Below are 204,516 nucleotides of genomic sequence, written 5' to 3' on the forward strand. Positions count from 1 at the left end.
CGAAACGTCAGGCCGTGTTCGGCGAGCACCTTGCCGATCTTGAGCTCCGATCCGGGAATGCCGGTGTCAATGAGTACACAACCGGCCTCGCTGCGGATGAGATGGGCGTTGACCATGCCGAAAGGCAAGATCGGAATGGTAATGATCTGGGTCTGAAACATGGCGTAATCCTTGGATAGGCAAGTAGACGGTGACATGCGGTCTATGGTGTCGTGGCGAAGTCTTCGTCATCGCTGCGATGCGGTGCGACGCGTTGCCCGGTGCCCGCGATCATGTTGCGCTCGGCAGGAGGCGCTTCCGCAGGCTCGATCAGTGCGGGCGTTGCAGCCACTAACGGCGTGGCAAAGCCCCGGATCAGGTCTGACAGGTCGCCCGGTGCTTCCAGGGGCGAGAGATGGCCGATGCCCGGCAGAATATGCAATGTGGCGTGCGGTATGCGCGTCATCAACTCCTGCTGCAGCACGGCAGGGGGATCGACCTGATCTTTTTCGCCGGAAATGACGAGGGTGGGAACGCGAATCAGTGCGGCTTGCGCGCTGATGTCTTCCTGGCTGGCGGCCAGCGGCCATGCCACTTTGGCAGCGGGCGCTCCGCGCAGGCTGTCCTGCACGACGGTTTCCAGATCGTCCGGCTGAAGAGGACTGGCTGCCAGCACCTGCCGGACGGTGGCCAGGATGCTTCCCCGGCTGTCGTAGGCGTTGACCATGTCTTGCCTGACTGCCAGCGGTACGTTCATCGGAGATGGCGGCGATGGCGCGACCAGCACCAGCCCTGCCAGTCCTGCTGGGTGGCGCGACGCCAGCAGTTGCGCGACTTTGCCGCCCATCGAGTGCCCGACCAAGAGGTAATGATCGAGGCCGAGACTTTCGATCAGCCGTTGGGCATCGTCGGCCAGAGCCGCTAGCGTATAACCGCCAGGTGGTTTGTCCGATTGGCCCCAGCCGCGCTGATCGAGCGCGATGGTGCGAAAAGCGGGCCCAAGGCGCTGCGTGACGTGCCGCCACGTGCGCGACGACCCGCCCCAGTAATGCAGGAACACGAGCGCTGGAGCGTTGATCCCGAGATCCTCGACGTGCAGTTTGACGGTGTTCGAAAAGGTGTTCATGAAACGGCTCCTGAAACAGGCTGGCAGCGCGGGTATGACGGGCTGCAGTGATGTCAGGCGGCGGCCTGAAGGATGAAGTCAGCGACGACAACGGGATGTGACAACATCGGGACATGGCTGGAAGCGACACGCTTGACCGTGGCATTCAAGCGCGCGGCCATGCGTTCCTGATCCACTCGCAGGATGGCCTGATCGTCTTCGCCAATCAGGTAGAAGGTGGGACGACTGCGCCATGCGGCCTGCGTCAGCGTGCCGCCGAGCGCCGCGCCGTTGATCGGGCCTTGCGTGGCATGGACGACGGTCTGCTCGGCGGGGGCGAGGTCCTGTGCGAACAGGGTGGCGACGCCTTTGGCGGTGAGCGACAGGAACCCTTGCGCGTCGGGTCTGATTTCGTCGTTGAGCGGGGCGGCTTCGAACTGGGCGAAGAGCGAGCCGGCTGATTCCCCCGCATCCGGGGCAAAGGCGTCGATGTACACGAGTCGTTTGACCTTGGGATCGTTGCCTGCCTGCCCGATCACCGCGCCCGCATAGCTGTGCCCCACCAGAACCACATCGCCCTGCGCCAGCGCGATGGCACGGCCAACCGCTGCGACATCGGCCTCGAAACTGGTGAGCGGAAGCTGGACGGCAGTCACGGCCATGCCCTTGGCGGCCAGCAGAGGGATGATCTTGGCCCAGCTGGAGCCATCAGCCCAGGCGCCGTGAACGAGGATTACGTTAGAGATCGAGTTGGATACAGAGACAGTCATCGTATTTCTCATTGAATAAATGGTTTGGGGGAAGAGGCTTAGCCGTGCCAGTGTGAGCAGCGGATGACGGAGCAGAAATTCCCGCGATGGAAGTGCGGCGCCTTGTCGGCGATCACATCTGCCTTGACGTTGCCGAATGTGGTGTCGGGCTTATGCTTGATGCCGTCGTAGAAGGCCTGGATGATGTCTTCCTTGAAGGCGGGGGTGCGTGGAAAGGCGGCGACCACGGCCTCACGGATGTCCGCGGGATAGCGGTCATAGGTCAGGCCCAACACGTCCATCTCAACGCCCGCCGTGGTAAGGGCGATCACCGGATGCATGAATTCGGGTACGCCCGGCGTGGTGTGCAGCGCAATGCCGGTCCACACCTTTTCAATGTCGGCGGGGTCGAGCTTGTAGCTTTGCAGGAAGTCGCGGGCGGCGTTCGCCCCATCCACTTCGAAGCGCAGGTCAGCGCTGCTGTGCGACGGCATCAGACCAACATCGTGGAACATCGTCGCCGCGTAAAGCAGCTCCGGATTGAAGGTCAACCCGCGTTGCTGTCCGGCGAGGGCGCCGAAGAAATAGACCCGGCTCGAATGGTTGAACAGCAGCTCGGTCTCGGTATCGCGCACAAATTCGGTGATCGCCCGGGCCAAGGCGCTGTCGGGAATGGCAATGCCATTGATGGCCGGTGTTGCATGATGAGGGTGGGTCAAGATGGTTCTCCGTAGATAGCGGACACGGCGGGTATCGGATGAATGCGCCAGCGACGGTGCTGACGGCCCTTGCCGTGGATCGAATGCGTGGTTTGGCTGGCGCCCGACTAGGACTTCGCAGCCGACCTAGTCATCATCGCGACAATCCGGCGTGGCAGCAATCGCATTGACCCGCGAAAAACCGCCAAGCGTGAGTGATAAACTGCCAGCGGCGTTTCGGGCGAATTGGCGTCCGAAAAACGGATCAATCTTGGCGCGAGGACACGGGTACCGATGGCAAAGAGAGAAGTTGCAGTCGTCATATTCGACGGCGTTCAAGCGCTTGACGTGGCCGGCCCGCTCGATGTCTTCGCCGCAGCCAATGGCTTCTTGCCGGAACAGGACCATTACGAATGCGTCCTGGTGGCAGGCACCACACAGCGCCTGCGCAGTTCCAACGGCATGTGGATGATGGCTGATCTGAGCTTCGATCAGGCAGACCGCGCTTTTGACACGGTGCTGGTGGCCGGCGGCCCGCACCTTCCCGCAAGTCCACCCGACGATGCCTTGTCGGCATGGCTGAGGCGATGGGGTGTCGCGGCCCAGCGATATGGCTCGATTTGCACGGGCGCTTTTGCGCTAGGCCATGCCGGACTGCTCGATGACCGAACCGTCACGACGCATTGGATTTGTTCGGAGCAGCTCGCAACGCAGTTCCCTGCAGCGCGGGTGGAGCATGACCGGATCTATTCTCGTGACGATCGCTTGGTGACCTCCGCCGGCGTGACGGCCGGCATTGACCTCAGCCTCTCTCTGGTTGGTGAAGATCACGGACCTGCGCTTTCTCTCGCATGCGCCAAGGCGCTCGTTGTTATCGCGCAGCGCCAGGGAGGCCAATCCCAGTTCAGCCCCCTGCTGATCTCGGCACGTGACCCGGAAACCCCGCTGGGCAAGGTGCAAACCTATGTCATGGAACATATCCGCGAGGCGTTCCCGGTTGAGCGGCTCGCTGATATCGGCGGTGTGAGCCCGCGTAGCATTGCGCGGCTCTTCGTGAGTGAGCTGAGCGTAACCCCGCATGAATTCGTGGAAGGGGTTCGCCTGGATCAAGCTCGCAAACTTCTGGAATCCACCGACACGGCCCTCAAGTCCATCGCGTTCGACTGTGGTTTTACCAGTCCCGACCATATGCGCAGCGCGTTTCAGCGGCGACTCAACGTCACGCCTCAGCAATATCGAGGAAGCTTCAAAACGGTGTAGAGGAATTTGCCCCGGTGAAGTTGGGCCTTCGTTGTTGAGCGGCTCACTAGTCGGCAGTTTCGCGCAACACTCATGCCGCCGTGCCGAGGCGCGCGACTACCTGAGCGCGTGGTGACCAAAGCGTTCAACGAGAAAATCAATGAACGCGCGTGCGCGTGCCGACTGATTCAGTTTGTTCGGGTAGTACACGAACAAATCGGCATCCGGCTGAACGTGTTCGGGGAGCACCACGCGTAGTCGCCCGCTCTCCACATATTTCGCCAGGTCCCATTCGGAGCGAATCAAGATGCCATGGCCGTCGAGCGCCCATCCCAACACGATGTCACCATCGTTGCTCGACATCGTTCCGTGCACCTTCATCGCCTCGTTGCGCCCGTCGCACACGAGACGCCAGACGCCGTAAGCATCGTCGTTCTGACGATGCACGATGCAGTTGTGATGCGCAAGATCGGCCAAACTTTGCGGCGTGCCGTGCTGCTCCAGATAGCGCGGTGAAGCACACAGAAATCGTCGATTGACCATGATGCGTCGCGCGATCAATCGCTTGTCCGGCAGCGTGCCAAAACGGATCGCGAGATCCATCCCGCTCTCCACGAGATCCACCGGCCGATCCGTCACGTCCAATTGCACTTCCACGTGGGGGTGCCGCTTGGCGAATTCGGAAAGGAGCGGCGCAATCACGGTGCGCCCGAACCCCATGGGCGCGTTGACGCGCAACAGGCCCCGCGGCACCGAACGGCTCGACGACACCGCATCCTCCATCTCTCGAATCTCGGCCAGGATGCGCGTCGCATGGTGCAGGTAAGTTTCGCCTTCCGTCGTCAGGCTGATGCTTCGCGTCGTGCGATTGACCAGCCGCACCCCCAGTCTCGCTTCAAGCTGCGCCAGCCGTTTCGTGGCGGCCGGGGGCGTCAGGTCCAACTCGCGCGCCGCCGCCGTCAAGCTGCCGTGCCGGGCCAGCAGCACAAAGAATTCAAGCGGCGATGCGATGTCATTCTTCACTGTAAGTAAATAAAGATGTGATTTTTGGTGAATCTTAACCTAGTCGCGGACGCATAAGCTGACGTCTCGATCAGCACGTTGCCGTCGCAACGCGCCATGCGCCTAGAGGAGACACCATGAGAATCGTTGATATCCGCGAAAAGACCGTACCTATCAGCTCCCCCATCCGTAACGCCTATATCGACTTCAGCAAGATGACGCTGAGTCTCGTCGCCGTCGTGACCGACGTTATCCGCGACGGCAAACCTGTCGTCGGCTATGGCTTCAACTCCAACGGCCGCTACGGGCAGGGCAAGTTGATGCGTGAGCGCTTCATCCCCCGCTTGCTCGAAGCCGACCCGGCGTCGCTGGTGAATGACGCCGGCGACAACCTGGATCCCCACAAGATCTGGGCCACGATGTTTACCAATGAGAAACCGGGTGGGCACGGCGAGCGTTCGGTGGCGATCGGCACCATCGACATGGCGGTGTGGGACGCCGTTGCGAAGATCGAGGGGAAGCCGCTGTTCCAACTGCTTGCGGATCGCTACGGCAACGGCCAGCCGGACCGCAAGATCTTCGTCTACGCCGCCGGTGGCTATTACTACCCAGGGCAGGACCACCAGAAGCTGAAAGACGAAATGCGCAGCTATCTCGACCGTGGCTACACCGTCGTGAAGAAGAAGATTGGCGGCGCATCGCTCGATGAGGATCTGCGTCGTATCGATTCGATCCTGAGCGTGCTGGGTGATGGTCAAAAGCTGGCGGTCGACGCAAACGGTCGATTCGATCTCGATACGGCGGTGACCTATGCCAAGGCGCTCTCGCAATACGATTTGTTCTGGTATGAAGAGCCGGGCGATCCCCTGGATTTCGAGCTGCAGGCCACGTTGCGCAACTACTACGACAAGCCGATGGCCACGGGCGAGGACCTGTTCTCGATGCAGGACGCCCGCAATCTGATTCGTTACGGCGGCATGCGTGCCGATCGCGATTGGCTGCAATTCGACTGCGCGTTGAGCTACGGCCTGGTCGAATACCTGCGCACGCTCGACATGCTGCGCGAACACGGATGGTCGCCGAGCCGATGCATCCCGCACGGCGGCCACCAGATGTCGCTGAACATCGCGGCCGGACTCGGACTCGGCGGTAACGAGTCATACCCCGACCTGTTTCAGCCCTACGGCGGTTTCCCCGATGGCGTGCGCGTCGACAACGGCTACGTCACGATGCCGGACTTGCCGGGCATTGGGTTCGAAGGCAAGGCCGATCTCTATGCAGAGATGCAGAAGCTGTCTGCATAACTCTCGCGAGGCACACGCCGCGCCATCACGGGAGGGAAGGCGCGGCCCCTGCAATTCACCAACAGAACAATCGTCGACATCGCACTGCACCGCTGCGGCATGCCGCAGCCGGCCAGCGGCGTGATGCCATCCAGCAGTTATCGCGCACAGGAGACAACCATGCGTGCATCAAGGATTGGGAAGTACCTGTCCCGGCTCTACGTACAAGTATTGATCGGCATTCTCGCCGGTGTTGTTGTCGGGCACTTTTTCCCCGACATCGGCAGCCACCTCAAGCCGCTCGGAGATCTCTTCATCAAGCTGATTCGCATGCTGCTCGCACCGATCATTTTTGCATCGGTTGTCGTCGGCATTGCGCGCATGACCGACCTTCATGAGGCGGGGCGCGTTGGCGTCAAGGCCGTCATGTATTTCGAGGTGGCGTCGACCTTCGCGTTGTTGATCGGGCTCGCGGTGGTCAATCTCCTCAAACCCGGCTCGGGCATGAATATCGATCCCGCGAGCCTGGATGGCAAGGCGATCGCCAATTACACGCACGCGGCGCAGCAACATTCGATGCTCGACTTCTTCATGAACATCGTTCCGAACAGCGTGGTTGGGGCATTCGCCAACGGCGAGATGCTGCCCATCATCTTCTTCTCGGTCCTTTTCGCGATTTCGCTGGCGAAACTCGGCCCCCGCACGGCGCCGTTCGTCGATGTGCTCGACATGTTCCTTCAGGGCATGTTTGGCGTGGTTCGCATTGTGATGTATGTCGCCCCGATCGGTGCCTTCGGCGGCATGGCCTTTACCGTCGGCAAGTACGGAATCGGTACGTTGTCGTCGTTCGGCGAACTGATGTTGTGCCTGTATCTCACGTCGGTCGTGTTCGTTGTCGTCGTGCTGGGCAGTGTGATGCGTCTTTGTGGTCTGTCGCTGTGGAAGTATCTCCGATACATCAAAGACGAACTGTTGATCACGCTGGGTACGGCGTCGACCGAAGCGGTTCTGCCGCAAATGCTCTTCAAGATGGAGAAGCTCGGTTGTTCGCGCCCTGTGGTGGGGATGGTGCTGCCGACCGGCTACACGTTCAACGCCGACGGCACGGCCATTTACCTCACGATGGCGGCAATCTTCGTGGCACAGGCCGTGAACGTGCACCTGACGATCTGGGACCAACTGCTCTTGCTCGGCGTGTTGCTACTCACGTCGAAGGGGTCCGCCGGCGTGGCAGGCGCGGGCTTTGTCGCACTGGCCGCGACGCTGGCGACCATGCATAAGATTCCGGTGTCCGGGCTGGTCCTCTTGCTCGGCGTCGACCGATTCCTGAACGAAGCGCGCGCGGTGACGAACCTCATCGGCAATGGTGTAGCCACTATCGTGGTCGCGCGTTGGGAGGGGGCGCTTGACATGAACAGGGCCCGCGCAGTGCTGAATCGGGATGCGCCTGACGACCGGGTGCCAGACGAGGCTCGTCTGGTGGAAGGGCACGCATGATCTAACGTTAAGGGGGGCGCAAGCGACGGGCGGGCGGTGCGGACCGACCGGCATCGGCCAGCAACGTCGCTTTGCCCCTCCGCCATTGCGTCAACCGATGGAGGGGCGTGCGGTGACGCGTCGTGACAACAGCATCAGCACTGTCAGCACGCAAAAAATGGCGCCTGCGTAAAACGTCGCCATGGCGCCGACCCGATCCCACAGCATGCCGGCAATGACGCTCGACCCGAGCGTGACGATGCCGCTCACCAGGTTGAAAACACCAAAGGCCGTCCCCCGCAGTTGGGCAGGCGCCGTCTGGGCGACCATCGTGGCAAGCAGCCCCTGGGTCATGCCCATATGCAATCCCCAAAGGGCGACACCGACGAGTAGTATCGTCCAATGGTTGCCGTGCGCGAGCACGATGTCGGATGCGAACAACATCACGAGGCCCGCGATGAGCAATCGGGTGTGGCTCATCTGGTCGGCGAGCTTTCCGAACGGGTAAGCCGACAGCGCGTAGACGGCGTTCATTGCCACCATCACCAGCGGCACCCATGCGACAGGCACGCCGCTGTCCATGGCCCGCAGCACCAGGAATGCTTCGCTGAATCGCGCCAGCGCAAATACGCCGCCCACGCCGACGACCCACCAATAGTCGCGTCCGAGGCGTTTTGCATTCTCCCAGCGGATCGGGTTGACCCGCTTGGCCCCGCGGTCGTGAGCGGGTTCTTCAATGCCCAGCGTGAGCAGCGCCACGGCGATCACGCCGGGGATCATGGCCAGCCAGAAGGCCAGCCGAAAATTGTCCGATCCTGCGAGCATGATGACAACCGCCAGCAACGGTCCCAGGAACGCGCCCACGGTATCGAGTGCCTGTCGCAAGCCGAACGCCGCGCCGCGTAGATGGGGGGGCGTAATGTCGGCCACCAGCGCATCGCGCGGGGCACCGCGTAAGCCCTTGCCAACACGATCGAGCACGCGCGCGGTCACGACCACCCCGATCGTGGGCGCGATGGCGAACAACGGTTTGCTGATCGCACCGAGACCGTATCCCATGACCGCAAGCCACTTGCGATTACCCAAATAATCGCTGAGCGTTCCGGAAAACACTTTCACGATCGGGGCCGTGGCTTCGGCGATCCCTTCGATCACGCCGATCGTCGTCGCGCTGGCGCCGAGACTTGCCATCAGAAACATCGGCAGGAGGCTGTGGATGATCTCGGATGAAATGTCCATGAACAGACTGACGAAACCGAGTATCCACACGCTTCGTGGAATCTGTTGCAGTACCTTCGTTCGCGGGTTGGCTGACATCGAACATTTCCGAGGGGCGGCGGAATCGAGTGGGGGGCTTGATCTGGCCCTCCCACAGGGTAAACCACCTGCAGGTTAGCTGGCAGGCGCGTATTCGGCCAATACAATTGTTGGGAACGCCGTGCCGCCGGAGCGACTGCTCCTGTGTGTCGTCGCCCCGCCAGGGGGGGGCGACCGCGGAACGACGTGGCCGAGCGAGTCGGCTGGAAAGCGCGAGGACTCTTCTCTACAATGAAAACCTGCACTCAAAGCCGGAACCGAAAATCGGCTTGCGAGCCCGCCGGCTGCGCTGGCGAACGCCGGCAACCAAGGAAGGCAACCATGTCGACACTGATCGAAACGATGACGGGCGCGATCGACGGCCTACTGCCGGAACTCGAGGCGATCTACAAGGACCTTCACCAGCATCCGGAACTGTCGATGCAGGAAGTCCGCACCGCAAGGATCGTGGCGGACTACGTCGAGAAGCTCGGCTACGAAGTCGCGCGCAACGTGGGCGTGACCGGGGTGGTGGCCGTGCTGCGCAACGGCGCCGGGCCGACGGTGATGCTGCGTGCCGACATGGACGCGCTGCCGATGGCCGAAGCCACCGGACTGCCCTATGCCAGCACGGTGAGCGCGAAGGATGAAGACGGCGTCGAGGTCGGTGTCGCACACTCATGCGGTCACGATATGCACGTGACCTGGCTGATGGGCGTCGCGCGACTGATGGCCGAACATCGCGACGCCTGGCACGGCACCCTGATGGCCGTGTTCCAGCCTGGAGAAGAAGTCGCCCGCGGGGCGCGCAGCATGATGGACGATGGGATGACGCAGCGCTTTCCGAAGCCCGACGTGATTCTCGGCCAGCATGTGATGGTCGGCGCGGCGGGCACGGTGGGCCATCGAAGCGGCACGATTCTCTCCGCCGGCGACAGTCTCAAGGTCAAGCTGTTCGGCCGTGGCTCGCATGGGTCGCAGCCCCAGACGTCGATCGATCCGGTCATCATGGCGGCGTCCACGACGCTGCGCCTGCAGACGATCGTGTCGCGCGAAATTTCGCCACGCGACAGTGCGGTGCTGACCGTCGGCGCCCTGCAGGCGGGAACGAAAGAAAACATCATCCCCGACGACGCCACGCTCAAGCTCAATGTGCGCACATTCGACGAAGACGTGCGCGAGTATATGCTCGGTGCGATCCGTCGTATCTGCTGTGCGGAGTGCGCCGCCTCGAACGCCCCGCGCGAGCCGGAGTTCACAACGCTGTCGAGCTACCCGCTTACGGTCAACGATGCCGCGACCCACGCGCGCCTGCTTGCCGCCTTCGAAGCCCATTTCGGCGAGCGCGTTTATGAAACGCAGCCCGCAGCGGCCAGCGAAGACTTCAGCGTGTTCGGCCGTGAATGGAACGTGCCGTATGCCTTCTGGTTCGTCGGCGGCACCGATCCCGAGGTCTTCCGGCGTGCCGTGGCGGCGAAGCGGATCAACGAGATTCCGAGCAATCATTCGCCGAAATTCGCACCGGTCATCGAGCCAACGCTGCGCACCGGGTTGGAGGCCATGCTGTGCGCCGCCGGCGCGTGGCTCGCCCAACACGACGCAGCGGCATGAATGCCCACACGGTCTATCTCGTTCTCGACCTGATCGGCACCTTCGCCTTCGCGCTCAGCGGCGCGGTCGCGGCGCGTCAGCGGCGGCTCGACCTCTTCGGCATTGCGGCGGTTTCGTTCATGGTGGCGTGTGGCGGCGGCATCATCCGCGATGTCTGTATCGGCGCGATTCCGCCCACCGGACTCTCGAACTGGCGCTATCTGGCGGTGTCGTTGCTGGCATCCGCCGTGGTGATTGCCGCCTACGCGCCGGTTCGCCGGATGCGCCAGCCAGTGCTCTTCTTCGACGCGATCGGGCTCGGCCTGTTTGCGGTCTCGGGCGCGCAGAAGGCACTGGCCTTCAGTCACAGCGCCGAATTGGCGATTCTGCTGGGGATCGTGAGCGCGGTCGGTGGCGGCGTCATGCGCGACGTGCTTCTATCGCGCGTGCCATCCATTCTGGACCGGGAAATTTATGCCTCGGCGGCGCTTGTCGGCGCGGGCGTGCAAGTCGGCTTCTTCTATGCGGGATGGACGGACTGGTGGACGCCGTGGTTTGCCACGTTTGCCTGCGTCGCGCTGCGTCTCGCGTCACTTCGTTTCGGCTGGGGGCTGCCGGTATTCGGCAAGCCGCGCGCGATCGACGTCCCTGACGCGGAGTAGCGGGGCTGCCGGCCGGCGCGACCGCGAAACACAACTGGCCGTCAAACGTCGACCGTCAAACGCGCCATGCCCGCATGCTGCCCGGACGGCGACGTTACCCTTGCGGGCCGGCCGATTCCTGCGCCCGGCGCAGACGCTCGCGGCTGTTGGTGAGGTGCGTGCGCATGGCTGCGCGCGCCGCTTCCGGATCGTGTCGCGCAATGGCGTTGTAGATGTCTTCGTGCTCGCGATTCACGCGATTGAGATACGACACCTGGTCGTCGTCGGCGAGCTCGGCGGAATTCACGCGCGTACGCGGAATGATCGTGTTGCCGAGCTGCTCGAGAATGTCGTGGAAATAGCGGTTGCCGGTAGCGTTGGCCACTTGCAGATGGAACGCGACGTCGGCCGTCACCGCATTGCCCGTACGTTGGCGCACGTGCATCTCAAAGTCGTCCAGCGCCTGACGCATCAGCTTGAGCTGTGTGTCGGTACGGCGATTCGCTGCCAGCCCGGCCGCTTCCGTTTCCAGCGAAATACGCAGCTCCAGGATCGCCATCACGTCGAGCATCGTGAGGATGCGGTTGGTGTCGACCTGCAACGAATTCTCGCGCGGCGCTTCGAGCACGAAGGTGCCGATGCCGTGGCGCGTTTCCACCAGTTGGGCAGCTTGCAGTCGCGAGATCGCTTCGCGGACCACGGTGCGGCTCACGCCCAGGCTTTCCATGATGGCCGACTCGGTCGGCAGCTTGTCGCCCGGGCGGAACGTCCCGCTGCGGATCTGCTCGGACAAGGCGCTCACCACCTCTTCCGTGAGGCTGCGAGACTTGCGGCGAGGGCGTGCGGGCAACGGGCTGGTCATGGACATGGCGTTGGTTGGAGTGATGGGTGACGACAGAACGCCCCCAGTTTACCTTATCGCCGGTCGCATACATACGACAACCGATAAGAATCGACCGCCAATGCCATCCCCTAATCGGTATCAGGCATTGGCGGCCGAAAGTACCACCTCGTGCGACTTCTCGCGACCACTCATGACTGCCTGGGCCGGCACGCGCACGGCGCCAGCCCGGACAGATTCCCTACTGACGAACCCGCGTCAGAAATCGACGCGGATCCCCAGCATGCCGACGACTTGCGAACTCGTCGCCGACGGCGTGCTGTTCTGCGAGTCGCCAACCGCCGGGCCGGCGTTGATGATGCTCGCGGCATTGGCCGAGAGCGACTTGCCGTTGGCGTGCTGCCAGGCTTCGAGCGCGTACAGCGAGGTGCGCTTCGAGAGCGAATACACCTGCGCAAGCGAGACCTGATGGTAGGTGGCGGCATCGGTGATGCCGTTCGCCTTCGAGGCCGCCGTGTAGCTATACGCCGCCGCCAGACGCCACTGCGGCGACACGACCCATGACGCATGCACGCCTGCCGTGTTGAAGATGGCGGTGTCATGGAAGAGCGACGCCGCGCCCGGCTTGTATTGCACGTTGCTGTAAGTCGCGCCCAGCGTCACGCTGCCGATCGTGTAGATGCCGGCCACGGCAATGTGCTGCAGCACGTCGGCGGTGACATAGCCCTGGTTGAGGGAAGACGTACCCGGTGTGCCGGTCGACGCACCATTCCACGTCGCCCCGCTGCCACCCACGTTGTTCAGGCGCAGGTAGCCGGCGGCCAGCGAGAGCGGGCCACCGTCGTAGCGCAGCGCGCCGGAGTAAGTGTTGCCCTTGCTGAACGCACCGGCCTGACCGCCAAAGCCGTATTGCAGGCTGGCCGTCACGCCCCACATCACCGGCGACGTGTAGGTCACCGAGTTGTTGATGCGGATGGTGGTGTCGAGACCGTCGATATCGCCCGGGTGTGCGCCGGTCGCGCCCGTCACGTAGGTGGTCGGGCCGATGGTGCCGACCATCAGGTAGTACGGCGTGTACTGACGGCCGATGGTAACCGTGCCGAGCCGGTCGTTCTTCAGGCCGACAAAGGCTTGACGATTGAACATCTGGCCCGACGAGCTGAACGCGCCGTTGTTGATGTCGAACCCGTTCTCCAACTGGAACAGCGCCTTGGTGCCACCGCCGAGATCTTCGGTGCCGCGCAGGCCCCAGCGGCTACCGGCCAGGTTGCCGCTGCGCAGATAGGTGTTCGACTTGCCGTTCTGGTTGCTGCTATAGGTCATGGCATCGTCGACGATCCCGTACAGCGTCACGTTCGACTGCGCAAACGCCGGTACGGCACCGGCGGCGAGACCGGCCAATACGAGCCCGGCAAACAATTTCGAATGTCTCACGACTTCTCCTTTTGTGGTGTGTTTTCTTGGACTTCGCTTGAAACGTTGTTGCATGCTCACGGGGGACTAAAAACGGGGGGCTCTGCCGCTCCAGTCGGGTTGGTATTTGCGCATCTGGATGGCATCGTTGCGAGTGCGCAGTCCGCAACGCAGAAACTGCTCGTGCAACTTGGCCAACTGGTCCTGATCGATCTCGAGACCAAGCCCAGGGGCCCGCGTCACGGCGACTGCGCCATTGCGAATGGCGATCTTGCCGCCGCGCACGACTTCCTCGTCCGGCGCTTGCCACGGGTAATGCGTATCGCAGGCGTACGACAGGCGCGGCACGCTGGCGGCCAGATGGGTCATGGCCATCAAGCTGATGCCGAGGTGGGAGTTGGAATGCATCGACAACCCGAGATCGAACGTCTCGCACATGCGCGCTAGCAGTTGCGTGTCGCGCAATCCGCCCCAGTAGTGATGATCGGAAAGGATGATCTGCGCACCGTTTAGCCGCACGTTCTCGCGGAATTGCCGCAGGTCGGTCACGACCATGTTCGTGGCGAGCGGCATGCCGGTGGCGCGATGCAGTTCCGCCATGCCTTCCAGCGTGGGCGTAGGATCTTCGTAGTACTCGAGATCGCCCGCGAGTTCGCGGCCCATCGCAATCGCGGTGGCAAGCGACCAGTTGCCATTCGGATCGATGCGCAACGGCTTGTCCGGGAAAGCGCGCTTGAGCGCCTTGATGCACTTCACCTCTTCCGACGGTTCGAGCACCCCGGCCTTGAGCTTGATGCTGCCGAAGCCGTGGGCGTCGATCATCGTGCGCGCCTGGGCAACGAGTTGTTCGGCGTTGAGCGTTTCCCCCCAAGGGTCGAGCGGATAACCGGTGGCCGGCATGTCGATGTGCTGCGCGTACTTGAAGAACAGATACGCGCTGTAAGGCACTTCGGGACGGACTGCGCCGCCGAGCAGTTCGACCAGCGGAATACCCAGATGACGCGCCTGCAGATCGAGGAACGGCACCTCGAACGCGGCGTAGATCTTCTCGGCGTCCTTGCGCGGATCGGTGCCCGGCGCGAGTTCGTATTCCACGCGCTCACCGCGCACGCCCTGACGCACCACCGCCGCGACGCGGGCGCGCAAGCCGTTTGTGTCAAACGGATCCATGCCAATCAGGTGCGCTCGGGTGCTTTCAAGCAACGCCAGTACCGGTGCGTCGCCATAGGTTTCGCCGAGGCCCACGTGACCGTTATCGGTCTCGATCTCGATGATCGAACGCAGCGCATACGGCTCGTGAATGCCGGCCGCGTTAAGCAATGGCGGGTCGCGAAAAGCGATGGGGGTGATCGTGATGCGGTGAATTTTCACAGCGACTCATCCTCCGGCTCCAGGGGGAGCAGGGCAAGGGACGGAAACGCAAATTGCGCTTTGCGGACTACTTTTACGTCATCGTATGACTGGCCGTAATTTAGGTGACGGACGGGACGTCTCTCTATCGGTGAAATCCCTGATGCGCGCCGAGAAATTTCGCTGAGATGCCCGGAAATTGGACAAATAATCAATCCAATAGGAATCTCTTAGGGAAATCTCTGAGACGTTCGAGCGCGTCTCCTGATTGCAAATTCACCGATCCAGTCATATGATGACTTACGAGAAATTCAACACGAAGAGGAGACAGCATGACCTTCAGCCGCAGAGGATTCTGGAAACGCACGCTTGGCGCACTGGCATGTGCGGCCGCATTGGGAAGCATCGCGAGTACCGCAACCGCTGCGCCGGTCGCGCTGAACATTGTCGACGTGGCGGGTAACCTCGCACTCACGCAGAAGGGCTTCGAGGCCTTCCGCGACAAGTACCCGGATCTTGTTTCCAAGATCACGTTCACCAACGCGCCCGCCCCACAACTGCCGGGCAAGATCAAGGCCATGCAGGCGGCGGGTCGTTCCGACATCGACATCGTGCTCACGGGTACCGATGCGCTTGCCGCCGGTATTCAGCAAAACCTCTGGCAGCGTCTGTTGCCCGACTACAGCGCAAAGCTGCCGGGCGTGCTCGACAAGTACTCGCCGAACGTGCGCGCGATGCAGGAACTCTCGAAGGGCTACGGCCTTACCGTGACGTACAGCCCGGCGGGACCGCTCATTGAATACAACCCGGCGAAGGTCAGCCATCCGCCGAAGACAGCCGCCGAACTGCTCTCGTGGTGCAAGGCCAATCCGGGAAAGCTGATTTATGCGCGCCCGGCCAACTCGGGCCCGGGCCGCGCATTCCTCATGGGGTTGCCGTATCTGCTGGGCGACAAGGATCCGCACGATCCGGTCAAGGGCTGGGACAAGACGTGGGCGTTCCTTAAGGAGCTCGATACGTGCATTCCCTATTACCCGGGCGGCACGTCGGCGGTGATGAAGGAACTGGGTGAGGGCAGCCGCGACATGACCGTGACCATGACGGGTTGGGACATCAATCCGCGCGCCTTGGGCATCGTGCCTGCGAGCTTCAAGGTGCAGGCGTTCGACAAGTTCACGTGGGTCAACGATGCGCATTACATCGTCGTGCCCAAGGGCGTTGCCAAAGAGAAGATGGACGTCATCCTCAAGCTGATCAACTTCATGCTCGAGCCTGCGCAACAGGCGCTCGCCTACGACGACGGCTACTTCTATCCGGGTCCCGCCGTGAAGGATGTGCCGCTGTCCGCCGCACCGGCGAAGAGCCAGGAAGTGATCGCGAAGTACGGCCGTCCGGAATACACGAAGCTCATCGCCGACTTCCCGCATGCCGTGCCGCTCGACGCGACCGCGATGGTCGCCGCATTCCAGAAGTGGGATGCCGAGATCGGCGCGCGCAAATCGAAGTGACCGGAGTGATCGGAGTCGTCCATGAAGCACAACTTTCAACACCTGCGCCTCGATAACGTTGCGCGCGCTTTCACCAACGCGGAAGGTCAGTCCGTGGCCGCCTTGAACGGCCTGGACCTGACCATCGAGCGAGGCGAATTCATTGCGCTGCTGGGGCCTTCGGGATGCGGTAAATCCACCGCGCTCAACTGTATTGCCGGACTGACGCCGCTGACCGGCGGCGCCATCTGGCTCGACGACGAGCGTATTGACGTGCTGCCGAGCGAGAAGCGCGGCTTCGGCATGGTCTTTCAGAACTACGCGCTGTTCCCCCACATGAGCGTGCTCGATAACGTGGGCTTCGGCCTGCGCATGCGCGGCATGCCGCGTGCGGAGATCGAGAAGCGGGCCCGTGCGGCCTTGCAACTCGTGCAGCTCGTGGGGCACGAACGCAAGCTGCCGGGCCAGCTCTCGGGCGGGCAGCAGCAGCGCGTGGCCATCGCTCGCGCCATCGTGATCGAGCCGCCCGTCGTGCTGATGGACGAGCCGCTCTCGAACCTCGATGCGAAGTTGCGCATCGAGATGCGCGCCGAGATTCGCCGCATTCACGGCGAACTCGACCGCGCCACGATCTACGTGACGCACGATCAGGACGAAGCGCTCTCGATGGCCGATCGCATCGTGGTGATGAAGGAAGGCGTCGTGCAGCAGATCGGTGTGCCGCGCGATGTTTATTGCCGTCCGCGCAATCTGCATGTGGCGCGCTTCATGGGTTATCGCAACGTGTTCGACGTGTCGATCACGTCGGCGCAGGGCGATCGCGCCCGTGTGTCGAGCGGTGGTGCGTCGTTCGACGGCGTGCTCATGGAGTCGCCCGGCAGCGAGGGCAAGGTGAGCGTGGCGATTCGTCCCGATGACTTCGAGCGTGCACAGGCCGCCAATGACAACGCTTTCGATACGGTTGTGGAGACCGTCGAATACGGTGGCCGAGATTCGTTGTTGCGCGTGGCGTCGCCCTTTGGCCCGCTGTATGCGCGCCTGCCCGGCGACTATGCCGTGGGTGAGCGCGTGCCGCTTTGCGTGCCGGCCGAGCGCACGCTTGTGTACGCCGGAGAGCGCGCATGAGTGCCGCCGCGTCTTCCCCGTCGCTGACGCCGGCCGCGCGCTTCGACGGCCGTGGCTGGCTCGTGGCCCCGGCGCTCGTGTGCCTGCTCGCGATGTTCGTGTACCCGTTCGCCTACGGCCTGTTCCTGTCGTTTCAGCCGATGGAGGGCGGCGTCTTCGCGAACTACCTGAAGTTCTTCACCGACCCGACGCTGTGGCCGACGGTGCTCATCACGCTCAAGCTCGCCGTGCCGGCCACGTTGATCAACGTCGGCGCGTCGATTCCGGCGGCGTTCGCGCTGCGCAAGAGCACGCGTGCGTCGAAGTTCGTGACGATGCTGCTCGTTGTGCCCGTCACGCTCGGCACGGTGCTGATCGCCGACGGTATGCTGACGTACTATGGGCCGAACGGCTGGTTCCCGCAGGCATTGCATGCGCTCCATCTCTATAGCGATGAAGTCCGCCTGACGCACAACTATTGGGGCGTACTGATCTCGCTGGTGATTTCCGGTTTCCCGTTTGCGTTCCTGCTGATCCTGTCGTACGTGACGGGCATCGATCCGACGCTAGCGCGTGCGGCCGGCACGCTCGGCGCCGGGCCGTGGCAACAGTTCCGGCTGATCTATCTGCCGCTGCTGGTGCCGGGGCTGACGATGGCGGCGTGCCTGTCGTTCGTGCAAGCGTTCTCGGTGTTCCCGTCGGCGGTGCTGCTCGGGGTGCCGGCCGGGGCCACGCGCGTGGTGTCGATCGCAGCGTATGAAGCCGCGTTCGAGAGCTACGACTACTCGCTGGCGTCGTGCGTGGCGATCGTGATGGGCTTCGTGCAATTGCTGATCGTGGCGGGGATGCTTGGCGCGCGCCGGGCGTTTTATAGCGGTCCGACCACGGGAGGCAAGGGATGAGCGCCACCAACAAGCATTTGGCCGGAACCCTGGCCGCGCAGAACGGAGATTTCATGACGACGCCTTCGCCCGTGAGTTCGCCGGCGGCCGCCCCCACGACACGACGCAAGATGCGCCGTGAAGGACCGGGCTCGCGTCTGTGGCGTGTGCTGGTGTGGGGTGCGATGATTTTCTTCCTCGTGAACGTGGGGCTGATGATCGCCACCGTCACGATGAACTCGCTGGCCACCCGCTGGTTCGGCACGCCGCTGCCGCAAGGTTTCACGCTGCATTGGTACGCACAGGCATGGCGTGACTTCCAGCTTGCCGACGTGTTGTGGGTCACCATGGAGGTTGTGGGTGCGGTCGTGCTGCTGTCGATTGCGCTGGGCGTGCCTGCGGCGTATGCGCTGGCGCGTGCGCAGTTCCCCGGCAAGAAGCTCGCGATGCTGGTGTTCCTGCTGCCGTTGATGGTGCCGCCGGTCACCTACGGCATTCCGATGGCGACGGTGCTGTACAAGGTCGGGCTGGGGGGCACGCTCGCGGGGGTGATTCTTGCGAACCTCGTGCCGTCGCTGCCGTTCGTGATTCTCGTGATGACGCCGTTCATCGAGCAGATCGATCCGAATCTCGAAGCCGCCGCGCGCATCTTCGGGGCCAACACGCTGAAGTATTTCCGCTACGTGTTGCTGCCGCTGCTGGTGCCGGGCATTCTCGCGGCCGGGTTGCTGGTGCTCGTACGCACCATCGGTATGTTCGAGCTGACGTTCTTCACGGCGGGTCCCGACACGCAGACGCTCGTCGTCGCGCTGTACTACGCGGTGTTCTCGACCGGCGTGCGGGCGCCGCAGTCGATCGACGCCATGGCCATGATCTATATGGCGATCACGCTGTTGTGGGTGCTCATCGCACTGCAATTCGTGAGTCCGACGCAGCTCGTGAGCCGCGTCAAGGAAGCGCCGAAGGGAGAGTAGGTCGTTGGGGTGCCGCCGTCGCCTTGGGAGGGTCCGAGGGGATGTGCGGCACTTGCCGCTTCCGCTGCCGTTGCGTTGCACCAAAAATATCGCTGACATCGGACGGAATAAAGCGTCGCGACCGGGCGTTCTGAGAGTGTCGTCCCCGACATTTCATTCAGGAGCCAATGTCATGAACCAACGTCAATCGATGTCCTCCGTTCTCACCGCACTCGTGGCGGCCGTCGGCCTGTTCGCCGCTGCCGCTGCCCATGCCGAAGCCCCGCTCAAGGCGATGGGCGGCATGATGGTCGACGGCCAGAACCGCACCGTCTACACGTTCGACAAAGATGTCGCCGGCAGCGGCAAGAGCACCTGTAACGGCCCGTGTGCCGCCGCCTGGCCGCCCGTGATGGCCGCGCCGGGAGCGAAGGCCGAGGGCGATTACACCGTCGTGACGCGCGACGACGGCACGATGCAATGGGCTTACAAGGGCAAGCCGATGTATCGCTTCTCGAAGGACACTGCCCAGGGCGACATGAAGGGCAATGGCTTCAAGGACGTGTGGCACGTGGTCAAGCCCTGAGCGGGAGCGCACGCGGATCCGACGGGGAGTGCAGGGTGTTGGCGGTCTGGCCGGCCACGCGGCGTAGTGCAAAGTCGCGGCGGCTCAGTATAATTTCGCGGCAAGCGTCGGCGGTCGTCGCCGGCGATGCTTCGGACTGGCTTGACGCCAGGCACCCTCCGCCAGGACATTTGCCGATGACCGGTCAGGATTTGCCCAGCTTGCTCCCTGGCTTGCTGCCGCGCCTCTGGGCGTTCGCCCTGCGCATTACGGGCGATCGCCACGACGCCGAGGATCTCGTGCAACGTGCCTGCCTGCACGCGCTCGAGCGCGTGCATCAGTGGCAGCCGGGCACCTCGGCGTTGAGCTGGATGTACCGCATTGTGCACACCACGTGGATCAACGAGATCCGTGCGCGTCGTGTCCGCTCGCGCGGCAGCCTGGCCTGGGACGATGCCGACGTCGAGGCGATTCCCGATCTTCAGGCGTCCACCCCCGAAGACCTGGCCAGTTACCACCAGGTGTTCGGCGCCGTCGACCGTCTGCCCGAAGCCCAGCGGCTCGTGGTGCTGCTCGTCGCCGTCGAAGGGCTGAGCTACCAGGAGGCCGCGCTGGTGCTCGACGTGCCCATCGGTACGGTCATGAGCCGCTTGTCTCGCGCACGCCGAACCGTCGGCGACCAGTTCCGTCAATCCAAGGGGCAACCCCGCCGTGCCGACAACGTCGGCCCTGACGCCGGCGCACGTGAGGAGGATGCGTGATGAACGAAGACGATATCCGCCTGCTCGCGTACGTCGACGACACACTCCCCGCTGCCGAGCGTGCCGAGGTCGAAGCGGCCATTGACGCATCGCCCGAATTGGCCGACGCGGTCGAGGCGTTGCGCGCGTCGCGCCTGCCTTATCGGGAGACGTTCGCCGCGCAAGTGATCCCGCCCGTGCCCGCTAGCCTGAGCGCCCATCTTGACGCACTGCTGCGCGCGCATGCGCAGCGTCAGACGCCGGCAGTGCAAGACGGTGCCGATGCCGTAAAGCCGTTGAACGTGGTGTCGCCCGCCGCGTCCGTATCTGTCGATGCATCCCTCGGCCCGCCGGCGGCGAACGATGCGCCCGCCGGACGCCGCGTACGCGCCGGGTGGCTACTCGCCGCATTTGCCGCTGGCGTAGCGGTCACCGCCATCACCTTGCCGTGGTTGCCGGGCGCGCTGAACCGCTTGGGCGCGGGGGGCGGAGGACTCATGACGGCCTCGGTAACGGCGCCGCCGAAGTCGCCGCAAGGCACAACGTGGGTGCGCGCCGCCGCCGAATACCAGCAGCTCTATGTGCGCGACACGATCGCGTCGGTACGGGTGGACGATGGCGACATCGCGCGCACCGTGAGCGATATTCGGCACGACGACAAGCTCGATATCAGCGTTCCCGACCTGCGTGCACAGGGGCTGACGTTCAAGGGCGTGCAACGCCTTCGCTGGCAGGATCGAACGCTGGTGCAGATGGTGTACCTGCCGGAGACGGGCGACCCCGTCGCCCTGTGCGTGGTGCGCGACCCGCGTCCGGATCAGGATGTGGCGGAGCAGAAGATCGACCGGATGGGCGTGGTGACGTGGCGCAAGGGACAGATCGGCTACGCGCTGATCGGTGCGCCGGGTTCAATCAATCTGAAGGCGGTGGCGAAGGGGCTGGCGCAGGGACAGGTCACGCCACTGTATGGTCTGGTGACGCCGCCAGCGCTTACGCGAGGGGATGTGGCGTCGTAGCCGCGACCGCTACCCTGTATCCAAGACAAAACGCCCTCGGATCGAAAAATCCGAGGGCGTTTGTCGTTGCGGCAATGTCGTTCGCTACGCGTTGAGTCTGCGTGTCATGCCTGCGACATTGCGCCGTCGCGAAGTCGCCACAGGCCGAGCGGATTACCTTCCCGCAGGGCTTCCGGCAACAGCGTGTCGGGCAGGTCCTGATAGCAGACCGGACGCAGGAAGCGATCGATGGCCGTGGCGCCCACCGACGTGAACATGGCGTTCGACGTCGCCGGGAACGGACCGCCGTGGACCATCGCATGACACACCTCGACGCCGGTCGGGAAGCCGTTGGCGAGAATGCGTCCGGCGCGACGCTCCAAACTCGGCAGCAAGCGGCGCGCCGCCTCGGTATCGCCGGCGTCGAGTTGCAGCGTCGCCGTGAGCTGTCCTTCCAGACGCTCGGTGATCGCGATCATCTCTTCGACGGTATCGCAGGCAATCACGACCGAGGCCGGGCCGAAGACTTCCTCATGCAGTGCCGGCGTAGCGAGGAATTCGGCGGCGCTCGTGCGGAAGAGGGCGGCTTGGCCCTGGCATGCCCCCCCCGCCTGACCGCGCGCGAGCAGCGTCACGTTCGGTTCGTCGACCAGTCGCGTCACGCCCTTGTCGTAGGCCTGATGAATGCCCGGCGTCAGCATCGTGCCCGCGGCTTTCGCGCCGAGCGCTTCGGTGGCCGTGCGGCAGAAGCGATCGAGCGCGTCGCCCGCGATGCCCAATACCATCCCCGGGTTGGTGCAGAACTGACCGACGCCCATCGTGAGCGAGTCGACGAAACCCTTGGCGATCGCTTCACCGCGCGCGTTCAGCGCCTCAGGCAGCAAATACACCGGATTGATACTGCTCATTTCGGCATAGACCGGAATCGGTACGGCACGCGACTGCGCAATGCGTTGCAGCGCGAGGCCACCGGTGCGCGAACCGGTAAAGCCCACGGCGGCAATCGCCGGATGCGCGACGAGCGCCTCGCCTACGGCGCGTTCGCCCACGAGCAGCGAGAACACCCCTTCCGGCAGGCCAAGTGCCTGCACTGCCGAGCGGATGGCGCGGGCCACGAGTTCCGACGTTCCCAGGTGCGCCGAGTGTGCCTTGACGATCACCGGGCAACCCGCGGCAAACGCCGACGCCGTGTCGCCGCCCGCCACCGAAAACGCCAGCGGAAAGTTGCTCGCGCCGAACACGGCCACGGGGCCGAGGCCGATCTTGGCCAGGCGCAAGTCGCTGCGCGGCAGTGGCTCGCGCGCCGGCTGTGCCGGGTCGACGGTGGCGTCGAGGAAGTGGCCGTCACGCACCACGCGGGCGAACATTCGCAATTGGCCGACGGTGCGCCCACGCTCGCCTTGCAGGCGGGCGACGGGCAATCCGGTCTCGGCGTGAGCACGCTCGATGAGGGCGTCGCCCAGATCGAGAATGGCCTGTGCGACGGCCTCCAGGAACTCGGCACGCTTGGCGAGCGGCAACGCGCGGAACGGATCGAACGCGGCGCGAGCCAGCTCGCAAGCGCGTTCGACGTCCTGCGCGTTGCCCGCGCCGAACGCGGGCGTCAGCCGCTCACCGCGCGACGGGTCGAACGCTTCGAGCGTTCCCGCGTTGCCCCGCACGTCGGCGTGGCCGATCAACATCTCACCGGTAATTTGCATGCGTGGGCTCCTTAGCCTTCAACCTTCTTGATCAGCGCGTCGAGCATCTCGAGTTCGTTCGGCAGCAGGTCGGTCAGCGGCGCGCGCACCGGGCCGGCATCCCGGCCGACGAGCTTCGCGCCCGCCTTGACGATACTCACGGCGTAGCCCGCGCGGCGGTTGCGGATTTCCAGGTACGGCAGGAAGAACGTGTCGAGCAGACGGCCGATCGTGGCCTCGTCGTTCTCGCACACGGCGCGATAGAACGCCATGGCCGTTTTCGGGATGAAGTTGAAGACCGCCGACGAGTACACCGGCACACCCAGCGCGCGGTAGGCGGCGGCATAGACTTCGGCCGTCGGTAGGCCGCCCAGATAAGAGAAGCGGTCGCCCATGCGGCGACGGATCTGCACCATGCGCTCAATGTCGCCCACGCCGTCCTTGAATCCGATCAGGTTCGGGCACGTCTCGGCGAGACGCTCGAGTTGGTCGGCACCGAGCTTCGAATTGGCACGGTTGTAGACGATCACGCCGATGTTGACCGAACGGCAGACCTGTTCGACGTGAGCGGCGATCCCGTCCAGGCTCGCTTCGGTCAGGTAGTGGGGCATGAGCAGTACGCCCTTGGCGCCAAGACGCTCGGCTTCCTGGGCGTATTCGATGGCCAGACGCGTCGGACCGCCGGCCCCTGCCAGAATCGGCACCTTGCCTGCGCAGGTGTCGACGGCCGTCTTGATCACGGCGCTGTAATCGCGCGGGGTGAGCGAGAAAAATTCGCCCGTGCCGCCCGCCGCGAAGAGCGCCGTCGCGCCAAACGGCGCCAGCCACTCAAGTCGGGCCGCGTAACCACGCGCATTGAAGTCGCCGTTCGCATCGAAGTCGGTGACGGGGAAAGACAACAAGCCGTCGGAGACGATCTGCTTGAGTTCTTGAGGTGCGGTCATGTCGAGAGTTCCTGTCGGCCGCCGGGCCGGTTTCAATAAGAAAAAGAAGAAGCTCAACCAGCGCTCGGCGCTGAGTTATATGTCATCGTATAACATGTTGATAAATCGGACAAGAGGCTGTTGGAAAGAATGGCGGTGGGATAAACCCGCACACCATGCGAAGGGGGTTTTCCCCGATTATTCCGGCCAGACTCGAGGGGTACGCATAGCGCGAATCTAGATGTATGATGACACATGAGTGGCGGCATGCAAGACAACGTCGAGATTCAACGCCGTTTTGCGTCGGCCGAGATAGTCTTTAGCGTCGATGGCGTATCGCATGCTTGAACCCGTTGCAGGCGCCGCATTTCATCGGAAAACAGGAAGGAGTGAGCAACATGGCATCAATGACGGACGCGGGGCGCACAGCCGCCGCGGGTGAATCCGGGTCTGGGACGACGGATGCACCGCGCTATATTCGGATGCAGCCGGACGACAATGTCGCCATCGTCGTGAACGACGGGGGGTTGTCCGCCGGCCGCCGGTTTGCCGACGGGCTTACGCTCGTGGACGCCGTGCCCCAGGGGCATAAGGTCGCGCTGACCGATCTGGCCGAAGGCGCGCCGATGATTCGCTACGGTGTGGTGATCGGCTATGCGGCGCGTGCGCTGCCCGCGGGCAGTTGGGTCAACGAGCGCAATCTGGCCATGCCCGAGGCGCCTTCGCTGGATCGCCTGCCGATCAGCACGCGGGTGCCCGCGTCACTGCCGCCGCTCGAGGGCTTCACGTTTCAGGGCTATCGCAATGCCGACGGCTCGGTCGGTACCCGCAACATTCTGGCGATCACGACCACGGTGCAGTGCGTGGCCGGCGTGGTCGAATTTGCCGTCAAGCGAATCAAGGAGACGTTGCTGCCTCAGTATCCGAACGTCGACGACGTGGTCGGGCTGGAACACACCTATGGTTGCGGCGTGGCCATCGATGCGCCGGACGCCGACGTGCCGATCCGCACGCTGCGCAACATCGCCACGAACCCGAATTTCGGCGGCGAAGTGATGGTCGTGAGTCTCGGTTGCGAGAAGCTTCAGCCCGAGCGCCTCTTGCCGGCGGGCAGTATTCCCATCGGCAGTGCCAATGCGGATGGCAAGCCGGATACCGTCTGTCTGCAAGACGACGCGCACGTTGGCTTCCTGTCGATGATCGATTCGATCCTGGCGACCGCACGTACACATCTGGAGCGCCTCAACGCGCGCCGGCGCGAGACGGTGCCGGCGTCGGAGCTGGTGGTGGGCGTGCAGTGCGGCGGCAGCGACGCGTTCTCCGGGGTGACGGCGAACCCGGCGGTGGGCTTCGCCACGGATTTGCTCGTGCGCACGGGCGCGACGGTGATGTTCTCCGAAGTCACCGAGGTGCGCGACGGGATCGATCAGCTCACCTCACGTGCAGCGACGCCGGAAGTGGCCGACGCGATGATTCGCGAAATGGCCTGGTACGACGCCTATCTGGAGCGCGGCCGCGTCGACCGCAGCGCCAACACCACGCCGGGCAACAAGCGCGGCGGGTTGTCGAACATCGTGGAAAAGGCGATGGGGTCGATTGTGAAGTCCGGCACGGGCCCGATTCACGGCGTGATCGCGCCGGGCGCCAAGCTCGACCGCTCGCGCCAGCGCGGGTTGATTTACGCCGCCACGCCGGCGAGCGATTTCATCTGCGGCACGCTGCAACTCGCCGCGGGGATCAACATTCACGTCTTCACGACCGGACGCGGCACGCCCTACGGGCTGGCCGAGGTGCCCGTCGTCAAGGTGGCGACGCGCTCCGACCTGGCGCGTCGCTGGCATGACCTGATGGATGTCGACGCCGGGCGCATCGCCACGGGCGAAGCCACCATAGAAGACGTCGGCTGGCAGCTCTTTCACCTGATGCTCGCCGTGGCGAGCGGCGAGAAGACCTGGGCGGAACGCTGGGGCCTGCACAACGCGCTCGTCCTGTTCAACCCGGCGCCGGTGACCTGAACCGGCGACCCGCACCTCAGAGGTCGGCTGGCGTTTGCGCCAGCCCGAACTCGAGCATGGCCGGGACAAAGCAATGATTGAGCGTGTCGCGCCGCGAGAGCTTCGCGAGCACATAGCGACGGAACGGCGTGAGCGCGGCCCAGTCGCCCACCGCGGGCGGCAGCAGGTCGGCCAGTTCGCACTGCTTGAGCAGTCCCGGCGGCAACGCAGTCGTATCCTGCCAGGCGGTAGGCGCGGGGTCGACGCTGCGCGCCACCGCTTGCCCGAGATACTGGCTCGCCATCTCATCGAGACGCGCCGCAAAGTCCTCGTCGCCCGGCCTGCATGAGGCCAGCGCCTCGCGCGCCGCTTCGGGCAAGCGTTGCCAGTCGGCCAACGATAGATGTTGACCGTTGCGATCCAGATTGAAGCGAATCGCCATCGTGATGAACGTCAGGTTTTCGCAGGCTTCGATCTCGAAAACGAAGATCGGCAGACGCTGATAAAGATGCATGAGAGTCGCTCCCCGGGGCGCAGCATCGGAAACAATCATGGTACTTCAAGTGGGCGCACTCTCGTGCGCTGCGCTCGGTCGCCCGCGTCGCTACGAGGAAGGCGTGCCGGCGGAACATCGTATGCCGTCATATACCCCCTAGGTTCTTGGGAAAAGTCTTGAATTTACGTGTTTGAGCGGCGTTGTCCGCATTTGCCGTTCACGATGGCGACCGACGTTGAATCGTCGTCATCCCTCGGGGCGCGGATGGTCGTTCACGCCGAACTCGCGGGGAGGCGGGAGGCGATGTAACCACATTGTTTGCGTGCTTCTAGAGTCTCCGTTCTTTTTCGTATCCCTAAGGGATTCCTATGGTAGATGTTTGGCCCGCAGACGTTTGCGTTCATGCCCGGCATGGCATGCGCGGCTTGCGCGGCAGTCTTGCACGAGGCGCGGGCGTCCGCGCCGTCCGATTTTCGACAGGAGCCGACATGCCGTCCAATGCGCCGCCGTCACCGTTTCCTTTTCTTCCCGTCGTCCTGGAGTCGCCTGCCGGGGCGCAAGGTCGCGCGATGTCTCCGCCCGACGGAACCGCCTGCGTGCCCGAGAAGGCGTCACGTCGGCTGGCGCGCGGCGCGCCGGACACGTCGCGCGACAAAGGGCGAACCCCGTGCCGCCGTCATTTGGGCGCCATGCAGAACGTGCCGGGCCTGTCGCAGGGCGATGGGGTGGCGACGCTTCGCGTGGAGGTCGTCAGGCGCATCGATCCCGCGCGGGTGGCGCTGCTCGGGGCCATCGTCCGATGAGTGCTCCGATCGCGTCACCGGTCGCCTCTCCCCTATCTGCTGCGCCACGCGCGTCGGCGGCGTACGACATGGCGGTATGGATCATTGCGTCGCCGCATGCGCGATGGACGGTCGAGGCGCAGGTCGTCGTGGTGTCGTCGCACGAGGTGTCGTGCACGTTGCACGGCGCGCCTGCCGAAACCGCCATGTGGCTCGATCGCATGCGGCACGGTGTGTTGCTCGCCGAAGCGCCGTTGCCGGGCACGTGGCTCGCGAGGCTCGTCGACGAAGCGCTGGTGCAGGTGTTGCCCGCCACGCATGGCGACATCGTGCCGGCGTTCGGGCGCGTTTGCGACGATTGGGTGCGTGGCATTTTCGCCGCGCCGTTCTGGGCTCGGTTCCTGGCAGGCGAGTCGAGCGACATCCAGGTGCTGGCGTTTCTTGCGCAGCACTATCATCGCGCGGCAGGCGCGGATGTGCACAACCGTATGGCAGTCGAGCGATGCACCGACGCGGCGTTGCGACCGTTGCTGCTGCGCCAGTATCGCGAGCAGCGCGGGCAGGCGACGATGCTTGCCGCCGGCCTCCTTCGCTGCGGCCCGGCGGCGCGGACGTTCCTCGACAGCGGTGCGTTCGATGCGACGCACGCGCTCATCGACTTCATCATCGGCGCGGCGGGCGACATGCCCGCCTACGTGGGGTGCTGCGCGCTCAGTCAGGCGCCGGCCGCAGTGCGCGCGGCCAGCGAGATCGAGGCGCAGTTCGACGCGCTCGCGCAGCGGTATCCGTCGGCGGCCGACGGATTCGCGGCGGTCGGTGCCCACGCGCGGCAAGACACGAGTGTCTGCGGCGGGACCTCGTTGCTCGCGCAATGGGTGGAGGAGGCGGGCGAGCCCGATGCGGCGTCGCGCTTGCGCATGCTGCGCGGGGCGCACGGTGTGGCGGCGGCCTATCGGGTCATGTTCGACACGTTGCATCGTCTGGACGACGATATCTGAGCTCGGCGCGCGGGCCATGCCCCCGAACGGGGCATGTGACTCGTATAATGGCGTCCGAACGGCGGGGGGCGATGGCGCCTGCGAGCCGTCTGCCCCCTGACCATGACAACCCAACTCGCCTACCTTGCCGCGCTCGGCGCCGCCCTTTGCTGGGCCTTCAGCGGCATGATCGCCATTACCCCCGTGCGCCGGGCCGGTTCGTTCCCCTTCAATTACGCCCGCATGCTGCTGGTCTTCGCGATGCTGCTCATCGCGGTGGCGGTGCAGCGCGGCTGGCCGTCGCTCACGCTGGAACAGTGGCTGCGACTCACCGCGTCGGGGCTGATCGGCATTCTCGTGGGCGACACGATTCTCTACACATCGCTCGGCCGTCTCGGGCCTCGCCGTAACTCCATCATCTTCGCGACGAATGCCCCGATGACCGCCGTGCTCGGCTATATCTGGCTCGGCGAGTCGCTTGGCTGGCGCGCGGTGATCGGGGTGGCGCTGGTCACGTTGGGCGTGGCGCTCGCCGTCGCGTTTGGTGGCCGGCGCGAGGATGCCCATCACTGGGAGTCCGTGCGTGGCGATGTGCGCGTGGGCGTGGCCATCGGGCTGGTGGCGGCGCTGTGTCACTCCGTGGGAACGCTGATCGCCAAGCCGGTCATGGCGGCCGGCGTCGATCCGGTGAGTGCGTCGGCGGTCCGTGTGGGCGTATCGGCGCTCGGGCTGACAATGCTCGCCGCGCGTCGCGGGCGCGGTCTCTTCTCGGCTTTCACGCCAGGCACGCTGGCGCTCACGGCGGCGTCGGGCTTCGTGGGTGTGGCCGTCGGCATGACGCTGCTGCTCTATGGCATGGGGCACGGCAACACCGGCGTCATCGCGACACTCTCGGCGACCACGCCGGTCGTGGTGTTGCCGCTGATGTGGATTCGCACCCGGCAGCGTCCGGCGGCAGGCGCCTGGTGGGGCGCGCTGGTCGCGAGTGCAGGCGTCGGGTTGATATTCAACCGATGAGCGCAGACGGGGGGGGGCAACACGGGGGGGGGCTCAGGCGCGGCCCCGCCCTCAGCGCGTGAGGGGCGGTTGCAGGGTGTCGGCGTTCTGGCGCGACGCGTCGGTCGTCATGCCGGACGGTGGTGCTTGCGGCGCAACGGTCGGGCGAGGTAGGTCCGGCGTCAGTAACCGCCGCAGCCAGGCGGCAAGCCGCTCGAAGATACCTGGATCGTCGTTGAACAACTCGGGGCGCAGGACTCGCAGGTAGTCGAGAATCTGTTCGGCTTCCTGAGCACCGACCGACCCGTAGATCACCGCCAGATCGAGGAGCGCACGCAGCTCTCCGAGCCGCTCGCGCGCTTGCAGCGAACGGGCGGTCTCCACGCTGCGCTTGGCGTCGAACACGCGCTCGCGCAGCACGGAGGCGGCGCGCCACGCGGGCGTCTGCAAGGCGGCTTCCAGTGCGCGCAGGTCCTGCGCCGAACTGACGATCTGTCCCGCGAGCGATTCCACGATGCGTTCCTCGCCCTTCGCTTCGCGCACGATACCTTCGGCCCAGCGGCTCGCCTGACGCGACATGTCCTCGCGCGTCCATTCGGGGCGGGAGACGAAATAAAAACCGTGTTGACGCGCCTGGTTCAGGATGATCGAGACGACGTCCGGGAACTGCTTGTCGAACGTGCGCTTGGCCCACGCGTAATGTCCCCCGGCGAGCAATTGCGCGACGGCGGCTTCGGTGAGCGGGACGGTGCTGTCGAGCAGGCGGGCGCGCAGGAAGTCGTCGAAGGGCGGTGGCGTGAAGTGACGGTCGACAGCGGCGGAGATGCGCACGAACGCGTCGAAGTCTTTCTTCAGATCCGCCAGCGCGATGTCGGAGAGGGTGAGCGAAATGCGGCTCATCGTGACTGGCTCCAAGGCGCCGTCGCGACGACGCAACGCCGCCGCGCGAGCGAGTGAGCGCTAGCCAGTCGAGTGTCTGTGCCAGTGCCGCGAGCGGCAGGTGCGACTGCCGGAGCTCGTGCCACGTGCATCCCCATTGCGCGTGAAGTCATGTGCAGCGATACGTGTCAACGGTGCGCCGCGGTCATGGCCGCGCGCTGTGAAGATGGCCCTTGAGGGGACACATGCCGACGTCCCGGCGTGTCGGATCCCATGGCGTTTATGGCGGCAATGCTAGCGTAATCCTGGCTGGCGATCCCCGCGTCTCCACCGTCTCCCCAGGAAATTCACATTTCGCATGGCGGACAGCAGGCGTCTGCATGCATCAACGGCATGGTGACGCCAAAACTTTAGCGATAAGGGCCGGATTTTTTGGGCGGCGTCGTGCGCGGGTCAGCTTCCCGCCGCGGGGCGCAGCAGATAGACGGCGAAGCGTGCGCGGGCATCGAGCCAGACGCGTTCGACATCCCACCCCGCGGAGCTTGCCAGGGCGCGGAACTCCGTCTGACCGTACTTGTACGAGTTCTCGGTGTGAATGGACTCGCCTGTCATGAAGTCGAAGCGATGGCCCAGCACGCTCGCGCGGAAAGGGCGCTGGGCGACGAGATGCATTTCGATCCGACTGGCGGCGGCGTTGAAGCGGGCTTCATGACGGAAGGCGTCGAGCGGCAGGTCGCCGTCGAGTTCGCGGTTGATGCGCGTGAGCAAGTTCAGATTGAACTGCGCGGTGACGCCGCGCGCGTCGTCGTAGGCGGGCAGCAGCACGGCGGCGTCCTTGCAGGCATCCACGCCGACGACCATGCGGCGGCGCGGGCCGAGCATCTTGCCGACGTGGGCAAGAAAGGCGGCGGCCTGTCCGGGCGCGAAATTGCCGATCGTCGAGCCGGGAAAGAAGCCCAGGCGGGGCCCTTGCGTGGTCTGCAACTGCGGCGGCAGGCGAAACGGTCGGGTGAAGTCGGCGCGCACCGGCAACATGGGGATGCCCGGGCAGCGGCGGGCCAGCGTGGCGACGGCGTCGTCGAGGAAGTCGTCGGCGATGTCGACGGGCACATAGGCGCGCGGCGTGACCAGCGCGTCGAGCAGCAGCGGCGTCTTGCGGCTCGAGCCGCTGCCGAATTCTACGACGACGGCGTTCGGGCCGATGACGTCGGCAATCGCGGCGGCGCATTCGCCGAGGAGCCCCGTTTCGGTGCGCGTCTGGTAGTACTCGTCGAGGCCGGTGATAGCTTCGAACAGTTCGCTGCCGAGCCGGTCGTAAAGCCAGATGCTGGGCAGCGACTTGGGGGTATGGCCGAGACCGGCAAGCACGTCGGCCGCGAACGCGTTTTCGGGCAGCGACGGACAAACGAATGGCGTGGCTTGGGGGGCTTGCGACATCAACGATCCTCCGCGAGCCTCAGGCCGCAGAACTGCCAGCGCTGATGCGGGTAAAAGAAGTTGCGATATGTGGTGCGGGCATGCCCCGGTGGCGTGGCGAGCGAGCCGCCGCGCAGCACGAATTGTCCGCACATGAATTTGCCGTTGTATTCGCCGACGGCCCCCGCCGCTGGCCGGAATCCCGGATAGGCGACGTAAGGGCTGGCCGTCCATTGCCATACCGGGCCGAAGCGTTGCGCCATGGCGGGTTGCGACGATGACGAGACGGTTGCCGCCACCTCCCACTCGTGTTCGGTCGGCAGACGCTTGCCCGCCCATCGCGCGAAGGCGTCGGCTTCGAAATAGCTCACGTGTCGCACGGGCGCATCGTCGTCGACCGGCTGCATGCCGGCGAGCGTCATCGACTGCCATTCACCGTTGTGCAATTCCCAGTAAAGCGGGTGTTCCCAGCCCTCGCGTTGCACCGTCGCCCAGCCGTCGGACAACCAGAGTCCCGCCGTGCGGTAGCCGCCGTCTTCGATAAACGCGCGCCACTCCCCGTTCGTCACCACGCGCGAGGCGATCGCGAAGGGGCGCAGCAAGACATCGTGCGCGGGGGTTTCGCAGTCGAACGCAAAGTGTTCGCTGGACTCGCCTTCCTGTCCGACGCGATGTTGTCCGCCACCGTGCGCGATCCATTGCAGCGGCCCGGCGATCTCACTGGCAGACGCCGCTGGGCGATGTGCGGGGCGCAGCGGATTTTGCGCGAAGAGATGCAGCAGGTCGGTGTGCATCAACTCCTGATGCTGTTCCTCGTGATGCAGACCGAGGGTAATGAGTGCGTGGACGTCGGGCGGGAGATCGGCATGCAGCAGGCGCTCGTGCATGGCGGCGTCGACGTGACGGCGATAGCGCAGCACGTCATCGAGCGTGGGGCGGGAGAGCAAGCCGCGTTGTGGGCGCGGATGGCGCGGACCGGCGGCCTCGTAATACGAATTGAAGAGATAGGCGAAGCGCGGATCGTAGGGGCGGTAGTGGCTACCGGACAGGGCGCCGGACTCGCTCAACAAGAAGGTTTCGAAGAACCATGTGGTGTGCGCGAGATGCCACTTGATGGGGCTGGCGTCGGGCATCGACTGCACGGTGGCGTCGGCGTCGGACAGGTCTTGTGCAAAGGCGACCGAGGCGGCGCGCACGGCATCGTAGCGCGCCTCGACTTGCGACGTACAACAGGGGAGGGCCATGGGGACACGCCGTGTTGTGAAACGTGCTGCCTATTGTAGACCCGTTGCTTGCCCCTCGTGTGTCATGGGGTATTGCGGCGCCGAGGTCACGATTGCCCGTTGCCGGTAGGGCCGTGGAGTTCGTGTTCGAGACGCACGACTTCCTGGGCGACGAGTGCAATGGCGTTGCGAATTTCCATGAGCGCGGTGTAGAGGGCTTGCGCGTTCTGGGGGGATTGCAGGGCGAGGTCGCGGGCGGCGGCTTCGATGGCGTCCAGCGACAGGGCGATGCGGTCGAGATTCTCCAGCATAGGGCGATCTCCGATGGCGCGCGCAGCGCGTGCGTAACCCTATGATACCCAACTGACGTATCTCGGTGGGGATGTTAGAATGCGTGCCCTTGCCGGGGTGATGAAATTGGTAAACATAGCGGACTTAAAATCCGCCGCCTTCGGGCTTACCGGTTCAAGTCCGGTCCCCGGCACCAGTCTTGCATGCGTTTTGCTGAGAACACAGACCGAGTTGGACGTTTCCGCAATCGTCCCCGGTTAGTCGCACGCGGGCGTCCATGGATGTAACCCCCATCGCCTTTCGCCGTGCCCAACCTTCGCGGCATGAAACCCGGCCCATCGTTCCCGTCACCCGCAACGTGATGAGGTCGCGGTCACGCGTGAGCGCTGCGATGGCGCCGGCATTCAGCGGCGTGAATTTCATCCGTACCATCTCTGCGACCGGCGCTGCTCACGATGCGTCGCCAAAGCCCAGCGCGAACGCGTGATCGCGCACATCGGCCGGCCAGCCGGCGACCTGTTCTCCAAAGCGCGCGCGATCGTCTGCGAACAACGCTCGCGCCGCTTCCTCGAAGCCGGGTAGATCGCCGGCCAACGCCGACATGAAGTGGTAGGCGCGCTCGTGCGAGGTGCGGCGATCGTCACGTTGGGCGTTAGCGCGACGCGCGTCTTCAACCAGCTTTCGGAGTGCGACCGATGCACCGCCTGGCTGCGTCGCGAGCCAATCCCAGTGACGTGGCAACAGCGTGACCTCACGCGCGACGACGCCGAGCTTCGGACGTCCTCGGCCGCGTGTTTCGCTCTGCGGCGCCGCGCCGTCGGTGTCGTTGCCGTAGGGCGCATCGGATACCGCCTGCGTGAAGCGCGCGGTGATTTCGTCGTCAGTCCCGCGTGTGTCGATGTCGATCGCGCGCCCAGTCGCGTTGTCGAAAATCAGCACCGGCGTCCGGGGCGCCTTTTCCACGGCCCGCTTTACCGAAAGCGCGACAGCGGCAAGCGAGCCGGAGGCAATGCACCGTAGACCCACGAAGGCGATGTGGGAGGGAAGCGTCGAAGGTGTCATGGTATCTAGCCGGATAGTGAGAAGCGCAATTTATACCCGGATAAAAATAATGTCAATATTATCCGGGTATAAATTTGCCGCCGACCGTCGGGGGAGTGTCCTGATGCCGACCGTTGTCCATCCGAGCCCGCGCAACGCGGGCTGATTTTTTCAGGTATCGAAAATTTAAAGAATCCGCATTTCTGATAGTTGTGCGCGCGCAAGAATAGCGGTGCCGTACGGCCACCTCGGCAACGTTTCCGAATGGCTTGTCACAACGGCATTTAACCGCAAACCACAGCTACACAGGAAAAAACATGCAACTCCAAAACCACCCGTCATGCAGGCCTTTCTACGAAGCCGGGGACATGTCGCAAATGGCCGCATTTTATGAGGAAGGCCGAAACATCATGTGGATGATGCTCCGTGCCGCCCCCCGCCCGTGCTTCAATCAGGGGCTTCTCACCGAGATCATGCACCTTGCCCGTACGGCGCGGGAATCCGGGCTGCGCATCGATTTTTGGGTCACGGGATCGCTGGTGCCCGAGCTTTTCAACGTTGGCGGCGACCTTAGCTTCTTTGTCGATGCGATCCGCTCCGGCAAGCGTGACATGCTGATGGCGTATGCGCGGTCGTGCATCGATTGCATCTGGGAGATGTACAACGGCTACGGCACCGGCGCGATCTCGATCGCGATGGTCGAGGGCAGCGCGCTCGGCGGCGGACTCGAGGCAGCGCTCGCGCATCACTTCGTCCTTGCGCAGAAAGGCGTGAAGCTCGGTTTTCCGGAGATCGCGTTCAATCTGTTCCCCGGCATGGGCGGATATTCGCTCGTCGCACGCCGAGCCGGCATGCGCGTGGCGGAGGAACTGATCAGTACCGGCGAGTCGCACGTGGCCGAGTGGTTCACGGACAAGGGGCTTGTCGACCAGCTATTCGAGCCCGGCGACGCGTTCCTCGCGACACGCACGTTTATCGACGTGATCCGGCCGAAGCTGAATGGGATTCGCGCGCTGATCCGCGCACGTCAACGCGCGTTGCCCTTGGATCGCTCGGAGCTGATGGACATTACCGAGGACTGGGTTCGCTCGACGTTCACGATCGAGACGAAGGATCTCGCCTATATGGAGCGCCTGGTGATGATGCAGAACCGCCGCGTTTCCAAGCTCCGCACGGTATCGTGAGGCACGGCGGCGGTAAGGTGAGGTAGCGAATCGGGAAAGCTCAGGCGATAAGCCTGAGCTTTCTTTTTTCGTTGATCCACGCCTCGAGATCGTGTGCGGGCATCGGTTTCGCGTAGAGATAGCCTTGCGCACGTTCGATCCCGGCCTGCCGCAGGAATGCCGCCTGGGCGTCGGTCTCGACCCCTTCCGCCACCACCGAAAACCCCAGCGCCTTGGCCAACGTGAATACTGAGGACACGAGCGCCTGGGCATTCGTGTCGCTGTCGACGCTGGTCACGAAACTGCGGTCGAGCTTGATCACGTCGAACGGCAGCCGCGCGAGCTGCGCAAGCGACGAATAGCCGGTGCCGAAATCGTCGAGATAAATCCGTGCGCCGAGCTTTCGGAACTGCTCCATCAGACTGCGCACGCGGCCCTCGTCCTCGATGAAGCAGCTCTCGGTCAACTCGACGTCGAGCAGGCCTGGCTTCAGGCCAACGCTGTCGCAGATTTCGCCGAAGTGATTTGCAACATTCAGGTCGCTCAATTGACGCGCGGACACATTGATCGAGACGCGCATGTTCAAGCCCTTCGCTTGCCACTGAACGGCCTGTTTCGCTGCCGCTTCCATCACCCAGCGCCCGAGCGATCCGATCAGGCCGAATTCCTCGGCATGGCGAATGAATTCGACAGGCCCCACCAGTCCGCGCTCCGGCGATTGCCAGCGGATCAATGCCTCGACACTTTGTATGTCGCCCGTCGCGATGTCGACGAGCGGCTGATAGTGCAATACGAACTGCTTTTCCTCGAGCGCCTTGCGAAGATTGGTATCGAGCCACATGGCCTTCGCGACCTTCTGGTTCATTTCCTGCGTGAACACCCGATACGTCCGCTTTCCGGCTTCCTTCGCAACGTACATTGCCGTATCGGCGTTGCGGATGAGGGTTTCCATGGTGTCGCCGTGTTGCGGATGCAACGTGATGCCGATCGAGCAGCTGGTATAGACCTCCATCACGTCCAGGCGAACGGACGTCTCGAATCGGTCGATGATCGTCTTCGCGGTGTCTTCGAGCATGTCGAGCGTTGCGTGCTCGAACAGCACCAGGAATTCATCGCCACCGAGACGCGCGAGCGTCGCACATTCGGGCAGGCAGTTCCTGACGATCGCGGACACTTGGGTCAGTAGACGGTCCCCAGTCACATGTCCATAGTGATCGTTCACGTGCTTGAAGTTGTCGAGATCGAGAAACAGGATGCCGACCTGCCGCGGCGTCTCGTCCGGGCCGCCGGCGAGGGCGGCGCGGATCATCTCGGTGACGGCATGCCGGTTCGGCAGCCCGGTCAGCACGTCGGTATTCGCAAGCTCGGTCAGGCGCCGCTGCGCGTTGCGCTCCTCGGTGATGTCGACGCCCGAGCAGATCAGAAACCGTTCGTCGAGCCCGCTGCCGCTCTGCACGAACTTATTGCGAAACTGATACAGGCGCGGGCCGTTGACCGTATTGATGAAGCGCTCGACAGCGAATGGCTTGTCGTTTTCGAAGAAGCCCGTGATGTTCGTGCTCGACTTCTGGCCTTGCTCTTCGGTCATGAACAGTTCGAAGGCGCTCCTGCCGATGACGTCTTCCTCGCGTTTGCCCAGTACCTCTTCGGCGAGGCGATTGAAGCGCTGCAGGATGCCGTGACGATTGAGGACCACGACGAGCGAATTGACTTCGGAGACGACCTGCTCGGCAAAGGCGAGACCGTGCGCGAGGTCGCGCGCGACGGAGCGAGTATCCGAGTACGCGGAGGCGGTGCCGGCCCAGGTGGTTGAATCGAGCTTCTTGCCAACCATGTGCAGGCGCAACGGATGGCCGAACAGGGCGATCTCGAGTTCGAAGGACGAGGTGACGCCAGTCAGGCTGCGAATCGTGGCGGCCTGCGCGGCATCGAGCGGGATGCCGATGTTCGTCAAGCCGCGAACCGCGGAAAGCTCGAGTGCGTTGCTGTCGATGCCCAGGCGCCAGTATGGGCTCTGTGTGCCGAGGTGGACTTCGAGGACTTCACTGTCGTTTTCGTCATGCATGGACGAGACCCGCCTTTAAACTGCATAAGTTAGACGGCGCTCCATGACAGATGCCCATCGACGCGCCTCGCCATACGTTGCGCCATTCGCGGCAAAGCGCGATGCGCATCTGTTCTCGCCGGCTGGCGTCCCGGCTTGCGCCGACCGGGCGGTCGCATGGGGTGCATTGAACGATTACGTGTCGGTCATCTTATCAAAAGATGACTATGGGTTTCAATGTTCATACCGAACAAGTGATGTTCGCGTGCGGTCGGTGCGCTTCCCGCCTCATCGTCGGCGATGAACGGACATTATCGAACCCGAACGGCAAGCTGGTGGAAGTCGTATTTCAAACGCACGTCAGCGAGTACTGCTTTGCTTTACCCATTGTCACGGCCCCACGTGTTGCATGACGCCTTCCCGCAGCCCCTGTAACCGCTGCCGAGCTGACCTTCGCCGAATCTGGTACTTTTTGGTATCTGTGCCCGGATGCAGATCCGATCGTCTGATTTCATGCAACGTATGGAGCGAGAAATGGAAAGCAAAAGCGCGAGTGCTTCTGGCAAGTGCCCGGTGATGCATGGCAGCGCCACGTCGGCGGGGATGTCCAGCATGGATTGGTGGCCCAAGGCGCTGAACCTTGACATCCTGCATCAGCACGACAGCAAGACCAACCCGATGGGGGCATCGTTTCACTATCGGGACGCCGTCAAGACGCTCGATGTCGATGCGCTCAAAAAAGATCTCAAGGCCCTGATGACCGACAGTCAGGACTGGTGGCCGGCGGACTGGGGGCACTATGGCGGCCTGATGATCCGCATGGCCTGGCACTCGGCAGGCACGTATCGCATCGCCGACGGACGAGGCGGCGGCGGCACGGGCAACCAGCGATTCGCGCCGCTCAATTCCTGGCCGGACAATGCCAATCTCGACAAAGCCCGCCGTCTGCTGTGGCCGATCAAGAAGAAGTACGGCAACAAGCTGAGTTGGGCGGACCTGATCGTTCTCGCCGGCACGCTGGCTTACGAATCGATGGGGTTGAAGACCTTCGGCTTCGGTTTCGGACGTGAAGATATCTGGCATCCGGAAAAGGATATCTACTGGGGATCCGAAAAGGCGTGGCTCGCGCCCACCGACAACCCGAACAGCCGCTACTCCGGCGAACGTGATCTGGAAAACCCGCTGGCGGCAGTCATGATGGGGTTGATCTATGTGAACCCGGAGGGCGTCGATGGCAAGCCCGATCCGCTCAAGACCGCCCGTGACGTGCGCGAGACCTTCGCGCGCATGGCGATGAACGACGAGGAAACGGTCGCCCTGACCGCAGGGGGCCACACCGTTGGCAAGACGCATGGCAATGGCAACGCCGCCAATCTCGGCCCGGCGCCGGAAGGTGCGGATGTCGACGCGCAGGGGCTGGGCTGGATCAACGCGGTCAGCCGTGGTGTGGGGCGCGACACGGTCACCAGTGGCATCGAAGGGGCCTGGACCACGCACCCGACGACGTGGGACGGCGGCTATTTCGATATGCTTCTCGGCCATGAGTGGGCGTTGCAGAAGTCGCCCGCCGGCGCCTGGCAGTGGGAGCCGGTCGACATCAAGGAAGACGCCATGCCCGTGGATGTCGAAGATCCGTCGATCCGCCGCAAGCCGATCATGACCGACGCCGACATGGCCATGAAGATGGATCCGGCATACCGGAAAATCTCGGAACGGTTCCACCAGGATCAGGCGTATTTCTCGGAAGTCTTCGCTCGCGCATGGTTCAAGCTGACGCACCGCGACATGGGCCCGAAGTCCCGCTACCTCGGCCCGGATGTGCCGAAGGAGGACTTGATCTGGCAAGACCCGGTTCCCGCGGGCCGCAAGGATTACGACGTGGCTGCGGTAAAGGCAAAAATCGTCGCCAGCGGCCTCGGCATCGCCGATCTGGTGGCGACGGCGTGGGACAGCGCGCGCACCTTCCGAGGTTCCGACAAGCGCGGCGGTGCCAACGGCGCACGCATCCGTCTGGCGCCGCAGAAGGATTGGGAAGGCAACGAGCCGGTGCGTCTGGCCAGCGTGTTGGCCGTGCTGGAGAAGATCGCGGCCGAGACGGGCGCCAGCGTGGCCGATGTGATCGTGCTGGCCGGTAACGTGGGCGTCGAGCAAGCGATCAAGGCCGCCGGTTTCGATGTCGCCGTTCCGTTTGCCCCGGGGCGGGGCGATGCCACGTCTGCGCAAACGGATGCGGAGTCGTTCGATGCTCTGGAGCCTGTCGCGGATGGCTTCCGCAACTGGCAGAAGCAGGCGTACGTGGTGAGCCCGGAGGAACTGCTGCTCGATCGGGTCCAGTTGATGCGGCTAACGGCCTGCGAAATGACCGCCTTGTTGGGGGGCATGCGCGTGCTTGGCACCAACCACGGGGGCACTCGGCATGGCGTGTTGACGAACCGCGTTGGCGCATTGACGAATGATTTCTTCGTCAATCTGACCGACATGGCGAACATCTGGAAGCCCGCGGGCAACAATCTGTACGAAATCCGCGATCGCAAGTCCGGTGACGTGAAATGGACGGCCACGCGTGTCGATCTGGTCTTCGGCTCGAACTCGGTGCTGCGGGCCTATGCGGAGGTCTACGCACAGGACGACAATAAAGAGAAGTTCGTGCAGGACTTCGTCGCCGCCTGGACGAAGGTCATGAACGCCGATCGGTTCGACTTGGCGTAATTTACGATGGGGTATCCCCCGCAGCGCGAACGCCGCTGCGGGGACTGTCTCGGTCGTCGATGACAGCACAGACCGAAGCAGGGCGAGACGCGGTCTTCGCAAGTCCGCCGCATTACACTCCTACCGATGCGCCCAAATCCACCACCACCTCACGACCGAAACCGCCTCACTTCGTACTTTTGGAGTGGCGACGCCATCCGCAGCCGGTGCGTGAGCGACGTTGTGCTGTCGGGCACTGTCGACGTGCCTGAGCTGCCAACGCGCCTGCTCGCCGATTGGACGCGGGAGTTATCGTTGCGCATGACGCTGGGCGCCGGGGATGTCGATGTGATGCCGCTGGCGCGCGCGCGGGCGCGCTGGCCGAACTACTCGCACTATGTGCAGGCCGCGTCCGATTGGACGAACACGCTTGGCTTGCCCGGGCAGCTCGCGTCGAAGGATGTCGCGCTCATGGCCTGCCGTGGTGCGAGGTATCACCACGACGGAGAACAATACGGTGGCGCGGCCTTCTGCAATTTGTTCCTGAGCGAATGCAAGGGGCAGGACGTTCATTTCCCCGGATTGGGCCTTCGCATTCCTTTGACCCGGGGGACGGTGCTGATATTCGACACCTGCCAGCCGCACGGGGTGATTCAACGCGGCAGCCACGCCTTCGATGCGGACGACTTCCCCGTAGATCAAGATGGCGCGCAGGTATTCCTGACCTGGGAGCTTCCGATCGAGGATCCCCAAGTCGCGCAAGCGCTCAATGTCGCCTTCGACGTCGACCCATCGGGTCCGATGACGGTGAATGACGAGCAGGTGCAGCGCAATGGCGACAGGGTCGAGGTCTGCCCGGAATCAGGTCATTGGCGCCGGGCGGACGTATCGGGTCGCGCGTTGAGCGACGGCGTTTGACGGTGGCGATGGCGTCGGCTGCCGCGCGCTAGCGCCAGCGCTGCCTACAGCGGCACGTCTTCGATCAAGGCCAGACGCACTGCGCGAATGCGTCGATCGACGAAATAGCCACCGCCTTCCGTGTATCGCAGATACAGCCGTGCGCACGACGCGCATTCCCACACGCTGCAGCGGTTGTAAGGGAAGTAGCGCGGGGCGATCGGCGCATCGTCCGCCCAGTACGTCGTCTTGCCCGGCAGGTATTCGGCAACGGTCGGTTCCGGAGCGTCTTCCACGAGCAAGGTGCCGATCTCCCGCAATTGCGTTTCGTCGAGGGAAACCGGCTGGGATTGCCAGCCGTCGAGCGGCGTTTTCGTGCACGCACACGGACCGGGCGTCTTGGCTTGCGCGCGTCGTGCAAGATCGATCAGGGCTGCGGTGTCCAGAGGGGCGGGCATGGTGGGTAATGTCGTGTCGATGAGGCGGCAAACGCGCCATCATGCGCGCGTTTGCCTGGGTTCGGCAAGCTGTCAGCCGTTCATCATTCGGTCACGCTGGCCAGCGACCCACGAGCGGTCGAAGCATCCTTGCGCAATCGATTTCAGCGCCGCCGCTTCCTTGGCCGCCTGCTTGCGAGCGCCCTCGATGACGGCTTCAACATCCGCAGGCGCGATCGCGAGCACGCCGTCCTCGTCGCCGACGACGATGTCGCCCGGATGCACCACCATCCCGCCGACAGTCACGGGCACGTTGATCTCGCCCGGTCCGTTCTTGTATGGGCCACGATGCGTCACGCCGTGTGCGTAAACCGGGAAATCGCGCTGGCGCAGAGCGCCGACATCGCGGATCGCGCCGTCGATCACGAGACCTTGCACGCCAAGGCTTTCCGCGAAGCTCGCCATGATGTCGCCCATCAGCGCCTGTGTGAGTTCCCCGGCGCCGTCGATCACGAGTACGTCGCCAGGCCGGCAGTAGTCAAACGCGCGATGGATCGCGAGATTATCGCCACCGCGCGTGCGCACGGTAACCGCCGTGCCAGCCATCGGCTTCGGTCGATGAAATGGGCGCAGGCGGGTCGTGCCGCTCACGCGGGCCATGTTGTCGCTCAATAGCGATACGGCGAGTTCGCGCAAGGCGACGAGCGTCGAGGGGCTCGCCTGGGCCGCCGAGTCATATTCGCGCCATCCGGCCATATTCATATCGTTGCTCCTTCGGTTGATCGTTGTCGTTCGAGCTGCGCGGATAGGCGCCCGTACACTGCACGCGCGTTGCCTTCGAAAATGCGCCGGCGGTCCGCGTCGCTGAGCCATTCGATGGCATCGATATATCTGCGCGTGTCGTCGAAGTAATGGCCGGTTTCCGGATCGATCCCCTGCACCGCGCCGATCGTCTCCGACGCGAACAGAATATTCTTCGCCGGAATGACCTTGGCGAGCAGTTCGGCGCCCGGCTGATGGTAGACACATGTATCGAAGAAGACATTGTTCAGCAGGTGCTCGGTGAGCAGCGGCCGATTCATTTCCTGCGCGAGCCCGCGATAACGTCCCCAGTGATACGGCACCGCGCCGCCGCCGTGCGGAATGATCAACTTGAGCGTCGGGAAATCGGCAAACAGGTCGGCGCTCAGCAACTGCATGAACGCCGAGGTGTCGCCGTTGATGTAATGGGCGCCGGTTGCATGGAAGTTGGGATTGCACGACGACGAGACGTGAATCATCGCCGGTACGTCGAGTTCAACCAGTGCTTCGTAGAGCGGGTACCACGAGCGGTGGCTCAACGGCGGCCCGGACCAGTGTCCACCTGACGGATCGGGATTCAGATTGCAACCGATAAAGCCCAAGTCCTCTACGCATCGCCGCAACTCGGCGATGCAGTTTTCCGGTGCTACGCCCGGCGCCTGCGGCAGCTGGCAGACGCCGACGAAGTTGCGCGGAAAAAGCTCGCACACGCGATGTACGAGGTCGTTGCATGCCGCCGACCAGACCGCGTTGGCTTGCGCTGAAGCCTGGTGGTGGCCCATGCTGGCAGCGCGCGGGGAGAAGATCGTAAGATCGGTGCCGCGCTCGCGCTGGATGCGCAATTGACCGCGTTCGATGCTCTCGCGAATTTCGTCGTCGGAAATGTTGGGGCGAGGGGGGGGCGCAACGCCGTCGTTCAGCGCTGCGATCTGCTGCGCGCGCCATGTTTCGTGTTGCGGGGGCGAGGTCGTATAGTGACCGTGACAATCAATGATCATGCGTGACTTCCGTAACGTTGTGTGCGGGATTCAGGTGCGGGCGGCGGAATCCGCCGTGGACAGCGAAGCGTCTTCGTCGTCGGCCGGCTTCACTCGCATCACAAGCGCGATCACTGTCGCCATGACGAGGAACGCCGCGATTGTCAGCAGCGCGAACTTGAAGTTGCCCGTCGCGCTGCGCACGAGCCCGATGCTCCACGGTCCGACCAGCCCACCGAACTGCGCGATCGTGTTGATGAGCGCAATAGTCGCCGCGCCCGCCGCGCCGGTCCTGAACGAGGATGCGAGGCTCCAGAACAGCGGATTGCCGGCGTAGATGAAAAGGCCCGTTACGCACAGCAGTATGTAGGCGATGACGGGATTCGGCGCATAAGCACTGCCCGCGATGGCGACGGCGCTCATGCCATAGACGAAGGCCAGATGTTTTTTGCGGTCGCCGGTGCGGTCCGAGCTGCGGCTGATGATGAACGTGCCCAGCACGCCCAGCAGCGGCGGCACGGCCGAGAGAAAGCCAACCTCGATATTGCTCAGATGACCAAGACTCTTGACGATCTGAGGCAGCCAAAGAAAGAGACCGTAGATGCCGACCAGTGCGCATCCGAACAGACAGGCAAGGCTCCATACGCGAATGTCGCTCGCTACGCGCAGCAGCGGGAAATGGGCGTTGCCGCCGACTGTTTCGCGTTCGGCCGCCAGCGTCGTTTCGAGCCATTGCTTCTCGTCATCGGCGAGCCAGTCGGCGTCGGCCGGGCGCTCGGTCATGATACGCAGGGTGACGAGGCCCAGCAGCATCGCCGGAATGCCTTCGAGGATGAACATCCACTGCCATCCCTGCAGGCCCAGAACGCCATTGGCATAGGTCATCAGCGCGGTTGAGATGGGGCCGCCCAGCACTGCGGAAAACGATCCCGCGATGATGTAGCCACCCACCGCGCGGGCCCGGTAGCGCAACGGAAACCATTTGGTCAGGTACACCGCCACGCCGGGCAGGAAGCCCGCTTCCATCACGCCGAGCAAAAAGCGCAACGCGTAGAAGCTCTTGTCGTCGAAGACGAAGGCCGTTGCGGCCGCTACCGCACCCCATGTGAGCAAGATGCGCGCGATCCAGCGGCGCGCGCCCACGCGATGCAGCAGCAGGTTGCTCGGCACCTCCAGGAGCATGTAGCCGACGAAGAATATGCTGCCTGCGAAGCCGAACACGGCGGGCGAAAAGCCGAGCGCCTTGTTCATGTCGAGCGCCGCGAAGCCGATGTTGATGCGATCGAGGTAGTTGAAGAACATCATCGCGAAGAGCATGGGCATGAGTCGCCCGTACACCTTTCGCATGGTTGCCGCTTCGTTGAATGGGGTCATGCCGTCTCCACGTTCTTTATGTCGGATCGCGAGGGCTCTGTGGCCCTGCGTTACAAACGGCCTATGCCGTCAGCGTGCCCGAACCCGTGCCGCGCCTGTTAAGGCGAGCCGGTTCGGATCACGAAAACCGATGATAAGAAGCGCGGTGTTCCGCGTCCAAGACGCGTTGCTTATGTTTCTATAAGCCTTTTCTTATAGTGTGCGTTCTTGAGTGGCGCGGGAAGGCAGCCGAGGAAGGCGCGCAGATGCGCTGAGTCATCGTCGGCGCGGAATGTTGCAGCCAGCGTTGACCATTGAGACGCGCCTGGGTTCGCGAGATGGCGAAAAACGACGTCCGCGCGGCCATGCCGCGCCACGGACTCACCGACAAATGTCACGCCGAGTCCCGCCGCCACGAGCGCGATGGCGGTCTGGATTTCGTAGGCTTGATGAGCGACGAACGGCGTCACGCCCGCGTCGCGATACAAGGACTGCACAGTGCGCTTGAACTGCGCGTTCTGGTGCTTCGGATACAGGATGAGCGGTGTGTCTTCGAGTTCTGAAATGCAAACCTTCTTCTTCCCCGCCAGCGGATGATCCGGTGAAAGCACTGCCACGATATGTTCGCGCAGCAGCGGATACGTCACGCAGCCGGGGATGTCGAGCGGTTGACGTCCGATGCCGACGTGAATGCGCATGTCGCGCAACGCATCGGCCTGCTCGTCGGTCAACATCTCGAAGAGCTTCAGTTCGATCTGTGGGTAAGCCCGATGGAATGCCTTCAGCGCGGGCGGCAGGATGCTGTACATCGCAGATCGCGTGAAGCCGATGGACAACCAGCCACGTCGTCCTACGCCAATTTCCTGCGCACCGAGGCTCGCCTGCTCCCATGAGCCGAGAATCTGGCGTGCCTCGGTGCAGAGATAGTGGCCCGCTTCGGTGAGTCGAAGCGGCCGCCTTGCGCGGTCGACGAGTTGCGTGCCAAGCCGCTCTTCCAGCAGTCGTATCTGCTGACTCAGTGCGGGTTGCGCGATATGCAAGCGCTCCGCCGCGCGGCTGAAGTTCAGCTCCTCGGCAAGAATGACGAAACACTGCAAGGACCTGAAATTCATGTCAACTTTCCTAACGTCCGGTGAGTCGCGCGCATCAGGCGATTGGATAATGCGCTGCTCACGTACTCTCTCGATCGATGATCGTGAACCCTGTATCGACACGCAGCGTTTCGTTGAATGGCGGGTTCCCGTCCAGTCGCTGCAGCAGGGCCTCGGCGGCAAGGCGTCCGATCATCGCCCCGTCGATGCGGACCGTCGACAACGACGGATGGACGTGCGCGGCGGTGCTCAGATCGCCGAAACCCATCACCGCCACCTGCTGGGGAATGCCGATGCCGCGACTCGCCGCCTCGGCGAGAATGCCCTGCGCCAGCATGTCAGTGCTGCAAACAATCACGTCCGGCAATCCTTTGTCGAGCAAGCGTATAAAGCCTTCGCGCCCCGCTTGCAGTGTCGCCGGCGCGGGCAGGACTTCCAACGGCACATCGTCCATTCCGTGCTCCCTCAACGCCTCCACGATGCTGAAGCTACGTCGCATCCCGCGCGGATCGTCGGCCGACATCAGGGCAAACCGCCGATACGATTTCCTCAGCAGATGGTCGACCACCGCGCGCCCGACGGCTTCGTGCGAGAAACCGACCAGCATGTCGATGGGGTCGTCGGCCAGGTCCCAGACTTCCACGATCGGCACGTTTGTCTTGAGCAACCGCTCGCGCGTGACGCTGGAATGGTCGGTGCCGGTCAGGACGATCGCATCCGGTCGCCGGCCGAGCAAGGTGTGCACGAGTTGCTCTTCACGCTCCCGACGGTAGTCGGTCAGCCCCAGCAGCGTTTCATAGCCCGACGCGGCCAGCGTCGACATCATCGTCTGCACCAGTTCCGTGAAGATCGATGTCGCAATCGTCGGCAACAGCAACGCCACGAGGTGGCTCCGGTTCGTGGCAAGCGCGCCCGCCAGCAGGTTTGGCACGTAGCCGGTCACGCGAACGGCGTCGAGCACCCGTTGCCGCGTTGCTTCGCGCACGAGTTCCGGTCGCTTCAGCGTGCGTGACACCGTCATTGCCGTAACGCCGGCCAGGCGTGCAACGTCTTCCAACGTCACGTTGTCGTTCGTCTGAGGCGGCCGACTGGCGGACGGCCTGTAGTGCTCTTCCATCGCGGCTCCCTGTGTTCATCCATTCTATCGATAAGAGAACGTGATTAGAGGACTCAATGACATACGACGTCGTATGTATAAATCCCGGGAAAACCCGGATTTTCGGACTGTTTGCGCTAACATATGCTTCCAACACATAGGACATCACACAACATTTCGGAGACGATGATGGAAAATGGCGTAACGCGGGCAGCCCTTGCTCGGGATGAGGCGCTTGGCACGGCGGCCGCGACGGCCGGCGGCGTCGATGGCCGTTATGCGGGGCAAAGCAAGGCGCGCTACCTGGTCGTTTTCATGCTTTTCCTGATCACGACGGTCAACTACGCCGATCGCGGAACGCTCTCTATTACGGGCACGGCCATACAGCACCAACTGGGCATTTCGCCGGTCGCGATGGGCTACCTGTTCTCGTCGTTCGCATGGGCCTATGTTGCCGCGCAGATTCCCGGTGGCTGGCTGCTCGATCGCTTCGGTACCAAGCGGGTCTACGCCTGCAGTATCTTCTTTTGGTCGCTGGTGACGGCGCTGCAGGGCCTGGTCGCGGGCTTGCCGATCGCGATGGCGGTCATCACGCTGTTCGCGCTGCGCTTTCTCGTGGGGGCGGCCGAGGCGCCGGCATTCCCGGGCAATTCGCGCATGACCGCCACGTGGTTCCCGACGGCCGAGCGCGGCACGGCGTCGGCCATCTTCAATTCGTCGCAGTATTTCGCCGCCGTGCTGTTCACGCCGCTCATGGGCTGGATTACGCATGCGTACGGTTGGCAGTACGTGTTCTATGTGATGGGCGCGCTGGGCATCGTGCTTACCGGCGTCTGGCTGAAGACCATCTATGCGCCGCGCCAGCATCCGCTCGCGAACGACGCGGAAGTCCGCTTCATTGCCGATCACGGCGCCATGATCGACCTCGAAGACAAACAAATCGTCGCGCAGCGTCGCGCCGCGACGGGGGGTTCGAACGACGGGATGCAGGGGCGCAAGATTTTCAGGCAACTGCTCAAGAGCCGCATGATGCTTGGCGTGTTCATCGCGCAATATTGCATCACGACGCTCACCTATTTCTTCCTGACCTGGTTCCCGATCTACCTCGTGCAGGAGCGCCATATGTCGATCCTGAAGGCGGGCTTCGTGTCGTCGATCCCGGCGATCGCCGGCTTCCTTGGCGGCTTGCTCGGCGGCGTGGTGTCCGACCGGATGATGAAGCATGGCTTCTCGACGTCGACCGCGCGCAAGGTGCCCATCGTCGTCGGGCTGCTGCTGTCGACTTGCATGATCGCCTGCAACTACGTGGACAACCAATGGGTCGTGGTCGGCATCATGGCGGCGGCGTTCTTCGGCAAGGGCATCGGCGCGCTGGGCTGGGCCGTTGTGTCGGATACGGCGCCGAAGCAAGCCAGTGGACTGTGCGCGGGCCTCTTCAATACGTTCGGTAACACGGCAGGTATCACGACGCCGATCGTGATCGGTTATCTCGTGCAGGACACGGGGTCGTTCGCGGCGGCACTGGTCTTCGTGAGCGCCAATGCGCTGATCGCGATCGTGTGCTATCTGTTCGTCGTGGGCAAGATCGAGCGCTTCGAACTGGCGGCGTAACACGTACCTGGCTACCGGACCCATCGCAAGGAGATTCGATTGCATACGTCCCGCGGATTGCACGAGCAAGGTTCGCTCATCGAGCCCGCGTCGTCGAGCGGCATGGCGACGGCGGACGCCTTCGCCGGTGCGCAGCCGCTCGGCGGGTCGCCCGATGCACATCGGGTGGCATTCCAGCCGAGCACGCGTTACCCGGACGTCGCCATCGAAATTCTCGATCCGAGCTTCGCGAAATACCGGCTCTACAGCAGCGCGGTCGAGCAGTTGGGGACCGGAATGCGCTGGGCCGAAGGCCCCGTGTACTTCCCCGCAGCACGCTACCTCGTCTTGAGCGACATTCCCAACAATCGCATGATGCGCTATGACGAAGTGACGGGGCATTGGGGGGTCTTTCGCCAGCCGTCGAATCAGAGCAACGGGAACACCCGAGACCGGCAAGGGCGACTCGTCACGTGCGAGCATCTCACGCGGCGCGTCACGCGTACGGAGCACAGCGGCAAGATCACGGTGCTCGCGCAAGGCTATCAGGGCAAGCGCCTGAACTCGCCAAACGATGTCGTCTGCCAGTCGAACGGCGCCATCTGGTTTACCGATCCGCCCTTCGGCATCGCAGGGCATTGGGAAGGCGAGAAGGCGACGCCCGAGCTGCCGCCATCGGTCTATCGTCTTTCGCCGGACGGTGAGTTGCAGGCGATGATCACTGACCTCGCCGGGCCGAACGGCCTGGCGTTCTCACCAGACGAGTCGAAGCTCTATGTGATCGATAGCCGGGCCACGCCGAGCCGCGTGCTGTGGCAATACGATGTCGGCGCAAACGGCGTCACGCTGTCGAACAAGTCGAAGCTTTTCGATGCGCACGGCGCCGGGGCGCTCGACGGCTTCACGGTCGATACGGATGGCAACCTGTGGTGCGGCTGGGGCTCGGACGGACGCGCCGGTGTCAGTTCCGCCGACCTCGACGGGGTGAAGGTCTTCAACGCGAACGGCCAGCCGATCGGTTTTATCCGATTGCCGGAACGCTGCGCGAACCTGACGTTCGGCGGCCCGAAGAACAACCGGCTGTATATGGCAAGTTCGCATTCGCTTTATTCGCTTTACGTGGAAGCCGAGGGCGCCGTCTGATCGTCACGACGCCCGCCTGCTTCCCTCAACTACTGGTACTTCGTTTATGTCCACGACCCTCACTCGCGCCAACGCCACACCCACCGTCACCGAACTGCGCGTCATTCCCGTCGCCGGGCGCGACAGCATGCTGATGAATCTTTCGGGCGCGCACGGCCCGTTCTTCACGCGCAACATCGTGATCCTGACCGACAGCGCGGGGAACACGGGCGTTGGGGAAGTGCCCGGCGGCGAAACCATCCGCAAGACGATCGACGATGCGCGTGCCTACGTCGTCGGGCAATCGGTCGGCAATCTGCAAGCGATCCTGAACCGCGTGCGGACCGCGTTCGCCGATCGCGACGCGGGTGGTCGCGGTCTGCAGACCTTCGACCTGCGCACCACGATCCACGCGGTCACGGCGCTCGAAGCGGCGCTGCTCGACCTGCTCGGCCAGCACCTTGGCGTGCCGGTCGCCGCCTTGCTCGGCGAAGGCCAGCAACGCGACGAGGTGGAGATGCTCGGCTACCTGTTCTACGTGGGCGATCGCAACAAGACCGATCTACCGTATGCCTCGGGCGCGCAAGGGCGCGACGACTGGGAGCGTCTGCGCACGGAAGTCGCACTGACGCCGGAAGCGGTTGTGCGTCTCGCACAAGCCGCGAAGGCGCGCTATGGCTTCAACGATTTCAAGCTCAAGGGCGGCGTGCTCTCAGGCGACGCGGAAATGGAAGCGGCCACCGCGCTCGCGGAGTGCTTCCCGGAAGCGCGCGTGACGCTCGACCCGAACGGCGCCTGGTCGCTTGCCGAAGCGATCCGCCTGTGCCGTGACAAGCACGACGTTCTCGCCTACGCGGAAGACCCGTGTGGCGCGGAGAACGGCTATTCGGGCCGCGAAGTGATGGCCGAGTTCCGTCGTGCGACCGGCCTGCCGACCGCGACCAACATGATCGCGACCGACTGGCGTCAGATGGGCCACGCGATTCAACTGCAATCCGTCGATATTCCGCTGGCCGACCCGCATTTCTGGACGATGCAGGGCTCGGTGCGTGTTGCGCAGATGTGCAACGACTGGGGCCTCACATGGGGCTCGCACTCGAACAATCACTTCGACGTGTCGCTGGCCATGTTCACGCACGTTGCCGCCGCCGCGCCCGGCAAGATCACCGCGATCGACACGCACTGGATCTGGCAGGACGGCCAGCGCCTCACGCGCGATCCGTTGCAGATCGTCGGTGGCAAAGTGAAGGTGCCGGAAGTGCCGGGCCTCGGCGTAGAACTCGATATGGACGAAGTCGAGAAGGCGCACGCGCTGTATCAGCAACATGGCCTCGGTGCCCGCGACGACGGGGTCGCGATGCAGTACCTGATTCCGAACTGGACATTCGACAACAAGCGTCCGTGCCTCGTGCGCTGAGGCGCCTCGCTCGAGCATCGGTGGAAAACATCGGAGGCTGGTAAAATGCGCGTCCCATGTGGAACATCATTTTATGAAGTCTCAAACACTTCGGGAGCAGTGGCTCCCGAATCTCCCCGGTAACGTACTTGCCGGTCTGACCACGGCGTTCGCGCTAGTGCCCGAGTGCATCGCCTTCGCGCTGGTCGCTCAAGTCAATCCACTCATGGGCCTCTACGGGGCGTTCATCGTCTGCGCGCTCACCGCCATCTTCGGCGGTCGTCCCGGCATGATCTCGGGGGCCGCCGGATCGATGGCGGTGGTCATCGTCGCACTCGTCGTCCAACACGGCGTGCAATACCTGCTGGCGACCGTCGTCCTGGGCGGCGTGCTTATGATGCTCTTCGGCCTGTTGCGTCTCGGCAAGCTGATTCGCATGGTGCCGCACCCGGTGATGATCGGTTTCGTGAATGGGCTCGCGATTATCATCGCCATGGCGCAACTGGAACATTTCAAGCGCGCCACGCCGCAAGGCGACGTCTGGCTGCAAGGCACACCACTGGCAATCATGTGCGCGCTGGTTGCGCTCACGATGCTGATCGTCTATGGGCTGCCGCGCCTCACGAAGGCCGTGCCGCCCGCGCTCGTCGCCATCGTTGGCGTCGGGCTCTTCAGCCAAGGACTGCATCTGCCCACGCGTACGCTCGGCGACATGGCGCACATTGCCGGGGCGCTCCCGTCGCTCCATCTGCCGCAAGTGCCTTTCGATCTGGAGACGTTGCGGATCGTCTTCCCCTACGCATCGCTCATGGCGATGGTCGGTTTGCTGGAGACGCTGCTCACCTTCAATCTCACCGACGAGATCACGCAAACGCGCGGCCATCCGAATCGAGAATGCCTCGCGCTCGGCGTGTCGAATGTCGTATCTGGAATGTTCGGGGGCATGGGCGGTTGCGCCATGATCGGCCAGACCATGATTAACCTGAGTTCGGGCGGACGCAGCCGCGTCTCGGGGGCGACGGCTGGCATCATGATCCTGCTGTTCGTGCTTTGCCTGTCGCCGCTCATCGAGCGCATTCCGCTGGCGGCGCTCGTCGGGGTGATGTTCGTCGTCGCCCAGCAGACGTTCGCCTGGGGCTCACTTCGCGTACTCGGCAAAGTGCCTCGCAACGACGCCCTCGTGATCGTTGCGGTGACGGTCATCACCGTGTTCACGGATCTGGCCGTCGCGGTGATGTGCGGCATTGTTATCGCCGCACTCAACTTCGCCTGGCAGCATGCCCGCGACATTCGTGCCGACGTGCAAGAGAACGGCGACGACGCCCGTACCTATGTGCTTCATGGCACGCTGTTCTTTGCGTCGACCGCCAATTTCCAGGATCTGTTCCAGCCGTCGTCGGATGGCCGCCGGATCGTTGTGGATTGCCGGTATCTGCACGTGGCGGATCACTCGGCCATCGTGGCGTTCGAGACGCTCAGGGAGCGTTATCGAACGTCGGGTCGAAACGTGCGCTTCGTCAACCTTTCGTCGCGCAATCAACGCCTGCTGGAACGAGCAGGTGTGAGCCCCGTCGAGGCCTGAGGCACGTTTGCGGGCTATGGTCGTCTCGCGTTACTTGAACGTGTGCAGGTAGGCCAGCAAGTCGGCCACCTTGCGCTCGTTGCCGATGCCCCAGAAGCGCATCTTCGTTCCCGGCACGGTCTTGCCCGGATTGGCAACGAAAGTGGCGAGCGTCTTGTCGTCCCACACAATGCCGGACTGCTTCATCGACGTCGAGTAATCGTAGTCCGGCAGGCTGCCCGCGCGGCGGTTGACGAGACCGTTGAGTTGCGGGCCGAAGCCCGACGTCGCCATGGGGCCGACCGCATGGCACGACGCACAGCGTGCCGCGAACATTGCCTTGCCGGCTTCCACGTCGCCAGCGGCCATGGCGGGCGACGCGAGCGCGCTCAGCGCGCCGAGTAGCGCGAGCGTTGGCGCAATGCGGCTTCGGCGGGCCACAAGTGGCAGTGGCGGGCGTGGCGGGCGTGGTGGGAGTGGCGCGAGTCGTACGACACGCAGGACAGCGAAGATCGGGAAAGCGGAGCGGGCAGTCATCGGAGGGCGTGCAGCCGGGGAACGGGTCGAAGGCAAGCCGCTAACTTACCGCGTTCCCTCCGGCGCGACCAGCGATTCCCGTGCGAAGGCGGTGCGACATCGTGTCGCGGCCGTCGACGCCAGGGCATCGACGGCCATTCGCCGCAGGCGGCAGCGGTCTTACGCCGCGCCCTTGATCACGCTCTCCGGCAGATCGCGACCGTGGTACTTCTTGTAGATCGCGTTGAGCTTGCCGTTCTTGAGATTGGTCTTCACCCAATTGTTGATCCAATCCTTAAGCGCCGGCTGATTCTTGTTGAGCGCGATGCCCAGATTGAATTCCGTCTGCGCAAACTTCAGTTCGAGGTTCTTGTCCGGGGCGCGCTTCTGCATCTCGCCGAGGTTCGACGGCGTGCTCGAGAAGATGTCGATCTGACCGGTCACCATCGACGTGATGAGCGTCGCGTCGTCTTCGTAGCGCACGATCTGCGCGCCCTTGGCGTGTTGTGTGGTGAGCGTGTCGTTGACGGTCGCGCGCGTGAGGCCGATACGCTTGCCGTTCAGGTCGTCATAGCCCTTGATGACCATGCTCTTGGGGCCGCCGACGATGATCGAGATGACCGCGTACGGCATCGAAAAATCGATCACCTTCTCACGCTCCGGCGAGATCGCGAGATCGGCCACCACGATATCGGCGCGGTTCGACTGCAGCGTGGGGATGCGTGCGGCGTTCGTCACGGACACAATGTCGAGCTTCACCCCCAGATCCTGTGCCAGCAGCTTGGCCGTTTCGACGTCCGAGCCCACCGGTTGCAGGTTCGCGTCGGCATACGAGTACAGCGGCGTGCCCATGGCGATGGCGACGCGGATCTTGCCTGCCTTCTTGATATCGTCGAGCTGGTCGGCGAGGGCAGCGTGCGCCAAGGCGCCGAGCAGAGCGGCGGCGCAAGCTTGGGTGAGGAACGTCTTGAGTTTCATGCGGGTGTCTCCTTGGAATAATGGATTGTCTTGCGTGGCCGGACTACAGGCCGTTGGCGAGGAACGCCCGCAGTTCGGGCGTTTGCGGGTTGTCGAGCATGTCGCCCGGACCGACTTCCCACACCTTGCCCTGATGCATGTAGATGATCTGGTCGGCGACGCGCTTGGCGAATGCCATTTCGTGCGTGACGAGCACCATCGTCATGCCGTTCGCCGCGAGGTCTTCCATGACGCGCAGCACCTCGCCCGTGAGCTGCGGGTCGAGCGCCGACGTCACTTCGTCGAACAGCATGACCTTCGGCGACATGGCGAGCGAGCGCGCAATGGCCACGCGCTGCTGCTGGCCGCCCGAGAGTTGCTCGGGGTAACTCTCGGCTTTGTCGGAGAGTCCCACCTGATCGAGCACGCGCTTGGCCACGTCTTGCGCTTCGCTGCGCGCCATGCGCTTGACGTGCCGCAGCGCGAGCATGATGTTCTCGCGCACGTTCAGGTGCGGGAATAGGTTGTAGCTCTGGAAGACGATGCCGACTTCGCGGCGCAATTGATGCAGGTCGATGTGCGGATCTTCCACGCGAATGCCGCACACTTCGATGGAGCCTTCGTCGATGGTCTCCAGACGATCGATGCAGCGCAGGGCCGTACTCTTGCCCGAGCCGCTGGCGCCGATGACCGCCACCATCTGTCCGCGTTCCACTTCGAACGACACGCCCTTGAGCACCGGGTTGTCGCCGAAGCGCTTGTGAATCTGGTTGACCTTAACGATTGCCGACATTGAGCTTGTCCTCCAGTGATGCGCTCCAGCGCGAGAGCGGGTAGCACAGCACGAAATAAAACATCCCGACCAGCGAGAACACGAGGAAGGGTTGGAAAATCGAGTTGTTGATGATCTGTCCGGCGCGCGTCAGCTCCACGAAGCCGATCACCGACGCGAGCGACGTCATCTTGATGATCTGCACCAGGAAGCCGATGGTCGGCGGCAGCGACAGGCGCACCGCCTGCGGAATGATCACCAGGCGCAGCGTCTGCCAGCGCGAGAGCGACAGGCACTCCGCGGCTTCCCACTGCGCTCGCGGCATCGCCTCTACGCAGCCGCGCCAGATGTCGCCAAGGTAGGCGCTGGTGTACACCATCAATGCCAGCGCGGCCGCCACGATGGCAGGTAACTCGAAGCCATACACCGACAGGCCGAAGTAGACGATGAACAGGAGAATCAGCAGCGGAATGCCCTGAATCGCCTCGATGAACACTTGCGCAGGCAAGCGCAGCCACCGGCGCGGCGAGATGCGTCCGAGCATCACGATAAAGCCGCCCGCGCTGCCGAGGACGAATGCGATGAGCGAGAGCACCAGCGTCCAGCCGATGGACTGCACCAGATAGTTGAAATAGGTCCAGGAAAAATTGCCCATCATGAGGCGCTCCGTTGCGCGGCATTGGTGCCGGATTGGCCTGCCGCGCCGGGCGTGCCGGCGTTGCCCGGGGCGTTCAGGCCGGTGACGCGCGACGCGGCCGCGCGACGGCGTGCCGCCTGAGCGGTCTGCGCGGCGGCGCGTCGCACGATGCGGCGGCGCTTGAAGAAGTACTCGCCGGCGGCCCACGCCACGAGCTTGACCAGCAGCGAGAGGCACAGGTAGAGGGCGGCCACGACGATATAGGTTTCGAGCGAGCGGAACGTGTCCGACTGCACGGTATTCGCCACGGCCGTCAGTTCCTCGGCGGAAATCTGCGACGCCATGGCCGAGGCCTGCATCATCAAAATGAACTGGGTGGTGAGCGCGGGATAGACCTTTTCGATGGACGGTTGCAGCATGACGTGCCACGCGATGCGCCATTTCGGCAGCCCCAGGCACTCGGCGGCCTCGATCTGACCGCGCGGCACCGATTCGAGCCCCGCGCGAATGATCTCCGCCGCGTACGCGCCGATGTTGATCACCATCGCAATGACCGACGCGGCGAACGTCGGCATGTGCACGCCTACGCTGGCCAGGCCGAAATACAGTAGAAAGATCTGGACGAGGAACGGTGTGTTGCGCACCGCTTCGATATAGATGCCGCACAGGCGGGAGAGCCAGCGGTGGCGGCTGCGCTTGGCAAAGGCCACGAGCGTGCCGACGACGGTGCCGAGGACAACCGAAATCACTGTCATCTTCAGCGTGAGCCACGCGCCATCCAGGAACACCGGCCAGTAGGGGAGCAGCGGGGCGAAATTCAACGAGAAATGCATGGCAAGCGCCTGTCTCCGGTGACGTTCGGGGCCGACGCGCCAGTCAGTCCATTGCGGTCACGACACCCGCAATTACTGTGGTGGGTCTTTCTTGTACGTCGTCATATAAGTGGTGCGATTTTGCGCATCGCGGCGCGACGTTGTCAATAGCGAAGGATTGGGGGGATACCCTTGGCTGTCGCCTTGTCGGGGCAAGGATTAAGGGAATTCTGGCCCATGGGGTAAGCGGCCGCACGCTGCGTGAGGCGGCCTCAACGACGGGTTGATGACGACGGATTTTGTCTGCGTGTCATCGTATCTCTTGCCCTCGGGGGGGGGGCGTCGGACAGTTCGGCAGTAGGGAAGCGCCGGGCGCGGCGACGCGGTTCCTGGTTCTATAATCGCGCTTTACCATTCCGTCCGTGCCAATCAAGGCGAAATCCGATGACGCTGTCCGCGACCGCCCTCGACGAACTCGACCGTAACCTGCTTGCCCTGCTGCGGGTCAATGCGCGCGAGAGCACGGCCAATCTGGCGCGCCGTCTCGGCGTGGCGCGTACGACCGTGGTGGCCCGCCTGGCACGGCTTGAGCAGGCGGGCGTGATCGCCGGCTATACGGTACGACTCGGGCAGGACGCCGCCGGAGGCGGGTTGCAGGCCTGTGTCGGCATCAGCGTGCAACCGCGCTCCGGGCGCGACGTGTTGCGGCGCCTGAACAAGATGCCCGAGATTCACCTGCTGTGCACCGTCAGCGGCGAGTTCGATTACGTGGCATGGCTGCACGCGGCGTCGGCAGACCAGCTCGACGCGCTGCTCGACACCATCGGCGAGATCGACGGCGTCACCCGGACGACGACGTCGGTCGTGCTCGCCCGCAAGATCGACCGGGGGGGCGTGCTGCCCTGAGCATCGCCCAGTAATTTTCCGTAAACGTCGGCCAAGAATCGCGCCGCGCGCCCGCCGGCGCTCGCGTCGTGCTCGAATTTTCCGTTCATCCCCGTGTTGCCTTGGCTTCGTGGTTTGTCTGACGAATGCGTTAGTGCTAAAATTACTGAGAATTGTTTGCATTAACTTCTTTGTCAATCTGGAGTGTGTATGCGCGTGAAATCCCTCGTGGCCGCGGCGCTGTTCGCCGGTGCAGCCACCCTGGCGAATGCCGCCGAATTTCCCATTGGTAAGCCGCTGAATGTGGCGGGCATGGAGATCAACACGGTGTATCTCCAGCCGATCTCGATGGAACCGGCCGGCATGATGCGCGACGCCGCCAAGTCGGACATCCACCTCGAAGCGGATATTCATGCGATTGCCAAGAATCCGAACGGTTACGCCGAAGGCGACTGGATTCCGGGGCTGGAAATCACGTACAAGCTGCAAAAGATGAAGAGCGACGGCAAGACCCCCGAGGGCGCGTCCATTGAAGGGTTGATGATGCCGATGGTCGCAAGCGATGGTCCGCACTATGGCGATAACGTCAAGCTGGCCGGTGTCGGCAAGTACAAGCTGACGATGGTCGTCAACGCACCGGGCACGCTGCAGGCGTTCGGCTGCAAGATGGGCGGCATGCCCGCCGCCGACGCCCATGCGGCGCACGGTGGCATGGGACCGTGGTGCTTTGGCCGTCACGTCGACAAGGAAACCGGCGTGGGTCCGTGGTTCAAGCCGGTGACCAAGGAAGTGGATTTCACTTTCTCGGGGATTGGCAAGAAGGGTGGGTACTAAGTCGCCCGCATGAATTTGACGCGGCGTTGGCCTGCGGGCCGGCGCTGTTTTCGTTTGGAGCAGAAGAATGAATCAGCGCATCGCGCGCCTGCTGGCCACGATGACAGCCGTGGTGGCGACTTTGTTCGTGCTGGCGGGGCCGTCGCTCGCGCGCGCGGACGACATGCCAACCTTCAGGCTGGAAATGAACAACGGCAAGCTCAACCCGGCGCGCATCGAGGTGCCGGCCGGCAAGCGCATCAAGATTGAAGTGCACAACACCGGCACGAACGCTGTCGAGTTCGAGAGTCTGCAACTTCGCAAGGAAAAGGTGTTGGCACCGGGCGCGCAGTCGTTTGTGGTGATCGCACCCCTGCAGCCGGGTGAGTACAAGTTTTTCGACGATTTTCACCAGCAGGCACAAGGCGTGATCGTTGCCAAGTAAGCGGGCGGAAGTCGTTCTGAATAGTCGGTAAGACACGCATCACGAGAGGAATCAAACGATGGGTCAGGTCATGTTCATCGTCTGGCGCGAAAGCGTCGAGGCATTGCTGGTTGTCGGCATTCTCCATGCCTGGTTGGCCAACCCGGAGCACGGTGCCAGGCGCGGCCTGCCTTATCTGTGGGGCGGTGTGGCGCTCGGGATTGCGGCGGCCGTGGCGCTGGGCGCCGCTCTCGTTGGTTTTACCGAGGTTCTCTCGGGCGACGCGCAGGACTACTTCCAGACGGCCATGGTGCTGGTCGCCTGCGTGCTGATCGTGCAGATGGTCTTCTGGATGAAGCGCCACGGGCGAACACTCAAGCGCGACATGGAATCGTCGCTGCGCAAGAACCAGGATCAGGGCACCTGGTGGGGCGTGCTCGTGCTGGTGGCGCTGGCCATTGCCCGCGAAGGCAGCGAGACGACCATCTTCCTGTACGGCATCGGCTTCGGCCAGCAAGGCAGCGTGCCGCCATCGATGTGGCTCGCGGTGCTGATCGGTTTCGCCCTGGCACTCGCCACGTTCTGGCTGCTGCAACTGGGCGGGAAGATCTTCTCGTGGCGCCTGTTCTTTCGCGTGACCGAAATCATGCTGCTGTTCCTCGCCGCCGGGCTGCTGGAGTCCGGGCTCGATCGCCTGATCTCGCTCGAGCTGGTGCCGACGCTGGTCGATCAACTGTGGGATACCTCCGCACTGCTCGACGACACCAGCCCGTTCGGCAGTCTCGTCGCCACGTTGACCGGCTATCGCGCGCATCCGTCCGGCATGAATCTGTTGGTGTACGGCATCTATTGGCTGTTCGTCTGGGCCTTGCTCAAGCGGGCAGACGGGCCGCTCAAGCAGGTCAAGCCCGCTTGAGCGGGCCGCAGGCATCGGGGGCGCAAATCTCGCCGGTGCACGACAACGGCCTGTCCGGACAGGCCGATGCCGGCGTCACGAGCGCCCCGGCATTCGCAAGATCCGCCAGCCTGACAAGGTTGTTCTCCCGACGTACGAGTTGAGCATGAGCATCGCCATACCTGTCCCGAACCGACTGGCCCGCGCAGGGCTTTGGATGCAACGCCACGGCAAGCTGATTCGTGGCGTGCAGTGGGGCATCGTGCTCGTGTACGCGTTCCTCATCGGGGTGCCGGTCATGTTGCCGCTGCCCGACGAGACGGCGCACATCCTCAATAACCTCACCGTCTTCGCGCAGTTCACTTTCTGGGGCATCTGGTGGCCGTTCGTGCTCATCAGCATGGTCTTGATGGGCCGCGTATGGTGCGGGGTGCTGTGCCCGGAAGGCACGCTCTCGGAATTCGCGAGCCGTCACGGACGCGGTCGCGCCATTCCACGCTGGATGCGCTGGGGCGGCTGGCCGTTCGTGGCCTTTGCGGGCACTACGCTCTACGGCCAGATGGTCAGCGTCTACCAATATCCGAAGGCCGTGTTGCTGGTACTCGGCGGTTCCACCATCGGCGCGATGGTGATCGGCTATTTCTACGGCCGCGACAAACGCGTGTGGTGCAAGTACCTGTGTCCGGTCAACGGCGTGTTCTCGCTGCTCGCGCGTTTGGCGCCGTTCCACTTCAAGGTCGACGAAGAGGCCTGGCGTCGCTCGTATCACACCAACGGCCACAAGATCATCCCGGTCAATTGCGCGCCGCTCGTGCCGCTGCGCAATATGAAGGGCGGCGCGCAATGCCACATGTGCGGGCGCTGCGCCGGGCATCGCGACGCCATCGCGCTCACGGGCCGCTCGCCGAGCGACGAGATCGTGAAGTTCGGTGCGACGGAGAACAACAGTGTGTGGGACAGCGTGCTCGTCATGTATGGCCTGCTCGGCGTGGCCATCGGCGCCTTTCACTGGACGGTGAATCCGTGGTTCGTGGCGACCAAGACGATGCTCGCCACCTGGCTCATCGACCGCGACATCATGTGGCCGTTCGCAACGAACGCGCCGTGGTTCGTCTTTACCAACTACCCCGCACAGAGCGACGTCTTCTCGTGGCTCGACGGCGGCATGGTCGTCACGTACATCCTCGGCAACGGTCTGCTGCTGGGCTTGGCCTTCACGACGATCTTCGCGCTGGCAAACCGGGCGATGGGGCCGTGGCAGACGTCGCGATTCAATCACCTGGTGCAGTCGCTGATTCCGATTGCCGGGGCCGGCGTGTTCATCGGTCTGTCGGCCACGACGATCAGCCTGCTGCGCGCCGAGCATTTGCCGGTGTACTGGGCGAACGATGTGCGCGCTGCGATCCTCGCCGCGACCACGCTGTGGAGCCTGTGGCTTGGCTGGCGCGTGACCGGGCGGCATGCGCGCTCGCTGGGGCGGCGTCTGGCCGGGATGACCGGTGTCGTGGCGGCGCTGGCGCTGGTCAACTGGCTCTGGCTGTTGATGTTCTGGATCTGGTGACGCCCGGGGCGCGTCGATTGTCGCGCCTCAGGCCGGTGGCCTACAATGGCGCCACCGGTCTTTCTGTGTAACGCTCATGTTGCTCGCTCAACGTCTCCCGCTGTATTTTCGCCTCGTTCGTCTCGATAAGCCGATCGGCACCGTGCTGCTGCTGTGGCCAACGCTTGCGGCGCTGTGGATCGCGTCGAACGGGCATCCCGACCCCTGGCTGCTCGCGATCTTTACGCTCGGCACCTTCCTGATGCGCTCGGCGGGTTGCGCCATCAACGATTACGCCGACCGCGACTTCGACAAGTACGTCAAACGCACGAAGGAGCGGCCGATCACGTCGGGACGCATTCGCGCGTGGGAAGCGGTAGCCGTGGCGGCCACGCTCGCGCTGGCGAGCTTTCTGTTGATCCTGCCGCTCAACGCGCTGACCAAGTGGCTCTCGATCCCGGCCCTGTTCGTGGCGGGCACCTATCCGTTCACCAAGCGCTTTCTGGCGATTCCGCAGGCGTATCTCGGCGTGGCCTTCGGTTTCGGCATTCCGATGGCCTTCGCCGCAGTGCAGGATCAGGTACCGGTCATCGCATGGGTGCTGCTGCTCTCGAATGTGTTCTGGTCGGTCGCCTACGACACCGAATACGCAATGGTCGATCGCGACGACGACCTGAAGATCGGCATCAAGACCTCGGCGATCACGTTCGGACGCTTCGACGTATTGGCGATCATGCTCTGCTATGCCGGGGCGCTCGGCATCCAGGCGGGCGTGGGCGCGTATCTCGGTTTCGGCTGGCCGTTCTGGCTCGGCATGGCGGTGGCGATGAGCTTCGCGATCTATCACTACTTCCTGATTCGCGCACGCGAGCGCATGCCTTGCTTTGCCGCGTTCCGTCACAACAACTGGCTCGGTGCTGCCGTGTTCGCGGGTATCGCGGGCCACTACTTGTTGACCGCGCGGCCGTAGGTTGGGCGGTCGATGGGGACGTCCGCGCGAACGACGGCCAGTGAAATGAAAAACGGACCGCATGCGGTCCGTTTTTCGTTCGGGCAGGCCGGCGAATCCGTCGGCCGTCCCGCTCAGGCGTCGCCCAACTCGTCGCCAAGTTCCTTGGCACGGGTATTGGCCGCATGCACACCGCGCACGATAGCCGCCTTGATGGCGTCGCGCTCGAACGAGCTGAGGGCGGCAAACGTCGTGCCGCCCTTGGACGTCACACGCTCGCGCAGCACGCTCGCGGGTTCGCTCGACTGCGCCGCCAGTTGCGACGCGCCGGTAAACGTGGCGATGGCCAACTGACGTGCCTGCTCGGGCGAAAAGCCCAGCTCGTTCGCGGCTTGCTCCAGCGCTTCGATGAAATAGAACACGTATGCCGGACCGCTGCCCGAGATGGCCGTCACGGCGTCGAGCTGGCTTTCCTTCTCCACCCAGACGATCTGACCGGCCGCACCGAGCACGGTCTCGGCGCGCTTGCGCTGGTCCGAATCCACCCCCGACAAGGCTGCCAGACCCGTGATGCCCATGCCGATCAAGGCCGGTGTGTTCGGCATGCAGCGCACGATCTGATTGTGGCCGCCGAGCCAGCGCGCGAGATCGGATGCACGAATGCCCGCCGCGATGCTGATCACCAACTGACCGATCAGGTGCGGCTGGAGCGCTTGCGCGACGTCCTTGAGCACTTGCGGTTTGACGGCCAGCATGATCGTGTCGTAATCGCGCAGGCGATCGTTGGGGGCGCTGGCCGTGTCGACACCGTACTGCTTGACGAGACCGTCGCGCGTCGATTCGTTGACGTCGATCGCGAGAATGTCGCGCGGGGCCGTGCCGCGCTTGACGAGTCCGCCGATCAGGGCATTGGCCATGTTGCCGCCGCCGATGAATGCAATTCTCATAACCATCCTTTGCGTTGCGTGAGTCGTTACCGTCGTTACGTGTTGCTGCGGCGAGTCGTCAGAGGGCGCTCACCGCCGGGGCGCGCCGCGATCAGGCGCGTGAGCCATAATCGCGCGCGCCGAAAATCGCGGTGCCGATGCGCACTATTGTCGCACCCTCGGTAATCGCCGCCTCGAGATCGCCCGACATGCCCATCGACAGCGTGTCGAGCGGCAGGCCGTCGGCGCGCAAAGCGTCGAACACGTCGCGCACGGCCTTGAACGGCGCGCGTTGGCGGGCCGGATCGGCTTCGGGCTCGGGAATCGCCATCAGGCCACGCAATCGCAGGTTTGGCAGCGCTGCGATGGCGCGTGCCACGGCGGGCACGTCGGCAGGCGCTACGCCGCTCTTGCTCGCTTCGCCGCTGATGTTGACCTGCAGGCACACCTGCAAGGGCGGGAGGTCTGTCGGCCGCTGCGCACTGAGGCGCTCGGCGATCTTCAGGCGGTCGACCGAATGCACCCAGTCGAAGTGTTCGGCCACCGGCCGGGTCTTGTTGCTTTGCAGCGGGCCGATGAAATGCCATTCGAGCGGTTCGCCATCGACCGTCTCGCCGGACAGCGCGGCGATTTTGTCGAGCGCCTCCTGCACATAGTTCTCGCCGAATGCCCGCTGGCCAGCCGCGAGCGCTTCGCGCACGGCATCGGCGCCGAAGGTCTTCGAGACGGCGAGCAAGCGCACGCTGTACGCTGGCCGGCCGGCGGCGGTGGTGGCGCGGGCAATGCGGGAGAGCACGTCGTCGAGATGCGCGGCGATGGTCGACATGAGGCAGGGCGGAGCGTCAGTGAGGGGGTGTGTGTGGCGCGGGGGCGCGTTGCAACGGCGTTGCAGATCAACGATTATAGCCGTGCCCGCACACGAGGTGCTACCCGGGAAAAACGAGGTGCTACCCGCGCCGGGGCTCCGGACGGGAGGGCCCAACGCACGCGGCACGGCGCCGGCGCGCGGCTTGTGGCAGACTGCGCGGTGCCAACCATCACTCGGAGCCAGAGATGAGCGCGAATTCGCAGACAGTTTACGATTTTTCCGTCCAGACGCTCGCGGGCGAGACCGTCAGTCTGTCGCAGTATCGCGGCAAGGTGCTGCTCATCGTCAACACGGCGAGCGAGTGCGGGTTCACGCCGCAGTACGCCGGCCTGCAGGCGCTATACGAACAGCTTGGCCCGCGCGGGTTCGAAGTCCTCGCGTTCCCGTGCAATCAGTTCGGCAAGCAAGAGCCCGGCGACGCGCAAGCCATTCGCAGCTTCTGCGATCTGCGTTTTCACGTCACGTTCCCGATGTTCGCCAAGGTCGACGTCAAAGGGCCCGACGCCGCACCGCTCTACGCCTACCTCACGCGGGAGAAGCCCGGCGTGCTGGGCACGAAGGCAATCAAATGGAATTTCACGAAGTTCCTCGTGGATGCGACGGGGCAGGTCGTGGCGCGCTATGCGCCGACGGCGAAGCCCGAGGACATTCGCGTCGATATCGAGAAACGGCTCCCCGCTTGAGCGGCGCCGTGGCCTGACCGGGGTGCCCCGGACAGGTCATCGCACGGATCGGCTCAACGCCCGAAGCGCTCGAGAATCCGCCGCCATTGACGCACGAGGTACCCCCACGGCCCGGCAAGACGACCTGCTGAGTTCGGCCCTTCGCGCAGTGCAAGCTGCGCGCCGGCGTCGCTGGTCAGCGCCAGCCAGCCGGACGTCTCCACGACGTACACCTGCCCGGCACGCAGCGCGATGGCATCTCGCCCGCCCCCCGACAACCAGCGCGGCGCGAGGCTGACCACCACGCGACCTCGCTGGACGTGGAATACGGTGCCACGGCTCGCATAGGCATGAAACGCTTGCCCGCGCGCCAGCGCGAGGGGGAACGCTCGCGTGCCGGACGTGCCGCCGTCCATGCCAGCCGGATGGGAGGGCGCCCGAGAAAGGGCAATGCGTTCTCCTGGCGAGGTGGCATCGCCGTGACTTCGCGCAAGACTTGCGTCAGGGCGCAGCGGAGACAGCGAAGGCAGGGCAGATGACGAGGGGAAGGGGGGCTTGGCCATGGGGGACTCCGGGGCGTTGAACGGGTAAGGACAGCCTATCGGCCGCCGCGCCGCCCCGGTAGGCACACAGTTGCCCGGTTTCGCCCGCAACAGAATGGCCCCCGGCAATCTGTTACGATCAAGAATCGCTGAATCTGTATCTGTTATGGTCACGTGCGATGCACGATCATCTGCGCATGGATGCCGCCACTCTCCCTCTCGCTGCCGCGGACGACACACCGCTGACGTCGGACGATCCGAGGCCCCCGCCCGTCGCAGTCCCGCGGGAGCGCACGCCGCTTTACCGCCAACTCGCGGGTCACTATCGACATGCCATCGAGGCGGGTACGCTCGCGCCGGGCGACCGCATGCCGAGTGTTCGCACGTTGATGGAGCGGCATCAGGTCAGCTTGTCGACGGCGTTGCAGACGTGCCGTCACCTGGAGGCGCAGGGCCTGCTCGAGGCGCGTCCCCGCTCGGGCTACTTCGTGCGCGCACGTGCGCGGGCGAGTCTTGTACCCGTGGCCGAGCCGCGGCCGTGGATGCCCGATCTGCTGCAATACGTGGGCATTAACCAGCGTGTGTCGTCGATCCTCGCGCGAGGGCTTCAGGCGGACGTCAAAATCAATCTCGCCGTGGCCCACGGTTCGCCGTCGCTCTATCCGGTCAACGCGTTGCGCCAGGCCACGATTCGGGCGTTGCGCGATCACCCGATGCTCTATGGCACCCCGCCGCCTGGCGGTGGCGAAGCCCGCTTTCGTGCGGCGATTGCGCGGCGAGCCCTGGAAGCGCGCATGAACGTCAATCCCGAGGAGATCGTCGTCACGCATGGCTGTATCGAGGCGATCAATCTCGCGCTGCGTGCGGTGGCTGGCGCGGGCGACGTGGTTGCCGTCGAGTCGCCCACGTATTACGCGCTGTTGCAGACGCTGGAGAGCATGGGCATGCGCGCGCTCGAAATTCCCACGAGTCCGCAGACCGGCATTTCACTCGAAGCGCTCGAACTGGCAAGCGAGACCTACGACAACATCAAGGCGATCATCGTCGTGCCGCATTTCCAGAATCCGCTCGGGTCGGTGATGCCGGATTCGCACAAGGCACGGCTTGTGACGTGGGCGGCGTCGCGCGGGATTGCGATCATCGAAGACGACACCTATTCGGCGCTCGGCGACGACGGTAACGTGCCGGCCGCCGTTCGTTCCTGGGATACGACCGGTAACGTGATTCATTGCGCATCGCTGCACAAAACGCTTGCGCCGGGCATGCGGCTGGGCTGGATCGCGGGCGGTAAGTGGCAGGGGCGCGTGGAGATGTTGAAGTACGCGCAGACGCGTCCCAACGAAGCGCTTGCGCAGATCGCGATGGGCGAGTTTATCGACTCGCCGCGCTATGACCGCCATCTGCGGCATTTGCGTACCCAGTTGCGCGAGCATCGTGCGGCGATGGCCGAAGCGATCGCGACCTACTTCCCGGCGGGCACGCGACTGACGTTGCCCGCGGGCGGATTGAGTCTGTGGGTCGAGATGCCGGGCGGTGTCAGCTCGGAGTTACTGTTCGACGCCGCACTCGCCAAGGGGATTCGCGTAGCGCCGGGTAGCCTGTTTTCCAACTCGGCACGCTACGACCACTTCCTGCGCATCAACGGCGGGCAGCCGTTCACGCGTGAGGTCGACGCGGCGGTGCGCACGCTTGCGTCCGAGATCGCGCGACTGCTTGACACGAAGCGTTGATCTCACCGACCGCGAGATTGTCAGGCTCGGTGCCGCCAAGGGCCATCCCGCTTAGAACTCCGGATACATCCGTCCCGGATTGAAGATGCCGGCGGGGTCGAACACCGACTTCAGATTGCGGTGAATGCGCATGACCGGTGCGGGCAGCGGCGTGAAGACGCTCACGCCGGGTTCGCCGTAGCGAAAGAGCGTGGCGTGCCCGCCGTCCTGCCGTGCCGCCGAGCGCACGATTTGCGCGTCGGCATCGGTGATCCACCAGCGCTGCGCGCCGCCCCACTCGATGAGTTGCTTGCCCGGCAGCCGGTGCGGCTCGGCCGTCGAAGGCACCGCCAGGCGCCACAGCGCCTGCCCGGGTCCCGCGTCGGCGAAGAAGTTGTCGGTCTGCTCGCGGATGGCGTGCCAGAACTTGGCCGCATGAATGGCGTCGACCAACTCGCCCCCCATCTTTACGCGCGCGGCCTTGATCCCCGCCGACGCGCCCGCCAGACGAATCACCAGCAAGTCGTTGCGCCACGCACTGCCGGTGATCGGCAGCGGCTGCCCCCCCCATTCGTTGAGCTTGCGCACGGCGTCGATGGCGTTCATTTCGAATTGCAGCGTCAGCTCGGCGAATGGTTGCGGCAGCACCTTGAGCGACACCTCGAGAATGAGGCCCAGCGTGCCGAGCGAACCGGCGAGCATGCGCGAGACGTCGTAACCGGCAACGTTCTTCATGACCTGCCCGCCGAAGTTCAGCACATGTCCCCGACCGTCCATCAACTTGGCACCGAGCACGAAGTCGCGTACGGCACCCACGGCACTGCGGCGCGGCCCGGCAAGCCCGGCGGCTACCGCGCCGCCCAGGGTCGCGCCGTGACCGAAGTAGGGTGGCTCGAACGGCAGCAACTGATTGCGTTCGGCGAGCGCCGCTTCGATGTCGGCCAGTGGCGTACCGCAGCGGGCGGTGATGACCAGTTCCGCCGGGTCGTAGGCGACGATGCCACTGTAGTCGCGCGTGTCCAGCACGTCGCCCACGCGTTGTTGCCCGTACCACGCTTTGGTGCCGCCCCCCCGCAACTGGAGGGGCGCGCGGTGCGCCGTGGCGTGCTCGATGACGGCGCGGAAGTGCTCGAGAGTGTCGTTCGTATCGGTCATCAGCTGGGTTCGGGCGGCGGTGGCAGGTCGGATTGATAAGGTCCCAGCTCGCTGCCGCAATCCTTGCAGTAGCGGGCGTCGGGGTCGTGCCCTTCGGTGTGGCACTGATGGCAGGTGCGCGTGGTGATCGCCTTCTTGCGCATTGCCGAATGAATTTCGGCACCCATGATGCCGGTGGGAATCGCAATCACGCTGTAGCCAAGCAACATGACGAAGCCGGTGATCGCCTTGCCCAGTCCGGTGACGGGCACTACGTCGCCATAGCCAGTGGTCGTGAGTGTGACGATGGCCCAGTAGATGCCGACGGGAATGCTCGTGAAACCATGTTCCGGCCCCTCGATGATGTGCATGAGCGTGCCGAAGATCACCACGATGATCGAGATGAACCCAAGAAACACGAGGATCTTGCGGCGCGCACTGTAGAGCGCAATGCTGAGCACGCCGGCTTCGTTCACATACGCCGTGAGCTTGAGAATCCGGAACGCGCGCATCAGGCGCAGCAGGCGCACGTCGATCAGGCCGTGCAGCTCGGGCACGAGAATCGCCAGGTAGGTCGGTAGGATCGCGAGCAGGTCGATGACGCCGTAAAACGACAGCGCGTAACGTAGCGGCCGGTGCGCACTGAGCAGCCGCGCGAGGTATTCGGCCGTGAAGAGCAGCGTGAAGAACCACTCGAGGATCGCCATCGGCAGCGAGGCCGTGGCTTGAACGGCCGGCACGCTCGACACGATGACCGTGAGTACCGACAGCACGATGGCGATAAGCAGCGCAATGTCGAACAGCCGCCCTTCGCGCGTGTCGGCCTCGAAGATGATGATGTAGAGCCGCTGCCGCCAATCGTGTGGCAGCCATTCCGACAGCGCTCGCATGTCAGAACCTCGGCAGATCGGGATGCGGTAACAGACCGCCACGCACATGCAGCTTGCCGTATTCGGCGCAACGCGCGCGCGTGGGTATCCCCTTGTCGGGATTGAGCAGCCCGACCGGATCGAAGGCGCGCTTCACCCCGAAGAATGCGTCGCGCTCGTCGGGCGAGAACTGTACGCACATCGAGTTGATCTTCTCGATGCCCACGCCGTGTTCACCCGTGATCGTGCCGCCGAGTTCGACGCACGCTTCGAGAATGTCGCTGCCGAACGCCTCGGCGCGGTGCCACTCGTCGAGGTCGTTGCCGTTGAAAAGAATGAGCGGATGCATATTGCCGTCTCCCGCGTGAAAGACGTTAATACAGCGCAATCCGTACTGTTGTTCCAGACCTTCGATGCGTTTGAGCAAGGTCCCAATCGCACGGCGCGGAATCGTACCGTCCATGCAGTAATAGTCCGGCGATATGCGCCCGGCCGCGGGGAATGCGTTCTTGCGTCCCGACCAGAAGCGCAGGCGCTCTTCTTCACTGCGGGAAATCTGCAGCCGTGTCGCGCCCGAGGTGCTCAGCACGTGGGAGATGCGCATGATTTCCTCGGCGACTTCTTCCGGTGTGCCATCCGATTCGCACAACAGGATGGCGGCCGCTTCGAGGTCGTAACCGGCGTGCACAAACGACTCGACGGCCTGGGTGGCCGGCTTGTCCATCATTTCCAGGCCCGCCGGGATGATGCCCGCCGCGATGATCGCGGCCACGGCGTTGCCGCCGGTCTCCACGTCGTCGAAGCTCGCCATGATGATCTGTGCCGTCTGCGCCTTGGGCACCAGCTTGACGGTGATTTCTGTGACCACGCCGAACATGCCCTCGCTGCCAATGAAGACCGAAAGCAGATCGAGTCCCGGCGCATCGGGGCCGAGCGAGCCGAATTCGATGGCCTCGCCGGACATCGTGATGGCGCGCACGCGCAGCACGTTGTGCACGGTCAATCCATACTTCAGGCAGTGCACGCCGCCGGAATTCTCCGCGACGTTGCCACCAATGGTGCAGGCGATCTGCGACGACGGATCCGGCGCGTAATACAGGCCATAAGGTGCGGCGGCTTCCGAGATCGCCAGATTGCGAACGCCGGGCTGCACCGTGGCAGTACGCGCATAGGGATCGACTTCGACGATCTTCTTGAACTTGGCAAGCGAGAGCACCAGGCCGTCGGAGATGGGCATCGCCCCGCCGGACAGGCTGGTGCCCGCGCCGCGCGGCACGACCGGGATGCCGAGCTGATGGCACGCCTGCAGAATGCGCTGCACCTGCGATTCCGACTCAGGCAGCACGACGGCGAGCGGCACGCGACGATACGCGGCGAGACCGTCGCACTCGTATGGGGTGGTGTCTTCGCGTCGATGCAGAATGCAATGCGCCGGCAGGATCTGCGCGAGCGCATCGAGCAAGTGACGCTGACGCGTGTTCAGGGCGTCGGCGCCCTCGGTCGCGGCACCCGCCGGAAGCGGGCCGGATTGACCTTGCGGGGTGGCGGGGGCGTTCATGCGGCGTTCAGCTCGCCGGGTGAAACTGGAAAATCTTGCCCGGATTGAGCAGATTGTGCGGATCGAGCGAGGTCTTGATCGCACGCATGACGTCGATCGCGCCTTCTCCGTGCTCGGTCACGAGGAAGCCCATCTTGTGCAGGCCCACGCCGTGTTCGCCGGTGCATGTGCCACCCATGCGAATCGCTCGCTCGACGATGCGCTGGTTGAGTTGCTCGGCTTCCTCGATCTCTTCAGGCTTGGCCGGATCGATCAGGATGGCAACGTGGAAATTGCCATCGCCCACGTGACCCACAATCGGGCAGGGCAAGCTCGATGCTCGCAGGTCTTGCTCGGTTTCGCCCACACACTCGGCCAGACGCGAGATCGGCACGCAAACGTCCGTGGTTACCGCGCGGCAGCCTGGCCTGAGTTGCAGCATTGCAAAGTACGCGCTATGCCGCGCGCTCCACAGACGGTTGCGATCTTCCGTGCGGGTGGCCCATTCGAAACCGGTACCGCCGTTGTCCTTGGCCAGTTCCTCGACGGTTTCCGCTTGCTCCTTCACGCCGGCATCGCTGCCGTGAAATTCGAAGAACAGCGTTTGTGTCTCGGGCAACGTCAGCTTGGAATGCTTGTTGATGGCGCGCACGGCCAGCGCATCGACGAACTCGACGCGAGCGACCGGCACACCCAACTGAATCGTCTGAATGACGCAGTTCACGGCATCCGTCATGGTGGCGAACGCACAGATGGCGGCGGACACCGCCTCGGGCTGCGGATACAGACGCACCGTCGCCTCGGTAATGATGCCCAGCGTGCCTTCGCTGCCGACGAACAGGCGCGTCAGGTCGTAGCCGGCCGAGGACTTGCGGGCGCGCGTGCCGGTGTGGATCACGCGGCCATCTGCGAGCACGACGGTCAACGCCAGCACGTTTTCGCGCATGGTGCCGTAGCGCACGGCGTTGGTGCCCGACGCGCGCGTGGCGCACATGCCGCCAATGCTGGCGTCGGCACCCGGGTCGATCGGGAAGAACAGGCCGGTGTCGCGCAGTGCTTCATTGAGCGCCTTGCGCGAAATGCCCGGTTGCGTGGTGACGGTCAGGTCTTCGGCGTTGATCGAGACGACCTGATTCATCTCCGAGAGGTCGAGCGACAGGCCGCCCTCGACCGCGAGGAGGTGACCTTCCAGCGACGAGCCCGCGCCGTACGGAATGATGGGGACGTTGTACTTGGCGCACAGCTTGACGATCTGCGACACCTCGTCGGTGTTATGCGCGAACGCGACGGCATCGGGCAGCATGGGGTCGAACGGAGACTCGTCCCGGCCGTGATGTTCGCGCAGCGCCGCTTGCGTGCTCACGCGTTCGCCCAGCAGCGCTTGGAGCTCGGTGAACAGCACGTCGGGGAACGCCCGCTTGGCGGCGAACGGCAGGTGGGGATGATTCACGGCTTTCTCCTTCGGGTCTCCGGGCGGCCAGCGCGGGTCGGCGGTGGCTGGCTCCAAATCGGTGGCGGGCTCTCGGGCATGCGTTGGACCGACAATACTTCGGTGCACGCGCCCTGACGCCTTATGAGCGGGGATTTTACGCTGTGGCGGCGTTTTTCCCCACCCTTTGCGTCATATCATACGGACTTGCCGCCAATGCGCGCCATCGGAATCGCCCGAAAAGTGGCCATCCGGGGCCTGCGCGGCGCATTTCAATCGACGAAGGCAAGTCGTCCCGCGGCCGGATTGCGTGCTGGCGGGCTAGCGATGCCGCAAGGGGTAGAGAGCAGAAGATGGGGAATCGTTTGAGCAAGATCGTCACGCGCACGGGCGACGGCGGCAAGACCGGCCTTGGGGACGGCGCACGCGTGGACAAGTTCAGCCCGCGTATCGTCGCCATCGGCGAGATCGACGAGACCAATTCGCATCTCGGAGTGCTGCTGTGTGAAGACCTGCCGCCGGACGTGCGCGCCGTGCTTCTCGACATTCAGCACGATCTGTTCGATCTCGGCGGCGAACTGAGCATGCCGCGTCACACGCTGATCGGCGATGCCCAGGTGGCCAGACTCGACGGCTGGCTGGCGCATTACAACGCCGATCTGCCGCCGCTCAAGGAGTTCATCCTGCCGGGCGGCACACGCGCGGCAGCGCTGGCGCATGTGGTCCGGACCGTTGCCCGAAGGGCGGAACGCGCCATGGTGGCGCTGGGCGTCGAGGAGACGGTGGCCCCTGCGCCGCGTCAGTACGTCAATCGCCTGTCCGACCTGATGTTCGTACTTTCCCGAGTGCTCAATCGGGCCGGTGGCGGCACCGACGTGCTGTGGCGTCGCGATCGGACCGAAGGCAACGCATAACCGCGCTACCGACCAACCGCGCCCCGGGGCCGCAGGCATTCGCGGGGAGGGTGGGGCGGCGATGAGAGCGGGGGAGCGGGAGAGCGGGCGGCCACCGGCCGCCCGCCACATCAATTACCTGCGCCGCGTGCCAGACGACGCGCACGCACGGCATCGGCCAGCGTATCGAGCACCTTCAGGCTGTCTTCCCAGTCGATGCAGGCATCGGTGATGCTCTGGCCGTAGGTCAGGGGCTTGCCGGGCACATGGTCCTGACGCCCGGCCACGAGGTTCGACTCGACCATCACACCGATGATCCGGTCGTCGCCGCCGGCGATCTGGCGGGCGATGTCCTCGCAGACCGGGATCTGGTTTTCATGCTTCTTCTGACTGTTGGCGTGCGACGCGTCGATCATCACGCGCGCGGCCAGGCCCGACTTGGCGATGTCGTCGCAGGCGGTCTGCACGCTGGCGGCGTCGTAGTTCGGCGTCTTGCCGCCACGCAGGATCAGATGGCAGTCTTCGTTACCCGCGGTCGACACGATGGCCGAATGGCCGCCCTTCGTCACCGACAGGAAATGGTGCGGCTGCGACGCGGCCTTGATGGCGTCGACGGCGATCTTCACGTTGCCGTCGGTGCCGTTCTTGAAACCGACCGGGCACGACAGGCCCGACGCCAGTTCGCGGTGCACCTGCGATTCGGTAGTGCGCGCGCCGATGGCACCCCACGACACGAGATCGGCGATGTACTGCGGGCTGATCATGTCGAGGTACTCGGTGCCGGCGGGCAGCCCCAGTTCGTTGATCTGGGCGAGCAGTTCGCGCGCGAGGCGCAGGCCGTCGTTGATCTTGAAGCTGTTGTCCATGTGCGGGTCGTTGATCAGACCCTTCCAGCCCACCGTCGTGCGCGGCTTCTCGAAATACACGCGCATCACGATTTCGAGTTCGCCGCTCAGGCGTTCGCGCTGTTCGACCAGGCGCTCGGCGTATTCCATCGCGGCTTTCGGATCGTGGATCGAGCACGGGCCGATGATGACGACGAGACGGTCTTCCATGCCGTGCAGCACGCGGTGGATGGCGCCGCGCGAGCGATGGATGAGGTCCGCGCTCTTGTCCGAGCATGGGTATTCGCGAATCAGATGCGCCGGCGGCGTCAGTTCCTTGAGTTCGCGAATACGGACATCATCGGTGTTGTGGGGAGGCATGGCATTTCTCCTGCGCAGTTCGAGCTGCGGTTCGTTTCTCGGGATTCGGGTCAAAAAAAAACCGCCAGGCTGGCTGGCGGTTTTTCAGGATTCGTTTCGGTGCTTACTGCTGCAACTGCCCCTCTCCTTCCGCCAGCGGTGCGAGAATCGCAAAAAAATAAAAGTACGACGGATGGGCAGTCATGAGAGATGTGTTCTACGTTGCATTGCACGCGTTTGCCGTGCACAGGAATCACTTTATACGCCTAATCGAATGACGCCGCAACCGCGGGGGCCGCTACATGCCGGGGAAACGCGCGGAATCTCCGTATTTTAGCGCGGTGAATTGCGTCAAATAATCGTGTTTTTCGAAAATTGCGCGAAAACGCCCGGTTTGAACCGGGCGCTTTGCTATGCTTGACGCATTTTTTGCGGTGCGCCATCCGACGCGTGACATGGCATGCGCCGCCAGCCTGCCAGTCTTACGCCGTGCCGCCGACCGTCATGTTCTCCATGCGCAGCGTCGGTTGGCCGACGCCCACCGGCACGCTCTGGCCTTCCTTGCCGCACACGCCCACGCCTGAATCGAGCGACATATCGTTGCCGATCATCGTGACGTCCTTGAGCGATTCCGGGCCGTTGCCGATCAGCGTGGCGCCCTTGACCGGGTACGTGATCTTGCCGTCCTCGATCATGTAGGCCTCGGACATCGAGAACACGAACTTGCCATTGGTGATATCCACCTGGCCGCCGCCGAAGTTCACGGCGTAAAGTCCGCGCTTGACCGACGCGATGATTTCCTTGGGATCCTTGTCGCCGCCGAGCATATACGTGTTGGTCATGCGCGGCATCGGCAGCGCGGCATACGACTCGCGCCGGCCGTTACCCGTGACCGGCATCTTCATCAGACGCGCATTCAGGCTGTCCTGCATGTAGCCGCGCAGAATCCCGTCTTCGATGAGCGTGGTGCACTGCGTCGGATTGCCTTCGTCGTCGATGTTCAGCGAGCCGCGGCGGTTGGACAGCGTGCCGTCGTCGACCACCGTGACGCCCTTGGCGGCGACACGCTCGCCCAGGCGTCCGGAGAAGGCCGACGATCCCTTGCGGTTGAAATCGCCTTCCAGGCCGTGGCCGATGGCTTCGTGCAGCAGCACGCCGGGCCAGCCCGGCCCGAGAACGACCGTCATCGCCCCAGCCGGTGCCGGGCGGGCGTCGAGCTTGACGATCGCGCCGTCGACCGCTTCCTTGACGTACTTTTCGAGCAGATCGTCGGTGAAGAACGCGTAGTCGAGACGCGCACCGCCGCCGCTGTTGCCGATTTCGCGGCGTCCGTTGGATTCGACGATCACCGTGACCGACACCCGCACCAGCGGACGCACGTCGGCGGCGATCACGCCGTCGCTGCGCGCGACCAGCACGACGTCATACTCACCGGCCAGCCCCGCCATCACTTGCGACACGCGCGGATCGCGTGCGCGCGCGAGCTTCTCGATGCGTTCGAGCAACGCTACCTTGCCGTTCGCGTCGAGCGAGGCGAGCGGATCGGACGGCAGGTACAGCCCGTGCCCGCTGGCATTCGAGAGCTTGCTACCGACCTTCACACGCCCGCGTCCGGCCGTGGCGATGCTGCGCGTCGCGGCGGCGGCGTCCTTGAGCGCGATGTCGGAGATGTCGTCGGAGTAGGCGAACGCGGTCCGGTCGCCCACGATGGCACGCACGCCCACGCCTTGATCGATCGAGAACGAACCCGATTTGACGATGCCTTCCTCGAGGCTCCAGGCTTCGCTGCGTGTGTATTGGAAATACAGGTCCGCGTAGTCCACGCGGTGCGTGAAAATGTCGCCCAGCGCGCGTTGCAGGTGGCTTTCGTCAAGGCCGTACGGCGTGAGCAGCAGCTCGCGGGCCGTGGCCAGGTTCTGGATGCCGGTATCGATGATTTTCATGCGGTGTCAGGCCAAGGATATATGTTCGGTAGATGAGGGCGGATGCAGCGAAATCAACCCTGCAGCACGCCAGACTGCCCTGCGCGGACGCCTGCACGTGGCACTGATGCTCGATGGCCCTTGGTGGCCAGGGGCAGCGGGTACGACGCCGAGCGTACCGTCGCCCATGGCACGGGGCAACCCGGGAAAACGCAGGTCATCGCCGCCCGATCGGCCCATGCGGCCATCAAAGACCCCGGCAACGGGTGCTTCAAACGTCCGTATGGCATCGCCGGAGCGGTGGCGGACTGGGCGGCGGACAGCGTGTCGGAACTCGTCATGTCATGGGTGGATTGGGCACGCAAGCGTGTCTCAGGCCTGTCGGATAGGCGCTCAGTTGCCGCGCAGGCCGGCCGGCTGCGCGCTGTTTTGCGCGCCGGGCAGGGCTTCCGGGGATGGAACGATCTTACTCTTATTGCCGTCGGCTTGTTCGATGACGGGATTGTCCCAGGAGCCGCTCACATGGTAGGTCGTCGAGAGCGTGCGCGAAAGCTGCTCGCCCAGCGCCAGTTGCGCGAAAAACGAACCGATGCCCAGTGCCGGGTTGACAATCGCCCACGCGAGCGAGGCCGACGCCGCGTTGATCTTCGGCAGCACCAACACGGTGAGGTCCTGCGTCTCGCGCGCTAGGTCGGTATGACCGTCGATCTTGATGGTCGCCGCATTGGCGTTGATCGTCAGATCGGTGGTGTTGGCCACGCCACCCTGCATCGTGGCGTTCCCGTCGATGCTGTCGAAGGGCAGGCCGCTGCCGATCACGCTGCTGAAATTGAACGTCAGGAACTTGGCGAGTGTCTGCACTGAAAAAATGCCCAGCAGCTTGGCCAGTCCGGGGTCGGCCTTCAGGATCTGCCCGCGCTTGAGATCGATCGTGACACGGCCGCCGAGCGTCGGGTAGTCGATCGCGTCGGGACCGCCTCGCCAACCGAAACGGCCCGAGACCGTCCCCGAGCCGTCCTTGACGGTCTTGGGCATCCCCAGGCGGTCGAGCAGGCCACCCGCGTCCTTCACGTCGAGATTGAAGTCGAGCACGGTGCGGCGCGGCACGTCGTCGCTCCCCGCGGGGGCTGCGCGGCGACGCGAGGTGCGCCAGTTGCCCTTGACGTTGAGCGTGGCGGCGCTGTTGGTGAGCGACAGTTGGGTGAGCTGCCACACGGGCACGCCGTCCTCGATATCGTTGTGCGCGTTCAATTGCAGCCGGCCCAGCGGCTTGTCGCGCAGCACGAAATCATTGGCCACGACGTCGATGGCCGGGAATTCGTCGCTCGGCTCATCGAGGACTTGCGTGAGGACATCGCTGCCGTGGTCCTCGCGTGGAATCACCAGCTTCGCGAGCCGCGCGCGCAGGGTGCCCGACGGGTTCTTCGCATCGGGCGCGTGCCACTCGGCAAAGCCGGAAACGAGGTCGGAGGCCAGACTGACCTGCCAGTCGCGATCGCTGCGCTGGGCGCCCACCACCAGTTCGGGCCACTGGCGCGACATCAGGCGCACCTGCTTGGCATGCAGGGCGAGACGCGTCGGCAGGTAGGGCGTGAGCGCGCCGAACTCGTCGCGCGCCGTCGTGGCCGTGGCCGACGTCCCCGCCGGGGCGGGGGGCGTGCCCTGGGCGCTTTGGGGGGGCGGCGCGTTGGCAGTCCCCGCGTCGCTGCCAAGCGACGCAATCACGCTTCGCCAGGCGTCCACGTCGAGGGTATCGAACTGGGCGGCTGCCTGAACCCCCTCGCGCGGCGCGGGCACGGGCTGGTTGATGCCGATGCCGCCACGCAGCACCTCGACGCGCGCGGGGTTTCCTGCGCTCCCGCCGCTGCGCTCTTGCACGTAATTGCCTTGAACGCTGCCGACGGCGAAGTCGAGTGTATCGATGCGACGGCCGCCCGGACTCGGCTGGGGACGCAGCGTGAAGCGTGCGGGCAACGAGGTCTCCGCACGCTTGCCGAGCGGGGCGGGCAGGTTCACGGCCAGGCCGACGAGCGTGGATTGGACCGCCACGTCGGTCATGCCTTGACGTACTGTGACCGTTGCCGAATAGGGCGTGCCGCCCGTCATGCGCTTGGCCAGTTGCGCCAGCGACGCGCTGTCCTGATTGTCGCGCAGGCCTTGCGCGCTCAACGTGCCGCCAATGTTCAGCGCGATGGTGCCGTCGCTGCGACTGCCGCCCGAAGCGCGCACATCGCCGCCGAGGAACGTGCCGCGCAGATTGTCGAGCGAGATACCGCGCTCGGTGAACGCGAGTTCCCCGTCGACGGCGCCGAAGGTCGGCAGACCGTTCAGCAGCGTGATGTCGTTGCGCAGGAAGCGCGCGCGCCCCGTGACCTTGGATCGATCGGTGTGATCGAGTGGCATCGACAACTGCATCGCGAGCTGTGTGTTGCCGCTCGCGCGTGTCTCGTCGGTAAAGTCGCCGATCCAGTGCCCCACCGGGCTGCCGTTCAGGTACTTCACGAAGTCGGCCGCCGGACCGCGCGCGTCGCCCTTGAGGGTGAGTACGGAATCGTCCTGTCCAATGTCGTTGATGTCGCCCACCACCTGGTTGAGCGAGACGCCGAAGACTGTGCCGCTGTCGATGGCGATGTGCAACTTGTCGGCGTCGAAGCGCAGATTGCCACGCACCTTCTCAAAGGCCGGCCAGACTTCCGTGTGGCCGGGGCGTAGCGGTGACGGGTTGAAGGTGACGTCGACGAGCGGAATGTCGATGCGGAACTTGCCGCCGCCCTTGCCGTACGGGAAGTTGTCGAGATCGCCCTGTACGGCGAACGGCGCGTTCTGCACCGTGCCCGCAAGCAGCGCGCGTTGCAGATAATCGCGCACGCTCGCGCCGATGTCGGTCGGCAGATAGCGCGGCACCGCGCCGGCGCTCGCGCGCACAATGTTGCCCTTCAGGTCGACGATGCCGTTGCCCTTGCCGCCGTTGCGCCACGTGCCGGTGACATCGCCCGCCAACTCGGCGTTCTGCAGGTGCAGGGCATCGACGCGCACCTCCACGTCCGCTGGGGCGTCGCGCTGGGTCGCCGAGTGCGAGACGCGCCACGACGTGCGCGCGGTGAGCGTGTCGAGATCGATGCGCGGCTGGTCGAAGCGGCCCGGAAAGTCGAGCGCGGCGTGCTTCGCATTGAGGGTCAGGGCGCCGCGCGACTGATCGGCGTCGATGTGCCCGCTCAGATTGGCGAAGCCCGGGCGTCCCGCATTGGGTGACCCCGGATTCGCCGGCGGATGCTCACTCGGTGCGCTGTCGACACCGAGACCTTCAAAGTCGGCGACCACCCGATAGCGTTCGCGCTCGGGCGGCAGTTGCCGGATCCCCGGCAGGTCGCGCCAGTTGCCCGGGCCGTGCGGCTTGGGGGCCTGGTAGCTGAGGTCGAAATTGATCAGTCGGCCGCGCGGCTGGAAACTCGCGAGCGCGTCGCGTGTTTGCGGGGCGAGCGGCAGCGACGGCACGAGCGCCATCGCGGCGCCGATGTCGAAGCGCTGGCCCGCAAACGCGGCGTGCAGTCCGTGCTCGTTCGTGCCCGGCGTGTAGGTGGCGCGCAGATCGGGCACGTCGAGCGTCGGGCGGCCCGCGGCTTGCAACGTCAGATCGCGGGCGCGCAGTTGCCAGCCGGCGTCGGCGTGGGGCGTTACGCGGGTCACGTCGATCCGGCCCTGCGTGGCGTCGAAGGTGAGCGGCGGCAAATCGTCGGCCAGTTGCACCGACGTGTCCGCTCCCGCGGCGCGCAGCGTCGCCCCCGTGATCGCCCCATCGTCGAAGTCGACCCATGCCCGCGCGGCAACGCGACCGCGCGTGTCCTTGCCCGGCAGATCGACGTAGCGGGCCAGTTCGGTGAGATCGAGCGTGCCGACCTCGCCGTAGAGCTGACCGCGCCACCGCCTGACTTCGCCGGGGCGTGCAAACAGAGGATTGGTGAACCGCGCCCGAATGTCGAGCGGCGCCACGATACCCGGCGGCGGATTCGCCTGCATGCCGAAGCGATGGTCGAAGCCGCGATTGCGCAGCATGGCGTTGACCTGCGTGACGACGACGTCGGGCGCGTTGCGCGTGGCATCGCGCCAGCGCAAGGTGCCGTTGCGAATCACGACCCGCGACTGACGCATGAGCCAGTCGGCGGCGGTCGAGTCGGTCGTGCCGCCGGTGCCGGTCACCGGCATGCCCGCGACAAGAATCGAGCCGTCGGTGAGGCGTTCGATGGTGAGATCGGGTTCGGATAACGTGAGGTTCGACAGGCGCACGTCGAGGTGGATCAGGCTGGTCCACGAGAGCACCGCGTCGAGACGGTGGAGCGTCAGGCTTGGCTCGGCGGGCGGGGGCGCCCCGGGCGGCGTGTCCGGCGTGGGGGGGGCCGGGCGCGTGATGCGAACGTCTTCGAGCGTCAGGTAAGGGTGCCAGCCGTGCCAGACGGCGTCGATGCGGCCGATGGCGACGGGCAGGCCGATGGCGCGCGAGGCGGCCGCTTCGATCTGCGCTCGGTAGTCCGACACACGCGGCAGGATGACGTACCGGGTCGTGAGGACGACGGCGCCAAGTCCGAAATAGGCGATGACGACGAGCGCCAGCAGCCATTCCAGGCCCAGTCGCAAGCCACGCGGCAGTGACGAGAACCAGGACCGGTTGCCGGTGGACGAGGCGGGCGGCTTACGGTCGGTCATGCTGCGCGTCTACGAGGGAATGTGGTAGTTTCTGTGGCAAAGACTGTAACACAAGCCCAAGGCCGCCCGACGGCCCGGCCGTAGGAGAAACAGACGTGTGATCCGGCGTTTCATCGCGCACGGGTAAGCCTTCGAAAGTCTCTTCAACCTCATTGATGACCGGAACCCCGCCAGTGAGTTCACCCGAAAACCCCAGCGATATCCCGTCCTACTCGCGCTATGCGGCGCGCATGCTGGCGAGCCGTCCCGCGCTCGTCGAGGCTTTGCCCGCCTTGGCCGAGCACCCTGTGGACGCGCGTTGGCTCGCCCGTCGCTTCGAAGCCATCACCGGCACGCAGCTATCGCCGCCCGAGCAGCCCACGGGGGTCTCGGGCGTTGACGAGGCGGGCCTCGCCCGGGCGCTGCGCGTGCTGCGCGTGGAAGCCTTGTGCGCCGTCATGCAGCGCGATCTGGACGGTCGCGCCGAGTTGGCCGAGGTCACCGAAGCCATGACGGCCCTCGCCGAGTTCGCCATCCAGGCGGGCATCACGGTCCTCTCGCGCGACCTCGAAGCCATCCACGGCGTGCCGCGCAATGCGGAAGGGCAGCGACAGACGCTCGCCGTGGTCGGCATGGGCAAGCTTGGCGGACGCGAATTGAACGTCTCGTCGGACATCGACCTGATCTTCGTCTATGAAGACGACGGCGATACGTCGGCGCCCGACGATGCCGAGCCGGCGGCGGCGAGCCGCTTGCGTTCGCTCTCGAACCACGAATTCTTCACCAAGCTCGGTCGCAAGCTGATCGGCATGATTTCCGAACTCACCCCGGACGGCTATGTGTTCCGCGTGGACATGCGCCTGCGTCCCAATGGCGATTCCGGGCCGCTTGTGTGCAGCCTGCCGATGCTCGAAGAGTATTTCTACGTGCAGGGGCGCGAGTGGGAGCGCTATGCGTGGATCAAGGGGCGGCTGGTGTCCGAGGTGGCGAGCGAACCCGGCAAGCGCACCGAGCGGCTGCTCGCGGCGCTGGTCCAGCCGTTCGTGTTCCGCCGTTACCTGGATTACGGCGTGATCGGCGCCATTCGCGCGCTGCACGAGCAGATTCGTCACGAGGCGGAGCGCCGTGCGCGCGCCAAGCCGGCACGCATCAACGACATCAAGCTCGGACGCGGCGGCATTCGCGAAGTGGAGTTCTCCGCGCAAGTGTTTCAACTGATTCGGGGCGGGCAAGAGCCGGAACTGCGCGTGCGGCCGACGCTCGCCGTGCTGGGCGTGGCGGCGCGACGCGGCTGGCTCGCCCAGCACGTGGCCGACGAACTCGCGAACGCCTACGTCTTCCTGCGCAAGCTCGAACACCGTATTCAGTATCTGGACGATGCGCAGACGCACATTCTCCCGGCCTCTGGCGACGATCGTCTTGCGGTGGCGCACGCCATGGGTTTCCCCGACGAAGCGAGCTTCATGACGGTGCTCGACGAGCATCGCGAGTTCGTCGCCGCGCAGTTCGACGAGATCTTCGCGGACAAGGCCGGCGGCAGCGGACGCAAGGCGGCGGCGTCGGACACAGGCCAATGCGAATGTCCGCCGGAATTGTGGAGCGAATGCCTGGCCGACGAGACGCAGACGGGCGATCTCGGCAATCAGCTCGCGCGCCTGGGCTTCACCGACGCCGACGGTGCCCTCGACCGGCTGCGCGCCGTCTGGACGTCGTCGCGCTACAAGGCGCTGGGCGAAACCAGCCGGCGCCGCTTCGATCAACTGGTGCAGCGCGCCGTGGAAGGCTCGGCCGGCACGGGCGAGGCCGACGCCGTGCTTGCGCGCATGCTCGACCTGCTTTCGGCGATCAGCCGTCGCAGTTCGTATCTGGCGCTGCTCACCGAGTATCCGCGCGCGCTGGAGCGCGTTGTCAAGGTGTTGGCCGGCTCGCGTTGGGCGGCAGGCTACCTGATCCGTCACCCGCAATTGCTCGACGAGCTGCTCGACGACGAAGCGCTCGCCGCGCCGTTCGACTGGGCGTCTTTCAAAACACAGTTGCTGTTGAGCCTGAATGCGTCGGGCGCGGCCGGCAACGTCGAAGTGCAGATGGACATTCTGCGGCGCGCACATCACGCCGAGGTGTTCCGTATCCTGCTGCTCGATTTGCAGGGCACGTTGTCGGTCGAGGCGATCGGCGACCGGCTCTCGGAACTGGCGGACATCATTGTCGACGTGACGATCTCGACCGTGTGGCCGCACGTGGCCACACGCCACCGCGAGGTCCCGCGTTTCTCGGTCATCGCGTATGGCAAGCTCGGCGGCAAGGAGCTGGGCTATGTGTCCGACCTCGACCTGATCTTCCTTTACGACGACGATGACGACCGCGCGCCGGACGCCTATGCCGCGCTCGCTCGCCGTTTCGTGACCTGGCTCACCACGCACACCGGCGCGGGCACGCTCTTCGACGTCGATCTGCGGCTGCGGCCGAACGGCTTGTCGGGCTTGTTGGTGACGAGCGTCGAGAGCTTCCGCCAGTACCAGTTCCGCGAGGGCAATGCGAACACCGCGTGGGTCTGGGAGCATCAGGCGCTCACGCGCGCTCGCTTCTGTGCCGGGGACGAGGCGATTGGCGCGACGTTCGAGAAGATCCGCGCGCAGGTGCTCGCTACGCCCCGCGAGGCGCTACCGCTTGCCCAGGAAATTGTGGCGATGCGGCGCAAGGTGCTGGAGGGGCATCCGAACCCGACCCCGCTGTTCGATCTGAAGCACGACCGCGGGGGCATGGTGGACATCGAATTTACCGTGCAGTACCTGGTGCTGCTGCATTCGGGGGCGCATCCGTCGCTGCTCCGCAATGCGGGCAATATCGCGCTGTTGCGCGAAGCGGCGCAACTCGGGCTGATCGACGCGACGCTTGCGGACGGCGCGGCCGCCGCTTATCGGATCTATCGCAAACGCCAGCACAAGTTGCGGCTCGATGGGGTGGAAGCGGCCCGCGTGCCGGCCAGTGACGTGGCGGCCGAACGCGACGCCGTCATGGCGCTGTGGGATTCGGTGTTCGCGGGCGCTGTGTCGGGGTGATAACGTTCACGGGCGGACGATGACTCGCCGCCCGTGCTTGCCCTGCGCGCGATGGCGGCAACCCGCGCGCTCAGAGCGCGAGCATCTCCCGCGCGTGTTTGCGCGTCGTTGCGGTGATCTCCACACCGCCGAGCATCCGGGCGATCTCCTCGACGCGCTCCGTGCGACCGAGCGGCTCGATTTCACTCATCGTCGTATCGCCGTCGCTGCGTTTTTTCACGCGCAGATGCTGGTGGCCGAGCGCGGCGACCTGAGGCAGGTGGGTGACGCACAACACTTGCCGTCCCTGCCCCAGTTCCCGCAGCAAACGGCCGACCACTTCGGCCACGGCGCCGCCGATGCCCGAATCGACTTCGTCGAAAATCAGGGTCGGCGTGAGGCTCACGCTGCTGGCGATCACCTGCAACGCCAGGCTGATGCGCGCCAACTCGCCGCCCGACGCCACCTTGGCCAGCGGCCGCGTGGGCACGCCCGGGTGACCGGCGACGAGAAATTCGACCGTCTCCAGACCGAACGACTGCGGCTCCGGCGTGGGACTCAGGGCGACCTCGAAGCGTCCGCCCGGCATCGAGAGATCCTGCATGGCGCGCGTGACTTCCCGCGAAAGCGACGCCGCGGCCGCCGCGCGTGCCTTCGACAAGGTGGCCGCCAGCGTCAGATAGCTCGCGTGCGCGGCGTCGGCTGCCGCCTGCATGGTCGCCGTGTCCTGCGACGCGGTCAGTTCGTCCAGTTGGGCACGGCGTTCGGCTCGCTCGGCGGGCAGTTGCTCGGGCGTGACGCGAAACTTGCGGGCCGCCGAGTGCAGCGCCTCTAGCCGTTGCTCGATCACGGCCAGACGTTCCGGATCGAGATCGATGCGTTGCGCGTAATGCGTGAGCGAGTGCACGGCTTCGCGGAGTTGGATCTCGGCCGGCTCCAGCGCGGCCAGTGCGTCGGCCAGCCCGGCATCGATCTCGGCCAGTTCGCGGATCTGGTGCACCACGTGACCGAGCGACGGGACGAGTGCGCCATCGGCTTCCGCGAGCACGTCAAGCGCGCCTTGCACGCCATTGATCAGGCTGGCGGCGTGCGACAGGCGGCGATGTTCGGCGCTCACGTCGTCCCATTCCCCTTCCTGCGGATTCAGTTTGTCGAGTTCGGATGTCTGCCATTCGAGACGCTCGCGCTCGAGCTGTAGCTCGCGGTCGCGCCCGTGGGCTTCCTCGCAACGTTTGACGAGACGCCGCCATTCCTTGTGCGCCGCCGCCGTGTCCGCCGCGAGCGCGGTGGCGCCGGCATGGGCGTCGAGCAGGCGGCGCTGTGCGTCGGGACGCAGCAACTGTTGATGGGCGTGCTGCCCGTGAATGTCGACGAGCATCTCGCCGAGTTCACGCAGTTGGGTGAGGGTGGCGGGCGTGCCGTTGACGAAGGCGCGCGAGCGTCCGCCCGAGTCGAGCACGCGGCGCAGCAGCACGCCGCCGTGTTCTTCGAGCGTGAGCGCCTGCGCCTGCAGCCAGGCTTCGAGATCGGGGCGGGCCTCGGCGTCGGCGGCGAACTCAGCGGTGATGTCGGCGCGCGTTTGTCCGGCGCGCACCATACTGGTGTCGCCGCGCTCGCCCATGGCCAGCGCGAGCGCGTCGATCAGAATCGATTTGCCCGCGCCGGTCTCCCCCGAGAACACGGTGAAGCCGGCGGAGAATTCCAGGTCGAGACGATCGACGATCACGAAATCGCGAATCGAGAGACTGCGTAGCATGGGCGGTCGGGTAGGGCGTGAAGTCAGGTCTGCGGCGAATCTTCGTCGGAGATGTGCTCGTTCCAGTGCAGCTTGCGGCGCAGCGTCGCGTAGTAGTTGTAGCCGACCGGGTGCAGGAACGTCACCTGGTGCTCGGAACGGCCCAGCAGAATCCGGTCGCCCTGACGCAGTTCGGCAAACGACTGCATGTCGAAGTTGGCGCCGACCTCGCGCCCGCCGGTGATCGTGATGACGATTTCGCTCGAATCCGGCAGCACGATCGGGCGGTTCGACAGCGCGTGCGGGGCAATCGGCACGAGCACCACGCCGCCAAGACGCGGATGCAGGATCGGGCCGGTGGCCGAGAGCGCATAGGCGGTCGAGCCCGTGGGCGTGGCGACGATCAGGCCGTCCGAACGCTGCTTGTACATGAAGCGGCCGTCAACGTCGACACGCAGCTCGACCATGCCCGAGATGCCCGAGCGGTTCACCACCACGTCGTTGAACGCGAGCGTCTCGAACAGCGTCTGGCCGTCGCGCTCGACACGTGCGGCCAACAGCGTGCGCTGCTCGGCTTCGAAATGCCCTTCGAGCATGGCCGGCACGACCTGTCGCATCTCGTCGAGCGGAATATCGGTGATGAAACCGACGCGTCCGTGGTTCACGCCGATGAGCGGCACCTTCGAGGCGGCCAGTTGACGGCCGACGCCGAGCATCGTCCCGTCACCACCGATGACCACCGCCACATCGGCCTGGGTGCCGATTTCCTGAATATCGAGGGGGCGGTAGGGATCGGCGGCCGCGCCGATGTTGTGCGCCGTATCACGCTCGAAGATGACGTGATGACCCCGCTGGGCGATGCATGCCGCCAGCGTGAGCAACGGTTCGGCAACGCCGTCGGCATGGTATTTCCCGACGAGCGCCACGGTCTTGAAAGGGCTCCCTGTTTTCATGCCGCCATTACACCATAAGTCGATGACAGCAACCATCGGCACGCGCGGCCTTGCCGGCCCCTCGGGGTTTGCCGCACGCCGTGCTTGTACATTTCGCGTTACAATTTTCGCCATGCTAGATCAACGTGCGCAAACGCTACTCAAAACCCTGATCGAACGGTACATCGCCGATGGCCAGCCGGTGGGGTCGCGCACGCTATCGCGATACTCCGGGCTCGATCTGTCGCCGGCAACCATCCGCAATGCGATGGCCGACCTCGAGGCGCTCGGCTTCGTGGCCAGCCCGCATACGTCCGCCGGTCGGATTCCGACGCCGCGTGCCTACCGGCTGTTCGTCGACACCATGCTGACGGTGAGCCCGCTCGGCGATGCCGTGCATCAGTTGGCGTCGCAGGTACAGACCCGGTTGCAGCCGGCGGGGCCGCAGCAACTGGTCGCCTCGGCGGCGGAAGTGCTCTCGAATCTCTCGCAGTTCGCGGGTGTGGTGCTGACACCGCGCCGCAGCCAGATCTTTCGGCAGATCGAATTCCTGCGACTGTCCGAAAAGCGCGTGCTGCTCATCATCGTCACCCCCGACGGCGACGTGCAGAACCGCATCATCCTGACGGAAAAGGATCACTCCCCCGCACAACTGGTCGAGGCGGCGAACTACCTGAACGCGCATTTCGGGGGCCAAAGCTTCGATGAGGTGCGCGCCAGCTTGCGCGGCGAACTCGATGCCCTGCGCTCCGACATGAGTGCCTTGATGCAGGCGGCTGTCCAGGCGGGCAGCGACGCCATGGCCGACACCTCGCGCGAGAGCTTGCTGATCTCGGGCGAGCGCAATCTGCTGGGCGTGGAGGATCTGTCGTCGAACATGGCGCGACTGCGCAAGCTGTTCGACGTGTTCGAGTCCAAGACCGGCCTGCTGCAACTGCTCGACGTGTCGAGCCGGGCGCAGGGTGTTCAGATTTTCATCGGCGGCGAGTCGAGCCTCGTGCCGATCGAAGAGATGACGGTCATCACGGCACCGTACGAAGTCGACGGCGAAGTGGTCGGCACGTTGGGCGTGATCGGCCCGACGCGCATGGCCTACGAGCGTGTGATTCCCATCGTCGACATCACAGCCAAGCTGCTTTCCAGCGCGCTCAGCCAACATTAGGCGGCGGCTGGGCCCGCGTGACGGTCCATCCTGCGCTTCGTCACGCCAAGCATTCCGAACATCGCCCCTGGCCCCTCGTCTCGTTACACCCCCGTAGCATTCCTTTACACGCTGTCACACACGGCAGGCTTACGCTTGAAGCGTCACTTATGGCGAAGTCGCGGTCACGGCGTTCGCCGAAGGATTCGGACAGAGCAACAAGGTGGTGCGACCGAGACAACGCTCGGCGCGTGCACCGGACAGTGCCCGGAGTGTCTATGAAATCCCTGATTTCCTGGCGGACGGTGGTTCGCTATCTCGGCGTCGGGCTCGCGCTCGGAGCGCTTGGCGCGGCGGGACTTCCCGCGCTGGCGCAGGCACAGAGCGCCGATCCCCCGGGGCGCGTAGCGCGTCTGAACGAATTCGACGGCACGGTCACGTACGCCCCCGCAGGTACCAGCGACTGGCGCTACGCGGATCGCAACCGACCGCTCACCACGGGCGACGCCGTCTGGGTCGAGCGCAACAGCCGCGCGGAGATGCATGTGGGCGGCACGGCGGTTCGCATGGGGGCATCCACGAGCGTCGTTCTCTCGGCCGTGACCGACGAGAATGTGCAACTGAACGTAACGCAGGGCACCGTCGGTCTGCATTTGAGGGCTTTCGATCCGAACCAGCCTTACGAGATCGACACGCCGAATCTGGCGTTCGTCCCGCAGCAGGCCGGGGAGTATCGTGTGGATGTTGATCCGGGCGGGGTGACGACCGTGAGCGTCTGGCGCGGGGTGGCGACCGTCTATGGGCAGGGCGCGTCGGTGCCGTTGCGACCGGGCCAACGGGTGGCGTTCGTGGGTCAGAATCTGACGCAGCAGTCGGCCGGGCCACTCGTGGCCGATGCGTTCGACCAATGGGTGCGCCAGCGCGACACGCGCGAGGCGGGCTCGGTCTCCGCGCGCTATGTGTCGCGCGACATGACCGGGTTCGAAAGCCTGGACGATTATGGCGCATGGCAGGAGACCCCGGGCTACGGTGCCGTTTGGGTGCCCTCGGACGTGCCGACGGGCTGGGCACCGTATCGCACGGGCCATTGGGCCTGGGTCGACCCGTGGGGATGGACCTGGGTCGACGATGCGCCTTGGGGCTTCGCGCCCTATCACTACGGACGGTGGGCCTATGTCGACGCACGCTGGTGCTGGGTGCCGGGGCCGGTCGCGGTGCGTCCGGTGTACGCACCGGCGCTGGTCGGCTGGGTGAGCGGCAACAGCGGCGGGAATGCATGGGGGATCGCGTTTGCAACAGGCGGCGCGGGACTCGCGTGGTTCGCATTGGGACCGCACGACGCTTACCGTCCGGCGTATCGCGCCAGCGCGTCGTATGTCACCAACATCAATCGATCGACGGTGATCCAGACGACCAATGTCACGAATATCAACGTCAACAATGTGTATGTGAACCGTAATGTGCGCGGCGCCGTCTCGACGATGCCGGCACAGGCGTTCGTGCAGGGCCGGCGGGTGGGCGCGCCGGTGGCATTGGCCGCCCCGCGCGCTGGACAGACTTGGCGTGTTGGAAATACGCCTGGCGTCGCACCGGTGCAGCAGAGCGTGTTCGGCAATAGTCGCCCGGCACCGGTCACGCCCCCGGCCGGCGCGTTCAACCGGCAGGTACTGGCGACGCGTGCGCCGGTCGGTCGCGCGATGCCGTCGCGTGAACTCACGAGCACGTTGCACGCGGTGCCGAATGCCGGCGGCGCGCCGCTGACGTTCGGCCAGAACGCGCAACCACGTCAGAGCGGCAGGCCGACGGGGCCGAACCCGCAGGGGCGTGTGCAGCCGCGCGTGACGGTGGTCGAAACGCACGGGCCGGTCGGTGCGGCGAACGGAGCGGCAGGTGCAACGCGCGCGCAACCGCCCCTCAAGGCCACGGGCGCGGAAGCGGCGCATGGGGGGCTACCACCGACCCACGCCGTACCGCCGATACAGGGTGTGCCGGGAACGCCGGGCATGCCAGGGGTGCCAGGGGTCCCGGGAGAGCCCGGGGTGCCAGGGCATGGCGTTTATCAGAGTCGTCCGGGGCAACTCGTGCCGCAGTCCCAACCGTCAGTCCGCGGTGGACAGGCCGTGCCGCACCCGCCGGGCGTGATGGTGCCGGGGCAACCTGCCGTGCGAGGCGAAGCCCCGCAGACGATGCCTCAGCCTGGGCACGACGCGGCGCAACGGGACATGCAGCGGTATCGCCCATCCCCGCAGACGCCCGCGGCGTCGCCCGAGCCGCAGCGCGTTCAACCGGATGCGGCAGGGCCGTCGCGTCGACCGCAGCAGTGGCAGTCGCACTCGCAGCCGCAAGCGCCGCAGCAGCCCGTTCAGCCGCAACCGCAGATGGCGCATCCGCAGCCGCAGCCGCATCCTCAGCCGCATCCTCAGCCGCAGCCGCATCCTCAGCCGCAACCTCGTCCGCAACCGCAGATCGAGCGTCAGCAAGCCGCGCCGAGACCGCAGCCTCAACCGGAGCGTCCGCAGGCCCCCCCTCGGCCGCACCAGCAACCGCAACCGCAGGAACATCCGCAGCCTGCGCCGCGTGAGCGCAAGCCAGAGGGCACGCAGGCCCCTGCGCATGGCGTCGAGCGTCCCACCGCAGCGCATCGTCCGTCACGCGAAGGCGAGCCCCCGCGCGGCTAATTGACGCACCGAACGCCGCGACCCGCCGTCATCCCCTGGCGGACGGCGGGGGCGACGCGGCTGGGGCCCGGCACGCGTTGCCCGCCTTGCGGTAAAGTACGCTCCATGCGCTTCGATCCCGAACCCATTTCGCATGGCCAGACCGGCAAGACGGCCGTTCTGCTGATTAACCTAGGCACGCCCGACGAGCCGCGTCCCGCGGCCGTGCGCCGCTATTTGCGCGAGTTTCTGTCGGATCCTCGCGTCGTGGAAATTCCCTCGTTGATATGGCAGCCGTTGCTGCGGCTGGTAATCCTGCCGTTCCGCTCGCGTCAGTCGGCGCAGAAATACGCGACGATCTGGACCCGTGACGGCTCTCCGCTCAAGGTGAACACCGAGTACCAGACGAACGCGTTGCGGGCCTTGCTGCACGCGAACGACTACGACGTGGTCGTCGACTACGCCATGCGCTACGGCAACCCGTCGATTCCGGAGCGCATTCGTGCGCTGCGGCAAACCGGCGTCGAGCGCATTCTGGTGCTGCCGCTCTATCCCCAGTATTCGAGCAGTACGACCGCCACCGCGACCGATGCCGTGTTCCGCGTGCTCGGCCGGCTGCGCAATCAGCCCGATGTGCGCACGGTGCGCGACTATCACGATCATCCGGCGTACATCGAGGCATTGCGCCAGCAGGTCGAAGGCTATTGGCAGCAGCACGGCCGGCCCGATTTCTCGGCGGGCGAGCGGCTGTTGCTCAGCTTTCACGGCGTGCCGCGCCGTACGCTCGACCTGGGCGATCCCTACCACGATCAATGCGTAAAGACCGCGCGCGCACTGGCCGCCGCGCTGGGCCTCGATGAGACGACCTGCCGTCTCACGTTTCAATCGCGTTTCGGCAAGGCCGAATGGCTCCAGCCTTACACGGCACCCACGCTCGAAGAGCTGGGCCGTGGCGGCACGCCGCGTGTCGATGTGTTCTGCCCGGGCTTCACCTCCGACTGTCTCGAGACGCTCGAAGAAATCAATATGGAAGGCCGCCACGCGTACCTGTCCGCCGGCGGCAAGGCATTCCATTTCATCCCGTGTCTGAACGGTGCGAGCGCCTGGATCACGGCGCTTGGCGAAATTGCGGCGCGTCACCTGCAAGGGTGGCCGGTGCTCACGCCCGAGGGCGCCGCTCAGGCGTCGTCGGCGGCGGTGGCCTCGACCCGGCAACGGCAAGTCGCGGCCGTGGCGGCGTTCGACGAAGCCAATGCGGCGGCGGCAGCGGCAGCGTCGGCAGCATCGGCCTTATCGGCGCAGGGCCAACCCGGAGCGGGCACGTGAGCGTCAAGGTGGACGATTCGCCGCAGGCCGCCACCCGCATCGACAAATGGTTGTGGGCGGCGCGTTTCTTCAAGACACGCTCCCTCGCCACGCAAGCCGTCGACCGTGGGCGGGTGCTGTGCAACGACGCCCGGGTCAAACCGGCGCGCGACGTGCGCCCGGGGGACCTTGTCACGGTGGATAACGGCAGCACGCGCTGGGAAGTGCGTGTGAAGGCCATCGCGGAAGTCCGGGGCTCGGCCCCGGTGGCGCAGTCGCTGTATGAAGAGACCGACGCCAGTCGGCGCATGCGTGCGAACGAGAGCGAACGCCGACGTCTGTTCCAGGAGCCCGCTGCGCAAATGCACGGGCGGCCGACGAAACGGGATCGACGGCGTCTCGGTGGCGTTGGCGAATAGGGGGAACGTGCGAGAGCGCTGACCCGTCGATGAGACGGCCGCGCCCTCGGGTGACTAGCGCGAAGGAATTCCGGTATTGGACGAATGCACCGGAACGCCCGGCATTTCAAAGTCGTGATACAGCACCGCCCGCACGCCACCGTACTCGGTATCGCGGGGGGTCACTGCGCCGGACAAGCAGATCGTAATCGTTACCGTCGTCACCAACGCAAGGATGAAGACAACAGCCAGTGGCAGCTTCATGATGCGCTCCTGAGAGAACGCTCGACGGGACGGGGGGATGTCCGGCGAGCGGCCAGGTCCAGCGCGGCACATGCATCCGCTGAACCGTATTTCATGTTAGGTCGCAGCAACGGCCGATACAATAGCGGACTCGTAACGCGTGTAACCGGATATTTATCGGCACGCGGCGCGCACCGGCATGGCGCACAGCGTGCCGCCAGCCCTTGAAATCGGTGTGAACGCCCCTACTATCCAAAGGGATTTGAACCGGTGGCGCATCGTCGTGGTGCGCCGCAAGAACCTTTTGACGACTCAAGCTCATGACTGAACCGCAAAACACCCCCGATCAGCCGATTCCGTCCCAGGCCGACGCGGCCCCGACCGACGCTGCGGGCGCGAACGACGCGCTGCCCTCGGTCGAGGCGCAACTGCTGGCGGCCCAGGCCGAAGCGGCCGCCCTGCGCGACGACGCCTTGCGCGCGCGCGCCGAGATGGAGAACGTCCGCCGCCGCGCGGAAGACGACGTGGCAAAGGCCCGCAAATTCGCCGTCGAGAGCTTCGCGGAGAATCTTCTGCCGGTGATCGACAGCCTGGAAGCGGCCGCGGCCGACAAGAGCGGCGATGTGGCCAAGCTCCAGGAAGGCGTCGCCCTGACGTTGCGCCAGCTTGTCTCGGCGCTCGAACGCAGCCGGGTGACGGTCATCGACCCGGCCGGTGCGAAGTTCGATCCGCATCAACACCAGGCCATCTCGATGGTGCCGGCCGAGCAGGAGCCGAACACCGTCGTCGCGGTACTGCAAAAGGGTTACCTGATCGCCGATCGCGTGTTGCGCCCGGCACTCGTGACCGTCGCGGCGGCCAAGTAATCGGGCCGCGCCGGCGTCGAACGTCATGACATCATGGCAAGTTTCGGCGTTCCGGCAGTCTGCACGGCATTCGCGGCAGGGGCCTGCGCGAGCGTCATGCCGACAGAGAAGCTGGCATGACGCGGGGCAAAACCCGACGACAGGAAGGGTCTTGAAATGGACCGGGCTTGCACCCATATGACGTGCAGATCAACGATTTGAGCGGGCCACAGGCCCCACGGAACGACGCAAAGGACGCTAGGAGAAATAAACATGGGTAAAATCATCGGTATCGACTTGGGCACCACGAACTCGTGCGTGGCCGTCATGGAAGGCAATCAGGTCAAGATCATCGAGAACGCGGAAGGTGCACGCACCACGCCGTCGATCATCGCCTATATGGAAGATGGCGAGATTCTGGTCGGCGCACCGGCCAAGCGCCAGGCGGTGACCAATCCGACGAACACGCTGTACGCTGTCAAGCGCCTGATCGGCCGCCGCTTCGAAGAAAAGGAAGTACAGAAGGACATCGGCCTGATGCCTTACAAGATTGTCAAGGCTGACAACGGCGACGCCTGGGTGGAAGTGCGCGACCAGAAGCTGGCTCCGCCGCAGATTTCCGCTGAAGTGCTGCGCAAGATGAAGAAGACCGCCGAGGACTACCTGGGCGAGCCGGTCACGGAAGCCGTGATCACGGTGCCGGCCTACTTCAACGACAGCCAGCGTCAGGCCACGAAGGACGCTGGCCGTATCGCCGGTCTGGAAGTCAAGCGCATCATCAACGAGCCGACCGCTGCCGCACTGGCATTCGGTCTGGACAAGAAGGAAGGCGGCGACCGCAAGATCGCGGTGTATGACCTGGGTGGCGGCACGTTCGACATCTCGATCATCGAAATCGCGGACGTGGACGGCGAACACCAGTTCGAAGTGCTGTCGACCAACGGCGACACGTTCCTCGGTGGCGAAGACTTCGACCAGCGCATCATCGACTACATCATCGGCGAGTTCAAGAAGGAACAAGGCGTCGATTTGTCGAAAGACGTGCTCGCGCTGCAACGCCTGAAGGAAGCGGCGGAAAAGGCCAAGATCGAACTGTCGTCGAGCCAGCAGACCGAAATCAACCTGCCGTACATCACGGCCGATGCCTCGGGTCCGAAGCACTTGAACCTGAAGATCACGCGCGCCAAGCTCGAAGCGCTGGTCGAAGAGCTGATCGCCCGCACGATGGATCCCTGCCGTCTGGCCATCAAGGATGCCGGCGTGAAGGTGAGCGACATCGACGACGTGATTCTGGTCGGCGGTATGACCCGCATGCCGAAGGTGCAGGAGAAGGTCAAGGAGTTCTTCGGCAAGGAACCGCGCAAGGACGTGAACCCGGACGAAGCCGTGGCCGCAGGTGCCTCGATTCAGGGTTCGGTCCTCTCGGGCGACCGCAAGGACGTGCTGCTGCTCGACGTGACCCCGCTCTCGCTCGGTATTGAAACGCTGGGCGGCGTGATGACGAAGATGATCACGAAGAACACCACGATCCCGACGAAGCACTCGCAAGTGTTCTCGACGGCCGACGACAACCAGCCGGCCGTGACGATCAAGGTGTACCAGGGGGAGCGCGAGATGGCCGCCGGCAACAAGTCGCTGGGCGAGTTCAACCTCGAAGGCATTCCGCCCGCCGCACGGGGTACGCCGCAGATCGAAGTGACCTTTGACATCGACGCCAACGGCATTTTGCACGTCGGCGCGAAGGACAAGGCCACGGGCAAGGAAAACAAGATCGTCATCAAGGCGAACTCGGGTCTGTCGGACGCCGAGATCGAGCAGATGGTCAAGGACGCCGAGCTGAATGCCGAGGAAGACAAGAAGGCGCGCGAATTGGCCGACTCCCGTAATCAGGGCGACGCGCTCGTGCACAGCACCCGCAAGGCGCTGACGGAGTACGGCGACAAGATCGAAGCCTCGGAAAAGGAAGCGATCGAGTCGGCCATCACGGCACTGGAAGGCGCGCTGCGCGGTTCGGACAAGGCGGACATCGATGCCAAGGTCGAGGCGCTGGGCACGGCCAGCCAGAAGCTCGGCGAGAAGATGTATGCCGACATGCAGGCGCAAGCCGGTGCCGCGGGTGCCGCGGGCGCCGAGCCGGGCAAGCCGCATGACGATAACGTCGTCGACGCCGAAGTGAAGGACGTCACCGACAAGAAGTAAGGCGTGCATGGCGCGCGACGCTCGTGAGTGTGCGTCGCGTGTAGGCCGGGTATCGAAGTTCTCTGACAAGGGAATCTCGACCCGGCTTTTTGCCTGATGGCGACATGCGCCAACATTGGAAAGACTTATGGCCAAACGTGATTACTACGAAGTGCTTGGCGTTGCCAAGAACGCCGCCGACGACGAAATCAAGAAGGCGTATCGCAAGCTGGCGATGAAGTACCATCCGGACCGCAATCCGGACAGCAAGGACGCCGAAGAGAAGTTCAAGGAAGTCAAAGAGGCTTACGAGATGCTCTCCGAGCCGGAGAAGCGTGCCGCGTACGACCAGTATGGTCATGCGGGCGTCGACCCGAACATGGGCGGCTTCGGCGGGGCGGGCGGTCAGGGTTTCGGCGGCTTCGCGGACGCGTTCGGCGACATCTTCGGCGACATCTTCGGTCAGGGCGGCCCTGGCGGTGCGGCCGGCCGGGGTGGTCGGGGCGGTCCGCAGGTGTATCGCGGCGCGGATCTGCGCTACAACATGGAGATCACGCTCGAGCAGGCCGCGAACGGTTTCGACACGCAGATTCGCGTGCCGAGCTGGGACGAATGCGAGATCTGCCACGGCAATGGCGCGAAGCCGGGCACGAAGCCCGAGACCTGCCCGACCTGTAACGGATCGGGCGCGGTGCGCATGTCGCAGGGCTTCTTCAGCATTCAGCAGACCTGCCCGAAGTGCCACGGCACGGGCTCGTACCTGCCCGACCCCTGCACGAACTGCCACGGCTCGGGCAAGATCAAGAAGACCAAGACGCTGGAGATCAAGATCCCGGCGGGTATCGAAGATGGCATGCGCATCCGTTCGGGCGGCAACGGCGAACCGGGTGTGAATGGCGGTCCTGCGGGCGACCTGTATGTGGAAATCCACATCAAGGCGCACAACGTGTTCGAGCGCGATGGCGACGATCTGCATTGCCAGATGCCGATTTCGTTTGCGACGGCGGCACTCGGTGGCGACATCGACGCCCCGACGCTGCACGGCAAGGCGACGTTCGAAGTGCCGGAAGGCACGCAGACGGGCAAGACGTTCCGCCTGCGCGGCAAGGGCATCAAGGGCCTGCGCGCGAGCTATCCGGGCGATCTGTACGTGCATGTGCAGGTCGAAACCCCGGTCAAGCTCGACGACAAGCAGAAGCAAATGCTGCGTGACTTCGATACGGCACTCAAGGCCGGCGGCGCTCGTCACAGCCCGCAGACGAAGGGTTGGTTCGACCGCGTGAAGCAGTTCTTCGAGTAATTCCATGTTATGTGAATCCCCCTTGGCCGCGTTCGCGCTGTTGGACGACAGCGCGGATCCGGCCGGCGGGGCGCGTCTGTATACCGGGCTCGTGCGCGAGGTGACTTGCGACGAGCCCGGTGTGCTTTCCGACGCGCTTCGCGAAGTGGAAGACGCCACGTGCCACGGCCTGCATGCCGTGTTGCTGGCCGACTACGAATTTGGCGTGCGTCTCGCGGGCGTACAAACGGTGGCGACGCGTCGCGCGCGGGGACGATTGCGCGCCCTGTTGTTTCGCGAGTTGCAGCGGCTCGACGCGACGCAAACGCAGGCGTGGCTGTCGCAACGCGAAGCGGCGGATGCCTGTGACGGCAGGGGGGCGCCTGTCGTTGCCGGTAACGGCGACGGCATTGCGCCGCCCGGCGTGGCCGGGGTCGCGGCGCTGCAAAGCGACGTGAGCGATGCGGCCTTCGACGACGCCATCGCCCGCATCCACGACTGGCTCGCGCAAGGCGAGTGCTATCAGATCAACTACACGTACCGTTTGAATTTCGACGCGTTCGGCTCGCCCGTCGCGCTGTATCGCCGGCTGCGCGCGCGCCAGCCGGTACCGTACGGTGCGCTCGTCATGTTGCCGGGCGCCTCGGGCGTGGCCGGCCGGGCGATTCTCTCGCTCTCGCCCGAACTGTTCCTGCGTCATTCGCGCGGCCAGATCGAGGCGCGTCCGATGAAAGGCACGGCGCCGGCCAGCGGCGACGCATCGGAGGACGCCGAGCGCCGCGCCGCGCTCGCGGCCGACGAGAAGAACCGCGCCGAGAATGTGATGATCGTCGATCTGTTGCGCAACGATCTCGGACGCATCGCAATACCCGGCTCGGTCGAGGTGCCGAGGCGCTTCGAGGTGACGCGATTCGCGAGCGTCCTGCAGATGACATCGACCGTCACGGCAACGCTGCCGCCAGCGGCGACGTTCGCCGACGTGTTGCGCGCGCTGTATCCCTGCGGTTCGATCACGGGCGCGCCGAAATATCGCGCGATGCAACTGATCGGTGAACTCGAGGCGTCGCAGCGCGGGCTCTACACCGGCGCGATCGGCTGGCTGGATGCACGGGAAGACGATCCGCACGCGCTCGGTGACTTCTGCCTGTCCGTCGCCATTCGCACGCTGGAACTCGATGCGCCGGACGCCAGCGGGCTGCGGCACGGACGATTGGGGGTCGGGGCGGGCATTGTGCTCGACAGCCAGGCACACGAGGAGCGCGAAGAGTGCAAGCTCAAGGCGCGTTTCCTGAGTGCGCTCGATCCGGGCTTCGAACTCTTCGAGACGATGCAGGCGACGCAGGCGTCGGGCGTGGCTCATCTCGCGCGGCACATGGCACGCCTGGCGGCGTCCGCGAAGTGGTTCGGCTTCCGGTTCGATGAGGCAGCCTTGCGTGCACAGATCGATGCGGTTGTCGCCACGCTGAGCGAAGACGACATTCACCGTGTGCGTCTGGCGCTCTCGCATGACGGAGGGGTCGCGATAACGCACGCCGTGCTGGCACCGCTACCGGGCAAGTCGGTCAAGGTGCTGCTGGCGGCGGCCGACGATCCCGCGAGCACGACGCGCGCGAACGACCTGTTCCTGCGCCACAAGACCACGGTGCGTGCGCGTTACGATGCGGCGTGGAAGCGGGCGGAAGCGAATGGGGCGTTCGACATGCTGTGCTTCAACGAGCGCGGCGAGCTGACCGAGGGCGGGCGCAGCAATGTGTTCGTCAAGCGCGACGGCATCTGGATGACGCCGCCGCTGTCGTGCGGTGTGCTACCGGGCGTGATGCGCGGGGTGATGCTCGACGACGCGAAATGGTCGGCGGTGGAAGCCGTGCTCACGCGAGAAGACGTGCTGAGCGCACAGGCAATTGTCGTGTGCAATGCGCTGCGCGGCGCGCTGCCTGCGACGTTGCTGGCGGCTTCACTGACGACGCCACCGACGCCACCGTCGATGCCATCAACAGCGCCATCGACGACGGCAAGCGACTGATGCAAGCGACTGACGCACGGCGGCGCCAACACGCGCCGCCGTGCGTCATGCCATTAACTGCCCTGACGCGCTGCCATCTGCGGCACGAACAGATCGCTCCACTTCGCGGGACGCGTCTTGATCGTGCCCGCGCGGCTCATGAACTCGACATACTGCATCAGGCCATTGGGCGTGGTGGTGAATTTCATGCCCGGATCGGCCAGAATCTGCTCGATGTCGGCTTGCGGCACCTTCATCTTCGACACGCGCAGGTAAGTTTGCGCGGCGCCGACGTGATCCTTGGCGATGTACGCGGCCGCTTCGTCCTGGGCGTCCAGGATCGCTTGCACCAGCTTGGGATTCTGCACGGTGAACTGCTTCGGCGCGAAGACCACGTCGATGGTGATGTTGCCGAGCACGTCGGTGGAATTCAGCACGCGCTTGATGCGCGGATCCTTCAGTTCCTGGTACGAGAACGGCGGCGAGGTGAAGTGCGCCGTGATTTCCGTCTTGCGGGAGAGCAGGGCACTGACGGCTTCCGGATGGCTCAGGCTGACCGTCAGCGGATCGAGCTTCGCGTAGTTCTCGATACCGAAGGCCTTGGCCGCCGCCATTTGCAGCAGCACGGCCGAGAGCGACGTCTTGATGCCCGGAATCGCAATCTTGTCCTTCGAGGTGAAGTCCTTGAGCGACTTGACGTTCGGATTGTTCGTGTTGAGCCAGAGCGGGCCGCTCGAGAGGGCCGACAGACCGATCACTTCCGAGCGCGGAATGCCGTGCGCTTTCGACCACAACGTGACGAAGCCGGGCGCGCCCGTGCCCGCGACATCGAGATTGCCGGCGAGCATGGCGTCGTTGATGACGTTGCCGCCGTCGAGCACGGACCACGTCGTCTTCACGTCACCCAGGCCCAGTGCCTTCGCGTGCTTCTCGATGAGATGCTGGTCGCGCATGACCATCAGCGGCAGATAGAGAATGCCGTAGCCGTGCGACAAACGCACGGTGCTCGCTTCGGCGTGCGCGACGTTGCCGAGCGTGGACAGGGCGGTCGTGGCAGCGAGCGTCAGCGCGCTTGCCCAGCGGGTGAAATGGCGTCGGTTCATGGTGTTGTTGTCTCCGGATAGTTGGAATTATTCATACCCCCGAAGGGGCGTCAATCAGACACTGCCGCAAAAAATCGTGTGAATCGTGAGTCAGTGCTGCATGCCCCAGCGGTGCAGCGTGCGCTTTTCGATGCGGGCGAACAGCAGGTTCTCGACTGCGAGACCGATCAGGATGACGAAGAACAGGCCGGCGAACACATTGGCCGTCTCCAGCGAGTTGCGGTTCTCGAAGATGTACCAGCCCAGACCGCCCGAGCCGGACGACACGCCGAACACCAGTTCCGCCGCGATCAAGGTGCGCCACGCAAACGCCCAGCCCACTTTCAGCCCGGTGAGAATGCTCGGGAACGCGGCCGGAATGAGCACATGCCGAACCAGCGCGAAACGCTTGAGCCCGTAGTTCTGCCCGACCATGCGCAGCGTTTTCGATACGCCGCGAAAGCCGCTGTGCGTGTTGAGCGCCACGGCCCACAGCACCGAGTGCACGAGCACGAAGATCACGCTGCCGTTGCCGAGGCCAAACCAGATCAACGCGAGCGGCAGCAGTGCGATGGCCGGTAGCGGGTTGAACATGGCCGTGAGCGTTTCGAGCAGGTCGTTACCGATCTTCGAACTGATGGCGACGGTGGTGAGCACGCCCGCGAGCCCGATGCCGATGCTGTAGCCGATGAGCAGCGTCTTGAGCGAGACGGCGGCGCGCAGCAGCAGCACACCGCTCGTCAGCCCGCCGGCGAAGGCGGCGACCGTGTCGGTGAAACTCGGGAAGAGCAGCGCGTTGTCGAGCCAGCGGCCGTAGATTTCCCAGATCACGGCGAGCACGCACAGGATGAGCGTCTTGCGCAGCCAGCTCAGCCGATACAGCGTTTCGAAGGTCGACAGCGGACGCTGAATCGACGACAGCTCGGCCGGCGTTGGTTCCAGCACGAATTCCGGCCGGTAGACAGCTTCGAGGGACGCTTCAGGGGTCGCTTGGGGGGGCGACGGGGTGTGTTGCGAGGTCATGGCGTTCATGGCCGTCTCCTCAGTGGGCTGCGAACAGCAGTTGATCGATGCGCGTCTCGAGCGCGCTCTGGTGCGCCGTACCGAGTTGCTCCGGGGCGATGCTATTGAGTTCGGCCTTGACCTGGCCGGGGTGCGGCGAGAGCAGCAAAATGCGCGTGCCGATGCGAATCGCTTCGTCGATGCCGTGCGTGACGAACAGCACCGTGAAACGCGTGTCGTCCCACAGGCGCAGCAGTTCGTCCTGCATCTTGCGGCGGGTGAGGGCGTCGAGCGCGGCGAACGGCTCGTCCATGAGCAGGACGTCGGGCTCCATCGCCATTCCGCGCGCGATGGACACGCGCTGTTTCATGCCGCCGGAGAGCGTGTGCGGATAGCTGTCGATGAACTTCGCGAGGCCAACCTTTTCGATGTAGTGGGCGGCGCGCTCGGCGGCTTCGCGTCGCTTGAGGCGACCGCTGGCGATCAGCGCGAACTCCACGTTCTGACGCACGGTTTTCCACGGCAGCAGTTGATCGAACTCCTGGAACACCATCATGCGATCGGGCCCGGGTTCGGTGATCGCACGGCCCTTGAGGCGAATCTCGCCGTGGACCGGCGGCAGATAGCCGCCAATGGCCTTGAGCAACGTCGATTTGCCGCAGCCCGACGGGCCGAGCAACACGAACCGGTCGCCCGGATAGACGTTGAAGCTCACTTGCTGCGCGGCGGTCACCAGGTAATCGTCGGTCTTGTATTGCAGCGTGACGCCATCGATTTCGAGCAATGGCGGCACCGCGGGCGCAGGGGTCCCGGCGGCGCCCGCATGGGGGGCGTTGTGCATTGCGTGTCTCCTGAGGGATGCTTTTATAATCGGTTCCCATGCTAAGCAGCGAAGCTGTAGCGAAGCTGACATGCCGGGCTCGCGACGCCCGTATTCAGGGGAAACCCCGAGGAAGTTGCCCGCGATTTCCGCGAGAATGCCGTGAACATCGCGGGTAGCCGCCGGACAATGCCGGCCGCCGCACGATAATCCTCGAAGGAGACCCAGGAACCATGCGCATCATGCTGGTGGAAGACACCGCCGATGTCGCCGAAGCGATCGCCACCCAGTTGCGCAGGCTCGGCCACGCGCTCGATTGCGAGACCGACGGCGCGGCCGCCGCGGCACGCATCGGCGACGATTACGACCTGCTGATCCTCGACGTCATGCTGCCGCACATCGATGGCTTCGAGTTGCTGCGACGCGTGCGCGAGCGCGGCCTGTCCACACGCGTGCTCATGCTCACCGCGTGCGCGGAGATCGAGGAACGCGTGCGTGCGCTCGATCTCGGGGCCGACGACTACCTCACCAAGCCGTTCGATTTTCGCGAGCTGGAAGCGCGCGTGCGGGCGCTCATGCGGCGCACCGGGCAGGACGCCACGAATCGGCTGACATGCGCCAACCTCACGTTGGACCGCAAGAGTCGCGGCGTCGAGGTCGATGGCCTGCCGATCGAACTGACGCGCCGCGAAGTGACGCTGCTCGAAATTCTCGCGGCGCGCCCGGGACGCATCTTCGGCAAAGACGAACTCATGGATCGCCTGTATGGCGACGAGCCGGCACCGAACGCGAACGCCATCGAGCAATATGTGGCGCGTCTGCGCAAGAAACTGGCCGCCGCGCAATTCCAGATTCGCACGTTGCGCGGACTGGGTTATCAACTCGTGCTGTCATGATCGTTCCCGGTCGTTCCCTGTATCTGCGGCTGGTCGTTCGCATGGGCGCTGTGCTGGCCTTCGCCGTGGCGGCGGTGCTGCTCGGCATCTGGTTCTCGACGCGCGCGGCCGTCGACCGCGCGTACGACCGCTGGCTGCTCGGCAGCGCGCTGCAGGTCGCGGAAAACACGTGGTATCAGAATGGCGAGGTCAACGTCGACGTGCCGCTCGCCGCCTTTTCCGCTCTCGCGCCGGGCGATCAGATCTTCTACAACGTGCTCGATCCGAACGGCCGCTCGGTCGCGGGCGATTCGGAGTTCCGTCCCGATATTCCGTGGGACAAGCTGGCCGGCGGGCCGATCGTGGTCGACGGCACGTATCAGGAGATGCCCATCCGCATCGCCATCGTCGGCCGTCGCATGCCGGTGAGCGCGCCGCATCCGTGGGCCGTGGTGGCGCTGGCGCACACGCAGAATGCACGCGTGCGGTTCACGCGCGGACTGGCGGACAACACGTTGCTCATCACCATCGCCACCGGCGTGCTGACGATGCTCGCGGCGTTGTGGACGCTGCGTCAGGCGCTCGCGCCGCTCAAGCAGATCGAAGCGGCCATCCGGGCGCGCGATTCGAACGACCTCGTGCCGCTGGCGGTGACCGCGCCGGCCGAGACGCTGGCGCTCGTCGGCGCAATCAATGACTTCATGCAGCGGCTGGCCACCTCGCGCGCGCTGATGCGTCGTGTCATCGGCGACGCCGCGCATCAATTGCGCACGCCGGTGACGGCGCTCACCGCGCAGGCGGAAATGCTCACGCAGACGCAGGACGAGGCGGCGCGTCAGGCGCATATCGCGCGCATCCAGAAGCAGGCGCGTGGGCTGGGCGGACTCATTCACCAGTTGATCAATCACGCGATGGTGCAGCATCGCGCCGACAGCGTGGCGCCCACGCCGGTCGATCTGAAGACGTTGTTGCCGGTGGCGATGCGCGAGACGCTGTCGTATGCAACACGCGATATCGATGTGGCCTTTCACGCACCGCCGACGCCCTGCATGATCGTCGGCGATGCCCTGAGCCTGCGCGAAGCGATCAAGAACGTGCTGGTCAACGCGCTGGCGTATGGCGCACCGCATCGGCTTCACGTCGATGTGACGCGCGTCGACGATCAATGGCGCGTGCGGTTCTTCGACGATGGACCCGGCATCCCCGAGTCGGAGTGGCAGCGGGTGCGCACGCCGTTCTCATCGCGCGCCGACGGACGCGAAGGGGCGAGCCTGGGGTTGGCGATGGTGGCCGAGGTGATGCTTGCGCACGGCGGGACGATGACGTTCGAGTGGGGCCGCGACGCGGGGTTCGCCGTCGTGTTGACGCTGCCGATGGCGGGATGAGCGGGGAACGATTGCGCAAGAGGGCGCAAGGGGTGCGGCAGGATCGTGGAAGGTTCGTGCACGAGTGGCAAATCAGCGTGGACAGAGGCAGCGGCGCGTTCCCGAACCGCCGTCTCGTCAGCGCGTGGGGGGTATCCGCTCGCTCAGAAGCAATGCGCTTGCGCAGGGAACGTGCCGTGCTTGACCGCTTGCACGTACGCTTCGATGGCGGCGGCAATGCTCGGCTGGCCTTCCATGAAGTTCATCGAGAACTTCGGTGACTTGCCGGGGAACACACCGAGCATGTCCTGCAACACCAGCACTTGTCCGTCGCATTCGGGACCGGCCCCGATGCCGATGGTCGGCATCGTCGGCACTTCCGGTGTGACGCGCGCCGCGACGGCGGCCGGAATGGCTTCGAGCACGACCAACTGCGCGCCTGCCGCTTGCAGCGTACGCGCATCGTCGATCAGCTGCGTTTGCGCAGCATCTTCGCGCGCCTGAACCTTGAAACCACCGAACGCGTGCACCGACTGCGGCGTGAGCCCAAGATGCGCACACACGGGAATGCTGCGCTCCACCAGAAAGCGCACGGTCTCGGCGAGCCATGCGCCGCCTTCGATCTTCACCATTTGCGCACCGGCCTGCATGACGGCCACGGCGCTCTGATAAGCCTGCTCCTTCGTGCCATAGGTGCCGAACGGCAGGTCGGCCAGTACGAGTGCCTTGTCGACACTGCGCGCCACGCATTCGGTGTGATAACAGATGTCGCGCAACGTGACGGGCAACGTCGTGCGCTGGCCTTGGATTACGTTGCCGAGCGAGTCGCCAATCAGAATGGCGTCGACCCCCACGCGGTCGAGCAGCGCGGCGAAACTCGCGTCATACGCGGTGAGCATGGCGATCTTCTCGCCGCGCTCGCGCATCTGGGCAAGCCCGGGAACGGTCACGGCCTTGCGGTTGGATTCTTGCAGATAACTCATGTCAGCCTCGGTTCATGAGGTGTCGCCCGTTCGCCTGCGCGGCGTGGGCGACGATCAGGGGCGAGCGCCCTTGACGAAGACTTCCTTGCGTCCGCGCATCTGATCGATGCGTTCGACCAGCAGGGCGAAGTCGTTGTCGTTATGCGCCGGGTCGAATTGCTCGGTGTCGACCGTCAATACCGGCGCAGCGGCGTAATGATAGAAGAATTCGCCGTAGATGTCGCACAGCGCGCGCAGATACGTATCGGGAATTTGCTGTTCCATCGGAATGGCGCGCTTCTGAATGCGCGCGAACAGCGTCTCGGGGCTCGCCTGCAGATGAATCACGAGATCCGGCGCCCGGTGCGGCCGCTCGATGTGCGCCACGAGCTTGCGATACAGGTCGAGTTCGTCGGTCGAGAGCGTCAGGCGTGCGAACAGGCCATCTTTTTCGGGAAGAAAGTCGGTAAAGATCGGTTTGCCGTCGATCTCACGCCGCGCAATTTCCGTCGCTTCGTCGACTCGTTGTAGACAGAACGACAACTGCGCGGGCATCGCGTAGCGTGCGCTGTCGCGATAGAAACGTTCGAGAAACGGATTGAGCGTGGGCTGCTCGAGCAACACTGTGGCGCCGGCGGCATCGGCCAGGCGCTGGGCCAGCGACGTCTTGCCGACCCCGATGGGGCCCTCGACGGCCAGGTAGCGAAAACGCCCGAGCACGGGCGATCTCATGACGCGTAGGCGCGCTTCGTCGGGCAGCAGCACTGCGCGACGCGCTCGATGCGCTGGTCGGCGACGCCCGGCAGCAAGGCGCTGACGCGGCCCAGGCCAGGAATGTCGAGTTCGGGAGCGAGATCCGCGAGCGGGCGCAGCACGAAGGCGCGCGCGGCCATGCGCGGATGCGGGACGATCAGATCGGGTTCGGCGATGCACTCGTTGCCGTACAGCAGCAGATCGAGATCGAGCGTGCGCGGCGCATTCTTGTACGGTCGCTCGCGCCCGAAATGCAACTCGATCTTCAGGCACAGCGTGAGCAACTGATGAGCGCTCAGGCTTGTCTCGACGGCGACGGCGCAATTGAGATAGTCGTCGCCGCTCGATTCGATGGGCGCCGTGCGATACAAGTCAGACTTGCCAATGATCGTGACGCCGATCTGCTGCGCCAGGCAGACGATGGCGTCCTTGATCGATTGGCGGGCGTCACCGAGATTCGCGCCGAGCCCGATGTAGGCAACAGTCATGAAGCACCTTCGGAACCATGCTGTCGCGATGATACCCGCTTGCCCTGATTCTCGCTGGTCGTGCTCTCGTTGCCGCTTCCCCCGTCGCCACGCTCATCGCCGCCCGAGCCTTCGCCACCGCTTCCGCCCGTCGGCTTGCGACGCCGACGGCGACGCTTGGCGGCCGGGGTGGAGCCCGGTCCACTGCCTTGGGAAAGCAGGGCGTCGCGTGTCGCGGCGTCGCCTTCGAGGAAATCGGTCCACCACTGGCCCGCTTCGGCCGGGACTTCACCCGATTCGCAACGCAGCAGCAGGAAATCGTAACCGGCGCGCAGGCGCGGATGCTCGAGCATGCGCAGCGGCGTGCGGCCAACGCGTTTGTCCAGACGCACCTGCAAGCCCCAGATATCCTTCATGTCGGCGACGAAACGACGCTGGATCGCCAGCTTGCCGGTTTGCGCGTCGAGCACGTCGTCCATGGCGAGATGCAGCGCCGGAATCGGATATTCGCCCGCACTTTGATAGGCTTGCCACTTTTCGAGCACGAGATGCCAGAGCAGCGCGGCGAACAGGAAGCCGGGTGAGACCGGCTTGCCTGCGCGGATGCGCGCATCGGTGTTGGCGAGCGCCAGCATGACGAACTTCTCGCCCAACGGCTGCTCCAGCACCACATCGAGCAACGGTAGCAGGCCGTGATGCAGGCCCTGCTCTCGCAGTTGCTGCACGCAGGCCCACGCATGACCCGAGAGCAGCAACTTGAGCATTTCGTCGAACAGACGCGCCGCCGGCACGTTGTCGACGAGTGGCGCAAGCTGCGTAATCGGCGCGGCCGTCGCGTCGTCGATCTTGAAGCCGAGCTTGGCCGCGAAACGCACCACGCGCAGCATGCGCACGGGGTCTTCGCGGTAGCGCGTGGTCGGGTCGCCGATCATGCGCAGCACACGCTTCTGAATGTCTTCCCAGCCATGGTGATAGTCGTGCACCGTCTGGGCCGCCGGATCGTAATACATGGCGTTGACGGTGAAGTCGCGCCGGGCGGCGTCTTCCTCCTGCTCGCCCCACACGTTGTCACGCAGCACGCGCCCTGACTCGTCGGTGACGTGCGTCTTGCGGTCGAGTTCGCCTTTTTTCGGACGACGTGCGCCGATCTGCTCGCTGTCGACGGCATCGACCAGCGCCCGGAACGTGGAGGTCTCGATGATCTCCTGCCCGAACTGCACGTGCACGATCTGGAAGCGACGGCCGATGATGCGCGCGCGGCGGAACAGGCGCTGGACCTGCTCGGGCGTGGCGCTGGTGGCGACGTCGAAGTCTTTCGGGGCAATGCCCAGCAGCAGATCGCGCACGGCGCCGCCGACGATGAAGGCCTTGAATCCGGCTTGCTGCAGCGTGTCGGTCACGCGCACGGCGTTCTTCGAGAGCAGGCTCGGATCGATACCGTGGACCGAGGCGGGAATGACGACCGGCTTGCCGGTCGGGGGCAGGGTGGCCTGGCTGTCTTTGCCAAGCAGTTTCTTGATGAGTTTGCGGATCACTGGAACAACTCGAGAATGGGCCAGCGACGCGCCAGCGCGATGTCGCGCAGCGCCTCATCGGGGTTCGTTGCCACCGGATGGTTCACCTTCTCCATCAGGGGGACGTCGTTGGCGGAATCGCTATAGAAAAAGACGTGGTCGAAATCGTGCCACGACTTGCCAAGGCTGGCGAGCCAGGCTTCGGTGCGCGTGATCTTGCCCTCGCGGAAGCTTGGCGTACCGACATAGTCGCCGGTGTAACGCGCGTTCGGATCGTTGCTGGCGGTCGCCGGCTCGGTGCCGATCAGATGATCGATACCGAACGCCCGGGCGATCGGCCGCGTGACGAACGTGTTGGTGGCCGTCACGATCGCGCACAGGTCGCCGGCCTGACGGTGGGTGTCGAGCAGTTCGAGCGCTTCGGGACGAATGTGCGGCAGGATCGCTTCTTCCATGTACTGCGCGTGCCACGCGTCGAGCTGGTCGCGCGGATAGCGCGCGAGCGGCGCGAGGCAGAAACGCAGATAAGCCGGCATATCGAGCCGGCCTTCGCAGTAATCCTGATAGAACGCCTCGTTGGCCTGTGCGTACGAATCACGTTCGACAGCACCCTGGCGCACGAGGAAACGACCCCACTCCTTGTCGCTGTCCGTGGGCAGCAGAGTGTGGTCGAGATCGAAGAGGGCTAAATTGGTCATTGCGCGAATTTTACCTGAAGCTAAGGGCGGCTTACCTGAACCGACGCGATACCGGTCAGTTTTTCCCTTCGGGGGTGGCCGGATCGGTGTGTGTCAGCATCTGGCGCAGCAACGGCAGGGTCACCGCGCGCTTTTGTTCCATCGAAAACCGGTCGAGACGATCGAGCAACGCCATGAGGCTCGACATATCGCGCTCGAAGTGCGTGAGCAGATAGGCGGGCACGTCGGTCGCCAACTGCAACCCGCGCTCGCGGGCGGCATTCTGCAGCGCCTGCTTCTTGCCGTCGTCATCGAGTCCCACAATGTGAAATACGAGACCCCAGCCGAGGCGGGTGCGCAGGTCCTCGCGCAGCGGCATGTCGACAGGGGGCTGGGCGCCCGCGGCCACGAAGGCACAGTGCGGGCGGGCGCGTGTCTCGTTGAACAGGTTGAAGGCGGCGATCTGCTGGGTGGGTGAGAGATGGTCACAATCGTCGACGCAGTAGATCGTGCTCGCGTCGTCGAACGTGAAGGCGGCCAGCGGGCTGTTCGGGCGCAAATAGCGCGCGCTCGGGCCGACGGCATGGCACAGGGCCTCCATCAGGTGGGTGCGGCCGGACCCGGCCGTCCCCCATAGGTAGATGCCGCGATCGCGCGCCGTGCCGGCCGAGAGTTCGGCGGGCAGGCCGGCGAGCGTTTGCGCCGCCTCGCGATTGGGCCCGACAATGAAATTGTCGAACGTGGCGGGCGGCGGTGTGCCGAGGTCGAGAAACAGTTGCTGGATCACGAACGAGGAAAGCCGGCAAAAGGCTGGCGGAGTACGGTTTACAGGGCAAGCCGACGTCAGCTTGCATCCGATATCCGGTTTGCATGCCGAAAGGGCACGCGCATCGGGTAAAATCGCATTTTACCGAACCTTGATGCATTCCCGTCATGTCACACCCTAACGAAACATCCGGCCTTTCCTATCGCGACGCTGGCGTCGACATCGAAGCGGGCGACGCATTGGTCGAAGCGATCAAGCCGTTTGCCAAAAAAACCTTGCGCGACGGCGTGCTGGGTGGCATTGGCGGCTTCGGCGCGCTGTTCGAAGTACCCAAGCGCTACAAGGAGCCGGTGCTTGTTTCGGGGACCGACGGCGTGGGCACCAAGCTCAAGCTGGCCTTCACGCTGAACAAGCACGACACGGTCGGCCAGGATCTGGTGGCCATGAGCGTGAACGACATTCTGGTGCAGGGTGCCGAGCCGCTGTTCTTCCTCGACTACTTTGCCTGCGGCAAGCTCGACGTCGCCACTGCGGCCACCGTCGTCAAGGGCATCGCCCAGGGGTGTGAGCTGGCAGGCTGCGCCCTGATCGGCGGCGAGACGGCCGAAATGCCGAGCATGTACCCGGACGGTGAGTACGATCTGGCCGGCTTTGCCGTCGGTGCGGTCGAGAAGAGCAAGATCATCGACGGCACGACCATTGTGCCGGGCGACGTGGTGCTGGGTCTGGCCTCGTCGGGTGCGCACTCGAACGGTTATTCGCTCGTTCGCAAGATCATCGACGTTGCCAAGCCGGACCTGGACGCCGATTTTCACGGCCAACCGTTGCGCGACGTGCTGATGGCCCCGACGCGCATCTACGTCAAGCCGCTGTTGGCGCTGATGCAGTCGCTGCCGGTCAAGGGCATGGCTCACATCACGGGTGGCGGCATCGTCGAGAACATTCCGCGCGTGCTGCAAGACCATTTGACGGCCGACATCAAGCAAGACGCCTGGACGCTGCCGCCGTTGTTCCAGTGGCTGCAGGCGCATGGCAAGGTGGCCGACGCCGAAATGCACCGCGTGTTCAACTGCGGTATCGGCATGGCGGTGATCGTCTCGGCGGCTGACGCCGACGCGGCCGTCAAGCATCTCGAAGCGTCGGGCGAGACGGTCTACCGTCTGGGCACGATCCGCGAGCGCAAGGAAGGCGAAGCGCAGACGATCGTGTCGTAAGGCACGGGAGGGCGATGCCCTCCGGAAATGCGAAATGCACTGAAAGCCCGCCGGCGATCGCTTCGGCGGGCTTTTTTATTTCACCATGACTCCAGCCCGGTACTTCGCTGGATTGCGCAAAGACCGGATACAGCAGGTTTATCAATACCGTAGGTGCGTCCATCATAGGCTGCGCTTTCTGAGGAGTCATCACGGCGAAGATCGAACTGACAAAGTCCGCCGTCGACGCGGCACAACCCCAGGCGCAGGCCGTAGAGCCGCGCGGTACGCTGGTGCCCGGCATTACTGGGGGTAATGCTCTCGTTTTCCACGGCCGCGAGAATTAGAAACTAAGTGGCCATTGCAGCGGCATTGACGATCTGCTCGAAGTGTTCCGCGCTGCGCAGCACCGCGTCGAGTGGGGGAACGTCGTCGAAGACCATGCCAGCCATTGCGTCATAGTCTTTTTCCAGCGCCTCTCGCATCGCCGGACTTGGCGCCAGCGTAAACGTACCGGGCGCTGCAATATCAAGCCCCAGATCGGCGCTACCGAAGAACAACCTCGCATGGTGAGCACAGTCGATCGCCAACGCGTGATCGACTTGCCACGCGGCTGCACACGGCGCCTGCATCAGTTGATGCACGTCATAGTAGTGGCGTGAGACACGTTGTCCGCCGTGTCGCAGTTCGCCGCGCCGATCATGCCATTGACGTAGTCCATGCAAGATCATGACCTTGTCCCAGAAGGTGCGCTCGGGCTTCACAGTGGTCACATTCGTCACGGTCAAATCCAAATCTGGCAGGTCCTGTGTGACGTAGGGCGTGACGGAGGCCGCCACATGCGGATCGAGTGCAGACTTGGCGCCTGCCTCTATCTTGACGGCTGAGCGGATGTAGTCGCCAGCGGTGGCCGTGACTGCGGGATACCAGAACAGCAAGCTCTGACCATCCTTGTCGTCGGGATCGGGCGCCAGCCGAAAACGCTCCTCAGGAATGACCGATGCCGCGAGATGAGTGAACTGTGCGGTTAATGGCCCTGCAATGTAAGCCTGGCATGCATCGCGGATGGCATCGAGACGTGCACGGCGCTTCTTGCCACTCAATGCGTCCAGGTCGGAAATCTCGGCACTCTGCCCCAAGTCATCACGAAACACTGTGATGTCAATGTCTTCGGAAAAGCGGGCAATGAGACCAAAGGCTTTGGAGAGCGAAGTGCCGCCCTTGAACAGCAGGCGGGGGCCACTCGCTTCGAGACCGTTAAACAGCGCATCCAGCGTCCAGCAGACCCAGAAATCCTTCTCGATGTTTTGAACCGCTGTACCCAGGCGAGCCGAGGCGCCAAGAAACAAGTCTCGCCGCTCGGCATCGCTGGCGGTGATGACGGAATGGAATGATGGATTCAACGGACCTCCACGTGTTTGGCCGAGCGGCGTCGCGCAGACCGTGGCTTTTCATCACTGGGTGATTGAGGTGTTGCAGTCGACGCGGTCTGCGGGTCACATCCGGGAAGTTCACGGACCAGACTTTGCATCCACGCCGGCAACGCGTTGAAACCTTCAAGCAGATCCTGGCGGAGCGCATCGCCGTGAATAGGGTCGGCCAGCACGTGGGTCAGCTTGGTCAGGATAAGAGAACGTTCAGAAGTCAAAGTGTCTTTCAACCAGTGCAGCGCCTGCACGATACGCATGGCCGGACGCCCCGCCCAGTAAAGACGGCTGGGTGCTGTCTGCTTGAATTCAATGATGAGTTTGTCCAGCTGAATTGCGCGGCGACGGGTGTCGGTATGGATGATGACACGTGCTGGTACCGCATGGGTCAGGCCGAGGTCATTGGCGGCGGTCATGCCGTCTACCAACAGGCGCAGGTGATCGCGGCGGGCAATGGCTTCAGCCACGGCACGGTAATCCGGCGTTGTTGGACGTTTGGTCAGGCTATTGACCTTGGGCCTGTCATATAGGCCTCTGTCGATGCGACGCAATTCTCCCGCCTGCACCATGCGCTGCAAGGTTTTGTCGATGGCATCACGACTGCCCAACTGCGCAAAGTCGGTCGGTACCCAAACTTGTCCGGGTTCAGCCGCTTCGATCAGGGCTGAAATGTGGGATTTGAGTGCGGACATTATCCCTCCTGTCCGATATTTGTATACTTTTTTCGGACAAATGACAAGAGATCGTCCGAAATTTGTAGATTTATTTCGGACGAAATGAACCTCTATTCCGCCTCGGTACCGGTCCACCACTAGAGCTTTAACCGTCTGCTTGGCAAGACCCATGAGTGGGCATCCCGGCGTTTCGCTGTCGGGCTCGCGGGCTGCGCTCGATGCCTCGTGCCGAGTCAGTCTCTGAGGCACCCGCGTTATTCAATTGATAACGATGGGGGATATTTTTTATGGCGGCGCGAGGTCAGCGTACGGCAGTGTCGGTCGAGGGCTCACCCAGATCGGCCGCGTCAGCGCTTCATCCGCGCCTCCACGGCTCGCATGACATCCTCCAGCGTGGTCTCCATCACGCGCACGAGATCGTCGAGTTGCGCGCTGGGGGCCGCGGCGCGAGGCGTGATGCGCAGCGTATGAAATGGCATCGACGGCTCGAAACGTCGCAGCACAAGATCGGAGTCGAGGAAGTCGTACGCCGACACCGGGTGCAGCAACCCGATGCCGACGTTCTCTTTCACCATCGTGCCGATGTTGACCGAGTAGCGGGCCGTGGCAACGACCTGTTGATGCAGATTGCCCTCGGCGAAAAGTTGATCCATGCCCCAGCGCACCATGTCGGTCGGCTCGTAAGACAGGATCGGCTGCCCCTTCAGATCGGCCAGACGGATCACCTTCTTGCGCGCGAGGACGTGCCCCGCGGGCAGGGCGCAGATCGCGTCGAGCTTGGCGAACGAGACGGCATCGGTCGCGGCCACGTCGATGGTGTTGGTCACGAGGCCGAGCGCGAGCTGATGCGTGACGACCTGGTCGCGGATGAGATCGGAGGCCCCCGTGGTCAGCGCGAGCTGCACGCTCGGATGCAACGCCCGATAGCCGGCCATCACGCGTGCAAAGAAGCCCAGGCCGAACGACACGACCGACCCCACGCGAATGACGGCCGTGTCGGGGTTACGCAGATTCAGCGCGAATTCGCGGATGTTGTCGAGGCCGGCATAGCGGCGCTCGACTTCCTCGAAGAGCGCGAACGCCTCGGCCGTCGGTTCGAGCCGTCCGCGCGCGCGGTCGAACAGCGTGAGACGCGTCGAGCGTTCGAGATCGGCCACGAGACGGCTGACCGCGGACTGCGACGTGCCAAGCACCTGGGCCGCTTTGGTGGTCGTGCGCGTGAGCATCAGCGCCCGAAAGGCGTCGATGTGCCGGAAATCCATCGATTCTCCACGGAAGGGTTAGCTGTCGGGGCCCTTGCGCATGGGGCCTACAGCGCGAAAGCGTGGATTCTACCGCCCTTCATCACCATCGGAATCCGCTCCCCCTGGCCGAGCAGACAATCGATCGACGCCAGCGGATTGCCGTCGACGATCAGCACGTCGGCATGCGCGCCGGGCACGATCTCGCCCAACTGGCCCGACTGCCCGAGCACCTCGGCGCCGATGACCGTCGCGCTGCGCAGAATCTCCGCCGGCGAGAGCACTTCGGCGCGCAGACGGAATTCGTCGCTTTGCAGGCGCTGCGACTCACCCAGCAAATCCGAGCCGTAACCCATCTTCACACCGGCCTCGCGGAAGATCTCCAGCGAACGCAGGCCCGCCGCATGAACGTTGGCGATCTTCGCGACGCTGTCGTCGGGCAACCCGAGCGACTTGCCTTCGTTCGCGAGAGCGTCGTATGTCACCAACGTGGGTACGACGTAAGCGCCCTGCTCGGCCATGTAGCGGGCCGTGGGGGCGTCGACGAGGTTGCCGTGTTCGATGGTGCGCACGCCGCAGCGCACGGCGCGTTCGATGGCCGATGCCGTGTAGGCGTGGGCGAGCACATAGGTGCCGCGCCCGCGCGCCTCCGCGACGATGGCGCGGATTTCGTCTTCGGAATAACCCCAGGCCCCAACGGGATCGGTGGGCGAGGCCACGCCGCCCGAGGCCATGATCTTGATCTGGTCGGCGCCCATTTGCAGCTCTTCGCGCACCGCGCGTCGAACCTCGTCGACGCCATCGGCCACGCGCGACAGGGCGCCGACGCGCACGCAGCACGGGCAGGGCCCGTCGGTGCCGAGGTAGTCGGTGCGCGCGCGACCGTCGCCGTGTCCGCCGGTCTGGCTGATCGCGCGGCCCGACACGAACAGGCGCGGCCCTTCGGCCAGCCCGCTTTCGACCGCTTGCTTGATGGCGTGTCCCGCGCCGCCCGCGTCCCGCACGGTGGTGAAGCCGCGCCGCAGCATGCCCTGCAGAATCGGCACCGACCGGAGCGTGACGAGCACGTTCGGCAGATGGGCTTGCGAGGCCAGGTTGAGCTGCGTGGCATGCACGTGCACATGCAGATCGATCAGCCCCGGCATCACGGTGCGCCCGTGGGCATCGATCTCGCGCGCCGACGCCGCCCGAATCGGCTTGTCCGACACTTCCTTGATGCGTCCGCCTTCGATCAGTACGGCGTGGTCTTCGCGCAACTCGCCCTTGACCGGGTCGAGCAGCGCACAATTCGACAACAGAATCGACTCCATGACCTCTCCTCCAGAATGGTGTGTATGAGGTTGCCCGGGTCAGCGGGCAACCGTGACTCGCGCGCCTTCAATCGTCAATCGATCGTGGCGTGGGCGAGCGTACGGGGCGTGCGAGTGAGCATCACGGGGGTGTCGCCGGTAACGACCGAGTCGTCCAGACGGAAGCCGCCCAGACCGTAGACGTAGATGCCCGGCTCGGCCGAATAGACCTCGTTCGCGAGCAGCGGACGATGATTGAACGCCATGTCGTCCGGGTACTCGTGGCCGATGATGCCCATGCCGTGGCCCGTGCGATGTCGGATGAACTCACCGCACCCGGCTTTCTCGATGACGGCCTGCGCCGCAGCGTCGATCCCCGAGACGGGCTTGCCGGTCACGGCCGCGTTCACCGCGGCTTCATTGGCGGCGCGCGCGACCTCGTAGTAGCGCGCCTGCTCGCTCGACGGCTTGCCGCAGAACCATGTGCGTTCATTCTCGATCACGAGACCGTTCAGGCGTGGGATCACGATGTTGACCATGCCGTCGCCCGCATTGATCCGCGCCCCGCACGACGCCCCATCGCCATGCGGCGAGGCCGAGGCGGGGCCGGACAGTGTCCAGCAGCGCATCACTTCGAGGTTTTCGCCGGGGAAGCGCTTGGCCCCTTCCGTGACCATCAGCGCGGCCATCGCGTAGTCGAGTTCCTGCACCAGACGCCCGGGACGAATGTTCTCGCGATACCGGTCCTGCACCCAGTCGGCCAACTCGGCGGCGGCGCGCATGATGGCGATTTCCTCGTCGTGCTTGACCCAGCGCAGGGCGCGCATCTCGGCAAGCATGGGCACGAGCTTCGCGTCGGCCAGCAGGCCACCGGCGCGCGCCAGCGGGCCACCGGCCGCATCGACGCCAATGCGCGAGCCCGCCAGACCGGCGGCGCGCAGCGTGTCGGCGATCAGCGTGGGCACATCGGCGAGCAGCGGCTGGCGCTGGGTCACGCGCGGATGCTCGGCGTAAAGGGTGACACGATCGAGATCGAGCCACAGATGGCCCCGCTCGCGCGCCATCATCAGGTGATGCGTCGACAGCTCGTTCATCACCGCGAACGGCTCGCCGTTGCGCGGCACGCACACGGCGATGGGGCGCTCCCACGTCTGCACATCGACGTGGAAGTTCGTGGCCCACTGAAAGAAATCGGCGGCGGTGAACACGAGCGCGTCGACGCGCGCGCGGTCCATCAGGTCTTGCATCAGACGATGGCGGTACTGACGTGTCGCATCGGAGAGAGTCGGCATCACGAAGTCCTTATCGGCAAATTGGGGCGAATGTCAGGGGGCAGACGGCGTTGGGCACGACCGACTGACGGGGCCGGCCGGCGCGCGAGGTCGCGCGGATCAGGGCGGGCAGATCGGTCAGGTCATCATCGTCTTCGCATAGCGCCGATGGATGATCCAGTGCGACGCAATGGCGAGCACGAACGTCACCACCATCGAGACGATGGACAGCACCGCGCCGAATGGCCAGTTGTTCGCTTTCGCGATCTGGTCGTAGATCGTGGGCGTCATCATGGTGATGCCGGTGCCGCCGAGCAGTACGGGGGTGGCATAGGCATTCATGCAGAGAATGAACACGAGCATGGTGCCGGCGGCGATGCCCGGTGCGGCCATCGGCAGGATCACGCGCGTGAGCGTCTGCCAGAACGTGGCGCCCAGATTGCGCGCCGCTTCCTCGACGGAGAAGTCCATGCCTTCGAGCACGCTTTGCAACGTGAGGATCATGTAAGGCAGCACCACGGCGGTGGTGCCCACCACGACCGCGAACGGCGTGTACAGCAAGCGAATCGGCTGCGGCACGATGCCCAGCGACACGAGCATGGCGTTGACGAAGCCGGCCGTGCCGAGCATGACCATCCAGCCGGCCGCGCGCACGACGTTGCCCACCAGCAGCGGGAAGACCAGCAGCATCACCAGCAGACTCTTGAAGCGGGTTTGCGTGCGCGCGAGCACGTAGGCGACAGGGAAGCCGAACACGAGCGCGAGCGCCGTGCACAGCGAGGCGACCTTGATCGTCGTCCAGAGCACCGAGAGGTAATACGGATCGGTGAAGAACTTGACGTAGTTCGTGCCGATCAGTGCCGCCTGCATCATGTCGACCGGATCGAACCGGTTGAAGCTGTAGCGCACCAGTTGCAACCCGGGCAGCACGATGACGAGCAACACCACGAGCGTGGCGGGCGTGGCGAGCGAGCCGCCCGTGAGCGCGCCGCGCACCGCGCGCGCGGTGGCGGCCCGGGAGGCTCGGGAGGCGTCGGCAGCAGGCGGGGGCGGCGTCATCGCGGGCTCCGGGGTGTCGACGACGGTCACAGCCCCACCTTGAATTCCTTGTTCCAGAAGTCGAGCAACGCGGGCTTGTCGGCGGTGAATTGGGCGTAATCGAGCTTGACCATGCGATCGAGTTCGGCGCGGGTGAAGCCCACGCTTTCCTGCAGCGACGGCGGCAGATTCGCGTTCGTCACGGTCGGCGCATAGCCCATCGTCTCCGCAAAGCCGATCTGGGCGCGCGGATCGAGCATCGCGTTCAGGTAGTTGAAGCCACACAGCTTGGACTGCGAATTCTTCGGCACGGCGGCTTCGAACGTTACCGGCACGGCGCCTTCCTTGGGCACCACGTAATCGATCGGCACGCCCGCCTTCTTCCACTGCAGCGCGCGCGCTTTCCACATGCAAGTGAACCAGATGTCGCCGCTCTTGAGCGCCGACGCCACGGCTTCGTTCGACGGGTAGACCTTGGGCTGCTGCGTCTTGCGCAACTCGCGCAGGAATTGCACACCGCCGGCCATGTCGCCGTCTTTGTGGCCGGCCGCGAGGGAGCTGCTCACCACGTTGAAGTTGTAGAGAATGTCCGAGAAGCCGACGCGGCCCTTGAGCTTGGGATCGAGCGCGGCGGTAAATGAGTCGGGCTTCGTGCCGAGCTTCTCCGGGTTGTAGACGATCACCATCGCACTGAAGATGTGCGGGATCGAGTACGGACGGCGCAACGCCTCCAGCGCATTCGCCAGGTTCGGGACGAGCTTGGCGTCGACCGCTTCGAGAATGCCCGAGCGGTTGATGTCGTACATATCGAGATCGGCCAGGCATGCGACGTCGAGCGAGCCGCGTCGCGACGCCTTCTCGGCGCGCAGCTTCGTCATGCGCTCGACCTGCCCGGCCGAGTCGTACGTGACCTTGCCACCGGCGGCCTCGATGATCGGCTTGCCGATGTTCTGTTCGAGAAGATTCAGATAGTCGCCGCCCCAGGTGCCGACGACCACGTTCGGACAGGCGGCGGCAGCGTGTGCCGAGAGGGCGTCGAGGCCGAGCGCGGGGGCGATCACCAGACCGGAAGCGGTCTTGAGAAACGAGCGGCGGTTCAGGGCGTGCGTCATGTCGTTATCCTTCAAAACGTTGGCCACGAGGTTGGCCAATACATGGGCCGAAGCGGGTGGAAGTGAGGCTGTGTCGTCAGGCGTTGAAAAACAGGCAATCGGTGCTCGCGAAGCACGCGTTGAGGGCGCGGCCCGGGGCGTAGCGGCTGACATCGTCGCGTGCGGTGTTCTGCACGTGCGCGACGAGCATCTCGCCCTGCGGACTCTTCAGACGGAGTTCGAGCGTGGAACCGAGATAGATCGTCTGGTCGACCGTGACCGGCATGGCCGTCTCGTTGTGCACAGGCGTGTCGCTCAGGCGCAGGCGCTCGGGGCGAATGCCGAGCGTCGTGGCGTCGGGGGCGGCGCTCGGCAATGCCAGGCGCTCGCCTTTGGCGGTCACGAAATGGCCGTCGGTCATCCGCCCGGCGAGGAAATTCATCTTGCCGAGGAAGTTCGCGACAAACGGATTGGCCGGGCGTTCGTAGAGCGCATCGGCGGTGCCGATCTGCTGCACGCAGCCGTCGTGCATCACGGCCAGGCGGTCGGCAATCGCCAGCGCTTCTTCCTGATCGTGGGTGACGAAGATCGTCGTCAGGCCGAGCCGTCGCTGCAACGCGCGGATCTCTTCGCGCACTTCGGTGCGCAGCTTGGCGTCGAGGTTGGAAAGCGGCTCGTCGAGCAAAAACACGTCGGGACGAATCGCCAGTGCGCGGGCAATCGCCACACGCTGCTGTTGACCGCCGGAGAGCTGGCGCGGATAGCGATCCGCGAGCGACGTGAGACGCACCATATCGAGCGCTTCGCGAATCCGCGTGACGCGCTCGGCACTGGACACGTGCCGCATTTCCAGGCCGAACGCCACGTTCTCTGCCACGGTCATGTGTGGAAAGAGCGCGTAACGCTGGAACACCATGCCGGTATTGCGGCGATGCGCGGGCAGGCGCGAGACCTCCTTGCCGCCGATCCAGATTTCGCCGGCCGTCGGCTCGACGAAGCCCGCGACCATGCGCAGCGTCGTGGTCTTGCCGCAGCCGCTCGGGCCAAGGAAGGCGACGAGTTCGCCGTCGGCGATTTCCAGCGAGAAGTCCGCCACGGCGGCGGCGTTGCCGTATTGCTTGCGCAGGCCGCGCAACGAAACGTTGGCCATGTCAGATCACCTGGCTGAGTTTGACGAACCGATCGGTGATCAGCATGACGATGCCGAGCAGGACGATCTGCGCCGCGGAGACGGCGGCAATCGTCGGATCGAGGTTGAATTCGAGGTACTGCATGATCGCGATGGGCAGGGTGGTCTTGCCCGGTCCCACCAGCGGCAATGTGAGTTCGAGGTTCTCGAACGACACGATGAAGCTGAACAGCCCCGCCGCCACGACCGCAGGCCGCAGCATCGGCAGCGTGACGCGCCACAGCGTGCGCCACGGACCCGCACCGAGATTACGGGCGGCTTCCTCGATGGTGCCGTCGATCTGTGCAAGGCTCGCCCCGACGAGACGCATCGTCCACGGAATGGTCAGGCAGACGTGCGCGATCACGAGACCGCCGAAGGTGCCGACGATGTCCATGTCGAGCGTGTTTTCGGCGCGCAGATAGAAAAGGTAAGTCGCGATGCCCGCGACGATGCCCGGGACCACCAGCGGCAACAGCAACACATTGCCGAGCGTGCGGCGGCCGGGAAAGCGGTAACGCGCGAGGGCGAGGGAGGCGGCAACGCCGAGGATGACGCCGCCGATGGCCGCACACGCGGCGAGTTGGAGCGAGAGGAGGAAGCCGTCGGCGAACGCGGCGTTGCGCCAGGCGTTCAAATACCATGAGACCGTGTAGCCGCTCGGCGGGAACGTGATGATCGCGTCTTTGAAGAAGCTCAGCCAGACAACGAAGATCAGCGGGCTGAGCATGAACAGATAGATCAGCGTGACCCCGGCGCGCACCGCCCATTTCGCGACGGGCACGCGCCGCACGCCGCCGGTCGGCCGCCGCAGCCCGTCACCCGCCACCCCACCTGACTCCATCGAAGTCTGCGTCATTGACGTCCTTCCCGGTATCGTGGATTCGATGCAAATTTGCATTGCATGAAACGTTGATATGCAAATTAGCATATCAAAATCGTCATGCAAACCGGAAAGCTGTCAGGGTTTCAACGGAGGCGGGAAACGGCTGGGGCGATAAGGCGATGCGGGTTTCGCAGCGTGCGACGCACGCGGGCACCGAACGCCTCGCCGCGCGATCAGCGAGGCGTACCACAGGGATGGCGATGGGTTCAGACCTGCCAGAGCGCGCGTACGGCGTCGATGGCGTGTTGCAAGGCGTGGGCGGCCGTGCAGTCGACAATGTGGCGCTCGGGCATCGAGCGCAGCCAGGTGAGTTGACGCTTGCACAACTGGCGCGTCGCGAAGATGCCCTTGTCGCGCATCGTGTCGTAATCGCTCTCGCCGTCGAGGTATTCCCAGACCTGCCGGTAGCCGACACAGCGCATGGACGGCAGGCCCGGGTCGAGATCGCCGCGTGCGCGCAGGTGTTCGACTTCTTCGATGAACCCGGCCGCGAGCATCAGACGAAACCGTTCGGCAATGCGTGCGTGCAGTACCGCGCGGTCGCCCGGCTCCAGCGCCACCGGCACGAACGTGTGGGCCGGTGACGCGGCAGGCGTCCGGGCCTCTTCGGCAAGCCATTGCGACATCGGCTTGCCCGACAGTACGAAGATTTCCAGCGCGCGTTGAATGCGCTGCGCGTCGTTCGGCGCGAGGCGGGCTGCCGTCACCGGATCGACGCTGGCGAGCCGTGCATGCATGGCTCGCCAGCCCTCGCGCGCGGCGTCTTCGTCAAGTTGGGCGCGTACGTCGGCGTTGGCCGACGGCAGCGGCGAGAGACCTTGCGTGAGTGCCTTGTAGTACAGCATCGTGCCGCCGACGAGCAGCGGGCGGCATCCGCGCGCGGCAATCTCGTCGACAAGACGCAGCGTGTCTTCCCGGAATTGCGCGGCCGAATAGGCGTCGCGCGGATCGATGATGTCGATCAGGTGATGGGGAACGGCGGCCAGCTCGGCCGCGCTCGGCTTGGCCGTGCCGATGTCCATCTCACGATAGACGAGCGCGGAGTCGACGCTGATGATCTCGAGCGGGGTGTCCTGCGCCAGCGCAAGCGCGGCGGCGGTCTTGCCGGATGCCGTTGGGCCCAGCACGCAGACGATCGGAGGAGGTGACGTCATGACCGGCTCAACGTCCCCGCATGAACAACTTGTCGAGATCGCCGAGCGTGAGCTGGTACCAGGTGGGACGCCCGTGATTGCACTGATCGGCGCGCTCGGTCGCTTCCATCTGGCGCAGCAGCGCGTTCATCTCTTCGTGCGTGAGCCGTCGATTCGCGCGTACCGCCGTGTGGCAGGCGAGCGTGCCGAGCAGTTCATGCTGACGTTCCGTGAGCACGCGCGAACCGCCGTACTGGCGTAGGTCCGCGAGCACGGCGCGCGCCAGCGCTTGCGCGTCGGCGCCGTCGAGCAGGGCGGGAATGGCGCGTACGGCGAGCGTGGTCGGCGACATCGCCGCGAGGTCGAAACCCAGTGCGGTGAGCGTTTCCTGATGCTCTTCCGTCGTGCCGATTTCCACCGGGTCGGCGAAGAACGTCACGGGAATCAGCAGCGGCTGCACCGGCACGCTGCGTTCCACGAGCGCCTGCTTGAAGCGCTCGTAGAGAATGCGCTCGTGGGCCGCGTGCATGTCGACGAGCACCAGGCCATAGGCGTTCTGCGCGAGGATGTAGATGCCGTGCAATTGGCCGAGTGCGAAGCCGAGCGGTTGTTCCAGCGCCATGGCGTCGGCGGTGCCTGCCGGCAAGACGTCGAGACCGCCGGTGAGCGTCGTGTCGCCTTGCGTCGCGCCGGCATTGCCATACGGCGGCGGGGGCGCATCCGTCACGCCCGGCTGGCCATACGGGCGCGGGGCGGGGGGGGCGGCGCGTCCGAACAGGTTGTCGTAGACGGACAGCGGTTGCGCCATCGGCAGCGTACCTTGCTGCATGCGGGGATTCCAACTGCTGCCGGCGCCACCGATACCTCCGGCCGGGCGCGCAGCCATCATGCCGCCGCCGCCCAATGCGGCACCCGGCCCGGCGGCAAGACCACCGCCGTCGGTCAGGTGGGCGGCGTGCGTCGCGCCGCCACTGCCCGCTGCACGGGCCAGCGCACGTTGCACGACGTGGAATACGAACTGGTGGACGCTGCGGGCATCGCGAAACCGCACTTCGATCTTCGAGGGGTGGACATTGACGTCGACCAATTGCGGCGGCAGTTCGAAATACAGCACGTAGGCCGGATAGCGGTCGCCGTGGAGCACGTCTTCATAGGCAGCGCGTACCGCGTGGGTGAGCAGCTTGTCGCGCACGAAGCGGCCGTTCACGAAGAAATACTGCTGGTCGGCGCGCCCACGGCTGGCGGTCGGCAACCCGACGAAGCCCGACAGGCGCAACTCGGCGGCGCCCTCGTCCAGCGCCAGATGCGCGCCGGCAAAGTCGTTGCCGAGCACGCGGGTGACGCGCGTCGCGGCGTCAGACGCGTTCCAGTGCTCCACCGCCCGGTTGTTGTGCAGGATCGAGAAGCCGACGTCGGGACGCGCGAGCGCGCTGCGGCGAATAACGTCCATGCAATGACCGAACTCGGTTTGCTCGGTCTTCAGGAATTTGCGCCGCGCGGGGGTGTTGAAGTACAGGTCGCGAACGTCGACCGTCGTGCCCACCGGGCCCGCGGCGGGGGTCAGCGCACCGGTATTGCCGTCGATGGCGCTCGCGTGCGGCGCATCGGCCTGGCGGCTCGACAGCGTGAGTTGGGCCACCGACGCGATGGAGGCGAGCGCTTCCCCACGGAACCCCAACGTGAGCACCGATTCGAGTTCGTCGAGCGAGCGAATCTTGCTCGTCGCGTGGCGCGTGAGCGCCAGCGGCAATTGTTCGGCGGACATGCCGCCGCCGTCGTCGGTGATGGCGATGCGGCGCACGCCGCCTTCTTCGAGCTTGATCTGGAGTGCGCGGGCGCCAGCATCCAGGGCGTTCTCGAGCAATTCCTTGACGACGGACGCGGGGCGTTCCACCACCTCGCCCGCGGCGATCTGGCTGATCAGCTGGTCGGGAAGGACCTGGATGGCGCGCAGCGGCGCGAGGCCCGCCGGCATGGGGCCGGGGCGGCGCTCAGGGGCCTCGGTGCCGGTAGGTTCGGGCACGCCGGCCGGGTCGTGTGCAGGGGGGGAGGAGGTCGGGGTCGCAGACATGGGAACCATTATAAAGGTTGCCCTCAAAGACATAGGTCGAGCCAGGTTTTAGCGGGCAATACCCGCAACGGTGCCCGTAGAAGTACCACTCATTCCTGTCATGGGAGGGTTGTAGGCTGGACCATGGATTCGACATACCCGTGACGGTCGGCGTCGACCGTCACGGGCACGACACGACGCCCGACGTTTGCGCTGGTATCATGCGTTCGTCGCGTGCCCGCAGGGACGGGCCGGCGTCCTTTATCTTGAGGAATCGACTTGGATACTTTGGTGCAATTGGTGGAGATGGTGCTCCACATCGATAAACATCTGGGGGTGTTTATCGATCAATACGGAAACTGGGTGTATCTGTTCCTGTTCATGATCGTGTTCGTGGAAACGGGGCTGGTGCTCTTTCCGTTCCTTCCGGGTGATTCCCTGCTGTTCATTGGCGGTGCATTTGCGGCGACCGGAGCGATGGATCCGTGGTTGCTCGGCGTACTGCTCTTCATTGCGGCAGTGACCGGCAACACGCTCAACTTCTGGATCGGATCGAAGATCGGGCCGCGCGTGTACGAGAAGAACTGGCGTTTTCTCGATCGCGACGCCTTGCGCAAGACCCACGACTTCTACGAGCATCACGGCGGCAAGACCATTGTGATTGCGCGTTTCGTGCCGATCGTGCGAACGTTCGCGCCGTTCGTGGCGGGGGTGTCGGCCATGTCGTGGGTACGCTTCCAGCTCTACAACTTGCTCGGCGCCCTGATCTGGGTGACGCTGCTCGTGGGCGGCGGTTACCTGTTCGGCAACCTGCCGATCGTCAAGCAATACCTGAACGTCATCGTGCTGGTGGGCATTTCGGCAGCGGTGGTGCCGATCGCACTCGGGGCGCTCTGGAAACTGGTCACGCGCGGTCGTCGCCGTGTGGCGCAGGGCCAGGGCGAGTAAGGTCGACTGTCGGGCAGACAGTGACCTCGCAGGTTCAATAAAAAATGGCGCGTCCGGTTGATGACCGGGCGCGCCATTTTTGTCTTGGCGTTGCGCGAACGTCCGTGGCCGGCCGTCAGGCTGTCCGATTCTTTGCGAGGGGCGGATTCTTGGCGAAGTAGGCCTTGATGCCCTTGAGCAGCGCATCGGCGAGCCGCTCCTGGTAGGCCGGATCGTTCAGCGCCTGCTCTTCCTTGGGGTTGCTGATGAAGGCCGTCTCGACGAGCACCGACGGGATGTCGGGGGCCTTGAGCACCGCGAAGGCCGCCTGTTCGACGTGCTTGCTGTGCAGCCGGTCCGCGACGGTGCCGATCTCAGCGAGCAGCGCCGTGCCGAATACCTTGCTGTCACGGATCTGCGCCGTTGTCGACATATCGAGCAACGCATGCGCTACGGCGCGGTCGTTAGTCTTGATGTTGACGCCGCCGATCAGATCGGACGCGTTTTGCGTCTTTTCCAGCAGACGTGCCGTTGCACTCGTGGCGCCACGCTCGGACAGGGCGAATACCGACGCCCCGTTCGCCGACGGCGAGGTGAACGCATCGGCGTGAATCGACATGAACAGGTCGGCGTCCACGCGGCGGGCCTTCTGCACCCGCACGCCGAGCGGCACGAAGAAGTCGGCGTCGCGCGTCATCATCACCCGCATATTGGGCTGCGCATCGATCTTCTCGCGCAGCCGCTTGGCGATCTGCAGCACCACCACTTTCTCGTAGGTGCCGCTGCTGCCGATCGCGCCCGGGTCTTCTCCGCCATGGCCGGGGTCGAGGGCGATGGTGAGCAGGCGGGCGGTCTTCGGTCCGCGTGACGGTGGCGTGAGCAGCCCGTCGTCGTTGCGCTGGGCGAGCGACGGCATTCTGTCCGTGGACGAGGGCGCCGGGGGGCGTGAGACGCGCGGGCCCGGCTCACGTTGCGCGTAACGCTGAAAGAACGCTTCGCTCTCCTCCGTGCTCGGCGTGCCCGTGCCAGACGACGGGTTCGAGGGCTGAGCGGGCGGCGTGTTCTGCGCCAATGCCTCGGCCTTGTGGCTGGACTTGGCGAGCAGTTCCATGAGCGGGTCGGGTTCGACCGCCGGATACAGGTCGAACACGGTGCGGTACTTGTAGCCCGCGACCGGCGGCAACGTGAAGGATTGCGGCTTCACGCCGGCCTTCAGATCGAACACCATGCGCACGACGCCGGGTTTGAACTGTCCCACGCGCACCTGCATGATCTGCGGGTCGTTCGGCTGGATCTTTGACACGAGATCGCGCAGCGCCGGGCTCAGATCCACTTCATCGAGATCGATGACGAAGCGGTTCGGACTCGCCATGAGCTGTTGCTGGAACTTGACCGGGTTGTCAGTCTCGAGCGTGACGCGCGTGTAGTCCTTGGCCGGCCAGACGCGCACCGCCACGATGGCGTTGGCGAACGCGAGACGCGGGCCGGTAATGGCGAGGATGAGTGTTGATGCGCCGGCGCGCAATGCACGGCGGCGGCCGGCATTGGGCGATGAGGCGTCGTCGGTACGAGTAAAGCGTTTGATCAGCATGAGTTCAGGCAAGCAAGACCGGCCGGCGTGTAGGCGCTCGTCGTCAGACGGCGGCTGTTGCCAACAGGTTCCAGCCAAAGGCCCAAATCGGGGGTGCCCAGGAGACCTTCGGCTTTCTCCGGCCACTCGACGAGGCACAGGGCGTCGCCTGCAAAGTGCTCCCGAAAGCCCGTGTCGTGCCATTCGGCCGGATCGGCGAAGCGGTACAGGTCGAAATGATAGACCGGCAACACGCCTTGTGGTGTGTCGATGTTGTAAGGTTCACACAATGCATACGTGGGACTTTTGACGCGTCCGGTATGCCCCAGCGCGCGCAGCAGGGCACGCACCAGCGTGGTTTTCCCCGCGCCGAGGTCGCCCGAGAGCTGCACGTGAAGTCCCGCATGCGCCGCGTCGGTGTGCGCCGCGCGTGCCACGATGGCGCGCGCGAGCGCAGCGGCGAAGGCCTCGGTGGCGGCTTCGTCCGGCAGCGCGAAGATGCGCTCGCCCAAGGGCGTCGGCGTTGATGAATCGGGCATTGCGTAAAATGGAGTCGATGAAAGCTTCCGTGATTTTCCCCGCTACCGCCGCACAAGTCGAGTCGGCGACACCTCCGAATGCTTCGGAAGTGTCGTCCTCGCGCGACAATGCGACGTCTCCCGCCCTCGATGCCGAGGACTTGACCGCGCTTGCCGGACAGATTCGCGCATGGGCGAGGGAACTCGGTTTCGGCCGGGTCGGCATCACGGACATCGATCTCTCGCACGCCGAAGCGGGGCTGCAACAGTGGCTCGACGACGGCTGTCACGGCGATATGGACTACATGGCGGCGCACGGCATGAAGCGCGCGCGGCCCGCGGAGCTCGTCCCCGGCACGGTACGCGTCATCAGCGCACGCATGAACTATCTCCCGAACGAGACCGACAGGGAGACCTGGCGCGCGCGTGAAGCCGCGCGCGTGGCGATGCCCGCCGAGGCGGTCGTGTCGATCTATGCGCGCGGACGCGACTATCACAAGGTCATGCGCCATCGGCTGCAACAACTGGCGGAGCGCATTACCCAGGCCATCGGGCCGTTCGGCTACCGTGCATTCACCGATTCGGCCCCGGTGCTCGAAGTCGAACTCGCGCAGAAGGCCGGGCTGGGCTGGCGCGGCAAGCACACTCTGCTGCTCTCGCGCGACGCGGGGTCGCTCTTCTTTCTCGGCGAGATCTTTGTCGACGTGCCGCTGCCGGTCGATGCCGACGCGGCAAGCACGCAGAGCGAGGTACCAGGCAAGGCAACGGGGCACCGCCTGCAACCGGGCGAGCATTGCGGGCAATGTCAGCGATGCCGCGACGTTTGTCCGACCGGCGCCATCACCGAAGCGTTTCGCGTCGATGCGCGGTTGTGCGTGTCGTATCTGACGATCGAGCACAAAGGGGCGATTCCCGAGAATTTGCGCGCGAAGATGGGCAATCGCATCTATGGCTGCGACGATTGCCAGCTCTACTGCCCGTGGAACAAGTTTGCGCAGCCGTCGCCGCTCGCCGATTTCGCTCCGCGCAACCGGCTCGATAGCGCCTCGCTCGTCGACCTGTTCGCCTGGAGCGAAACGGAATTCATGGATAAGCTGGCCGGCAGCCCCATTCGTCGCATTGGTCATGAGCGATGGCTGCGCAATCTGGCCGTCGGGCTCGGCAATGCACTGCGCAACACGGCAGATGCCGCCGCGCGCGCGCCGCTGCGCGAGGCCTTGCTCGCGCGACGCGATTACCCGTCGGCGCTGGTACGCGAGCATGTCGAATGGGCGCTGGCCCAGGAAGGAGCCACCGTTTGACCCCAGGCACCCACCCCGCGAGCGAGAACCTCACCGACGTCGACGATCTCGATGATCTGTCGCCTCCGCTGGCCTTCGACCCCGACGGCGCGACCTATGTGCGCAGTGTCACGCTCATCGACCAGTTCTGCGACACGATCTGGCTCGAAGACGGCCTCTCTCGCAATACGCTCGACGCTTACCGACGGGATTTGCGCCTCTTCGCGCAATGGCTCGCCGCCAAGCGCGAGACTTCGCTCGATGGCGTGGACGAGGCGGCGCTCGCCGCCTATCTGGCGTGGCGCCGCGAGAGTCTGGCGAGCAGCGTCAATCGTCGTCTGTCGGTCTTCAAACGGTTCTATCAATGGGCGCTGCGCGACCATGTCGTGCATCAGGACCCGTGTTTGCGCATCGCATCGGCCAAGCGTGCCCAGCGGTTGCCCTCGACATTGTCGGAGGCGCAGGTCGAAGCGTTGCTGGCCGCCCCCGATCTGACCCAACCGCTTGGGTTGCGTGATCGCGCGATGCTCGAATTGATGTACGCGAGCGGTCTGCGCGTTTCGGAACTGGTCGCGCTCAAGACGATTGAAGTGGGATTGAACGAGGGTGTGCTGCGCATCTTCGGCAAGGGCGCGAAGGAGCGACTGGTGCCGTTCGGCGAAGAGGCCAACGCGTGGCTCACGCGATATCTGGCGCAGAGTCGAGGGGTGCTGCTGGCCGGTCGCGCCTGCGACACGCTGTTTGTCACGCAACGCGGCCAGGGGATGACGCGGCAGGCGTTCTGGTATCTGATCAAGCGCTATGCGGTGCAGGCGGACATTCGTGCGCCGCTCTCACCGCATACGCTGCGTCATGCCTTCGCGACGCATCTGATCAATCACGGCGCGGATCTGCGCGTGGTGCAGTTGTTGCTCGGCCACGCCGACATCTCCACCACACAGATCTACACGCACGTCGCGCGCGAACGCCTCAAGTCGCTGCATGCACAGCATCATCCGCGCGGGTGAGTGCCGTGTGTGAAGCGCGTGCTGCGTGGGCCGCGTGTATGGCAAGCAAGGCCGGCGCGGTAGGCGAGCGACGCCGCCGCGCCATCAAACTTCAAAGCAACGCCTTGAGCTTGTGCTTGAGCACCTTGCCCGTCGACGCGGCGGGCAGGGCATCGAGCACTCGAATCTGCGCCGGACGCTTGTACGGTGCGAGCCGCGTCGCCGCCCACGCGGCCAGCGCTGCGACGTCGATGGCATGGCCCGGGCGCGCCTCCACGAACGCGATCACCTGTTCGTTCTCCTCGTCGGGACGTCCGAGGACGGCTGCTTGCAGCACATCCGGGTGGCTCGCCAGCGCCTGCTCGACTTCGAGCGGATAAACGTTGAAGCCGGAGTGGATGATGAGTTCCTTGGCGCGTCCCGCGAGGAAGAGCGCACCGTCGGCGGTGCGACGCGCAAGATCGCCGGTGCGCAGCCAGCCGTCGTCGGTCACGGCTGCCGCCGTCAGCTCTGGGGCACGGTAGTACCCGAGCATCACGTTAGGACCACGCACCCAGAGTTCGCCAACGTCGCCATCGGGCAGGTCATGCCCGTCGCGATCGACGATACGTACCGTCACGCCGGGGATCGCCGGCCCCACGGCGCAGTCGTCGCGCGGGGCGTCGAGCAGCGTCTGCGAGACGGTCGGACTACTCTCCGTCAACCCGTACCCGTTGTGAATCGGCAGGCCATAGAACGCTTCGGCACGCGCCTTGAGCGCCGCATCGAGGGGCGAGCCGCCCGAGTAGACGAAGCGCAGCCGCGGTGCGATGAGTGTCCGGTTCCGCGCCGTCACATAGGCCATCAGGCGGGCGTGCATCGCGGGCACCCCTTGCAGGATCGTCAGCCCGTCGTGGGCGAGCGAATCGAGCACGGCTTCGGGGGTAAAGCGCGCGGCCAGCCGCAGCGTGCCGCCAGCGTACAGCGTGCCCAGACACACCGACGTCAGGCCATAGACATGCGAGATCGGCAGCACGCCGTAGGCAATATCGTCGGCACCGACGCGTCGCAGCGTGCTCGACACCGCGGCGATGAACATCAGGTTGCGATGCGAGAGACGAACGCCCTTGGGCGTGCCGGTCGTGCCCGTCGTGTAGATGAGCGCCGCGCATTGGCGCGCCGGATCGGTCTGCACCGGCTCGGTGACGCTGTCGGGATCGGTGTCGGACACCGCGATGGCGCCGAGCGCGAGGTCGGTCCAGGCGACCTTGGCGGCGTCGCCCCGGGCGTGCGCGGCGGCATCGGGCGAGGCATCGACGGTGTAGATCGCGCAGCGCGGTTGCGCATGATCGCGAATGGCGTTCAATTCCGCGGCGCTGACCCGCGCGTTGCACAGCAGCGGCCAAGCGTCGAGGGCTGCCACGGCGAGCAGCAGCACCACATACGCGATGCCGTTCTCACCGACGATCATCACGCGATCGCCACCCCGCACGCCGTGCGCGCGCAGGCGCTCGGTGCAGGCGCTGACGGTGTTCGCCAGTGCCCCGTAGGTGAGACGGCTGAAGTCGTCGATCAGGGCGATGCGCGTGGGCGCTTGCGCGGCGATCCGCGCGGGCAGCGTGTCGATGCGTGCGGGCAGATTCGCGAGCAAGCTGGCGGCGAAGGTGTCCGGATGAGAGGGGGCGGGAGAGGCTGACATGCCGGCATTGTAATGCGCTCGCCGCCATCGAGCATCGCACGAGCCGTCGAGGATGACGGCGGTGCGCGCATTCCGGGACCGCAGTCCTTGGCCGTTTCATTACAATAGTCGCCCATGAGCAAGACCAAACACGTCTCGGAAACGCCGGCCACGCAGTTTCTGAAGCAAAAGAAAGTGGCCTTCACCGAACACGTCTACGAGTACGTCGAACATGGCGGGACCGGCGAGTCGGCACGCCAGTTGGACGTGCACGAGCACGCGGTCGTCAAGACGCTCGTCATGGAAGACGAGAAGGCCCGGCCGCTGATCGTCCTCATGCACGGCGACCGGACCGTCTCGACCAAGAACCTCGCGCGCCAGATCGGCGCCAAGCGCGTGGAGCCCTGCAAGCCGGAGGTCGCCCAGCGTCATTCGGGTTATCTGGTGGGCGGCACGTCGCCGTTCGGTACCAAGCGCGCGATGACCGTGTATGTGGAGGCGTCGATTCTCGATCTGCCGCGCATATTCATCAACGGCGGGCGACGCGGGTACCTCATTGGCATCGCCCCGCAGGTGCTGCTCAACACATTGGCGGCCAAGCCGGTGTCGTGTGCGCTGAGCGACGCGTAGTCGCCACGGCACGGCGGCCTGCGTCGGTCCGATCGATCCGATCCCGGCGCAACCCCGTGGTTGCCAGAATGGAGGGGCGGAGCGCGTCAAGTAGAATGGCGGCCATTACACATTCTGCTCACGCTCGAAGTTCATGGCCACACTGGTTTTTATCGTTCTCGCGTACCTGATCGGCTCGTTGCCGTTCGCGGTGATCGTCAGCCGCACGATGGGTCTCGCCGACCCGCGCAGTTATGGCTCGGGCAACCCGGGCGCTACGAACGTGCTGCGCTCCGGCAACAAGAAGGCCGCTGTGCTCACGCTGATCGGCGACGCCCTCAAGGGCTGGCTTGCGGTGTATCTTGCGCAGCGCTTCGCCGATACGTGGGGCGTGGGTGACTTTGGTCTGGCGGCCGTGGCCCTTGCGGTCTTCATGGGCCATCTGTATCCGGTGTTTCTGCGCTTTGCGGGCGGCAAAGGCGTGGCGACGGCGGCCGGCGTCCTGTTCGCCATCCACCCGGTGCTGGGGCTCGCCGTGCTCGCGACGTGGCTCATCATCGCGATCTTCTTCCGCTATTCGTCGCTCGCCGCGCTGGTGGCCGCTGTGTTCGCGCCGCTTTACTACGTGTTCATGTCTGGCTTCGGACCGTACGCCCCGGCGGTAATCGTCATGGCGATCCTGCTGGTCTACCGGCACCGCGCCAACATCGGCAAGCTGATGGCGGGCAAGGAAAGCCGCATCGGGCAGAAGAAAGCGAAGTAAGGCCGGCGTCACGTCGGCGCGGCCGAACCCGGGACGGTCTCGACCATGACAAAACCCGCAGCGAGTCTGCGGGTTTTGCTTGTCTGCCGCGCGAGTCTGTCAGTCGCGGAAGTTGTTGAAGTCGAGCGGGGTGTCCGTCACGTCCTTGCGCAGCAGGGCCATGGCGCTCTGCAGGTCGTCGCGCTTGGCGCCCGCGATGCGCACGCTGTCGCCCTGGATGCTCGCCTGCACCTTCATCTTGCTGTCCTTGATCACGCGCACGATCTTCTTTGCCAGGTCGCCTTCGACACCTTTCTTCACCTTGACGACCTGCTTGACCTTGTCGCCGCTGATCTTCTCGACCTTGCCGTAGTCGAGGAAGCGCACGTCCACGTTGCGCTTGGCCATCTTGCTGATGAGCACCTGCGTGACTTGCTCGAGCTTGAAGTTGTCGTCGGCGAACAGTGTGAGTTCCTGTTCCTTGTGCTCGATTCGCGAGTCCGATCCCTTGAAGTCGAATCGCGTCGAGATTTCCTTGTTGGCCTGCTCGATGGCGTTCTTGACTTCAATCATGTTGGCTTCGCTAACCACGTCGAACGATGGCATCTGGCTCTCCTGAAAGGTAAAGGGTTCGTGAAATGGCACGCCGGGCGTGCCGCACGGGGGACGGTGGCGCCGGCGCACCCGTTGTCCGGGACGACCGGGTCATGCGCGCAGCGCGAACCTCGGCCGCGTGGCCGCTATAATGGTGCGCAAAATTCTTTCGCCCGACATTGTAATTCAGCCGTCGCGCCCGCGTCCCTTCCGGATGCTGTCCGGGACGGCAGCCCCACGGATCACCCACGGATTTTTCCCGACTTCATGCCTCAGTTGCAACGCGACGTCAGCCTGCGCGACTTCAATACCTTCGGCCTGCCCGCCACTGCCCGCTTTGTTGTGACGATCGACAGCGAAGCAGCGCTCCTCGACGCGCTCGCCATGCCCGAACTGGCCGGTTTGCCGCGCCTCGTGCTTGGCGGCGGCAGCAATGTGGTGCTCACGCACGACTTCGACGGCGTGGTGTTCCGCATGGCAATTCGCGGCCGTGAGCGCCTTGCGGACGACGCGCACGCGCGCTATGTGCGCGGTGGCGCCGGCGAGGTCTGGCACGACTTCGTCGACTGGACGCTCTCGCAGGATTGTCCTGGCCTGGAAAACCTCGCCCTGATCCCGGGCACCCTCGGGGCTGCCCCGATTCAGAACATCGGCGCCTACGGGCTGGAGCTGGCCGAGCGCTTTGCCGAGGTGCGCGCGCTCGATACGGCCACGGGCGCATTCGTCACCCTCACCCGCGAGGCGTGCGCGTTCGGCTATCGCGATTCGCTGTTCAAGCGCGAGCCCGGGCGTTACCTCATCGTGTCGGTCACATTGCGGCTGCCGCAGCCGTGGCAGCCCGTGACCGGCTATGCGGACGTGTCGCACACGCTCGCCCAGGCAGGCATCGAGCAGCCGAATGCGCGGCAGATCTTCGAGGCCGTTGTGGACATTCGCCGCCGCAAACTGCCCGATCCGGCCGAACTCGGCAACGCCGGGAGCTTCTTCAAGAACCCCGTGGTCGACGCCGCAACGTTTGGCGCACTGCGCGAGCGGTGTCCGCAGGCGGTCGGCTATGCGCAGCCGGACGGCGCCTGGAAAGTCGCCGCGGGCTGGCTGATCGACCAATGCGGCTGGCGCGGCAAGTCGCTCGGCCACGCGGGCGTGCATGAGCGTCAAGCGCTCGTGCTCGTCAATCGAGGCGGCGCCAGCGGCGCGGACATCGTGGCGCTCGCGCGCGCCATACAAGCCAGCGTGCAGGAGCGCTTCGGTATCGCGCTCGAGCCCGAACCGCTCATGCTTTGATCGACGTGGCGTCGGGCAGACGCTGCAGGTAATCGCGCCGCAGGTCGACGGTGGAGCGCACACCGACGTCGTCGAAGTGTGCATCGAGCCAGCGGCTCGCCGCCTCGCGGCCACGGTCGCGCAGCGCGGTGAGGAAGTGCCAGTCGGTCACGAATTTCGTCGATGACGACAAGTCGTACAGTGCCTTGTCCGCGCGAATCGAGTGAATCAACGGGTACTTCAGACGCTTGCGAAACTCAGGCTTGAGCCATCCCTCGTCAAGCAGTTTGTGCACAAAGGAAATAGCGCGGAATTCGCGCTGCAGCGACGCATTGAACGTGATCTCATTCACGCGATTCATGATCTGCCCCGGCAGCACGGGTTTCTCTTTGCGCTCGATCGGGTTGATGTGCACGATCAGGATGTCGCTCGTGAGCGTCTCGTAATAAAACGGATAGAGCGGTGGGTTGCCGAGATAGCCGCCATCCCAGTAAAAATCCTCGTCGATTTTCACCGGCTTGAAGAGCCACGGTAGACACGCCGACGCCATCGCGACGTCGAGCGTGATTTCGTGTGTGCGAAAGATGTGGATGTTGCCGGTGCGGACGTTGGTCGCGGACACGAACAGGCGCGTCGCGGTGCTCTCGCGCAACCGTTCGAAATCGACCTGCGCTTCGAGTACGGTACGCAGCGGGTTGATTTCGGCCGGGGGCTGCGCGAACGGCGTCATCCATTGCTGCATGCTCTGCATCCAGTCGTGCCAGACCGGGTATTCGGTCGGACGGCCGTTGAGCCAACTGAAGACGGTCTGCGCCCAGGCGGTCGCCGAGGAGCCTGCCTGCGACACACCGAGCCAGAAGCTGTGCAGCGCTTCGCGCGCCTTCTCGCGCGGGTCGACGCCCGGACGATCGAGCAGGCCGTGCGCCAGTACGACGGCGTTCATCGTGCCTGCGGACGCGCCGCTGATACCCTCGAACTCGAGACGTCCGTCTTCCAGCAATTTGTCGAGCACCCCCCAGGTGTAGGCGCCATGCGCACCGCCCCCTTGCAGCCCAAGGTCGATGCCTTTTCGCTTAGCAGAGCGGCCGCGTGAGGATTTCGTGGATTTGGCCGGAGCGCGATTACGGGGAGCTTCCGGTGTCTCCGTACCGACCTTGGCCGAGAGGGTGTCGCTCGGTGCGTCCGTGGCGGAGGTGCGCTTGCGAGCGCGAGGTGTGGCGGATTTCTGGGGCGCGTTGCCGTTACGTGCCGGCCGGGTGAGGCCATCTGGCGGGAGCAACGGGACGTCGGTCGGCTCGAGATCGGTGCTCGTGCCGTTTACCGATTCGGAAGCGGATTCGGCCGACAGAGAGTGAGAGGCGGTCGAATCCGTGGCCTGCGTATCGGCAGGGGTGTCAAAAGCTCGGTCGCCGGTAGCATCGTCGGCGGATTCGGGGGGCAGACGCGACATAGTGAGTAGCGGCGCCGGGCCGCGCTGAACCGGCCGAGAGGGCGACTGCGAGGGGACCCCCACGCAGTCGCGATGCTGGCCGGTCGGTTAGCCGTAATGGCAGACGTAATCGAGCGTCTCCACGACCTCGATATCGAACTTGCTGTTGCCCGGCACGGAGAACTGCTGGCCGGCGGCGTATTCCTGCCACTCGGCCTGGCCGGCCAGACGGATGCGGCAGCGGCCGCCCGTGACTTCCATGATTTCGGGCGCATCGGTGCCGAACTGGAGCGTGGCCGGGAAAATCACGCCCAGCGTCTTGCGCGTGCCGTCTGGAAACAGCACGGTGTGCGAAACGCACTTGCCGTCGAAATAGGTGTTGGCGCGCTTGATTACGGAAACGTTGTCGAACTGCGTTGCGTTTTGCGTCATGACCGAATGCGGAGTCGAATGCGATGGAAAGTCGCGATGATGGGTCGATAGGCCTGCCCCAACAGGGCAAGCGTGAATTCATGCTAGCACGTTTCGAACGTCCACCCGTCTGGGTTTTGTGCAATGCACAACGAATTTGCCCCGTTGTGGTGCAAATTGCGAAATGTTCTGACGGACGATACGGGCTACAACGTGCGGTGATGAAACGTGCGTCAACGAGGGACGCCTGCGCGTGAGGGATGATAGCGGAACGCTGGCTACGGTGGGGATGCCGGTGTTGGAGGGGGCGGGCGGAGGTGACGCGTGGGAGGTGCGGGGGAGGCGCGGGCGCGATGGTCCAGAATAACGCCCGGACGGCGTTGCGCTGGTCCGGGCGTGGTCTGATCGACGCGTTAGACGCGACCGAGCATCAGGTATTCCATGAGCGCCTTCTGCACGTGCAGACGGTTCTCCGCTTCGTCCCAGACGACGCTTTGGGCGCCATCGATCACGTCGGCCGACACTTCCTCGCCACGGTGCGCGGGCAGGCAATGCATGAACAGCGCGTTCGGTTTGGCGCGCTGCATGAGATCGGCATTCACGCACCACTGAGCGAAGGCCGCCTTTCGCGCCTCGTTCTCCGCTTCATAACCCATGCTCGTCCAGACGTCGGTCGACACGAGATCCGCGCCTTCGCAGGCCGCGCGCGGGTCGTCAAACTCGCGCACGAACGGGCGGCTCGACTCGGCCACCATCGCCTGATCGAGGCGGTAGCCGGGCGGCGTCGAGATGTTGAACTGGAAGCCGAAGATCTCGGCGGCCTGGATCCACGTGTAGGACATGTTGTTCGCGTCACCGATCCACGTCACCGTCTTGCCCTTGATCGGGCCGCGATGCTCGTAGAACGTGAAGATGTCCGCCATCACCTGGCACGGGTGATATTCGTTGGTCAGGCCGTTGATCACCGGTACGCGCGAGTGCTGCGCGAAGCGCTCGATGATCTCCTGACCGAACGTGCGGATCATGATGATGTCGGTCATTCGCGAGATCACCTGGGCCGCGTCTTCGATTGGCTCGCCCCGGCCGAGCTGCGTGTCGCGCGTGTTCAGGAACACGGCGTGGCCGCCCAACTGGTGAATCCCGGCTTCGAACGAGAGCCGCGTGCGCGTCGAGCTTTTCTCGAAAATCATCGCCAGCGTGCGGTCGTGCAGCGGATGGTAGGTCTCGTAGTTCTTGAATTTCTTCTTGAGGATGCGGGTGCGCTCGAGCACGTAGTCGTACTCGTCGAGCGTCAAATCCGAAAACTGAAGGTAGTGCTTGATGGGTTTGGCGGTGGTCATTTGGATGTTCTGCTGGAGGCCGATAGCGCGGGAATTCAAAGGGAACTCTCTCGCTTGCGGCACGACGAACAAGCCTTGAGGCCTGTCCCCCGGTCAGGCGCGTGAAGGTGTTCTACCGGTTGCTGGCATCAGGGGAACAGCCGCTAGTCTACCAAATCGTTTTACCGTCACACGAAAAGCGTATGATCGAGCGCGATGCTGCACGGCCAAAAACGGCTGGCAAGACCGAAAAAAACATCGGCAGCGAGGGTGGGGGACAGGTTTGAGTCTTATATAAGATATAATACTGTCTCTGTCAGCGACGCTACCCGCGTATGGCTGGCCAGGTGTTTTTTGAGGTGATTGAGCGATATGACCGACCAGGTTTCCGCGCGCGAGTATTTCATCCAGGGGCTCACCCGGGGTGGCAAGAAGTTCCGTCCGAGTGACTGGGCGGAGCGTCTGTGCGGCGCCGTGTCGTTCTGTGGCCGGCGCGATACCGGCCCGAACGCATACATGCAGTACTCCCCCTATGTGCGTCCGATCATGGTGGGCGACGTCAAATGCGTCGTTGTTGACGAGCGGTTGCGCGACATCGAGCCGATGGCTTTCGATTTCGTGATGAATTTTGCGCGTGACAACGACCTGCAACTGACCGAAGCCTGCTTCGTTCCCGACGTCAAGTAATCCCCCGCGGCCGTCTTTCGGCCAGACGTGAGTGCCGGGCCTTTGGCCCTGACTCACCGTCGTTCCGCTCTGTCGTCGGCCGTCTCGCGGCGACTGCCCTCGTGGTTCGCGCCGTTCCCGTACTCGTCCCGGATTTTCTCGCAGCGACACGGTGGCTTGCGCGCGCAACGCGTTAGCGCGATCGATGTTTGGCTTCAGTGAAAAGAAAAAAAGCCCGCACGAAGCGGGCTTTTTTTGTGTTCCGACCGGAGTCGAAACCGGCAAGCAACTGAGTCTGCTTGACCGCTTGCGCGGTTAGGCAGCAGCCGACATCGCCTTGATGGCGGCCGACAGGCGGCTCTTTTGACGAGCGGCGGTGTTCTTGTGAACGATCTTCTTGTCAGCGATGATGTCGATCGTCTTGGCCGACTTGCGCAGCACTTCCTTGGCAGCGGTGGGGTCGCCAGCGGCGATGGCCTTGCGGACCGCCTTGACGGCCGTGCGCAGACGCGAACGCAGTGCCGAGTTGTGGGCGTTGATCTTAACGGTTTGACGCGCGCGCTTGCGTGCTTGTGCGGTATTTGCCATGTTCGGTGAATTCCTTGAATTGCTCCGCCTGATGCGGCTTCTATGCAGTTTGGCTCGGCTCCCTGGGAGACACGGTGGCCAGGAAGCAATCCATTGACTTCGAAACCGTCGATTATAGCCGAACGCCAATGGAAATTGCAACTTCTTTGCTGCAATGCTGTGCGTATAATACGCGCAACATGAATTTGCTCAAAGCTCTCGCTACGGTCAGCGGTTTCACGATGCTCTCGCGCATCACCGGTCTGGTCCGTGAAATCCTTATTGCACGCATGTTTGGCGCCGGTCCCATGACCGACGCCTACAACGTCGCATTCCGCATCCCCAATCTGCTGCGCCGCCTGTCCGCCGAAGGTGCGTTTTCGCAGGCCTTCGTGCCGATCCTGGCCGAATTCAAGTCGCAGCGCAGTCACGAGGAGACGAGAACCCTCGTCGATTCCGTGACCACCGTACTGTTCTGGGGGTTGCTGGCGATCACGATTGCCGGGGTGCTCGGCGCGACCGGGGTCGTCTATGCCGTCGCAACTGGGCTCTCGCGTGAGAACGGCACGTTCGACTCGGCCGTGTTCATGACGCGTGTGATGTTCCCGTACATCACCCTCATCTCGATCACGACCCTTGCCGCCGGGGTGCTCAATACGTGGCGGAAATTCTCGATGCCGGCGTTCGCGCCCGTGCTGCTCAATCTGTGTTCGATCATCGCCTCGCTGTGGGTCGCGCCGCATCTGGCGAAGCCGGTCTACGCGCTGGCCTTCGCGGTGATCGTTGGCGGCGTGCTGCAATTGGTCATCCAGCTCCCGGCGCTCGCGCGCATCGACATGTTGCCGCGCATCACGATCAATATCGCGGCGGCGCTGCGTAACACCGGCGTGAAGCGGGTATTGGCGAAGATGGTGCCGGCTACGCTGGCCGTGTCGGTGGCGCAGGTGAGCCTAATCATCAACACGAACATCGCGTCGCGCCTCGCGCAGGGCAGCGTGTCATGGCTGGCGTATGCCGACCGCCTGATGGAGTTTCCGACGGCATTGCTCGGCGTGGCGCTGGGCACGATCCTGCTGCCGAGCCTCTCGCGCGCCCATGCCGATGGCGACGGTGCCGAGTATTCCGCCTTGCTGGACTGGGGGCTGCGCCTGACCTTCCTGCTGGCGATGCCGAGTGCCGTCGCGCTGTTCGTCTACGCCGAGCCGCTGACCGCAACGCTCTATCAATATGGCCGTTTCGACGCGACCGACGTCGCGATGACGGCACACGCGCTGACCGCCTACGGCGTCGGGCTGGTCGGCCTGATTCTCATCAAGATTCTGGCGCCCGGCTTCTATGCCAAGCAAGACATCAAAACGCCGGTGAAGATCGCCGTCGTGGTGCTCATTGCCACGCAGCTCTCCAACCTGCTCTTCGTTCGGTGGTTCGCCCATGCGGGGCTTTCGCTGTCGATCGGCGTGGGCGCGTGCATGAATGCGGTGTTGCTGTTCGCGGGGCTTTACAAGCGTGGCATCTACCGGCCGGCGCCCGGATGGCGTCTGTTCTTCGTGCAATTGCTGGCTGCCTGCCTGATTCTGGCGGGCTTGCTGCTGTGGTTCACCCAAAGCTTCGACTGGGTAGCGATGGGCGCGCGCCCGCTCTCGCGCATTGCGCTGCTTGGCGCCAGTCTGGTGCTATGCGCGGTGGTGTATTTCGGGGCATTATTCCTCATGGGTTTCAACTTCTCGTTCTTCCGCCGGCGCACTCGCTAGCGATTCGCTCGCGCGCCACTGGCACGGCGGACTTCACGGATACCGCATGGCGAATCGATTTCTCGAGTATTTTGCTGCGCTGGTCGCGTCCGACGACGGTCTGCCGCTGACCGAAGCGGCCATCGCCATCGCGCAAGACGTCTATCCCGATCTCGACGTCCAGGACACGCTGACCCGGATCGACGCGCTCGCCGCGCGTCTGGCCAAGCGTCTGCCGCCCGACGCCGGGCCCCTGCAGAAGCTCCAGTTGCTCGACCATTTCTTCTTCCGCGAACTCGGGTTCTCCGTCAACCAGAACGATTACTACGATCCGGACAACAGTCATCTGCATGTGGTGCTGGACCGGCGTCGCGGCATTCCGATTTCGTTGGCCGTGCTTTGCATGGAGATTGGCCATCAGATCGGCCTGCCGCTGCGGGGTCTGTCGTTCCCGGGGCATTTCCTGCTTCGGCTTGCCGTGCCGGCCGGCGACGTGGTCATCGATCCGATCTCGGGCAACTCGCTGTCGCCGCAGCGACTGCTCGAAATGGTCGAGCCCTATCTGAAGCACTATCGCGACGAGAGCGCCGAGCCGATTCAGGAGTTGGCGCTGTGGGCGTTGCTGCACCCCTTTCTCGAACCCGCCACGCCGCGCGAAATCCTGGCGCGGATGTTGCGCAATCTACGCGCGATCTACACGCAGAACGAGCGATGGGAACGTGTACTTGCGGTGCAGGAACGCATGGTGCTCGTCTTGCCCGATCAGCCGGTCGAGCAGCGCGATCGCGGGCTGGCCTATGCTCGACTTGGGCTGGTGCGTCCGGCGCAGGACGATCTCGAGCACTATCTCGGCACGCGTCCCGATGCCGAAGACGCCAATGCGATTCGGCAGATTCTCGACGATCTGAGTCGCCGTCCGGGCAGTCACGGATAACGGCCGGCGCCGCCTGTTTGCGCTTGTCGCTTTCGCCGTCTCGAATGCAAAACGCCAGCCGTGCCGGCTGGCGTTGAGACATCGCGCGTCGTTCGTCGGGACACGCGGCCCGTCACGCCGACTGTGCCGCCAACTCCTGGACGCGCCGTTGCAGACCGGGTTTGTAGCCGAAATGAAAGAAGACCTCGGCCATCAGGAACATCGGTGCGATAAAGATCTGAAAGACGTTATCGAGCAGCGCCGGCTTACGGCCCTCAAAATGATGGCCGATCAGTTGAACGATCCAGCCGCCGACGAACAGCACCCCAAAGACGGTCAGCGCCCACGGCCACGACAACGTGGCCAAGTGCTGCGTGATGGCCAGCAGCGCGGCGAAGAAGGCCGTCATGGCGAGCGCCAGCGGAACATCGAGCAGGAAGTAGTACATCAGCAGCACCAACACAATCACATGCGCGACGTTCAGGCCGCTTGGGCCGAGCGGCAGGGTTGAGAACGCCTGCATCACGGCCAGAATGATCATGGGAACGCCGAAAAAATGGCTCAGACGATTCTTGGGACTGCGGTGATAGCGCTGGTAGAACGACATCTGTTGCGCCAGTGATTTCATGCCAGCCTCCTGCCATGGGGACGGGGAGAGTGCGAGATCGGCGCCGACAGCCTCGGCGACTGAGCCGACCGCAAGGTGCGTTCGGCCTTCCATTGTAGTCATCGGCGTAACAACAATATGCTGCGCTGCGGCAATTCGACTCGCCCCGTTGATACGGCGGGAGCGACACTGCTTGATATTGGCAAAAAAGGCGGCTCAGAGTGACCTGGCCGCCTTTCGCTACGTCGTCATTCGCGTCGACCTGACCCCGGGCGCCGCGAATGACGCACGGGGTCAATGGGACGACGCTCGCGTGCTTACTTCAGTGCGTCGAACACGCGCGCGCGGATTTCGTCCACGCTACCTTGCCCCGAGATCTTGCGATACTGCGGTGCCTCGACGGTCGCGCCCGGGCTGCCATGCTTCGCCCAATCCGAGTAGTACGCCACGAGCGGCTTGGTTTGCGATTCGTACACGCTCAGGCGCTTTTTGACGGTGTCTTCCTTGTCGTCGCCGCGCTGCACGAGCGGTTCGCCGGTCACGTCGTCCTTGCCTTCGACCTTGGGCGGGTTGAACGTGACGTGGTAGGTACGCCCCGACGCCGGATGCGTGCGACGACCGCTCATGCGCGTGATGATTTCGTCGAAAGGCACGTCGATCTCGAGCACGAAGTCGATGGCGACACCGGCGTCCTTCATGGCTTCCGCCTGCGCAATCGTGCGCGGGAAGCCATCGAACAGGTAGCCGCTTTTGCAGTCGTCGGCGGTCAGGCGCTCACGCACCATGCCAATGATGACGGCGTCCGGCACGAGGTCACCCGCGTCCATGTAACGCTTGGCTTCGAGGCCAAGCTGAGTGCCTTCCTTGATCGCGGCGCGCAGCATATCGCCGGTCGAGATTTGCGGGATGCCGAATTTCTCTTTGATGAAAGTGGCTTGGGTGCCTTTGCCGGCCCCGGGTGCCCCCAACAAAATCAGACGCATCAATGACTCCTGAAAGTTTGTGATTTGTGAATGCTGTGCGTGCGGCGGGCAGGCGCGTCTCCGGGACTCGGCGGCGGTTGCGGGTCGGATGACCGGCCAACCGCGCTGCGCGCAGGCGACGCGTCGGACGGGCGCGTCGCGCGCGACCAGGGAGGCTGCTCGCGAGAATCAGAGCGATTATGCCACGATGAGCCCGTCTGGCGGGGTTTTGCCGACCGATGGCCGTCGTACCGGTGCGATTTCCGGGACAAGCGCGCCGGCGATCGGCACGCGTGTCAACGTTGGAACTGATGCTGGATCGAGCGTTAGTTCCGCAGCAGCGCGCGAACGCGTTCGAGATCGTCCGCCGTGTCGACGCCCGGCAGCGGGGCGTCGGCGGTCACGAGCACGGCAATGCGCTCCCCGTGCCAGAGGGCGCGGAGTTGCTCGAGCGATTCGGCGGTCTCGATCGGGGCCTGCGGCAGGCTCGGATAAGTGCGCAGGAATTTGGCGCGATAGGCGTACAGCCCGATGTGACGAAAGACGGGCGTGGTCGCCGCGGGTAACGTTGCGGTATGGGCAAGCCCGGCGGACCATGCATCGCGCGACCACGGAATCGGCGCGCGCGAGAAGTAGAGGGCGCGGCTATGGGCGTCGAGCACGACCTTGACCACATTCGGCGAGAAGATCTCGGCGTTGTCGGTGATCGGATGCGCCGCCGTCGACAGGGCGCATTCCGGATGCTCGGCCAGATGCGCCGCTACCGCGTGCACCAGACGCGGATCGATGAGTGGCTCGTCGCCCTGCACATTGACGACGATCGTGTCGTCGGGCCACCCCTGCTGGACGGCCACCTCGGCGAGACGATCGGTGCCCGTCGGGTGATCCGCACGCGTCAACGCGACATCGAAGCCGTGCGCGGCGACGGCATCGGCCACACGCTGCGAGTCGGTCGCGACGACCACCTGACACGCCCCCGATTCGCGCGCCCGCTCGGCCACGCGCACGACCATCGGCTTGCCGCCGATATCGGCGAGCGGCTTGTTCGGCAGACGCGTCGACGCGAGACGCGCCGGCACGACGGCGACAAAGTCGACGGTGTTCATCGAATCGCTCACGATGCCGGCTTGTCGCCGCTCAGCGGCACGGGCGTGCCTTCGACGGACTGGCGCGCCTCATCGGCCAGCATGACGGGAATGCCGTCCCGAATCGGGTAAGCGAGCTTGTCGGCGTGGCAAATCAGCTCCTGGGCTTTCTTGTCGTACTCCAGGGGGCCCTTGCACAACGGGCAGACGAGAATCTCAAACAGTCGGTTGTCCACGCAATTTCTCCACTACCAGGGATACGAGGCGCGCGTCGAGCGCTGCCTCCGCAGGCACGGCCCACACGCGTGGGTCGGACCAGGTGACGCATTTTACTGCATCCTTTTCGGTGATCAGGATGGCATCGGCCGCAACGCCGTCGAACGGATTCGTCGCAAAGTCGTAATGATCGGGCAACGCCAGCGTCTCGATCTGCAGTCCTGCGGCACGCAGCGCCGCGAAGAAGCGTTCCGGCGCGCCGATACCAGCGGCCGCCAACACGCGTTTGCCCGAGAAGTGCGCCAGCGCCCGGGTCAGGGTCGGCTGGCTCACGCACCAGGCATCGCCCAGCGTGAGCGTCAGCCGCCAGGTGTCGGGCCACTCGGGGAGGGATCTGCCGTAGGGGGCGTTGATCAGATTGGCGTCGCGTCGACGCGAGAGCGGTTCGCGCAACGGCCCGGCGGGCAGCAGGAAGCCGTTGCCGCCGAATCGGTGGTCGAACACGGCGATTTCGACGTCACGCGCGAGCGCGTAATGTTGCAGGCCGTCATCGCAAACGATGACGTCGCATGCCGGATGTGCGGCCAGAAGCGCGCGGCCACCTTCGACACGTGACGGCCACACCCACACCGGCACACCCGTGCGCTTGGCGATCAGCAGCGGCTCGTCGCCGACCGTGTCGGGGCGTGCCGTTGGACTCACTTCGGTCGGACGTCGCAGCGTTGCCCCGTATCCGCGCGACAGAACGCCGGGCGTATAACCGAGCGCGCGTAACGCGCCGACCAGCGCGATGACGGTCGGCGTTTTGCCGGTGCCCCCCACCGTGAGATTGCCGACGACGACGACCGGAACCGGCAGCCGCGTCGACGTTTTCCATCCCCGGCGGAAGCACAGGCGCCGCCAGGCCGACATGGCGGCAAAAAGCCACGATATCGGCCACAGCAGCCAGGCGATGAGTCCTCGTCGTTGCCACTGCGCGCTGACCCAATGCACCAACGAGCCCGACAGACGCGGCACCAGCGCGCGCGAGCGCACGCCCGCGGCAGGGCTGGGATGTGACGATGGTGTCGTCATCGGGACGGTTGCCCCGCCGCGCCGTGGGCCGTCGTCGCGCGTGCGGCGAACGTCAGGCGAGACAGACCGGCCTCGCGGGCGGCTTCCATGACGTTGATGACCGACTGATGCGCGCTTTTGGCGTCGGCATTGATCACGACGACCGGCGACTCGGCTTCGGTGTTCGCGGGACCGACGGCCTGACGCAGTGCTGCCGTAAGACTCGCGACATCGCGCTGCGCGAGCGCGTGACGGTCAATGGCGTAACTGCCGTCGGCGCCGACCGAGACCACGATCTGACGCGGCGGCACGACGGCCTTCTGTGCATCGGCCGTCGGGAGGTTGACCTTCAGCGCCGTGTAGCGCGTGTAGGTCGTGGTGACCATCAGAAAGATCAGAATGACAAGCAGCACGTCGATGAGCGGGATCAGGTTGATCTCCGGTTCGTCGCGCGTGGAGAGACCTCGACGGAAATTCATCGTGCGTCTCTCGGATCAGTGCCGCGGCAGCGTGGCATCGAGAAAATGGACCGCCTGCGTCTCGAGTTCGACCAGGAACGCGTCGACACGGGTGCGGTAGTAACGATAGAAGATCATCGCGGGAATCGCGATCATCAGACCGAAGCCGGTGTTATAGAGCGCGACCGAAATGCCGTGCGCCAATTGCGCGGGATCCGTGCCCGAGGCATCTTGCGCACCAAAGATTTCGATCATGCCGACGACGGTGCCGAACAGGCCCATCAGCGGCGCGACCGACGCAATGGTGCCCAGTGCCGGCAGAAAACGCTCCAGCTCGTGCGCGACAGCACGCCCGGTCTCTTCCAGCGCTTCTTTCGCGCCGTCGCGCGGACCCTGCGGGTTGCGCGCGACGTAGCGAACGCCGGTGGCAAGCACGCGCCCAAGCAACGAACCCCGCGCCAGCGCGTCGGTCGCGTCTTGTTTGCCCGAGCCTCGTCGGGCGAGCGTGATGGCGTTTTCGAGCACGCCGCTTGGCAGCACGCGGGTGCGGCGCAGCGACAGGGCGCGCTCGACGATCAGGGCGAGCGCGAATACGGAGGCGATGAGAAGTGGCCAGATGGGCCAGCCGGCGGCCTGGATAACGGCAAACAAGGACGACCTCTTACTTATTGCGGGGGATGGGGCAAACGAGTCCGAACTGTAGCGTGCAGGGGGGGGATGGGCAAGCACCGTTTTCCACACCACAGGCGCACAAGGATGTGGAAAAGCTTGGGATACATTCAGCAACTGATTGATGCGACGTGATTTTTTCCTCCGTGATGAAAAAATGGGCACAAAAACGTTTCAGAAATGAACACATCCGCAAACTCGCGATTCCCAGTCAATCGCCGCGCGCCTGTGGATAACTATGTGAACATGTCGGCGAATCAAGAGATCGCGTCACGACGACGGCGATATCACGTCGCTGCATCGCTGCGAATCGCTCCGCAAGGGCCAATAAATCAAGGGTTTGGCATTGGGGCGAAGGAAAAATGCGGCGACCGGGCGAGAAAACCCTTAAATTAGCGGGCCTGTGGACAGTTTTTTTGCCGGCAAACACGCATGAACTTATCTTTCGACGACGCCCGGCCCGCTGGTGGCGCGGATCGCGTGCTAAGTGTTTCGGATTTGAACAAAGCCGTGGCCGGCGTGCTGGAGCGGAGCTTCCCCCTGGCATGGGTCAGCGGTGAAATCTCGAACTTCACGCGCGCGGCAAGCGGCCATTGGTATTTCTCGATCAAGGACGCCCAGGCGCAAATGCGCTGCGTGATGTTTCGCGGCCGCGCCCAACACGCCGACTTCTCGCCGAAGGAGGGCGATCGGGTCGAGGTCCGCGCGCTGCTCTCCATGTATGTGCCGCGCGGGGAAGTGCAGCTCAATGTCGAAGCGATCCGCCGCGCCGGGCAAGGCAATCTGTATGAGGCGTTTCTGCGACTCAAGGAAAAGCTGGCGGCGGCCGGACTGTTCGACGTGGCGCGCAAGCGTGAGTTGCCGCGATATGCCCGTCGCATCGGCGTCGTAACGTCGCTGCAGGCGGCAGCCCTGCGCGACGTGCTGACGACGCTTGCCCGGCGCGCACCGCACGTCTCGGTCGTGGTGTATCCCGCGCCGGTGCAGGGCGCCGATGCCGCCATGCGGCTCGCGGCGGCTCTCGACACGGCCAACGCTCGCCGCGAGGTCGATACCCTGCTGCTTTGCCGGGGCGGCGGTGCCATCGAAGACCTGTGGGCATTCAACGAGGAAGTGCTGGCCCACGCGATCGCGCGCAGCGAGTTGCCCGTGGTGTCCGGTGTGGGGCATGAAACCGATTTCACCATTGCCGACTTTGTGGCGGACGTTCGGGCGCCCACGCCGACGGCGGCGGCGGAGCTGATCAGTGCGTCGCGCGACGAATGTTTGCGCGAGGTCGACCGTGAGGGCCAACGTCTGACGCGGGCCATGTGGCGCATGCTCGAGCAACGCGCCCAGCAGCTCGACAGTGTGTCGCGCGCGCTGGTGTCGCCGCGTGAGCGTCTGGCGCGCCAGCGGGGCGAACTGGCACACTTGGCCGATCGGTTGCGTCACGCGCTTGAACGCCCGTTGGCTCAGCGCCGAAGCCGCTTCGAGATGCTGCGCCTGCGTCTGACGCGCGCCGTGCCCGGCATCGCCCCGCAGCACGAGCGCGTTGCGCTCCTCTCGCAGCGCCTGCAAAACGCAATGTCACGCCGTACGGAGCGCTCGGCACAACGGCTGGCCGATGCGACGGCGCAACTCGAGCTGCTCAACCCGCGCCGCACGCTGCAGCGCGGCTATGCCGCCGTGCTCGACGCCAAGGGGCAGCCGTTGCGCGACCCGCGCAAACTCCAGCGCGGCCAGCATGTGACGATGCATCTGGCCGACGGCGCAGCCGATGTGGGTATTGGTGATGTTCAGGTCAGGCTAGACGATACTTTTTAGCGGGGCTCGGTTCGACAATCCGAGTCAATCGCGGGCATCGTGCGTCGATCAGGCGGTATTGGCCAACAATCGTCGCGTTGGCGCCACCCGATGCGGCCAGACGAGTAACCGTGCGGTTTGCGGGGTTATCGCATCTGCCCTAGAATCGATGGCTCCGGATAACGCAAAATCGGGTTCCCCTCAGAGCACAAAGGACAATCGCCATGGAACACAAGCTCCCTGAACTGCCGTACGCCATCGACGCACTGGCGCCGACCATCTCCAAGGAAACGATGGAGTATCACTACGGCAAGCATCACCAAGCCTATGTGACCAACCTGAATAACCTGATCAAGGGCACCGAATTCGAAAGCGCCAGCCTCGAAGACATCATCAAGAAGTCGTCGGGCGGCGTGTTCAACAATGCGGCGCAGGTGTGGAACCACACCTTCTTCTGGAACACGCTGTCGCCGAAGGGCGGCGGTGCGCCGTCGGGCGATCTGGCCAAGGCCATCGACGCCAAGTTCGGCTCGTTCGACGCCTTCAAGGAAACCTTCTCGAAGTCGGCCGTCGGCAACTTCGGTTCGGGCTGGACGTGGCTCGTGAAGAAGGCCGACGGGTCGGTCGACATCGTCAACACCAGCAACGCCGCCACGCCGCTGACCGGCGCGGACAAGCCGCTGATCACGATCGACGTGTGGGAACACGCGTACTACATCGACTACCGCAATGCCCGTCCGAAGTTCGTCGAGGCATTCTGGAACCTGGTCAACTGGGACTTCGCCGCAAAGAACTTCGCGTAATCGAGGCCCCGGACGTTGCCGGTCGACGCGGTCGACGTCGGCAACGTGCCAACGAGGTGACGTCAGGCGCCCGACCCGAGCGTCTGGCGTCACCGGCAAAAAGAAAGCCCACCGCGAGCGGTGGGCTTTCGTTTTGCTGCGGTTGCCAGACTGTAGGCATCTGCCCTGGGCTTGATGGCAATCAATATTTGCGGATCTGCGCGTCGTTAGAGTGTGCGTTTCAACTCACCGAACAATGTATGCCCGACCCTGCGCCAACGCACGCCATCCCCGTGGCGCGCGCCTCTTGCACCCGCGATGCCGCGCGTGCAGCGACCTGTAACGATGCCCCGCGCGACCGCGCCCAACCCCACTCGCACCGCCACTGGCTCGCCGACGCTCGTCTCATGCGCAGCCTGCCGCCCGCGGCGTGGGCACTCTTCCGGTTGGCCGAACACAAGCGCGGCGGTACCGCGACCCACATGTGGCGTGTCGGCGCGCTCACCTGGCGTTTCGCCCAAGCGTTGGGGATACCAACCGTAGAGGCGCAGGCCCTCGGACTCGCCGCTGCGCTGCACGACACTGGCAAGCTGTGTGTTCCAAACGCGATATTGGAAAAGCCGGGCAAGCTGACGCCCGATGAGATTCGCGTGATGCGCATGCATCCGCAATCGGGGGCCGACATACTGAGCACGCTCGGCGGCGCCGCCTGCGCGTTGGCCGCGACGGTCGCCTGCACGCATCACGAGCGTTACGACGGCGGTGGCTATCCTGATGCGCTGTCGGGGAATCGTATTCCGTTGGCCGGTCGGATCGTGGCGCTGGTCGATGTGTTCGACGCGCTCGCGAGTCACCGTCCGTATCGCGCGGCGCTCAGTCCCGCGCAGATCGTCGAGGCGATGCTCGCGGAGCGCGGGCGTCACTTCGATCCATGGCTGCTGGATCGTTTTCTCGAGCGCTCGCTCGGGCCCGCGTTGCGGTTATCGAGCGGCGCGCACTGAGGGCAACGCCTTCGTTCAGCGCGGCAGGCCGGAAATCTTTGCGCCGGGACCGATGTGCTTGCTTTTGAACCAGCCTTGATTCATTTCCAGCGCGTAACGCACGGCGGCGCGCGGGCAATGGTTGTCCTCGGTCTGCGGCGCCATGTCTTCGATGTTGACGATCGTGCCGTCGTCGGCCAGGAACGCGATCGACAGTGGCAGATCGGTGTTCTTCATCCAGAAGCAGTGACCGGCGCGTTGTTCGAACACGAAGAGCATGCCGGCGTTGGCGGGCATCGTCGTGCGATACATCAGGCCCTGTTCGCGGTCGGCCTCATTGGCGGCGACCTCGGCCTTGATGAGATACATGCCGGCGGAGAGCTGAACGGTCGGGAACTGCCCGGCCTGCTTGATTTGTGCCGAGGCGCTGGCCGGCGCGAGTGCCAGGACGGCGGCGGTAGCGGCAAACGTGGCGCTGGCGGCGAGCGCGGCCAGTTGACGTGGAATCCGGATCACAAACGGCTCCTGGAAAGATCGGGGGAACGTCAAGTACGTGGCGAGCCATTGTAGCCGCCGGGCGAAAAAAAAGCAGGCTGCGTGAGCAACCTGCTTATTACCATGCGTTGCGCAGCGAGGCTGCGCGACGTGGTACTTACTTGCTGGCAGCGGCCGGAGCTTCGGCAGCAGCAGCCTTCTTGGCCGACTTCTTGTGCGACTTCTTGTGGGCCTTCTTGTGGGTCGACTTGGCAGCCGGCTTCGTAGCGGCAGCCGGAGCAGCAGCGTCAGCGGCCGGAGCCGAAGCTTGGGCGAACACGCCCGTTGCGAACAGGCCAGCGACCAGGGCAGCGATCAGTTTTTTCATGAGATTCCTCGTTGGAGCTCGATGTTGGGGTGATGTACTCGTTGACCCGCGAAGTGAGTCACTTCCTATAACGTCCGTTCAGGACATCGGTTGACAACCCGCTCGCGGATTTTTTCAGTGAAACGTATTACGGCTTGTTACCGACGGCCGGTTGCTTGGTGGCCGGCTTCTTGTGGTGATACTTCTTGTAGTGATGCCTTTTGTGCTTCGGAGCCTTTTTCGCGGGGGCTGCGCGATCCGCCGCCGCCGGTGCCGACATCGCGGGCGCCGCTGCTGCGGGTGCCGCCGGTGCGACAGGCGCCGTGGCCGGCGCCGATTGTTGGGCCATCGCGGCGCCGGACACAATCAGCCCGGCGGTCAGTGCAAGCAGCAGTTTGTTCATGACTTGGTTTCCTTGTTTCGGAGTGGCGCGTATGTTGCGCACCTGTTCCCTCAACGAGGTGGACGACCGCTTCGTTGACCGGGAAGTGTAAGTATTTGTTGCGGCAGTTCGCACCATTGTCCCGGGGCCAGCTTCAACGAAAAGACGTCAACCGGGCCGATCGCAATGCGAACCAGTCGCAGCGTCGGTTTGCCGACGGCGGCGGTCATGCGTCTGACCTGGCGATTCTTGCCTTCGACGAGCGTGATTTCGAGCCAGTGGGTCGGGATGCTGGCGCGATAGCGGATCGGCGGGTGACGTGGCCAGAGCTGGGCGGGCTCGGCGATCTCGCGTGCTTCGCACGGCAGCGTAACGAAGTCGCCCAGATCGAGACCGGCGCGTAGCCGTGCGACGGCCGCCTCGTCGTACTCGCCCTCGACCTGCGCCCAATACGTCTTCGGCAATTTGCGTTCCGGCTCCGCGATGCGGGCCTGCAGACGACCGTCGTCGGTGAGCAGCAGGAGTCCTTCGCTGTCGGCGTCGAGCCGTCCTGCCGGATAGACGCCGGGGCGAGCCACGCAATCGGCGAGCGTGGGACGTGTCGGATGCGGCGAGAACTGGCAGATCGTACCGAAGGGCTTGTTGAGTGCGAGAAGTGTCATACCAAGGGAAGAAAATCAGAAGTTGCCGATGCCGTCGCGCGCGATTGTATGGCAACGCGCTTGGCGGGCGCGCGCGCTGCTGGTCAGCAACGTCATGTTAATGCATAATCGAGAGCCGAAGTCTTATGTCTTATATAAGACTTGATTTGCGTCAACGCGCCATAGAACGCTGTGACTACAATAAAGCGGTAACGCGCAGGGCGGTGGTCCTTCGCCCCGTTCGACGCTCACAGTCCGATTCATCCCATTGGAGCCCCACCATGTCGTATCAGCACATCAAGGTCCCGGCAGGCGAGAAGATTACGGTCAACAAGGATTTCTCCCTGAACGTGCCGGACAATCCGATCATCCCGTACATCGAGGGCGACGGCACCGGCGTGGATATTACGCCGGTGATGCTCAAGGTCGTCGACGCGGCAGTGGCCAAAGCGTACGGCGAGAAGCGCAAGATCCATTGGATGGAAGTCTATGCCGGCGAGAAATCGACGCGGGTCTACGGACCGGATGTATGGCTGCCAGATGAAACGCTCCAGGTTGTCAAGGACTACGTAGTATCGATCAAGGGGCCACTGACTACCCCCGTGGGCGGTGGCATTCGATCGCTCAACGTCGCGTTGCGCCAACAGCTCGACCTTTATGTGTGCCTGCGTCCGGTGCAGTACTTCAAAGGCGTGCCGTCCCCGGTGCGTCATCCCGAGAAGATCGATATGGTGATCTTCCGCGAGAACTCCGAAGACATTTACGCGGGCATCGAGTGGGAAGCGGAATCGGCTGCCGCCAAGAAGCTGATCGCCTTCCTGCAGGACGAGATGGGCGTAACCAAGATTCGCTTTCCGCAGACGTCGGGTATCGGCATCAAGCCGGTCTCGCGCGAGGGCACGGAGCGATTGGTGCGCAAGGCCATTCAGTATGCGATTGACAACAACCGCGACTCGGTGACGCTCGTTCACAAAGGCAACATCATGAAGTTCACCGAGGGCGGATTCCGCGATTGGGGATACGCGCTCGCCAAGAACGAATTTGGCGCGATGGAGATCGACGGCGGTCCGTGGTGCAAGGTAAAGCACCCCACGACGGGCAAGGAGATCACGATCAAAGACTCGATCGCTGACGCCTTCCTGCAGCAGATTCTGTTGCGCCCCGCAGAGTACGACGTGATCGCCACGCTCAACCTGAACGGCGACTACATCTCCGATGCGCTCGCCGCGCAGGTGGGGGGCATCGGAATCGCTCCAGGGGCGAACCTGTCCGACTCGGTTGCGATGTTCGAAGCGACGCACGGCACGGCGCCGAAGTACGCGGGCAAGGACTACGTGAATCCTGGGTCGGAGATTCTCTCGGCCGAGATGATGCTGCGGCACATGGGCTGGACGGAAGCGGCGGATCTGATCATCGCGTCGATGGAAAAGTCGATCCTGTCGAAGCAGGTGACCTATGACTTTGCCCGCCTGATGGAAGGGGCGACACAGGTGTCGTGCTCGGGCTTCGGCAACGTGATGATCGCCAACATGTAACGCGTCACGGGGCTGCCGCTGATTTGCCGCCGCTCGCCTGGCAACGCCGACGCTTCCGTCTGGGAGCGCTCGGCCTAGTGCACGACGATGGTGGTGCTCACGCGGTGGTCGCCGGTGCTTGGCACACGGCTCGTCAGTTCGCGCGGAAAACCGAGGGTCCAGACGACGGTGTCCGTGCCCGGCGACGATCCCGCCTGATACCAGACGACCATGCCGGGAAAATGCATCGTCTCGCAGCGTTGTCCGTCCGGAACCACGTAGTCGATCCATTCCGGCGTGACTTTACCGAGTGCGGGCGTCGAGTCGAGTTCGAACGTCGGCTGGCCCAACGAGCGGCACAGCACGCTGAAGTTGGGTTGCACCCAGATCGCCACCTTCTCGCCGACGCCCACGCTTACCGCGAGGGTCGGCGGAGGATACGCTGACTGTGCATGCGCCGCGCCCGCCGTGAGCAGGCACGCGACGAGTCCCATGACTCGCCATGCGGTCGTCGTGGTGTCCATGTCGGACCTCCCAACCCCCCTTTCGCGGCCGACACGTGGACGTTCTCCTTGCCCGCACAAGCCGTCGGCACAACGCTTTCATTACAGTGCATGCGTACGCGTAACGCAAGGGACGGGCGCGCAGCGCGCCGACCAGCGCGACCCGCGGGGTCTTCGACTCGGTAGCCTCACGCGCGGCGGGTCGCAATGCGCACGGGGGAGCGATGCTGTCGAGGCCACTCACCGCCCGTCGAAATACGCGGCGAGGCGTTGGGCTTCGAACGCGTGGACAACGTGATCCACGAACACGCGTGTCCGCAGCGGTAGCTGCTTCTTGTTCGAATAGTAGAGGGATACCCCGCCGTATTCCTCGAACCAACCCGGCAACAGCCGTTGAATGCGACCGGACGCGAGCAGGGGCGCGGCATGCGGCATCGGTAGCAACGCCACGCCATAGCCCAGCGCGACGGCGTGCGCCATCGCCTCCGGGTCGTCGAAAATCATGCGGGTTCGCGCCTCGACGTTGACCCGCTCACCGATCGCGTTTCGCAAATCCCATGCGCGCAGCCGGCCCGACGTTCCGGAGCGCCGGACGATCGCGTCGAACGTCGCGAGTTCGGCGGGATGCCCCGGTACCTGGCGCGCGCGCATATAGTCGGACGACGCGCAAATCACGGCGTACGTCGGTGCCAGGCGCCGGGCGATGACGCCGGGGGTGAGTTCGATGCCGCCGCCTATCGCGGCGTCGAAACCCTCGCTCACCACGTCCACGCCCCGGTTGTCGAATCGCCAATCCGGCACGACATCCGGATAGCGGGCAAGAAAGTCGCCCAGCAACGGCACGAGATACTGGCGGCCGAAGGCGTGGGCCACGCTCACCTTGAGGATCCCGGAAGGGGTGCCTTCGCGCTCGGCGGCGCGTGAAAAGGCGTCGTTCAGGGCCGCGAACGGGCCATCGACGTCCAGCAGGAATCGCTCGCCGCCCGCCGTCAATGTCAGGCTGCGGGTACTGCGGTGAAACAGCCGCAAGCCGAGCTGCCCCTCCAGTCGCGCCACATTCTTGCTTACCGCTGCAGGGGTCATCCCCAGTCGTCGCGCGGCCGCCGAGAAACTGCCCGCACGCGCACTCAGGACGAATGATTCGATCAGATGCAAGGCGTCCATCGGTCATCTATTCCATGGGGTTGAAAGTGATGATAGGGATTATGGTCTAGTTGAGGCGTAATTTGCCCGCGATACTGGCTTCACCTCTTAACCGAATGGAGCAATGAGATGGCAACGAACTTTCAAGGCAAGGTGGCTTTCGTGACAGGCGGCTCGCGCGGTATCGGCGCGGCGATCGTGCAGCGGCTCGCGCATGGCGGTGCGGCGGTTGCGTTCACGTACAAGGGATCGAAGGCCGCGGCGCAGGATCTGGTCGAGCGCATTCAGGCGTCCGGCGGGCGTGCCATGGCCTTGCCCGTGGATGCAGCAGATGCCACCGCCCTGACCCAGGCAATCAACGATGCCGCCCACGCGCTCGGCAAGATCGACATTCTGGTGAACAATGCCGGCGTGTTTTCGATGGCGTCGGTGGCCGACCTTGCGCTGGAGGAATTCGACCGCATGCTCGACGTGAACGTGCGCGCTGTGTTCGTGGCCTCGAAGGCGGTACTCGCGCACATGGGCGAGGGCGGTCGCATCATCAATATCGGCTCGTGCAACGCGGAGCGCATGCCGTTTGCGGGCGGCGCGACGTATGCGATGAGCAAGGCGGCACTGGTCGGCCTCGTCAAGGGCATGGCCCGTGACCTTGGGCCGCGCGGCATTACGGTCAACAACGTGCAGCCGGGCCCGACGAATACCGACATGAATCCCGCCACCGGGGATTTCGCGGCGACGATGCACGACCTGATGGCGCTCAAGCGTCATGCGCGTCCCGAGGAAATCGCAGCGATGGTGGCTTATGTCGCCAGCGACGAGGCGGGTTTCGTGACGGGTGCCAGCCTGACCATCGATGGCGGTTTCAACGCGTGATTCGGAACGGGGCGGCGGCTCGCCGCCTCACTCCGAGAACAGCTCGAACAGTAGCGCGCGCATCCACTGGCTTGCCGGTTCGCGGTGATAGCGCGCGTGCCAGAACAGGTTGATCTGCACCTCGGGCAGGTCCAGCGGATGGTCGACGTAACGCAAGCCGAAGTGCTGCGCGCTGCGTTGGGCAAACTTCTCCGTCACCGTGGCGATGAGATCCGTGGCGTGCAGAATGTCGGCGAGCGCGACGAAGTGCGGCACTCGCAGCCGGATGTTGCGCTGTACGTGAGCGCGCGCCATGAAATCGTCGACCCGGCCGTGCCCGGTGCCGGCGGCGACCACCATCACCTGCTCGGCGTGCTCGAAATCCTCGCGCGCCATCCTCGCCGTCGCCGGTCGGTCGAGCGGATGCCCGGGGCGAAACATGCACACATACTTCTGACGAAACAGACGCCGCTGGAAAAACTCCGTCGTCAGATCCGGCAGATGCCCCACGGCGAGATCCACCTGACCCGCCGCCATCTCCTCCTGCAAGTTGACCGCCGTATTGCGCACCGTGCTGATCGTAATGCCCGGTGCCCGCTCGCCAAGCGCGTGCATGAGCCTGGGCAGGAAGTGCACTTCACCGATGTCCGTCATGGCGATTTGAAACGCGCGCTGGCTCGTTGCCGGATCGAAGGCGAGCTGACGATTGAAGACCCCATGTAGCGCATCCAGCGCCGCGGCGACCGGTTCGGCCAGTTCGATGGCCATCGGGGTCGGCAGCATGCCGCGCGATGTGCGGATGAACAACTCGTCGTTGAACAACTTGCGCAGTCGCGCGAGCGAATTGCTGATCGCGGGTTGCGTCACACCAAGCGTCTCTGCCACGCGAGACACGCGTCGCGCGTTGTACAGATGCTGGAAGACCACCAGCAGGTTCAGGTCGACGGAATGCAGGTCCATGGAGCAGCGTCTCGATGATCAGAAAAATCACTGAAATTTATGGAGGATATAAACGAGATTCTATTGGTTTATAAAGCGGCTTGCGCGATGCTTCTTTCAAACGGCGTCCAAACGCCACACTCGGTGCCCGGGGCGGGTGCCGACAGAACGGAGACAATCCCCATGCAAGTTCACGTGCAACCGCTCGGCGAGCGCATCGACGTCGCGCCCGGCGACAATTTGCTGAAAGCGCTCACCGATCGGCAGATCCCGATGTCTTACAGTTGCCTGTCAGGCCGCTGCGGCACATGCCGCTGCCGAGTCGTTTCAGGGGACGTGCGCGAAGCCGACGGCGTTGAATATCGTCATCACGACGACGACATGACGGGACAGGAAGGCGACACGACACCCCCTGGGCGTTACGTGCTCGCGTGCCAGTCGAGCGTCCACGGCGACTGCGAGATCGGATTGCCGGATGTCGACGAAGTGGTCGTGCATCCCGCGAAGATTCTCAAGGCGACCGTGCTCGCGATCGAGCCGCTGACCCACGACATCAAGCGTCTGGTGCTCAAGCCCGCGAAACCACTCAGCTTCTCGCCTGGTCAGTACGCCACGCTGCAATTCACGCCTGCGCATAGTCGTCCGTATTCCATGGCCGGGGTCGATGCCGACGACACGCTCGAATTCCACATCCGCCGTGTGCCCGGCGGGTCCGTGACCGGCTACGTCGACGAACAGCTCAAGGTCGGCGATGCCGTGCGCGTGTCAGGGCCGCTCGGCACGTCGTATCTGCGCACGCGGCATGACGGGCCGATGCTCTGCGTCGCCGGCGGCACCGGTCTGGCGCCGGTGCTCTCGATCGTGCGCGGGGCGCTCGCGCGAGGCATGACCAATCCCATCGACATCTACGTCGGCGCGCGCTCGCCGGCGGACGTGTATGGCCTCGCGTGGCTGCGCGAACTCGCATCGCGTCACGACGGCGTTCGCCTGCATGTCGTGACGACGACCGACGCCCCGGGTGCACCCATCGCACCCGACGCACCGAATCCGGGATTCCGCCTGGGGCATGTCACGCACGCGCTCGCTGCCGATTACGTCGGCCCCGATGCGCTCTCGGGCTGGCGCGCTTATCTGTGCGGTGCGCCGCCGATGGTCGACGCCGCCACCCGGCTGCTGCGCGAGCGCGGTATCGATGCCGCCCATATCTATGCCGACGCGTTTTACGCGAAGGTGGCATGACGGCCGGTGAAGTTCCCGCCAGCAGTGCACTGGCGCCTGCCCGGCCTCCCCAACCTTCCCTGCATCCCCCTCAGGAGACGATCATGAGTACCACACCGCAGACCGCCGAGTTCGACCCGGCGCCGTGCGCCGGCGCGCAACCGTCGGATGTCTGGCCCGCCGAGGGCTCGAGCCGCATTCCTTTTCGCGTCTATACGGACGCAGAACTGTATCGACGCGAGCTGGACGCCTGCTTCTACCGCAACCACTGGAACTACGTCGGGCTGGAGGCCGAAGTGCCGAATCCGGGCGATTTCAAACGAACGGTGATCGGAGAGCGCTCCGTCATCGTGACGCGAGATGCCGCAGGGGACATCAACGTCGTCGAAAACGTCTGCGCGCATCGCGGCATGAAGTTCTGTCGCGAAAAGCGCGGCAACCGCACGGACTTCCACTGCCCGTATCACCAGTGGAACTACGACCTGAAGGGCAATCTGCAGGGCGTGCCGTTCCGGCGCGGCGTGAAGCAGGAAGGCAAGATCAACGGCGGCATGCCGAAGGACTTCAATCCAGAAGATCACGGCCTCACCCGGCTCAGGGTCGCCACGCGCGGCGGTGTGATCTTCGCGTCGTTCGATCATGAGATCGAATCGCTCGAGGACTTTCTCGGGCCGGAGATCTGCGCCTACTTCGATCGTCTGTTCGACGGGCGAAAGCTCAAACTGCTCGGCTACAACAAGCAGCGCATTCCCGGGAACTGGAAGCTGATGCAGGAGAACATCAAGGACCCGTACCACCCAGGGTTGCTGCACACATGGTTCGTGACGTTTGGGTTGTGGCGCGCCGATAACAAATCGCGCCTGGTGATGGACGAGCACGGGCGTCATGCCGCGATGGTGTCCACGCGCGGGCAGGGCGGTGGCGGGGAAGTGACCTCGGGGGTGTCGAGTTTCAAGGCGTCGATGTCGCTCAACGACACGCGCTTTCTCGACATCGTGCAGGAAGACTGGTGGAAGGGGCCGACGGCCGTGCTCATGACGCTTTTCCCGAGCGTGATTCTGCAGCAGCAAGTCAACTCGGTATCGACGCGTCACATCCAGCCGCGCGGTCACGATGCGTTCGACTTCGTCTGGACACATTTCGGTTTCGAAGACGATACCGAGGAAATGACGCAGCGCCGTTTGCGTCAGGCCAATCTGTTCGGCCCGGCCGGTTTCGTGTCGGCCGACGACGGCGAGGCCATCGAGTGTTCGCAGGAGGGGTTCGCGCAGAAGCCCTGGCATCGCGCCATTGCGGAACTGGGCGGCACGGGTGTGGAAAACACGGAACACATGGTGACGGAAACCTTGATTCGCGGCATGTACGCCTATTGGCGCCGCGTCATGGGCGTTTGAGGAGACGACGCGATGGTGGATTTTGCAACGTTTCAGGCCGTGGTCGACCTCAATGCCGCCTACGCCGCGGCGCTCGACGCGCAACAGTGGGATGCCTGGCCCGATTTCTTCCTGGATGACTGCGTGTATCGCATTCAGCCGCGCGAAAATTTCGAGTTGGGTCTGCCACTGGCAACGCTGTCGTTCGAGAGCCGCGGCATGCTGCGCGATCGCATCTACGGCATTCGCGACACGCTGTTCCACGACCCTTACTACCAGCGCCACGTGATCGGACTGCCGGCCATTCGGCGACTCGACGACGACACGCTGCGGGTCGAGGCCAACTACGCGGTATTTCGGACGAAGCCGGATCAGCTCACCGACATTCTGTCGGTCGGGCGCTATCTGGACATCGTCAAACGAACGGGCGACGGATGGAAATTCGCGTCCCGCCAATGCATTTTCGACAGCGAGATGATCCCCAACTCGCTGATCTATCCGATCTGAAGCGAGGTACATGATGAGCGGCAACTGGATTGAGGCTGCGTCGCGCGACGCCATTCCCGAGGACGACGCGATCGGCGTGATCGTGGGTGGCCGGGAGATTGCCCTGTACGGCGTGGATGGCGAGGTGTATGCGACGGACAACGCCTGCACGCATGGAAACGCGCGCCTGTGCGACGGCTTTCTCGACGGGCACGAGATCGAGTGCCCGCTGCATCAGGGGAAGTTCGACGTGCGAACCGGCGCAGCGATGTGCGCGCCGCTCACCGCGGCAGTGAGGCGCTATCCGATCCGCGTCGAGGCCGACAAGGTCTACGTCGATCTGGGCTGACGCCTTTGCCGTGAGACCGGCGCGTTGCCCCGCCTTGGGGCAACGCTAAGAGAGACGGGGGCCGTTCGAACCGGAATGAATCATTCGTTTCAAAAATATTTCACGAGAAACAAATGATATTCATGCGTGATTCGCATAACTGCCACGGATTCGGCTTGCGGACGCCTTAAACAATCCGTTCATTCCAATACTTAACACGCGACTATTGAGTGGTGGTTGACCGGCCGACTGCATAGGAATGCTGAGTCAAATAGGCCAGATGCGCAATGGATTTCCGCAGCACGACAATAGCCAATGCCAACTTAATAATGGAGCGGAATATATCGATGAAGCCAAGTAACAAATGGCTTAAACGCCATCGAATTTCATAAAGCTACCCGGACAGAGTGGAAAGCGGCTTCGCTTTTGGTATCCGCAACGCGAAGCGGAAATTCATCGGCACAGGTTGCATTGTTGCGACGCAATAAAAAACCCGGCCGAAGCCGGGTCTTCAATGCGACGAGCGACGCTACCTCAGGCAGGTGCCTGGATGTTCGAAGCCTGCTTGCCCTTCGGGCCTTGGACGACCTCGAACTGCACCTTTTGACCTTCCTTGAGGGTCTTGAAGCCGTTCATCTGAATTGCCGAGAAGTGCGCGAACAGATCTTCGCCACCCTCATCCGGCGTGATGAACCCGAAACCCTTGGCGTCGTTAAACCATTTGACCGTACCGGTTGCCATACGAACTTCCCCTGAACAATTACGACTACTACACATCACCGCAACAACGAGCACATCTGAAAATCCCGCCGGCTGGCGGCGGCTTCTTAGGCTCACCCAGGCATCTTTTCTTTTAAAACCCTTATTGAGGAAAAGCGCCACGTTGATTGTTTTCGCTAACTACCAATAGTGTCAAGCCCTTTTTGAACGATAGAAGTTGTGCTCGATCAGGTTTTACCCTGATGCTTGCGCGGGCGCCGGCCGTGCGGAGACACGCCCTTGAAATTTGGGTTAAGCTGACTCATATGGGTGTGGCACGTCCCGATGGTCGGGGCTGCGGCGCCTTGCTGGACAACGCGCGGAACGACGAGTGTTGGCATTCCGGTGGACGACCGGACGGCAGGCGGCAATCGGGGCTCCGATGGCATGCTGAACCCGGGAGTTGTTTACAATCCACGTATGGCAACCTTACCGACAACGCATGACGACACCGTACAGGAGCGGCAGGAGCAACAGCTCAAGCCGCCATCGATGTACAAGGTGGTACTGTTGAACGACGATTTCACCCCGATGGAATTCGTGGTGATGGTCATTCAGGAATATTTCAATAAGGACCGGGAGTCTGCCACGCAGATCATGCTCAAGGTTCACCGAGAGGGCAGGGGAGTTTGTGGGGTCTTTACGCGCGACGTCGCGGCGACCAAAGTTGAGCAAGTTGTTAGCCATGCAAGGCAGTCCGGGCACCCGCTGCAGTGCGTGATGGAGGAAGCATGATTGCCCAGGAATTGGAAGTCAGCCTGCACATGGCGTTTATGGAAGCGCGCCAGGCACGACACGAATTCATCACGGTGGAGCACCTGTTGCTCGCCCTGTTGGATAACCCGACCGCTGCCGAAGTGTTGCGCGCCTGCGCCGCAAATCTTGAGGATTTACGGCAGAACCTGCGCAACTTCATCGCCGACAATACGCCGACGGTGCCGGGTAGCGACGAGGTCGACACACAGCCCACGCTCGGGTTCCAGCGTGTGATTCAACGCGCCATCATGCACGTGCAATCGACTTCCAACGGCAAGAAGGAAGTGACGGGCGCCAACGTGCTGGTCGCGATCTTCGGTGAAAAGGACTCCCACGCGGTCTACTACCTGCAGCAGCAGGGCGTGACGCGTCTGGACGTCGTCAATTTCATCTCCCACGGCATTTCCAAGACGGGCGCGCCTGGCGAGTCGGCCAAGGCCGGCGAAGGCAGTGCCGAAGGGGAAGAGGGGGCGAACGCCAAGGAAAGCCCGCTCGCGCAGTACACCCAGAACCTCAACCAGTTGGCGCGCGACGGCAAGATCGATCCGCTCATCGGGCGCGAGGCGGAAGTCGAGCGTGTGGTGCAGGTGCTGTGCCGCCGCCGCAAGAACAACCCGCTGCTCGTCGGCGAAGCCGGCGTGGGCAAGACAGCCATCGCAGAAGGCCTCGCCTGGCGCGTGACGCGCGGCGAAGTGCCCGAGATTCTGCAGGACGCCACCGTCTACTCGCTCGACATGGGCGCGCTGCTCGCCGGCACGAAGTATCGCGGCGACTTCGAGCAACGCCTGAAGGCGGTGCTCAAGGAACTCAAGGAGCGCAACAACGCGATCCTGTTCATCGACGAGATTCATACGCTGATCGGCGCGGGCGCCGCGTCGGGCGGCACGCTCGACGCCTCGAACCTGCTCAAGCCGGCGTTGTCGTCGGGGCAGCTCAAGTGCATCGGCGCCACGACCTTCACCGAGTACCGCGGCATTTTCGAAAAGGACGCCGCGTTGTCGCGTCGTTTCCAGAAGATCGATGTGAACGAGCCGACCGTCGAGCAGACGGTACAGATTCTGCGGGGGCTGAAGTCGCGCTTCGAAGAGCATCACGGCGTGAAGTATTCGTCGAGTGCGCTGTCGGCCGCGGCCGAGCTGTCCGCCAAGTTCATCACCGACCGTCACCTGCCTGACAAGGCCATCGACGTGATTGACGAAGCCGGCGCCGCCCAGCGCATCCTGCCGAAGTCCAAGCAGAAGAAGACGATCGGTAAGGGCGAGATCGAGGACATCGTGTCGAAGATTGCGCGCATTCCGGCGCAGAGTGTGTCGGCGGATGACCGCGGCAAGCTCCAGACGCTCGACCGCGACCTCAAGAGCGTGGTGTTCGGGCAGGACCCGGCCATCGACGCCTTGTCGGCCGCGATCAAGATGTCGCGTGCCGGGCTGGGCAAGACGGACAAGCCGATCGGGGCGTTCCTGTTCTCGGGCCCGACCGGTGTGGGCAAGACCGAAGTCGCGAAGCAGCTCGCTTTCACGCTGGGCATCGAGCTGATCCGCTTCGATATGTCGGAGTACATGGAACGTCATGCGGTGAGTCGTCTGATTGGCGCGCCCCCGGGGTATGTGGGGTTCGACCAGGGCGGGCTGCTCACCGAAGCCGTCACGAAGAAGCCGCATTGCGTGCTGCTGCTCGATGAAATCGAGAAGGCGCATCCGGACATCTTCAACGTTCTGCTTCAGGTGATGGACCACGGCACGCTCACCGACAACAACGGTCGCAAGGCGGATTTCCGTAACGTCATCGTCATCATGACGACGAATGCAGGCGCGGAGACGATCAACCGTGCGAGCATCGGCTTTACGAACGAGCGTCAGGCCGGCGACGAAATGGCCGACATCAAGCGCATGTTCACGCCGGAGTTCCGCAACCGTCTGGACGCGATCATCAGCTTCAAGCCGCTTGACGAGCAGATCATCCTGCGCGTGGTCGACAAGTTCCTCATCCAGTTGGAAGACCAGTTGCACGAGAAGAAGGTCGAAGTGGTCTTCACCGACAAGCTGCGCGCGTTCCTGGCGAAGAAGGGCTTCGATCCGCTGATGGGCGCGCGTCCAATGCAACGTTTGATCCAGGACACGATCCGTCGTGCTCTGGCGGACGAATTGCTGTTCGGGCGTCTGACCAGCGGCGGGCGCGTCACGGTGAATCTGGACGAGCACGATCAGGTACAACTGTCCTTCCCGCAGGATGGTAACGCCCGTGCCGAACCGGAAGCGGCCGAAGTCGAGTAATCGTCACGGCATCGCCCAATGAAAAAGCGCCGCTTCATGCGGCGCTTTTTCGTGGTCCTCGTCGGCCGGGTCGCGCCGCCGCCGCGTGGCGTCAGTGCTTGCCGGTGCTGCCGAAACCGCCCGCGCCGCGATCGCTCTCGGGGAACGCGTCGACGAGGTTGAACGTGGCCTGCACGACCGGCACGATCACCAGTTGCGCCAGACGCTCGAACGGATTCAGCACGAACGGCACATGACCCCGGTTCCAGGTCGAGACCATCAATTGGCCCTGGTAATCCGAGTCGATCAGTCCCACCAGATTGCCAAGCACGATGCCGTGTTTGTGGCCGAGGCCCGAGCGCGGCAGGATCAACGCGGCGTAGCCGGGATCGGACAGATGAATCGCCAGCCCCGTCGGCACGAGCACCGTCTGTCCCGGTTCAATGGTCATCGGTGTGTCGAGGCACGCCCGGAGGTCGAGCCCGGCGCTACCGGGCGTGGCATAGGCGGGCAACTGCGAGCGCAGGCGTTCGTCGAGAATCTTGACGTCGAGGTTCATGGTCTTATGGCGTTGGATGGGGGATTGCTGTCGAAAAATGCGGCCGGGGACGCTTCGCGCACAGGCAAGCGCGTCTCCGGTGCCCGTCAGTCGGCGCTGCGCAACGAAAACGCTTGCGCGAGCAGTTCATGTGAGCGCAGCCGGGCGCGATAACTGCCGGCCACGGTCAACACGACAATTTCGTCGGCCTCGAACTGTTCCTGCAACGCCAGCACGCGTTCGGTTACGCGCTCCGGGGTGCCGATGATACTACGCGGCTTCTCGCGCGCGATCACGGACAACTCCCGTTCACGATACTGTGCCGTGGCCTGCGCGCCTTGCTCAAGACTTGGAATCGGTTCGTTCATGCCGTACGCCATCTGCACGCGGCGCAAGTCGACGCCGGCTTCCAGCGCTTGCGCCTCGGCGTCGGTATCGGCACAGATGACGAAGAGCGCCACGGCGCAATAAGGCTTGCTCAACGCGCCCGGCGTGAAGCGCTCGCGATACGCCTGCGTGACGCGATGGCCATAATGGGCATTGATGAAGTGGGCGAAGCAGTAGCGCAGGCCGAGCTGCGCGGCCAGCAGACCGCCGAACTCGCTCGAGCCCAGCACCCACAACTCGGGGCGCGTTGCCACCGCCGGTTGCAGCAGCACGTCGCGATACGGGTGATCGTCGGCCAGCGTGTCATTGAATAGGCCGGCCAGCTCAGCCACCTGTTGCGGGAAGTGCTCGCCGGCATCGTAGGGCCCTTTCGCGACAGCGCGCGCCGTGCGCATGTCGCCGCCGGGGGCGCGTCCGACGCCAAGGTCGATGCGATTCGGAAACAACGCCTCGAGCATCAGAAATTGCTCGGCCAACTTGAACGGGCTGTAGTACGGCAGCATGACGCCGCCCGAGCCGACCCGCAGGTACTTCGTCACGCTGGCGAGCCGCGCGATCATGACCTCCGGCGCCGGATTGGCTACACCACGCAACCCGTGATGCTCCGCACACCAGTAGCGCGTGTAGCCCAGATCGTCGGCGGCCTGCGCCAGTTCGACGGTCGCTGCGATGGCGTCCGCCACACTGTGGCCGTGAATTACGGGAGTTTGATCGAGGATCGACAGCTTGATGCGTGCCGCGGCCGTAGACGTCATGAGTTCGAGGCTCCAGGTCGACGGCGTCGGGCCATCGACATCGTAGTGATGCAGAATCAGTGGCCGCTGCCGGCGGACGAATCCGCCGGTGTCGCGACCGGACCTGCGTGCGGCAGGCGCGCAATCATGAGAATCGCGACGATGCCGCCGAGGGCACCGCACAGGAAGATCGAGGCATAGCCGAAATAGTTGGCGACGAGTCCGGCCATCGGACCGATCAGGCCGAGCGCCAGATCGAAGAATGCCGAGTAGGCCGCCAGCGCCGCGCCGCGGTTCTGCGGCGGCACCTGGCGCAGCGCTTCCACGCCCAGGGCCGGGAAGACCAGCGAGAAGCCCACGCCGGTGAGTCCGGCGCCCACGAGGGCCATATCCGGGTTCACTGCGCCCCACAGCAGGAACTGGCCGATGGCGCTGAACACGAGCGAGGCCATGGCCACGCGGCGTCCGCCGAAACGATCGACCGCGTGCGCGAGCACGATCCGCATGCCGATAAAACACGCGCTGTAGAGCGTGAGCGCGAACGCGGCACCCGACCAGCCGTGGCTCGCATAGTAAAGCGTGATGAACGCGGCAATGACGGCATAGCCGATGCTGCCCAGCGTCATGGCCAATCCCGGGCGCCATACCAGCCCCACCACACGGAAGAACGGCAGACGATTTCCACCGACGGGCGCGGCGGCCGGCAGACGCAGCGCGATCGCGAAGGCGACGGCGGGCAGGGCGATGTTCACGAGCGAGACCGCCGTAAAGCCCGCCGATTGCAGCAGATAGGCACCGAACGGCGCACCGATGGCGATCGCCGTGTACATCGACACGCCCTGCCACGAAATCGCCTTGCTGGCGTGGGCGGCGCCGAGCAGGCCGATGCCCCACGACATGCCGCCGGTCAGGATCAGGCTTTCGCCGAAGCCGAGCACAACGCGTCCCGCGATGAGAATGCCCAGCGCGAGCGCCGGGTTCGGCACCATCGACGCCGCCAGATACAGCACACCCGCCGCGCCGCAGCCGCACAGGCCGGTCAGCACGGCGCGGCGCGGGCCACGGGTGTCGACGGTGCGTCCGGCGTAGGAGCGCAGCAGCAACGTGACGACCGACTGGATGCCGATGGTCACGCCGACCACGAACGAGCCGTAGCCGAGCGTTTCATGCACGTAGACCGGGAGCACCGGCAGCGGCATGCCGATCGTCATGAAACCGAAGAACATGATTGCGGCGAGCATGCTCAGGGTCCCGTAGACACTGACGGCGGGCCGCGCGAGGGTAGGAGGTTGCGTCATTTGGCTTGTTATTGTTTGCGATGGCCGAAAGGCTCAGGCCGTGACGCCGAGCGTTGCAGCCAATCTGCCAGCGTCGCCGGACAACGACGATGACAGACGAGACACCGATGAGGCGGTGGGCGGCGCTGGGTGTGGCGGGGATGCTCGTCAGCCCGGCGCGCGCGACGGAAGCCGGGCGGCGATTTCAGCGATCAGGCGCTGGGCGAGCGATGCCTTGTCGGCGCGCGGTAGACGCTGCTGCCCCGCTTCGTCGAACAGGATGACTTCGTTGTCGTCCTGCCCGAACGTGGCCGGACCGAGATTGCCGACGAGCAGCGGCACCTGCTTGCGTTTGCGCTTCTGGGCGCCGTGCGTCTCCAGGTCGCCCGACTCGGCCGCGAACCCCACGCAGAAAGGCGGCGTCGGCAACTGCGCGACGGCCGCGAGGATGTCGGGGTTCTGCACGAATTCGAGCGTCGGCACGTCGGCGTCGCCCGTCTTCTTGATCTTGTCGCGGGCCACGTCGCGCACGCGCCAATCGGCCACGGCGGCCACCGCGATGAAGAGGTCGTTGTGCGATACGTGTGATAGCTGCGATAGGTCGGCCATCACCGCGTCGTACATTTGCTGCGCCGTCTGGACGTTGCGGCGCGTGACGCCGTAGGGCGTCGGCAGCGCGCACGGGCCGGCGATCAGATGTACCTCGGCACCGGCCTGCGCCGCTGCACGCGCGAGCGCGAAGCCCATCTTGCCGCTGGACAGATTGGTCAGGCCGCGGACCGGGTCGATGGGCTCGAAGGTCGGGCCGGCGGTAATGAGCACGCGGCGCCCGGCGAGTCGCTTGGGCTGGAAGAAGCTGGCGAGCGCCTCGAACAGGTCCTCCGGTTCGAGCATCCGCCCGTCGCCGATTTCGCCGCAGGCCTGCTCGCCGCTGCCGGGGCCGAGGACCGCGATGCCATCGCCACGCAGCGTCGCCGCATTGCGCTGGGTGGCCGGGTTGGCCCACATCTGACGGTTCATCGCGGGCGCCACCAGCAGCGGGCAATCGCGCGCCACACACAGCGTGGACAGCAGATCGTCCGCCATGCCGTGCGCGAGCTTGGCGAGAAAGTCGGTGGAGGCCGGGGCGATGAGAATGGCGTCGGCCTCGCGCGAGAGATCGATGTGCGCCATGTTGTTGTCGATGCGGCCATCCCACTGACTGGTGAAGACCGGGCGGCCCGAGAGCGCCTGCATCGTGAGCGGGGTGATGAATTGCGTGGCGGCCTCGGTCATCACGACCTGCACCGTCGCACCGGCCTTGATGAGCAACCGGGTGAGTTCGGCCGATTTGTAGCAGGCAATGCCGCCGGTCAGGCCGAGAACGATGGTCTTGCCCGCAAGTTCACCGCGATCCATAGGGAGTGCCTCCTCCAAAGTGCTGCGCGGCGCCTCCTGGGCGCCGCGACGGTGTTTTGCCTCGATCCGCGGTGCGTTATTTGCCGCGCCGCACGCGTCGCAGCTCGTCGATCACCAGTAGTACGGCGCCCACGCAAATGGCCGAGTCGGCCATGTTGAACGCCGGCCAATGCCAGCCGCCGACGTGAAAGTCCAGGAAGTCGATCACGTGGCCGTAGATCACACGATCGATCACGTTGCCCAGCGCGCCGCCCAAAATCAGAGAGAGCGACAGGCAGAACATCTTCTGGCCGTGATGGCGCTTGAGCAGGAAGATGATCACGGTCGCCGCCACCAGACCGAGCAACGTGAAGAACCAGCGCTGCCAACCGCCTGCGGCCGCCAGGAAGCTGAACGCCGCGCCCTTGTTGTACACCAGCACCAGATTGAAGAACGACGTCAGCGGATGAAACTCGCCGTACTGGAACGTCTTCAGAATCGTCAGCTTGGTGACCTGATCGACCAGGATCGCGATGACCGCGACCCCAAGCCACGGGGCCAAGCCATAAGCGGCGCCGCCCCGCGCGCCCCCATTGCCATTGCTGCGTCGTGCGCCCGTACGGGCGCCTGCCTTGCTTGCCATTATGCCGCGCTCCGGTGTTCGCCGCTGCCGAACAGATTCGACACGCAGCGGCCACAAAGGGTGGGGTGGGCCGCGTCTGCGCCCACCTCTTCACGATAGTGCCAGCAACGCTCGCACTTCTGGTGCGAGGACGGCGTGACCACCACGCCTTCGTCCGCTTCGGTCGCCACCTGCGTGACGGCCGCCGCCGACGTGATCAGCACGAAGCGCAGGTCGTCGCCGAGGCTCGCCAGTACCTCGTACTTGCGCCCCGAGACGCGCACGTCGACTTCGGCCTGCAGCGACGACCCGATCTGCTCCGCCGCGCGTGCCTCTTCGAGCGCCTTGGTGACGTCGCCGCGCACCGTGCGCAGGAGGTTCCACTTCTCGAGCAGACGCGAGCCTTCCGCGACGTCCGGATAAGCGTAGTACGTTTCCGTGAAGATCGTATCATTGCCCGGCTGGAACACCTGCCATGCTTCTTCCGCCGTGAACGACAGGAACGGAGCCATGAGCTTGAGCAGGCCATGCGTGATGTGGTACAGCGCGTTCTGGGCGGCGCGGCGGGCCGGCGAGTCCGGTGCGCTCGTGTACAGGCGATCCTTCAGGATGTCGAGGTAGAAGCCGCCGAGATCCTCCGAGCAGAACGTCTGGAGCTTGGCCACGACCGGGTGGAATTCATAGCGGTCGTAGTGGCTCAGCACTTCGGTTTGCAGCGACTGCGCCAATGCCACGGCGTAGCGGTCGATTTCCAGCCATTGGTCGGCCGGCAGCGCGTGCTTCGCGTGGTCGTAATCGGCCAGATTCGACAGCAGGAAGCGCAGCGTGTTACGGATACGGCGATACCCTTCGGTCACGCGCTTGAGGATTTCGTCCGAGATCGACAGCTCGCCCGAGTAATCGGTCGACGCCACCCACAGGCGGATGATTTCGGCACCGAGCTTGTCTGCGACGTCTTGCGGCAGAATCGTGTTGCCGATCGATTTCGACATCTTGCGGCCCTGACCGTCGACCGTGAAGCCGTGCGTGAGCAGCGCCTTGTACGGCGGGCGGCCGTCGATCATCGAGGCCGTGAGCAGCGACGAATGGAACCAGCCGCGGTGCTGATCCGAGCCTTCAAGATACAGGTCGGCCGGGAAGCCCAGCTCATGCGCGTGCGAGCCGCGCAGCACATGCCAGTGCGTCGTGCCAGAGTCGAACCACACGTCGAGCGTGTCGCGGTTCTTCACGTAATCCTTGGCCTCGTCGCCGAGCAGTTCCACCGGGTCGAGCGTTTGCCACGCTTCGATGCCCTCGGTTTCCACGCGCTTGGCCACGGCTTCGAGCAGTTCCGGGGTGCGCGGATGCAGCGCGCCGGTTTCCCTGTGCACGAAGAAGGCCATCGGCACGCCCCATTGGCGCTGGCGGGAGAGCGTCCAGTCCGGGCGGTGCGCGATCATGTTGTGCAGGCGCTGCTTGCCCCACGCCGGGAAGAACTCGGTGGCTTCGATGCCGGCAAGCGCGATCTCGCGCAGGGTCTTGCCGCCGCCCGGTGCGCCGTCGACCGGCTTCACGTCCATGCCGGCGAACCACTGGTTGGTCGCGCGGTAGATGATCGGGGACTTGTGACGCCAGCAGTGCATGTAGCTGTGCGTGTACTTGAACGAGTGGAACAGCGTACCGGCTTCGCGCAGCGCTTCGACGATCTGCGGGTTGGCGTCCCAGATCGACTGGCCGCCGAACAGCGGCAGGCTGTCCTGATAGTGTCCGTCGCCCAGCACCGGCATGCGGATATCCGCGTCGGACATGCCATGCGCCTTGCACGACACGAAGTCTTCCACGCCATAGGCGGGGGCCGAGTGGACGATGCCCGTCCCCGTCTCGGTCGTCACGTAGTCGCCGAGATAGACCGGCGAGGTGCGCTCGTAGCCGGCGTCGGCCGTCGACAAGGGGTGACGGAAGCGGATCAGCGAGAGCGCTTCGCCCTTCGTGCGCGCGATGATGTCGCCGTGCAGGCCGTAAGTCTTCAGGCAGTCTTCAACGCGTTCGCTTGCCAGAATCAGCAGACCGCGCTCGGTCGAGACCAGCGCGTATTCGACTTCCGGGTGAACATTGAGCGCCTGGTTTGACGGGATCGTCCACGGGGTGGTCGTCCAGATGACGATGTGGCCGTTTTCGTGCGGCAGCTTCGGCAGGCCGAAGGCCTTCGCGACTTTCTCCGGCTCTGCGAAGGCAAAGCCGACATCGATGGCCAGATCGGTCTTGTCCTTGTACTCGACTTCCGCTTCGGCGAGTGCCGATCCGCAGTCGAAGCACCAGTTCACCGGCTTCAGGCCACGGTAGACGTAGCCGTTCTCCATGATCTTCGCGAGCGCACGAAGCTCGTTCGCTTCGTTCGAGAAGTTCATGGTCTTGTACGGGTTGTCCCAGTCGCCGAGCACGCCCAGACGCTTGAAGTTGGGCTTCTGGCGTTCGATCTGTTCCGCCGCGTAGGCCCGCGCCTTTTCCTGCACTTCGCGCACCGGCAGGTGCTTGCCGAACTGCTTTTCGATCTGGATTTCGATCGGCATGCCGTGGCAATCCCAGCCCGGCACATAGGCGGCGTCGAAGCCCGCCAGGCTGCGTGCCTTGACGATCATGTCCTTGAGGATCTTGTTGACCGCGTGGCCGAGGTGAATGTCACCGTTGGCATACGGCGGGCCGTCATGCAGGATGAACTTCGGACGGCCTTTGCTTGCGCGGCGGATCTTGTCGTAGATCTTCTTGTCCTGCCATTGCTTGACCCACTGAGGCTCGCGCTTGGGTAGATCGCCGCGCATCGGGAACGGCGTGTCCAGCAGGTTGACGGGATATTTGCTCGGGGCTTTCTTTTCGCTCATGGGGCTTCGCTACGAATTTGGAATATCGGGGTATGGGGCGCTCGCGCCGTTAGCGTTGCAGGCGGGCCTTGTGGGCCGGAAGCGGCAACGCCCGGGCAGGTGCCAGTGGCGGCGGCGGGCCGCGCGCGAGGCGCTGGGCGCCGGCGCACGCGGGCGAAGATCAACTAATTCGGTCGGTAGCCGAAGTGGCAAAGTCGCGTCGTGCGCTCGGGCCGTTGGCGTCGAGCGCATGCGCGAAGTAGGCGCGCGCCTCGCGCGTGTCCTGCGCGATGGCTGCTTCCAGTTCGGCCAGCCCGTCGAATTTGGCTTCGTCACGCAGCTTTTGCAAGAATTCCACACGCACCAGCTTGCCATAACAATCGCCGTCGAAATCGAGCAGATGGACTTCGAGCAGCACGCGCCCGGAATCGTCCACCGTCGGGCGCCAACCCAGGCTGGCCACGGCGGGCAGCGGTCGGTCCGCCAGGCCATGCACCTGCACGACGAAAATTCCCGTGAGCGCCGGATGCTTGTGGGCGATGCGCAGATTGAGCGTCGGGAAGCCCAGCTTGCGGCCGAGCTTCATGCCATGCACGACATGGCCCGTGATCGCGTACGGACGGCCGAGCAGCGCATGGGCGCGCTCGAAATTGCCGTCGGCGAGCGCTGTGCGCACTTCCGAGCTGGAAATCCGCACGCCGTCGTGCGCGAAGGTCGGCATTTGTTCGACGACGAAATCGAAGCGACGGCCGGCATCGCGCAAATATTCGATGTCGCCCGCGCGCTTCGCGCCGAAGCGGAAGTCGTCGCCCACGAGCAGCCAGCGGGTGTGCAACCCGTCGACGATGATGTTACGCACGAAGTCTTCAGGCGACTGGCCGGCGAAATGGGCGTTGAAGTGTTCCACCACGAGGCGATCGACCCCATGCGAGCGAAGCGCCTCGAACTTGTCGCGCAGATTGGAAATGCGCGCGGGCGCCCGGTCGGGCATGAAATACTCGCGGGGATGCGGCTCGAACGTCATCACGCACACCGGCAGGCCACGTGCGGCCGCCGAGGCGCGCACGCGCGCGAGCAGCGCCTGGTGGCCCAGGTGCACGCCGTCGAAATTGCCGATCGTCAGCACGCAGGGCGCTTTGCTCTGCGCGTTGGGTAGACCCCGGAAGACTCGCACGATAAAGGAAGCGTCAGGTCAAGACGTCGAGTTGAGCGTTGGTGGATAAGTCGCGCGGCGCGGTTGCGAAGACCCACCGGCCCGCGGCGGCGGGACGAACCCGGGGCGGCGCAGGACGGCCGATCCGACATTGCGGCGCCGCAGAACGTTGAATTATAAACGCTTCGGGGCCATCGCGGCGCACGACGCGGCCAATGCCACCTGTCTGGTGCGTCGCACCAATGATAAAATCCTGCGATGAAGAACATTGTCATCCTGATTTCCGGACGAGGCAGCAATATGGAGGCCATCGTCCGTGCCTGTACCGCAGAAGGCTGGCCGGCCCGCGTGGCGGCCATCATCACCAATCGCGCCGACGCCGAAGGCCTGGCATTCGCCCAGGAAAACGGCATCGCAACGGCCGTGGTGCCCAGTCAGGGCAAGACTCGCGAGGCATTCGACGCCGAACTCGCCGCCGAGATCGATCGCCATCAGGCCGATGTGGTGGTGCTCGCCGGCTTCATGCGCATTCTGACGCCGGCCTTTACCGAGCGCTACGCCGGGCGACTCCTGAACATTCACCCGTCGCTGTTGCCCGCCTTTCCGGGGCTGCAAACGCACGCCCGCGCGCTGGATGCCGGCTGCAAGGTTGTCGGTGCGACCGTGCATTTCGTGACGGCCGAGCTGGATCACGGCCCGTATATCCTGCAGGCGGCGTTGCCGGTGCGGGCGGGCGACACCCCCGAGACGCTGGCCGAGCGTATTCTTCCGCTGGAACACATCATTTATCCGCGCGCCGTGCGCTGGTTCGTGGAAGACCGTCTGGTCGTGGCCGATGGCCGCGTGACGATCACGCCCGGTGCCGACGGCACGCCCGATCCGCAATGGCTTTTTGGTGAGAACGCATGAGCACCCGCCCGACGCAGCGCCGCGATGGCGCCAATTCATCCGGTCACCGCTCAGGCGGCCGATCCACCGATACCCGCCAGCCGTCCAAGGGAGGACAGGCGGGAGAGCGTCAGGAGCGATATGTCCGCCCTGATCGCTACGACCGTGACCGTGCGCGCAACGATCGCCGCCCGGAGGCGCCGCCCGCCGAAACCGCCCGCATGCGTGGCGAGCATCTGTCGCCCGCACTCTTCGAACACACGCAACGCCTGCTCGGCAGCGTGCTGACATTCAGCGGCCCGGCCGACACGCTCGTGAGTACGTACTTCCGCGCCAACGCCAAGCTGGGCCACCGCGAGCGCGGTGTGCTGGCGGAAACGGTCTTCGCCATTCTGCGCCGCAAGCTCGAATTCGGTCAGCATGCGGGCAGCGGCTCCGGGCCGCTGGAGCGCCGTCTGGCACTGCTCGGGCTGGCGTTCACGCGCGGCCTGGCGTCGGTGCAACTGGTGGCAACGCCTGATGAAATCGCGTGGCTCGAGCATGTCGGTCAGATCGACCCGGCCAGCCTGTCTGCACGTGTGCGCACCAATTTGCCGGAATGGCTCTACGAGCGTCTGGCCAAGCGATTCGACGGCACCGAACTCGAAGCGCTCGCCGCTGCCCTCAACCAGCCCGCGCCGCTCGACTGCCGTGTGAACGTGGTCAAGGCGACCCGGGACGACGTGCTTGCGCAACTGCGTGCGGACGGCTTCTCGGCCGAGCCAACGCCGTTTGCCGCCAACGGCATTCGTCTGGCCGGCAAGCCCGCACTGCAAAAGCATCCGCTGTTCGTTTCCGGCGCGATCGAAGTCCAGGACGAGGGAAGCCAGTTGCTTTGCCAACTGGTCGCGCCGCGGCGCGGGGAGATGATCGTCGACTTCTGCGCCGGGGCCGGCGGCAAGACGCTCGCCATCGGCGCGCAGATGCGTTCGACGGGCCGCCTTTACGCGTTCGACATCTCGGAAAAGCGTCTGGCGAAGCTCAAGCCGCGTCTGGCGCGCAGCGGCCTGTCGAATGTCTACCCGGTCATGATCGACAGCGAAAACGACAGCAAGATCAAGCGCCTGGCGGGCAAGATCGACCGTGTACTGGTCGACGCCCCTTGCAGTGGGCTTGGCACGCTGCGTCGCAATCCGGATCTGAAATGGCGTCAGTCGCCACAGTCGGTTGCGGAACTCACGCAAAAGCAGGCGTCGATCCTCGCGAGCGCAGCACGTCTGGTGAAGCCGGGCGGCCGTCTCGTGTACGCTACGTGCAGCCTGCTGACCGAAGAGAACAGTGCCATCGCCGAGGCGTTTGCCGCCGCACATCCGGATTTCGCGCTGTTACCGGCGAATGCATTGCTGGCGGCGCAGAAAATCGACATCGACACGGGCGAGTATCTCGAACTGCTGCCGAACCGCCACGCGACCGACGGCTTTTTCGCCGCCGTGTTCGAGCGACGTCCGGCGTAACGCTGTGCTCGGCGTCGGCTAACAAAAAACAAGAAGAGAGAGAGCGATGCAGCAAAGTCCGGCTTTCGCGAGATTGGTGCGTGATGTCGTGCGGGATGTCGGCGAACCGCAGATCGTCTGGCAGGTCGTGGCGCTCGCGCTCGCGCTCGTCGTCGCCTTCGTGCTGCGGCGCTGGATGATCGGCCGGCTCGACCGTCATTTCGAGCGTGTCGCACCGGCGCGCCGGGCGGGAGCGTCGAGCCTGCGTCGCGCCTTCTTCCCGATCTTCGGCTGGATCTGCGTGGCGCTCACGCGCGTGGTGCTTCAGGACTACACGCATGTCTCGCTGCTGATGCTCGCGGAGGTGCCGCTGTTCGGCACCGCGCTGATCTATCTGGCGTTCTATCTCGCACGCCGGTTGTTCGCATCGTCTCCCCACGCGTCGGGGCTGCTGAAAGTCTTCGAGCGCGTTTTCACGACGCTCGCCTGGCTGTCGATGCTGGCGTACGTGCTCGGTGTCCACGACGACATCCTGAAGTGGCTCGCCAGCGTGCGCTTTGCCGTGGGATCGAGCCATCTGACGTTGCTCTCGATCCTCTCCGGCCTGCTCTGGATCGGCGTGACGCTTGTGCTGGCGATGTGGGTGGGGGCGCTGATCGAAGACCGGATCATGCGCACGGCCACGCTCGACGGCAATCTGAAGGTGGTGCTCTCGCGGCTGGTCAAGGGCGTGCTCACGCTGATTGCCGTGCTCACGACGCTGTCGTTCGTTGGCATCGACATCACGGTGCTCGGCGTATTCGGCGGCGCACTCGGCGTCGGACTGGGCTTCGGTTTGCAGAAGATCGCGGCGAATCTCGTGTCGGGCTTCATCATCCTGCTCGACCGCTCCGTGCGCATTGGCGACCTCATCACGGTCAGCCCTTATCACGGCACCGTTTCGCAGATCAATACGCGCTATACGGTCGTTCGAGGGCTGGACGGCGTCGAAGCCCTGGTGCCGAACGAGCAACTGGTGACGAACGTCGTCCAGAATCACTCGTTCACCGAGACCCGCGGGCGCGCCAAGGTGAATGTGCAGGTGGCTTACAGCGCCGACGTCGAACTGGCCATGTCGCTGATGCTCAAGGCGGCCGTGGGCATTCCGCGCGTTTTGGCCGATCCGGCACCTTCGGCGTTGTTGTTGAACTTCGGCGCGGATGGGATGGATCTCGAAATGGGCTTCTGGGTTCAGGATCCTGCTCAAGGCAGTGGTGCGATCCGCTCTGAGATCAATTTGCGGATTTGGCGCACATTTCGCGAGCACGGTATTGAAATTCCGTATGCGCAGCGCGAAATACGCATTCTGAATGACTGGACTGACGGCATGCCGGTTGGCGCTGCGCATCCGCCGGCGTTACCGGCAGAATCGTCTGAACTCGCGCCGCAGCAGGCCGAAGGCGGCGAGAAGCGGCCTGCGTAGCCCGGAATTGACGCTTTTCTCCGGGGCGGCGGGTTGACCTGCGACAAAATGCGTGGGGGGGGACGTTACACACGGGCGTCAGTCCGTCAGGTAAAATGCTTGCCAAACCATAAAAACTCGACGTTCCCTGGCACGTTTTCCGCCCATCTCGCCCCGGCATTCAGCAACTTGCCGATCTTCAGCGAATCCAAGCGTCAAGCGAGCTCAAGAACGAGACTTGACGCGACGGCCATCGATGCCTTATCGGCCCGACAAGACAAGACACGGCAGCGTTGCCGTGATTGCTACCGTATTGATTAGTTTGGAGTGATATTTTGCTGGACAGTCTCCTTGGATTCATCTCGACCGGCCTGCTCGACTGGAGCGGCTGGAAGATCACCTTGTTCACGTTGATCGTCACCCATGTGACGATCGCGGGCGTGACGATCTATCTGCACCGTTGCCAGGCGCACCGCGCGCTCGACGTGCACCCGGTCGTCGCCCATTTCTTCCGTTTCTGGCTGTGGATGACCACTGGCATGGTCACCAGCGAGTGGGCTGCCATTCACCGCAAGCACCACGCCAAGTGCGAAACCCCGGAAGATCCGCACAGCCCGCAAACGCGTGGTCTGTGGAAAGTGCTTGCCGAAGGGGCCGAACTCTATCGTGCGGAAGCAAAGAATGAAGAAACGCTGCGCAAGTTCAGCCACGGCACGCCGAACGACTGGATCGAGAATCATCTCTACAAGCGCTATCCGATTCTGGGTGTGAGCTTCATGATGATCATCGACATCGCCCTGTTCGGCGCGGTCGGTCTGACGGTGTGGGCCGTGCAGATGGTGTGGATTCCGTTCTGGGCGGCCGGCGTGGTCAACGGTCTGGGTCACTACTGGGGTTACCGCAACTTCAATTGCGCGGACGCGTCGACCAACCTGCTGCCGTGGGGCATCATCATCGGCGGTGAGGAACTGCACAACAATCACCACACGTACGCGACCTCGGCCAAGCTGTCGAACAAGTGGTACGAGTTCGACATCGGCTGGCTCTATATCCGTGTGTTGTCGGTGCTGGGCCTGGCCAAGGTGAAGAAGATCGCGCCGACGCCGAAGCTTGCGAAGAACAAGGCGGCGTGCGATGACGACACGCTGCAGGCCGTGCTCTCGAACCGCTACGAAGTGATGGAGCGCTACGCCAAGACGTTCAAGCGTGCCTACGGTCAGGAACTCGCGCGCTTCAAGGAAAAGCGTCAGCTTGGCGAGTACCAGTTGCTGCGTGGCGCGAGCAAATGGCTGCATCACGACGAAGCCTCGTTGCAAGAGCCGCAGAAGCAGCAATTGGGCGAGATCTTTGCGCACAGCAATGCCGTCAAGACGTATTACGAACTGCGTCGCGAACTGGCCGGCATCTGGGAACGCTCGAATGCGTCGCGCGAACAGCTCCTGAGTCAGTTGCAGAACTGGTGCCATCGCGCCGAGCAGAGCGGTATTCACGCGCTGCAGGAGTTTGCGACCCGTCTGCGCCGCTACGCGTGAACGGGCTCAGCCAGAAATTCGTTTTTGACGCATAATCAAAACCCCGCCAAGGCGGGGTTTTGTCATTCCCGGTCCCCCTCGGACCACGTGAAAATGAACGCCTCAATCAAATCCGTACAATTCGAGCGCCCCGCACCGAGCGGCGCCACGTGTGTTGCCCATGCGTGGGCACGTGTCCCGGATGCGCCGTCGCAAGCGGAACGCGCGGCGCTCAAGGCCCAGATCAAGCGCCTGCTCGTGGAGCAGAACGCGGTGCTGGTGGCCCATTACTACGTCGACGCCGACTTGCAGGATCTCGCCGAAGAAACGGGCGGTTGCGTGGCCGACTCGCTCGAAATGGCCCGATTCGGCCGAGACCATTCGGCCAAGACACTGGTGGTGGCCGGCGTGCGTTTCATGGGGGAGACCTCGAAGATTCTGAGTCCCGAAAAGCGCATTCTGATGCCCGATCTCGATGCGACCTGCTCGCTCGATCTCGGCTGTCCCGCCGACGAGTTCGCTGCATTCTGTGATGCGCATCCCGACCGTACGGTCGTCGTCTATGCGAATACCAGTGCTGCCGTGAAGGCGCGAGCCGACTGGATGGTGACGTCGTCGATCGGGCTGGAAATCGTGGCGCATCTGCACGCGCAGGGGAAGAAAATCCTCTGGGCGCCGGATCGCCATCTGGGCAGTTACGTCCAGAAGCAGACGGGCGCCGACATGCTCTTGTGGCAGGGCGCTTGCCTGGTGCACGACGAATTCAAGGGCACCGAACTGGAAGTGCTGCGTCGCGAATTTCCGAACGCCAAGGTGCTGGTGCACCCGGAGTCACCCGCCTCGGTCGTCGAGCAGGCCGACGTGGTCGGTTCGACGTCGCAGATGATCACCGCCGCCCAGAAGATGGATGCGACGGAGTTCATCGTGGCGACCGACAACGGCATTCTGCACAAGATGCGCGCCGCGGCGCCGGGCAAGCGGTTCATCGAAGCGCCAACGGCCGGCAACAGCGCCACGTGCAAGAGCTGCGCGCACTGCCCGTGGATGGCGATGAACACGCTGCAGAATCTGGCCGACGTACTGGCGTCCGGGCGCAATGAGATTCATGTGGATGCGGAGATCGGCCGTCGCGCTCATACCTGTATCGACCGAATGTTGAAGTTCGCCGAGGCGCGCAAGCAGAACGTCCGCGCCAGCGGTGATTTCGCGCGCGACGGCGCGCTGTTTGCTGGCGTGGGCCCCGCATGATGACGTCATCCAAAATGCTGAATACCGACGAGGCGCTCTCGCCCGATTTCACCGCGTTCGGCGAGCCGCTCGAGACGGCGCTATCGCGCAACGTGCGCGACGCGCTTGCGGAAGACATCGGCGCCGGCGATTTGACCGGCTGGCTCGTACCGTCCGAGGAAATGGCGCACGCGCGCATCATCGTGCGTGAGTCGGCGGTGCTGTGCGGCGTGCGCTGGTTCGAGCGCTGCATGCAAGGGGTCGATGCGTCGGTGCGCGTTCAGTGGCACTACCGGGAAGGCGAGCGCATGGCGCCCGACTCGGCGGTGTGCGAAATCCACGGCCCGGCGCGCGCGCTGCTCACGGGCGAGCGCACGTCGATGAACTTCCTGCAATTGCTTTCCGGCGTGGCAACGGCGGTGCGTCGTTATGCGGATATCGTCGAGGGCACGAAGGCGCGGGTGCTCGATACGCGCAAGACATTGCCGGGCCTGCGCCTTGCGCAGAAGTTTGCGGTGCGCGTGGGCGGCGGGGCGAATCAACGCCTGGCGCTCTACGATGGCATCCTCATCAAGGAAAACCACATCGCGGCGGCCGGCGGCATTCGGCAGGTGCTGGCGAACGCCGACCGTCTGGCCGACGGTGCGCCGGTGCAGATCGAGGTGGAGTCGCTCGAAGAGCTGGAAACGGCGTTGGAATGCGGCGCGACCTCGATCCTGCTCGACAACTTCACCTTGGAAATGATGCGCGAGGCGGCACGCGTAACGGATGGCCGCGCGGTGCTGGAGGCTTCGGGCGGAATCCATCTCGAAACGCTGCGTGCGATTGCGGAAACGGGCGTCGATCGGATTTCCGTCGGTGCACTGACCAAGGACGTTCGCGCGACCGATTTCTCGATGCGAATTCTGGAGACGGTGGGGTAAGCGCTGGTCGCGCTTGTCATGCAGGAAGTTCGAAGGCCGCAGGGTTTCCCTCTGCGGCCTTTTTGTTTTCGTCGGTGCGGCTGTGTGCGTCGATCAGTTGCCGATCAGCGATCGCGACGCGGTAACACGGGCGAAAGCACTGTCGGCAGGGCCTTCGGCAGGGTGTCGGGGAAGTCTCGGGAGAAGTGCAGGCCGCGACTCTCGTGGCGCGACAGGGCACTGTCAACGATCAACGACGCCACGTCGACCAGGTTGCGCAATTCCAGCAGATCGCGGCTCACGCGGAAGTTGGCGTAGTACTCGGCAATTTCCTCGCGCAGCAGGGCGATACGATGCTGCGCCCGCTCCAGCCGCTTGGTCGTGCGCACAATGCCAACGTAGTTCCACATCATGCGACGCAGTTCGTCCCAGTTATGGGCGACCACCACTTCCTCATCGGCATCCGAGACACGGCTTTCATCCCATGCCGGGACGTCGCCTGCCGGCGGTGGCGTCGCTTCCCCGCGTTGGATATCTTCGGCAGTCGCCTTGCCAAGCACCAGGCATTCAAGCAGCGAGTTGCTGGCGAGACGGTTGGCACCATGCAAGCCGGTGTAGGTGGCTTCGCCGACGGCATGGAGTCCAGGCAGGTCCGTGCGGCCGCGCATGTCGGTGACGATGCCGCCGCACGTGTAGTGCGCTGCGGGCACTACCGGAATCGGTTGCTTCGTGATATCGATGCCCAGTTCGGCACAGCGCGCCAGAATCGTGGGGAAATGCTCGTTCAGAAATTCGGGGCTTTGGTGGCTGATGTCGAGATACACGCAGTCCAGACCGTGCTTCTTCATCTCGAAGTCGATGGCGCGAGCCACGATGTCGCGCGGTGCCAGCTCGGCGCGCGGGTCGTGTTGCGGCATGAAGCGAGTACCGTCGGGCAACACCAGGCGTCCGCCTTCACCACGCACGGCTTCCGTGATCAGGAACGACTTGGCGTACGGATGATAGAGGCAGGTCGGGTGAAACTGGATGAACTCCATGTTTGCGATACGGCAACCGGCGCGCCAGGCCATGGCGATGCCGTCGCCGGTCGCGGTGTCGGGATTCGTGGTGTAGAGATACACCTTGCCGGCACCGCCCGTGGCCAGCACCGTGTGCCGCGCCGTCATGGCGTGGACCTCGCCGGTGCCGAGATCCTGCACGTAAAGGCCTTGGCAATGGCGCCCGGCCGTCGGTGCGGCATCGGCGCGGTCGGAGGTGATCAGATCGACCGCGAAATGATTCTCGAAGACGGTGATATTTGGATGCTGGCGCACGCGTTCGGTGAGCGTGGCGATCACGGCGTGCCCGGTGGCGTCGGCGGCATGAATGATGCGGCGATGGCGATGGCCGCCTTCGCGCGTGAGATGGAAGCCGAGTTCGGCGGCGTCGTCGCGGGTGAACGGCACGCCTTGCGCGATGAGCCATTCGATGGCTTCGCGGCTGTGTTCGACGATGAATCGCGTGGCGGCTTCGTCGCACAGGTCGGCGCCGGCGATGAGGGTGTCCGCAACATGCTCGTCGACGCTATCGGTCGAGTCGAGCACGGCGGCGATGCCGCCCTGTGCCCAGTCGCTCGCCCCTTCGGGCATGGGACGTTTGGCGACCAGTGCTACGCGGCAGGTTTTGGCCAGATGCAGGGCAACGGACTGGCCGGCGAGCCCACTGCCGACGATGACGACATCGAAATTCATGATACGCGCGCTCTCTGGAATCAACGCCACGGGCGTGGTGCGATTCTCGTGATGGGAAATGAGCCAGTATAGCGAGTCAATACGCGCGCGACACATGACCCTATGCGCACATCGGAGAAATTCTGTGTTGCGTGACTACGCATAGCGTAGCGTTGCGAATTTCGGGACGCCCAAACGAAAAACCCCGCCTGAGGCGGGGTATCGAACGCAGCAGCGAACCGCTGCGAGAAAACCTGTTGATCTTATTTGATCTTGGTTTCCTTGTAAGCCACATGCTTACGAGCCACCGGATCGAACTTGCTGATTTCCATCTTTTCCGGATGGGTACGCTTGTTCTTGGTGGTCGTGTAGAAATGACCCGTGCCAGCGGTCGATTCCAGCTTAATCTTGTCGCGAGCGCCTTTTGCCATGATGATCTCCTAAAACTTAGATGGCGTTGCGCGAACGCAGGTCCGCCAGAACGGCGTCGATGCCGTTCTTGTCGATCAGGCGCAGGCCGGCCTTCGAAATGCGCAGGCGCACAAAGCGGTTTTCGGTCTCTACCCAGAACCGGCGATTTTGCAAGTTCGGAAGAAAACGACGCTTGGTTTTGTTGTTGGCGTGGGAAACGTTATTGCCGACCATCGGCGCTTTCCCGGTCACTTGACATACGCGTGCCATGAAGCACTCCTAACCCAGAATTCTGTGTAAAAAAAGGTGAGTCGAAAAGACAGACCGCGATGATACCACAAAAATCCCAGACAAATCAATCGCTTTCGCGATGCAGGATGCGAGTCCCTGGCGGGAAACGTCTGTCGGAGATTCGGGAAGGGACGGATTATAGCGCAAGCGCTCCGCGAACGCGACCCAACTGCCAAAATTCTGTGCAGATGTTGTTGTGGGGTGTCACAGGTCGCCATTCTCCGCGAGTGAATACACGCGGGTTCCGGCCACGATGAAGTGGTCGAGCAGCCGGATTTCCAGCAGCGCCAGCGCGTCGCCCAACTGGCGAGTGAGCGCCAGATCGGCCGCACTCGGGGTAGGAACGCCGGACGGGTGATTGTGCGCGACGATGACGGCCGCCGCGTGGACGTCGAGCGCGGCGCGCACGATCTCGCGCGGATACGCGCAGGTCTGGTTGAGCGTTCCCTCGAACATGACGCGCGTGCTGATCAGCCGGTGCGCGGCGTCCAGAAAGAGGCACGCGAAGCGCTCGCGCGACCGATCCTGCAACGTGAGGCGCAGATAGTCGTGCACGCGCGCCGGAGAATCGAGCAGATTGCCGGACTGCATGCTTTCTCCCAGCATGCGGCGCGCCACTTCGAGGGCCGCCTGAAATTGCAGAATTTTGGCCTGACCTAGCCCGGGAATTTGCCGCAACGTCTCGAAGGGCGTGGCGAGCAGCCGGGTGAGCGATCCGCTTCGCGCCAGCAATTCGCGGCCGAGATCGACGGCATTGCGCCCGTGCGAGCCCGTCCGCAACAGAATGGCGAGCAACTCGGCATCGGACAGCGCACCGGCGCCGCGGGCCAGCATTTTTTCACGGGGACGCTCGGCGAGCGGCCATTGAGCGATGGACATGACGACTCCAAAGGAGACACGGTCGCGCGCATGATCGCGGGTGTCACGAATCACAAACAATGCCGTCGACAGGAAAAAATCGAGGCTGCTTCGATGGGGAGCCGGACGCGCAACGCGCCGTCCTTTACAATATTAGCTTGACCTTGCTGTGAGACCCCCATGAGTTCTGCCGTAACCCCTGTGGTTCAAGACGATTCCTATCTGACGCTCCACTACCGGATCGCCGCACCCGACGGCGCGGACATTGTCAACACTTTTGAAGGTACGCCGGCGACGCTGCAACTCGGCGGCGGCCAGATGGCGCCAACGTTGGAACAGTCGCTGCTGGGGATGACGGTGGGGGAGCGTCGCCGGACCGAGCTGGCGCCGGAGCAGGCGTTCGGCCCGCGCAACCCGGAGCTGCTGCAACGCGTTTCAATGAAGACGTTGCAGGAAAACAGCAATTTTGGCGAAGCCTATAACGTTGGCGATCTGGTCGAGTTCAACGCGCCGAGCGGCGGCCGCTATGCGGGCATCCTGCGAGAGTTGGGCGACGGCTGGGCCTTGTTCGACTTCAACCACCCGCTGGCCGGTCAGCCGATCGTGTTCGAAGTCCAGATTATCGGCATTCTGTAGGAATCGAAATGAGCGCCACCCAAGTCGTAGCACCGACCCTGTCGGATGCGGAAATTCTGCTGGCCCAGCCGCGCGGCTTTTGCGCGGGCGTCGACCGTGCGATCGAGATTGTCGAGCGCGCGCTCGCGATGTATGGCGCGCCGATTTACGTGCGCCACGAGATCGTGCACAACGCCTATGTCGTCGACAACCTGCGCAAGAAGGGCGCGATTTTCGTCGAGGCGCTGACCGACGTACCGGCAGGTAACACGTTGATTTTCAGCGCCCATGGTGTATCTCAGGCGGTGCGTGCCGAAGCGGAAGCGCGCGGCCTGCGCATCTTCGACGCGACCTGCCCGCTCGTCACCAAGGTGCACGTCGAAGTTGCAAAGATGCGCAGCCACGGGCTGGAGATCATCATGATCGGCCACAAGGGTCACCCGGAAGTGGAGGGCACGATGGGCCAGTCGGGCGAGGGCATGTTCCTCGTCGAGACGATCGATGACGTGCTGGCGCTGCAAGTCGCAGACGAGAGCAAGCTGGCCTATGTGACGCAGACGACGCTGTCCGTCGACGACGCCGCCGAGGTGATCAACGCACTCAAGCAGCGCTTCCCGTCGATTACCGAGCCGAAGAAGCAGGATATTTGTTACGCCACGCAGAATCGCCAGGATGCCGTGAAGTTCATGGCGCCGCAGTGCGACGTGGTCGTGGTCGTCGGCAGCCCGAACAGTTCCAACTCCAATCGCCTGCGCGAAGTGGCCGAGAAGATGGGCGTGCCCGCCTACATGATCGATGCCCCGGAGCAACTCAAGCCGGAGTGGTTCGACGGCAAACGGCGGATTGGCGTGACGGCAGGGGCATCGGCCCCGGAAGTGCTGGCGCAATCGATCGTCTCGCGTCTGCGTGAGCTGGGCGTCAATCAGGTCAAGGTGCTCGATGGCGTGGAAGAAAATATTGCGTTTCCGCTTCCCAAGGGCCTTGCGCCCGTGACCGCCGGCTAAGCGCCGTCGTCGCAACAACGCCGATCGGCCAGCGGTAACCCCGCATGGCTGGCAAACCGGGTGCCATATTGCATGGCCCCGGTTTTTTTGTGCCTCCTTCGCGCGCCACCCCTCCCCACGCAGGACTCCCCGCGACCCCGTGCGTCGGCCCTCCCCGGCGTAAGCGCCGCGTCGCTCACCGAATTGCAGATCGTGGTCGGGATTTTGCGTGCGGCACCTGCGCAAAATAGAATTGAATTTCGCAGAAAATCCGCGCGACGCATTTCACCAATTTTGGCGTCTTATTAGATAAAACTTGTCGACGCGACTCGCAATTCAGCGAGTACAGAATTGGTTGAATGTTTAACACTCGGTTTCCCGGAAATCAATTATTTATTTATTCACTTAATTAGATGAAGCGCTCCAGATCGCGCGGGCATGCAACTTGCATATCTAGTTATTGCAGCGTCCGAGCCCATGACTGGTGCATCGGTTGCACCATGACGCTACCCGGGCCGGCGAGCACAGTGTGTAAAACCTTTAACCAATCTGGGGTTGCGCTTTTGAAAAAATCGGGTTGCACAAGTCGGTATAAAACCTTAGGCCTCCATTATGGAAAACCCTGTGGCGGCGAGCATCGCATCCGCAAAGAATGGAGTTACAATGCGCGCGTTTCGCATACGAAACGTTGAATTGGCGTTACTGGCGTTATTCATCCGCCGACAATCTGGAGATAATCACATGCAACTCAAGTTCGCGAAGGTACTGCCCGTCGTTGCCGCAGTGACGCTGTTGGCGGCATGCGGTCAGAAGGAAGAAAAGCAGGCCGATTCGGGCGCCGCTTCGGCACCCGCCGCGACGACTGCCGCCAGCGGGGGCGGCGATGCGGTTGTAGTTAAAATTGGTCACGTTGCGCCGCTGACGGGCCAAATTGCTCACTTGGGCAAAGATAACGAAAATGGTGCACGCCTCGCTATCGAAGAAGCCAACAAGGCGGGCCTGACCATCGACGGCAAGCCGGTCAAGCTCGAACTGCTCGCCGAAGATGACGCGGCCGATCCGAAGACCGCAACGCAGGTCGCCCAGAAGCTCGTCGACGAGAAGGTCGTTGCCGTGGTGGGCCACTTGAATTCGGGCACCACGATCCCGGCCTCGAAGATCTATAGCGATGCTGGCATCGTGCAGATCTCCCCGTCGGCCACTAACCCGGCCTACACCCAGCAGGGCTTCAAGACGGCCTATCGTGTAGTGGCTACCGACGCTCAGCAGGGCCCGGCACTGGCCAACTACGCGACCAAGGCATTGGGCGCCAAGTCGGTGGCCATCGTCGATGACGCAACGGCCTACGGCAAGGGCTTGGCCGACGAGTTCGAGAAGACCGCGAAGGCCAACGGCCTGAAGGTGCTCTCGCACGACGCGACCAATGACAAGGCCACGGACTTCCGCGCGATTCTGACGAAGATCAAGGGTGAGCGTCCGGACATCATCATGTACGGCGGTATGGATGCGACCGGCGGCCCGTTCGCCAAGCAGTCGAAGGAACTGGGCATTGGTGCCAAGGTGCTTGCCGGCGACGGCGTGTGTACCGACAAGGTGGCCGAATTGGCCGGCGACGCGATCGACAACATCGTCTGCTCGGAAGCGGGTATGGCGCTGTCGAAGATGGAAGGCGGCGCGGACTTCGCGAAGCGTTATGAAGCCCGTTTCAACCAGCCGATCCAGATCTACGCGCCGTTCACGTATGACGCTGTCAACGTGATCATTGACGCCATGAAGCGTGCCAACTCGACCGATCCGGCCAAGATCCTGGCCGCCATGCCGGCCACCGACTACAAGGGTGTTATCGGCCACATCGCCTTCGACAGCAAGGGCGACATGAAGGAACCGGTGATCACGCTCTACAACTTCAAGGACAAAAAGAAGAGCGTGCTTGACGTGGTGAAGATGTAACTCTAAGGCATTTGCGCCATGAAACGGCACCGCTGCCTACCCGTTCGGTGCCGTTTCGATCTCTGCGGAAATACGCCGTGCCTGCATGACGGGCACGGCCCCCCCTCCTGACACAGGATTACGCCTCATTACCCGCAATTCTCTCGACCCCCTCGCGCGCCCGATCGGGCAAGCGTGTCGAGAGCCCGTTCTCGGGACAAGGAGTTAGCTTCATGGATATCTTTATCCAACAAATCTTGAACGGCCTCGTGCTTGGCAGCGTCTACGCGATCATTGCACTGGGCTATACGATGGTCTATGGCATTTTGGGCATCATTAATTTCGCCCACGCCGACGTGATGATGATCGGCGCGATGGTTGCGCTATCCACTATCAATCTGTTGATGAAAATCGCGCCGGACATGAACCCGGCGCTCATGTTGGCCATTGCCACGCTCGTGTGTATGCCCGTGTGTGCCTTGACCAATTTCGTGATCGAGCGCGTGGCTTATCGGCCGTTGCGCAACGCGCCGCGTCTGGCGCCGCTGATCACCGCGATCGGTGTGTCGCTGCTCTTGCAGACCATCGCCATGCTGATCTGGTCGCGCAACCCGCTCTCGTTCCCGCAATTGCTGCCGACCGACGCCATGACCGTGATCCCGCAGCGCGGCGACCAAATCGGCGCCGTGACCAACGGCACAGGTGTCGTGATCGTGGTCGTTGCCTTTCTCGTGATGTTCGGTCTCACGCAGCTCGTGAACCGTACCAAGCTCGGCCGCGCCATGCGGGCGACCGCGGAAAATCGCAACGTCGCCGGCCTCATGGGCGTGAACCCGAACTTCGTGATCTCTGCAACGTTCGCGCTGGGCGGCGGACTTGCGGCGCTCGCGGGCGTGATGATGGCGTCGAACTACGGCAACGTGCACTTCTACATGGGTTTCATTCCCGGGATGAAAGCGTTCACGGCGGCGGTGCTGGGCGGTATCGGCAATCTGCAGGGCGCGATGGTCGGTGGTGTGCTGCTCGGCCTCATTGAAGCGCTCGGCGCGGGGTACATCGGGGATCTGACCGGTGGTGTGTTCGGCAGTAACTATCAGGACGTGTTCGCTTTCATTGTCCTGATCGCGGTGCTCGTGTTCCGTCCGAGTGGTTTGCTCGGCGAGCGCGTGGCGGATCGTGCATAAGCGGGGAGAGACGACATCATGAATCAACCCGTGCAAACCTCCACTGGCGAGGCCACGCAGATCTCTGCGGCGGCGGCCACGCGCAAGGCCTATCGCGGCCTAGCATTCTTCCTCATCGCGGCGATTGTCGCGCCGGTGCTCGTCGGCTATGCCGGTGGCAACTACTGGGTGCGCGTACTCGACTTCGCGCTGCTCTACATCATGCTCGCGCTGGGTCTGAACATCGTGGTGGGCTTCGCCGGCCTGCTCGACTTGGGCTACATCGCGTTCTATGCCGTGGGCGCGTACGTCACCGCTTTCCTCAGCTCGCCGCACCTCACCGAACATTTTGCGTGGATTGCGCATCTGTTCCCCGGCGGGCTGCACGTGCCGGTGTGGTTCACGATTCCGATCGGGGCAGCGGTCGCCGCCACGTTCGGCATCCTGCTCGGTGCGCCGACGCTGCGTTTGCGCGGCGACTACCTGGCCATCGTGACGCTGGGCTTCGGCGAGATCATCCGTATCTTCATGAACAACCTGGACCGGCCGGTGAACATCACCAACGGCCCCAAGGGGATCACTGGCATCGAACCGGCATCGTTCGCCGGCTTCGACTTCTCGAAGGCGCACAACATCTTCGGGATCCAGGTCAACTCGGTGTACATGTATTACTACCTGTTCGTCTTCCTGGCGCTGTTAATCGCGTTCGTCTGCGTGCGTTTGCAGCACTCGCGCATCGGACGCGCCTGGGTGGCCATCCGTGAAGACGAAGTCGCCGCCAAGGCAATGGGTATCAATACACGCAACATCAAGCTGCTCGCGTTTGCCATGGGCGCGTCGTTCGGGGGGGTGGCCGGCGGCATGTTCTCGGCGTTCCAGGGCTTCGTCTCGCCCGAGTCGTTCACCTTCTGGGAGTCGATCATCGTGCTCTCGATGGTGGTGCTCGGCGGCATGGGCCACATTCCGGGCGTGATCCTGGGCGGTATCCTGCTCTCGGCCTTCCCGGAAATCCTGCGCTCGACCATGGGTCCGTTGCAGACGAGCCTGTTTGGTAGCGTCATTGTCGATCCCGAAGTGATCCGGCAGTTGCTGTACGGTCTGGCCATGATCCTGATCATGCTGTACCGTCCGGCCGGCCTGTGGCCGTCGCCGCGTCCAGAAGAGCGGACACTGTAAGTTGAGGGAGATGACCTGACTATGAGCGAACAAATTCTTCTGTCCGTCAAGGGCGTGAACAAGCGCTTCGGCGGTCTGCAGGCCCTCACCGATGTGGGTCTGGAGATCAAGCCGGGGCAAATCTACGGGCTGATCGGCCCGAACGGTGCCGGCAAGACCACGTTCTTCAATGTGATCACCGGCCTCTATACGCCGGACTCCGGCGAATTCAGGCTCGACGGTTCGGCCTACAAGCCGACCGCCGTGCACGAAGTGGCGAAGGCGGGGATTGCCCGTACGTTCCAGAACATCCGCCTGTTCGGCGGCATGACCGTGGTCGAGAACGTGATGGTCGGCCGTCACGTGCGAACCAAGATGGGCGTGATCGGCGCGATCGTCCGTTACCCGGGTGCGAAGGCCGAGGAGCGTGCCATTCGCGATCGCGCGATGGAGTTGCTCGACTATGTGGGCGTGGCGAAGTATGCCAACTACACGGCGGCGAACCTCTCGTACGGCCACCAGCGCCGTCTGGAGATTGCGCGTGCGTTGGCGACCGACCCGAAGTTGCTCGCGCTCGACGAGCCGGCCGCGGGCATGAATGCGACCGAGAAAGTGGAGCTGCGCGGCTTGCTCGACAAGATCCGTAGCGACGGCAAGACGATCCTGCTCATCGAGCACGACGTGAAGCTGGTGATGGGCTTGTGCAACCGCATGACGGTGCTGGACTACGGCAAGGTGATTGCCGAGGGTTTGCCGCAGGATGTGCAGAAAAATCCGGCGGTGATTGAAGCGTATCTGGGTTCGGGAGGCCATTGATGAGCGCAATGTTGACGATCAAGGGCCTGAAAGTCGCTTACGGCGGGATCAAGGCGGTCAAGGGGATCGACCTGAGCATCCAGCCGGGCGAACTGGTCACGCTGATTGGCGCGAACGGCGCAGGCAAGACGACCACGATGAAGGCGATCACCGGTCTGCTGCCTTGGGCCGATGGCGACATCGAGTATCTGGGCAAGTCGATTCGCGGTGTGAAAGCGTTCGATCTGCTCAAGCGGGGGCTCGCGATGGTGCCGGAAGGGCGCGGCATCTTCACGCGCATGACCATTCTCGAGAACATGCAGATGGGGGCGTATCTGCGCAACGACACCGCGGGGATCAAGCAGGACGTCGACAAGATGTTCGGCATCTTTCCGCGGCTGAAGGAGCGTCGTGACCAGCTCGCGGGCACGTTGTCGGGCGGTGAGCAGCAGATGCTTGCCATGGCGCGCGCGCTCATGAGCCAGCCCAAGCTGCTGCTGCTCGACGAGCCGTCGATGGGACTCTCGCCGATCATGGTGGAGAAGATCTTCGAGGTGGTGCGTACGGTGTCGGGCGAAGGGGTGACCGTGCTGCTCGTGGAGCAGAACGCGCGCCTGGCGCTCCAGGCCGCGCACCGTGCCTACGTGATGGACAGCGGTCTGGTCACCATGACCGGTGATGCGAAAGACATGCTCGACGATCCGAAGGTGCGCGCCGCGTATCTGGGGGAATAAGCGAGCATGAGCGTCCGGCGTGAGCCGGACGACGATCAAAGGGCGCCGAAGGCAACTCCGGCGCCCTTTGTGTTTTTCGTCGATCTTTGCGGTCGAACGTTACGGTCGAGCCCCCGCGCCCTGCGCGAGCGGCAGCCGCTTTCCGAGGCTCACGACATTGTCGGCCGCATAGCCGTGCGCGGTATAGAACGCCAGCGCATCGCGCGATTGCGTGAGCACTTGCAAGTTGAGCTTGAGGCAGCCTCGTTCGGCCAGCGCGCATTCTGCGTGGCGAAGCAGGGCGCTTGCCACGCCGCGACGTCGCAGCGCACGCCCTACCGCCAGGGAGTAGACCCAGCCGCGGTGGCCGTCATACCCGGCCATGACGGTGCCCACGATTGTCTGCTCGCGTACGGCGACGAAGAACAACCCGTCACGCATGGCGACCTTGTTGGCGATCGAGCGGCGTGGCTCGCGGTGCGGTTTGTCGGCCGAGAGATATTCGGGAAATGCGTCGCGCCAGAGGGCGAGCACGGCGTCGGTATCGGTGTCGTCGAAGCCGCGAATGTGAATGTCGGCGGGCATGGCGATCATGGCGCCTCCTGTTGGCTGGTGTAGATGTCGGGGCGATGGATCTGCATCATCTTGTTCACCGGGTCGAGCGGTTCGAATCCGTAGCGGGCATAAAGGCCCGCCGCGTCGGTGGTGGCGAGCAGAAAGCGCCGCAGCCCTTGCAAGGCGGGATGGGCCAGCACGTTCTCGCATAACCGCTTGCCGATGCCGAGCCCGCGCATCGACGGATCGACGAACACGTCGGCCAGATAGGCGAACGTTGCACGATCGGTAATCACGCGTGCGAAGCCCACCTGACGCGCCGCGCCGCCTTCGACTTGCGTGGCATAGGCCCCGAAGCACAGGGAGTGCGAGATGGCGCGCATGAGCGTCACGCGTGGGATGTCCTTCGCCCAGTACGTTTGCGTCGAGAGCGCGTGATGGATGAAGCCGATGTCGAGCCGCGCCGGGTCGGACGAAATATCGACGATGGCGTCGGCCGGCGGTGTCGGATGCGCGTGACTCAGATCGTTCATTGACGGTGCCTCCTGTGAGATGGGTTGAGCGCCGCACCGCCCGGCAAGTGCCGGGCATATCGCGACGCGCATCGAGACGATTCGTCAGGCATGCTTGGCGAGCAGCGTGTCGAGCATCGAGAGCATCTGGTCGATTTCGTCGCGGCTTACGTTCAGTGCGGGCATGAAGCGCAACAGGTTCGGACGCGCAGCATTGAGCAGCAGCCCCTCGGGAGTCATCTCGCGCGCCGCTTCGACCAGTTGCGGGCCGATGTCGCGGCCGAGCAGCAGTGCCCGCAGCAGGCCTGCACCGCGCTCGCCCTCGCCACCGTAACGCGACGACAGATGCTGCAATCCGGCACTCAGGTAGTCGGCCTGGGCGCGGACGAATTCGAGGAAGCCCGGTGCGCTGACCGTGCGCATGACCGCGAGTCCGACGGCGCACGTGAGCGGGTTGCCGTTGTACGTGCCGCCCTGATCGCCCGGCTGGAAGACCGCGAATTCGTCGCCGCAGAGCATCGCCGCGAGCGGCACGCCGCCGCCAATGCCTTTGCCGAGCGTCATGATGTCGGGCACGATGCCTGCCTGCTGATGCGAGAAGAGGGTGCCGGTGCGCCCGCAGCCGGTCTGCACTTCATCCACGATCAGCAGCAGTCCGCGCGATTTCGTGAGTGTGCGCAGTTCCTTCAGAAACGCGTCGGTGGCCGGCACGACACCGGCTTCGCCCTGAATCGGTTCGAGCATCACCGCGACGGTGTCGGGGCCGATGAGCGCTTCGACGGAGGCGATATTGTTCAGCTCGGCCTTCGGGAAGCCCGGCACCTGTGGTGCGAAGATCGTGTCCCAGCCGGGCTTGCCGCTCGCCGACATGGTGGCGAGCGTGCGGCCGTGGAAGGCATCCTTGAACGTGATGATCTCGAAACGAGCACCGCCCGATGGGTTCGGATGTAGTTGGCCCCACTTGCGGGCGAGCTTGATCGCACTCTCGTTCGCCTCGGCGCCGCTGTTCGCGAAGAAGACCTTGCCGAGTCCCGAGAGCGTGGCGAGCAGGCCGGCCAGCTCGATCATCGGCACGTTGTAGTAGGCCGGGCTGGGATTGAGCAGCAGTCCGCTTTGCGTGGCGAGCGCATCGCGCATCACCGGATGACAATGGCCGAGGCTGTTGACGGCCCAGCCCTGAATGAAGTCGAGATATCGCTTGCCCTCGTGGTCATACAGCCAGCCGCCCTTGCCGTGTGTGAACACGAGGTCGGGGCGCGACGTGATGGGCAGCAGCGCCTGGGTGCGAAATTCGGCAAACCTGGCGTGACGTGCCCCCTTGGGGGCGGCGGACGCAATGGGCGATGCAGCGGCGGACGGGTTGGCAAGCGACATGACGGTCTCCGAAGGACAAGGATGGGCGAGACGGAACAATAAAAAAAGCCACGGGGGCTACCCGTGGCTTCGCTGTGTTTGAGAACTTGCGAGTTATCGCAGTCGATAGCGTGCCGCGCGGCATCCCGGTTGGGGCAGCGTATGGCGACGTCGGATCGAGGCGATGGCAATCAGGTTCATGTCGGCAAGCATAAGTCGGTGACGCGGCGCTTGTCAAAGGGTTCGCGCGCACTGTGGCGTGCGCGCCGCGTGGCGCCCGGTCAGCATCGCTCGATTCGTGCGGCTCACAGACCGCCACCCGGGTTGTCGGCCTCGGTGGTGAACGCATCGGCGAAGAATGCCGCGTCGGGCAGGTGGTGATGCGCGATGAAGTCGCGGCGCGCCGATTCCACCATCACGGGGGCACCGCAGGCGTAGACCTCGTAGTCCGACAGATCCGGCAGGTCTTCCACCACGGCACGATGCACGAACCCCGTGCGGCCTTGCCACTGGTCTTCCGGCGCGGCGTCGGAGAGCACCGGCACGAACTTGAAGCCGGGAATCTCGCGCGCCCACTGTTCGGCCAGCTCGCGCAGGTAAATGTCCTTCAACTGTCGCGCGCCCCAGTACAGGGTCATGGGGCGCCTCAGTCCCTTGTGTACCGCGTGTTCGACGATGGCCTTGATCGGCGCGAAGCCGGTGCCCGACGCGAGCAGCACGATCGGCTTGTCGGTGTCTTCACGCAGGAAGAACGTGCCGAGGGGGCCTTCGAAGCGCAGGATTTCGCGTTCCTTCATTTGATTGAAGACGTGGTCGGTGAATACACCGCCGGGCATGTGACGCAGGTGAAGCTCGAGGAAGCCTTCCTCGTGCGGCGCGGTCGCCATCGAATAGCTGCGGCGCTTACCGTCTTTCAGAATGAACTCGATGTACTGCCCGGCGAGATATTGAAAACGCTCGTTGGCGGGCAGTTGCAGGCGCATGACGATGACGTCGTCGGCGCGGCGCTCCAGTGCATTCACGCGGCATGGCAGGCGCTTGACCGGAATGTCGCCGATGCCTTTGACCTCACGGCATTCGATCACGAGGTTGCCCTTGGCGTGCGCACAGCAGAGCAGCGCAAAGCCACGCGTTTCCTCGTCCTTGGAGAGTGCGGAGCTGGAATGCGCGCCGTGCTCGACGCTGCCCTCGACCAGCTTGGCCTTGCAGGAACCGCAACCGCCGTTTTTGCAGCCGTACGGCAGGCCGATACCCTGACGCAGCGCAGCGCTGAGCACGGCTTCGCCGTCTTCGACCTGGAACTCGCGCCCGCTCGGCACGAGGGTAACGTTGTAAGCCATACTACAATCCGAAAAATGAATAATCCGTCAAAACCCTTCGGTCGCCCGCGCCTGCTGGTGGTGGGCTGCGGCGACGTCGGCATGCGTGCGCTGCCGGCGCTCGTCAAACACTTTCGAGTCTTTGCCGTCACGTCCAGCGATGCCCGTCATGCGGCGTTGCGCGCGGCGGGGGCCGTGCCGGTTGTCGCGAATCTGGACGACGCGGCAAGCCTGCGCCGCATTGGCCGTCTGGCACCGCGCGTGTTGCATCTCGCCCCGCCCGCGGGGGTCGCCGGCAGCGGTACCCAGGACCGGCGTACCCGCCGTTTGCGCGCGGCGCTTGCCCGGCCGCCGAAGCTCACAATTGTACCCGAGGGAGGGCGGCGCGCTGTGTCGCGCCTGCCTCAAGCGCCGCGTCGCATTCTGGTCTACGCGAGCACCAGCGGGGTTTATGGCGACTGCGGCGGCGCCTACGTGGATGAAACGCGGCCACCGCGGCCGCGCTCGCCACGAGGCCAGCGTCGCGTGGACGCGGAACGCACGGTGCGCTCGCTTGGCCGACCGTCGAGGCACGCTCATGACGTGCATCGTGTACAGGCCGCTGGCCCGGCACGCGCCCGTGCGACATCGGTGAGCGCCACGCCTGCCGTCTGGCGTTTCACCGAGCGTGCGCGTGTGCCGTGGCGAACGACGCTCGTGCGCATTCCGGGGATTTACGCGGCGGACCGTCTTCCGGTCACGCGGTTGCACAAAGGCACCCCGGCGTTGCAGGCGTCCGACGACGTTTTCACCAACCATATTCACGCCGACGATCTCGCGGCGATCCTGGTGCGGGCCATGTGGCGCGGCAAGCCGCAACGCATCGTGCATGCGAGCGACGACACCGCATGGCGCATGGGTGAGTATTTCGACCATGTGGCGGACGCCTTGGGACTGCCCCGGCCGCCCCGTATTTCGCGGGACGAAGCCCGGCGCGTGCTGGAACCGACGCTGCTGTCGTTCATGTCGGAGTCGCGACGGCTCGCCAACACGCGGCTCAAGCGCGAACTGGGCTATCGGCTGAAGTACCCCGACGTGGCGGCGCTGCTCGGCACGCTCGCCCCAAGCCGCCACAACGCCGTCGCCGATATGACCGCCGACCCCACCATGAACCAGGCGACCGACGATCCCTTCCCGGTTGCGGAAAGCAACGCCGTCGTGACGATGGGGGTCGCCGCGCTGCCCAGCAAGCCGGACAGCATGTAGCTCACCGATAGGCCGGAGTAGCGAATCTCTGGGCCGAACGGTTCCGCGAGAAACGTCGCGATCGGTCCATAGTTGGCAGCGAAGGCGGTCATCATCAACAAGTAGCCGAGCAACGCCAGGGAAAATTCGCGGGCGTCGAGCAGCCAGAACAGCGGAAATGCCAGCAGCGCCTCGGCGAGGATCCCGCCCATGATCACGGGCCTGCGGCCGATCCGATCGGAGAGCCATCCAAAGGCGGGCAACAACAGGAGACAAAGCGCGCAGGCGATGAGCGCGATCGTCAGCATTGCGCTACTCGAAAAGCCCAGGGTTTGGGTGCCATATGTCAGCCCGAACGCTACGATCAGGTTGAAGGAGGTGCCCGTCGACAGGGTGGCGATGCCGCCGAGCAGTACCCGTTTCCAGTGCTTGCTCAGCAACGCGGCCAGCGGCACCTTGACCTGCGCATTGGCTTTCTGAATTCGACGGAACGAAGGCGTCTCGGAGGTGTTCAGTCGAACGTAGAGGCCGACAAAGACCAGCAATACGCTGACCAGGAAGGGGATGCGCCAACCCCATGCGAGCAGGGCGCCATCGGGCAGCATGGCGTTGCTCAAGAGAAACACGAGATTGGCGATCAACGTGCCTGCCGGCACCCCGATCTGGACCCATGACCCGAAGAGCCCACGCTGATGCTTGGGCGCGTGTTCGACCGCCATCAACACCGCGCCGCCCCATTCGCCGCCGAGCGCCAGGCCCTGCACGATGCGAAGTGTGAGGAGCAGAAGCGGCGCCCAGAGGCCGATCGACGCGTAATCGGGGAGCAGACCGATGCAGAACGTGGAGATGCCCATCATGACCAGCGAGACGAGCAACATCGACTTGCGCCCCAGCCGATCGCCGAAATGGCCGAACATCGCGGCACCTACCATTCGCGCAAGATAGGCGGACGCGAAGGTGCCGAAGGCGAGCAGAGTGCCGATCAGCGGGACAAAGCTTGGAAAGAAGACCTTGTTGAACACCAGCGCCGAGGCGGTTGCGAACACGAACAGGTCGTACCATTCGACCGTCGTGCCGATGACGCTTGCGATGGCAATGGTTTTGATGCTGCGCTCGTTTTCGTTGACTTCGTTCGCTTCGAGCGTGCGCTCAACAGTGTGTGTTTGATTCATGGAACCCTCCATGAGGACAGGGGGCGCGAGCCGGTCACCGATCGCTGGCGACGGGACCGGACACGGTTGGGGGAGAGAGCGCGCCGTCGTTTAGGCCATCGACTGTCGGATATAGGCAATCACTTCGTCTGCGCTCGACACGTCTGCATAGCGCCGGCCGACGTCGCGCAAATTGTCGCGGTGCGGACCTTCCTCGATGTCACCAACGCAGTCTTCTGGAACAATCGTGCGAAAGCCCCATTGAAAGCTGTCGATTGTCGACGCGCGAATGCATCCGCTCGTGTTGCAGCCCGTGATGATGACCGTCTGGACGCCCTCTTTCACGAAGTACGGCACAACCGGCGTCTGGAAGAAAATCGACGGGCCATACTTGCACACGACCACGTCGTAGTCTTTGTCGTAGATCCGGGGGTCGAGGGCCGAGCTGGGATGATCGAGCCTGAACTGATCGCGAACCGCGGCAATTTTCCAGTACGGCATGTCGCGCTCATTTTTGTAGGCGGTGAAGCATGTCGCGATCGGAACGTTGTGCGCGCGGGCCACCTTGAGCAGGCGCTCGGTGTTGGCAAGCCCACGCATGACCAGCGGCGCACCGCCAAGCGGGTATTTCGACTCGGTGAAGGCCAGTTGATAGTCCACCACGACAATTCCGACTTTCCCCTTCATGCCAATTCCGACAGCCCCATACGAGCGGTTTTGGTAATCGTCCATTTATGACTCCAATTCAATGAGTTGAGCGACATTGCACTTAAGAGTCTAGTGGTGCAGCATACGTATATATATACGTATCGATTACGTACGGAATCACCCTGACGGCAAGGAGATGGCATGGACGACATGACGGCCGGCGCGCTCGCGTCTGAACCGATCGACTATGAACAGGTGTTCGCGAATGTACCGGTCGCGCTCATGGTTACCCGCAGGCGAGTGATATCCGCCTGCAACAAGCAATTTCTGGACATGTTTCGGACGAGCGGCGACGCCGTGATCGGCCAGTCGGTTCGCATCCTGTACCCCAACCAGGTGGCCTTCGATCGATTTGGTGCACGTGTGATTCCCGCTCTGAAAAAGTTCGGGCGAATCATGGAACCGCGAGCCATGCTGCGGCTCGATGGGCAGTTGTTTTGGGTGAACGTGACCGGCGTCAGCGAGCACCGGGACGACCCGTACCGGGAGGCACTCTGGTTTTTTTCGGAGATGGGGGCGAGCATGAGTCTGTCGGGTGGCGCAAGTGCCGCCAACAAGCGGCTCGCAGAAACCAAGCATTCCATGACGAAGCGCGAGCGCGATGTGGCGGCATTGCTCATTCAGAACCAGACCGCCAAGGAAATTGGCATCGTGCTGGGGATCAGCCCGCGAACCGTGGAGGTCTTCCGGGGGAAGCTCTTGAAGAAGTTTGACGTTCCTACGACGCACGAACTGGTCAAGACGCTCCTTGCCTAGGCGTTTTCGGTGCGGGATGCGCACCGGCCTGCCAATCAGATTCGCGCACGGCGGCCCCGAGCGGGGTAGGCGGTCGAGACCATGGGCGCGAAAATGTGCAGACGCGGATCGTGGCCGAAGTTTTGCGGTGTCGCCGGCGCGCCCGCGCCCGGGGCAGGTCCGGAAGCGCCGTCAGCCCCGCGAGACGGGGCGCCCGGCGCGCATCGAGGGGGGGCGCGATCACGACAACGCTCGTCACCCGCATGCTCGCGACGCGACTGCACAGTGTGGAGATTGCGCGGCGCATGTCGGATGCCCAGCTCCATCCCGCGTAACGGGACAACATCGCAGTGCGGATGCGATCGCGCTAACATGAATATAATTGCTGGCTATATCGCTTAACGTCTGTGAAACGCAAGACTCGCTTCGGGCTGCCTCGTGGTCATGGCGCCGCTCGATGCCGAGGCACCTTTCCAATCCTTTCTGAAATAAGGATTGAGCTGCATTTTGTAAGATGCTTCGGCCAATGCCGGTCTGGATGAACGCACACACTTCGGTGCATCTCGACACCAAGGGAGCACACGACATGACCACAGGCATAGGCGCGCCGGGTTCGGCGCCACATCGCGCCTGGCGTTTGCCGGGGCAGGGGCCCGCCGCGACGCTCGGCACGCGTCGCGCGTCGTCGGCGCCGGATCGATTTACGAATGCGCTACGGGCGCTGTCGACGACTTCAGCGCCGTCCGCGGTGACGCAAGAAAGTGCCGTGACACTGTCGCAAGCCGCGACCGCTCGGCGACAAACTTAAACCACCGAGAGAATTTCATGAGTCTGCATGTTCTGCTGGTCGACGACGATCCTGTCGTTCGCGACCTCTTGCGCGAATTGCTGCATGCCAACGGCATGCAGGTCTCGGTGCTGCACAACGGGGCCTCGCTGCTGCGCCGGCTCGAACTCGAGCGGCCGTCGGTGATTCTGCTCGACATCATGATGCCGGAGCGCGACGGCTTGCGGGCGTTGCAGGATTTGCGCGCGGCCGGCGAAGACATCCCGGTGATCATGCTCTCGGCGCGTGGCGGGCCGCTCGACCGGGCGCTCGGGCTGGAACTGGGCGCGGACGACTATCTGGCCAAGCCGTTCGATCCTCGGGAGTTGCTCGCGCGGATTCACGCTGTGCTGCGCCGCCGCGGGCCGGTGGCCGCCAGCGCCCCCGACGCGCGCGCCCCGTACCGCTTCGGTCCGTTTGAACTCGATTACTCGCTGCGCACGTTGCAGCGCGAAGGCGAGCGTTTGCCGCTGCGCGATACCGAGTTCGCCATGCTCAAGGCGTTCACGCAGCACCCCATGCAGGTACTTCCGCGCGTCAAGCTGCACGCCATGCTCTATGGCGACGGCATCACATTTCGCGATCGCAGCCTGGACGTGCCGGTGTGGCGTCTGCGACGGCTCGTGGAAGCCGATCCGTCCGAGCCTCGCTATATCCAGACGATCCGCAGCAAGGGTTATGTTTTCGTGCCGGGCGGCGAATTGTCCGAAAGCGCGACGTCCGACTCGCGTGAGCGGTCCGGTTCAGGCGGCGCAGGCGGTCACGACGACGGGCTGGCGCTCGCCTCGCCGGCGCCGGTGGTCAAGCGCACGGTGCGCGGCTGGCGGGAGTCGGCGGCGTGAAACGGCGTTGGCTGCTGCGCGACTCGCTCTTTGCGCGCATGGCAGGGCTGGGCATTGCCGTCTTGCTGGTGATGCATCTCGTATGGAGTGCGCTGGTGTTCTATCAGCGTCCGCGTCAGCAGGTGGACGGGTTCGCGCGCGGCCTGCTCATCGCCATCCAGAGTGTGGATCAACGCGCCGTGAACCCCGGCAGCCTCGCGCCGCCGCATGGCCTGCGTCGCGTGCCGCTGGCCGACGCGCCGACGTTTGCCGATCGCGTAGAAGACGAACGCGCGGCGCGCCTGCGTCACGAGCTGCTCTCGCGCTTGCCGGTGGGGACGCAGTTGCATATGGTCGACGAGCGCAAGCGCGGGAGTTTGTGGGTCTTGCTGCCGCACCATAGCGAGTGGATCGTCATCGCGCTCGACTTGCCGCCGATGCCCCCCTTCGTGCGCGAGACGGTGGGCATTCTGATCGGCGCGGTGTTGCTGGCGCTGCTGGTGGCCTGGCAGATGCAGCGGCCGATCGCGCGCGTGGCGCAGGCCGCGCGTGTGATCGCACGTGGACGGCGTCCGGCCCTGCTGCCCGAGCAAGGGCCGCACGAGTTGCGCGACCTCACGCACGCTTTCAACGACATGGCCAAGCGCCTGGCGGAAGCGGAGGATAACCAGGCGATCATGCTCGCGGGCATTGCCCACGATCTGAAGTCGCCGCTCACGCGTCTGCGTCTTCGCGCCGACTTGATCGACAGCGACAGCTCACGCGACGGGTTTGTGCGCGACATCGCGTCCATCGATCACATCGTCCAGCAGTTCCTCGCCTATGCGCGCGACGAAGCCGATACGAGTCCACTCGTGGGCGTCGACGCGTTCTTGTGCGAACAATTTCCTGCGGGTGAGGGCGAGCACGATGACGCTGCGCCGGTGCCGAACGCGTTGGACGCGTCCACACCATCGAGCGCACGGAGTGGTCTGAGCGAATCGCGCGAATCGAGCGAGAGCGCGTCGCTGTTCGCCAGCCATTTGCGCGCGGGTCCGGGTTTCCGGTTGCCTCGCACGTTGCTCGACCGGGTGATGATGAATCTCGTGGACAACGCGCTCGAGCACGGTGAACCGCCCGTGCGTCTGGCGACCTGGTGCGAGGGGGCGGTGGGATATATCGAAGTCAGCGACTGCGGCGCGGGGATTCCGGACGATCAGGCGGCTCTGGCGATGCGTCCGTTCGTGCGGCTCGATCCGTCGCGCGGCGGCGAGGGCCATTGCGGACTCGGTCTGTCGCTGGTGGCACGGTTGGTCGAGGGGCTGGGCGGCACTGTGCGGCTGGGGACGTCGCCGGACGGCGGGCTTCGTGTCACGCTGCGCTTGCCCGTGATGCCCGCACCTGGGCTTACCGGCGGCTGAGGTGATGCCTCGGGTGGCTAGGGCGGCGCAGGCGGCGTGCCGTCGCGCTGAGCCGCCATCGATCCTGGCGCGTCAGTAAATCTCGGGCACGATCATTTCATCCGGCACCGGGTGACGCATATAGTCTTCGCTGCGGGCGCGTTCGGGCAATATCACCGACGAGCGCTCCACGTCGTGATACGGCACTTGCGCGAGCAAGTGATGCATGCAATTCAGGCGCGCGCGCTTCTTGTCGTCGGCCTGCACGACCCACCAGGGGGCTTCCGGAATGTGCGTGCGCTCAAGCATCACTTCCTTTGCGCGCGTGTAACTTTCCCAGCGGCGGCGACTTTCCAGGTCCATCGGACTGAGCTTCCATTGCTTGAGCGGGTCCTGAATCCGTGCGAGGAAGCGCGCCTCCTGTTCATCGTCCGAGATCGAGAACCAGTACTTCACGATCTGGACACCGCTGCGAACGAGCATCTTTTCGAACTCGGGCACCGAGCGGAAGAATTCTTCGTATTCGCTCTCGGTGCAGAACCCCATCACGTGTTCCACGCCGGCGCGGTTATACCAGCTACGGTCGAACAGCACGATTTCGCCGGCGGCGGGCAGATGCTGAACGTAGCGCTGAAAATACCACTGCGTGCGTTCGCGGTCGTTCGGGGCGGGCAGGGCGGCCACGCGGCACACGCGAGGGTTCAGCCGTTGCGTGATGCGCTTGATCGCGCCGCCCTTGCCGGCCGCATCGCGGCCTTCGAAGATCACCACGAGCCGATGGCGGCTGCGGATCACCCAATCCTGCAATTTGACGAGTTCGCCCTGCAGACGAAACAGTTCGCTGAAATAGTGCAGGCGGTCGCCGCGGGCCTCGGCGCTCAGGTCATTCAGCCCGGGCAGACGAAGATCGTCGATCTCCATCTCGATCTCTTCATCGTAGCTGTCGATCAGATCATCTTGGAGGCGGCGCGCAAGCGAGGCGTCGCGGTCGGCATCGGAATCGAATTGGGTCATGGCGACGATCTCTTACGGACCAAAAAAAATACGGAGGGCACCCGTCCAGCGTGGGTGACGACAGGCGGACACACGGCGTAGTCCCGCGTGCAGGGCGCACCCGAGCGTGAGCCAAAGTCTGCGACGATTTTATGACACTAGCATGGCGTTGACGAACGCCGCGCCGAGGAGTTCCCGGTCAGCCCCGCCCGGTGGGCGAAAGCGGCGTTGGCAGTCGGTGTGCGAAGTATGTGAATTGTCACAAAACAGCCATGTGACGGGGTCATGATGTCAGGCCCGTCCGCGCTGCGGCGCGGGTCACGCCGTTCCCCACTTTCGCCTACACACCGCGCGTATGTTCGCCGACTTGGTTCACAACGCTTATGGCTGCGATCAGGCGGGTCTGATCTATGGCTATCGATTCACCGACGGCACCTCGCCTGAGCCCATCGATTCGGGCGAGGCCCTCGCGTGGCTGGCGCAGGGCGAGCGTGCGCCCGGCTTCATGTGGCTGCATTTCAACTTCGCGCATGCCGCGTGCGAGCGGTGGCTGCAGCAGCATCTGCGCTTGCCGGACGAATTCTACGAGCATCTGAGCGAAGGCTCGCGCTCCACGCGCATCGAGCATTCCGACGACTGGCTGCTGGCCGTCATCAACGATGTGATTTTCGCGTTCGACATCGCGCAGTCGGAGATTTCGACGCTGCGTGTCGCGGCCAATGCCCGGCTGCTGGTGACGGGTCGGGTGAAGCCGCTGCGATCCATCGATAAGTTGCGCGCGTCGGTCAAACGTGGCGAAGCGTTCCGTTCGCCGCTGGCGTTGCTCGTGCATTTGCTGCGCGATCAGGCAGATGTGCTCGAACGCATCGTGCGCGAGACGAGCGGGCGCGTGGATATGGTCGAAGACCGGCTATTGCAGCAGCGTATCGAGAGCAATCGCGCCGATCTGGGGTCGTTGCGCCGGGTGCTCGTGCGCTTGCAGCGATTGCTGGCACCGGAGCCGGCGGCGCTTTTTCGTCTGCTGAGCCGTCCTCCGCCCTGGGGGCATGTCGAGGACGTGCAGGAGTTTCGACAGGCAACCGAAGAATTTGCCGTCGTGCTCAATGACTTGTCGGCCTTGCTGGAGCGAATCAAGCTGCTGCAGGAAGAGATTGCGGCAATGGTCAGCGAGCGCACCGAGCGCACGATCTATACGCTCACCGTCGTGACCGTGCTCGCCCTGCCCATCAACATCGTGGCGGGCTTCTTCGGCATGAACGTGGGCGGTATACCGCTGGCGGATCATCCGCATGGCTTCTGGGTTCTGGTCGCGATCGTCGCCACGGGGACCGCCGCCGCCGGTGGATGGGCGTTTCGGCGGCGGCCGGATTGATGGTGTCACGTCGAACAGCGACGCCATCGCGGGCGGTTCATTGACCGTCCGGCGAGGCTTGAATCATCTTCCAACCATTGCCGGCCGGGTCGCGAAATCCAGCGTCGACACTGCCGTAGCGCTCGACCGGCGCCTGCGTGAACTCGACGCCGCTGGCTTTCAGCCTGGCGTAGCTATCCTGGCAGTCCGATACGTGAAGCACCAGTGGCGGCATGGCGCCCTTGGCGACCATCGCCCGCAACGTTTGCGCGGTCGCGTCGTCGTGGATGGGCGGGCCAGGGGCGAATAGGCCGAGCTGGAACGAGGGCTGGTCCGGATGCTGGACCGTGAGCCAACGGTATGGCCCGTTGCGCACGTCCGTGTGAACGCGGAATCCGAGCTTCTCGACGTAAAACGCGAGCGCTTCATCCTGATCGTCGACGTACACACCGACCACTTGAATGCCTGGCTTCATAAGACCTCCTTGGTTGATGGAGGGACTGTACCTTTGGTCGCGCGGCGGCGCTTCTCCAAAACTGCGATCTTGAGATCGGGCCGCTGCGCCGCTTTCAGGACGCAGGCCGGAACACGATCCAGGCAGTTGGGCGCGGTGGTCCGCGCCGACTGTCGAACGGTGCTTGGGCTTTGCCCATTGATGTCGCGAAAGATGCGGCCGAACGTGCCAACGCTCTCCCAGCCGGTGGCAAAGGAAATCTCGGTAATGCTCAGATCGGTGTCGCGCAACAGCGTGTTGGCCTGCTCGATGCGCCGTGTCAGCAAGTAGCGATGTGGAGGAATGCCGAAGGCTCGCTTGAACGAGCGCGCGAAGTGCGCTTCGGAAGTGCCGCTGACCGCGGCCAGGCGCTTGACGGGCCAGGCCTCGTGCGAGGCCGAGTCCATGCGGTCTTTGGCGCGCAGCAGACGCCGCAGCAAGGCCGGGTCTTCCAACGGCGCGGTGTCGGCCGGTTCGACGCAAGGGGCCGAAGACGGGGTTGGCATCGAGTCACGACGGCATTCGCGAGGGGCCATGAGTTCCAACGGCGCAGACGAGATCCGCCTAGTTTAGGCGAAACAGGGGGGGCGGGTATCGCCGTGCGCGCAGGGGGAGGTGGCGGGCGCCGCCAGAGGCCGAATTCCTGATGTCTTCAGAAAGTATGGTGCATGCCGCTCAGCACAAGCACCTGATTTTCATTGCTTGATGCCCCCGCGATCGAAAGATATGCCTTTGCTCCGGCGTTGGTGTGCTCGCACAGCGCTTGCAGATACAGTTGCGTCGACTTGGACAGCGAGTAGATGTATCCCACCTCGACCTGCGACCATCGGTGACCGGACATCGTTGTCGTCGCAACGCCTCCAGTCACTTGATTGGAGAGCGTTAGCTGGTACTCGGCACCAGCCTCGTAGGTCTGGTAGACGTCGGAGGCGGCGCCTTTTTCAAGGCGAACGCGCGTGTAAAGCCCGTGTACGCGAAGATTGCCGACTGTGTACAGAAGGCCTGCACCGAATGTCTGCGAATGGTCTGCAACGTATGCAGAAGCTGCGCTTCCTTGAAATGTGGTGAGACCTGTTGCCGCGACGCCAAAGGCGCGATTGTGCTGGTTGGAGAAAATGGCTGCCGTTTTCAGATTCCCGGACGCGAAATCGACGCCGATGCTGAAGGTGTTGCCGAAGCCAAAATTGGCCGTATTGCCAAGGCCGAACACCGAACTTGCGGAGAGGCCGTGATAGTTCGCGGAACGATACTTGATCGCATTGTCGATCGATGACGTCGCCGAGTTTGCGAGATTGTCGATATTGCCAGGATGGAACGCGTTCCATGACTGTGCGAGATAGGCGTTACTAAGCGGGGTGAGCAAATCGAAGTTAAGAGAACTTTGGTGCCCGACGGTAAGGGTGCCGGTGGTCGGCGAGGGGGGGTGTCAGAATTTCCGTGTTCAAGGCGAGTTGAGAATTACACGGACGGTCGAACGAATCGATCCGCGTAAAGGATAGCGAATTGGTTCATTGCTGTCTTCCAGTCCTTGGCCGCTCGCCCCCAATCGGCCGTAATGTTGCGCAGCGCCAGCCAGATAAGTTTGGTTGCGGCATCATCGCTCGGGAAGTGCCCGCGGGTCTTGATGATCTTGCGTAGTTGCGAGTTGATGTTCTCGATGGCGTTGGTTGTATAGATCACCTTGCGCACTTCCGGTGGAAACGCAAAGAACGGAATCACGCGATCCCAGGCATTACGCCAGGCTGCACTGACCGGCGGAAATTTCTGGCCCCATGGTCCAGCGGCGAAGCTATCGAGTTCGGCCTGTGCGGCTTCGGCGCTCGGTGCGGTGTAGATCGGCCGGATCGCGGCAGCGAGCGATTTGCGGTCTTTCCAGCTCGCATAATCGAGGCTATTGCGGATCAGGTGAACGATGCAGGTTTGCAGCGTTGTTGCCGGAAATACGGCAGCCAGCGCCTCGGGCATGCCCTTGAGGCCATCGGTCACCGCAAT

General features: G+C 64.2%; 186 protein-coding genes, 1 tRNA gene and 4 pseudogenes (1 of these 191 cut by a window edge). 84 read left to right on the plus strand and 107 right to left on the minus strand.

All coding sequences use genetic code 11. The features are described 5' to 3' along the window. The 4 genes in view from PSO31014_RS05550 to PSO31014_RS05565 are tightly spaced (at most 53 nt apart) and all read right to left on the minus strand, a layout consistent with a single transcriptional unit that may run on beyond the window. Window positions 1-161 carry the 5' portion of an MBL fold metallo-hydrolase gene (locus tag PSO31014_RS05550; RefSeq protein ID WP_150550691.1) on the minus strand. Its footprint begins 601 nt before the window's first position, so the window shows 161 of its 762 coding nt (coding positions 1-161); it begins with the start codon at window positions 159-161; its stop codon lies off the left edge, out of view. A gap of 41 nt (window positions 162-202) precedes the next feature. Then, on the minus strand, window positions 203-1,105 hold the full coding sequence (locus tag PSO31014_RS05555) for an alpha/beta fold hydrolase (protein WP_150550692.1): 903 nt from the start codon (window positions 1,103-1,105) through the stop codon (window positions 203-205). 53 nt (window positions 1,106-1,158) lie between these two features. After that, the gene (locus PSO31014_RS05560) at window positions 1,159-1,866 is read right to left on the minus strand and encodes an alpha/beta fold hydrolase (RefSeq protein ID WP_246176261.1); all 708 of its coding nucleotides are present in this window, start codon (window positions 1,864-1,866) and stop codon (window positions 1,159-1,161) included. Between the two features lie 26 nt (window positions 1,867-1,892). Beyond that, a complete protein-coding gene (locus PSO31014_RS05565; protein WP_150550693.1) occupies window positions 1,893-2,552 on the minus strand; it encodes an HD domain-containing protein in 660 nt (219 codons plus the stop codon). A 273-nt stretch (window positions 2,553-2,825) separates the two neighbouring features. Between PSO31014_RS05565 and PSO31014_RS05570 the strand changes: the two genes are divergently transcribed. Further along, a complete protein-coding gene (locus PSO31014_RS05570) occupies window positions 2,826-3,791 on the plus strand; it encodes a GlxA family transcriptional regulator (protein WP_150550694.1) in 966 nt (321 codons plus the stop codon). Window positions 3,792-3,887: 96 nt separating this feature from the next. Here the strand turns inward: PSO31014_RS05570 and PSO31014_RS05575 are convergent, their stop codons facing one another. Continuing rightward, window positions 3,888-4,793, minus strand: coding sequence for a LysR family transcriptional regulator (locus PSO31014_RS05575; protein WP_130026938.1), 906 nt, complete (start codon window positions 4,791-4,793; stop codon window positions 3,888-3,890). A gap of 116 nt (window positions 4,794-4,909) precedes the next feature. On the opposite strand from PSO31014_RS05575, the gene PSO31014_RS05580 reads away from it, so the two are divergent. After that, window positions 4,910-6,076, plus strand: a complete 1,167-nt coding sequence (locus PSO31014_RS05580; RefSeq protein ID WP_150550695.1) for a mandelate racemase/muconate lactonizing enzyme family protein — start codon at window positions 4,910-4,912, stop codon at window positions 6,074-6,076. Window positions 6,077-6,235: 159 nt separating this feature from the next. Beyond that, window positions 6,236-7,552 carry a C4-dicarboxylate transporter DctA gene (gene dctA / locus PSO31014_RS05585; RefSeq protein ID WP_150550696.1) on the plus strand — a complete coding sequence of 439 codons (1,317 nt, stop codon included), beginning with the start codon at window positions 6,236-6,238 and terminating at the stop codon, window positions 7,550-7,552. 90 nt (window positions 7,553-7,642) lie between these two features. Here the strand turns inward: dctA and PSO31014_RS05590 are convergent, their stop codons facing one another. Next, a complete protein-coding gene (locus tag PSO31014_RS05590; RefSeq protein ID WP_150550697.1) occupies window positions 7,643-8,848 on the minus strand; it encodes an MFS transporter in 1,206 nt (401 codons plus the stop codon). A gap of 321 nt (window positions 8,849-9,169) precedes the next feature. On the opposite strand from PSO31014_RS05590, the gene PSO31014_RS05595 reads away from it, so the two are divergent. Further along, on the plus strand, window positions 9,170-10,438 hold the full coding sequence (locus PSO31014_RS05595) for a M20 family metallopeptidase (RefSeq protein WP_150550698.1): 1,269 nt from the start codon (window positions 9,170-9,172) through the stop codon (window positions 10,436-10,438). Next, window positions 10,435-11,079: a trimeric intracellular cation channel family protein gene (locus tag PSO31014_RS05600; protein WP_150550699.1), complete on the plus strand. Its 645-nt coding sequence runs from the start codon at window positions 10,435-10,437 to the stop codon at window positions 11,077-11,079. The genes PSO31014_RS05595 and PSO31014_RS05600 overlap by 4 nt, the downstream gene beginning before the upstream one ends. A 94-nt stretch (window positions 11,080-11,173) precedes the next feature. Here PSO31014_RS05600 and PSO31014_RS05605 read toward each other — a convergent pair whose 3' ends face one another. From PSO31014_RS05605 to PSO31014_RS05615, 3 genes are all read right to left on the minus strand, one after another. Beyond that, window positions 11,174-11,920: a FadR/GntR family transcriptional regulator gene (locus tag PSO31014_RS05605; RefSeq protein ID WP_130026933.1), complete on the minus strand. Its 747-nt coding sequence runs from the start codon at window positions 11,918-11,920 to the stop codon at window positions 11,174-11,176. A gap of 237 nt (window positions 11,921-12,157) precedes the next feature. Next, entirely contained in the window at window positions 12,158-13,333 is a 1,176-nt protein-coding gene (locus PSO31014_RS05610) for a porin (RefSeq protein WP_246176263.1), read from the minus strand. A gap of 66 nt (window positions 13,334-13,399) precedes the next feature. Next, the gene (locus PSO31014_RS05615; RefSeq protein ID WP_150550700.1) at window positions 13,400-14,683 is read right to left on the minus strand and encodes a glucarate dehydratase family protein; all 1,284 of its coding nucleotides are present in this window, start codon (window positions 14,681-14,683) and stop codon (window positions 13,400-13,402) included. A gap of 311 nt (window positions 14,684-14,994) precedes the next feature. Here PSO31014_RS05615 and PSO31014_RS05620 point away from each other — a divergent pair, with 311 nt between their 5' ends. The 7 genes from PSO31014_RS05620 (at window position 14,995) to PSO31014_RS05650 (ending at window position 21,408) form a co-directional block, all read left to right on the plus strand. Further along, window positions 14,995-16,170: an ABC transporter substrate-binding protein gene (locus PSO31014_RS05620; RefSeq protein WP_150550701.1), complete on the plus strand. Its 1,176-nt coding sequence runs from the start codon at window positions 14,995-14,997 to the stop codon at window positions 16,168-16,170. A gap of 21 nt (window positions 16,171-16,191) precedes the next feature. Then, window positions 16,192-17,274 (plus strand): ABC transporter ATP-binding protein, encoded by a 1,083-nt coding sequence (locus PSO31014_RS05625; protein ID WP_130026930.1) that lies wholly within the window; start codon window positions 16,192-16,194, stop codon window positions 17,272-17,274. Then, complete coding sequence (locus tag PSO31014_RS05630) at window positions 17,271-18,155, plus strand: ABC transporter permease (RefSeq protein ID WP_150550702.1); 885 nt, start codon at window positions 17,271-17,273, stop codon at window positions 18,153-18,155. Before PSO31014_RS05625 ends, PSO31014_RS05630 begins: the two co-directional genes overlap by 4 nt. 53 nt (window positions 18,156-18,208) lie before the next feature. Next, window positions 18,209-19,108: an ABC transporter permease gene (locus PSO31014_RS05635; RefSeq protein ID WP_246176265.1), complete on the plus strand. Its 900-nt coding sequence runs from the start codon at window positions 18,209-18,211 to the stop codon at window positions 19,106-19,108. Window positions 19,109-19,280: 172 nt separating this feature from the next. After that, complete coding sequence (locus PSO31014_RS05640) at window positions 19,281-19,673, plus strand: COG4315 family predicted lipoprotein (RefSeq protein WP_150550704.1); 393 nt, start codon at window positions 19,281-19,283, stop codon at window positions 19,671-19,673. A gap of 176 nt (window positions 19,674-19,849) precedes the next feature. Next, on the plus strand, window positions 19,850-20,413 hold the full coding sequence (locus PSO31014_RS05645; protein ID WP_150550705.1) for an RNA polymerase sigma factor: 564 nt from the start codon (window positions 19,850-19,852) through the stop codon (window positions 20,411-20,413). Then, entirely contained in the window at window positions 20,413-21,408 is a 996-nt protein-coding gene (locus PSO31014_RS05650) for an anti-sigma factor (RefSeq protein ID WP_174976404.1), read from the plus strand. The genes PSO31014_RS05645 and PSO31014_RS05650 overlap by 1 nt, the downstream gene beginning before the upstream one ends. A 104-nt stretch (window positions 21,409-21,512) precedes the next feature. On the opposite strand, the gene PSO31014_RS05655 is transcribed toward PSO31014_RS05650, so the two are convergent. Next, window positions 21,513-23,087, minus strand: coding sequence for an aldehyde dehydrogenase (NADP(+)) (locus tag PSO31014_RS05655; RefSeq protein ID WP_150550706.1), 1,575 nt, complete (start codon window positions 23,085-23,087; stop codon window positions 21,513-21,515). 11 nt (window positions 23,088-23,098) lie between these two features. Next, complete coding sequence (kdgD, locus tag PSO31014_RS05660) at window positions 23,099-24,010, minus strand: 5-dehydro-4-deoxyglucarate dehydratase (protein ID WP_150550707.1); 912 nt, start codon at window positions 24,008-24,010, stop codon at window positions 23,099-23,101. Window positions 24,011-24,396: 386 nt separating this feature from the next. Here kdgD and garD point away from each other — a divergent pair, with 386 nt between their 5' ends. Continuing rightward, window positions 24,397-26,004, plus strand: coding sequence for a galactarate dehydratase (gene garD / locus PSO31014_RS05665; protein ID WP_150550858.1), 1,608 nt, complete (start codon window positions 24,397-24,399; stop codon window positions 26,002-26,004). A 16-nt stretch (window positions 26,005-26,020) separates the two neighbouring features. Here garD and PSO31014_RS05670 read toward each other — a convergent pair whose 3' ends face one another. Then, window positions 26,021-26,497: a nitrate reductase associated protein gene (locus tag PSO31014_RS05670; protein WP_150550708.1), complete on the minus strand. Its 477-nt coding sequence runs from the start codon at window positions 26,495-26,497 to the stop codon at window positions 26,021-26,023. Between the two features lie 470 nt (window positions 26,498-26,967). Between PSO31014_RS05670 and PSO31014_RS05675 the strand changes: the two genes are divergently transcribed. The 3 genes from PSO31014_RS05675 to PSO31014_RS05685 all read left to right on the plus strand — a co-directional run bounded on the left by PSO31014_RS05675 (window position 26,968) and on the right by PSO31014_RS05685 (window position 29,255). Continuing rightward, window positions 26,968-27,282 (plus strand): hypothetical protein, encoded by a 315-nt coding sequence (locus PSO31014_RS05675; RefSeq protein ID WP_150550709.1) that lies wholly within the window; start codon window positions 26,968-26,970, stop codon window positions 27,280-27,282. After that, window positions 27,279-28,259, plus strand: a complete 981-nt coding sequence (locus PSO31014_RS05680) for a hypothetical protein (RefSeq protein ID WP_150550710.1) — start codon at window positions 27,279-27,281, stop codon at window positions 28,257-28,259. The genes PSO31014_RS05675 and PSO31014_RS05680 overlap by 4 nt, the downstream gene beginning before the upstream one ends. A gap of 102 nt (window positions 28,260-28,361) precedes the next feature. Continuing rightward, window positions 28,362-29,255, plus strand: a complete 894-nt coding sequence (locus PSO31014_RS05685) for a DMT family transporter (protein WP_150550711.1) — start codon at window positions 28,362-28,364, stop codon at window positions 29,253-29,255. 51 nt (window positions 29,256-29,306) lie between these two features. Here the strand turns inward: PSO31014_RS05685 and PSO31014_RS05690 are convergent, their stop codons facing one another. The 4 genes from PSO31014_RS05690 to PSO31014_RS05705 form a co-directional block, all read right to left on the minus strand. Beyond that, window positions 29,307-30,134: a DUF4088 family protein gene (locus PSO31014_RS05690; RefSeq protein ID WP_150550712.1), complete on the minus strand. Its 828-nt coding sequence runs from the start codon at window positions 30,132-30,134 to the stop codon at window positions 29,307-29,309. Window positions 30,135-30,566: 432 nt separating this feature from the next. Next, the gene (gene egtD / locus PSO31014_RS05695; protein WP_150550713.1) at window positions 30,567-31,550 is read right to left on the minus strand and encodes an L-histidine N(alpha)-methyltransferase; all 984 of its coding nucleotides are present in this window, start codon (window positions 31,548-31,550) and stop codon (window positions 30,567-30,569) included. Then, window positions 31,550-32,773 (minus strand): ergothioneine biosynthesis protein EgtB, encoded by a 1,224-nt coding sequence (egtB, locus tag PSO31014_RS05700; RefSeq protein ID WP_150550714.1) that lies wholly within the window; start codon window positions 32,771-32,773, stop codon window positions 31,550-31,552. The genes egtD and egtB overlap by 1 nt, the downstream gene beginning before the upstream one ends. A gap of 86 nt (window positions 32,774-32,859) precedes the next feature. Continuing rightward, on the minus strand, window positions 32,860-33,063 hold the full coding sequence (locus tag PSO31014_RS05705; RefSeq protein WP_017232965.1) for a hypothetical protein: 204 nt from the start codon (window positions 33,061-33,063) through the stop codon (window positions 32,860-32,862). A gap of 91 nt (window positions 33,064-33,154) precedes the next feature. On the opposite strand from PSO31014_RS05705, the gene PSO31014_RS05710 reads away from it, so the two are divergent. Next, a tRNA-Leu gene (locus PSO31014_RS05710) sits at window positions 33,155-33,239 on the plus strand. Window positions 33,240-33,493: 254 nt separating this feature from the next. On the opposite strand, the gene PSO31014_RS05715 is transcribed toward PSO31014_RS05710, so the two are convergent. Further along, complete coding sequence (locus PSO31014_RS05715; RefSeq protein WP_150550715.1) at window positions 33,494-34,105, minus strand: DUF2239 family protein; 612 nt, start codon at window positions 34,103-34,105, stop codon at window positions 33,494-33,496. 296 nt (window positions 34,106-34,401) lie between these two features. On the opposite strand from PSO31014_RS05715, the gene PSO31014_RS05720 reads away from it, so the two are divergent. After that, window positions 34,402-35,268, plus strand: coding sequence for a crotonase/enoyl-CoA hydratase family protein (locus PSO31014_RS05720; protein WP_150550716.1), 867 nt, complete (start codon window positions 34,402-34,404; stop codon window positions 35,266-35,268). Window positions 35,269-35,308: 40 nt separating this feature from the next. Here the strand turns inward: PSO31014_RS05720 and pdeR are convergent, their stop codons facing one another. Next, window positions 35,309-37,312, minus strand: a complete 2,004-nt coding sequence (pdeR, locus tag PSO31014_RS05725; RefSeq protein WP_150550717.1) for a cyclic di-GMP phosphodiesterase — start codon at window positions 37,310-37,312, stop codon at window positions 35,309-35,311. A gap of 513 nt (window positions 37,313-37,825) precedes the next feature. Here pdeR and katG point away from each other — a divergent pair. Beyond that, window positions 37,826-40,000 carry a catalase/peroxidase HPI gene (gene katG / locus PSO31014_RS05730; RefSeq protein ID WP_150550718.1) on the plus strand — a complete coding sequence of 725 codons (2,175 nt, stop codon included), beginning with the start codon at window positions 37,826-37,828 and terminating at the stop codon, window positions 39,998-40,000. A 126-nt stretch (window positions 40,001-40,126) separates the two neighbouring features. Continuing rightward, entirely contained in the window at window positions 40,127-40,897 is a 771-nt protein-coding gene (locus PSO31014_RS05735; RefSeq protein WP_150550719.1) for a hypothetical protein, read from the plus strand. Between the two features lie 44 nt (window positions 40,898-40,941). On the opposite strand, the gene PSO31014_RS05740 is transcribed toward PSO31014_RS05735, so the two are convergent. The 6 genes from PSO31014_RS05740 to PSO31014_RS05765 all read right to left on the minus strand — a co-directional run bounded on the left by PSO31014_RS05740 (window position 40,942) and on the right by PSO31014_RS05765 (window position 46,598). After that, window positions 40,942-41,334 carry a hypothetical protein gene (locus PSO31014_RS05740; protein ID WP_150550720.1) on the minus strand — a complete coding sequence of 131 codons (393 nt, stop codon included), beginning with the start codon at window positions 41,332-41,334 and terminating at the stop codon, window positions 40,942-40,944. A 72-nt stretch (window positions 41,335-41,406) separates the two neighbouring features. Next, window positions 41,407-42,075 (minus strand): RraA family protein, encoded by a 669-nt coding sequence (locus tag PSO31014_RS05745; protein ID WP_150550721.1) that lies wholly within the window; start codon window positions 42,073-42,075, stop codon window positions 41,407-41,409. Next, window positions 42,072-43,112 (minus strand): amidohydrolase family protein, encoded by a 1,041-nt coding sequence (locus PSO31014_RS05750; protein ID WP_150550722.1) that lies wholly within the window; start codon window positions 43,110-43,112, stop codon window positions 42,072-42,074. The genes PSO31014_RS05745 and PSO31014_RS05750 overlap by 4 nt, the downstream gene beginning before the upstream one ends. Before the next feature lie 30 nt (window positions 43,113-43,142). After that, entirely contained in the window at window positions 43,143-44,465 is a 1,323-nt protein-coding gene (locus tag PSO31014_RS05755; protein WP_150550723.1) for an MFS transporter, read from the minus strand. 170 nt (window positions 44,466-44,635) lie between these two features. After that, a complete protein-coding gene (locus tag PSO31014_RS05760) occupies window positions 44,636-45,556 on the minus strand; it encodes a LysR family transcriptional regulator (RefSeq protein WP_150550724.1) in 921 nt (306 codons plus the stop codon). Between the two features lie 58 nt (window positions 45,557-45,614). Then, window positions 45,615-46,598, minus strand: a complete 984-nt coding sequence (locus PSO31014_RS05765; protein ID WP_343039573.1) for a LacI family DNA-binding transcriptional regulator — start codon at window positions 46,596-46,598, stop codon at window positions 45,615-45,617. Between the two features lie 222 nt (window positions 46,599-46,820). On the opposite strand from PSO31014_RS05765, the gene PSO31014_RS05770 reads away from it, so the two are divergent. From PSO31014_RS05770 to PSO31014_RS05785, 4 genes are all read left to right on the plus strand, one after another. Next, window positions 46,821-48,242, plus strand: a complete 1,422-nt coding sequence (locus tag PSO31014_RS05770) for an MFS transporter (RefSeq protein ID WP_281349071.1) — start codon at window positions 46,821-46,823, stop codon at window positions 48,240-48,242. A gap of 39 nt (window positions 48,243-48,281) precedes the next feature. Next, complete coding sequence (locus PSO31014_RS05775; protein WP_150550726.1) at window positions 48,282-49,364, plus strand: SMP-30/gluconolactonase/LRE family protein; 1,083 nt, start codon at window positions 48,282-48,284, stop codon at window positions 49,362-49,364. Between the two features lie 46 nt (window positions 49,365-49,410). Then, window positions 49,411-50,760 (plus strand): glucarate dehydratase, encoded by a 1,350-nt coding sequence (gudD, locus tag PSO31014_RS05780; protein WP_150550727.1) that lies wholly within the window; start codon window positions 49,411-49,413, stop codon window positions 50,758-50,760. A 73-nt stretch (window positions 50,761-50,833) separates the two neighbouring features. After that, entirely contained in the window at window positions 50,834-52,321 is a 1,488-nt protein-coding gene (locus tag PSO31014_RS05785; RefSeq protein WP_150550728.1) for a SulP family inorganic anion transporter, read from the plus strand. A gap of 30 nt (window positions 52,322-52,351) precedes the next feature. Here the strand turns inward: PSO31014_RS05785 and PSO31014_RS05790 are convergent, their stop codons facing one another. The 5 genes from PSO31014_RS05790 to PSO31014_RS05810 all read right to left on the minus strand — a co-directional run bounded on the left by PSO31014_RS05790 (window position 52,352) and on the right by PSO31014_RS05810 (window position 56,015). Further along, on the minus strand, window positions 52,352-52,669 hold the full coding sequence (locus PSO31014_RS05790; protein WP_150550860.1) for a c-type cytochrome: 318 nt from the start codon (window positions 52,667-52,669) through the stop codon (window positions 52,352-52,354). Between the two features lie 327 nt (window positions 52,670-52,996). Further along, window positions 52,997-53,794, minus strand: coding sequence for a transporter substrate-binding domain-containing protein (locus tag PSO31014_RS05795; RefSeq protein WP_150550729.1), 798 nt, complete (start codon window positions 53,792-53,794; stop codon window positions 52,997-52,999). Window positions 53,795-53,837: 43 nt separating this feature from the next. Further along, window positions 53,838-54,566 (minus strand): amino acid ABC transporter ATP-binding protein, encoded by a 729-nt coding sequence (locus PSO31014_RS05800; protein ID WP_017232990.1) that lies wholly within the window; start codon window positions 54,564-54,566, stop codon window positions 53,838-53,840. Next, complete coding sequence (locus PSO31014_RS05805) at window positions 54,550-55,203, minus strand: amino acid ABC transporter permease (protein WP_150550730.1); 654 nt, start codon at window positions 55,201-55,203, stop codon at window positions 54,550-54,552. The genes PSO31014_RS05800 and PSO31014_RS05805 overlap by 17 nt, the downstream gene beginning before the upstream one ends. Then, window positions 55,200-56,015, minus strand: a complete 816-nt coding sequence (locus PSO31014_RS05810; protein ID WP_150550731.1) for an amino acid ABC transporter permease — start codon at window positions 56,013-56,015, stop codon at window positions 55,200-55,202. The genes PSO31014_RS05805 and PSO31014_RS05810 overlap by 4 nt, the downstream gene beginning before the upstream one ends. A gap of 423 nt (window positions 56,016-56,438) precedes the next feature. On the opposite strand from PSO31014_RS05810, the gene PSO31014_RS05815 reads away from it, so the two are divergent. The 6 genes from PSO31014_RS05815 (at window position 56,439) to ubiA (ending at window position 61,521) form a co-directional block, all read left to right on the plus strand. After that, window positions 56,439-56,900: an Lrp/AsnC family transcriptional regulator gene (locus PSO31014_RS05815; RefSeq protein ID WP_017235837.1), complete on the plus strand. Its 462-nt coding sequence runs from the start codon at window positions 56,439-56,441 to the stop codon at window positions 56,898-56,900. Window positions 56,901-57,089: 189 nt separating this feature from the next. Next, a complete protein-coding gene (locus PSO31014_RS05820; protein WP_150550732.1) occupies window positions 57,090-57,713 on the plus strand; it encodes an iron transporter in 624 nt (207 codons plus the stop codon). A gap of 100 nt (window positions 57,714-57,813) precedes the next feature. Further along, complete coding sequence (locus PSO31014_RS05825; protein ID WP_150550861.1) at window positions 57,814-58,137, plus strand: cupredoxin domain-containing protein; 324 nt, start codon at window positions 57,814-57,816, stop codon at window positions 58,135-58,137. A 58-nt stretch (window positions 58,138-58,195) separates the two neighbouring features. Then, window positions 58,196-59,032 carry an FTR1 family iron permease gene (locus PSO31014_RS05830; protein WP_150550733.1) on the plus strand — a complete coding sequence of 279 codons (837 nt, stop codon included), beginning with the start codon at window positions 58,196-58,198 and terminating at the stop codon, window positions 59,030-59,032. A 196-nt stretch (window positions 59,033-59,228) separates the two neighbouring features. Further along, window positions 59,229-60,572, plus strand: a complete 1,344-nt coding sequence (locus tag PSO31014_RS05835) for a 4Fe-4S binding protein (protein WP_150550862.1) — start codon at window positions 59,229-59,231, stop codon at window positions 60,570-60,572. A 76-nt stretch (window positions 60,573-60,648) separates the two neighbouring features. Then, window positions 60,649-61,521 carry a 4-hydroxybenzoate octaprenyltransferase gene (gene ubiA, locus PSO31014_RS05840; RefSeq protein ID WP_150550734.1) on the plus strand — a complete coding sequence of 291 codons (873 nt, stop codon included), beginning with the start codon at window positions 60,649-60,651 and terminating at the stop codon, window positions 61,519-61,521. Between the two features lie 113 nt (window positions 61,522-61,634). Here the strand turns inward: ubiA and proC are convergent, their stop codons facing one another. Both proC and PSO31014_RS05850 read right to left on the minus strand, forming a co-directional pair. Next, entirely contained in the window at window positions 61,635-62,447 is an 813-nt protein-coding gene (gene proC, locus PSO31014_RS05845) for a pyrroline-5-carboxylate reductase (RefSeq protein WP_150550735.1), read from the minus strand. Window positions 62,448-62,538: 91 nt separating this feature from the next. Further along, on the minus strand, window positions 62,539-63,252 hold the full coding sequence (locus PSO31014_RS05850) for a YggS family pyridoxal phosphate-dependent enzyme (RefSeq protein WP_150550736.1): 714 nt from the start codon (window positions 63,250-63,252) through the stop codon (window positions 62,539-62,541). A gap of 227 nt (window positions 63,253-63,479) precedes the next feature. Here PSO31014_RS05850 and PSO31014_RS05855 point away from each other — a divergent pair, with 227 nt between their 5' ends. Beyond that, window positions 63,480-63,977 carry a glutathione peroxidase gene (locus PSO31014_RS05855; RefSeq protein ID WP_150550737.1) on the plus strand — a complete coding sequence of 166 codons (498 nt, stop codon included), beginning with the start codon at window positions 63,480-63,482 and terminating at the stop codon, window positions 63,975-63,977. 53 nt (window positions 63,978-64,030) lie between these two features. On the opposite strand, the gene PSO31014_RS05860 is transcribed toward PSO31014_RS05855, so the two are convergent. Further along, window positions 64,031-64,519: a hypothetical protein gene (locus PSO31014_RS05860; protein ID WP_150550738.1), complete on the minus strand. Its 489-nt coding sequence runs from the start codon at window positions 64,517-64,519 to the stop codon at window positions 64,031-64,033. 176 nt (window positions 64,520-64,695) lie between these two features. Between PSO31014_RS05860 and PSO31014_RS05865 the strand changes: the two genes are divergently transcribed. After that, window positions 64,696-66,228 carry an aminotransferase-like domain-containing protein gene (locus tag PSO31014_RS05865; protein WP_246176269.1) on the plus strand — a complete coding sequence of 511 codons (1,533 nt, stop codon included), beginning with the start codon at window positions 64,696-64,698 and terminating at the stop codon, window positions 66,226-66,228. 51 nt (window positions 66,229-66,279) lie between these two features. Here the strand turns inward: PSO31014_RS05865 and glcE are convergent, their stop codons facing one another. The 4 genes from glcE to PSO31014_RS05885 are packed head-to-tail and all read right to left on the minus strand — an operon-like array spanning window position 66,280 to window position 71,197. Beyond that, window positions 66,280-67,362, minus strand: coding sequence for a glycolate oxidase subunit GlcE (gene glcE, locus PSO31014_RS05870; RefSeq protein WP_150550739.1), 1,083 nt, complete (start codon window positions 67,360-67,362; stop codon window positions 66,280-66,282). Next, a complete protein-coding gene (locus PSO31014_RS05875) occupies window positions 67,362-68,231 on the minus strand; it encodes an ion transporter (protein WP_150550740.1) in 870 nt (289 codons plus the stop codon). The genes glcE and PSO31014_RS05875 overlap by 1 nt, the downstream gene beginning before the upstream one ends. A 1-nt stretch (window position 68,232) precedes the next feature. Continuing rightward, a complete protein-coding gene (locus tag PSO31014_RS05880; RefSeq protein ID WP_246176271.1) occupies window positions 68,233-69,768 on the minus strand; it encodes an FAD-linked oxidase C-terminal domain-containing protein in 1,536 nt (511 codons plus the stop codon). Between the two features lie 7 nt (window positions 69,769-69,775). Further along, window positions 69,776-71,197, minus strand: coding sequence for an FAD-binding oxidoreductase (locus PSO31014_RS05885; RefSeq protein WP_150550741.1), 1,422 nt, complete (start codon window positions 71,195-71,197; stop codon window positions 69,776-69,778). Window positions 71,198-71,529: 332 nt separating this feature from the next. Between PSO31014_RS05885 and PSO31014_RS05890 the strand changes: the two genes are divergently transcribed. Beyond that, on the plus strand, window positions 71,530-72,090 hold the full coding sequence (locus PSO31014_RS05890; protein WP_150550742.1) for a cob(I)yrinic acid a,c-diamide adenosyltransferase: 561 nt from the start codon (window positions 71,530-71,532) through the stop codon (window positions 72,088-72,090). Between the two features lie 110 nt (window positions 72,091-72,200). Here PSO31014_RS05890 and aroG read toward each other — a convergent pair whose 3' ends face one another. From aroG to PSO31014_RS05905, 3 genes are all read right to left on the minus strand, one after another. Beyond that, window positions 72,201-73,274, minus strand: coding sequence for a 3-deoxy-7-phosphoheptulonate synthase AroG (gene aroG, locus PSO31014_RS05895; protein WP_150550743.1), 1,074 nt, complete (start codon window positions 73,272-73,274; stop codon window positions 72,201-72,203). Between the two features lie 461 nt (window positions 73,275-73,735). Beyond that, window positions 73,736-75,196: a metalloprotease TldD gene (gene tldD, locus PSO31014_RS05900; protein WP_150550744.1), complete on the minus strand. Its 1,461-nt coding sequence runs from the start codon at window positions 75,194-75,196 to the stop codon at window positions 73,736-73,738. 372 nt (window positions 75,197-75,568) lie between these two features. Beyond that, entirely contained in the window at window positions 75,569-79,876 is a 4,308-nt protein-coding gene (locus PSO31014_RS05905) for a YhdP family phospholipid transporter (RefSeq protein ID WP_150550745.1), read from the minus strand. A 155-nt stretch (window positions 79,877-80,031) separates the two neighbouring features. On the opposite strand from PSO31014_RS05905, the gene glnE reads away from it, so the two are divergent. Continuing rightward, window positions 80,032-82,914, plus strand: coding sequence for a bifunctional [glutamate--ammonia ligase]-adenylyl-L-tyrosine phosphorylase/[glutamate--ammonia-ligase] adenylyltransferase (glnE, locus tag PSO31014_RS05910; RefSeq protein WP_150550746.1), 2,883 nt, complete (start codon window positions 80,032-80,034; stop codon window positions 82,912-82,914). Between the two features lie 70 nt (window positions 82,915-82,984). Here the strand turns inward: glnE and recN are convergent, their stop codons facing one another. Together recN and PSO31014_RS05920 are read right to left on the minus strand one after the other, a co-directional pair. Then, complete coding sequence (gene recN, locus PSO31014_RS05915) at window positions 82,985-84,649, minus strand: DNA repair protein RecN (protein WP_150550747.1); 1,665 nt, start codon at window positions 84,647-84,649, stop codon at window positions 82,985-82,987. A gap of 23 nt (window positions 84,650-84,672) precedes the next feature. Beyond that, on the minus strand, window positions 84,673-85,581 hold the full coding sequence (locus tag PSO31014_RS05920; protein WP_150550748.1) for an NAD kinase: 909 nt from the start codon (window positions 85,579-85,581) through the stop codon (window positions 84,673-84,675). A gap of 112 nt (window positions 85,582-85,693) precedes the next feature. On the opposite strand from PSO31014_RS05920, the gene hrcA reads away from it, so the two are divergent. The 4 genes and pseudogenes from hrcA (at window position 85,694) to PSO31014_RS05940 (ending at window position 91,082) form a co-directional block, all read left to right on the plus strand. Then, the gene (gene hrcA, locus PSO31014_RS05925; RefSeq protein WP_150550749.1) at window positions 85,694-86,722 is read left to right on the plus strand and encodes a heat-inducible transcriptional repressor HrcA; all 1,029 of its coding nucleotides are present in this window, start codon (window positions 85,694-85,696) and stop codon (window positions 86,720-86,722) included. A gap of 257 nt (window positions 86,723-86,979) precedes the next feature. After that, the gene (locus PSO31014_RS22355; protein ID WP_174976406.1) at window positions 86,980-89,379 is read left to right on the plus strand and encodes a DUF6600 domain-containing protein; all 2,400 of its coding nucleotides are present in this window, start codon (window positions 86,980-86,982) and stop codon (window positions 89,377-89,379) included. 105 nt (window positions 89,380-89,484) lie between these two features. Continuing rightward, window positions 89,485-90,516 (plus strand): annotated as a pseudogene (hemH, locus tag PSO31014_RS05935) (ferrochelatase); the annotation flags it as partial. Window positions 90,517-90,680: 164 nt separating this feature from the next. Next, complete coding sequence (locus tag PSO31014_RS05940; protein ID WP_150550751.1) at window positions 90,681-91,082, plus strand: RNA-binding S4 domain-containing protein; 402 nt, start codon at window positions 90,681-90,683, stop codon at window positions 91,080-91,082. Between the two features lie 54 nt (window positions 91,083-91,136). Here the strand turns inward: PSO31014_RS05940 and PSO31014_RS05945 are convergent, their stop codons facing one another. After that, window positions 91,137-91,325, minus strand: a complete 189-nt coding sequence (locus PSO31014_RS05945) for a hypothetical protein (protein WP_017232021.1) — start codon at window positions 91,323-91,325, stop codon at window positions 91,137-91,139. A gap of 299 nt (window positions 91,326-91,624) precedes the next feature. Here PSO31014_RS05945 and grpE point away from each other — a divergent pair, with 299 nt between their 5' ends. The 4 genes from grpE (at window position 91,625) to PSO31014_RS05965 (ending at window position 97,629) form a co-directional block, all read left to right on the plus strand. Beyond that, the gene (grpE, locus tag PSO31014_RS05950) at window positions 91,625-92,170 is read left to right on the plus strand and encodes a nucleotide exchange factor GrpE (protein ID WP_150550752.1); all 546 of its coding nucleotides are present in this window, start codon (window positions 91,625-91,627) and stop codon (window positions 92,168-92,170) included. Window positions 92,171-92,422: 252 nt separating this feature from the next. Next, complete coding sequence (gene dnaK, locus PSO31014_RS05955; RefSeq protein WP_150550753.1) at window positions 92,423-94,348, plus strand: molecular chaperone DnaK; 1,926 nt, start codon at window positions 92,423-92,425, stop codon at window positions 94,346-94,348. A 127-nt stretch (window positions 94,349-94,475) separates the two neighbouring features. Continuing rightward, the gene (dnaJ, locus tag PSO31014_RS05960) at window positions 94,476-95,627 is read left to right on the plus strand and encodes a molecular chaperone DnaJ (RefSeq protein WP_150550754.1); all 1,152 of its coding nucleotides are present in this window, start codon (window positions 94,476-94,478) and stop codon (window positions 95,625-95,627) included. A gap of 4 nt (window positions 95,628-95,631) precedes the next feature. Continuing rightward, complete coding sequence (locus PSO31014_RS05965) at window positions 95,632-97,629, plus strand: chorismate-binding protein (RefSeq protein ID WP_174976407.1); 1,998 nt, start codon at window positions 95,632-95,634, stop codon at window positions 97,627-97,629. A 53-nt stretch (window positions 97,630-97,682) separates the two neighbouring features. Here PSO31014_RS05965 and PSO31014_RS05970 read toward each other — a convergent pair whose 3' ends face one another. The 3 genes from PSO31014_RS05970 to PSO31014_RS05980 form a co-directional block, all read right to left on the minus strand. After that, complete coding sequence (locus tag PSO31014_RS05970) at window positions 97,683-98,711, minus strand: ABC transporter substrate-binding protein (protein ID WP_150550755.1); 1,029 nt, start codon at window positions 98,709-98,711, stop codon at window positions 97,683-97,685. A gap of 90 nt (window positions 98,712-98,801) precedes the next feature. Further along, window positions 98,802-99,722: an ABC transporter permease gene (locus tag PSO31014_RS05975; RefSeq protein ID WP_150550756.1), complete on the minus strand. Its 921-nt coding sequence runs from the start codon at window positions 99,720-99,722 to the stop codon at window positions 98,802-98,804. 10 nt (window positions 99,723-99,732) lie between these two features. Next, window positions 99,733-100,533, minus strand: a complete 801-nt coding sequence (locus PSO31014_RS05980; protein WP_150550757.1) for an ABC transporter ATP-binding protein — start codon at window positions 100,531-100,533, stop codon at window positions 99,733-99,735. A gap of 212 nt (window positions 100,534-100,745) precedes the next feature. Between PSO31014_RS05980 and PSO31014_RS05985 the strand changes: the two genes are divergently transcribed. Next, complete coding sequence (locus PSO31014_RS05985) at window positions 100,746-101,408, plus strand: response regulator transcription factor (RefSeq protein ID WP_017232029.1); 663 nt, start codon at window positions 100,746-100,748, stop codon at window positions 101,406-101,408. After that, complete coding sequence (locus PSO31014_RS05990) at window positions 101,405-102,772, plus strand: sensor histidine kinase (RefSeq protein ID WP_150550758.1); 1,368 nt, start codon at window positions 101,405-101,407, stop codon at window positions 102,770-102,772. Before PSO31014_RS05985 ends, PSO31014_RS05990 begins: the two co-directional genes overlap by 4 nt. 143 nt (window positions 102,773-102,915) lie before the next feature. On the opposite strand, the gene panB is transcribed toward PSO31014_RS05990, so the two are convergent. The 6 genes from panB to hda are packed head-to-tail and all read right to left on the minus strand — an operon-like array spanning window position 102,916 to window position 107,911. After that, window positions 102,916-103,734: a 3-methyl-2-oxobutanoate hydroxymethyltransferase gene (panB, locus tag PSO31014_RS05995; RefSeq protein ID WP_130026877.1), complete on the minus strand. Its 819-nt coding sequence runs from the start codon at window positions 103,732-103,734 to the stop codon at window positions 102,916-102,918. 54 nt (window positions 103,735-103,788) lie between these two features. Then, window positions 103,789-104,445, minus strand: a complete 657-nt coding sequence (locus PSO31014_RS06000; RefSeq protein ID WP_174976408.1) for a deoxynucleoside kinase — start codon at window positions 104,443-104,445, stop codon at window positions 103,789-103,791. Next, a complete protein-coding gene (folK, locus tag PSO31014_RS06005) occupies window positions 104,442-104,954 on the minus strand; it encodes a 2-amino-4-hydroxy-6-hydroxymethyldihydropteridine diphosphokinase (protein WP_150550759.1) in 513 nt (170 codons plus the stop codon). Before folK ends, PSO31014_RS06000 begins: the two co-directional genes overlap by 4 nt. Beyond that, window positions 104,951-106,468: a polynucleotide adenylyltransferase PcnB gene (gene pcnB / locus PSO31014_RS06010; RefSeq protein WP_150550760.1), complete on the minus strand. Its 1,518-nt coding sequence runs from the start codon at window positions 106,466-106,468 to the stop codon at window positions 104,951-104,953. Before pcnB ends, folK begins: the two co-directional genes overlap by 4 nt. Further along, on the minus strand, window positions 106,465-107,145 hold the full coding sequence (locus PSO31014_RS06015) for a histidinol-phosphatase (protein WP_150550761.1): 681 nt from the start codon (window positions 107,143-107,145) through the stop codon (window positions 106,465-106,467). Before PSO31014_RS06015 ends, pcnB begins: the two co-directional genes overlap by 4 nt. Window positions 107,146-107,200: 55 nt before the next feature. Beyond that, window positions 107,201-107,911 (minus strand): DnaA regulatory inactivator Hda, encoded by a 711-nt coding sequence (gene hda / locus PSO31014_RS06020; protein ID WP_150550762.1) that lies wholly within the window; start codon window positions 107,909-107,911, stop codon window positions 107,201-107,203. Window positions 107,912-108,057: 146 nt separating this feature from the next. On the opposite strand from hda, the gene purM reads away from it, so the two are divergent. Beyond that, the gene (gene purM, locus PSO31014_RS06025; RefSeq protein ID WP_150550763.1) at window positions 108,058-109,104 is read left to right on the plus strand and encodes a phosphoribosylformylglycinamidine cyclo-ligase; all 1,047 of its coding nucleotides are present in this window, start codon (window positions 108,058-108,060) and stop codon (window positions 109,102-109,104) included. A 188-nt stretch (window positions 109,105-109,292) separates the two neighbouring features. Beyond that, window positions 109,293-109,385: pseudogene (locus PSO31014_RS22610) on the plus strand (Arm DNA-binding domain-containing protein); the annotation flags it as partial. 48 nt (window positions 109,386-109,433) lie between these two features. Here PSO31014_RS22610 and PSO31014_RS06035 read toward each other — a convergent pair. The 11 genes from PSO31014_RS06035 to mutL form a co-directional block, all read right to left on the minus strand. Further along, window positions 109,434-110,486: a nucleotidyl transferase AbiEii/AbiGii toxin family protein gene (locus PSO31014_RS06035; protein WP_150550764.1), complete on the minus strand. Its 1,053-nt coding sequence runs from the start codon at window positions 110,484-110,486 to the stop codon at window positions 109,434-109,436. Continuing rightward, window positions 110,483-111,202 (minus strand): AbiEi antitoxin N-terminal domain-containing protein, encoded by a 720-nt coding sequence (locus PSO31014_RS06040; protein WP_150550765.1) that lies wholly within the window; start codon window positions 111,200-111,202, stop codon window positions 110,483-110,485. Before PSO31014_RS06040 ends, PSO31014_RS06035 begins: the two co-directional genes overlap by 4 nt. A gap of 329 nt (window positions 111,203-111,531) precedes the next feature. After that, window positions 111,532-112,446 (minus strand): LysR substrate-binding domain-containing protein, encoded by a 915-nt coding sequence (locus PSO31014_RS06045; protein WP_130026873.1) that lies wholly within the window; start codon window positions 112,444-112,446, stop codon window positions 111,532-111,534. A 47-nt stretch (window positions 112,447-112,493) separates the two neighbouring features. Beyond that, the gene (locus tag PSO31014_RS06050; protein ID WP_150550766.1) at window positions 112,494-113,735 is read right to left on the minus strand and encodes a metal-dependent hydrolase family protein; all 1,242 of its coding nucleotides are present in this window, start codon (window positions 113,733-113,735) and stop codon (window positions 112,494-112,496) included. Between the two features lie 74 nt (window positions 113,736-113,809). Next, complete coding sequence (locus tag PSO31014_RS06055; RefSeq protein ID WP_150550767.1) at window positions 113,810-115,006, minus strand: M24 family metallopeptidase; 1,197 nt, start codon at window positions 115,004-115,006, stop codon at window positions 113,810-113,812. Window positions 115,007-115,123: 117 nt separating this feature from the next. Further along, window positions 115,124-116,044, minus strand: a complete 921-nt coding sequence (locus PSO31014_RS06060; protein ID WP_246176274.1) for an ABC transporter permease — start codon at window positions 116,042-116,044, stop codon at window positions 115,124-115,126. 26 nt (window positions 116,045-116,070) lie between these two features. After that, complete coding sequence (locus PSO31014_RS06065; RefSeq protein WP_150550768.1) at window positions 116,071-117,135, minus strand: extracellular solute-binding protein; 1,065 nt, start codon at window positions 117,133-117,135, stop codon at window positions 116,071-116,073. 76 nt (window positions 117,136-117,211) lie between these two features. Further along, window positions 117,212-118,264: an ABC transporter ATP-binding protein gene (locus tag PSO31014_RS06070; protein ID WP_150550769.1), complete on the minus strand. Its 1,053-nt coding sequence runs from the start codon at window positions 118,262-118,264 to the stop codon at window positions 117,212-117,214. A 1-nt stretch (window position 118,265) separates the two neighbouring features. Continuing rightward, a complete protein-coding gene (locus PSO31014_RS06075) occupies window positions 118,266-119,141 on the minus strand; it encodes an ABC transporter permease (protein WP_150550770.1) in 876 nt (291 codons plus the stop codon). A 233-nt stretch (window positions 119,142-119,374) separates the two neighbouring features. Beyond that, the gene (miaA, locus tag PSO31014_RS06080; RefSeq protein ID WP_150550771.1) at window positions 119,375-120,322 is read right to left on the minus strand and encodes a tRNA (adenosine(37)-N6)-dimethylallyltransferase MiaA; all 948 of its coding nucleotides are present in this window, start codon (window positions 120,320-120,322) and stop codon (window positions 119,375-119,377) included. Between the two features lie 7 nt (window positions 120,323-120,329). Further along, window positions 120,330-122,276 (minus strand): DNA mismatch repair endonuclease MutL, encoded by a 1,947-nt coding sequence (mutL, locus tag PSO31014_RS06085; RefSeq protein ID WP_174976420.1) that lies wholly within the window; start codon window positions 122,274-122,276, stop codon window positions 120,330-120,332. 354 nt (window positions 122,277-122,630) lie between these two features. Here mutL and PSO31014_RS06090 point away from each other — a divergent pair, with 354 nt between their 5' ends. Beyond that, window positions 122,631-123,299 carry a VTT domain-containing protein gene (locus PSO31014_RS06090; RefSeq protein ID WP_017232728.1) on the plus strand — a complete coding sequence of 223 codons (669 nt, stop codon included), beginning with the start codon at window positions 122,631-122,633 and terminating at the stop codon, window positions 123,297-123,299. A gap of 115 nt (window positions 123,300-123,414) precedes the next feature. Here the strand turns inward: PSO31014_RS06090 and PSO31014_RS06095 are convergent, their stop codons facing one another. Both PSO31014_RS06095 and tsaE read right to left on the minus strand, forming a co-directional pair. Next, window positions 123,415-124,869, minus strand: a complete 1,455-nt coding sequence (locus tag PSO31014_RS06095; protein ID WP_246176276.1) for an N-acetylmuramoyl-L-alanine amidase — start codon at window positions 124,867-124,869, stop codon at window positions 123,415-123,417. After that, window positions 124,863-125,387: a tRNA (adenosine(37)-N6)-threonylcarbamoyltransferase complex ATPase subunit type 1 TsaE gene (tsaE, locus tag PSO31014_RS06100; RefSeq protein ID WP_150550773.1), complete on the minus strand. Its 525-nt coding sequence runs from the start codon at window positions 125,385-125,387 to the stop codon at window positions 124,863-124,865. Before tsaE ends, PSO31014_RS06095 begins: the two co-directional genes overlap by 7 nt. 8 nt (window positions 125,388-125,395) lie before the next feature. Here tsaE and queG point away from each other — a divergent pair, with 8 nt between their 5' ends. Further along, the gene (gene queG / locus PSO31014_RS06105; protein ID WP_246176283.1) at window positions 125,396-126,667 is read left to right on the plus strand and encodes a tRNA epoxyqueuosine(34) reductase QueG; all 1,272 of its coding nucleotides are present in this window, start codon (window positions 125,396-125,398) and stop codon (window positions 126,665-126,667) included. Continuing rightward, the gene (gene xerD, locus PSO31014_RS06110; protein WP_150550774.1) at window positions 126,664-127,653 is read left to right on the plus strand and encodes a site-specific tyrosine recombinase XerD; all 990 of its coding nucleotides are present in this window, start codon (window positions 126,664-126,666) and stop codon (window positions 127,651-127,653) included. Before queG ends, xerD begins: the two co-directional genes overlap by 4 nt. A 91-nt stretch (window positions 127,654-127,744) precedes the next feature. Here xerD and PSO31014_RS06115 read toward each other — a convergent pair whose 3' ends face one another. Next, a complete protein-coding gene (locus PSO31014_RS06115; protein ID WP_150550775.1) occupies window positions 127,745-129,310 on the minus strand; it encodes a class I adenylate-forming enzyme family protein in 1,566 nt (521 codons plus the stop codon). Between the two features lie 114 nt (window positions 129,311-129,424). On the opposite strand from PSO31014_RS06115, the gene ybaK reads away from it, so the two are divergent. Together ybaK and plsY are read left to right on the plus strand one after the other, a co-directional pair. Further along, entirely contained in the window at window positions 129,425-129,919 is a 495-nt protein-coding gene (gene ybaK, locus PSO31014_RS06120; RefSeq protein WP_150550776.1) for a Cys-tRNA(Pro) deacylase, read from the plus strand. Between the two features lie 133 nt (window positions 129,920-130,052). Continuing rightward, on the plus strand, window positions 130,053-130,661 hold the full coding sequence (gene plsY, locus PSO31014_RS06125; RefSeq protein WP_017232735.1) for a glycerol-3-phosphate 1-O-acyltransferase PlsY: 609 nt from the start codon (window positions 130,053-130,055) through the stop codon (window positions 130,659-130,661). A 99-nt stretch (window positions 130,662-130,760) separates the two neighbouring features. On the opposite strand, the gene PSO31014_RS06130 is transcribed toward plsY, so the two are convergent. Beyond that, window positions 130,761-131,246 (minus strand): YajQ family cyclic di-GMP-binding protein, encoded by a 486-nt coding sequence (locus PSO31014_RS06130; protein WP_017232736.1) that lies wholly within the window; start codon window positions 131,244-131,246, stop codon window positions 130,761-130,763. 255 nt (window positions 131,247-131,501) lie between these two features. Here PSO31014_RS06130 and murB point away from each other — a divergent pair, with 255 nt between their 5' ends. Continuing rightward, complete coding sequence (gene murB / locus PSO31014_RS06135; RefSeq protein WP_150550777.1) at window positions 131,502-132,518, plus strand: UDP-N-acetylmuramate dehydrogenase; 1,017 nt, start codon at window positions 131,502-131,504, stop codon at window positions 132,516-132,518. Here the strand turns inward: murB and PSO31014_RS06140 are convergent. From PSO31014_RS06140 to argF, 3 genes are all read right to left on the minus strand, one after another. Beyond that, window positions 132,508-133,947, minus strand: a complete 1,440-nt coding sequence (locus PSO31014_RS06140; protein ID WP_150550778.1) for a patatin-like phospholipase family protein — start codon at window positions 133,945-133,947, stop codon at window positions 132,508-132,510. The genes murB and PSO31014_RS06140 overlap by 11 nt on opposite strands. 87 nt (window positions 133,948-134,034) lie before the next feature. Continuing rightward, entirely contained in the window at window positions 134,035-134,358 is a 324-nt protein-coding gene (ppnP, locus tag PSO31014_RS06145; RefSeq protein ID WP_150550779.1) for a pyrimidine/purine nucleoside phosphorylase, read from the minus strand. A gap of 392 nt (window positions 134,359-134,750) precedes the next feature. Continuing rightward, window positions 134,751-135,677, minus strand: coding sequence for an ornithine carbamoyltransferase (gene argF, locus PSO31014_RS06150; protein WP_150550780.1), 927 nt, complete (start codon window positions 135,675-135,677; stop codon window positions 134,751-134,753). A 351-nt stretch (window positions 135,678-136,028) separates the two neighbouring features. Between argF and PSO31014_RS06155 the strand changes: the two genes are divergently transcribed. Beyond that, window positions 136,029-136,343: a DUF3579 domain-containing protein gene (locus PSO31014_RS06155; protein ID WP_017232741.1), complete on the plus strand. Its 315-nt coding sequence runs from the start codon at window positions 136,029-136,031 to the stop codon at window positions 136,341-136,343. 294 nt (window positions 136,344-136,637) lie between these two features. On the opposite strand, the gene rpsT is transcribed toward PSO31014_RS06155, so the two are convergent. Beyond that, a complete protein-coding gene (rpsT, locus tag PSO31014_RS06160) occupies window positions 136,638-136,910 on the minus strand; it encodes a 30S ribosomal protein S20 (RefSeq protein ID WP_017232742.1) in 273 nt (90 codons plus the stop codon). A gap of 179 nt (window positions 136,911-137,089) precedes the next feature. Here rpsT and murJ point away from each other — a divergent pair, with 179 nt between their 5' ends. Together murJ and PSO31014_RS06170 are read left to right on the plus strand one after the other, a co-directional pair. Beyond that, window positions 137,090-138,640, plus strand: a complete 1,551-nt coding sequence (gene murJ, locus PSO31014_RS06165; protein ID WP_150550781.1) for a murein biosynthesis integral membrane protein MurJ — start codon at window positions 137,090-137,092, stop codon at window positions 138,638-138,640. Between the two features lie 46 nt (window positions 138,641-138,686). Then, window positions 138,687-139,553, plus strand: coding sequence for a SirB1 family protein (locus tag PSO31014_RS06170; RefSeq protein ID WP_017232744.1), 867 nt, complete (start codon window positions 138,687-138,689; stop codon window positions 139,551-139,553). Between the two features lie 112 nt (window positions 139,554-139,665). Here the strand turns inward: PSO31014_RS06170 and PSO31014_RS06175 are convergent, their stop codons facing one another. The 7 genes from PSO31014_RS06175 to PSO31014_RS06205 form a co-directional block, all read right to left on the minus strand. Continuing rightward, on the minus strand, window positions 139,666-140,160 hold the full coding sequence (locus PSO31014_RS06175; protein ID WP_174976410.1) for an Mpo1 family 2-hydroxy fatty acid dioxygenase: 495 nt from the start codon (window positions 140,158-140,160) through the stop codon (window positions 139,666-139,668). A 296-nt stretch (window positions 140,161-140,456) separates the two neighbouring features. Then, window positions 140,457-141,122 (minus strand): adenylate kinase, encoded by a 666-nt coding sequence (gene adk, locus PSO31014_RS06180; protein ID WP_150550783.1) that lies wholly within the window; start codon window positions 141,120-141,122, stop codon window positions 140,457-140,459. A gap of 305 nt (window positions 141,123-141,427) precedes the next feature. Next, on the minus strand, window positions 141,428-142,207 hold the full coding sequence (gene kdsB / locus PSO31014_RS06185; RefSeq protein WP_130027944.1) for a 3-deoxy-manno-octulosonate cytidylyltransferase: 780 nt from the start codon (window positions 142,205-142,207) through the stop codon (window positions 141,428-141,430). Between the two features lie 8 nt (window positions 142,208-142,215). After that, on the minus strand, window positions 142,216-142,422 hold the full coding sequence (locus tag PSO31014_RS06190) for a Trm112 family protein (RefSeq protein WP_017232748.1): 207 nt from the start codon (window positions 142,420-142,422) through the stop codon (window positions 142,216-142,218). Then, window positions 142,403-143,419 carry a tetraacyldisaccharide 4'-kinase gene (gene lpxK / locus PSO31014_RS06195; RefSeq protein WP_150550870.1) on the minus strand — a complete coding sequence of 339 codons (1,017 nt, stop codon included), beginning with the start codon at window positions 143,417-143,419 and terminating at the stop codon, window positions 142,403-142,405. Before lpxK ends, PSO31014_RS06190 begins: the two co-directional genes overlap by 20 nt. Window positions 143,420-143,472: 53 nt before the next feature. Continuing rightward, window positions 143,473-143,934, minus strand: a complete 462-nt coding sequence (locus tag PSO31014_RS06200; protein WP_150550784.1) for an ExbD/TolR family protein — start codon at window positions 143,932-143,934, stop codon at window positions 143,473-143,475. Between the two features lie 15 nt (window positions 143,935-143,949). After that, window positions 143,950-144,564 (minus strand): MotA/TolQ/ExbB proton channel family protein, encoded by a 615-nt coding sequence (locus PSO31014_RS06205; protein WP_150550785.1) that lies wholly within the window; start codon window positions 144,562-144,564, stop codon window positions 143,950-143,952. Between the two features lie 450 nt (window positions 144,565-145,014). On the opposite strand from PSO31014_RS06205, the gene xseA reads away from it, so the two are divergent. From xseA to PSO31014_RS06220, 3 genes are all read left to right on the plus strand, one after another. Next, complete coding sequence (gene xseA / locus PSO31014_RS06210; RefSeq protein WP_150550786.1) at window positions 145,015-146,388, plus strand: exodeoxyribonuclease VII large subunit; 1,374 nt, start codon at window positions 145,015-145,017, stop codon at window positions 146,386-146,388. Window positions 146,389-146,591: 203 nt separating this feature from the next. Then, the gene (gene sodB, locus PSO31014_RS06215; RefSeq protein ID WP_017232754.1) at window positions 146,592-147,170 is read left to right on the plus strand and encodes a superoxide dismutase [Fe]; all 579 of its coding nucleotides are present in this window, start codon (window positions 146,592-146,594) and stop codon (window positions 147,168-147,170) included. 239 nt (window positions 147,171-147,409) lie between these two features. Further along, window positions 147,410-148,150, plus strand: a complete 741-nt coding sequence (locus tag PSO31014_RS06220) for an HD-GYP domain-containing protein (RefSeq protein ID WP_150550787.1) — start codon at window positions 147,410-147,412, stop codon at window positions 148,148-148,150. 15 nt (window positions 148,151-148,165) lie between these two features. Here the strand turns inward: PSO31014_RS06220 and PSO31014_RS06225 are convergent, their stop codons facing one another. From PSO31014_RS06225 to PSO31014_RS06240, 4 genes are all read right to left on the minus strand, one after another. Beyond that, the gene (locus PSO31014_RS06225) at window positions 148,166-148,636 is read right to left on the minus strand and encodes a DUF192 domain-containing protein (protein WP_425494852.1); all 471 of its coding nucleotides are present in this window, start codon (window positions 148,634-148,636) and stop codon (window positions 148,166-148,168) included. Window positions 148,637-148,781: 145 nt separating this feature from the next. Further along, on the minus strand, window positions 148,782-148,991 hold the full coding sequence (locus PSO31014_RS06230; RefSeq protein ID WP_130026851.1) for a hypothetical protein: 210 nt from the start codon (window positions 148,989-148,991) through the stop codon (window positions 148,782-148,784). Window positions 148,992-149,118: 127 nt separating this feature from the next. Beyond that, entirely contained in the window at window positions 149,119-149,373 is a 255-nt protein-coding gene (locus PSO31014_RS06235; RefSeq protein WP_150550789.1) for a hypothetical protein, read from the minus strand. A gap of 50 nt (window positions 149,374-149,423) precedes the next feature. After that, window positions 149,424-150,014, minus strand: coding sequence for a pseudouridine synthase (locus PSO31014_RS06240; RefSeq protein ID WP_150550790.1), 591 nt, complete (start codon window positions 150,012-150,014; stop codon window positions 149,424-149,426). 260 nt (window positions 150,015-150,274) lie between these two features. Between PSO31014_RS06240 and icd the strand changes: the two genes are divergently transcribed. Then, the gene (icd, locus tag PSO31014_RS06245; RefSeq protein ID WP_150550791.1) at window positions 150,275-151,528 is read left to right on the plus strand and encodes an NADP-dependent isocitrate dehydrogenase; all 1,254 of its coding nucleotides are present in this window, start codon (window positions 150,275-150,277) and stop codon (window positions 151,526-151,528) included. 74 nt (window positions 151,529-151,602) lie between these two features. Here the strand turns inward: icd and PSO31014_RS06250 are convergent, their stop codons facing one another. Continuing rightward, on the minus strand, window positions 151,603-152,031 hold the full coding sequence (locus tag PSO31014_RS06250) for a hypothetical protein (protein ID WP_150550792.1): 429 nt from the start codon (window positions 152,029-152,031) through the stop codon (window positions 151,603-151,605). Window positions 152,032-152,250: 219 nt separating this feature from the next. After that, window positions 152,251-153,174, minus strand: a complete 924-nt coding sequence (locus PSO31014_RS06255; RefSeq protein ID WP_150550793.1) for a LysR family transcriptional regulator — start codon at window positions 153,172-153,174, stop codon at window positions 152,251-152,253. A 108-nt stretch (window positions 153,175-153,282) separates the two neighbouring features. Between PSO31014_RS06255 and PSO31014_RS06260 the strand changes: the two genes are divergently transcribed. Next, the gene (locus tag PSO31014_RS06260; RefSeq protein ID WP_150550794.1) at window positions 153,283-154,026 is read left to right on the plus strand and encodes an SDR family oxidoreductase; all 744 of its coding nucleotides are present in this window, start codon (window positions 153,283-153,285) and stop codon (window positions 154,024-154,026) included. Window positions 154,027-154,053: 27 nt separating this feature from the next. On the opposite strand, the gene PSO31014_RS06265 is transcribed toward PSO31014_RS06260, so the two are convergent. After that, window positions 154,054-154,965 (minus strand): LysR family transcriptional regulator, encoded by a 912-nt coding sequence (locus tag PSO31014_RS06265; protein WP_150550795.1) that lies wholly within the window; start codon window positions 154,963-154,965, stop codon window positions 154,054-154,056. Window positions 154,966-155,127: 162 nt separating this feature from the next. Between PSO31014_RS06265 and PSO31014_RS06270 the strand changes: the two genes are divergently transcribed. From PSO31014_RS06270 to PSO31014_RS06285, 4 genes are all read left to right on the plus strand, one after another. After that, window positions 155,128-156,183, plus strand: coding sequence for a 2Fe-2S iron-sulfur cluster-binding protein (locus PSO31014_RS06270; RefSeq protein ID WP_150550796.1), 1,056 nt, complete (start codon window positions 155,128-155,130; stop codon window positions 156,181-156,183). 83 nt (window positions 156,184-156,266) lie between these two features. Beyond that, window positions 156,267-157,556: an aromatic ring-hydroxylating dioxygenase subunit alpha gene (locus tag PSO31014_RS06275; RefSeq protein WP_246176295.1), complete on the plus strand. Its 1,290-nt coding sequence runs from the start codon at window positions 156,267-156,269 to the stop codon at window positions 157,554-157,556. 12 nt (window positions 157,557-157,568) lie between these two features. Continuing rightward, window positions 157,569-158,042 carry an aromatic-ring-hydroxylating dioxygenase subunit beta gene (locus PSO31014_RS06280; protein ID WP_150550797.1) on the plus strand — a complete coding sequence of 158 codons (474 nt, stop codon included), beginning with the start codon at window positions 157,569-157,571 and terminating at the stop codon, window positions 158,040-158,042. A 13-nt stretch (window positions 158,043-158,055) separates the two neighbouring features. Then, a complete protein-coding gene (locus tag PSO31014_RS06285; RefSeq protein WP_150550872.1) occupies window positions 158,056-158,370 on the plus strand; it encodes a non-heme iron oxygenase ferredoxin subunit in 315 nt (104 codons plus the stop codon). A gap of 513 nt (window positions 158,371-158,883) precedes the next feature. Here PSO31014_RS06285 and cspD read toward each other — a convergent pair. After that, entirely contained in the window at window positions 158,884-159,090 is a 207-nt protein-coding gene (gene cspD, locus PSO31014_RS06290; protein WP_017232769.1) for a cold shock domain-containing protein CspD, read from the minus strand. A gap of 438 nt (window positions 159,091-159,528) precedes the next feature. Here cspD and clpS point away from each other — a divergent pair, with 438 nt between their 5' ends. Continuing rightward, window positions 159,529-159,843 (plus strand): ATP-dependent Clp protease adapter ClpS, encoded by a 315-nt coding sequence (clpS, locus tag PSO31014_RS06295; protein WP_010807118.1) that lies wholly within the window; start codon window positions 159,529-159,531, stop codon window positions 159,841-159,843. After that, window positions 159,840-162,137, plus strand: coding sequence for an ATP-dependent Clp protease ATP-binding subunit ClpA (clpA, locus tag PSO31014_RS06300; protein ID WP_150550798.1), 2,298 nt, complete (start codon window positions 159,840-159,842; stop codon window positions 162,135-162,137). Before clpS ends, clpA begins: the two co-directional genes overlap by 4 nt. Before the next feature lie 91 nt (window positions 162,138-162,228). Here the strand turns inward: clpA and dut are convergent, their stop codons facing one another. The 7 genes from dut to PSO31014_RS06335 form a co-directional block, all read right to left on the minus strand. After that, window positions 162,229-162,675: a dUTP diphosphatase gene (dut, locus tag PSO31014_RS06305; RefSeq protein WP_017232771.1), complete on the minus strand. Its 447-nt coding sequence runs from the start codon at window positions 162,673-162,675 to the stop codon at window positions 162,229-162,231. A gap of 86 nt (window positions 162,676-162,761) precedes the next feature. Further along, entirely contained in the window at window positions 162,762-163,796 is a 1,035-nt protein-coding gene (locus PSO31014_RS06310; protein ID WP_150550799.1) for an LLM class flavin-dependent oxidoreductase, read from the minus strand. Between the two features lie 56 nt (window positions 163,797-163,852). Then, window positions 163,853-165,073, minus strand: coding sequence for an MFS transporter (locus tag PSO31014_RS06315; protein WP_150550800.1), 1,221 nt, complete (start codon window positions 165,071-165,073; stop codon window positions 163,853-163,855). 147 nt (window positions 165,074-165,220) lie between these two features. Next, window positions 165,221-166,450 (minus strand): bifunctional phosphopantothenoylcysteine decarboxylase/phosphopantothenate--cysteine ligase CoaBC, encoded by a 1,230-nt coding sequence (gene coaBC, locus PSO31014_RS06320; protein WP_150550801.1) that lies wholly within the window; start codon window positions 166,448-166,450, stop codon window positions 165,221-165,223. 76 nt (window positions 166,451-166,526) lie between these two features. Beyond that, the gene (gene lspA, locus PSO31014_RS06325) at window positions 166,527-167,072 is read right to left on the minus strand and encodes a signal peptidase II (protein WP_174976411.1); all 546 of its coding nucleotides are present in this window, start codon (window positions 167,070-167,072) and stop codon (window positions 166,527-166,529) included. Further along, on the minus strand, window positions 167,072-169,909 hold the full coding sequence (gene ileS / locus PSO31014_RS06330) for an isoleucine--tRNA ligase (protein ID WP_150550802.1): 2,838 nt from the start codon (window positions 169,907-169,909) through the stop codon (window positions 167,072-167,074). Before ileS ends, lspA begins: the two co-directional genes overlap by 1 nt. A 160-nt stretch (window positions 169,910-170,069) precedes the next feature. Beyond that, entirely contained in the window at window positions 170,070-171,062 is a 993-nt protein-coding gene (locus PSO31014_RS06335) for a bifunctional riboflavin kinase/FAD synthetase (RefSeq protein WP_150550803.1), read from the minus strand. Window positions 171,063-171,299: 237 nt separating this feature from the next. Between PSO31014_RS06335 and purN the strand changes: the two genes are divergently transcribed. The 6 genes from purN (at window position 171,300) to nadC (ending at window position 178,503) form a co-directional block, all read left to right on the plus strand. Next, entirely contained in the window at window positions 171,300-171,950 is a 651-nt protein-coding gene (gene purN, locus PSO31014_RS06345) for a phosphoribosylglycinamide formyltransferase (protein WP_150550805.1), read from the plus strand. 200 nt (window positions 171,951-172,150) lie between these two features. Then, on the plus strand, window positions 172,151-173,422 hold the full coding sequence (locus PSO31014_RS06350) for an RsmB/NOP family class I SAM-dependent RNA methyltransferase (protein WP_150550874.1): 1,272 nt from the start codon (window positions 172,151-172,153) through the stop codon (window positions 173,420-173,422). Between the two features lie 46 nt (window positions 173,423-173,468). After that, a complete protein-coding gene (locus PSO31014_RS06355) occupies window positions 173,469-174,863 on the plus strand; it encodes a mechanosensitive ion channel family protein (RefSeq protein WP_150550806.1) in 1,395 nt (464 codons plus the stop codon). 314 nt (window positions 174,864-175,177) lie between these two features. Further along, window positions 175,178-176,374 carry a DesA family fatty acid desaturase gene (locus tag PSO31014_RS06360; RefSeq protein WP_150550807.1) on the plus strand — a complete coding sequence of 399 codons (1,197 nt, stop codon included), beginning with the start codon at window positions 175,178-175,180 and terminating at the stop codon, window positions 176,372-176,374. Between the two features lie 93 nt (window positions 176,375-176,467). After that, window positions 176,468-177,601 (plus strand): quinolinate synthase NadA, encoded by a 1,134-nt coding sequence (nadA, locus tag PSO31014_RS06365; protein WP_150550808.1) that lies wholly within the window; start codon window positions 176,468-176,470, stop codon window positions 177,599-177,601. Further along, window positions 177,601-178,503 carry a carboxylating nicotinate-nucleotide diphosphorylase gene (nadC, locus tag PSO31014_RS06370; protein ID WP_425494853.1) on the plus strand — a complete coding sequence of 301 codons (903 nt, stop codon included), beginning with the start codon at window positions 177,601-177,603 and terminating at the stop codon, window positions 178,501-178,503. The genes nadA and nadC overlap by 1 nt, the downstream gene beginning before the upstream one ends. 104 nt (window positions 178,504-178,607) lie before the next feature. On the opposite strand, the gene nadB is transcribed toward nadC, so the two are convergent. The 4 genes from nadB to radC form a co-directional block, all read right to left on the minus strand. Then, complete coding sequence (gene nadB / locus PSO31014_RS06375; RefSeq protein ID WP_150550810.1) at window positions 178,608-180,212, minus strand: L-aspartate oxidase; 1,605 nt, start codon at window positions 180,210-180,212, stop codon at window positions 178,608-178,610. A 242-nt stretch (window positions 180,213-180,454) separates the two neighbouring features. Then, a complete protein-coding gene (rpmG, locus tag PSO31014_RS06380) occupies window positions 180,455-180,622 on the minus strand; it encodes a 50S ribosomal protein L33 (RefSeq protein ID WP_017232785.1) in 168 nt (55 codons plus the stop codon). Between the two features lie 16 nt (window positions 180,623-180,638). After that, window positions 180,639-180,872: a 50S ribosomal protein L28 gene (gene rpmB, locus PSO31014_RS06385; RefSeq protein ID WP_017232786.1), complete on the minus strand. Its 234-nt coding sequence runs from the start codon at window positions 180,870-180,872 to the stop codon at window positions 180,639-180,641. 225 nt (window positions 180,873-181,097) lie between these two features. Continuing rightward, window positions 181,098-181,772 (minus strand): RadC family protein, encoded by a 675-nt coding sequence (gene radC / locus PSO31014_RS06390; RefSeq protein WP_150550811.1) that lies wholly within the window; start codon window positions 181,770-181,772, stop codon window positions 181,098-181,100. 159 nt (window positions 181,773-181,931) lie between these two features. On the opposite strand from radC, the gene PSO31014_RS06395 reads away from it, so the two are divergent. The 7 genes from PSO31014_RS06395 to PSO31014_RS06425 all read left to right on the plus strand — a co-directional run bounded on the left by PSO31014_RS06395 (window position 181,932) and on the right by PSO31014_RS06425 (window position 189,125). Then, a complete protein-coding gene (locus PSO31014_RS06395; protein ID WP_130026832.1) occupies window positions 181,932-182,387 on the plus strand; it encodes an FKBP-type peptidyl-prolyl cis-trans isomerase in 456 nt (151 codons plus the stop codon). 8 nt (window positions 182,388-182,395) lie between these two features. Then, on the plus strand, window positions 182,396-183,370 hold the full coding sequence (gene ispH, locus PSO31014_RS06400; protein ID WP_150550812.1) for a 4-hydroxy-3-methylbut-2-enyl diphosphate reductase: 975 nt from the start codon (window positions 182,396-182,398) through the stop codon (window positions 183,368-183,370). A gap of 720 nt (window positions 183,371-184,090) precedes the next feature. After that, window positions 184,091-185,299, plus strand: a complete 1,209-nt coding sequence (locus PSO31014_RS06405) for a branched-chain amino acid ABC transporter substrate-binding protein (protein ID WP_150550813.1) — start codon at window positions 184,091-184,093, stop codon at window positions 185,297-185,299. Window positions 185,300-185,511: 212 nt separating this feature from the next. Beyond that, window positions 185,512-186,462, plus strand: a complete 951-nt coding sequence (locus PSO31014_RS06410; RefSeq protein ID WP_150550814.1) for a branched-chain amino acid ABC transporter permease — start codon at window positions 185,512-185,514, stop codon at window positions 186,460-186,462. An 18-nt stretch (window positions 186,463-186,480) separates the two neighbouring features. Further along, window positions 186,481-187,617 (plus strand): ABC transporter permease subunit, encoded by a 1,137-nt coding sequence (locus tag PSO31014_RS06415; protein WP_174976412.1) that lies wholly within the window; start codon window positions 186,481-186,483, stop codon window positions 187,615-187,617. 21 nt (window positions 187,618-187,638) lie between these two features. Further along, complete coding sequence (locus PSO31014_RS06420) at window positions 187,639-188,412, plus strand: ABC transporter ATP-binding protein (RefSeq protein WP_150550815.1); 774 nt, start codon at window positions 187,639-187,641, stop codon at window positions 188,410-188,412. After that, on the plus strand, window positions 188,412-189,125 hold the full coding sequence (locus tag PSO31014_RS06425) for an ABC transporter ATP-binding protein (protein ID WP_017232794.1): 714 nt from the start codon (window positions 188,412-188,414) through the stop codon (window positions 189,123-189,125). The genes PSO31014_RS06420 and PSO31014_RS06425 overlap by 1 nt, the downstream gene beginning before the upstream one ends. 99 nt (window positions 189,126-189,224) lie before the next feature. Here PSO31014_RS06425 and PSO31014_RS06430 read toward each other — a convergent pair whose 3' ends face one another. The 4 genes from PSO31014_RS06430 to PSO31014_RS06445 all read right to left on the minus strand — a co-directional run bounded on the left by PSO31014_RS06430 (window position 189,225) and on the right by PSO31014_RS06445 (window position 192,864). Beyond that, a complete protein-coding gene (locus PSO31014_RS06430) occupies window positions 189,225-189,698 on the minus strand; it encodes a GNAT family acetyltransferase (protein ID WP_150550816.1) in 474 nt (157 codons plus the stop codon). Next, complete coding sequence (locus tag PSO31014_RS06435; RefSeq protein ID WP_150550817.1) at window positions 189,695-190,192, minus strand: GNAT family N-acetyltransferase; 498 nt, start codon at window positions 190,190-190,192, stop codon at window positions 189,695-189,697. The genes PSO31014_RS06430 and PSO31014_RS06435 overlap by 4 nt, the downstream gene beginning before the upstream one ends. A gap of 84 nt (window positions 190,193-190,276) precedes the next feature. Continuing rightward, window positions 190,277-191,545: an acetylornithine transaminase gene (locus PSO31014_RS06440; RefSeq protein WP_246176297.1), complete on the minus strand. Its 1,269-nt coding sequence runs from the start codon at window positions 191,543-191,545 to the stop codon at window positions 190,277-190,279. A gap of 284 nt (window positions 191,546-191,829) precedes the next feature. After that, window positions 191,830-192,864 carry a CDP-6-deoxy-delta-3,4-glucoseen reductase gene (locus PSO31014_RS06445; RefSeq protein ID WP_150550818.1) on the minus strand — a complete coding sequence of 345 codons (1,035 nt, stop codon included), beginning with the start codon at window positions 192,862-192,864 and terminating at the stop codon, window positions 191,830-191,832. 15 nt (window positions 192,865-192,879) lie between these two features. Here PSO31014_RS06445 and PSO31014_RS06450 point away from each other — a divergent pair, with 15 nt between their 5' ends. Continuing rightward, complete coding sequence (locus tag PSO31014_RS06450) at window positions 192,880-194,088, plus strand: Rossmann-fold NAD(P)-binding domain-containing protein (RefSeq protein ID WP_246176298.1); 1,209 nt, start codon at window positions 192,880-192,882, stop codon at window positions 194,086-194,088. Here the strand turns inward: PSO31014_RS06450 and PSO31014_RS06455 are convergent. Continuing rightward, window positions 193,992-195,251 (minus strand): annotated as a pseudogene (locus tag PSO31014_RS06455) (MFS transporter); the annotation flags it as partial. The gene PSO31014_RS06450 and the pseudogene PSO31014_RS06455 overlap by 97 nt on opposite strands. Window positions 195,252-195,329: 78 nt before the next feature. Next, on the minus strand, window positions 195,330-195,950 hold the full coding sequence (locus PSO31014_RS06460; RefSeq protein ID WP_150550820.1) for an isochorismatase family protein: 621 nt from the start codon (window positions 195,948-195,950) through the stop codon (window positions 195,330-195,332). Window positions 195,951-196,067: 117 nt separating this feature from the next. Here PSO31014_RS06460 and PSO31014_RS06465 point away from each other — a divergent pair, with 117 nt between their 5' ends. From PSO31014_RS06465 to PSO31014_RS06475, 3 genes are all read left to right on the plus strand, one after another. Next, window positions 196,068-196,682, plus strand: coding sequence for a LuxR C-terminal-related transcriptional regulator (locus tag PSO31014_RS06465; protein ID WP_150550821.1), 615 nt, complete (start codon window positions 196,068-196,070; stop codon window positions 196,680-196,682). An 804-nt stretch (window positions 196,683-197,486) separates the two neighbouring features. Beyond that, window positions 197,487-198,329, plus strand: coding sequence for a response regulator (locus tag PSO31014_RS06470; protein ID WP_150550822.1), 843 nt, complete (start codon window positions 197,487-197,489; stop codon window positions 198,327-198,329). Beyond that, window positions 198,326-199,708, plus strand: a complete 1,383-nt coding sequence (locus PSO31014_RS06475) for an ATP-binding protein (protein ID WP_246176306.1) — start codon at window positions 198,326-198,328, stop codon at window positions 199,706-199,708. Before PSO31014_RS06470 ends, PSO31014_RS06475 begins: the two co-directional genes overlap by 4 nt. Before the next feature lie 72 nt (window positions 199,709-199,780). Here the strand turns inward: PSO31014_RS06475 and ppk2 are convergent, their stop codons facing one another. Then, window positions 199,781-200,701 (minus strand): polyphosphate kinase 2, encoded by a 921-nt coding sequence (gene ppk2 / locus PSO31014_RS06480; RefSeq protein ID WP_150550823.1) that lies wholly within the window; start codon window positions 200,699-200,701, stop codon window positions 199,781-199,783. 334 nt (window positions 200,702-201,035) lie between these two features. Here ppk2 and PSO31014_RS06485 point away from each other — a divergent pair, with 334 nt between their 5' ends. Then, window positions 201,036-202,052 carry a transporter gene (locus PSO31014_RS06485; RefSeq protein ID WP_150550824.1) on the plus strand — a complete coding sequence of 339 codons (1,017 nt, stop codon included), beginning with the start codon at window positions 201,036-201,038 and terminating at the stop codon, window positions 202,050-202,052. A gap of 37 nt (window positions 202,053-202,089) precedes the next feature. Here PSO31014_RS06485 and PSO31014_RS06490 read toward each other — a convergent pair whose 3' ends face one another. The 4 genes and pseudogenes from PSO31014_RS06490 to PSO31014_RS06505 form a co-directional block, all read right to left on the minus strand. Next, entirely contained in the window at window positions 202,090-202,506 is a 417-nt protein-coding gene (locus PSO31014_RS06490) for a VOC family protein (RefSeq protein ID WP_150550825.1), read from the minus strand. Next, window positions 202,503-203,030, minus strand: coding sequence for a helix-turn-helix domain-containing protein (locus PSO31014_RS06495; protein ID WP_150550826.1), 528 nt, complete (start codon window positions 203,028-203,030; stop codon window positions 202,503-202,505). The genes PSO31014_RS06490 and PSO31014_RS06495 overlap by 4 nt, the downstream gene beginning before the upstream one ends. Before the next feature lie 146 nt (window positions 203,031-203,176). After that, window positions 203,177-203,920: pseudogene (locus PSO31014_RS06500) on the minus strand (porin); the annotation flags it as partial. A 62-nt stretch (window positions 203,921-203,982) separates the two neighbouring features. Beyond that, on the minus strand, window positions 203,983-204,516 hold a 534-nt coding region (locus tag PSO31014_RS06505), incomplete at its 5' end, for an IS256 family transposase (protein WP_150550827.1).

It is taken from the genome of Pandoraea soli (assembly GCF_902459595.1).
Classification (GTDB): Bacteria; Pseudomonadota; Gammaproteobacteria; order Burkholderiales; family Burkholderiaceae; genus Pandoraea; species Pandoraea cepalis.

Coding starts and splice junctions, on each gene's coding strand:
- nadB (WP_150550810.1), bottom strand. CDS start 180,212: ATGAATTTCGATGTCGTCATCGTCGGCAGTGGGCTCGCCGGCCAGTCC.
- kdsB (WP_130027944.1), bottom strand. CDS start 142,207: ATGAACACCGTCGACTTTGTCGCCGTCGTGCCGGCGCGTCTCGCGTCG.
- kdgD (WP_150550707.1), bottom strand. CDS start 24,010: ATGACCGCACCTCAAGAACTCAAGCAGATCGTCTCCGACGGCTTGTTG.
- PSO31014_RS06430 (WP_150550816.1), bottom strand. CDS start 189,698: ATGATCGCCATGCCCGCCGACATTCACATTCGCGGCTTCGACGACACC.
- PSO31014_RS06265 (WP_150550795.1), bottom strand. CDS start 154,965: ATGGACCTGCATTCCGTCGACCTGAACCTGCTGGTGGTCTTCCAGCAT.
- PSO31014_RS06315 (WP_150550800.1), bottom strand. CDS start 165,073: ATGACGCAACCTCCTACCCTCGCGCGGCCCGCCGTCAGTGTCTACGGG.
- PSO31014_RS06310 (WP_150550799.1), bottom strand. CDS start 163,796: ATGACGTCTACGGCCGCGGCACGCATCAAGCTGTCGATCCTCGATCAA.
- nadA (WP_150550808.1), top strand. CDS start 176,468: ATGAACGCCTCAATCAAATCCGTACAATTCGAGCGCCCCGCACCGAGC.
- PSO31014_RS05690 (WP_150550712.1), bottom strand. CDS start 30,134: ATGAGCCGCATTTCGCTCACCCTCTCCGACATCGCGCTGGCGGATCTG.
- tldD (WP_150550744.1), bottom strand. CDS start 75,196: ATGAAAATCATCGATACCGGCATCCAGAACCTGGCCACGGCCCGCGAG.
- PSO31014_RS06410 (WP_150550814.1), top strand. CDS start 185,512: ATGGATATCTTTATCCAACAAATCTTGAACGGCCTCGTGCTTGGCAGC.
- PSO31014_RS05875 (WP_150550740.1), bottom strand. CDS start 68,231: ATGCGAGCGCTGTCGGAATGGCTGCCACACGATTGGCGGCAGCGGCTC.
- katG (WP_150550718.1), top strand. CDS start 37,826: ATGGAAAGCAAAAGCGCGAGTGCTTCTGGCAAGTGCCCGGTGATGCAT.
- PSO31014_RS06270 (WP_150550796.1), top strand. CDS start 155,128: ATGCAAGTTCACGTGCAACCGCTCGGCGAGCGCATCGACGTCGCGCCC.
- PSO31014_RS05630 (WP_150550702.1), top strand. CDS start 17,271: ATGAGTGCCGCCGCGTCTTCCCCGTCGCTGACGCCGGCCGCGCGCTTC.
- PSO31014_RS05745 (WP_150550721.1), bottom strand. CDS start 42,075: ATGAATATGGCCGGATGGCGCGAATATGACTCGGCGGCCCAGGCGAGC.
- PSO31014_RS06000 (WP_174976408.1), bottom strand. CDS start 104,445: ATGAGATCGCCCGTGCTCGGGCGTTTTCGCTACCTGGCCGTCGAGGGC.
- PSO31014_RS05680 (WP_150550710.1), top strand. CDS start 27,279: ATGAGTGCTCCGATCGCGTCACCGGTCGCCTCTCCCCTATCTGCTGCG.
- PSO31014_RS06250 (WP_150550792.1), bottom strand. CDS start 152,031: ATGGACACCACGACGACCGCATGGCGAGTCATGGGACTCGTCGCGTGC.
- PSO31014_RS05850 (WP_150550736.1), bottom strand. CDS start 63,252: ATGTCGACCATCGCCGCGCATCTCGACGACGTGCTCTCCCGCATTGCC.
- clpS (WP_010807118.1), top strand. CDS start 159,529: ATGGCAACCTTACCGACAACGCATGACGACACCGTACAGGAGCGGCAG.
- purN (WP_150550805.1), top strand. CDS start 171,300: ATGAAGAACATTGTCATCCTGATTTCCGGACGAGGCAGCAATATGGAG.
- PSO31014_RS05760 (WP_150550724.1), bottom strand. CDS start 45,556: ATGAATTTCAGGTCCTTGCAGTGTTTCGTCATTCTTGCCGAGGAGCTG.
- murB (WP_150550777.1), top strand. CDS start 131,502: ATGCCTCAGTTGCAACGCGACGTCAGCCTGCGCGACTTCAATACCTTC.
- proC (WP_150550735.1), bottom strand. CDS start 62,447: ATGAGAATTGCATTCATCGGCGGCGGCAACATGGCCAATGCCCTGATC.
- argF (WP_150550780.1), bottom strand. CDS start 135,677: ATGACCACCGCCAAACCCATCAAGCACTACCTTCAGTTTTCGGATTTG.
- PSO31014_RS05670 (WP_150550708.1), bottom strand. CDS start 26,497: ATGCATCTTTATCAGCGTCTGCCGATCTTCGTTTTCGAGATCGAAGCC.
- PSO31014_RS05605 (WP_130026933.1), bottom strand. CDS start 11,920: ATGACCAGCCCGTTGCCCGCACGCCCTCGCCGCAAGTCTCGCAGCCTC.
- PSO31014_RS05740 (WP_150550720.1), bottom strand. CDS start 41,334: ATGCCCGCCCCTCTGGACACCGCAGCCCTGATCGATCTTGCACGACGC.
- PSO31014_RS05685 (WP_150550711.1), top strand. CDS start 28,362: ATGACAACCCAACTCGCCTACCTTGCCGCGCTCGGCGCCGCCCTTTGC.
- PSO31014_RS05800 (WP_017232990.1), bottom strand. CDS start 54,566: ATGTCGGCAATCGTTAAGGTCAACCAGATTCACAAGCGCTTCGGCGAC.
- recN (WP_150550747.1), bottom strand. CDS start 84,649: ATGCTACGCAGTCTCTCGATTCGCGATTTCGTGATCGTCGATCGTCTC.
- PSO31014_RS05945 (WP_017232021.1), bottom strand. CDS start 91,325: ATGAAGCTGCCACTGGCTGTTGTCTTCATCCTTGCGTTGGTGACGACG.
- PSO31014_RS06420 (WP_150550815.1), top strand. CDS start 187,639: ATGAGCGAACAAATTCTTCTGTCCGTCAAGGGCGTGAACAAGCGCTTC.
- PSO31014_RS06415 (WP_174976412.1), top strand. CDS start 186,481: ATGAATCAACCCGTGCAAACCTCCACTGGCGAGGCCACGCAGATCTCT.
- PSO31014_RS06485 (WP_150550824.1), top strand. CDS start 201,036: ATGTTCGCCGACTTGGTTCACAACGCTTATGGCTGCGATCAGGCGGGT.
- PSO31014_RS05805 (WP_150550730.1), bottom strand. CDS start 55,203: ATGATGGGCAATTTTTCCTGGACCTATTTCAACTATCTGGTGCAGTCC.
- dut (WP_017232771.1), bottom strand. CDS start 162,675: ATGAACCTCGACGTCAAGATTCTCGACGAACGCCTGCGCTCGCAGTTG.
- PSO31014_RS05715 (WP_150550715.1), bottom strand. CDS start 34,105: ATGACACCTTCGACGCTTCCCTCCCACATCGCCTTCGTGGGTCTACGG.
- rpsT (WP_017232742.1), bottom strand. CDS start 136,910: ATGGCAAATACCGCACAAGCACGCAAGCGCGCGCGTCAAACCGTTAAG.
- PSO31014_RS06440 (WP_246176297.1), bottom strand. CDS start 191,545: ATGTCGCTTGCCAACCCGTCCGCCGCTGCATCGCCCATTGCGTCCGCC.
- PSO31014_RS06260 (WP_150550794.1), top strand. CDS start 153,283: ATGGCAACGAACTTTCAAGGCAAGGTGGCTTTCGTGACAGGCGGCTCG.
- dctA (WP_150550696.1), top strand. CDS start 6,236: ATGCGTGCATCAAGGATTGGGAAGTACCTGTCCCGGCTCTACGTACAA.
- PSO31014_RS05640 (WP_150550704.1), top strand. CDS start 19,281: ATGAACCAACGTCAATCGATGTCCTCCGTTCTCACCGCACTCGTGGCG.
- PSO31014_RS05810 (WP_150550731.1), bottom strand. CDS start 56,015: ATGCATTTCTCGTTGAATTTCGCCCCGCTGCTCCCCTACTGGCCGGTG.
- sodB (WP_017232754.1), top strand. CDS start 146,592: ATGGAACACAAGCTCCCTGAACTGCCGTACGCCATCGACGCACTGGCG.
- clpA (WP_150550798.1), top strand. CDS start 159,840: ATGATTGCCCAGGAATTGGAAGTCAGCCTGCACATGGCGTTTATGGAA.
- egtB (WP_150550714.1), bottom strand. CDS start 32,773: ATGGCCCTCCCCTGTTGTACGTCGCAAGTCGAGGCGCGCTACGATGCC.
- PSO31014_RS06405 (WP_150550813.1), top strand. CDS start 184,091: ATGCAACTCAAGTTCGCGAAGGTACTGCCCGTCGTTGCCGCAGTGACG.
- PSO31014_RS06240 (WP_150550790.1), bottom strand. CDS start 150,014: ATGACACTTCTCGCACTCAACAAGCCCTTCGGTACGATCTGCCAGTTC.
- PSO31014_RS06140 (WP_150550778.1), bottom strand. CDS start 133,947: ATGTCGCGTCTGCCCCCCGAATCCGCCGACGATGCTACCGGCGACCGA.
- PSO31014_RS05705 (WP_017232965.1), bottom strand. CDS start 33,063: ATGCTGGAGAATCTCGACCGCATCGCCCTGTCGCTGGACGCCATCGAA.
- hrcA (WP_150550749.1), top strand. CDS start 85,694: ATGCTAGATCAACGTGCGCAAACGCTACTCAAAACCCTGATCGAACGG.
- PSO31014_RS06065 (WP_150550768.1), bottom strand. CDS start 117,135: ATGACGCACGCCCTGAACCGCCGCTCGTTTCTCAAGACCGCTTCCGGT.
- PSO31014_RS06075 (WP_150550770.1), bottom strand. CDS start 119,141: ATGACGCAGACTTCGATGGAGTCAGGTGGGGTGGCGGGTGACGGGCTG.
- PSO31014_RS05655 (WP_150550706.1), bottom strand. CDS start 23,087: ATGCAAATTACCGGTGAGATGTTGATCGGCCACGCCGACGTGCGGGGC.
- PSO31014_RS06095 (WP_246176276.1), bottom strand. CDS start 124,869: ATGCTGATCAAACGCTTTACTCGTACCGACGACGCCTCATCGCCCAAT.
- ppnP (WP_150550779.1), bottom strand. CDS start 134,358: ATGACGCAAAACGCAACGCAGTTCGACAACGTTTCCGTAATCAAGCGC.
- PSO31014_RS06395 (WP_130026832.1), top strand. CDS start 181,932: ATGAGTTCTGCCGTAACCCCTGTGGTTCAAGACGATTCCTATCTGACG.
- rpmG (WP_017232785.1), bottom strand. CDS start 180,622: ATGGCAAAAGGCGCTCGCGACAAGATTAAGCTGGAATCGACCGCTGGC.
- folK (WP_150550759.1), bottom strand. CDS start 104,954: ATGACTGTTGCCTACATCGGGCTCGGCGCGAATCTCGGTGACGCCCGC.
- PSO31014_RS05650 (WP_174976404.1), top strand. CDS start 20,413: ATGAACGAAGACGATATCCGCCTGCTCGCGTACGTCGACGACACACTC.
- PSO31014_RS06460 (WP_150550820.1), bottom strand. CDS start 195,950: ATGGACGATTACCAAAACCGCTCGTATGGGGCTGTCGGAATTGGCATG.
- panB (WP_130026877.1), bottom strand. CDS start 103,734: ATGAGTTATCTGCAAGAATCCAACCGCAAGGCCGTGACCGTTCCCGGG.
- PSO31014_RS05785 (WP_150550728.1), top strand. CDS start 50,834: ATGAAGTCTCAAACACTTCGGGAGCAGTGGCTCCCGAATCTCCCCGGT.
- PSO31014_RS06445 (WP_150550818.1), bottom strand. CDS start 192,864: ATGGCTTACAACGTTACCCTCGTGCCGAGCGGGCGCGAGTTCCAGGTC.
- murJ (WP_150550781.1), top strand. CDS start 137,090: ATGAATTTGCTCAAAGCTCTCGCTACGGTCAGCGGTTTCACGATGCTC.
- PSO31014_RS05825 (WP_150550861.1), top strand. CDS start 57,814: ATGACAGCCGTGGTGGCGACTTTGTTCGTGCTGGCGGGGCCGTCGCTC.
- PSO31014_RS05555 (WP_150550692.1), bottom strand. CDS start 1,105: ATGAACACCTTTTCGAACACCGTCAAACTGCACGTCGAGGATCTCGGG.
- PSO31014_RS06220 (WP_150550787.1), top strand. CDS start 147,410: ATGCCCGACCCTGCGCCAACGCACGCCATCCCCGTGGCGCGCGCCTCT.
- PSO31014_RS05625 (WP_130026930.1), top strand. CDS start 16,192: ATGAAGCACAACTTTCAACACCTGCGCCTCGATAACGTTGCGCGCGCT.
- PSO31014_RS05590 (WP_150550697.1), bottom strand. CDS start 8,848: ATGTCAGCCAACCCGCGAACGAAGGTACTGCAACAGATTCCACGAAGC.
- dnaJ (WP_150550754.1), top strand. CDS start 94,476: ATGGCCAAACGTGATTACTACGAAGTGCTTGGCGTTGCCAAGAACGCC.
- ppk2 (WP_150550823.1), bottom strand. CDS start 200,701: ATGACCCAATTCGATTCCGATGCCGACCGCGACGCCTCGCTTGCGCGC.
- xseA (WP_150550786.1), top strand. CDS start 145,015: ATGAACTTATCTTTCGACGACGCCCGGCCCGCTGGTGGCGCGGATCGC.
- PSO31014_RS05620 (WP_150550701.1), top strand. CDS start 14,995: ATGACCTTCAGCCGCAGAGGATTCTGGAAACGCACGCTTGGCGCACTG.
- PSO31014_RS05860 (WP_150550738.1), bottom strand. CDS start 64,519: ATGGCCAAGCCCCCCTTCCCCTCGTCATCTGCCCTGCCTTCGCTGTCT.
- PSO31014_RS05990 (WP_150550758.1), top strand. CDS start 101,405: ATGATCGTTCCCGGTCGTTCCCTGTATCTGCGGCTGGTCGTTCGCATG.
- tsaE (WP_150550773.1), bottom strand. CDS start 125,387: ATGCCCGATTCATCAACGCCGACGCCCTTGGGCGAGCGCATCTTCGCG.
- PSO31014_RS06355 (WP_150550806.1), top strand. CDS start 173,469: ATGCAGCAAAGTCCGGCTTTCGCGAGATTGGTGCGTGATGTCGTGCGG.
- PSO31014_RS05795 (WP_150550729.1), bottom strand. CDS start 53,794: ATGAAACTCAAGACGTTCCTCACCCAAGCTTGCGCCGCCGCTCTGCTC.
- PSO31014_RS06050 (WP_150550766.1), bottom strand. CDS start 113,735: ATGGAGTCGATTCTGTTGTCGAATTGTGCGCTGCTCGACCCGGTCAAG.
- glnE (WP_150550746.1), top strand. CDS start 80,032: ATGACCGGAACCCCGCCAGTGAGTTCACCCGAAAACCCCAGCGATATC.
- PSO31014_RS05920 (WP_150550748.1), bottom strand. CDS start 85,581: ATGAAAACAGGGAGCCCTTTCAAGACCGTGGCGCTCGTCGGGAAATAC.
- PSO31014_RS22355 (WP_174976406.1), top strand. CDS start 86,980: ATGAAATCCCTGATTTCCTGGCGGACGGTGGTTCGCTATCTCGGCGTC.
- PSO31014_RS05755 (WP_150550723.1), bottom strand. CDS start 44,465: ATGACCCCATTCAACGAAGCGGCAACCATGCGAAAGGTGTACGGGCGA.
- PSO31014_RS05580 (WP_150550695.1), top strand. CDS start 4,910: ATGAGAATCGTTGATATCCGCGAAAAGACCGTACCTATCAGCTCCCCC.
- ubiA (WP_150550734.1), top strand. CDS start 60,649: ATGTTGCTCGCTCAACGTCTCCCGCTGTATTTTCGCCTCGTTCGTCTC.
- lspA (WP_174976411.1), bottom strand. CDS start 167,072: ATGGCAAGCAAGGCAGGCGCCCGTACGGGCGCACGACGCAGCAATGGC.
- plsY (WP_017232735.1), top strand. CDS start 130,053: ATGGCCACACTGGTTTTTATCGTTCTCGCGTACCTGATCGGCTCGTTG.
- PSO31014_RS05865 (WP_246176269.1), top strand. CDS start 64,696: ATGGATGCCGCCACTCTCCCTCTCGCTGCCGCGGACGACACACCGCTG.
- PSO31014_RS06200 (WP_150550784.1), bottom strand. CDS start 143,934: ATGAATTTCCGTCGAGGTCTCTCCACGCGCGACGAACCGGAGATCAAC.
- dnaK (WP_150550753.1), top strand. CDS start 92,423: ATGGGTAAAATCATCGGTATCGACTTGGGCACCACGAACTCGTGCGTG.
- PSO31014_RS05735 (WP_150550719.1), top strand. CDS start 40,127: ATGCGCCCAAATCCACCACCACCTCACGACCGAAACCGCCTCACTTCG.
- PSO31014_RS05890 (WP_150550742.1), top strand. CDS start 71,530: ATGGGGAATCGTTTGAGCAAGATCGTCACGCGCACGGGCGACGGCGGC.
- garD (WP_150550858.1), top strand. CDS start 24,397: ATGACGGACGCGGGGCGCACAGCCGCCGCGGGTGAATCCGGGTCTGGG.
- PSO31014_RS05720 (WP_150550716.1), top strand. CDS start 34,402: ATGCAACTCCAAAACCACCCGTCATGCAGGCCTTTCTACGAAGCCGGG.
- PSO31014_RS06425 (WP_017232794.1), top strand. CDS start 188,412: ATGAGCGCAATGTTGACGATCAAGGGCCTGAAAGTCGCTTACGGCGGG.
- PSO31014_RS05675 (WP_150550709.1), top strand. CDS start 26,968: ATGCCGTCCAATGCGCCGCCGTCACCGTTTCCTTTTCTTCCCGTCGTC.
- PSO31014_RS06495 (WP_150550826.1), bottom strand. CDS start 203,030: ATGCCAACCCCGTCTTCGGCCCCTTGCGTCGAACCGGCCGACACCGCG.
- PSO31014_RS05750 (WP_150550722.1), bottom strand. CDS start 43,112: ATGATCATTGATTGTCACGGTCACTATACGACCTCGCCCCCGCAACAC.
- PSO31014_RS06235 (WP_150550789.1), bottom strand. CDS start 149,373: ATGAACAAACTGCTGCTTGCACTGACCGCCGGGCTGATTGTGTCCGGC.
- ybaK (WP_150550776.1), top strand. CDS start 129,425: ATGAGCAAGACCAAACACGTCTCGGAAACGCCGGCCACGCAGTTTCTG.
- coaBC (WP_150550801.1), bottom strand. CDS start 166,450: ATGGATCGCGGTGAACTTGCGGGCAAGACCATCGTTCTCGGCCTGACC.
- glcE (WP_150550739.1), bottom strand. CDS start 67,362: ATGACCGATACGAACGACACTCTCGAGCACTTCCGCGCCGTCATCGAG.
- PSO31014_RS05835 (WP_150550862.1), top strand. CDS start 59,229: ATGCAACGCCACGGCAAGCTGATTCGTGGCGTGCAGTGGGGCATCGTG.
- PSO31014_RS05645 (WP_150550705.1), top strand. CDS start 19,850: ATGACCGGTCAGGATTTGCCCAGCTTGCTCCCTGGCTTGCTGCCGCGC.
- PSO31014_RS05560 (WP_246176261.1), bottom strand. CDS start 1,866: ATGAGAAATACGATGACTGTCTCTGTATCCAACTCGATCTCTAACGTA.
- PSO31014_RS05975 (WP_150550756.1), bottom strand. CDS start 99,722: ATGAACGCCATGACCTCGCAACACACCCCGTCGCCCCCCCAAGCGACC.
- egtD (WP_150550713.1), bottom strand. CDS start 31,550: ATGTCGCAAGCCCCCCAAGCCACGCCATTCGTTTGTCCGTCGCTGCCC.
- ileS (WP_150550802.1), bottom strand. CDS start 169,909: ATGAGCGAAAAGAAAGCCCCGAGCAAATATCCCGTCAACCTGCTGGAC.
- radC (WP_150550811.1), bottom strand. CDS start 181,772: ATGTCCATCGCTCAATGGCCGCTCGCCGAGCGTCCCCGTGAAAAAATG.
- ispH (WP_150550812.1), top strand. CDS start 182,396: ATGAGCGCCACCCAAGTCGTAGCACCGACCCTGTCGGATGCGGAAATT.
- miaA (WP_150550771.1), bottom strand. CDS start 120,322: ATGACGTCACCTCCTCCGATCGTCTGCGTGCTGGGCCCAACGGCATCC.
- PSO31014_RS06175 (WP_174976410.1), bottom strand. CDS start 140,160: ATGAAATCACTGGCGCAACAGATGTCGTTCTACCAGCGCTATCACCGC.
- gudD (WP_150550727.1), top strand. CDS start 49,411: ATGTCCACGACCCTCACTCGCGCCAACGCCACACCCACCGTCACCGAA.
- adk (WP_150550783.1), bottom strand. CDS start 141,122: ATGCGTCTGATTTTGTTGGGGGCACCCGGGGCCGGCAAAGGCACCCAA.
- PSO31014_RS05970 (WP_150550755.1), bottom strand. CDS start 98,711: ATGAACCGACGCCATTTCACCCGCTGGGCAAGCGCGCTGACGCTCGCT.
- PSO31014_RS06130 (WP_017232736.1), bottom strand. CDS start 131,246: ATGCCATCGTTCGACGTGGTTAGCGAAGCCAACATGATTGAAGTCAAG.
- purM (WP_150550763.1), top strand. CDS start 108,058: ATGTCACACCCTAACGAAACATCCGGCCTTTCCTATCGCGACGCTGGC.
- PSO31014_RS06465 (WP_150550821.1), top strand. CDS start 196,068: ATGGACGACATGACGGCCGGCGCGCTCGCGTCTGAACCGATCGACTAT.
- PSO31014_RS06045 (WP_130026873.1), bottom strand. CDS start 112,446: ATGGATTTCCGGCACATCGACGCCTTTCGGGCGCTGATGCTCACGCGC.
- PSO31014_RS06055 (WP_150550767.1), bottom strand. CDS start 115,006: ATGCCGACTCTCTCCGATGCGACACGTCAGTACCGCCATCGTCTGATG.
- PSO31014_RS06285 (WP_150550872.1), top strand. CDS start 158,056: ATGAGCGGCAACTGGATTGAGGCTGCGTCGCGCGACGCCATTCCCGAG.
- PSO31014_RS05570 (WP_150550694.1), top strand. CDS start 2,826: ATGGCAAAGAGAGAAGTTGCAGTCGTCATATTCGACGGCGTTCAAGCG.
- PSO31014_RS06280 (WP_150550797.1), top strand. CDS start 157,569: ATGGTGGATTTTGCAACGTTTCAGGCCGTGGTCGACCTCAATGCCGCC.
- cspD (WP_017232769.1), bottom strand. CDS start 159,090: ATGGCAACCGGTACGGTCAAATGGTTTAACGACGCCAAGGGTTTCGGG.
- PSO31014_RS05855 (WP_150550737.1), top strand. CDS start 63,480: ATGAGCGCGAATTCGCAGACAGTTTACGATTTTTCCGTCCAGACGCTC.
- PSO31014_RS06040 (WP_150550765.1), bottom strand. CDS start 111,202: ATGTCCGCACTCAAATCCCACATTTCAGCCCTGATCGAAGCGGCTGAA.
- PSO31014_RS06060 (WP_246176274.1), bottom strand. CDS start 116,044: ATGACGCCGCCCCCGCCTGCTGCCGACGCCTCCCGAGCCTCCCGGGCC.
- PSO31014_RS06070 (WP_150550769.1), bottom strand. CDS start 118,264: ATGGCCAACGTTTCGTTGCGCGGCCTGCGCAAGCAATACGGCAACGCC.
- rpmB (WP_017232786.1), bottom strand. CDS start 180,872: ATGGCACGCGTATGTCAAGTGACCGGGAAAGCGCCGATGGTCGGCAAT.
- PSO31014_RS05595 (WP_150550698.1), top strand. CDS start 9,170: ATGTCGACACTGATCGAAACGATGACGGGCGCGATCGACGGCCTACTG.
- PSO31014_RS06230 (WP_130026851.1), bottom strand. CDS start 148,991: ATGAAAAAACTGATCGCTGCCCTGGTCGCTGGCCTGTTCGCAACGGGC.
- PSO31014_RS06435 (WP_150550817.1), bottom strand. CDS start 190,192: ATGAACGATCTGAGTCACGCGCATCCGACACCGCCGGCCGACGCCATC.
- PSO31014_RS05880 (WP_246176271.1), bottom strand. CDS start 69,768: ATGAACGCCCCCGCCACCCCGCAAGGTCAATCCGGCCCGCTTCCGGCG.
- PSO31014_RS06115 (WP_150550775.1), bottom strand. CDS start 129,310: ATGTCAGCCTCTCCCGCCCCCTCTCATCCGGACACCTTCGCCGCCAGC.
- nadC (WP_425494853.1), top strand. CDS start 177,601: ATGACGTCATCCAAAATGCTGAATACCGACGAGGCGCTCTCGCCCGAT.
- PSO31014_RS05905 (WP_150550745.1), bottom strand. CDS start 79,876: ATGACCGACCGTAAGCCGCCCGCCTCGTCCACCGGCAACCGGTCCTGG.
- icd (WP_150550791.1), top strand. CDS start 150,275: ATGTCGTATCAGCACATCAAGGTCCCGGCAGGCGAGAAGATTACGGTC.
- queG (WP_246176283.1), top strand. CDS start 125,396: ATGGAGTCGATGAAAGCTTCCGTGATTTTCCCCGCTACCGCCGCACAA.
- PSO31014_RS06255 (WP_150550793.1), bottom strand. CDS start 153,174: ATGGACGCCTTGCATCTGATCGAATCATTCGTCCTGAGTGCGCGTGCG.
- PSO31014_RS06170 (WP_017232744.1), top strand. CDS start 138,687: ATGGCGAATCGATTTCTCGAGTATTTTGCTGCGCTGGTCGCGTCCGAC.
- PSO31014_RS06350 (WP_150550874.1), top strand. CDS start 172,151: ATGCGTGGCGAGCATCTGTCGCCCGCACTCTTCGAACACACGCAACGC.
- pdeR (WP_150550717.1), bottom strand. CDS start 37,312: ATGCATGACGAAAACGACAGTGAAGTCCTCGAAGTCCACCTCGGCACA.
- PSO31014_RS06155 (WP_017232741.1), top strand. CDS start 136,029: ATGACCGACCAGGTTTCCGCGCGCGAGTATTTCATCCAGGGGCTCACC.
- PSO31014_RS05830 (WP_150550733.1), top strand. CDS start 58,196: ATGGGTCAGGTCATGTTCATCGTCTGGCGCGAAAGCGTCGAGGCATTG.
- PSO31014_RS05965 (WP_174976407.1), top strand. CDS start 95,632: ATGTTATGTGAATCCCCCTTGGCCGCGTTCGCGCTGTTGGACGACAGC.
- mutL (WP_174976420.1), bottom strand. CDS start 122,276: ATGCCGGCGGGCCTCGCGCCGCTGCGCGCCATCCAGGTCCTTCCCGAC.
- PSO31014_RS05770 (WP_281349071.1), top strand. CDS start 46,821: ATGGAAAATGGCGTAACGCGGGCAGCCCTTGCTCGGGATGAGGCGCTT.
- PSO31014_RS06015 (WP_150550761.1), bottom strand. CDS start 107,145: ATGACCAATTTAGCCCTCTTCGATCTCGACCACACTCTGCTGCCCACG.
- PSO31014_RS05790 (WP_150550860.1), bottom strand. CDS start 52,669: ATGGCCGCTGGCGACGTGGAAGCCGGCAAGGCAATGTTCGCGGCACGC.
- grpE (WP_150550752.1), top strand. CDS start 91,625: ATGACTGAACCGCAAAACACCCCCGATCAGCCGATTCCGTCCCAGGCC.
- PSO31014_RS05980 (WP_150550757.1), bottom strand. CDS start 100,533: ATGCACAACGCCCCCCATGCGGGCGCCGCCGGGACCCCTGCGCCCGCG.
- PSO31014_RS06450 (WP_246176298.1), top strand. CDS start 192,880: ATGAATAATCCGTCAAAACCCTTCGGTCGCCCGCGCCTGCTGGTGGTG.
- PSO31014_RS06490 (WP_150550825.1), bottom strand. CDS start 202,506: ATGAAGCCAGGCATTCAAGTGGTCGGTGTGTACGTCGACGATCAGGAT.
- PSO31014_RS05635 (WP_246176265.1), top strand. CDS start 18,209: ATGACGACGCCTTCGCCCGTGAGTTCGCCGGCGGCCGCCCCCACGACA.
- PSO31014_RS06470 (WP_150550822.1), top strand. CDS start 197,487: ATGAGTCTGCATGTTCTGCTGGTCGACGACGATCCTGTCGTTCGCGAC.
- PSO31014_RS05985 (WP_017232029.1), top strand. CDS start 100,746: ATGCGCATCATGCTGGTGGAAGACACCGCCGATGTCGCCGAAGCGATC.
- PSO31014_RS05600 (WP_150550699.1), top strand. CDS start 10,435: ATGAATGCCCACACGGTCTATCTCGTTCTCGACCTGATCGGCACCTTC.
- aroG (WP_150550743.1), bottom strand. CDS start 73,274: ATGCCTCCCCACAACACCGATGATGTCCGTATTCGCGAACTCAAGGAA.
- PSO31014_RS05820 (WP_150550732.1), top strand. CDS start 57,090: ATGCGCGTGAAATCCCTCGTGGCCGCGGCGCTGTTCGCCGGTGCAGCC.
- PSO31014_RS05815 (WP_017235837.1), top strand. CDS start 56,439: ATGACGCTGTCCGCGACCGCCCTCGACGAACTCGACCGTAACCTGCTT.
- PSO31014_RS06275 (WP_246176295.1), top strand. CDS start 156,267: ATGAGTACCACACCGCAGACCGCCGAGTTCGACCCGGCGCCGTGCGCC.